212 protein-coding genes, 6 tRNA genes, 1 other RNA gene, 9 pseudogenes and 1 riboswitch (1 of these 229 running past the window's edge) are annotated in these 207,358 nt (G+C 50.4%); of the genes and pseudogenes, 120 read left to right on the top strand and 108 right to left on the bottom strand.

Going from position 1 to position 207,358, the window contains the following annotated elements:
• Positions 1-217: 217 nt before the first annotated feature.
• A complete protein-coding gene (gene ubiG / locus HMPREF3052_RS08590) occupies positions 218-931 on the top strand; it encodes a bifunctional 2-polyprenyl-6-hydroxyphenol methylase/3-demethylubiquinol 3-O-methyltransferase UbiG (RefSeq protein ID WP_199900968.1) in 714 nt (237 codons plus the stop codon).
• Positions 932-1,088: 157 nt separating this feature from the next.
• Here ubiG and HMPREF3052_RS08585 read toward each other — a convergent pair whose 3' ends face one another.
• The gene (locus HMPREF3052_RS08585) at positions 1,089-1,559 is read right to left on the bottom strand and encodes a CYTH domain-containing protein (RefSeq protein WP_070749508.1); all 471 of its coding nucleotides are present in this window, start codon (positions 1,557-1,559) and stop codon (positions 1,089-1,091) included.
• Between the two features lie 38 nt (positions 1,560-1,597).
• Positions 1,598-2,017 carry a CopD family protein gene (locus tag HMPREF3052_RS08580; protein ID WP_070749507.1) on the bottom strand — a complete coding sequence of 140 codons (420 nt, stop codon included), beginning with the start codon at positions 2,015-2,017 and terminating at the stop codon, positions 1,598-1,600.
• 234 nt (positions 2,018-2,251) lie between these two features.
• Here HMPREF3052_RS08580 and HMPREF3052_RS08575 point away from each other — a divergent pair, with 234 nt between their 5' ends.
• Positions 2,252-2,515 carry a hypothetical protein gene (locus tag HMPREF3052_RS08575; RefSeq protein WP_070749506.1) on the top strand — a complete coding sequence of 88 codons (264 nt, stop codon included), beginning with the start codon at positions 2,252-2,254 and terminating at the stop codon, positions 2,513-2,515.
• Positions 2,516-2,873: 358 nt separating this feature from the next.
• On the opposite strand, the gene HMPREF3052_RS08570 is transcribed toward HMPREF3052_RS08575, so the two are convergent.
• From HMPREF3052_RS08570 to HMPREF3052_RS08555, 4 genes are all read right to left on the bottom strand, one after another.
• On the bottom strand, positions 2,874-4,910 hold the full coding sequence (locus HMPREF3052_RS08570) for a M3 family metallopeptidase (RefSeq protein WP_070749505.1): 2,037 nt from the start codon (positions 4,908-4,910) through the stop codon (positions 2,874-2,876).
• A 121-nt stretch (positions 4,911-5,031) separates the two neighbouring features.
• Complete coding sequence (locus HMPREF3052_RS08565; protein ID WP_070749504.1) at positions 5,032-5,898, bottom strand: hypothetical protein; 867 nt, start codon at positions 5,896-5,898, stop codon at positions 5,032-5,034.
• A 69-nt stretch (positions 5,899-5,967) separates the two neighbouring features.
• The gene (locus tag HMPREF3052_RS08560) at positions 5,968-6,819 is read right to left on the bottom strand and encodes a mechanosensitive ion channel family protein (protein WP_070749503.1); all 852 of its coding nucleotides are present in this window, start codon (positions 6,817-6,819) and stop codon (positions 5,968-5,970) included.
• Positions 6,820-6,840: 21 nt separating this feature from the next.
• Positions 6,841-7,164: a hypothetical protein gene (locus HMPREF3052_RS08555; protein ID WP_283126972.1), complete on the bottom strand. Its 324-nt coding sequence runs from the start codon at positions 7,162-7,164 to the stop codon at positions 6,841-6,843.
• A gap of 461 nt (positions 7,165-7,625) precedes the next feature.
• Between HMPREF3052_RS08555 and HMPREF3052_RS08550 the strand changes: the two genes are divergently transcribed.
• Entirely contained in the window at positions 7,626-7,961 is a 336-nt protein-coding gene (locus tag HMPREF3052_RS08550; RefSeq protein WP_049350783.1) for a hypothetical protein, read from the top strand.
• A gap of 290 nt (positions 7,962-8,251) precedes the next feature.
• Here the strand turns inward: HMPREF3052_RS08550 and dnaE are convergent, their stop codons facing one another.
• The gene (dnaE, locus tag HMPREF3052_RS08545) at positions 8,252-11,686 is read right to left on the bottom strand and encodes a DNA polymerase III subunit alpha (protein WP_070749542.1); all 3,435 of its coding nucleotides are present in this window, start codon (positions 11,684-11,686) and stop codon (positions 8,252-8,254) included.
• 165 nt (positions 11,687-11,851) lie between these two features.
• Between dnaE and HMPREF3052_RS08540 the strand changes: the two genes are divergently transcribed.
• Positions 11,852-12,085: an RNA-binding S4 domain-containing protein gene (locus HMPREF3052_RS08540; RefSeq protein WP_002221492.1), complete on the top strand. Its 234-nt coding sequence runs from the start codon at positions 11,852-11,854 to the stop codon at positions 12,083-12,085.
• The gene (locus tag HMPREF3052_RS08535; RefSeq protein ID WP_049328316.1) at positions 12,063-12,281 is read left to right on the top strand and encodes a hypothetical protein; all 219 of its coding nucleotides are present in this window, start codon (positions 12,063-12,065) and stop codon (positions 12,279-12,281) included. The genes HMPREF3052_RS08540 and HMPREF3052_RS08535 overlap by 23 nt, the downstream gene beginning before the upstream one ends.
• A gap of 100 nt (positions 12,282-12,381) precedes the next feature.
• On the opposite strand, the gene HMPREF3052_RS08530 is transcribed toward HMPREF3052_RS08535, so the two are convergent.
• Together HMPREF3052_RS08530 and yihA are read right to left on the bottom strand one after the other, a co-directional pair.
• Positions 12,382-12,852, bottom strand: coding sequence for a PepSY domain-containing protein (locus HMPREF3052_RS08530; protein ID WP_232444986.1), 471 nt, complete (start codon positions 12,850-12,852; stop codon positions 12,382-12,384).
• 343 nt (positions 12,853-13,195) lie between these two features.
• Positions 13,196-13,837 (bottom strand): ribosome biogenesis GTP-binding protein YihA/YsxC, encoded by a 642-nt coding sequence (gene yihA, locus HMPREF3052_RS08525; protein WP_070749502.1) that lies wholly within the window; start codon positions 13,835-13,837, stop codon positions 13,196-13,198.
• Between the two features lie 215 nt (positions 13,838-14,052).
• Here yihA and HMPREF3052_RS08520 point away from each other — a divergent pair, with 215 nt between their 5' ends.
• The 5 genes from HMPREF3052_RS08520 to rarD all read left to right on the top strand — a co-directional run bounded on the left by HMPREF3052_RS08520 (position 14,053) and on the right by rarD (position 20,128).
• On the top strand, positions 14,053-14,676 hold the full coding sequence (locus HMPREF3052_RS08520; protein WP_003684518.1) for a c-type cytochrome: 624 nt from the start codon (positions 14,053-14,055) through the stop codon (positions 14,674-14,676).
• 267 nt (positions 14,677-14,943) lie between these two features.
• A complete protein-coding gene (locus HMPREF3052_RS08515) occupies positions 14,944-16,896 on the top strand; it encodes a cytochrome c biogenesis protein ResB (RefSeq protein ID WP_070749501.1) in 1,953 nt (650 codons plus the stop codon).
• A complete protein-coding gene (gene ccsB / locus HMPREF3052_RS08510; protein ID WP_070749500.1) occupies positions 16,889-18,076 on the top strand; it encodes a c-type cytochrome biogenesis protein CcsB in 1,188 nt (395 codons plus the stop codon). The genes HMPREF3052_RS08515 and ccsB overlap by 8 nt, the downstream gene beginning before the upstream one ends.
• Before the next feature lie 39 nt (positions 18,077-18,115).
• On the top strand, positions 18,116-19,186 hold the full coding sequence (gene tsaD, locus HMPREF3052_RS08505) for a tRNA (adenosine(37)-N6)-threonylcarbamoyltransferase complex transferase subunit TsaD (protein ID WP_070749499.1): 1,071 nt from the start codon (positions 18,116-18,118) through the stop codon (positions 19,184-19,186).
• 39 nt (positions 19,187-19,225) lie between these two features.
• The gene (rarD, locus tag HMPREF3052_RS08500) at positions 19,226-20,128 is read left to right on the top strand and encodes an EamA family transporter RarD (RefSeq protein WP_070749498.1); all 903 of its coding nucleotides are present in this window, start codon (positions 19,226-19,228) and stop codon (positions 20,126-20,128) included.
• Positions 20,129-20,221: 93 nt separating this feature from the next.
• Here the strand turns inward: rarD and murU are convergent, their stop codons facing one another.
• The 27 genes from murU to HMPREF3052_RS08365 all read right to left on the bottom strand — a co-directional run bounded on the left by murU (position 20,222) and on the right by HMPREF3052_RS08365 (position 45,876).
• On the bottom strand, positions 20,222-20,917 hold the full coding sequence (gene murU, locus HMPREF3052_RS08495; protein ID WP_070749497.1) for an N-acetylmuramate alpha-1-phosphate uridylyltransferase MurU: 696 nt from the start codon (positions 20,915-20,917) through the stop codon (positions 20,222-20,224).
• An 85-nt stretch (positions 20,918-21,002) separates the two neighbouring features.
• Positions 21,003-21,503: a 4-hydroxyphenylacetate 3-monooxygenase, reductase component gene (gene hpaC / locus HMPREF3052_RS08490; RefSeq protein ID WP_070749496.1), complete on the bottom strand. Its 501-nt coding sequence runs from the start codon at positions 21,501-21,503 to the stop codon at positions 21,003-21,005.
• A gap of 10 nt (positions 21,504-21,513) precedes the next feature.
• Complete coding sequence (hpaR, locus tag HMPREF3052_RS08485; protein WP_003684610.1) at positions 21,514-21,951, bottom strand: homoprotocatechuate degradation operon regulator HpaR; 438 nt, start codon at positions 21,949-21,951, stop codon at positions 21,514-21,516.
• A gap of 338 nt (positions 21,952-22,289) precedes the next feature.
• Positions 22,290-22,799: a protein disulfide oxidoreductase gene (locus HMPREF3052_RS08480; RefSeq protein ID WP_191620628.1), complete on the bottom strand. Its 510-nt coding sequence runs from the start codon at positions 22,797-22,799 to the stop codon at positions 22,290-22,292.
• An 84-nt stretch (positions 22,800-22,883) separates the two neighbouring features.
• The gene (gene rpsI, locus HMPREF3052_RS08475) at positions 22,884-23,276 is read right to left on the bottom strand and encodes a 30S ribosomal protein S9 (protein WP_003681515.1); all 393 of its coding nucleotides are present in this window, start codon (positions 23,274-23,276) and stop codon (positions 22,884-22,886) included.
• Positions 23,277-23,288: 12 nt separating this feature from the next.
• Entirely contained in the window at positions 23,289-23,720 is a 432-nt protein-coding gene (gene rplM / locus HMPREF3052_RS08470; protein ID WP_003684605.1) for a 50S ribosomal protein L13, read from the bottom strand.
• A 178-nt stretch (positions 23,721-23,898) separates the two neighbouring features.
• Positions 23,899-24,079: non-coding RNA, 6S RNA (ssrS, locus tag HMPREF3052_RS08465), on the bottom strand.
• 8 nt (positions 24,080-24,087) lie between these two features.
• Positions 24,088-24,390 carry a cell division protein ZapA gene (gene zapA / locus HMPREF3052_RS08460; RefSeq protein WP_070584685.1) on the bottom strand — a complete coding sequence of 101 codons (303 nt, stop codon included), beginning with the start codon at positions 24,388-24,390 and terminating at the stop codon, positions 24,088-24,090.
• An 11-nt stretch (positions 24,391-24,401) separates the two neighbouring features.
• Positions 24,402-24,725, bottom strand: coding sequence for a hypothetical protein (locus HMPREF3052_RS08455; protein WP_070631183.1), 324 nt, complete (start codon positions 24,723-24,725; stop codon positions 24,402-24,404).
• A 74-nt stretch (positions 24,726-24,799) separates the two neighbouring features.
• A complete protein-coding gene (locus HMPREF3052_RS08450; protein WP_070749494.1) occupies positions 24,800-25,789 on the bottom strand; it encodes an NAD(P)H-dependent glycerol-3-phosphate dehydrogenase in 990 nt (329 codons plus the stop codon).
• Positions 25,790-25,924: 135 nt separating this feature from the next.
• Positions 25,925-28,084 (bottom strand): polysaccharide biosynthesis tyrosine autokinase, encoded by a 2,160-nt coding sequence (locus tag HMPREF3052_RS08445; RefSeq protein ID WP_070749493.1) that lies wholly within the window; start codon positions 28,082-28,084, stop codon positions 25,925-25,927.
• A 26-nt stretch (positions 28,085-28,110) separates the two neighbouring features.
• Positions 28,111-28,560, bottom strand: a complete 450-nt coding sequence (locus HMPREF3052_RS08440; RefSeq protein WP_049328305.1) for a low molecular weight protein-tyrosine-phosphatase — start codon at positions 28,558-28,560, stop codon at positions 28,111-28,113.
• 171 nt (positions 28,561-28,731) lie between these two features.
• Positions 28,732-29,859, bottom strand: a complete 1,128-nt coding sequence (locus HMPREF3052_RS08435) for a polysaccharide export protein (protein WP_070749492.1) — start codon at positions 29,857-29,859, stop codon at positions 28,732-28,734.
• Positions 29,860-29,902: 43 nt separating this feature from the next.
• Positions 29,903-31,804, bottom strand: a complete 1,902-nt coding sequence (locus HMPREF3052_RS08430) for a polysaccharide biosynthesis protein (protein WP_070749491.1) — start codon at positions 31,802-31,804, stop codon at positions 29,903-29,905.
• Positions 31,805-31,913: 109 nt separating this feature from the next.
• Positions 31,914-33,089, bottom strand: coding sequence for a DegT/DnrJ/EryC1/StrS family aminotransferase (locus tag HMPREF3052_RS08425; protein WP_070749490.1), 1,176 nt, complete (start codon positions 33,087-33,089; stop codon positions 31,914-31,916).
• Complete coding sequence (locus tag HMPREF3052_RS08420) at positions 33,082-33,861, bottom strand: methionyl-tRNA formyltransferase (protein WP_070749489.1); 780 nt, start codon at positions 33,859-33,861, stop codon at positions 33,082-33,084. Before HMPREF3052_RS08420 ends, HMPREF3052_RS08425 begins: the two co-directional genes overlap by 8 nt.
• Positions 33,862-33,874: 13 nt before the next feature.
• Positions 33,875-34,567 (bottom strand): HAD family hydrolase, encoded by a 693-nt coding sequence (locus HMPREF3052_RS08415; RefSeq protein WP_049328300.1) that lies wholly within the window; start codon positions 34,565-34,567, stop codon positions 33,875-33,877.
• Positions 34,560-35,534 carry an ATP-grasp domain-containing protein gene (locus HMPREF3052_RS08410; protein ID WP_070749488.1) on the bottom strand — a complete coding sequence of 325 codons (975 nt, stop codon included), beginning with the start codon at positions 35,532-35,534 and terminating at the stop codon, positions 34,560-34,562. Before HMPREF3052_RS08410 ends, HMPREF3052_RS08415 begins: the two co-directional genes overlap by 8 nt.
• Positions 35,521-36,138 (bottom strand): sugar transferase, encoded by a 618-nt coding sequence (locus HMPREF3052_RS08405; protein ID WP_070749487.1) that lies wholly within the window; start codon positions 36,136-36,138, stop codon positions 35,521-35,523. The genes HMPREF3052_RS08410 and HMPREF3052_RS08405 overlap by 14 nt, the downstream gene beginning before the upstream one ends.
• The gene (locus tag HMPREF3052_RS08400; RefSeq protein WP_070749486.1) at positions 36,131-37,303 is read right to left on the bottom strand and encodes a glycosyltransferase; all 1,173 of its coding nucleotides are present in this window, start codon (positions 37,301-37,303) and stop codon (positions 36,131-36,133) included. Before HMPREF3052_RS08400 ends, HMPREF3052_RS08405 begins: the two co-directional genes overlap by 8 nt.
• Before the next feature lie 13 nt (positions 37,304-37,316).
• Positions 37,317-38,387 (bottom strand): glycosyltransferase family 4 protein, encoded by a 1,071-nt coding sequence (locus HMPREF3052_RS08395; RefSeq protein ID WP_070749485.1) that lies wholly within the window; start codon positions 38,385-38,387, stop codon positions 37,317-37,319.
• Positions 38,384-39,694: an O-antigen ligase family protein gene (locus HMPREF3052_RS08390; RefSeq protein WP_003684579.1), complete on the bottom strand. Its 1,311-nt coding sequence runs from the start codon at positions 39,692-39,694 to the stop codon at positions 38,384-38,386. The genes HMPREF3052_RS08395 and HMPREF3052_RS08390 overlap by 4 nt, the downstream gene beginning before the upstream one ends.
• Positions 39,695-39,736: 42 nt before the next feature.
• Positions 39,737-41,164: an oligosaccharide flippase family protein gene (locus tag HMPREF3052_RS08385; protein WP_070749484.1), complete on the bottom strand. Its 1,428-nt coding sequence runs from the start codon at positions 41,162-41,164 to the stop codon at positions 39,737-39,739.
• Positions 41,165-41,332: 168 nt separating this feature from the next.
• A complete protein-coding gene (locus tag HMPREF3052_RS08380; RefSeq protein WP_036492804.1) occupies positions 41,333-42,640 on the bottom strand; it encodes a nucleotide sugar dehydrogenase in 1,308 nt (435 codons plus the stop codon).
• 552 nt (positions 42,641-43,192) lie between these two features.
• Complete coding sequence (ribD, locus tag HMPREF3052_RS08375; protein WP_003684609.1) at positions 43,193-44,296, bottom strand: bifunctional diaminohydroxyphosphoribosylaminopyrimidine deaminase/5-amino-6-(5-phosphoribosylamino)uracil reductase RibD; 1,104 nt, start codon at positions 44,294-44,296, stop codon at positions 43,193-43,195.
• Positions 44,297-44,310: 14 nt separating this feature from the next.
• Positions 44,311-44,763, bottom strand: a complete 453-nt coding sequence (nrdR, locus tag HMPREF3052_RS08370) for a transcriptional regulator NrdR (RefSeq protein WP_070749483.1) — start codon at positions 44,761-44,763, stop codon at positions 44,311-44,313.
• 393 nt (positions 44,764-45,156) lie between these two features.
• Positions 45,157-45,876: a S24 family peptidase gene (locus HMPREF3052_RS08365; protein ID WP_070749482.1), complete on the bottom strand. Its 720-nt coding sequence runs from the start codon at positions 45,874-45,876 to the stop codon at positions 45,157-45,159.
• A 237-nt stretch (positions 45,877-46,113) separates the two neighbouring features.
• On the opposite strand from HMPREF3052_RS08365, the gene HMPREF3052_RS08360 reads away from it, so the two are divergent.
• The 55 genes and pseudogenes from HMPREF3052_RS08360 (at position 46,114) to HMPREF3052_RS12075 (ending at position 82,325) form a co-directional block, all read left to right on the top strand.
• Positions 46,114-46,362: a helix-turn-helix domain-containing protein gene (locus tag HMPREF3052_RS08360; RefSeq protein WP_070749481.1), complete on the top strand. Its 249-nt coding sequence runs from the start codon at positions 46,114-46,116 to the stop codon at positions 46,360-46,362.
• Positions 46,363-46,436: 74 nt separating this feature from the next.
• On the top strand, positions 46,437-48,437 hold the full coding sequence (locus HMPREF3052_RS08355) for a Mu transposase C-terminal domain-containing protein (protein WP_070749541.1): 2,001 nt from the start codon (positions 46,437-46,439) through the stop codon (positions 48,435-48,437).
• 35 nt (positions 48,438-48,472) lie between these two features.
• Positions 48,473-49,387: an AAA family ATPase gene (locus HMPREF3052_RS08350; RefSeq protein ID WP_070749480.1), complete on the top strand. Its 915-nt coding sequence runs from the start codon at positions 48,473-48,475 to the stop codon at positions 49,385-49,387.
• A 15-nt stretch (positions 49,388-49,402) separates the two neighbouring features.
• A complete protein-coding gene (locus tag HMPREF3052_RS08345) occupies positions 49,403-49,645 on the top strand; it encodes a toxin PIN (protein WP_070749479.1) in 243 nt (80 codons plus the stop codon).
• Positions 49,646-49,671: 26 nt separating this feature from the next.
• Complete coding sequence (locus tag HMPREF3052_RS08340; RefSeq protein ID WP_070749478.1) at positions 49,672-49,896, top strand: hypothetical protein; 225 nt, start codon at positions 49,672-49,674, stop codon at positions 49,894-49,896.
• A gap of 99 nt (positions 49,897-49,995) precedes the next feature.
• Positions 49,996-50,151 carry a hypothetical protein gene (locus HMPREF3052_RS11810; RefSeq protein WP_004520477.1) on the top strand — a complete coding sequence of 52 codons (156 nt, stop codon included), beginning with the start codon at positions 49,996-49,998 and terminating at the stop codon, positions 50,149-50,151.
• Positions 50,152-50,307: 156 nt separating this feature from the next.
• Positions 50,308-50,475 (top strand): hypothetical protein, encoded by a 168-nt coding sequence (locus HMPREF3052_RS11805; RefSeq protein WP_168165947.1) that lies wholly within the window; start codon positions 50,308-50,310, stop codon positions 50,473-50,475.
• Positions 50,475-50,948, top strand: a complete 474-nt coding sequence (locus tag HMPREF3052_RS08335; protein ID WP_070749477.1) for a hypothetical protein — start codon at positions 50,475-50,477, stop codon at positions 50,946-50,948. Before HMPREF3052_RS11805 ends, HMPREF3052_RS08335 begins: the two co-directional genes overlap by 1 nt.
• The gene (locus HMPREF3052_RS08330) at positions 50,948-51,145 is read left to right on the top strand and encodes a pyrophosphate-energized proton pump (RefSeq protein ID WP_070749476.1); all 198 of its coding nucleotides are present in this window, start codon (positions 50,948-50,950) and stop codon (positions 51,143-51,145) included. Before HMPREF3052_RS08335 ends, HMPREF3052_RS08330 begins: the two co-directional genes overlap by 1 nt.
• A gap of 10 nt (positions 51,146-51,155) precedes the next feature.
• The gene (locus HMPREF3052_RS08325) at positions 51,156-51,584 is read left to right on the top strand and encodes a hypothetical protein (RefSeq protein WP_070749475.1); all 429 of its coding nucleotides are present in this window, start codon (positions 51,156-51,158) and stop codon (positions 51,582-51,584) included.
• The gene (locus HMPREF3052_RS08320; protein ID WP_070749474.1) at positions 51,581-52,408 is read left to right on the top strand and encodes a hypothetical protein; all 828 of its coding nucleotides are present in this window, start codon (positions 51,581-51,583) and stop codon (positions 52,406-52,408) included. The genes HMPREF3052_RS08325 and HMPREF3052_RS08320 overlap by 4 nt, the downstream gene beginning before the upstream one ends.
• Position 52,409: 1 nt before the next feature.
• The gene (locus tag HMPREF3052_RS08315) at positions 52,410-52,655 is read left to right on the top strand and encodes a head morphogeneis protein (RefSeq protein WP_070749473.1); all 246 of its coding nucleotides are present in this window, start codon (positions 52,410-52,412) and stop codon (positions 52,653-52,655) included.
• Between the two features lie 17 nt (positions 52,656-52,672).
• Positions 52,673-52,819: a hypothetical protein gene (locus HMPREF3052_RS11800; RefSeq protein WP_168162674.1), complete on the top strand. Its 147-nt coding sequence runs from the start codon at positions 52,673-52,675 to the stop codon at positions 52,817-52,819.
• Positions 52,812-53,330 (top strand): host-nuclease inhibitor Gam family protein, encoded by a 519-nt coding sequence (locus tag HMPREF3052_RS08310; protein WP_070749472.1) that lies wholly within the window; start codon positions 52,812-52,814, stop codon positions 53,328-53,330. Before HMPREF3052_RS11800 ends, HMPREF3052_RS08310 begins: the two co-directional genes overlap by 8 nt.
• Positions 53,331-53,559: 229 nt before the next feature.
• A complete protein-coding gene (locus HMPREF3052_RS08305) occupies positions 53,560-54,213 on the top strand; it encodes a hypothetical protein (protein ID WP_070749471.1) in 654 nt (217 codons plus the stop codon).
• Entirely contained in the window at positions 54,210-55,355 is a 1,146-nt protein-coding gene (locus HMPREF3052_RS08300; protein ID WP_070749470.1) for an XRE family transcriptional regulator, read from the top strand. Before HMPREF3052_RS08305 ends, HMPREF3052_RS08300 begins: the two co-directional genes overlap by 4 nt.
• A 189-nt stretch (positions 55,356-55,544) precedes the next feature.
• Positions 55,545-55,972: pseudogene (locus tag HMPREF3052_RS08295) on the top strand (phage protein GemA/Gp16 family protein).
• Positions 55,953-56,382 (top strand): annotated as a pseudogene (locus HMPREF3052_RS08290) (Mor transcription activator family protein). Before HMPREF3052_RS08295 ends, HMPREF3052_RS08290 begins: the two co-directional pseudogenes overlap by 20 nt.
• 141 nt (positions 56,383-56,523) lie before the next feature.
• Complete coding sequence (locus tag HMPREF3052_RS08285; RefSeq protein ID WP_070749468.1) at positions 56,524-57,030, top strand: TIGR02594 family protein; 507 nt, start codon at positions 56,524-56,526, stop codon at positions 57,028-57,030.
• A complete protein-coding gene (locus HMPREF3052_RS11795; protein ID WP_168165946.1) occupies positions 57,027-57,200 on the top strand; it encodes a hypothetical protein in 174 nt (57 codons plus the stop codon). Before HMPREF3052_RS08285 ends, HMPREF3052_RS11795 begins: the two co-directional genes overlap by 4 nt.
• A gap of 33 nt (positions 57,201-57,233) precedes the next feature.
• Entirely contained in the window at positions 57,234-57,470 is a 237-nt protein-coding gene (locus HMPREF3052_RS08280) for a hypothetical protein (protein ID WP_070749539.1), read from the top strand.
• Entirely contained in the window at positions 57,442-57,861 is a 420-nt protein-coding gene (locus HMPREF3052_RS08275; RefSeq protein ID WP_070749467.1) for a hypothetical protein, read from the top strand. Before HMPREF3052_RS08280 ends, HMPREF3052_RS08275 begins: the two co-directional genes overlap by 29 nt.
• Positions 57,758-58,075: a hypothetical protein gene (locus HMPREF3052_RS12150; RefSeq protein WP_210399514.1), complete on the top strand. Its 318-nt coding sequence runs from the start codon at positions 57,758-57,760 to the stop codon at positions 58,073-58,075. Before HMPREF3052_RS08275 ends, HMPREF3052_RS12150 begins: the two co-directional genes overlap by 104 nt.
• On the top strand, positions 58,072-58,401 hold the full coding sequence (locus tag HMPREF3052_RS08265) for a hypothetical protein (RefSeq protein ID WP_070749465.1): 330 nt from the start codon (positions 58,072-58,074) through the stop codon (positions 58,399-58,401). The genes HMPREF3052_RS12150 and HMPREF3052_RS08265 overlap by 4 nt, the downstream gene beginning before the upstream one ends.
• Positions 58,402-58,412: 11 nt before the next feature.
• The gene (locus HMPREF3052_RS08260) at positions 58,413-58,679 is read left to right on the top strand and encodes a hypothetical protein (RefSeq protein ID WP_070749464.1); all 267 of its coding nucleotides are present in this window, start codon (positions 58,413-58,415) and stop codon (positions 58,677-58,679) included.
• Complete coding sequence (locus HMPREF3052_RS08255) at positions 58,676-58,873, top strand: hypothetical protein (protein WP_070749463.1); 198 nt, start codon at positions 58,676-58,678, stop codon at positions 58,871-58,873. The genes HMPREF3052_RS08260 and HMPREF3052_RS08255 overlap by 4 nt, the downstream gene beginning before the upstream one ends.
• A gap of 1 nt (position 58,874) precedes the next feature.
• Positions 58,875-59,378 carry a DUF1804 family protein gene (locus tag HMPREF3052_RS08250; protein ID WP_070749462.1) on the top strand — a complete coding sequence of 168 codons (504 nt, stop codon included), beginning with the start codon at positions 58,875-58,877 and terminating at the stop codon, positions 59,376-59,378.
• 2 nt (positions 59,379-59,380) lie between these two features.
• The gene (gene terL, locus HMPREF3052_RS08245) at positions 59,381-61,042 is read left to right on the top strand and encodes a phage terminase large subunit (protein ID WP_283126970.1); all 1,662 of its coding nucleotides are present in this window, start codon (positions 59,381-59,383) and stop codon (positions 61,040-61,042) included.
• Positions 61,042-62,610, top strand: a complete 1,569-nt coding sequence (locus HMPREF3052_RS08240; protein ID WP_070749461.1) for a DUF935 domain-containing protein — start codon at positions 61,042-61,044, stop codon at positions 62,608-62,610. The genes terL and HMPREF3052_RS08240 overlap by 1 nt, the downstream gene beginning before the upstream one ends.
• The gene (locus HMPREF3052_RS08235; protein WP_070749460.1) at positions 62,597-63,886 is read left to right on the top strand and encodes a phage minor head protein; all 1,290 of its coding nucleotides are present in this window, start codon (positions 62,597-62,599) and stop codon (positions 63,884-63,886) included. The genes HMPREF3052_RS08240 and HMPREF3052_RS08235 overlap by 14 nt, the downstream gene beginning before the upstream one ends.
• 110 nt (positions 63,887-63,996) lie before the next feature.
• Positions 63,997-64,413, top strand: coding sequence for a phage virion morphogenesis protein (locus tag HMPREF3052_RS08230; RefSeq protein ID WP_070749459.1), 417 nt, complete (start codon positions 63,997-63,999; stop codon positions 64,411-64,413).
• A gap of 219 nt (positions 64,414-64,632) precedes the next feature.
• Positions 64,633-65,694 (top strand): phage protease, encoded by a 1,062-nt coding sequence (locus HMPREF3052_RS08225; RefSeq protein ID WP_070749537.1) that lies wholly within the window; start codon positions 64,633-64,635, stop codon positions 65,692-65,694.
• Positions 65,694-66,602, top strand: a complete 909-nt coding sequence (locus tag HMPREF3052_RS08220) for a Mu-like prophage major head subunit gpT family protein (protein WP_070749458.1) — start codon at positions 65,694-65,696, stop codon at positions 66,600-66,602. Before HMPREF3052_RS08225 ends, HMPREF3052_RS08220 begins: the two co-directional genes overlap by 1 nt.
• A 63-nt stretch (positions 66,603-66,665) precedes the next feature.
• On the top strand, positions 66,666-67,064 hold the full coding sequence (locus HMPREF3052_RS08215; RefSeq protein WP_070749457.1) for an ATP-binding protein: 399 nt from the start codon (positions 66,666-66,668) through the stop codon (positions 67,062-67,064).
• Positions 67,064-67,486 (top strand): gp436 family protein, encoded by a 423-nt coding sequence (locus HMPREF3052_RS08210; RefSeq protein ID WP_003750335.1) that lies wholly within the window; start codon positions 67,064-67,066, stop codon positions 67,484-67,486. The genes HMPREF3052_RS08215 and HMPREF3052_RS08210 overlap by 1 nt, the downstream gene beginning before the upstream one ends.
• Positions 67,476-68,127: pseudogene (locus tag HMPREF3052_RS08205) on the top strand (DUF1834 family protein). The gene HMPREF3052_RS08210 and the pseudogene HMPREF3052_RS08205 overlap by 11 nt, the downstream one beginning before the upstream one ends.
• Entirely contained in the window at positions 68,124-68,321 is a 198-nt protein-coding gene (locus HMPREF3052_RS08200) for a DUF2635 domain-containing protein (protein ID WP_002225238.1), read from the top strand. Before HMPREF3052_RS08205 ends, HMPREF3052_RS08200 begins: the two are co-directional and overlap by 4 nt.
• A 2-nt stretch (positions 68,322-68,323) precedes the next feature.
• Positions 68,324-69,733: a phage tail sheath subtilisin-like domain-containing protein gene (locus HMPREF3052_RS08195; RefSeq protein WP_141756628.1), complete on the top strand. Its 1,410-nt coding sequence runs from the start codon at positions 68,324-68,326 to the stop codon at positions 69,731-69,733.
• Positions 69,734-69,797: 64 nt separating this feature from the next.
• Positions 69,798-70,175 carry a phage tail protein gene (locus HMPREF3052_RS08190; RefSeq protein WP_070749454.1) on the top strand — a complete coding sequence of 126 codons (378 nt, stop codon included), beginning with the start codon at positions 69,798-69,800 and terminating at the stop codon, positions 70,173-70,175.
• A 3-nt stretch (positions 70,176-70,178) separates the two neighbouring features.
• On the top strand, positions 70,179-70,559 hold the full coding sequence (locus tag HMPREF3052_RS08185; protein ID WP_070749453.1) for a hypothetical protein: 381 nt from the start codon (positions 70,179-70,181) through the stop codon (positions 70,557-70,559).
• Positions 70,560-70,594: 35 nt separating this feature from the next.
• Entirely contained in the window at positions 70,595-70,753 is a 159-nt protein-coding gene (locus tag HMPREF3052_RS11790) for a hypothetical protein (RefSeq protein WP_168165945.1), read from the top strand.
• Positions 70,754-70,891: 138 nt separating this feature from the next.
• Positions 70,892-71,515 carry a hypothetical protein gene (locus HMPREF3052_RS08180; protein ID WP_070749452.1) on the top strand — a complete coding sequence of 208 codons (624 nt, stop codon included), beginning with the start codon at positions 70,892-70,894 and terminating at the stop codon, positions 71,513-71,515.
• Positions 71,516-71,591: 76 nt separating this feature from the next.
• Positions 71,592-73,760 (top strand): phage tail tape measure protein, encoded by a 2,169-nt coding sequence (locus tag HMPREF3052_RS08175; protein WP_070749451.1) that lies wholly within the window; start codon positions 71,592-71,594, stop codon positions 73,758-73,760.
• The gene (locus tag HMPREF3052_RS08170; RefSeq protein ID WP_070749450.1) at positions 73,760-75,091 is read left to right on the top strand and encodes a DNA circularization protein; all 1,332 of its coding nucleotides are present in this window, start codon (positions 73,760-73,762) and stop codon (positions 75,089-75,091) included. Before HMPREF3052_RS08175 ends, HMPREF3052_RS08170 begins: the two co-directional genes overlap by 1 nt.
• A complete protein-coding gene (locus HMPREF3052_RS08165; RefSeq protein WP_070749449.1) occupies positions 75,081-76,238 on the top strand; it encodes a phage baseplate assembly protein in 1,158 nt (385 codons plus the stop codon). The genes HMPREF3052_RS08170 and HMPREF3052_RS08165 overlap by 11 nt, the downstream gene beginning before the upstream one ends.
• Positions 76,235-76,903 carry a phage baseplate assembly protein V gene (locus HMPREF3052_RS08160; RefSeq protein ID WP_070749448.1) on the top strand — a complete coding sequence of 223 codons (669 nt, stop codon included), beginning with the start codon at positions 76,235-76,237 and terminating at the stop codon, positions 76,901-76,903. The genes HMPREF3052_RS08165 and HMPREF3052_RS08160 overlap by 4 nt, the downstream gene beginning before the upstream one ends.
• Positions 76,904-77,003: 100 nt before the next feature.
• Positions 77,004-77,351, top strand: a complete 348-nt coding sequence (locus tag HMPREF3052_RS08155; RefSeq protein ID WP_003750349.1) for a phage GP46 family protein — start codon at positions 77,004-77,006, stop codon at positions 77,349-77,351.
• A gap of 13 nt (positions 77,352-77,364) precedes the next feature.
• Entirely contained in the window at positions 77,365-78,420 is a 1,056-nt protein-coding gene (locus HMPREF3052_RS08150; protein WP_070749447.1) for a baseplate J/gp47 family protein, read from the top strand.
• Complete coding sequence (locus tag HMPREF3052_RS08145; RefSeq protein WP_070749446.1) at positions 78,417-78,980, top strand: YmfQ family protein; 564 nt, start codon at positions 78,417-78,419, stop codon at positions 78,978-78,980. The genes HMPREF3052_RS08150 and HMPREF3052_RS08145 overlap by 4 nt, the downstream gene beginning before the upstream one ends.
• A 3-nt stretch (positions 78,981-78,983) precedes the next feature.
• A pseudogene (locus HMPREF3052_RS12145) lies at positions 78,984-79,169 on the top strand (tail fiber protein); the annotation flags it as partial.
• A gap of 881 nt (positions 79,170-80,050) precedes the next feature.
• Complete coding sequence (locus HMPREF3052_RS11925) at positions 80,051-80,686, top strand: hypothetical protein (protein WP_210399513.1); 636 nt, start codon at positions 80,051-80,053, stop codon at positions 80,684-80,686.
• Positions 80,679-81,161, top strand: coding sequence for an enoyl-CoA hydratase (locus HMPREF3052_RS08130; protein ID WP_070749445.1), 483 nt, complete (start codon positions 80,679-80,681; stop codon positions 81,159-81,161). Before HMPREF3052_RS11925 ends, HMPREF3052_RS08130 begins: the two co-directional genes overlap by 8 nt.
• 158 nt (positions 81,162-81,319) lie before the next feature.
• On the top strand, positions 81,320-81,499 hold the full coding sequence (locus tag HMPREF3052_RS11450) for a zinc finger domain-containing protein (RefSeq protein WP_083318813.1): 180 nt from the start codon (positions 81,320-81,322) through the stop codon (positions 81,497-81,499).
• Positions 81,435-81,929 (top strand): annotated as a pseudogene (dcm, locus tag HMPREF3052_RS12080) (DNA (cytosine-5-)-methyltransferase); the annotation flags it as partial. The gene HMPREF3052_RS11450 and the pseudogene dcm, both read left to right, overlap by 65 nt.
• Before the next feature lie 42 nt (positions 81,930-81,971).
• Entirely contained in the window at positions 81,972-82,325 is a 354-nt protein-coding gene (locus HMPREF3052_RS12075; protein ID WP_283126973.1) for a hypothetical protein, read from the top strand.
• 149 nt (positions 82,326-82,474) lie between these two features.
• Here the strand turns inward: HMPREF3052_RS12075 and HMPREF3052_RS08120 are convergent, their stop codons facing one another.
• Positions 82,475-83,317 carry a class II glutamine amidotransferase gene (locus HMPREF3052_RS08120; RefSeq protein WP_070749443.1) on the bottom strand — a complete coding sequence of 281 codons (843 nt, stop codon included), beginning with the start codon at positions 83,315-83,317 and terminating at the stop codon, positions 82,475-82,477.
• Between the two features lie 284 nt (positions 83,318-83,601).
• On the opposite strand from HMPREF3052_RS08120, the gene HMPREF3052_RS08115 reads away from it, so the two are divergent.
• From HMPREF3052_RS08115 to HMPREF3052_RS08095, 5 genes and pseudogenes are all read left to right on the top strand, one after another.
• The gene (locus HMPREF3052_RS08115) at positions 83,602-84,342 is read left to right on the top strand and encodes a Slam-dependent surface lipoprotein (protein WP_070749442.1); all 741 of its coding nucleotides are present in this window, start codon (positions 83,602-83,604) and stop codon (positions 84,340-84,342) included.
• Between the two features lie 106 nt (positions 84,343-84,448).
• Positions 84,449-85,888: pseudogene (locus tag HMPREF3052_RS08110) on the top strand (surface lipoprotein assembly modifier).
• A gap of 264 nt (positions 85,889-86,152) precedes the next feature.
• Positions 86,153-87,367, top strand: a pseudogene (locus HMPREF3052_RS08105) (MFS transporter).
• A 284-nt stretch (positions 87,368-87,651) separates the two neighbouring features.
• Complete coding sequence (locus HMPREF3052_RS08100; protein ID WP_283126968.1) at positions 87,652-88,398, top strand: hypothetical protein; 747 nt, start codon at positions 87,652-87,654, stop codon at positions 88,396-88,398.
• Positions 88,399-88,429: 31 nt separating this feature from the next.
• Positions 88,430-88,888 (top strand): hypothetical protein, encoded by a 459-nt coding sequence (locus HMPREF3052_RS08095; protein WP_283126967.1) that lies wholly within the window; start codon positions 88,430-88,432, stop codon positions 88,886-88,888.
• 188 nt (positions 88,889-89,076) lie between these two features.
• On the opposite strand, the gene HMPREF3052_RS08090 is transcribed toward HMPREF3052_RS08095, so the two are convergent.
• The 3 genes from HMPREF3052_RS08090 to HMPREF3052_RS08080 form a co-directional block, all read right to left on the bottom strand.
• Positions 89,077-89,514 carry a hypothetical protein gene (locus HMPREF3052_RS08090; protein WP_241479500.1) on the bottom strand — a complete coding sequence of 146 codons (438 nt, stop codon included), beginning with the start codon at positions 89,512-89,514 and terminating at the stop codon, positions 89,077-89,079.
• Complete coding sequence (locus tag HMPREF3052_RS08085; protein WP_070749441.1) at positions 89,515-90,351, bottom strand: PHP domain-containing protein; 837 nt, start codon at positions 90,349-90,351, stop codon at positions 89,515-89,517.
• 65 nt (positions 90,352-90,416) lie between these two features.
• Positions 90,417-92,813, bottom strand: a complete 2,397-nt coding sequence (locus HMPREF3052_RS08080; protein WP_070749440.1) for a penicillin-binding protein 1A — start codon at positions 92,811-92,813, stop codon at positions 90,417-90,419.
• 153 nt (positions 92,814-92,966) lie between these two features.
• Here HMPREF3052_RS08080 and pilM point away from each other — a divergent pair, with 153 nt between their 5' ends.
• The 7 genes from pilM (at position 92,967) to aroB (ending at position 99,815) form a co-directional block, all read left to right on the top strand.
• A complete protein-coding gene (gene pilM / locus HMPREF3052_RS08075; protein ID WP_070749533.1) occupies positions 92,967-94,058 on the top strand; it encodes a type IV pilus assembly protein PilM in 1,092 nt (363 codons plus the stop codon).
• A gap of 4 nt (positions 94,059-94,062) precedes the next feature.
• Complete coding sequence (locus HMPREF3052_RS08070; protein ID WP_049328903.1) at positions 94,063-94,686, top strand: PilN domain-containing protein; 624 nt, start codon at positions 94,063-94,065, stop codon at positions 94,684-94,686.
• The gene (pilO, locus tag HMPREF3052_RS08065) at positions 94,686-95,357 is read left to right on the top strand and encodes a type IV pilus inner membrane component PilO (RefSeq protein WP_003684514.1); all 672 of its coding nucleotides are present in this window, start codon (positions 94,686-94,688) and stop codon (positions 95,355-95,357) included. Before HMPREF3052_RS08070 ends, pilO begins: the two co-directional genes overlap by 1 nt.
• Before the next feature lie 15 nt (positions 95,358-95,372).
• A complete protein-coding gene (locus HMPREF3052_RS08060; protein WP_003684527.1) occupies positions 95,373-95,915 on the top strand; it encodes a pilus assembly protein PilP in 543 nt (180 codons plus the stop codon).
• 20 nt (positions 95,916-95,935) lie between these two features.
• Positions 95,936-98,068 carry a type IV pilus secretin PilQ gene (gene pilQ, locus HMPREF3052_RS08055; protein ID WP_070749439.1) on the top strand — a complete coding sequence of 711 codons (2,133 nt, stop codon included), beginning with the start codon at positions 95,936-95,938 and terminating at the stop codon, positions 98,066-98,068.
• Positions 98,069-98,200: 132 nt separating this feature from the next.
• Positions 98,201-98,713, top strand: a complete 513-nt coding sequence (locus HMPREF3052_RS08050; protein ID WP_003684491.1) for a shikimate kinase — start codon at positions 98,201-98,203, stop codon at positions 98,711-98,713.
• Between the two features lie 22 nt (positions 98,714-98,735).
• Positions 98,736-99,815 carry a 3-dehydroquinate synthase gene (gene aroB, locus HMPREF3052_RS08045; RefSeq protein WP_070749438.1) on the top strand — a complete coding sequence of 360 codons (1,080 nt, stop codon included), beginning with the start codon at positions 98,736-98,738 and terminating at the stop codon, positions 99,813-99,815.
• A 129-nt stretch (positions 99,816-99,944) separates the two neighbouring features.
• Here the strand turns inward: aroB and HMPREF3052_RS08040 are convergent, their stop codons facing one another.
• From HMPREF3052_RS08040 to HMPREF3052_RS08030, 3 genes are all read right to left on the bottom strand, one after another.
• The gene (locus tag HMPREF3052_RS08040; protein ID WP_070749437.1) at positions 99,945-101,258 is read right to left on the bottom strand and encodes a sensor histidine kinase; all 1,314 of its coding nucleotides are present in this window, start codon (positions 101,256-101,258) and stop codon (positions 99,945-99,947) included.
• Between the two features lie 29 nt (positions 101,259-101,287).
• Positions 101,288-101,965, bottom strand: a complete 678-nt coding sequence (locus tag HMPREF3052_RS08035; RefSeq protein WP_070460434.1) for a response regulator — start codon at positions 101,963-101,965, stop codon at positions 101,288-101,290.
• Between the two features lie 152 nt (positions 101,966-102,117).
• Entirely contained in the window at positions 102,118-102,684 is a 567-nt protein-coding gene (locus HMPREF3052_RS08030) for an NADPH-dependent FMN reductase (RefSeq protein WP_049328898.1), read from the bottom strand.
• A 136-nt stretch (positions 102,685-102,820) separates the two neighbouring features.
• Here HMPREF3052_RS08030 and HMPREF3052_RS08025 point away from each other — a divergent pair, with 136 nt between their 5' ends.
• Positions 102,821-104,248: an MFS transporter gene (locus tag HMPREF3052_RS08025; RefSeq protein WP_070749436.1), complete on the top strand. Its 1,428-nt coding sequence runs from the start codon at positions 102,821-102,823 to the stop codon at positions 104,246-104,248.
• Positions 104,249-104,318: 70 nt separating this feature from the next.
• Entirely contained in the window at positions 104,319-105,731 is a 1,413-nt protein-coding gene (dacB, locus tag HMPREF3052_RS08020) for a D-alanyl-D-alanine carboxypeptidase/D-alanyl-D-alanine endopeptidase (RefSeq protein WP_070749435.1), read from the top strand.
• Between the two features lie 285 nt (positions 105,732-106,016).
• Here dacB and HMPREF3052_RS08015 read toward each other — a convergent pair.
• From HMPREF3052_RS08015 to HMPREF3052_RS07940, 16 genes are all read right to left on the bottom strand, one after another.
• A tRNA-Asp gene (locus tag HMPREF3052_RS08015) sits at positions 106,017-106,093 on the bottom strand.
• A gap of 32 nt (positions 106,094-106,125) precedes the next feature.
• A tRNA-Val gene (locus HMPREF3052_RS08010) sits at positions 106,126-106,201 on the bottom strand.
• Between the two features lie 39 nt (positions 106,202-106,240).
• Positions 106,241-106,317, bottom strand: a tRNA-Asp gene (locus tag HMPREF3052_RS08005).
• 32 nt (positions 106,318-106,349) lie between these two features.
• A tRNA-Val gene (locus HMPREF3052_RS08000) sits at positions 106,350-106,425 on the bottom strand.
• A gap of 69 nt (positions 106,426-106,494) precedes the next feature.
• Positions 106,495-108,477: a monovalent cation:proton antiporter family protein gene (locus tag HMPREF3052_RS07995; protein WP_070749434.1), complete on the bottom strand. Its 1,983-nt coding sequence runs from the start codon at positions 108,475-108,477 to the stop codon at positions 106,495-106,497.
• 268 nt (positions 108,478-108,745) lie between these two features.
• Positions 108,746-109,492, bottom strand: coding sequence for a 3-oxoacyl-ACP reductase FabG (gene fabG, locus HMPREF3052_RS07990; RefSeq protein WP_070749433.1), 747 nt, complete (start codon positions 109,490-109,492; stop codon positions 108,746-108,748).
• An 81-nt stretch (positions 109,493-109,573) separates the two neighbouring features.
• The gene (locus tag HMPREF3052_RS07985; protein ID WP_003684497.1) at positions 109,574-110,398 is read right to left on the bottom strand and encodes a capsular polysaccharide synthesis protein; all 825 of its coding nucleotides are present in this window, start codon (positions 110,396-110,398) and stop codon (positions 109,574-109,576) included.
• 6 nt (positions 110,399-110,404) lie between these two features.
• Positions 110,405-111,253 carry a glycosyltransferase family 2 protein gene (locus tag HMPREF3052_RS07980; RefSeq protein WP_083318812.1) on the bottom strand — a complete coding sequence of 283 codons (849 nt, stop codon included), beginning with the start codon at positions 111,251-111,253 and terminating at the stop codon, positions 110,405-110,407.
• A 121-nt stretch (positions 111,254-111,374) separates the two neighbouring features.
• Positions 111,375-112,424 carry a WaaS/CpsH family glycosyltransferase gene (locus HMPREF3052_RS07975; RefSeq protein ID WP_070749432.1) on the bottom strand — a complete coding sequence of 350 codons (1,050 nt, stop codon included), beginning with the start codon at positions 112,422-112,424 and terminating at the stop codon, positions 111,375-111,377.
• A 298-nt stretch (positions 112,425-112,722) separates the two neighbouring features.
• A complete protein-coding gene (gene fabD / locus HMPREF3052_RS07970) occupies positions 112,723-113,649 on the bottom strand; it encodes an ACP S-malonyltransferase (protein WP_070749431.1) in 927 nt (308 codons plus the stop codon).
• A 9-nt stretch (positions 113,650-113,658) separates the two neighbouring features.
• Positions 113,659-114,006 (bottom strand): DUF1294 domain-containing protein, encoded by a 348-nt coding sequence (locus HMPREF3052_RS07965; RefSeq protein ID WP_070749430.1) that lies wholly within the window; start codon positions 114,004-114,006, stop codon positions 113,659-113,661.
• Positions 114,007-114,057: 51 nt separating this feature from the next.
• Positions 114,058-115,020, bottom strand: a complete 963-nt coding sequence (locus HMPREF3052_RS07960; protein WP_070749429.1) for a beta-ketoacyl-ACP synthase III — start codon at positions 115,018-115,020, stop codon at positions 114,058-114,060.
• Positions 115,021-115,172: 152 nt separating this feature from the next.
• Positions 115,173-116,243, bottom strand: a complete 1,071-nt coding sequence (plsX, locus tag HMPREF3052_RS07955) for a phosphate acyltransferase PlsX (protein ID WP_063076645.1) — start codon at positions 116,241-116,243, stop codon at positions 115,173-115,175.
• Positions 116,244-116,365: 122 nt separating this feature from the next.
• A complete protein-coding gene (locus HMPREF3052_RS07950; RefSeq protein WP_003684500.1) occupies positions 116,366-116,890 on the bottom strand; it encodes a phosphoribosyltransferase in 525 nt (174 codons plus the stop codon).
• Between the two features lie 92 nt (positions 116,891-116,982).
• Positions 116,983-117,162 (bottom strand): 50S ribosomal protein L32, encoded by a 180-nt coding sequence (gene rpmF / locus HMPREF3052_RS07945; RefSeq protein ID WP_002240035.1) that lies wholly within the window; start codon positions 117,160-117,162, stop codon positions 116,983-116,985.
• Positions 117,163-117,195: 33 nt separating this feature from the next.
• Positions 117,196-117,699 carry a YceD family protein gene (locus HMPREF3052_RS07940; protein WP_070749428.1) on the bottom strand — a complete coding sequence of 168 codons (504 nt, stop codon included), beginning with the start codon at positions 117,697-117,699 and terminating at the stop codon, positions 117,196-117,198.
• A 55-nt stretch (positions 117,700-117,754) separates the two neighbouring features.
• On the opposite strand from HMPREF3052_RS07940, the gene HMPREF3052_RS07935 reads away from it, so the two are divergent.
• Together HMPREF3052_RS07935 and HMPREF3052_RS07930 are read left to right on the top strand one after the other, a co-directional pair.
• The gene (locus HMPREF3052_RS07935) at positions 117,755-118,345 is read left to right on the top strand and encodes a Maf family protein (protein ID WP_070749532.1); all 591 of its coding nucleotides are present in this window, start codon (positions 117,755-117,757) and stop codon (positions 118,343-118,345) included.
• A gap of 54 nt (positions 118,346-118,399) precedes the next feature.
• Positions 118,400-119,110 (top strand): SAM-dependent methyltransferase, encoded by a 711-nt coding sequence (locus tag HMPREF3052_RS07930; RefSeq protein WP_070749427.1) that lies wholly within the window; start codon positions 118,400-118,402, stop codon positions 119,108-119,110.
• Positions 119,111-119,205: 95 nt separating this feature from the next.
• Here the strand turns inward: HMPREF3052_RS07930 and yidC are convergent, their stop codons facing one another.
• From yidC to rpmH, 4 genes are all read right to left on the bottom strand, one after another.
• Positions 119,206-120,852, bottom strand: a complete 1,647-nt coding sequence (gene yidC / locus HMPREF3052_RS07925; RefSeq protein WP_070749426.1) for a membrane protein insertase YidC — start codon at positions 120,850-120,852, stop codon at positions 119,206-119,208.
• 118 nt (positions 120,853-120,970) lie between these two features.
• A complete protein-coding gene (gene yidD / locus HMPREF3052_RS07920) occupies positions 120,971-121,192 on the bottom strand; it encodes a membrane protein insertion efficiency factor YidD (protein WP_070749425.1) in 222 nt (73 codons plus the stop codon).
• Positions 121,189-121,530, bottom strand: a complete 342-nt coding sequence (rnpA, locus tag HMPREF3052_RS07915) for a ribonuclease P protein component (protein WP_003748912.1) — start codon at positions 121,528-121,530, stop codon at positions 121,189-121,191. Before rnpA ends, yidD begins: the two co-directional genes overlap by 4 nt.
• A gap of 2 nt (positions 121,531-121,532) precedes the next feature.
• Positions 121,533-121,667 carry a 50S ribosomal protein L34 gene (gene rpmH / locus HMPREF3052_RS07910; RefSeq protein ID WP_002214728.1) on the bottom strand — a complete coding sequence of 45 codons (135 nt, stop codon included), beginning with the start codon at positions 121,665-121,667 and terminating at the stop codon, positions 121,533-121,535.
• Positions 121,668-121,985: 318 nt separating this feature from the next.
• On the opposite strand from rpmH, the gene dnaA reads away from it, so the two are divergent.
• Both dnaA and dnaN read left to right on the top strand, forming a co-directional pair.
• Positions 121,986-123,554 (top strand): chromosomal replication initiator protein DnaA, encoded by a 1,569-nt coding sequence (gene dnaA / locus HMPREF3052_RS07905; protein WP_070749424.1) that lies wholly within the window; start codon positions 121,986-121,988, stop codon positions 123,552-123,554.
• A 106-nt stretch (positions 123,555-123,660) separates the two neighbouring features.
• Entirely contained in the window at positions 123,661-124,764 is a 1,104-nt protein-coding gene (gene dnaN, locus HMPREF3052_RS07900; protein ID WP_070749423.1) for a DNA polymerase III subunit beta, read from the top strand.
• A gap of 140 nt (positions 124,765-124,904) precedes the next feature.
• Here dnaN and HMPREF3052_RS07895 read toward each other — a convergent pair whose 3' ends face one another.
• The 8 genes from HMPREF3052_RS07895 to orn all read right to left on the bottom strand — a co-directional run bounded on the left by HMPREF3052_RS07895 (position 124,905) and on the right by orn (position 130,359).
• Positions 124,905-125,267 (bottom strand): ACP-like domain-containing protein, encoded by a 363-nt coding sequence (locus HMPREF3052_RS07895; protein WP_070749422.1) that lies wholly within the window; start codon positions 125,265-125,267, stop codon positions 124,905-124,907.
• A 297-nt stretch (positions 125,268-125,564) separates the two neighbouring features.
• The gene (locus HMPREF3052_RS07890; RefSeq protein ID WP_003684590.1) at positions 125,565-127,151 is read right to left on the bottom strand and encodes an L-lactate permease; all 1,587 of its coding nucleotides are present in this window, start codon (positions 127,149-127,151) and stop codon (positions 125,565-125,567) included.
• A gap of 332 nt (positions 127,152-127,483) precedes the next feature.
• Positions 127,484-128,119 carry a 7-carboxy-7-deazaguanine synthase QueE gene (locus tag HMPREF3052_RS07885; protein ID WP_070749421.1) on the bottom strand — a complete coding sequence of 212 codons (636 nt, stop codon included), beginning with the start codon at positions 128,117-128,119 and terminating at the stop codon, positions 127,484-127,486.
• Positions 128,120-128,225: 106 nt separating this feature from the next.
• Positions 128,226-128,597, bottom strand: coding sequence for a DUF1304 domain-containing protein (locus tag HMPREF3052_RS07880; protein ID WP_070749420.1), 372 nt, complete (start codon positions 128,595-128,597; stop codon positions 128,226-128,228).
• 105 nt (positions 128,598-128,702) lie between these two features.
• Positions 128,703-128,828 (bottom strand): hypothetical protein, encoded by a 126-nt coding sequence (locus HMPREF3052_RS12070; protein ID WP_283122178.1) that lies wholly within the window; start codon positions 128,826-128,828, stop codon positions 128,703-128,705.
• A 19-nt stretch (positions 128,829-128,847) separates the two neighbouring features.
• Positions 128,848-129,204: a hypothetical protein gene (locus HMPREF3052_RS07875; protein WP_070749419.1), complete on the bottom strand. Its 357-nt coding sequence runs from the start codon at positions 129,202-129,204 to the stop codon at positions 128,848-128,850.
• Positions 129,205-129,315: 111 nt separating this feature from the next.
• Positions 129,316-129,738, bottom strand: coding sequence for a 6-carboxytetrahydropterin synthase QueD (gene queD / locus HMPREF3052_RS07870; protein WP_070749418.1), 423 nt, complete (start codon positions 129,736-129,738; stop codon positions 129,316-129,318).
• Between the two features lie 63 nt (positions 129,739-129,801).
• Positions 129,802-130,359, bottom strand: coding sequence for an oligoribonuclease (gene orn, locus HMPREF3052_RS07865; RefSeq protein ID WP_070749417.1), 558 nt, complete (start codon positions 130,357-130,359; stop codon positions 129,802-129,804).
• A gap of 133 nt (positions 130,360-130,492) precedes the next feature.
• On the opposite strand from orn, the gene dxs reads away from it, so the two are divergent.
• Together dxs and HMPREF3052_RS07855 are read left to right on the top strand one after the other, a co-directional pair.
• A complete protein-coding gene (gene dxs / locus HMPREF3052_RS07860) occupies positions 130,493-132,382 on the top strand; it encodes a 1-deoxy-D-xylulose-5-phosphate synthase (RefSeq protein WP_070749416.1) in 1,890 nt (629 codons plus the stop codon).
• A 65-nt stretch (positions 132,383-132,447) separates the two neighbouring features.
• Entirely contained in the window at positions 132,448-133,848 is a 1,401-nt protein-coding gene (locus tag HMPREF3052_RS07855) for an L-serine ammonia-lyase (protein ID WP_049328547.1), read from the top strand.
• Positions 133,849-133,927: 79 nt separating this feature from the next.
• On the opposite strand, the gene HMPREF3052_RS07850 is transcribed toward HMPREF3052_RS07855, so the two are convergent.
• Positions 133,928-134,149 carry a hypothetical protein gene (locus tag HMPREF3052_RS07850; protein WP_004519529.1) on the bottom strand — a complete coding sequence of 74 codons (222 nt, stop codon included), beginning with the start codon at positions 134,147-134,149 and terminating at the stop codon, positions 133,928-133,930.
• 8 nt (positions 134,150-134,157) lie between these two features.
• Positions 134,158-134,787 (bottom strand): C40 family peptidase, encoded by a 630-nt coding sequence (locus HMPREF3052_RS07845; RefSeq protein ID WP_003684586.1) that lies wholly within the window; start codon positions 134,785-134,787, stop codon positions 134,158-134,160.
• Between the two features lie 260 nt (positions 134,788-135,047).
• Here HMPREF3052_RS07845 and hslO point away from each other — a divergent pair, with 260 nt between their 5' ends.
• The gene (gene hslO / locus HMPREF3052_RS07840; protein WP_070749415.1) at positions 135,048-135,944 is read left to right on the top strand and encodes an Hsp33 family molecular chaperone HslO; all 897 of its coding nucleotides are present in this window, start codon (positions 135,048-135,050) and stop codon (positions 135,942-135,944) included.
• A 171-nt stretch (positions 135,945-136,115) separates the two neighbouring features.
• Here the strand turns inward: hslO and tyrS are convergent, their stop codons facing one another.
• From tyrS to ppc, 3 genes are all read right to left on the bottom strand, one after another.
• Entirely contained in the window at positions 136,116-137,414 is a 1,299-nt protein-coding gene (tyrS, locus tag HMPREF3052_RS07835) for a tyrosine--tRNA ligase (protein ID WP_070749414.1), read from the bottom strand.
• Positions 137,415-137,483: 69 nt separating this feature from the next.
• Positions 137,484-138,575 carry a redox-regulated ATPase YchF gene (ychF, locus tag HMPREF3052_RS07830; protein WP_070749413.1) on the bottom strand — a complete coding sequence of 364 codons (1,092 nt, stop codon included), beginning with the start codon at positions 138,573-138,575 and terminating at the stop codon, positions 137,484-137,486.
• A 140-nt stretch (positions 138,576-138,715) separates the two neighbouring features.
• Positions 138,716-141,418, bottom strand: coding sequence for a phosphoenolpyruvate carboxylase (gene ppc, locus HMPREF3052_RS07825; RefSeq protein ID WP_070749412.1), 2,703 nt, complete (start codon positions 141,416-141,418; stop codon positions 138,716-138,718).
• A 187-nt stretch (positions 141,419-141,605) separates the two neighbouring features.
• On the opposite strand from ppc, the gene HMPREF3052_RS07820 reads away from it, so the two are divergent.
• The 6 genes from HMPREF3052_RS07820 to HMPREF3052_RS07795 all read left to right on the top strand — a co-directional run bounded on the left by HMPREF3052_RS07820 (position 141,606) and on the right by HMPREF3052_RS07795 (position 146,805).
• Positions 141,606-142,070: a cyclic pyranopterin monophosphate synthase MoaC gene (locus HMPREF3052_RS07820; protein WP_070749411.1), complete on the top strand. Its 465-nt coding sequence runs from the start codon at positions 141,606-141,608 to the stop codon at positions 142,068-142,070.
• Between the two features lie 49 nt (positions 142,071-142,119).
• A complete protein-coding gene (locus HMPREF3052_RS07815) occupies positions 142,120-142,866 on the top strand; it encodes a HesA/MoeB/ThiF family protein (RefSeq protein WP_210399515.1) in 747 nt (248 codons plus the stop codon).
• Between the two features lie 185 nt (positions 142,867-143,051).
• Complete coding sequence (locus tag HMPREF3052_RS07810; protein ID WP_049343552.1) at positions 143,052-143,396, top strand: CidA/LrgA family protein; 345 nt, start codon at positions 143,052-143,054, stop codon at positions 143,394-143,396.
• A 5-nt stretch (positions 143,397-143,401) separates the two neighbouring features.
• The gene (locus HMPREF3052_RS07805) at positions 143,402-144,094 is read left to right on the top strand and encodes an LrgB family protein (protein ID WP_107810457.1); all 693 of its coding nucleotides are present in this window, start codon (positions 143,402-143,404) and stop codon (positions 144,092-144,094) included.
• Between the two features lie 42 nt (positions 144,095-144,136).
• Complete coding sequence (gene argJ, locus HMPREF3052_RS07800; protein WP_070749408.1) at positions 144,137-145,357, top strand: bifunctional glutamate N-acetyltransferase/amino-acid acetyltransferase ArgJ; 1,221 nt, start codon at positions 144,137-144,139, stop codon at positions 145,355-145,357.
• Between the two features lie 77 nt (positions 145,358-145,434).
• Entirely contained in the window at positions 145,435-146,805 is a 1,371-nt protein-coding gene (locus tag HMPREF3052_RS07795; protein WP_070749407.1) for a chloride channel protein, read from the top strand.
• A gap of 75 nt (positions 146,806-146,880) precedes the next feature.
• Here the strand turns inward: HMPREF3052_RS07795 and ubiB are convergent, their stop codons facing one another.
• Positions 146,881-148,392: a ubiquinone biosynthesis regulatory protein kinase UbiB gene (ubiB, locus tag HMPREF3052_RS07790; RefSeq protein ID WP_003684607.1), complete on the bottom strand. Its 1,512-nt coding sequence runs from the start codon at positions 148,390-148,392 to the stop codon at positions 146,881-146,883.
• Positions 148,393-148,597: 205 nt separating this feature from the next.
• A riboswitch (glycine riboswitch) is annotated at positions 148,598-148,695 on the top strand.
• A gap of 210 nt (positions 148,696-148,905) precedes the next feature.
• Between ubiB and gcvT the strand changes: the two genes are divergently transcribed.
• The 16 genes from gcvT to HMPREF3052_RS07710 all read left to right on the top strand — a co-directional run bounded on the left by gcvT (position 148,906) and on the right by HMPREF3052_RS07710 (position 165,034).
• On the top strand, positions 148,906-150,006 hold the full coding sequence (gene gcvT / locus HMPREF3052_RS07785) for a glycine cleavage system aminomethyltransferase GcvT (protein ID WP_070734729.1): 1,101 nt from the start codon (positions 148,906-148,908) through the stop codon (positions 150,004-150,006).
• 147 nt (positions 150,007-150,153) lie between these two features.
• On the top strand, positions 150,154-150,693 hold the full coding sequence (locus tag HMPREF3052_RS07780; protein WP_141756623.1) for a hypothetical protein: 540 nt from the start codon (positions 150,154-150,156) through the stop codon (positions 150,691-150,693).
• 36 nt (positions 150,694-150,729) lie between these two features.
• Positions 150,730-151,128 (top strand): glycine cleavage system protein GcvH, encoded by a 399-nt coding sequence (gcvH, locus tag HMPREF3052_RS07775; RefSeq protein WP_036492952.1) that lies wholly within the window; start codon positions 150,730-150,732, stop codon positions 151,126-151,128.
• Between the two features lie 106 nt (positions 151,129-151,234).
• Entirely contained in the window at positions 151,235-151,786 is a 552-nt protein-coding gene (locus HMPREF3052_RS07770; RefSeq protein WP_070749405.1) for a DNA-3-methyladenine glycosylase I, read from the top strand.
• A 55-nt stretch (positions 151,787-151,841) separates the two neighbouring features.
• Positions 151,842-154,694, top strand: coding sequence for an aminomethyl-transferring glycine dehydrogenase (gene gcvP, locus HMPREF3052_RS07765; RefSeq protein ID WP_070749404.1), 2,853 nt, complete (start codon positions 151,842-151,844; stop codon positions 154,692-154,694).
• Positions 154,695-154,918: 224 nt separating this feature from the next.
• Complete coding sequence (thiD, locus tag HMPREF3052_RS07760) at positions 154,919-155,728, top strand: bifunctional hydroxymethylpyrimidine kinase/phosphomethylpyrimidine kinase (RefSeq protein ID WP_049332169.1); 810 nt, start codon at positions 154,919-154,921, stop codon at positions 155,726-155,728.
• Between the two features lie 111 nt (positions 155,729-155,839).
• Positions 155,840-156,259 (top strand): OsmC family protein, encoded by a 420-nt coding sequence (locus HMPREF3052_RS07755; protein WP_003679886.1) that lies wholly within the window; start codon positions 155,840-155,842, stop codon positions 156,257-156,259.
• 262 nt (positions 156,260-156,521) lie between these two features.
• Positions 156,522-157,235 (top strand): GntR family transcriptional regulator, encoded by a 714-nt coding sequence (locus tag HMPREF3052_RS07750; RefSeq protein WP_070749403.1) that lies wholly within the window; start codon positions 156,522-156,524, stop codon positions 157,233-157,235.
• A gap of 72 nt (positions 157,236-157,307) precedes the next feature.
• Positions 157,308-158,087, top strand: a complete 780-nt coding sequence (locus tag HMPREF3052_RS07745; protein WP_070749402.1) for a DeoR/GlpR family DNA-binding transcription regulator — start codon at positions 157,308-157,310, stop codon at positions 158,085-158,087.
• 105 nt (positions 158,088-158,192) lie between these two features.
• Positions 158,193-159,881, top strand: coding sequence for a glutamine--tRNA ligase/YqeY domain fusion protein (locus HMPREF3052_RS07740; protein WP_070749401.1), 1,689 nt, complete (start codon positions 158,193-158,195; stop codon positions 159,879-159,881).
• Positions 159,882-159,964: 83 nt separating this feature from the next.
• On the top strand, positions 159,965-160,867 hold the full coding sequence (locus HMPREF3052_RS07735; RefSeq protein ID WP_070749400.1) for a DMT family transporter: 903 nt from the start codon (positions 159,965-159,967) through the stop codon (positions 160,865-160,867).
• Positions 160,868-161,111: 244 nt separating this feature from the next.
• Entirely contained in the window at positions 161,112-162,371 is a 1,260-nt protein-coding gene (gene rho, locus HMPREF3052_RS07730; RefSeq protein WP_003680905.1) for a transcription termination factor Rho, read from the top strand.
• Between the two features lie 56 nt (positions 162,372-162,427).
• A complete protein-coding gene (locus tag HMPREF3052_RS07725) occupies positions 162,428-163,786 on the top strand; it encodes a deoxyguanosinetriphosphate triphosphohydrolase (RefSeq protein ID WP_070749399.1) in 1,359 nt (452 codons plus the stop codon).
• A gap of 132 nt (positions 163,787-163,918) precedes the next feature.
• Positions 163,919-163,995, top strand: a tRNA-Arg gene (locus HMPREF3052_RS07720).
• 12 nt (positions 163,996-164,007) lie between these two features.
• Positions 164,008-164,082: transfer RNA gene (locus tag HMPREF3052_RS07715), tRNA-Glu, on the top strand.
• A 394-nt stretch (positions 164,083-164,476) separates the two neighbouring features.
• Positions 164,477-165,034, top strand: coding sequence for a hypothetical protein (locus tag HMPREF3052_RS07710; protein ID WP_036472682.1), 558 nt, complete (start codon positions 164,477-164,479; stop codon positions 165,032-165,034).
• Positions 165,035-165,117: 83 nt separating this feature from the next.
• On the opposite strand, the gene HMPREF3052_RS07705 is transcribed toward HMPREF3052_RS07710, so the two are convergent.
• From HMPREF3052_RS07705 to HMPREF3052_RS07695, 3 genes are all read right to left on the bottom strand, one after another.
• Complete coding sequence (locus tag HMPREF3052_RS07705) at positions 165,118-166,428, bottom strand: NCS2 family permease (protein ID WP_049352523.1); 1,311 nt, start codon at positions 166,426-166,428, stop codon at positions 165,118-165,120.
• 227 nt (positions 166,429-166,655) lie between these two features.
• A complete protein-coding gene (miaB, locus tag HMPREF3052_RS07700; RefSeq protein ID WP_070749398.1) occupies positions 166,656-167,978 on the bottom strand; it encodes a tRNA (N6-isopentenyl adenosine(37)-C2)-methylthiotransferase MiaB in 1,323 nt (440 codons plus the stop codon).
• Positions 167,979-168,051: 73 nt separating this feature from the next.
• Positions 168,052-168,447 carry a hypothetical protein gene (locus HMPREF3052_RS07695; RefSeq protein ID WP_049329029.1) on the bottom strand — a complete coding sequence of 132 codons (396 nt, stop codon included), beginning with the start codon at positions 168,445-168,447 and terminating at the stop codon, positions 168,052-168,054.
• A 198-nt stretch (positions 168,448-168,645) separates the two neighbouring features.
• Between HMPREF3052_RS07695 and hemL the strand changes: the two genes are divergently transcribed.
• Complete coding sequence (hemL, locus tag HMPREF3052_RS07690; protein ID WP_070749397.1) at positions 168,646-169,929, top strand: glutamate-1-semialdehyde 2,1-aminomutase; 1,284 nt, start codon at positions 168,646-168,648, stop codon at positions 169,927-169,929.
• Between the two features lie 83 nt (positions 169,930-170,012).
• Here the strand turns inward: hemL and HMPREF3052_RS07685 are convergent, their stop codons facing one another.
• Positions 170,013-170,477, bottom strand: coding sequence for a universal stress protein (locus tag HMPREF3052_RS07685; RefSeq protein WP_003684381.1), 465 nt, complete (start codon positions 170,475-170,477; stop codon positions 170,013-170,015).
• A 186-nt stretch (positions 170,478-170,663) separates the two neighbouring features.
• On the opposite strand from HMPREF3052_RS07685, the gene HMPREF3052_RS07680 reads away from it, so the two are divergent.
• The 6 genes and pseudogenes from HMPREF3052_RS07680 (at position 170,664) to rpmG (ending at position 174,910) form a co-directional block, all read left to right on the top strand.
• Entirely contained in the window at positions 170,664-171,440 is a 777-nt protein-coding gene (locus tag HMPREF3052_RS07680) for a tRNA threonylcarbamoyladenosine dehydratase (protein WP_070749396.1), read from the top strand.
• A 13-nt stretch (positions 171,441-171,453) separates the two neighbouring features.
• Positions 171,454-171,921, top strand: a pseudogene (locus HMPREF3052_RS07675) (hypothetical protein).
• 92 nt (positions 171,922-172,013) lie between these two features.
• Positions 172,014-172,910, top strand: coding sequence for a segregation and condensation protein A (locus HMPREF3052_RS07670; protein WP_070749395.1), 897 nt, complete (start codon positions 172,014-172,016; stop codon positions 172,908-172,910).
• Between the two features lies 1 nt (position 172,911).
• Positions 172,912-174,240 (top strand): branched-chain amino acid transport system II carrier protein, encoded by a 1,329-nt coding sequence (brnQ, locus tag HMPREF3052_RS07665; protein WP_070749394.1) that lies wholly within the window; start codon positions 172,912-172,914, stop codon positions 174,238-174,240.
• Between the two features lie 250 nt (positions 174,241-174,490).
• A complete protein-coding gene (gene rpmB / locus HMPREF3052_RS07660) occupies positions 174,491-174,724 on the top strand; it encodes a 50S ribosomal protein L28 (protein ID WP_002216391.1) in 234 nt (77 codons plus the stop codon).
• Between the two features lie 30 nt (positions 174,725-174,754).
• A complete protein-coding gene (gene rpmG, locus HMPREF3052_RS07655; protein WP_003684373.1) occupies positions 174,755-174,910 on the top strand; it encodes a 50S ribosomal protein L33 in 156 nt (51 codons plus the stop codon).
• A gap of 228 nt (positions 174,911-175,138) precedes the next feature.
• Here rpmG and nqrM read toward each other — a convergent pair whose 3' ends face one another.
• The 19 genes from nqrM to HMPREF3052_RS07560 all read right to left on the bottom strand — a co-directional run bounded on the left by nqrM (position 175,139) and on the right by HMPREF3052_RS07560 (position 194,762).
• On the bottom strand, positions 175,139-175,360 hold the full coding sequence (gene nqrM, locus HMPREF3052_RS07650; RefSeq protein WP_063069108.1) for a (Na+)-NQR maturation NqrM: 222 nt from the start codon (positions 175,358-175,360) through the stop codon (positions 175,139-175,141).
• A gap of 17 nt (positions 175,361-175,377) precedes the next feature.
• A complete protein-coding gene (locus HMPREF3052_RS07645; protein ID WP_083318807.1) occupies positions 175,378-176,445 on the bottom strand; it encodes an FAD:protein FMN transferase in 1,068 nt (355 codons plus the stop codon).
• A gap of 133 nt (positions 176,446-176,578) precedes the next feature.
• Positions 176,579-177,796, bottom strand: coding sequence for an NADH:ubiquinone reductase (Na(+)-transporting) subunit F (gene nqrF / locus HMPREF3052_RS07640; RefSeq protein ID WP_004519569.1), 1,218 nt, complete (start codon positions 177,794-177,796; stop codon positions 176,579-176,581).
• 13 nt (positions 177,797-177,809) lie between these two features.
• A complete protein-coding gene (gene nqrE, locus HMPREF3052_RS07635) occupies positions 177,810-178,403 on the bottom strand; it encodes an NADH:ubiquinone reductase (Na(+)-transporting) subunit E (RefSeq protein WP_003684365.1) in 594 nt (197 codons plus the stop codon).
• 3 nt (positions 178,404-178,406) lie between these two features.
• Complete coding sequence (locus HMPREF3052_RS07630) at positions 178,407-179,033, bottom strand: NADH:ubiquinone reductase (Na(+)-transporting) subunit D (protein WP_049352534.1); 627 nt, start codon at positions 179,031-179,033, stop codon at positions 178,407-178,409.
• On the bottom strand, positions 179,033-179,809 hold the full coding sequence (locus HMPREF3052_RS07625) for a Na(+)-translocating NADH-quinone reductase subunit C (protein ID WP_070749393.1): 777 nt from the start codon (positions 179,807-179,809) through the stop codon (positions 179,033-179,035). The genes HMPREF3052_RS07630 and HMPREF3052_RS07625 overlap by 1 nt, the downstream gene beginning before the upstream one ends.
• Positions 179,802-181,034, bottom strand: coding sequence for an NADH:ubiquinone reductase (Na(+)-transporting) subunit B (locus HMPREF3052_RS07620; protein ID WP_070749392.1), 1,233 nt, complete (start codon positions 181,032-181,034; stop codon positions 179,802-179,804). The genes HMPREF3052_RS07625 and HMPREF3052_RS07620 overlap by 8 nt, the downstream gene beginning before the upstream one ends.
• Before the next feature lie 2 nt (positions 181,035-181,036).
• Positions 181,037-182,380 carry a Na(+)-translocating NADH-quinone reductase subunit A gene (locus tag HMPREF3052_RS07615; RefSeq protein ID WP_070749391.1) on the bottom strand — a complete coding sequence of 448 codons (1,344 nt, stop codon included), beginning with the start codon at positions 182,378-182,380 and terminating at the stop codon, positions 181,037-181,039.
• Positions 182,381-182,716: 336 nt separating this feature from the next.
• A complete protein-coding gene (locus HMPREF3052_RS07610; protein ID WP_070749390.1) occupies positions 182,717-184,135 on the bottom strand; it encodes a sodium:proton antiporter in 1,419 nt (472 codons plus the stop codon).
• A 442-nt stretch (positions 184,136-184,577) separates the two neighbouring features.
• Complete coding sequence (locus tag HMPREF3052_RS07605; RefSeq protein WP_070749389.1) at positions 184,578-184,937, bottom strand: YbaN family protein; 360 nt, start codon at positions 184,935-184,937, stop codon at positions 184,578-184,580.
• Positions 184,938-184,951: 14 nt separating this feature from the next.
• Positions 184,952-185,548 carry a DUF1415 domain-containing protein gene (locus tag HMPREF3052_RS07600; RefSeq protein ID WP_070749388.1) on the bottom strand — a complete coding sequence of 199 codons (597 nt, stop codon included), beginning with the start codon at positions 185,546-185,548 and terminating at the stop codon, positions 184,952-184,954.
• A 117-nt stretch (positions 185,549-185,665) separates the two neighbouring features.
• Entirely contained in the window at positions 185,666-186,148 is a 483-nt protein-coding gene (locus HMPREF3052_RS07595; RefSeq protein WP_003684427.1) for an Lrp/AsnC family transcriptional regulator, read from the bottom strand.
• A 393-nt stretch (positions 186,149-186,541) separates the two neighbouring features.
• Positions 186,542-187,000 (bottom strand): pilin, encoded by a 459-nt coding sequence (locus HMPREF3052_RS07590; protein ID WP_070749387.1) that lies wholly within the window; start codon positions 186,998-187,000, stop codon positions 186,542-186,544.
• A 113-nt stretch (positions 187,001-187,113) separates the two neighbouring features.
• Entirely contained in the window at positions 187,114-187,659 is a 546-nt protein-coding gene (locus tag HMPREF3052_RS07585) for a pilin (RefSeq protein ID WP_070749386.1), read from the bottom strand.
• 791 nt (positions 187,660-188,450) lie between these two features.
• Entirely contained in the window at positions 188,451-191,009 is a 2,559-nt protein-coding gene (gene glnD / locus HMPREF3052_RS07580; protein WP_070749385.1) for a [protein-PII] uridylyltransferase, read from the bottom strand.
• A gap of 19 nt (positions 191,010-191,028) precedes the next feature.
• The gene (locus HMPREF3052_RS07575) at positions 191,029-191,325 is read right to left on the bottom strand and encodes a helix-turn-helix domain-containing protein (RefSeq protein ID WP_003680870.1); all 297 of its coding nucleotides are present in this window, start codon (positions 191,323-191,325) and stop codon (positions 191,029-191,031) included.
• 438 nt (positions 191,326-191,763) lie between these two features.
• The gene (locus HMPREF3052_RS07570) at positions 191,764-192,204 is read right to left on the bottom strand and encodes a TIGR01244 family sulfur transferase (protein ID WP_070749384.1); all 441 of its coding nucleotides are present in this window, start codon (positions 192,202-192,204) and stop codon (positions 191,764-191,766) included.
• A 32-nt stretch (positions 192,205-192,236) separates the two neighbouring features.
• On the bottom strand, positions 192,237-192,944 hold the full coding sequence (locus HMPREF3052_RS07565) for a hypothetical protein (RefSeq protein WP_070749383.1): 708 nt from the start codon (positions 192,942-192,944) through the stop codon (positions 192,237-192,239).
• A 66-nt stretch (positions 192,945-193,010) separates the two neighbouring features.
• The gene (locus tag HMPREF3052_RS07560) at positions 193,011-194,762 is read right to left on the bottom strand and encodes a M61 family metallopeptidase (protein WP_070749382.1); all 1,752 of its coding nucleotides are present in this window, start codon (positions 194,760-194,762) and stop codon (positions 193,011-193,013) included.
• Positions 194,763-195,094: 332 nt separating this feature from the next.
• Here HMPREF3052_RS07560 and ccoN point away from each other — a divergent pair, with 332 nt between their 5' ends.
• The 4 genes from ccoN to ccoP are packed head-to-tail and all read left to right on the top strand — an operon-like array spanning position 195,095 to position 198,709.
• Positions 195,095-196,528 (top strand): cytochrome-c oxidase, cbb3-type subunit I, encoded by a 1,434-nt coding sequence (gene ccoN, locus HMPREF3052_RS07555; RefSeq protein ID WP_199904679.1) that lies wholly within the window; start codon positions 195,095-195,097, stop codon positions 196,526-196,528.
• Between the two features lie 24 nt (positions 196,529-196,552).
• Positions 196,553-197,164: a cytochrome-c oxidase, cbb3-type subunit II gene (gene ccoO, locus HMPREF3052_RS07550; protein WP_063075589.1), complete on the top strand. Its 612-nt coding sequence runs from the start codon at positions 196,553-196,555 to the stop codon at positions 197,162-197,164.
• A gap of 4 nt (positions 197,165-197,168) precedes the next feature.
• Positions 197,169-197,366 carry a cbb3-type cytochrome oxidase subunit 3 gene (locus tag HMPREF3052_RS07545; protein WP_003748776.1) on the top strand — a complete coding sequence of 66 codons (198 nt, stop codon included), beginning with the start codon at positions 197,169-197,171 and terminating at the stop codon, positions 197,364-197,366.
• Positions 197,366-198,709, top strand: a complete 1,344-nt coding sequence (ccoP, locus tag HMPREF3052_RS07540; RefSeq protein ID WP_083318806.1) for a cytochrome-c oxidase, cbb3-type subunit III — start codon at positions 197,366-197,368, stop codon at positions 198,707-198,709. Before HMPREF3052_RS07545 ends, ccoP begins: the two co-directional genes overlap by 1 nt.
• A 529-nt stretch (positions 198,710-199,238) precedes the next feature.
• On the opposite strand, the gene HMPREF3052_RS07535 is transcribed toward ccoP, so the two are convergent.
• From HMPREF3052_RS07535 to HMPREF3052_RS07505, 8 genes and pseudogenes are all read right to left on the bottom strand, one after another.
• Entirely contained in the window at positions 199,239-199,859 is a 621-nt protein-coding gene (locus HMPREF3052_RS07535; RefSeq protein WP_070749380.1) for a DUF2238 domain-containing protein, read from the bottom strand.
• 107 nt (positions 199,860-199,966) lie between these two features.
• Positions 199,967-200,957: pseudogene (locus HMPREF3052_RS07530) on the bottom strand (phosphatidate cytidylyltransferase).
• A complete protein-coding gene (locus HMPREF3052_RS07525) occupies positions 200,954-201,661 on the bottom strand; it encodes a lysophospholipid acyltransferase family protein (RefSeq protein WP_070749379.1) in 708 nt (235 codons plus the stop codon). Before HMPREF3052_RS07525 ends, HMPREF3052_RS07530 begins: the two are co-directional and overlap by 4 nt.
• A gap of 63 nt (positions 201,662-201,724) precedes the next feature.
• Entirely contained in the window at positions 201,725-202,099 is a 375-nt protein-coding gene (locus tag HMPREF3052_RS07520; RefSeq protein WP_070749378.1) for a hypothetical protein, read from the bottom strand.
• 2 nt (positions 202,100-202,101) lie between these two features.
• Positions 202,102-203,388, bottom strand: coding sequence for a phosphatase PAP2/dual specificity phosphatase family protein (locus HMPREF3052_RS07515; protein WP_070749377.1), 1,287 nt, complete (start codon positions 203,386-203,388; stop codon positions 202,102-202,104).
• A gap of 4 nt (positions 203,389-203,392) precedes the next feature.
• Complete coding sequence (locus tag HMPREF3052_RS11430) at positions 203,393-203,980, bottom strand: hypothetical protein (protein WP_083318805.1); 588 nt, start codon at positions 203,978-203,980, stop codon at positions 203,393-203,395.
• A gap of 387 nt (positions 203,981-204,367) precedes the next feature.
• Positions 204,368-206,110: a bifunctional alpha/beta hydrolase/class I SAM-dependent methyltransferase gene (locus tag HMPREF3052_RS07510; protein WP_070749376.1), complete on the bottom strand. Its 1,743-nt coding sequence runs from the start codon at positions 206,108-206,110 to the stop codon at positions 204,368-204,370.
• 98 nt (positions 206,111-206,208) lie between these two features.
• Positions 206,209-207,009 carry a PP2C family protein-serine/threonine phosphatase gene (locus tag HMPREF3052_RS07505; protein ID WP_070749375.1) on the bottom strand — a complete coding sequence of 267 codons (801 nt, stop codon included), beginning with the start codon at positions 207,007-207,009 and terminating at the stop codon, positions 206,209-206,211.
• A 231-nt stretch (positions 207,010-207,240) separates the two neighbouring features.
• Here HMPREF3052_RS07505 and HMPREF3052_RS07500 point away from each other — a divergent pair, with 231 nt between their 5' ends.
• On the top strand, positions 207,241-207,358 hold the beginning of the coding sequence (locus tag HMPREF3052_RS07500; RefSeq protein WP_003684382.1) for a PepSY domain-containing protein. 167 nt of this gene lie beyond the right edge of the window; 118 of the gene's 285 nt are visible here — the first part of the coding sequence; the start codon lies at positions 207,241-207,243; the stop codon falls past the right edge of the window.

Below are 207,358 nucleotides of genomic sequence, written 5' to 3'. Positions count from 1 at the left end.
TGAAGTGAAAGCCGCAGTTGATTACATGGCCAACGAATCCGGCGCTAAATTCTAAATCGTACCGATTGAAACGCACCTTGCCACAAGGTGCGTTTTTTATGGGCAGGCGGATGAAAGTTGAAATAGGGCCGATAAACAGGCAAAGGCCGTCTGAAACATTTTATTTTGAAGCACAATCGGCTAAAATCATGCGAATTATTTTATGCAGGAGCAAACCATGAGCAATCAACACGACAACGTAGATGCCGGCGAAATCGCCAAGTTCAGCCAAATCGCCGACAAATGGTGGGATAAAAACGGCGAATTCAAGCCCCTGCATGACATCAACCCCTTGCGCCTCGACTATATCGACGGCTATGCCGGATTGGCAGGCAAACGCGTGTTGGATGTAGGCTGCGGTGGCGGGATTTTGTCGGAAAGCATGGCCAAACGCGGCGCAGAACACGTGACCGGCATCGATATGGCGGAAAAATCCCTGCAAACCGCCGCTGCCCATGCGGCCAGCCAACATGTTGCCAATATTGATTACCGCTGCATCCGCGTCGAAGACCTCGCCGCCGAGCAGCCGCACAGCTTTGACGTGGTAACGTGTATGGAAATGATGGAACACGTTCCCGATCCGTCCGCCATCGTTCAAGCCTGCGCGAAACTGGTCAAACCCGACGGCATGGTGTTTTTCTCTACCATCAACCGCAATCCCAAATCTTATCTGCATCTGATTGTCGGCGCGGAATATCTGTTGAAATTCGTCCCCAAAGGCACGCACGACTGGAAAAAATTCATCACGCCGGCAGAACTCGCGCGTATGTGCCGCCAAGCCGGATTGGATACCGTCGGCAGCAAGGGCATGACCTACAATTTGTTGAGCGGCCGTTATTCCCTGTGCGACTCGACCGAAGTCAACTATATGGTGGCCTGCCGTCCGGCGTAAGGTTACACGGATAAAGCACACGGGCTTGCCCGATATCTGAAACAGTATGTCGAAAGCCGCTCGATACAAATATCGGTAAGGCAAATCAGGCCGTCTGAAAAGAAAAAAGGCATGTGCGATACATGCCTTTTTTGTCTGTGCAGAGAGGTTGCCGCCCTTATTCCGTCCAAGACGAATACGGATGTTTGCTCAGATACGCATTGGTGAATTTACCGTCTGCCGTGATTTCTTGGCCCAGCCAAGACGGTTTGGGAAACTCGGTATCTTCAGACGGCAATTCGATTTCCGCCACAATCAATGGCGCATTGTCGCCGAAATATTCGTCGATTTCATACACAAATCCCTCAAATTCGACTCGATAGCGGTATTTTTCCATTTTAAACGGGCACATATCCGCCATCATCGCTTGCGCGTGAGCCAGCGGGATTTCGTATTCAAACTCGCTACGCGTCATGTCGGAAATATAGCCTTTCAGGGTCAGCCATGCTTGCGAACCGATAATCCGCACGCGGATGGTGCGCTCTTTTTCCACGCTCAAATAGCCCTGTTGCAACACCAGCGGCTCGCTTGCCGCTTCGCGCCAACTGTCATCCGCCAGCAAAAAGCGGCGTTCGATTTCGACCGTCATGAATTCTTTCCTTATTTACCAAACAGGCCGTCTGAAGATTAAAACGGCTTGAAAACCACCATATAAAGCGCGGCCACCATCATCAATACGGGTAGTTCGTTGAATACCCGATACCAGCGGTGCGAATACATATTGCTGCCGTTTTGAAAACGGCGCAGCAGCAGGCCGCAATAAAGCTGATAAGCCAAGAGCAGCAGGCCGCACAATAATTTAACCGCCAGCCAGCCGTTGCCCCACCAATTGTTTACAAACCCGATGGCCGCGCCGAATATCAGCGTTCCCCAGCCCAAAGGCGACATAAAGCAGTACAGCCGCCGCGACATATCCGTCAGCCGTATATATTCCACGCTGCCAGGCTCTAATTGCGCCAGATTCACATAAATCCGCGGCAGATAAAACAGTCCGGCAAACCAAGAAATTACAAAAAACACATGCAGCAGTTTAAACCACAAATACATTTCAGACGGCCTCAAAACCTAAAACCATTATTTTATCCGCAATACTGCTTAAGCCAAAACAAAATAGTCAAAACAATCCGATTTAGTGCGCCGCAACAATGTGTTGCAGGCACAAATTTACCCAAAAGCCAAATTGTAAATTCCGCAATAATATGCAAATTAAGATATGCACAATGCAAAAAACTTGCTAAAATTCTATGCTATTTAATTATAAAAACATTATGGACGGAAAACATGAAACAATTTGAAATCAGCAACAGCGTCAGGAAAGAGCTTAGCAACTACCTGAATACGCACAATCTAAACCTCAAAGCCGCCATGGATAATGAAACAACCAATGGCGAAGTCGCGGCCATCGTTCATGCAGGATTGCCGGCGATGATTCGGAAAATCTATTCTTTGGAAAAAATGAAAACCTTTTTCTGGACGAAAAAAGATTTGATGATGGAATTTATCAATATGCGTTTGGCAGCCGGCGATAAAAAGAGCAAAAACTAATTTTAGCGTTGAGCAGGGGAGATAGGGGTTTGAAATGCGGACTTCTGTTTTTCTCGAAAATCTTGTTAGGAATAGGGCGCACTTATTGTTCCTAATAAATTTAGACAACCGAAAGGCCATCTGAAATTCAAATGATAGGGCATGGGAACATGCCCTGTTTTTATGGACGGCTTGTCTGCATTGGGGGAAATATTGAGCTTGGTAACCGTTGCGGCGTTCCGCGCTGGGTGGTTTTATCGGCTGAATAGTTTTATTATTTGTTTTGCTGAACATATTGAATTGATTATAAAAAGGCCGTCTGAAACATTTCAGACGGCCTTTAGCGTTGAATCAGCAATTAAAACGGCAGATTTTCAAATCAAGCTGCGTTGTCGAAACCGCTGTGGCGGAGCAGGGCATCCAGGCTTGGTTCGCGGCCGCGGAAGGCTTTGAAGGATTCGGCTGCACTGCGCGAACCGCCGACGGCCAGTATTTCTTTCCAGAAGCGGCGGCCGGTTTCGGCAACGTCGTCGCTTTCTTCAAAAGCGGCGTAAGCGTCTGCACTCAAAACTTCCGCCCATGCGTAGCTGTAATAGCCTGCGGAGTAGCCGCCGGCGAAGATGTGGCTGAAGCTCAAGGCAAAGCGGTTGTATGCCGGCGGTTGGGTTACGGCGACTTCTTGACGCACTTTGTCCAAGATTTGCGGCCATTCTTTCAGACGGCCTTCATCTTCCTGATGGTAGATTTCCATGTCGAAGAGGGCAAATTCCATTTGACGGACGAGGAACATACCGCGTTGGAAGTTTTTGGCGGCGTGCATTTTGTCAAACAGCTCTTTCGGCAATACCGCGCCGGTTTCTTCGTGCGAGGACATTTGTGCCAATACGTCGTATTCCCAAACGAAGTTTTCCATGAATTGGCTGGGCAGCTCGACCGCGTCCCATTCGACGCCGTTGATGCCGGATACGCCCACTTCGTCAACTTGGGTCAACAAGTGGTGCAGGCCGTGGCCGGTTTCGTGGAAGAGGGTGATGATTTCGTCGTGGCTCAAACGCGCTTCTTTGTCGCCAACAGGCGGGGTAAAGTTGCAGACGAGGTAGGCAGTCGGCAGTTGCAGCGTACCGTCGGCGAAACGGCGGCGGCTTTTGTAGCCGTCCATCCATGCGCCGCCGCGTTTGCCTTCGCGTGCGTATAAGTCCATGTAAACGCCGCCGATGGTTTGGCCGTCTTGTTTCAGCTCGAAATAGCGCACGTCTTTGTGCCAAACAGGGACGGTTTTTTCAGCCAGCTCGATGCCGTAGAGTTTTTTGATTTGGGCAAACAGGCCTGCCAATACTTTGCTGATAGGGAAGTATTTTTTCACTTCGGTTTCGCTGAAGGCGTATTTGGCTTGGCGTAGTTTTTCGGCGGCGTAGCTCAAATCCCAAGATTGCGGATCTTCGATATTCAGGCTCTCGCGCGCAAAGGCTTTGATTTCGGCAAAGTCTTTTTCGGCAAACGGTTTGGCGCGACGGGCAAGGTCGTGCAGGAAATTCAGAACCTGTTCGGGTGTATCCGCCATTTTGGTGGCCAGCGACAGCTCGGCGTAGTTTTTGAAGCCGAGCAGTTTGGCGGTTTTCAACGCGTTTGCAAGCGTTTGTTCGACGTTGTCCGTGTTGTCGAATTTGCCTTCGTCAGACAATTCGCTGGCACGGGTAACGTAGGCGCGGTAGATTTGTTCGCGCAGTTCGCGGTTGTCGGCGTATTGGATAACGGCGAGGTAGTGCGGAATCTGCAGGCCGATTTTGTAGCCTGTTTTGCCTTCGCTTTGCGCGGCGGCGGCAAACATGGCGAGGGAGTCTTCAGGGATGCCGGCAAGCGGTGCGGCATCGTCAAAGTAAATGCCGAAAGCGTCGGTCGCATCTTGGATGTTTTGTGCGAATTTGGCACCCAGTTGCGCGCCTTCGGTTTGCAGTTGCGCCAGTTCTGCCTGCTGTTCGGGCGGTAATTCGGCACCGCTGAGGACGAAATCGCGCAAGTCGTGGTTGAGCTTGGTTTGTTGCGCCGGGGAGAGGGTGTCGAATTCGGCAGAATTTTTGATGATTTTGAAGCGGTTGTACAACTCGATGTCTTGACCGATTTCGGTGAAGAAAATGGTGATTTCAGGCATCAATTCGTTGTATACGGCACGCAGCTCGGGCGTATCGACCACGGAGTTGAGATGGGAAACCACGCTCCAAATGCGGCCGACGCGTTCGGTAATATCGGTTAGTTTTTCGACGGTGTTGGCCCAGTCGGTGTGCGTTTGCGCTTTGATGGCGGCGATTTGTTCACGTGCTTCGGCAATGGCGGTTTGCAGGGCGGGCTTGATGTCTTCGGTTTTGATTTGGTCGAAACGGGGTTCTTCGCCCAAGTGGAGCAGGACGTTGTCGCTCATATGGTTTCTCCTGAATAAGATGGATTCAGACGGCCTTGTGGCCGTCTGAAAAGAAAACGATAGGCGTTATATGGTGGCAGACAGGCAGAATTAAAGTGTTCCGCCTATCTATCAGCCAATCTTATTCTGCGCCGCGCGGATTGGCGTGCAACGGTGCAGCCAGTTCGAGGCGCATCGGCGTGCCTTTCGGGGCAAATACGGCATTGGCAATATTGGTTTGCAGGGATTCGGCAAACGAGCCGCGATACACTTTTGCGCCTTGATGGGTCAGGTTGGATTGTACGTCGACGTATACGTCGCCGCCGATTTGACGCCAGAGGTGACAGAAGGTGTAGTCTTCGGACAGATAGCGTTTGCTTTCCGGATCAACCATGCAGTCGAAGAATCGGTAGTGTAGGCCTTTGTCTTCTCTGTTGTAGTCACTGTCGGAGATGTAGTTCAACTCGGGGTAGGCTGCCATCATTTTTTCAAATACGCTGCGCTTGATAACCATAAAGCCGGTTGGCGCATCATGAACTTTCATAAAACCGTCTTCATCGACTTTCAGTACGATTTCACCGTTTTCATTTTTTTCGCTGGTGTTGACGGTATAAGAAGTGTACATGCGCTCGAAGTCGGCTTGTGTCGTGCCGGCCGGAACGCCTTCTTCAGGCCAGTTTTCGCGTTTGAGCGGATAAACGCCGGCTACAACGTCTTTGTCGGCCAAAAGCAGGCGGTAGAATGAATCGGGAGAAAAGCCGATGTCGGAGTCAATCCAGAATAAATGCGTCCATTCTTTGTTTTCTAAGAATGTGGCCACGCAGTTGTTGCGCGCGCGCGTAATCAGGCTTTCGCCGCGTTGCATCATTACTTGAAGCGGCAGGCCGTGCGAGGCGTTGGTGTGGACGATGTTCAGAAGTGAGAGGGTGTAGTTGTGGAAATATTTGCCGTCATGGCTGGGGGTCATGATTACAGGGTACATTTCGGCAAGGGCTGATTCGGGCAACATGAGTTTTCCTTATTGTTGATTGTGAATTTGGGTATTGTAAGGGATTTGATAGTATATATATAAACTTGGCTATTTTAATTTATTGATTAATTGGTATTGCGTGCGCAAGAATTCGTCCAAAACCGCCTGTTGGATTTCCAAGCGTTTGGCTACGGGCGAGGCAAAGCGCACGATGATGTTGTACACCTTATCGTCATGTGGCACGCGGGATACACGCGGCTGGGCGGCGGGCGTGATAAACAATTTTTGGGTTTGCACGTTTTCCAAATGCTGTTTGATGGCAGGGACATAAGGCTCGCACAAGGGCTCAAGAACGTCTTTCAGACGGCCTATGATTTCGTCCGAATCCAAATGAATCGGCACGGGAATTTCCACCGTATGAATCACATAATCGCCCAAAATATTGTCGCGGCGCACGGTGTGGCTCAGAAGTAAGCTGTTGGGAAACGAGAGCGTTTTGCCGGAAAGCTGGCCAATCAACGGATTTGGGCCTATTTGCATCATCAGCGTGTTCAGCATATTGATATCGACCACCCGTCCGCGCAGGCCGTTGATTTCGATATAATCGCCGATGGAATATTGTTTAGTCACCGAGCGCAGGATGCTGCCGGACAAACACATAATCAATTCTTTGGTTGCTACCACAATCGCTGCGGCTACCGCAAACATCGACAACGCCAACGTTTGAATCTGCGCCGCCCAAATCATCGCCAGCCCGAACAAGAGCAGCAGCATGGTGATGTTGCGGCTGACCACCAGCGAACGGCGTTTGTTTTCAATGCTTAAATCCGGATGGCTGCGAAAATGAGCCGAGAGTAAAATGCTGCGCCCGGCAATGATGGCCACAATCATCAAAGCCGATTTGATGATTTCTTCACTGACAGGCAAAGCGTTTAGCCATTCCTGTATGGTGTTCCACATAATACTGTTTCCTTTCCCTTTTTAAGCCGTCTGAAAACCCACGCGTTCAAAAATTTCTGCCGCACACGCTTCCGATACCGCAAACAAAGTTGCCACACTGCCCAAAGCCTGTTGTGCTGCCACGCTCAAATCGTCGCGACATACTTCGCCCAGCCACTCAACCGGCCGCACCAGCGACATTTTCTCATCGTCCCATTGAGGACAATGCACCGCTCCGCCCGTAATCCTGCCGACCCGATAACGGCGCAAAGCAGGCGAGTAGGTCAGTACGGCATCTCCATCAGCCAATTCGTTGACAAACCGCCACATTTGAGCCGCGCCCGATTGCGCCGTTCTCAATTTCACATCCGGCACGGCCGAACGGTAAATATCGGTCAGCTCCTCACGGCCAAAACCTTTTGCCGCCGCTTATGCCAGCATGGGCCAAGCCAACGCCGCCACGCCGCGCTCGAAAAATACGTCATAAAGCACACCTTGAGTGCTGCGAACCATATAAAGTCTGGCTTGTTTCCCCATTGCAGTACCTGTTTGTTTGAAGAACCCATCCCTTTGTTTCCATGTTACCTGTTATGGCTGAAAAATTCGATATTTTGAATGGTCGGAAGGGTTTGAAGTTCTCGCTGAAAATAAATGAATTATAAATGAAAGGCCGTCTGAAAAAATAAAATAGGCTGATATATCAACAGATGATATATCGTAACAATATATTAATAACTGTAAAATTTTTTACGTTTGTATCAGAAAAAGATAAGATGAAAGAATCAATCGCGAAAGATTGCTATTCACTGAACATTAGGAGAGAAAAAATGACCTGCAAAACCCACGAACATCATGACCACGTCCACGGCGCAAACTGCGGCCACACTGCCATCAAACACGAAGGCCACGTTGATTATCTGCACGACGGCCACCTGCACCATGAGCACAACGGTCACTACGACGAGCATGCACTGAGCGTCAATGAAACCAATCCTGACGGCTGCCATCCGGTTGACACCTGCCACGGCCACGTTCACAGCGAAGGTTGTGGCCACGAAGCCGTACCGCACGGCGATCACGTCGACTACATCGTCAACGGCCGTCTGCACCACCAACACGGCGACCATTGCGACGACCACGGTCCTGTTGAAATCGTTAAATAAAACTGTTTTTCAGACGACCTTTAATATGGGGCTTCTATAGAAAAAGGGGGTGTATTTTCACTCCCTTTGTTTGGTTTGCCCTATATTTAAAACTGCTGCGGCTTACCGCCTCAAAAACTGTATTAAACCAATGTATTTACTGGGTGCTTGACATTTTTTCGGCATTGTCGCTCCCCTTTGTTGTGGGCTATCTTTCCTTATTGGTCAAAGACTTTATGCAATAAACTTTTCAGATAACCGTTCTATACAATAAGGCCGTCTGAACGTGTAGTTTCAGACGGCCTTTAGTTTTACCAATTCACACGAACTGCCCTGCTGCCGAGCAATGTTTCCAGTTCGTCAAACAAGGCGGTGCTTGGCGTTACCATCCATTTTGGTGCAATTTTCAATTTGCCCGATGCTTTGCCGTTGCTGTACGACAGTTGCAACGGAATGTGCGACGTGTCGGGCAGGCGGTGGGCGGTAAGGATGGCGGCGAGGCGCGTGATGTCGTGGCCGGGGGTGAGGGCGAGGCTGAGGCTGCGGGCGTAGCGTTCGCGCGCCATTTGCAGGGTCATGACTTGGTTTGCCATGATGCGCAGCCCGTCGCCTCCACCGTAGTCGTCGCGGCTGACTTTGGATTCGATAATCAGCACTTGGTCGGATTTTAGGTAGTCGGCGCAGTTTTCCAGCGTGTGGCCGCTGACCATGATTTCCACCAGTCCGCTCAAATCTTCAAGGCTGACGAAGGCGATTTTGCCGCGCTTGCCCATCATGGTGCGCACGGCGGTAACGAATCCGGCGAGGCGCACGCTGTCTTGCGGTTTCAGACGACCTAATTTGGTCGGGGCGATTTGGCGGACTTCTTGGGCATACGGACCGAACGGGTGGCCGGACAGATAAAAGCCGATGACAGTTTTTTCTTCGGCGAGTTTTTCCGATTCGCTCCACATGGGCGCGTCAACGAGTTGCACCGGTTCGATGGCGTCTTCCATCATGTCAAACAGCCCGCCCTGATTGGCGTTGGCGGCTTTTTGGTCGGCGTTGTTCATGGCGAGGTCGATGTTCGCCAAGAGCATGGCGCGGTTGGGTTCGATGCTGTCGAACGCGCCGCCGCGGATCAGGGCTTCGAGGGTGCGGCGGTTCATGTGTTCTTTGCCGACGCGCTCGCAGAAGTCCAACAGGCCGGTAAACTTGCCGCCGCTTTGCCGCGCGGCGATGATGGATTCGACGGCGGCTTCGCCCGTGCCTTTAATTGCGCCGAGTGCGTAGCGGATTTTCATGTTCGGATACGGCGTGAAGCGGTAGTCGGATTCGTTGATGTCGGGCGGCAGGAACTCGATGCCGTTGGCGCGGCAGTCGTCGTAGAAATGCTTGAGCTGGTCGGTGTTGTCCAATTCAGACGACATGGTTGCCGCCATAAATTCGGCGGGGTAATGGGCTTTGAGCCATGCGGTCTGGTAGGAAATCAGAGCGTAGGCGGCGGCGTGGGATTTGTTGAAACCGTAGCCGGCGAATTTTTCCATGTAGTTGAAGATTTCGTCGGATTTTTCGCGCGAAATGCCTTGTTTCGCCGCGCCTTCGGCGAAGATTTCGCGGTGTTTCACCATTTCTTCAGGTTTTTTCTTACCCATGGCACGACGCAGCAAGTCCGCGCCGCCGAGCGAGTAGCCGCCGATAATCTGCGCCGCCTGCATCACTTGTTCCTGATACACCATAATCCCGTAGGTTGGCGCGAGGATGCCTTCGAGCAGCGGGTGGATGTATTGGAATTCCTGACCTTTCATGCGCGCAACGAAGTCGGGAATGTTATCCATCGGGCCGGGGCGGTAGAGCGACACGAAGGCGATAAGTTCTTCAAACTTGGTGGTGTGCGCCGTTTTCAGCATTTTTTTCATACCGGTCGACTCGAACTGGAAGACGGCGGTGGTGTTCGCATCGCGGAAGATTTGGTAGGCAGCCTGGTCATCAAGCGGAATCTTGCCGACATCGACGATATCGCCTGTGGTGTTTTTGATGTTGTTCTGCGCCATTTCGATAATGGTCAGGTTGCGCAGACCCAAAAAGTCGAATTTCACCAAACCCACGTCTTCCACATCGCCTTTGTCGTACATGGATACGGGTGAGGCGGATTCGTCCGCCTGATACACAGGGCTGTAATCGGAAATCTTGCCCGGCGCAATCAACACGCCGCCTGCGTGCATACCCAAACCGCGCGTCAGGTCTTCCAGCTTTTTCGCCAGCGTAATCAGTTCGTCCGCTTCTTCCGCTTCGATTAATTCCTGAATTTGCGGCTCGGCCTTCATTGCATCGTCCAGCCCCAGAGGTTTGTTGGCTTCCAACGGAATCAGCTTGGACAGTTTGTCGCACAGCATAAACGGCAGTTCCAGCACGCGTCCCACGTCGCGGATGACCGCTTTGGACGACATCGTGCCGAAAGTCACAATCTGGCTGACCGCTTCCGCGCCGTATTTTTCGCGCACATATTCAATCACGCGGCCGCGGTTTGCCTGACAGAAGTCCACGTCGAAGTCAGGCATGGAGACGCGTTCAGGGTTTAAGAAACGCTCGAACAGCAGTGCGTATTTGAGCGGATCAAGGTCGGTAATCTTCAATGAATACGCCACCAGCGAGCCTGCGCCCGAACCACGGCCCGGCCCCACCGGACAGCCGTGCGTTTTCGCCCAGTTGATAAAGTCTTGTACGATAAGGAAATAGCCGGGGAATTTCATCTGGATGATGATGTTCAGCTCAAAATCCAAACGTTCCTGATATTCCGGCATTTTTGCCGCACGCTCCGCCTCGTCGGGATAAAGCTGAACCATGCGTTCTTGCAAGCCCTCGTTGGATAGCTTTACCAAATAATCATCCAGCGACAGGCCGTCCGGAGTAGGGAAGAGCGGCAGGAAGTTTTTGCCCAATGTGATGTGCAGATTGCAGCGTTTGGCAATTTCCACCGTGTTTTCGAGGGCTTCAGGCAAATCGGCGAAACGTTCGGCCATGGTTTCCGGCGGAATAAAAAACTGGCTCGGCGTGAAATCGCGCGGACGTTTCTTGTCCGTCAATACCCAGCCGCCTGCGATACATACCCGTGCCTCGTGTGCATTGAAATCATCGCTGCTCATAAACTGGGTCGGATGCGTTGCCACTACCGGCAAACCCAGTTCCTCCGCCAGTTTCACGCTGCCCGAAACGCAGGCTTCCCATTCAGGGCGTTCGGGCAGGCGTTGCAGCTCTAAATAAAACGCATCGGGAAACCACGCCGCATACTTCAACGCCGCCGCCCGCGCCGCTTCTTCATTGCCGTTCAATAGATTCACGCCCACTTCGCCGTAATGCGCGCCGTTCAAACAAATCAAGCCGCTGTTGTCGCCGTTTGCCAGCCATTCGGGGTTGAGTTCCGCATGATGGACATTGCGGTCTTTGCCGACATAGGCCTCCGTCAAAAGCTCGCTCAAGCGCAGATAGCCCGCATCGTTGCGGATAATCAGCATGGCGCGGAACGGCTTGTCGGGTGCATTCGGATTGCCTATCCACACATCCGCCGCGCCGATGGGCTTAATTCCTGCACCGCGGCAGGCTTTATAGAATTTCACCAAACCGAATTCGTTCATCAAATCGCTGATGCCCAAAGCAGGCAAACCGTATTCCTGCGCTTTGGCAATCAGTTTTTTAATCCGCACCATACCGTCGGTAATCGAAAATTCGGTATGCAGGCGCAGGGGGATGTAGGTCGGCTCGGTCATGGCAAAATCGGCGTGAACAATAAAAGGCATATTGTAGCAGGGTTGGCAACTAAAGGCCGTCTGAAAACCAAATGTAATGGGTTTGGATAAAGCAAATCAAACAGAAGGGGGCTTTCTTTCAGACGGCCATGTTAAAATATCGCTATTATTGAAAAGGATTGAATGATGGAAGCAACCGTCTATCTTGAAGACAACGAATACATCGCTTTGTGCGATCTGTTGAAACTGGCCGGCCTAGCCGAAAGCGGCGGACAGGCAAAAGCGTTTATCGCCGAAGGGCTGGTGTTGCGCAACGGCGAAACCGAAACCCGTAAGACCGCCAAAATACGCGGCGGCGAAGTGATTGAATTTGACGGCGCACGCTTGGAAATTGCCGATGGATACGACCCTGAAGAATAAAGCCGAAGCCATCTTGGGCGAATCGCTTTTAGACGAACCCGTCCGTCCCGAATCGTGGGAATGTTGTGGCAGCGAATGCGGCGATGCCTGTATTCAGACAATGTATTGGGCGGAAAAAGCCCGCTATGACGCGCAACAGCGGAAATTGAAAGAAGCGGGTTGGACTGATGGCGAAGATGAGGCAAAGGCCGTCTGAAAACGATTGGGCTTGATAGAAGCTGTGTTTCAAACAATGCTGCATTAAAGCCAATGCCGTCTGAAAGTTTCAGACGGCATTGGCTTTTTAAAAGTTTAAATTAAGATTGTGTTACCTCGGAAGCGGTTGCATTTTCAGGTGTGTCAGGTGCAGCATCTGCAGGAGCCTGATAATCTGTATTTTGCGATGAAGAGGGCTCGGCATTGTCATGGTTATCATGTTTATGATGCTTATCATGTTTACCAAAGTGTCGTTTGTCTTGATCGTCATCTTGTGCTACTGCCAATACTTTGCCGTTTTGAGCATCAACCAAAGCTTCGTATTCGACGCCGTCTTTCAAGATTTCTACTTTGTAACGGCCGCCCAAATGTTGTTTGTATTTGTAATCGACATCTTTAACGACGCCGCCCACTTCTGCTACCGCTGCTGCGGCTGCTTGCTGGCCGGAAACCTTTGCAAACATACCTTCTTTGAAAGCCATGGTACCTGCCGCACCGGCAACGCCCAAACTTGAAGCAATAATACCGGCAATGATGAGTTTTTTTGAAATAAAAGCGTTAATGCGTTTCATGATTTTCTTTCCTACTGTGTTGTTGAACGATGAATGTATTCTATGCCTCAACAATTAGCTGAATATGAGCAAAACGCTAAGATGTGTAATGGGTGGCAATATTAAAATTAACATTTTAATAATAATGGAGATAGAAGCCGCGCTTTCAGACGGTCTTGCTGATATGTTGTGCTGGCATATTTGGCGCAGATTGTGGTTTGCGTGTGAAAACAAAAAGCGTGATGAAAAAAAGGGCATGTGTGATACATGCCCCGAATTAAATGGTAAACGCGATGTTGAGAAACCAAATGACGGAATAAGATTTGCGGTTGGTCAACTTATCTTATTCCGCCTTGTTTTACAATCACTCAGGCGATGTTTCGCCTGCAAGATTTTCGATTTCTTCGCGATGCGCGTCAAACCATGAGCCGACCACTTGATTGACTTCGTCCATACCTTGCTTTTTCAGGCTGGAGAATAATTGAACGCTGATTTTTTGGCGGTCGGTGTAGGGTTTAAGTGATTTTTTTACCGCCGCCAAAGTTTTAATTTGGTCATTTTTAGACAGCTTGTCTGCTTTTGACAGCAGGATATGCACAGGGCGGCCGGTGATGTGGAAGAAGTCCAGCATTTGAATGTCTAAAGCCTTGAGCGGATGGCGCGAGTCCATAATCAAAATCAGGCCGATCAGTTGGCGGCGTTGTTGCAGGTAGTCGCCCAAGAGTTTGACCCAGTGCGCACGGATGGCCTCCGGTACTTGCGCGTAGCCGTAGCCGGGCAAGTCGACCATGAAATTGCCGTTTTCCAGTTCAAAGAAATTGATGTGTTGGGTGCGGCCCGGTGTTTTGGAAACGTAGGCAAGGCGCACATGATTGGTTAAAGTATTGATGGTACTGGATTTTCCTGCATTGCTTCGGCCGACAAAGGCAATCTCGGCCGGCGTGTCGGGCAGGTCTTTCAGATGGTTGACCGTTGTAAAAAATTTGGCGTTTTGAAAAAGGTTCATCAGTATTTCCTTACATGGAAACAAAACTGCAACATCATAATTTGTATCGGGCATTTATGTTGCAGCAGTTTGGTAATTTGAGTAGTAATTTAATGTAAACTTGGTATAGAATAGCACGTTTATAGAATTATCGGTTTTAATCGGGAAAATTCCCCGGTATTTGAGTATAAAAAAGGCATTGACGCGGTACGCAATGCTGTAATCAGGAGCACTCCATGAAACGATTAACTTTATTGGCCTTGGTATTGGCTGCCGGCGCGGTTTCCGCTGCCCCTAAAGCAGATGCTGAAAAAGGCAAACAGGTAGCGACTACTATCTGTGCGGCGTGTCACGCAGCCGATGGTAACAGCGGTATCGCAACTTATCCTAAACTGGCAGGTCAGGCTGCGGCTTACACCTACGGTCAAACCATGGCCATCAAAGACGGTACCCGTACCCACGGTGCTGCCGGCGTGATGAAACCGATGGTGATGAACTTGTCCGAACAAGACATCCGCGACGCTGCCGCCTACTACGCCAAACAACAAGGCAAACCGGGCGAAGCCAATCCTAAAGAAAACCCAGAGCTGGGCGCGAAAATCTATCGCGGTGGCCTGAGCGCTAAAAAACTGCCGGCATGTATGTCTTGCCACGGTCCTAGCGGCGCAGGTATCCCTGGCGGCGGTACTGAAATCCAAGCCTATCCTCGTCTGGGCGGCCAACACAAAGCTTACGTCGTCGAGCAAATGAAAGCTTACCAATCCGGCCAACGCAAAAATGCCATCATGGCCGATATTGCCAACCGCCTGAGCGAAGAAGAGTTGAATGCAGTAGCCAACTTCATCCAAGGTTTGCACTAATTTCGTTTTGAAACGAGCTTATTGATACAGGCCGTCTGAAAACTCTTCAGACGGCCTTAGCCAATATAAGCCGATAAGCCTGATTGTTTTTTTCAAATAGCGACAGCAAGATTTTTACTACAATATGCAGTATTCTTCCTTTCGCATCACACGTCATTGCAGTCCGTTCCATCGATCGGGTTGCCCCCAGCCGACATTTGAGACATGAGTAAATCTTCATCATCCGTCCCACTTATCCGCAGACCGTGGTTTGCCTTTTTCAGCTCCATGCGTTTTGCCGTCGCCTTGCTCAGCCTATTGGGCGTGGCTTCGATTATCGGTACGGTCTTGCAGCAAAACCAGCCACAAGTCGATTATTTGGTGAAATTCGGCCCGTTTTGGTCGCAGATTTTCGGCTTTTTGGGCCTGTACGACGTGTACGCCTCGGCGTGGTTCGTTATCATCATGATGTTTTTGGTGATTTCCACCGGATTGTGCCTGATTCGCAATGTTCCGCCGTTTTTGCGCGAGATTCGTTCCTTCCGTGAAAATGCGAAGGAAAAGTCACTGGCGGCAATGCGCCATTCCATCGTTTTAGACGGACAGGTGACGCCCGAAGTTGCGCAACGGTATTTGGAAGTACAAGGCTACAGCTGCAAAACCGTTACGCGTGAAGACGGCTCGGTTTTGGTGGCGGCGAAAAAAGGCGCGATGAACAAATGGGGCTATATCTTTGCCCATGCCGCGCTGATTGTGATTTGTTTGGGCGGTTTGATAGACAGCAATATCCTGCTGAAAATCGGTATGCTCACCGGCCAAGTCGTGCCGGACAATACGGCGGTTTACGCCAAAGACTTTAAGCCAGAAAGCGTGTTGGGTGAATCCAACCTGTCGTTTAGGGGCAATGTCAATATCGCGGAAGGGCAGAGCGCGGACGTGGTGTTTCTGAATGCGGATAACGGCATGCTGGTGCAAGACCTGCCGTTTTCGGTCAAATTAAAGAAATTCCATATCGACTTTTACGATACCGGTATGCCGCGTGATTTTGCCAGCGACTTGGAAGTAACGGACAAGGCAACCGGCAAAGTCAGCGAACACACTATCCGCGTCAACCATCCTTTGACGTTGCACGGTATTACGGTTTATCAGGCAAGTTTTGCCGACGGCGGCTCTGACTTGACGTTTAAAGCGTGGAATCTGGCTGATGCCGACCGTACTCCGGTTAAACTCAAAGCAACGTCTATGCGCGAGTTTCCGCTGGATTTGGGCAAGGCCTCTTATAAACTGGAATTTGACCAGTTTACTTCGATGAACGTCGAAGACATGAGCGAGCCGTCTGAAAAAGAGCAAAACCTGAAATCCGCCATCAATGATGTTCGCTCTGTCCGTCAAGAAGGCAAAAAATACACAAATATCGGCCCGTCTATCGTTTACCGTATCCGCGACAAAGCAGGGCAGGCGGTCGAATATAAAAACTATATGTTGCCGGTAAAACAAGATGAAGACTATTTTTTCATTACCGGCACACGCAGCGGCTTGGCGCAGCAATACCGTTGGTTGCGCATTCCGATGGATAAAAACGGCCAAATCGACACCTTTATGGCTTTACGCCAATATCTGAAAGACGATGCGGCACGCCATAAAACCGTTGCCAACGCCGTTAAAGGCGCGCCTGCCGAAATCCGTGAGCAATTCATGGCGGCAGCGGAAAACACCTTGTCGATTTTTGCTAAAGGCGGCTATTTGGCTTTGGACGAATTTGTTACCACCAACATTCCGAAAGAGCAGCAGGAAAAAATGCAGGGCTATTTCTATGAGATGCTCTATGGTGTGATGAATGCCGCTTTGGAAGACACGATCAGCACATACAATCTGCCGGCTTGGCCGCAAGATGAAAAACGCAACCGCTTCCTGCTGCACGCAATGGATGCTTACACCGGTTTGACCGAATATCCCGCGCCGATGCTGCTGCAACTGGAAAGTTTTACCGAAGTGCGCTCTTCCGGCCTGCAGATGACCCGTTCGCCGGGCGCATTCTTGGTGTATTTGGGTTCGGTATTGCTGGTGTTGGGCACGGTGTTTATGTTCTATATCCGTGAAAAACGTGCTTGGCTGCTGTTTTCAGACGGCCGTATCCGTTTTGCCATGTCTTCCAGCCGCAACGAACGCGACTTGCAGAAAGAATTTCCGCAACACACACGGCAATTGCAGCAGCTTGCCAAGGATTTGAACCATGAATAACAAACATCAGGCCTTGCCCGAGCATGAGCTTCTGACACACAAATCATTTATCCGAAACCTCAACCTTTTCGACTGGGCATTTGCGCTGCTGATTGCAATCGGTGCGTTTATTGCCCAAACCCAGGCCGGTCTGCACATGGACATCTACGAAATGGTGATTTTGTGGGTGAGTGCCGGTATTGCCGTTTTTCTGGGTTGGTTTTTCAAACCGATGCGCTGGTTTATCCCTTTGGGCGTGTGCTTGGCGTATTTGGCCGTTGATTTGTATGGCGGCGACATCAAACACGCAGACGGCTTCCTGCTCAAATACCTGTTAAGCAGCCAGTCGGCGATTATGTGGCAATGCGCGTTTGTGTTCTTTGCCTTGTTTGCCTATATCGTCGGCGCGATAGCGGCGGTACGCAAAAATGTGCCGTCCAATACGCTTTTGGGCATGGGTACCGTGTTTGCGTGGGTTTCAGCGGTGGCGGGCTTTGTCGGTTTGCTGGTGCGCTGGCATGAAAGCTATCTGCTGCGTCCCGATGCCGGCCATATTCCGGTTTCCAACCTTTACGAAGTATTTATCTTGTTCTTGGTCATTACGGCGCTGATGTACCTCTATTACGAAGGTCGTTTTGCCGTACAAAAACTGGGCGGCTTCGTCTTCAGCTTTATGGCGATTGTGGTCGGATTTGTCTTGTGGTACAGCGTTTCACGCGAGGCGCATGCCATTCAGCCGCTAATTCCTGCTTTGCAGTCTTGGTGGATGAAAATCCACGTTCCGGCCAACTTTATCGGCTACGGCGCATTCTGTATCGCCGCCATGCTGGGTTTTGCCGAACTGCTGGCACTCAGAAAAGAAGATGCAGGCAAAAAATCATGGCTGCCGCAATCTCAAGTCATTGAAGAAGTCATGTACAAAGCGATTGCCGTCGGTTTCTTGTTCTTTACCATTGCCACCATTCTCGGCGCATTGTGGGCGGCCGACGCGTGGGGCCGCTATTGGAGCTGGGACCCGAAAGAAACTTGGGCATTTATCGTTTGGCTGAATTACGCTGTCTGGTTGCATTTGCGACTGGTGGCAGGCTGGCGCGGCAGGGTGTTGGCTTGGTGGGCAGTCATCGGCCTGATCATTACCGCCTTTGCCTTTATCGGTGTGAATATGTTCTTAAGCGGTCTGCATTCTTACGGCACTTTGTAAGCAGCCTATCTCGCACTTTATTTCAGACGGCCTCAAACCATGTTGGTATTAGGAATTGAATCATCTTGCGACGAAACCGGCGTTGCGCTCTACGATACCGAGCGCGGCCTGTTGGCGCATCATTTGCACACACAAATGGCGATGCACGCCGAATATGGCGGCGTTGTCCCCGAATTGGCCAGCCGCGACCATATCCGCCGTGTCGTGCCGTTGACGCAAGGTTGCTTGAAGGAAGCTGGCGTAGGCTATGCCGATATTGACGCGGTTGCCTTTACGCAAGGCCCGGGCTTGGGCGGCGCATTGCTGGCCGGTTCAGGCTTCGCCAATGCCTTGGCATTTGCCATCGGTAAGCCCGTTATCCCCGTTCACCATCTTGAAGGCCATTTGCTCTCGCCTTTGTTGGCAGACGACAAGCCTGAATTTCCATTTGTCGCTTTGCTGGTTTCGGGCGGACATACGCAATTTATGGCTGTACGCGGTATCGGCGATTACACTTTGTTGGGTGAGAGCGTCGATGATGCGGCAGGCGAGGCGTTTGATAAAACGGCTAAGCTTTTAGGTTTGCCTTATCCCGGCGGTGCCAAATTATCCGAGCTGGCCAAACTCGGCACGCCTGATGCTTTCACATTCCCACGCCCCATGCTCCATTCACATGATTTGCAGATGAGCTTTTCCGGTTTGAAAACCGCCGTTTTGACCGCTGTCGAAAAAGTCTGTGCCGAAACCGGCAGCGATGAAATTCCGGAACAAACACGCAACGACATTTGCCGCGCTTTCCAAGATGCGGTGGTTGACGTATTGGCGGCCAAAGCCAAAAAAGCGTTGTTGGATACCGGCTTCAGAACTTTGGTGGTTGCCGGCGGGGTGGGTGCAAACTGGAAGCTGCGTGATGAATTTTCGCGCTTAACCGTCAAAGTGCCGTCTGAAAAAGGCAAACCCAAACCGCAGGAAGAAAAAATCAACGTCTATTTCCCACCGATGGCATATTGCACCGACAACGGCGCAATGATTGCCTTTGCCGGCGCGATGCGTCTTGCCGAACGTCAGGCTGTCGGCGCATTCAATGTCAAGCCGCGCTGGCCGCTGTCGGATATTGTGAAACAGGGCTGATGTATTAGACTGCTTCGATGCAATGAAAGGCCGTCTGAAATGACGAATTTATCCAAAGGTTTGCTGGCGGCCATAACGTCCAATGCATTGTTTGCCATGCTGTTTCTGTACGGCGTATGGATGCAGCCGATGAGCGGCACGGAAATTTTTGCATGGCGTATGGTGGCGATGCTGTCGGCTTTATGCGTACTGATGACGATAGTCAACGGTTGGCAGGCGGCTGCGCGGTTTGTGATCAATATCGGCCGTGATTGGAAGCGATGGCTGTTGATTGTATTGCCGACGCCGATATTTGCCAGCCAGTTGTGGCTGTTTGTCTGGGGGCCGGTCAACGGCGAAGGCGTAAACGTGGCGATGGGCTATTTTCTGTTCCCATTGTCTATGATGCTGGGCGGACGGATTTGGTTTAAAGAGCGTTTAAACCGATTGCAGACGGTTGCCATTGCATTGGCATGTGCAGGCGTAGCATGTGAATTGGTACGGTCGGGTGCGTTTTCGTGGACGACTGTATGGGTGTTTGGTACTTATCCGTTTTATTATTTGTTGCGCCGAAAACTGGGTGTGCCTTCTTTAATCGGATTGACATTTGATTTGTTGATGATTATGCCATTTGCGTTGGCGTATATTATATTTGCAACGGATACGCCGGCGATGATAGCGGCCAAACCGGTTTTAATCTTCTTTATTGTGTTGCTGGGCTTCAATAGCGCAATATCCATGCATTTGAATTTGAAGGCAAATCAGTTGCTGCCGGTTGCAGTGTTCGGTATGTTGAGCTATTTGGAACCTGTGTTGCTCTTTATCGTGTCGATTGTGTGGCTGGGCGAGCCGGTACAAAAAGGTGCATTGATCGGCTATGGCCTGATTTGGTCGGGATTATGCGTGATGATAGCCAATGGCTTGTTGGGAATGAAGAAAGAAAAGAAATTGGCTAAAGCTTGATGATAGATTAAGGCCGTCTGAAAACTGAGTTGAACAATATTTTCAGACGGCCTTTGATATTGAAAGGGACGTATCGGATGCGTCCCTTTTGTTTTACCAACTTTGGGCAATACGGTCGGCTTCTTGCAGGCGTTTGACTGTGCCGACGTCCAACCAAAGGCCGTTGTGATGTTCACCGCTGATTTGGTTTTGGCTCATGGCTTGACGCAACAGTGGGGCAAGTTTGGCAGCCTGATGCGCCAGGGTATCTTTGAAAAGCGTGGGATGATAAACGCCCACGCCGCTGAAAGTCAGGGCTTGGCCGTCTGAGGATGAGGCGGATACCAGGCCGTCTGAAAGCAGGCCGAAGTCGCCTTCGGGATGGTGTGGCGGATTGTCCACCAGCCATAAATGGGCGAGAAGGTTGTGTTCCTGCATACGCTGGGCAGCCAGTCGTGCAGCTTGGAAATCAATGTCGGTCAATACATCGCCATTGACGACCAAAAACGGCTCGTCGCCCAAAAGAGGCAGGGCGGTGGCAATGCCACCGGCGGTTTCCAGGCCTCCGGCGCGCTCGGGAGAATAGGCAATGTGCACGCCGTAGTCTGAACCGTCTTTCAAGGTATCTTCGATTTGTTGTCCAAGCCAGGCATGGTTGATGACGATTTCAGTGAAACCGGCCTGCTGCAGGCGGCGCAAGTGCCAGCCGATAAGTGGCGTGCCTGCTACTTCAAGTAAGGGTTTGGGCGTGTGGTCGGTCAGGGGGCGCATGCGTTCGCCGCGACCGGCGGCCAGTATCATTGCTTTCATGGGATGCCTATAATGTGTGAAACAGAAAAGGTCTCAGGCTGTCTGAAAAATGAAACCGATGTTTCAGACAGTCTGAGACCTTTATTTATGCCAAATATTTGAATTGCCTACGGAAATACAGCAATGCCGGTGCTTGCGTGTCGGTATTGCGGATTTCGTTGATCTGAACGAAAAAGACGCAATGCGTGCCGATTTCGCGTTGGTCGACAATGCTGCCGTGCAGATGCGCCAGCGCGCCTTCGACTTCGAGCTGCCCGGTTTGCCCCCTGTGCCAAATATGGTATTCGAAGCGTTCTTCAGGCGAGAGGTTGGTCAGTCCGGCAAAGTGTTCGGCGACATCCTGCTGGCTGTCGTTGAGTGTGTTGATGCACAAATCACGGTTGCCTTGCAGAATGGGAATGATGGCGGATTGGCGGTTGATGCACAGCATGACCGTCGGCGGCTCGTCGGTAACGGCAGTTACGGCAGTCATGGTAATGCCATAGCGTCCCGCTTCGCCGTCTGTCGTGATGACGTGCACGCCGGCGGCACAGGAGGCCATGGCCTCTCGAAATGGTCTCTTGAGTGTGTGTGTTGAGTCTGTCATCCGGCTTTCTTTATTTTAATGCCTGTTCGATTTTTGCCAGCTCTGCCAAGAGTTCTTTGAGTTGTGCCATTTTTTCTTTGGATAGAACTTTTTCAATCGCATCGTAGCGTTCGTCAACCAATGCACCGATGGATTCATAGAGTTTCTCACCTTCAGGCGTCAGTTTCAGGTAGACACGGCGTTGGTCGTTGGAAGGCTTCAGGCGGACGGCCAAACCTGCTTTTTCCAAGCGGGTCAGAATGCCGGTCAGACTGGGGCGAAGGATGCAGGCCTGATTGGCCAAATCTTGAAAGTCGAGTGTACCGTTTTCCGCTAAGAGCCGGATGATACGCCATTGCTGGTCGGTAATATTGGCTTGGTTCAGAATAGGGCGGAATTGGGTCATCAATGCTTCCCGCGCCTGAATCAGACCGATATTGATAGATGCATGTTTAGATTGGTTGGGCATTACTAAGTCTCCGGTGTTATCAAAAATCAAACCGTTGAAGCGTGAGGTAGATTGATAAAGGCGAATATTGCTGTTTAAGGCTGCCGTCGGCAGCCGGGTCATGGGAACAAAAGCATCACTGCCACAATATTAGATGAAGATCTCTAACAGTTTGTTTTGATAATAATGTTTCCAATTGTTCTTATGGTTATATCTTAGTCTATTTTCTTTATAATCTCAACAAAATCATATGTTATTGGGAAAGAGATAGTTTATTTATTTATGAAATGGAATTGGTTGAATATATTCAGGTGAAATTATTCTTTAGATTCTCTATTTTTAGTGGATTTTCAATGAATTTAGCTGAAGATATTTGCCAAGTAAATTCTGATTTTTAAGCCGATATAACTGGAAAGTCCGGATGTGTGATGAATCATTTTGCCATCTTTTAATATGATAATGGTCGGCGTGACGGCTATATTCCATTTTTGAGCCATCAGGCCGTCTGAATCATTGAAGTTTGGAAAGGATAGATTGTTTTCTTGCATATGGCGGGCAATGTCCGCGTCGCTTCCGGAGCGCAAGGCTACGCCCAGTGTTGGGATATTGTCTTGGTGCAGCTTTTCTATGGTGGACGATGTGTATGAACAAATACGACACCAGCTGCCCCAAAAATAAACGATGGCAACCCGATTTTGGCTGAAGGATTGAAGAGAGGTGGTTTGCCCATCGGTTAAAGTGATGGTTTGTGCTGCTGATTGTAAGGGTTGGTCAGGCTTGCGCACCCAGTCGACAATCAGGGATAAGAAGATGAAGATAATCACAGCCTGAAGCAATGATTTGGCGTAGTGGATCAGGGTTTTCATCATATATTGCGGGATATTGGATTATTGTTTTATAAATGAAAAAAAGCCTTGCATAGCAAGGCTTTTTGATTCGATTCTGAAAACGTATTAACGTTTGGAGAATTGTTTTGCGCGACGTGCTTTGCGCAAACCAGGTTTTTTACGTTCAACTTCACGAGCATCGCGAGTAACGAAGCCTGCTTGAGACAGAGCTGGTTTCAGGGCTGCATCGAAGTCGATCAGGGCGCGGGTGATGCCGTGACGGATAGCGCCGGATTGACCGGTTTCGCCACCACCGGTTACGTTAACTTTGATGTCGAAAGATTCGGCATTTTCAGTCAGAACCAGAGGTTGACGTACAACCATGCGGCTGGTTTCACGTGCGAAGAATTCGTCAACGGGACGGCCGTTTACGATGATTTGGCCGGTACCTTTAGTCAAGAATACACGAGCCACTGAACTTTTGCGGCGGCCTGTGCCGTAGTAGTATTTACCGTTCATGTCGTGTCCTTATTATTTCAGTTCTAAAACTTTAGGTTGTTGTGCAGCGTGGCCGTGTTCGGCGCCAGCGTACACTTTCAGTTTTTTAATCATGGCGTAGCCCAGAGGACCTTTAGGCAACATGCCTTTTACGGCTTGTTCCAAAGCGCGGCCTGGGAATTGCTCTTGCATTTCGCGGAAAGTACGCTCGTAGATGCCGCCTGGGAAACCAGAGTGACGGAAGTATTTTTTGTCTTCGAATTTAGCACCGGTCACGCGCAGTTTGTCTGCGTTGATGACGATGATGTAATCGCCGGTATCAACGTGAGGGGTGTATTCGGGTTTGTGTTTGCCGCGCAGACGGTGTGCGACTTCGGCTGCGACACGACCCAGAACTTTGTCTTCTGCGTCAATGACGAACCATTCGCGCTTCACCTCGTGGGGTTTTGCAGAGAAGGTTTTCATGGTTGGAATCCAGATATATATAGAAAGTTATGGATTTTAAAGAGGAGATTGGCTTTTGTCAATCTTAATTGAGTGTGTTTGATGCATGAATATGTGGTTTTTTCAGACGGCCGGAAATCTTTACGAAAGTCTTTACTTAGAAAGGGAAAAGCCACACCTGTCGGTATGGCTTTTTTAGGGAATCCCCACGAGTGCCGTTTAGGCTGAATCCGCTTGAACCTTGCTGACAAGGCGGTCACCTCGGGTAGTTTCGGGTGCGTCCGATAAACGGACACTCGCGCCCACTACAGCTCCCGGCAACCTAAAGCGAACGTATTGGTTCAAAGGAATATATGCCTTCGCGAACACCGCAGGGAAAAGGGGGAAATCAGTTTTGCTCCAAGCGCGCCAGTGCTTTTTGGCACGCGTTGTTCATGTCGGTTATTTTACGCTCAAATTCACCGATTGCCAAATCATCGTTGAGGGTGGTTTTCAAGAGGTCGTGTACGACGTTGAGGGCTGCCATGACGACGATTTTGTCCGTGCCGACGATTCGGCCGCTTTCTTTAATCGCGTCGCTTTTTTTGTTGAGCATTTCAACGGCTTGCAGGAGGGTGGTTTTTTCTTCACTCGGCGTGTTGATGGTGAAGTTGACATTCATGATGTCGAGATTGACTTGTTCGATACTCACGGGGCATCCTTTTATTGTTGTGTTTCTTGGGGCAATCGGGCAATGAGGCTGCGGATTTGGTCTGCACTTTGGGCCAGCGCGTTGCGGTAGTTTTCTTTTTCGGCAGTCAGGTTGTCAATTTTGCTTTGCAGGTCTTCTTTGAGTTTGCCGACTTGAACCAGCAAGGCTTCGCTGAGTTCGTCGATGGCCGCGTCGTGTTGGCGTTTTTGTTGCTCTTGCTCGAGTTTGAGTCTGTCGATTTCTTCGTTGAGACGGCGGTTTTCTGAAACCAGTGTTTCAAATTTTTGGACAAGTTGGTAAACGTTGATTTCCAGATTGTTCAGTGATTGCTTCATGTGTTTCCCTTCAGACGGCCTTATGGCCGTCATATTGTGCGTCAGGCCGTCTGAATGGCAGACGGCGCGACAGTTTATTCGAAGCGCGCGCTTCGTTCCATCAGTCGTTCAACGACTTGCTGCGGGGTCATTTCTTTGCGGATGAGTTGCAGCAGGGTTTGAGTGATGGGCATATCGATTTGGTATTTGGCGGCGGTGTTGAAGACTTCTTCAATGGTGCTGACGCCTTCGGAAACGTGGCCGATTTCGACAAGCACTTGATGCAACTCTTTGCCTTCTGCGAGACCGAGGCCGACACGGCGGTTGCGCGAGAGTGCGCCGGTACAGGTCAGGATAAGGTCGCCGATGCCTGCCAAGCCCATCATGGTTTTGGGTTGTGCGCCCATGGAGATGGCAAGGCGGGTGATTTCGGCAAGGCCGCGTGTTACTAAGGCTGCGCGTGCATTGAGGCCGTATTCGAGGCCGTCTGAAAGGCCGGTGGCAATCGCCATGACGTTTTTAACGGCACCGCCCACAGCGACGCCGATGACGTCGGTGCTGCCGTACAGGCGCATCACGTTGGTGTTCAGTTGGGCGGTGGTTTCCTCCACCCAGTCTTTGTTTTCGGAAGCAAGTACGACGGCGCAAGGCAGTTGGGCTGCAAGTTCTTGGGCAAAGCTCGGACCTGAGAGAACGCCGATTTTTTTATTGTTAGGCAGGACTTCTTTCAGTACTTGGAAAGTCAAGAGGCCGGTATCTTGTTCAAAACCTTTGCAGGCGGCGAGAACGGGAATATCGGCAGCGTTATGCTGTTTGAGCAGCTCGGCGCTGCTTCTGAGGCCGGCTACGGAGGTTACGATCAGGGCAAGTTGGCTGTCTTTCAGCGCTTCGCCCAAATCGGCGTGAACGGTCAGGGACTCAGGGAAAGGGAAGCCGGGCAGGCCGCGTTTGTTTTCGCGATCTGCTTGCAGGGCGCGGATTTGGTCGGGATTGCGTGTCCAAAGGGCAACTTCATTGTTGTGGTGCGCAAAGTGCAACGCGAGAGCTGTACCCCACGAACCTGCGCCGATGACGGTAATTTTCATGTTTCTCTTCCATATGGGAACGGGGCTTACTTTAAAACAAACGGCTTTGGGGTGCAAGGGCAGCGTTTGTGAAAAATATTTTGTGCCGTTTAAAAAGCCTTAGGCCGTCTGAAAGTTCAGACGGCCTGCTTCGGTTTATGATTTATTGTTACCGGAATGGTAGGCATCGTAGGCGTAGTAGTCGTAGCTGTTGTTGGCTTCGCGCTTCATGCCGTTGAGGACGACACCTTTGATGTTGATGTGGTTTTGTTTGAGGCGTTCAACGCTGGCCTCAAGCTCTCGTGCACGCGTATGTGCATAACGGCTGATCATCAGGACGGTGCCTGCATGTTGGCCGATGATGACGGCGTCGGTCACGGCCAATACGGGCGGCGTGTCCAAGATGACGTAGTCGTAGCGTTGGCTAGCGTTGGCAAGCAACTCGTTGAAACGGTTGTCCATCAAAAGCTCAGACGGATTGCTGGGATAGCTGCCGCTGCTGATGAGGTGGAGGTTTTCAATGCCGGTTTCTTGTACGGCTTTAGCCGGAGCTGCTTTGCCGTTGAGGATGTCAGACAAGCCGAACTCGGGGGTAAGGCCGAAGAGTCGGTCAAGGTAGCCTTTGCGCATATCGGTATCGATAAGCAGAACGCGTTTGCCTGACTGCGCCATTACGGTGGCAAGGTTGGCGGAGATAAAGGATTTACCTGCTTCAGGCGCGGCACCGGTAATCATGAGGATGTTGTTAGGTGCGTCCAGCATGGAGAAGTAGATATTGGTGCGCAGGGCGCGGATGGCTTCGACGGCCGTGTCGGCGCGGTCTTCGCTGGCCAGCAGATAGTTGGAACGGCCACCGGTTTTCTTGAATTTGCTTTTGAAGAAGTCGCGTTTTTGCTGGGTTTTGGAGTGTGGAACAAGAGCGACGACTTCCAAATTGAGGTTTTCGATTTCTTCAGATGACGTAATGCCGTTTTTCATGCGGTTGCGAATCATCAGCCACAAAGCGGTCAATGAACCTGCGGCAAGTGCGCTCAGGAGTGTGATGACAGCTTTGCGCGGGGCAACGGGGTTTTCAGGGACATAGGCATAATCAACGATGCGGACATTACCTTGCGCGCTGGCTTTCATGATGTTGAGTTCTTGTTGTTTGCTCAACAGTTGGACGTAGGTTGCTTGGTTGGTTTCTACGTCGCGGGTCAGGCGGATAACTTCTTGTTGGGTATTCGGCAACTCGGCAATTTGTTGGTTGATTTTGTTTTTAGCACGCTCGAGAACGGCAAGTTTGTCCAATACGGCTTTATAGGAAGGGTGTTCCGGCGTGTATAGCTCGGCCAAGCCTGCTTCTTCGGTTTTGAGCAGGGTAATTTGGGTTTCGATGCCGGTCAGGCTTTCCAATGCGCCTTTGGACTCGAGCGGAATGTCGAGGGAGCCTGATTGTTGGCGGTAGGCATTGAGTTTGTTTTCAGCGTCTTGCAAGGTTTCTTTCAAGCGTGGCAATTCTTCGCTGATGAAGGCCAAACCGCTGGATGCAACTTGGACGTCGCGTTCGCGGTTTTGCGCAACGTAGTTGTCGGCAATGCTGTTGAGGATGACACTGGTACGTTTAGGGTCAGTGCCGGTAAAGGTAAGGTTGATGATGGGGCTGGTTTTACCTTTGCTGATGACCGCCAGTTTGTTTTGGATGTTTTCGATGGCGCTGATGCGCGAGAACTTGGTCAACGCAAATTCTTGACCCGGATTGGCTAAGATTTGATCGATTTTGAGGGTGGTTTGATTGTTGATTTTCAGAGGTACGCCGACCTTGCCTTCTACAACGCGTTTGTCAGGCAGGGTAAGGGTATAGGCTTTGTTGCTCTTGGCGGTCAGCGTGAAGGTTTTGTTGAACCATTCGTCTTGTACGGTAAAGCTGCCGACGGTCAGTTTGGGATCAGGGTCGCCGCTGACGTTGTGCATCAGGCTGCCGATAACGGGTGTGTATTTGGCTTTGACTTCTTGGTCAAGCTGAAGGTCGTCAACGGTTTTACCCAGTACCAAGCGTGATTGAACCAGCTCGACTTCTGCTTCAGACGGCGTGGTTTGGTTGTTGAAGATGCTGTTGATTTCGGTCAGGATTTGGTTTTGTCGCGTTTCAATTTCCAGCATGGCGTCGGCACGGTATTGCGGAGTGGATGCCAGGCTGAAGGCTGCGCCAAGAATGCCGCCTGCAAGCAGGGCGGCGAGGATTTTGTATTTATTTGTCCAAATTACGCGCAGCTGTTGGCCGAAGTCGATTTCGTCGTTGTCTGCGCTGTAAGGTGTGTAGGTCGTTTTTTTCATTGCTTGCTTTCTTGTTCATGCCGGTTTTATACCGGTTGAGTTTTTCCGTTTAGTTTGGTTTTCCAAGTGTCTGCGGCAGCATTGAGCTGTTCAAAAACGGCTTCAAACATTTCGCTGCTTTGTTTGTATGGGTCAGGTATGGTTTTTTTAGGCAACCATTGGGCAAACAGCATGGTTTTGCTGCGTGCCGGCGGATGGATGTCGGCCACCATATCGATTTGACTGGGCTCCATGACGAGAATCAAATCGGCCTGTTCGCACATCGGGGCGGTCAGTTGGCGTGGCGTATGGCCTGCAACGATGACGCCGTGTTTGAGTGCGGTTTTAATGGCCTGGAAATCGGCATCCTTACCTGCCAGTGCTTTTATGCCGGCGCTGCTGATTTGATGGCCGGGTAGTTTTTTCTGCATGATCCGCTCTGCAGTGGGGGAGCGGCAGATGTTGCCTAGGCAGACGATGAGTATGTTGTGGTACATGATATTGTTTTCGGTTTATGGTCTGAAAAAAACGTGAGTCAGACTATAAGATACTGCTTTTCCGTTTGTGCGGTGTGTACGGCTTTTGTATGCCGTTTATGTAATTGGTTTGGATTGTGCGTGATTTTGTATCCTGCTGTCAAACAAGGGTCTGACGGCAGGAACCACTGTTTATCTAAACGTATTGTCGAGGGTGTTGACGTTGCTGATGGAGTTGGTAATTTGTGACATTACGCGGTTCCAACGGGTAACCGGGGCGGCGGTAACGTAAACGGTATCTTCCGAACGCAGTTTGAATTCGCTGCCCAATGCGTAAGAAGTCGCATCTTTCAGGTTGAGCTGATAGATGTGGATAGGTTTGGCCGCGTCTTCTGGTGCGCGGCGGATTACGAATACGCCGGTTGCGTCAGCATAGTTTTGGTTCATACCGCCGACTTCTCCGAGCGCTTGGGTCAGGTTGAGGCCGTGATTGCCGATCGGCAGTGTGGCTTGTTTGCCGACTTCGCCCATGATGTAGATTTTGTTGTTGCTGCTGTTAGGAACGTAAACGATGTCGCCATGGCTAAGGAGATGGTTTTGCGACATATCGCCGTATTGCAGCATGTCTTGCAGGGAGATGGTGCGGTCGACGCCGTTGTGCGTCCATTTGATGTGTTGGGTGTCGGCACTTTGGGTAACGCCGCCTGCTTGGTTGATGGCATCCAAAATGGTCATCGGGATATTGGTAATCGGCAGCTGACCTGCTTGGTTGATGGCACCGGATACTGAAATGCGTTGCGAACGGAATTCGGTAACGTTGATGGCTACTTGAGGGTTTTTGATGTAGCGTTTCAGAAGGTTGGTCAGGGTGTTTTGCAATTCGTCCAAAGTTTTGTCTTTGGCTTGAATTTTGCCTGCCAGCGGGTAAGTAATATAACCGCCCTCATCTACCCAGGCCCCGCGGCTGACTTGGTTGGTTTGCGGGTTGCTTTGCTGGATAGGGGAGTTAAGGTCGGAGTGCGCCCAAACCATGATATTGAGGACGTCGCCGCTGCCGATGCGGTAGCGGTAAGCGCTTTTGCTTTGCTCCAAACCTTGGTTGTTTTGGGAAAGTACAGGCGGCTTACGCATTTTTTCAATCAGGTTGGGCGTGATGGGGTAAACGGCAACGCGGCTGTCGAGGTTGGTGTCGGCTGCGGTGTCGGTATCGGTGTAAACAATGGTTTTGGTTCTGGTTTTGATGGTTGAACCAGGAATGACTGTCATGCTGTTACAGGCAGTCAGTGCGAATAGAGTAAGCAGGGAGAGCGTTTTTTTCATGTAGTAGTCCTTGCGGGATGGTGTCCGGGCCGTCTGAAAATGTTCAGACGGCCTTATTGTTTTGTTGCCAAACCAAGTCGCAGATACCGTCTTTAGGTACGAAGCCTGTCGGTGCGCGCAGCAGAAGCTGGCGCAGGCTGTTTTGGTCACTTTGGAGGCAAGCGGTTTGGAGTTCCGACAGTATGTCAGATAATTGCGTCCATGGAAGCATTACTTCACTGGCGGTCATAATACGGGGATGAGTGGTTTTTTGTACCTCGTCGCCAATGAGCAGTTCTTCATAAAGTTTCTCGCCCGGGCGCAGGCCGGTAATCTTGATTTCGATGTCGCCGTGAGGGTGCTGCTCGTCTTTGACTTTGAGGCCACTGAGGACAATCATTTGACGGGCAAGGTCGATGATTTTGACGGATTCGCCCATGTCGAGGACGAATACGTCTCCGCCTTTACCCATTGCACCGGCTTGGATAACCAGTTGCGCTGCTTCGGGAATGGTCATGAAGTAGCGGGTAATGTCTTGATGGGTCAGGGTAATCGGACCGCCTTCAGCAATTTGTTTTTCAAATACAGGGACAACAGAGCCGGACGAACCCAATACATTGCCGAAACGTACCATGCAGAAGCGTGTTTTTTGTTCCGGTTCGGCGGCAAGGGCTTGCAGGCAGAGTTCGGCCATGCGTTTGCTGGCGCCCATAGTGTTGGTCGGTCGGACGGCTTTGTCAGTGGAAATCAAAACAAAGGTGGAAACGCCCGCATCTACGGCGGCCTGCGCGCAGCAGAGTGTGCCGAACACGTTGTTTTGAATGCCTTCGATGGTGTTGAACTCGACCATAGGGACGTGTTTATAGGCTGCGGCATGATAGACGGTGTCGACGTGATAGGCCTTCATGATGCTGCTAAGGCGTTCTTTGTTTTGAACCGAGCCCAAAAGCGGTACGACTTCGACTTGGCTGCCTTGCGCGGCTTGGGTTTCGCGCAATTCTTTGTCTATGCTGTACAGGGCAAATTCGGACAATTCAAACAACAGCAGTTTGGTCGGACGGCAGTTGAGAATCTGACGGCAAAGTTCGGAGCCGATAGAACCGCCTGCGCCGGTCACCATCACGACTTTGTCGCTGATGTCGGCGCTCATCAATTCAGGGCGCGGTGCCACAGGGGCGCGGCCGAGCAAATCGACCACAGAGATTTTTTTCAATGAGCTGACGTTGATTTTGCCGTCGACCAAATCTTTCATGCCCGGAATGGTCAGGACTTCGCATTTGTATGCTTCGAGGCGGCGGATGATGTCTTTGCGTTCTTCCGGCGTAGAACTTGGAATCGCCAGCAGAATTTTGCGGACGCCGTAGCGGCTGATCAGCATCGGGATTTCATTGGGGTTGTAGACGGCAAGATCATAGATGACGGTACGTTGGATTTTTGGGTTGTCATCGACAAAGGCAATGGCCGAGTATTCGTTAACCTGTTTGATGGCTTCCAACAACTGGCGGCCGGATTGGCCTGCGCCGTAGATGATGACGGGGGTCATCTGTTTGCGGTGATGGTCGGTCAGAATCGCACGCAGGATCATGCGCGAGCTGGTGACGCCGACCACCAAGACCAAGAAATAGACGATGGGCAGGGCAAGGTGCAGTTTTTGTTCAAAAATCAGGGTGGTCAGGCAGAACAAGACCGCTGAAATGATGCTGCCGAATGCGGCGGCGGTCAGGACGCGGATGCTGACGAAGCGCGTGACGGCGCGATAGAGGCCGATACGGATGAAAAGGATGATGGTCAGCACAGCGGTACTGCCGAAAGCCAGCCAGTTGGCGATACTCAGCCATTCGTCGGAATATTGCACTTTGAGGCTTTGGGCAAACCAAAATGCCACGAATATCATCAAGATATCGTGGATGACGAAGAAGGTTTTTTTAAGGTTGCGCGGCAGAGCCAGCAGGGTTTCCAAGTTCATTTTATATTTCTTGTGTCTGAGTGTTGTAATGTGGCTTGGTACGGATTGTTTGAAGCAGGCTGTTTTATTTTTTTCAGACGGCCTGAAGTCGCAGGCCGTCTGAAAATGATTATGCCGTGGCTTCAGTCAATACGGCTTCGATGTTTTCTTTGCAGAACGCAATTTCTTCATCGGTCAGGGTTGGGTGCACCAAGAACATCAGGCTGGTGTCGCCCAACTCGACGGCGTTTTTCAAACGCTCTTTCGGACGCCAAGGTGTGTCGTCGAAGGCTTTTTCCAAATACACTTCGGAGCAGCTGCCTTGATAGCATGGGACTTTGCGCGCGTTCAGTTCGTTGACGATGCGGTCGCGCGTCCAGCCGTCTTTCAGGTGTTCGGGTTTGACGAAAACGTAGAACTTGTATTGTGCGTGTGCGATGTAGTCGGCTACTTCAACCAAACGGATGCTGGCGAATTTGCCCAAACTTTCTGCCAGTTTGGCGGCGTGCGCTTGGCGGCGCGCCGTCCATTCGGGCATACGTTTGAGCTGGATGCGGCCGATGACTGCCTGCATTTCCATCATGCGCCAGTTGGTGCCGAAGCTTTCGTGCAGCCAGCGGAAACCGGGTGCGTGTTCGCGGTGGTACACGGCATCGTAACTTTTGCCGTGGTCTTTGTACGACCACATTTTGCTCCACAGCTCTTTGTCGTTGGTGGTTACCATGCCGCCTTCGCCGCCGGTGGTCATGATTTTGTCTTGGCAGAACGACCAAGCGCCGACATGGCCGATGGAGCCGACGGATTTGCCTTTGTATTTCGCACCGTGCGCTTGGGCGCAGTCTTCGATAACCCACAAGTTATGTTCTTTGGCCAAAGCCATGATGTCGTCCATTTCGGCAGGCATACCGGCAAGGTGAACCACGATGATGGCTTTGGTGTTTGGCGTCAAAGCTGCTTTGATGGTTTCGGAGCTGATGTTTTGGCTGTTCAAATCGACATCGGCGAAAACCGGATTTGCGCCGGCGGTCACGATACAGGATGCGGAAGCCAAGAAAGTGCGCGAAGTGACAATCACATCATCGCCTTGGCCGATGCCCATTGCTTTGAGGGCTACGTCCAAAGCCAACGTACCGTTGGAAAGGGCGACGGCGTATTGCGTGCCGACAAAAGCTGCAAATTCTTTTTCAAATTCGCGACATTCCGTACCTGTCCAGTAGTTGACTTTGTTGGACAGCAGGACTTTGGAAACGGCATCGGCTTCTTCTTGAGTAAAGCTCGGCCACGGGGAGAGGGATGTGTTAAGCATTGGCTTTTCCTGCGAAAAGGCTGGTGGAGTCTTTGGGGGCGACTTCTTCCAGCAGTTGGCGGTTGATTAAGGTGTATTTTTGACCGTTGATTTCGACATATGCACCGTCGTAAGGCGGGAACCAGAACGCGCGGATTTTTTTCTCGATATCGTCGCCGTCGCAGATTTGCTTCATGGCTTCCATTTCGTCACGGCTGACGTAGCGGCCACCGATGTTTGGCGTGGTCGGCAATTTGGTTTTCGACTCGATGGCGCGGGTGATGATGCGTCGTGCGAAATCTTCCAATGCCTGCATGGTTTTGCGTTCGAGCGATTGGGCGGTTTCTGTTTCAGCGTCGATAGGGAAGCGGTCCACTTCGATAATTTCGCCGGTATCGATGGAAGCATCAACGTAGTGGGCGGTATTGCCCCATTGGTTCAGCTCGTCCATGATGGCCAGATTGTAGCCGCCTGTGCCTTTGTATTCGGGCAACAGCGCAGGGTGGAAGTTGATCGTGCCCAAAGTCGGAATGCTCAGGAATTCATCACGCAGCTTGCGCCAGTAAAGGACAGACAAGCCCAAATCGTATTTCAGACGGCCTTCTCGCATTGCTTCCAAAGCCGTATCGAAGGTGTACAGGGGCAAGCCCAATTCCTGTGCGGCAGCCGTGGTCGGCGAGCCTTGCAGATGGCTGTCGGTCAAGACACCGACGATTTCGATATGGTCTTGTTTGGTCAAAAAACGAAGCAGGTTGGCGGAAACCTGTTTACGACCCATAAATAAGATTTTCATGGAGAAATGTCCCTTATGCATTTGCTTTTTCGGTGGCGGAAGTTGTCAGTGTAGTCAGTTCTTCCAGGGTGTTTATCCAAAGGGTGGGCTGGTATTCACGACCGTATTGCTCGGGCTCGGCTTGATGAATATTGTGCGGCTTAGGCATGATGCCTATGGAGAGCCAACCCAGTTTGTTGGGTGCGACAAAATCTTTTTTGATGTTGTCGCCGATGTAGATGAAATGTTTTGCAGCCGGATATTTGTTTTGCAGGAAGACAAAACGCTTATCTTCGGGTTTTTCCGATTGCATGGCTTCCGAAATCAAAATGTCGTCAAACAAATCGGTCAACCCCAAGGCCTGTATTTTCAAACGCTGTGTCAGACTGCGGCCGTCTGTAATCAGGGCGCGTGCGGCAAAAGGGCGCATCAGCTTCCGTAAAAAAGACGGTTCGACATAGGGTCGGATAACAGGCCTATGTAGTCGATATTGCCACAAAAGTGATTGTTTCTCTAATTCGTTTAATTTGCAATGATGGCACAAATTATCGAGCCAGTCTTTACTTTTATTGTCTGCAATTTCATTTAGTACGTCAGCATTGTATTGAGGATAAAGCGACGTAATTATCCCTACAACTGCCTGTATTCCGGAGCATTTGTAGTCGTACTCAGAGTAAAGCGTATCGTCAAGATCGAAGACGATGACGGATTCTTCCGGCTTAATCATGTTCTCTTACCAAAACTTTAGCATCGTAACGAAGCATGATTAAATTGTTTTCCCAGTCGTCGGAGAAAGGGATGTCTTGGCCGCCGATGTATTCTTGAATCAGCCAGCCCGGATAGTTGCCGCCTGCGGCGTAAGTCAGCGGGAAACCGCCGCCGAAACGCGGGTTGATTTCCACACCGTAGGTCGTGCTGTCGGTTTTGCTGACGAAGAATTGCGCGGTAATACAGCCGCGTGCGCCTTCCAATACGGCCATTTTTTCAACCAGCTCTTCATATAGGGCATTGCGTCGGGTTGCGCCTTTGCTGACTTCGCCGGTACGCACTTCCAAACGTTCGCGAGGAATGGCGCATTTCAGACGGCCTTGACGGTCGTAATACATATCGACGGTAAATTCGGAGAAAGTATTCTCGATATCGATGTATTGGGCGAACATCATTTTCGGGTCTTCGGTAATGTCGACAGTCAAATCAGCCGGTGTGTTGATTTTTTTCGCACCGATGGCTCGGCTGCCGTCATAAGGCTTGGCAAAACATGGGAAAACCAGGCGGTCACGTTCGTAAATTTCAGGCGAACGGATACTGTATTGTGCAAACAGGCCTGCGGTCAGGCGCTTGTCGCAGCACAGGGTAATCAGCTTTGCATCGGAAATGACAATATGTATTCCTTCAGCTTCAAAACGGTCACGTGCTTCGGCCAGTTTGAGCAGCTCGGTATCGATGGTTGGCACAATCAGACCGATGTCGTGTTGTTGGGCCAGCTCGAGAATGCTGTCAATGTATTCGGCTGCATCGATACGCGGCACGCTGAAAGCGCGGTCGGCAACATGGCAGGCAGAAGACATGTGTGGGTTGAGGTCAGTGGCAAAAACGCCGATGCCGTCTGAAAAACGTGCGGCTTCGGTTTGAAAGTCCTGCACCAATTCGACACGGCGACCTGCCGACAGAATCAGTATGTTATTTTTTTTCATCAGTTTTATTACCCGTGAAATAAGGCATGGTGGCTTCTCCTTCGGCTGAGATGCCTTCTTTGACGAAGATTTTTTTAACCGTCAGGAACAAAATTTTGATATCCAGCCAAAAGCTGAAGTTGTCGATGTACCAAACATCGTGGGCAAATTTTTCATCCCATGAAATGGCGTTGCGGCCATTGACTTGGGCCCAACCGGTCACGCCCGGTTTCATTTCGTGGCGGCGGTTTTGGAAGTCGTTGTACAACGGCAGGTAGTGCATCAGCAGCGGACGAGGGCCAACTAGACTCATCTCGCCTTTTAAGACATTCCATAATTCAGGAAGTTCGTCCAAACTGGTGGCACGTAATTTTTTGCCGAAATCGGTCAGGCGTTCGCTGTCCGGTAGCGGGTTGCCGTCTTTATCGATTGCATCGCGCATGGAGCGGAATTTAATCATTTTAAACGGCTTGCCATCTTTGCCCGGCCGCTCTTGGATGAAGAACACGGGCGAGCTTAGGTTTTTGCGGATGAGGTACACCAAAATCAAAAACACAGGCGACAGGATAATCAGCCCTGAAGCGGAGGCAACAATGTCAAACAGGCGTTTGAAAAATTTATTCATGAGCTAATCTTTCAATCAGGTTGACGATTTTTTGATAGGCAACGTCGCGTTTGAAGCGGCGGACGATTTCTTCGGACTGAACGGGATCGTTTTTGCGCTTCAAAATATCTTTGGCGGCTTGAACGAAACCGTCCACATCGCCGGAACGGTAGTCCGCGTGCGGCAGCAGGGTAAGGACTTCGGCAACTTCGTCGTTGACCTGGCTGTTCAGAATCGGTTTTTGCAAAGCCATATAGTCGGAGAGTTTGTTGGTAATCGACTGCATGGCGTAGGAATGGATGGCGTTGACGGAGATGTCGCAGCCTTTGGCGACCGACATCATTTCGGCGTAAGGAATGTAGCCGTAAAACTTGATGCCCTCGCAGGCGTATTGTTTGAGCCTGTCCAAATCGGGGCCGCCACCCATGATGTGCAACTCGACGTTTTCGCCGGCGTCCAACAGCTTGCGAACGCCTTTGCACACGGTTTCCACGTCATAGCTGTAACTGAGCGTGCCCAAGTAGAAGAGGCGCGTTTTGCTGTCGCCGAAGTCTTTTGCCGGTGCGGCATCGAGTTTCGGAAAATCTGCGCCGATATAGACGACTTCGCCGGGCACGTTCGGATTGGCTTCTTTGGCGCGGTCGAGGTAGGTCTGCGACACGGCGACCAGCGCGTCGGCGTAACGGTAGGCACGGTTGGCGCGGGAGGAGAAGGGCAGCAGGTTGTGCGGGATTTTTTTTAAAAACGGCACGACCGAGGAGAAAGACTCCGGCCATACGTCCTGCACGTCGACAATCAGTTTGTAACCCAAACGCGCTTTGTGTTCGCCCAAGAGCAGGTTAGTAGCAATCAGCGGATAGGCGGAAAAGACGACGTCTTGTTCGCCCGGACGGCAGTTCTCCAACCATTTTTCAAAATGTTTGACGAAGCGGTGATGACTGGTCACGCGTCCTAAAGACACGTTTTTGCTGTATCCGCTTTCTTCCAACAGCATGACTTTCAGACGGCCTTGTGAGGCGGCCTCGGCATCTTCGGGCCGTCTGAAAGATTTGTTGTAGTGCTTGAAGTTGCTGGTAATCAGCAACACGTCATGAGACTGCGACAACAGCTCGGCAAGATACCAGAAGCGGTTGAAATGCGGCTCGGACGGCAGCGAGCAATAAGGGGCGACGATGGTAATGTTCATGTTTCAGACGGCCTTACATTTCGTACGCAGCCATGGTGGTGCGGTAGATTTCGTCGTCGGAGCATAAGGTTTCGACATGTTTGTGCAGGACTTTGCCCAATTTCTCGCGCAGCTCGGGTTGCTTGATGAGTTTATCGACGGCTTCGATAAACGCTTCGTCATCGCCGAAAGGGATGCAGTAGCCGGTTTGGCCGGTGATGACCATTTCGGAAATGCCGCCCATGTTGTAGGTCACGACGGGCGTGTCGTAAAGGCCGGCTTCCAAAATATTGTTGCCGACACCTGCGCCGTGGTCGCCTACGCAATGCGGCGTGTTCACCAAAATATCGACTTCTTTGAAGTAGCCGGTCAAGTCGCGGACGCCGCCGAGGAAGGTGACTTTGTCTTCAATGCCCAAACGTTTGGCTTGGGCTTTGAGGTTGTCCATTTCTTCGCCGATACCTGCAACGTTGAGGCGTACAGGCATACCGCGGTCAATCATTTTCTTAAAGATGTCCAGCATCACATGCACGGCGCGGACGGTGTCCAAGCGCGACAGCGTACCGAGCATGACGTAGTCTTTGGCGGTTTTTTCAGGGACGTAATCGGCTTTGTGCAGGGCATTGTAAGTGTAGGTGATGCGGTTGGCAGGGAAACCGTAACGGATGAGTTTTTCGCGTTCGTGTTTGCAGTTGCCGATGATGTACACGCCCAGCTTGTCGAAAAGCTTGGCAATTTTCGGATAAGTTTCCGGATCAAGGCCGCGAGCGTGGTAGAACACTTTGGTTTTCGGCGAGGCAAACTTGGCCGCAATGGCGCAGGCTGGAACGATACGCGCCATTTGGCAGTGAATCACATCAGGTTTTTCTTTTTTCAGCAGCTTCATATAGGCAAACATGCCTTTGACGTAACCCAAAAGACCGCCTTGGTAAAAATCGATCGGCTGCCAACGGATGCCCAATGCTTGCGCTTCCTGAATCAGAGGGCCGTCTGAAGAGGCCAATACGATATCGTGTCCGCGTTGTTTGAGCAGGCGGCCGAGGCGGAAGGTTGCGTTTTCAGTGCCACCGAGACCGGACATGGAGGTAGTCAGGATGATTTTCATGATGGTTTCTTCGTATCGTATAGTGTTTCGTTGTATGCGTAAGCGGCCATATCTTTCAGCTTGGGCGCAACAAATACGCTGTAAATAAAAATCAGCAGGCAGGGCAGCCAGATAAACGGCATACGCAAAATGGTGGATGGAATAAAACCGGCCAGCAGGAAAATGCCCAAGGTAACCCAAGCCAGTACGCGTGATTTATTGGTTAGTGCACGGCTTGAGGCAGTGTAGAGGAAATAAAACGCTACAAATGCAATAAAGCCGAGCAGGGAAATTATGCCGAAACCCAAATACAGTTCGATGATAAAACTGTGCGGATTTTCAAAACCCACGCTGTTACTCAAGTGGCCGCCGAAATATTCGCGGAAGTTTTTAGGACCGTAACCGGTCAGCAGCAGGGGCGGATTGTTCCAGAAGTAGTTGTAAATCTCCTGACGGTAGGACACGGAGTTGTCGCTGCCCAAGTCGTACAGGAAGAGGTACACGCGGCTGGAAAAACGTTCCAAAAACTGGTTGCCGTTGAGCGACAGCAAAAATTCCGCAATCGCGCGTGACGGAATCATCGACAACACCAACGCCAGCAAACCAGCTACGCCGACTGTAATAAAACCGTTTTTGCGATAGGCCGTATAAACCAGCAAAATCAACAGGTAACAGCCGATGGCGGTACGCGATACACTGGCGAAAATGGCCATGCCCAACAGCAGGAACAAACCCCAGCCCAGTAGTTTTTCTTTGTGTTTTCGTCCTTGGAGTTGGAAGAAAAACAAAATGGCAGGTGCAAGGCAGACTGCGGTGGCGGCAAGGTTGTTCGGGTTAAAGAACAAGCCTTTGAGTGAACCTTCATCAATAGCCAACTCATCGCTGGCGCTCACAAACTGAATGCCGGTGGCCAACTCTGCAAAAGGCGGCACGGCGATAAACAGCGTAAATACGATGAGGAACTTTTGAATCGTTCCCAAAGGGTCGTCGGCACGTTTCGATACTTGGTAAAACAAGTAGAAGAAAGCCGGAATCGCCATAAAAAACAAAATATCCATGTACTGCGTCGGCGTCAGCGACGTAATACCCATGTGGATGGCAGGCCAGATGCACATGGCGGTCAGGGCGCAGAGCATGGCAAAAATCTTGCGCGGAATATGCTTGCTTTCCAGAAAAAATACGACAAAACCAAGCAGTACAAATATTAGGGTCAGCGGGTTGTCGATACGCGGCACGCCGACCTTAAAGGACAGCGCGGGTCCCAGCATATAGGCTGCGAGCATGATGTATAGGATGTAAGTGTATAAGTTCAGACGTTTTATTTTCATGGTCATTCTGTTGTTATCGTAGAGACGTGAATCTCAGGTTGGCTATTTTGCCGAACGGTTTAATTTGGCTTTGATTTTTTCGGCCGCGGCAAATAGTGCGTGTTTGTATTTTAGGAACAGGAAACCCAGTCCGACTGCCCATACCAGCGCAAACCAAATGTAGTTGTCGCGCGTACCCAGCCAAGTGTAGGCAAGGCAGATTATCAGGCAGAGCGTTGAGTTGGTATAAATCTTCAGGCGCGGCAAAGGTTGCCATAGGCGTGAAGAGAATTCGGTTTTAAAGATGAAAAACAGCCAAAAAGCCGTTGCGCTGGCCATAGCCGCACCTTTTGCACCAAATTTCGGCACCAGCAGATAGAGCAGGGCGGTATTGGCGATAAAGGCAACGATGTTGATGACGGTAATCAGCCAAGTCGAGCGGACGACGTTCAAACCGATGCCGCTGACTTCGGTTAACGTGTAAAACAGGGGGAAAAGCATACACGAGAGCAGGATAAATTGAACCTGCGTGTATTTTTCCGGCAGTATCCAAGTCGCCATCGGCGAGAAAATCCCGATAAGGCAAATCATTGCGCTGATGAGGACGGTCATGGAAAGCGTGATGTCGCCGATTTTGTCCAGATTGGTGTTTTCTTCTACCCATTTGAAAACCAAAGGCGCCCAAATAGTGGAAAACACACTTTGGAAAATCAGGGCGACGGCACCAAAGCTGACTGCCATCGAATAAATGCCCAATTCGTCCAAACCCGAGATGTCTTTGAGGACAAAGCGGTCAATCGAAGTCAGGCCCCAATAGGCCAAGTTGCCGAATGCCAGCGGCAGGCCGTAGCGCAGGCCGTCCCGATGCAGCTCGGGCGACCATTTCGCATGGGAAACGGCTTGCAGGTCTTGGCACAGCTGATATATCAACAGTACAACGGTCAGCACTTGGGCTGCGGTGTAGGTAAAAACCAGCGAAGTAGTATTGGTAGGCAAGCCGGAAGCAATCACGGCAAAAACCAACAACAAAATCAAGAATTTCGGCGCAAGCTGGCTGACGGAAAAAGCCAATGCCTGCTCTTTCATCCGCAAAATCAGAGCTAAAAAACGGGTAATCAGCGTGGTGGTCAAGAAAATCAGAAAGAGAATCCCCAAATTTGCGCTGGGGATGTCAAAAATGATTTCAGACGGCCATGATGCGTTTATCAATAACACTAAAACCACAACCGCCACAGTCAGAATCAATGGCGATAAAAAAACGGATTTGAACAGTGCGGCCTTGTCTTTAACGGCGTAATAGTCGCGAATATAGGATTGGTCCAGCCCCAAGCCCAAGAGCAGAATGCTCAGTCCGGCAATGGTCTGCAAGAGTACGATACGGCCGATGTCTTCCGCAGGGAAGTACCATGAGATGAGTGGCAGGGAAAGCAGGCCAAAGGCGGCGCTTCCTAGCGGGCCCAATGCGTAGCCGAGGATTTTTTTCGCGTTCATATTATTTGTTTTCAGACGGCCAGAAGTTCGAGCTGAGCGTTTTTCGTAAGGTATGTGTTGTTACCGTTGCCGGTTTGCCAAGGCCGTCTGAAAAACAAATGGCCTTGGGAAACCGGCCGCCGTCCCGGTTGAGGAAACCGGGGGCAGCCGGATGCGTCTGAAGCAAGATTATGCTTTGATGACTTTAGGATTTTTCACTGGGAATTTGCCGCGTGTATCGACAATCAGCTTGGCATGTTCGGTAATCATGTCATAGTCGAATTTGTCGTGATCGGTGGTCAGAACCACGCAATCGTATTGGGCGACAGTTTCGGGGGTCAGCGCTTCACTCTTCAGGTCGAAGTAGTGGTGGCCGGGGATGTGCGGGAACTCTGGAACGTGCGGGTCAGAGTAGGAAACCACTGCGCCCAGTTTGTGCAGGCGGTCCATAACTTCCACAGACGGGCTTTCACGCATATCGTCCACGTTTTTCTTGTAGGCGATACCCAATACCAAGATTTTGCTGTCTTTGATAGAACGGTTGTGGTCATTCAAAGCCAGGCCGACTTTTTCGATAACGTAGTCAGGCATATGGGAGTTGACTTCGCCGGCCAATTCGATGAAACGGGTGTTTACGCCGTATTCGCGTGCTTTCCAAGTCAGGTAGAACGGGTCGATAGGGATACAGTGGCCGCCCAAGCCAGGGCCCGGGTAATAAGCAACGAAGCCGAACGGTTTGGTCGCAGCGGCATTGATGACTTCATGGATGTCGATGCCCATTTTGTCGGCAACGATTTTCATCTCGTTCACCAAGCCAATGTTTACGGCGCGGTGGATGTTTTCCAGAAGTTTGGTCAGCTCGGCAGCTTTGGTGGAGCTTACTGGAACAACTTTATCGATGGCAGGTTGGTACAGCGCAAGGCCGACTTCCAAACAAGCAGGGGTATGGCCGCCGATGACTTTGGGGATGGTACGGGTTTCAAAGTTAGGGTTACCCGGGTCTTCACGCTCAGGAGAGTAAACCAAGAACACGTCTTGACCGACTTTCAAGCCACCTTCTTCCATGCGCGGCAGCAATTCTTCTTCGGTAGTACCGGGGTAGGTGGTGGATTCCAAAGACAACACTTGACCGGCGCGCAGGTAAGGTTTGACTGCATCGGTAGTGTCGATAACGAAGCTCATGTCCGGTTCGCGGTATTTGTTCAGCGGAGTCGGCACGCACAAAATCACGGCTTCTACTTCGCCGATGCGGGAGAAGTCGGTGGTGGCTTCAAACAGGCTGTTTGAAGCGGCGGCAATTTTGTCGGAAGGAATATGCTCGATGTAGCTTTCGCCTTTGTTGAGCTTGTCGACTTTGGTTTTGTCGATGTCGAAACCCAAAACTTGGTAACCGATGTCCACATAGCGCAGCATCAGTGGTAAACCAACGTAGCCTAAGCCGACGATGCCGATTTTTGCGGTCTTATCGGCAAATTTTTGTATCGTAATGTTTTTCATGATGTCTTTCGTGTAATGAATGAGTAAATCGGGAGTGTTTGCCCGATGCCTGAGTTGTTTGCTGCTGCCGTATCGTGTGAAGCCTCAAAACCGTACTTATAATCCCAGCAGACGAAATCATAAGCACTTATCTGATTCGTCTCAATCAAAAAAGTTTAATGGTCGTTCAGACGGCCTATAAGGCATGAAAACGGTATTTTTGAATGCTTAATTTTTAGAAGTTACATTCAACTACATGTTTTGATTTTAGATATTGTTTTGTCAAATGCATGGTTCATGAAATGAAACTACCGTTTATGCCGTTTAAAACCCTTCTAGAATAAAACTTTTAATAAATTTTCGTGGCTTAACTTATCTTAATAATCCATTATTTCGTGATGAAAAAAAGGAAAATTTGTCGACAATCAGCTTGAGGATAGTTAACTTAAGTCAAAGTTTTAAATTGGAATACACTAAAGTCATTATAATATATTGACGAAAAAATTACATTTATTGCTATGTAAATAATATATATATTCTATTGAAAGTAATTTTATTATTAAGTTTAGGCAATTAGATGGATTTTTTCCGGAGAACCCATTTAATGTCCTGTCCGATGATTTCTACTGATTGACTTTGCCAAGGGCTGTCTGAAAGTAGGACGGCCGGATTTTCAGAAAGGGAGAAAAGAGGTTTGCCTGCGCCTAACAGTTTCGGCGCTTGGTAGAGGACGATTTCATCTACCAAGTCATCCTTCAGGAAGGCTGAAGCAAGTGTGGAGCCGGCTTCTACCAGAACTTCGCCAAAGCCAAACTCTGCCAGTTGCGGCATGAGTGAAAGAAGATTGATGCGGCCGTTGATGTGTTCAGACGGCCTGATGATGCGGATATGTTCAAATGTGCGTAGAGCCTGCAAACGTTGTTCGTCTGAGGAAAGGGTAACGATAACGGTCGGGCTTTCAGTATCGGTAACGAGGTGGCAGTCCAAAGGGATTTGCAGTCGGCTGTCCAAGACGATACGCGCAGGTTGGCGCAGGGTGGGGAAGCTGCGGACGTTGAGTTTCGGGTTGTCGGCAAGTACGGTACCGATACCGGTCAAAACGGCGCAACTTTCGGCACGGAGAATTTGTACGTCTTCGCGTGCTGCTTCGCCGGTAATCCAAAAGCTGCGGCCGTCTGAAAGGGCGGTTTTGCCGTCTAAACTGGCGGCGCATTTGAGGCGGACAAACGGTCTGCCGCGTTCGATACGCGACAGGAAACCGCGGTTGAGTTCGCGTGCCTGAGCTTCCAACAAACCGCTTTCGGTACGTATTCCGGCGGCTTCCAGCATAGATAAGCCTTTGCCTGCGACCAACGGGTTAGGGTCAGTCATGGCGGCGACCACGCGCGTTACGCCGGAATGAACCAGCGCTTCGGCACATGGCGGTGTGCGACCATAATGGCTGCAAGGTTCCAGCGTGACATAGGCGGTTGCGCCTTTTGCCGCCGCTCCGGCCTGCCTCAACGCATGAACTTCAGCGTGCGGTTCGCCTGCTTTGACGTGGAAACCTTGTCCGACGATTTGGGCACCGTGTGCAATTACGCAGCCGACGCGGGGATTGGGGGAAGTGGAAAACCGCCCAAGTTTGGCCAGCTCGAGGGCGGTTTGCATCATTTGGGTATCAAGTGCGGAAAACATGGTTTCAGACGGCCTTATTTGGCTTTGCATTCGGCGATGACTTGGGTGAATTCGGAAACGTCTTTAAAGCTTTTATAGACAGACGCGAAGCGGACATAAGCGACTTGGTCGATTTTTGCCAGCTCTTCCATTGCCATTTCGCCGACGATGTGCGAAGCGACTTCTTTTTTGCCCAAACGGTAGAGGCGTTGCTCGATAAGGGCAACGGTTTCATCGATTTGTTCTTGCGTAACAGGGCGTTTGTGCAGCGCGCGCTCAAGGCTGGTCTGCAGTTTGTGCGGATTAAAGGGAACCCGTGTGCCGTCGGATTTGATGACTTGCGGCATCCGCACTTCAACGGTTTCAAAGGTGCTGAAGCGTTGTCCGCATTCCAAGCATTTGCGACGGCGACGGATGCTGTTGGTGTCTTCCAGCCATCGCGAGTCGGTTACTTGTGTGTTGGGGTGTTGGCAAAACGGGCACTTCATCGGGTTTCCTTGTCATACGCTCGGCAAGGTCGCTAAGCAATTGAATTTATTGTTTGTGATCTATTATTGTAGCGGATTGCGCTATTTTCGTATAGTAAAGGCTTTTTCGCTGGATTAAGTATAAAAAGGCCGTCTGAAAGGGCAACTTGAGTGAAGTTGAGCTTTTCAGACGGCCTTGAGTTTTTTGTGGGGGACTGTTAGTTTTTGCACAAGGAACAAATAGAGTAAAAAAACGCTGAAATCTCGGAAAGACGTGGATTTCGGCGTTTTTTTGTATCCTGAAAAGTTACGCCAGCTTTTTCACAAAACCGCGCCGGAATGCGCGGTTTTTTGTTGAAAGCTGACGGGATTGGGAATTTTTTAAAACTATTTTAAGAGGTTTTTAAAATAGTTTTAATCAATACTCCGGCCATACCACTCTACGCGGCCGATGATGGCGATATCGTCTTGGGTATTACTCAAATCTATTTCAAACGGTGCGTAACGTGGATTTTCGGACGTTACAAGCAGTTTGCCCGGTATGCGTTGCACACGTTTGACAAAGAGGTCATTGCCTATACGCAAGACATATAGGCCGTCACGCGGGTCGGTTTCGGCGTGATTGATGAGAATGGAATCCCCATGATTGAGCACGCCCTCCATTGAATCGCCTTTAACGGTAATTACAGACAGCTTTTCCGGCTGTTTGGTCACATAGTTGTCAATCCAATATTTCCGGAAAGCCAAGCAGAACAAAGGTTCTTCGCTGAAGACCGGTGCGCCATACCCTGCTGCTGCGGCTACGTTGTAGCGCGGCACGAATACAAACTCTGACAAGTCGACAGGGTTGCCCATAGTGTCAGTAATTCCATCAGAATTTCTGCTTACAGAGAATGCTCCGGCGTTTTCCGGCCTAGCTTTATCAAGATACGGCAAGCCTTTGCCGGTCAGCAGCCAGTTTAAATCACACCCGGTAGATTCTTGAATCTTTATAAGGGTTTCAGTGTTTGGAAGGCCGTCGTTATACCAAATCCGGTTAAATCCAGGCGGGCTCATTCCAATATCTCTTGCAATAACCGCAGGCTTTGGGTTATCGCGCCATAAGTAGGTCAATCTCTCTTTAAAAGTATTCATAAGCTATCTCTATATGTGGTTGCATACATAAAAATATCTATGCAACTTTCTATGCAACTAAATGTATTTGGTTGCATAAAATTAATTCATTTAATAAACAAAAACATACGGAAAACCTAAGCGAAAGTTTATATTTTTCTCTATGCAACCGCTTTACATATTATCCGGTTGCATATATTATTCAATCAACCAAGAACAAACGGTTAGAAAAACGGTTTAACGTATGGAGTAAGTGAAATGGTACAAAAAAACGCAGATTGGCACCGCGCAGATATTGTTGCGGCACTCAAAAAACGTGGTTGGTCAGTAAGAGCTCTTAGTGTTGCATCCGGCTTGTCGCCAAATACATTGAAAGGCGCATTGCAATTCCCTTATTTGAAAGGAGAAAAAATCATTGCAGATGCAATAGGCGTCCCACCTGAAGTAATTTGGCCGACACGCTATGAAGAACGTAATTTCAGGCCAGTATTAAGTGCTTCGCACTAATTATACGCAGATGTTTAAAAGAAATCATGCAAATGATTACAAATGAACTAAAAGCGGGATAAGTGGAGTTTTATATGCAAACAGATAGTCTTTCATCATCAGAACTCGCAAATTTACGGTTGCCAAATCTACAAGTATCAAGACAGGCGATTGAGAAGCGAGCCAAGACACAAGGCTGGCCGTACATCGAAGAGGTTGGCAAAGCGCGTGGAGGCCGTCTGAAAAAATACTTAATCGCTTCCCTCCCTGCAGAAATCCGGGCAGCCATCATGAAGCGGCAGTCGGACGAGCTGGCGGAGAAGATGCCGAAAATGTTGCCCCAAGTCAGACCGGGGACGGCGATGTCGGCTCAGGCACTGGCTGAAGCGGCCAAGCTGTTGAATGAGAAACAACGGTCAGTGGCGGATGCGCGATGTGCGGTGGTGGCGGCGGTACTGGGTATCAAATATCAATACGGTTGCTCTGCGAAGGCTGCGGTGGCTCAGTTTTTGGGCTTGCTGGCAGAAGGTAAGTTGGACGCGGTCACGCTTGGGAACTTGGAAAAGGCCAATGACCGCAGCCGGTCGGCAAAGGTTGGCGAACGTACTTTAGACGGCTGGATATCTGCTTATTTGAAAGCGGAAAACGCGACGGAGCGGTTGGTTGCTTTGGCTCCGAAGACGACGAAGGCGGTCAAGCCGATTGAGAGCTACGGATGGTTGCCGATGTTTATGCAGTTTCACAACATCCCTTCGGCTCCGAAACTGGCACACAGCTACCGCCGGTTTGTGCAGTGGGCTGAAGCGGAAAATATGCCGGTCAATGATGTGCCTAACTTGAGTATGGTGCGGCGCGTTTGGGACAAGCTGCCGCTGATTATGCAGGAGCGCGGCAGGAAAACGGGGGCGGCTTATAAATCGCTGCTGCCTTATGTGAAACGTGATTGGGGGGCTTTGAAGCCGAACGATGTTTGGATCGGCGACGGCCACAGTTTTAAGGCGAAGGTGGCGCATCCGGTACACGGCAGGCCGTTTAAGCCGGAAGTGACGGTGATTATTGATGGTTGTACGCGGTTTGTGGTGGGTTTTTCGGTATCTCTCGCTGAAAGTTGTGTGGCGGTATCGGACGCTCTGCGTATCGGGGTCAAGCACTTTGGTTTGCCGATTATCTACTACTCGGATAACGGCGGCGGTCAGACCGGCAAGACGATAGACCATGAAATCACGGGTATTACGTCCCGATTGGGTATCTGCCATGAAACGGGTATCGCGGGCAACCCGCAAGGCCGAGGCATCATCGAGCGATGGTGGAAAGACAATCTGATTGAGATGGCGCGCCAGTATGAGACGTTTGCGGGCGCAGGGATGGACAGCAGCACGAAGAATCTGATGTACCGCAAGATGGAAAGTGCTTTTAACGCTTTGGAAAAAGGCAAGGATTTAACGGAGGAACAACAGAAATATTTGAAAAAACTGCCGAGCTGGTCGCGTTTTATCGCGGATGTGGTCAAGTGTATCGATGATTACAACAACCGTCCGCACGGCGAGCTGCCCCGACATCCGGACGGCGGACATTACACGCCGAAGGCTTATCGGGCAATGAGGCTGGAACAGGACGGTATCGCGCCGGATATGTTGTCGGCGGAAGAGCTGGCGACGATGTTCATGCCGCAAGAGGTGCGAAAGGTACAGCGCGGTTGGTTGGATTTGTTCAACAACTCTTATTTCTCAACCGAGCTGGCGGAGTATCACAAGGACGAGGTACGGGTCAGCTACGATTTGGACGATGCGTCGGTGGTCAATGTGTTTGATATGGACGGCAAGTTTATTACTAAGGCGCAGGCCAACGGCAATACCCGCGAGGCTTTCCCGACGGCTCGTATCGACCAACTGGCGGAAAAACGCCGAAAAGGCAAAATCAAGCGGGCGGAAAATGCAATCAAGCTTGCAAACGCGGAAGTCAATCCGGCACTGGAACAGGCGGCAGCTTGGGACGAGCTGGGAAATTTGGGCGGAAACGTCATCGAGGCGGAGTATGCGGTATTGCCGAAAACGGGCACAGACGATTTTGTGCTGTTTGAGGCGGATAGAAGTTAAAACGGTTTTAAATCTCTTTTAAAAGGACTAAAAAAATGAAACAAATCAATCATACATTGCAACAAAAACTGGCTGAATTTAAAGCCAAATCAGGCATGAACCAAACTCAACTGGCACGCGGTATCGGTACTTCACCGGCATCAATCAGTATGTATCTCAATGGCACTTATGCGGAAAAAGGCGGTAATTATGAAACCATCGAACCGAAAATCGAAGCGTTTTTGGAGATGCAGGACAGCAAAGCGCGACGTGAAGAGCTGGTGTTGGGTTTTGTATCGACTAAGACGACACGCCGCATTGCGGAAGTGATGCGCGATGCGCACGAAGGCGGCGAAACGGTGGTGATCTACGGTCAGGCTGGCTTGGGCAAGACGCAGGCGGTCAAAAACTACTGCGAGAAAAACCCTGCGGCCATCTTGATTGAGGCTAATCCGAGCTTTACGGCTTTGGTCTTGATGCGCAAGTTGGCGACAGCGGCGAAGGTATCGGCGATGGGCAGTTTGAATGATTTGTTTGAGTCTGTATCTGACCGCCTGCGTGATTCGGGCCGTCTGATTGTGGTCGATGAAGCGGAAAACCTGCCGTTACGCGCCCTTGAAATTGTACGCCGTCTGCACGATGAGACGGGCTGCGGTTTGGTGTTGAGCGGTATGCCGAAGCTGGTGGCGAATTTGCGCGGTAAGCATGGCGAATTGGTGCAGCTTTATAGCCGCGTGTCTGTTGCGCTGAATTTGGGCGAATCTTTGCCGGATGACGAACTCTTTGAGATTGCAAAAGCGGCTTTGCCTGATGCGGACGAAGAAACGCTCTTGGAACTGGTTAAACATAGTAACGGCAATACGCGCCGGATGAGCAAATTGATGCGCGGCGCGGTACGCACGGCGAACAAGAACGGTATCAAGATGCAGGCCGGTATCGTTAAGAAATACAGCTCCCTGATTATCCGATAAGAAAGGCTGTCTGAAATGAGACAAGAATATGCGGTACACGCCGGAGTCTATGAGGACACTTGGCACGATTATGAAACCCATAAACGTCGCAAGATTTGGCGGGCGGATGTGAGCGGCAAGCGCAAAGAAGGCTTTGCATGGTTGCAAATCCGCCGACTGCGGAAGCGATTTGAAAGCAAAGAGGAAGCCAAGGAATGGGCTGCTCAAGTGAAGGCGGATTGGGTACGCAATAATTTTTTTGCCTTGAGAAAATATTAAGTAATTGATTTATAAGGAAATAGGAAATGTCTACTGTGTTTTACAAGCGGATGTTGTTTGGAGCGGCTGTGTCGGTTTGGGCTGTGTTTTTCGTATCGATGTTGCGCGGTTGTGCTCCGGAACTATCGGAAGCGAAGTTGGAAATGTCGCGCCGCGAGCGTATGGCGGATTTGGAGGCTAAAGCCTTGGGCGAGCAATACGAGTCAATGAGCGTAGAGGAAAAAATGAAAGGGATTGTTTATGAGCGATAAGCCATTGAGCCCTACGGCGAAACGAGAGGCTTTGGATCGGGCGGTAAAGGAAATCCGCGCGAAATATGGCGATAAGGCGATTATGAAAGGATGTGTGAAATGAGTTTCGGACGACGTAATACGGATTGGCAGGCTTGGGGACAACACCGCAGGCGTGCGACGGCGCGAATGGCGCAAAAAAGCCGAGAGCGTGAAATCGAGGAATATCAGGCACGTTTTAAACGGCCTGCCGAGAAGAAGGAGGAGAAAAAATGATTTGGCTTGAAATGCTGGCCCGAATCGTCGTGTTGCACATGATAGGCGAAGGCCATGACGGGTATGACGACAATTAAAACGGTAAACCGTTGATGTTGCTCTATATTTTTTTGCCTTATTGAAAATATAAGGTATTGATTTAAAAGGAATTTAAAAATGAATGCAAAAGAAATCACCGAATGGATCGAAGACCGTGGCGAGCTGATGGTTATGAAGAAGGACGGCGAAGGCTTTGTAATCGCTGCGCGGTCGCCGGACGGGATGTGGAAAACGGCGGAAGCGGAAACTTTGGCTCGGGCGATAACTTTATGGGAGGAAGTGTGATGAATATTACTAAACCAAATAAAGAAGACCTTGGCGCAGTATGGGAACTGGTCGCGTTTTTAAACAAAATTGCTCAGGGTTTGAATCCAGTTTATCAACCTGCCGACCCAGAGGATGAAGACGATTTCGAATATCTGAGCAATGCGCCTGCGGATGAAGTGTTTGAAGCTTTGGAATATAAGTATGCCAACGCCAATTTGCCTTGGATTATGACCGTATTGGATACCTTGCTGTCTTCGAATAACGACATTGTTGACCAAGAATCTAGTGTTTTGGATTTTTCCCCGAAATTTAAACAGGCTGTAAAGGATACGGAAAGACTGGATTTTTTGATTGAAGTCGGGTCAGCCGAATTTTCAAAACAAAATGGCCAGAAAACCTGTTGCTACTTAACCGAATACGGCATTAGAGGCTATGGAAGCAATTACCGCGAAGCATTGGATGATGTGATGAAAGAGTGGAAGGAGATGTGATGACTACCGGAATGATGATTTATCTCTTGATCTGCGGGCTGATTGGTTTGGCACTGGTGGTTTTGGCACTGATGAGCCTGATTGAAAACTGGTTTAAGAAGTGCACTAAAGCGGTTGTTTTGGATGTCTGCGGTATGTTTGGGGGGTTGGTTGTTGTTTTTATAGCGTTTTTAGCAATTATTGGGGTGGTTAAATAAAGGAGCGGCTATGAACATCGAAAAATTCAACCCGAAAAAAGACCCTAAATATAACAGTTTTATTTATCGGTTTTTGAAAAGGTACAAAAAAATAATACCACATAGCGGTATGCCGGTTATCGCCAAATTTGACACACTGGGTATTTGGCGAATCGGTTGGCATGATACTGGCGGATGGTTTATCGGTGCTCCAATCGGTTTTTCGCCTGGCGAAAAGGTAGAGATTTATGCGTTTAAACCGGGCGGGAAAGTCATTGAAGAAGTCAAATGGAGTGATTACCAGCGTATCGGAGGCTGTGCCATTAATGAATTTGCGCATAAATGGCGCGAAATTAATAAAAACAGTCGTTGTTGCGAATATTGTGGTCAATGGATTCGGCGAAAAGTCAAAACTGAAAAAATTATCCGTCGCCGCGATGTTTGGGAGATTGAAACATGATTTGCCGTTGTCCTAACTGCGGGGCGGCCAACAGCTTGGATAGCTTGGTCAGCGATGCTGAAGCAGCCGAAGTGCTGAAGATGTTGCTGGAACTTGATGCCGATATCGGGAAAGCGGCTATCCGCTACATTGGTCTCTTCCGCCCCGGAAAGAGCCAGCTCTCTTGGGGGCGAACCGCGAAACTGCTGAATGAGTTGCTGCCGATGATTAAGGCGCAGGAGGCGGCACGCGACGGGGTTTGTTTCCCTGCCCCTGCCGAGGCTTGGATTCACGGTTTTAATGAAACCGTTAATGCCCGCGACCAAGGCCGTCTGAAACTGCCCTTAAAGTCGCATGGTTATTTGCTGGAGATTGTCAGCCAGTGGCAGGGTTCGGGGTTGCCCTCTCCCCAGCCCTCTCCCACGGGGAGAGGGAGCGAAGGCGGCGCACCGTCAAAACTGCGGCAGGGTGTGGCGGCCTTGGGCGAATGGGCAGGAAATGATTGGGCAAAACGGGAAATCGCTTCAGGCTTTGCATTGCTCGCCGCGCTCAATCTACCCAACCGACCGGCAGCGCAGGATATGCCGGTAGTCGCGGAAATTTGGTATCGGAAACTGATGGAGAAAAAAGAAATCGTCTCGCCGGAGTATGACCCGATACGGATTCAGACGGGGTTTAAGGTATTGCAGGCGGCGGAAACATGGCCGCACCCTGCCGAACTGCTCCGCAACCTGCCGCCACGGATGATACCAAGGGCGATGCTGGCAAAGCCCGCGCCGGATAAGGAAAAAGGCCGTCAGAAAATGGCGGAAGTGAAAGATGTTTTAAACAAGAAAGGTAAGTGAAATGGAAAATGTATATTTTACAAGTAATAACCGAATATCGGACTTAATCAGTCAACTAGAAAAGTTGAAGGCAGAGCACGGCGATTTGGTAATAACTAGAAATTATTTGCGAGGAGGAGTTAGAGATATTGATTTAACAGAGTTTAAGGTTGCCTATATCAGACCGAAGGAAAAACGCGAAAGAATATTGGCTTATCGTATTGGGACACACCAAGTCGGTGATTTAAAGGTCTTAAGAATTTTATAGTTTAAAAGGAAAAAATCATGATTGAACCGCACGAGTACCGTCTATTGGACGAATATTTAGAGCAAGACTGGGATGCCTTTATCAGTTTTGCTGAAACTAAAGGATTTGAAGCAAGCGAAGTATATCAACTACTCAACAAACTGGAGGAAAAAGCAAATGGCTAAAACCCGAATCAAACAACCCGCTATCGAAGCGGCGCAAGACAAAGCGGAAGTAACCGCGTTTATCCGTCAAATCGGCGACTTGCAGCGCGAAGTCAAACGCTTGGAAACCGAAGCTGGAGACAAAAAAGCGGTCATCGAAGAAGAATATGCCGCCAAAGCCGCGCCGATGTGTGCCGAAATCATGAGCCTGACCGAGCGCGTGGCCGCCTACTGCGAAGCGCATAAAGACGAGCTGACCGACAACGGCAAAACCAAAACCGTCGACTTTACCACCGGCCTGATTAAATGGCGTATCCGCCCGCCGTCGGTCAAGGTTACCGGCGTGGCCGCCGTACTGGCGTGGCTCTCCGAAAAATCCGCCTTTGCCAAGTTTGTGCGCACCAAGAAGGAAATCGACAAAGACGCCATCTTGAACCAGAAAGAACGCTTTTCAGACGGCCAAGTGCCGGGGATTAAGATTGTGAGCGGCGTGGAGGATTTTGTGATTGAACCGACGGAACAAATTCTATAAAATCAACAGCCTGATTTCAATTCAGTGTGTTGAAACGTGATTGAGCCGACGGAACAGGAGTTAGCTTGCTGAAAGGCCGTCTGAAAACAGTTTGAATACTGTTTCAGACGGTTTTTTTTGTTTTCTATTTGCTTGATTGTGGGGGGTAATGTTGAAATATGCTGACTTGTATTGAAAACGAAATTTTTTTATTGTATATTCATCATAACGAAATATGAAGGAGGTTTTGATGAATTTTACGAAATCTGAATCTATCGGCGATTTGTTAGTGCAACATATTCCTAAAGAGCTTATTTTGGCTTTGCAGGAGGCTTTTTTAATTGGTTCTACCCGTGCTTATCATGGAGTAGAACATACACATCCGGGACATGTTAAAAATGTTTTGGGTCAATTACGGCATTTTGAACTGAATGAGGCATTTCATACGGTTATGCAAAGTCATAACTTAGAGGTTTCTGAATTAAAGGGGAACAATATTGTTGTTGCCAAATCAGGAATATGGAATATCTGTAGAGCGACAGCAAACGATGAAAAATGGCATGCAGTTAAACGAAGCAGAGCCCGGCAACTGCTGGCTCATAAGAACATGTTTATTGAGTCGCTTGTTTACCGTGATTTATTTGAGGATAATGTCGCACCTCTGGAAGGCACGGTATTTTTTGTTACAAGCTTTTCTGGAAGCATGGATAATATGCCGGAGCAACCGGTTTCGATACAAATTGCTGTTTGTGATAGTGAAATGAATAACTGGTTATTTGTAGAACATATTGAACAATTTTTAGAGCGTTATTCTGTCGTTGGGAAAATGGAGGTCGAGAAGCAAATCGATTTGGCCAAACCATCTCTCAAAAAGAAAGGCAGAGATACGGGTACATTAGGATGAGCAGACAGGGTGTAACGGGCTTTAATGCTGCACGTTTGGAGCAGATTATGGCAGTTAGAAGGCAGACGCAGGCACAACTTGCGGCTATGGTGGGTGTGTCTTCTGCAACGATGAGCAAGTGGAAAAACGGATTACACGCACCTGATGCCAAAACTTTGGAGCGACTGGCTTCGGTATTGAATGTCTCGGCAGAGTGGTTTACACGTCCGATGACGGCAGGGGTGGAGCGGCCTTTGTTTCGCAGTAATGCTTCGGCTCATGCGCAAGCACGTAGTATGTTGGAGGAGCGTGCCAATTGGGTAAAAGATATTATTTCGGATTTGACGGAGTATATGGATTTTCCCGTTTTGAATATTCCTCAACGTCATTTTGAAAGCCCTGAAGAGATTTCACAAGAGGATATTGAGGAGGCTGCTCTTGAGTTTCGTAAGAATATGCAGCTGGGACTTGCACCTATTCAGGATTTGACCTTAGCTGCAGAGGGAGCTGGGGTTTTTATCGTTAGAGAGCAAACAGGTGTTTCAGCAATTGAGGGGCTCTCTACTTGGACGGTAGATGGAAAACCGGTAATTCTGCTTTCTTCTGATAAAGAAAATGCTTTCCGTAGCCGGTTTGATTTGGGGCATGAATTAGGCCATCTGATTCTGCATAAACATATTCCGGCAACAATCAGGCACCACTATCACAAATTAATGGAGCAGCAGGCACATGCTTTTGCTGGGGCATTATTACTGCCGGCAGAAAGTTTCTCTATGAAGATACGGATTCCTACCACTTTAGACGATTTATTGCTTAAAAAACAATATTGGGGGGTTTCTGTTGCTGCGATGATTATGCGTCTGTATCAACTGGATATGATTGACGATCATACTAAGCAGAATTTATTTAAGAGAATATCGATGCGATGGGGCAGAAAAGCCGAGCCGGGAGATGGGGACAGAAAGCCTGAAGAACCACGGTTGCTGAGAAGAAGTATGGAGTTATTAATACAGGAAAATATCATCAGCCTTGATAATGCGGTCGAGTATTTCGGTATAGGGCAGACTGATTTACTGAACCTACTGAATCTTGATGATGATTTTTTTGAAGCGAAACGCAACAAGAAGGTTATCCCTTTTTTAAAAGTAAAATCCCAATCATAGAAAGTATGATTTAGATAGTTTAAAGGCCGTCTGAAAACAGTTTGAACGCTGTTTCAGACGGCCTTTTTGTATCCCAACCCTTCACAAAAAACAGTTGCTTAAATCAATATATAGTAGATTTTTCGGTAAATATGACATAAAATACACAACATATTGTGTTTTAAGGAATTGGCCGTGAACGTGCAAAAGCTGCGCCGCAGCCTGATTGCCAAAATCAAAATCGCGCAAAAGGAGTTGGGTTTGGACGATGCCACTTACCGCGCAGTGTTGGAGCGCGTAACGGGCAAGCGGTCGTGTGCGGATATGGATGTTTCTGAACTTGAGTCTGTTGTCGCTGATATGCGGTCGCACGGATTTAAGCCTAAAGCAAAAGGTAACCCACACGGTAAACCACATCTGCGTCGGACATCATCAGCGGCAATGTTGGACAAAGTCGAAGCCCTGCTAACCGTCGGCGGCAAACATTGGAACTACGCGCATGCGATGGCGCGGCGGATGTTTGGTAAGGATAAGGTCGAATATTTAGACGATACGCAGCTACATAAACTGGTTGCTGCATTGCAGATTGCAGAAAACAGGAAACGGGGAAAGTAGAAGATGGGGTTCGAAAAAGTTGAACATTTATTGCCGAACACGGTATTGGAAATTGTAGATGTCATCGGATTGGCTGCAACCGAGCAGCTGGTCAAGGCGATTGGCGGGGCGCGGTTTAAATTTGGTAAGGGCAAGGTGGACACCGAGCGTTTGGCAATTTTGGTCGAAGCCATCGGCGAAGTGAAAACGCATGAGCTGTTGCGGGTATATGGTGGCGAGGAATTGTATGTCCCACGGTGCGGCAAGGCTTTAATACAGTTGAGAAACCATAGGTTTTATCAGGAGTTTGTCAAACTGCGCGATATTGATAAGGAGAGCGGGCTTATGGCAATGACGAAGCTATGCCCTAAATATGGCATCTCTTCACGAACGGGATATACGATTATCAATGAAATTGAGCCGACCTGCGGCACAGCAGGCAGCTTTATTTTAGGCAGTGATGTGTGACCAGGCTTTGGCCGTCTGTATTCAGACGGTCTTTTTTTTGGTCTGTCGGGTTTGAAACATCTACCGTTCGGGACGATGGGTTAAAGACGGTTTAATGGGGTTTTAAAACTATCTATTTGAGGTATTTATGGCCCCGCAGAAAGAACTCCCTTGGATTGCTGAAGCGCGAAAGTATATCGGTCTGACAGAAATCCCCGGTAAAAACCACAATCCGACCATTTTGAATTGGCTTCACGGCTTGAAGGCTTGGTGGAAAGACGATGAAACGCCGTGGTGCGGCGTATTCGCAGCCCATTGCCTGCGAGCCGGTAACCGAGACATCCCGAAGGATTGGATGCGCGCAAAAGAATATGCTTTTTGCGGTAAACGCCTTACCAAGCCTGCTTACGGCTGTTTGGTCGTGTTTACGCGCCAAGGCGGCGGTCATGTTGGTTTTGTTGTCGGCAAGGACAAGGCGGGCAATCTGTTGGTTTTGGGCGGCAATCAAGGCAACCGCGTCAGCATCGCGGCATTTCCGACGTCCCGTGTGGCTGCGTATGTATGGCCGTCTGTCGGCGGTGCGCTTCTTGACCCTGCTCCGGAGCGTTACGACCTGCCATTGGGCGGTGCGGCACTGAGCAGGAGCGAGGCATGAAAAAGTCTTTTATTGCTCTGGCATTGGCGGCATTGAAACCGCAGGTGCCTGAATTTGAGATTAAACCTGCCCGCGTGGGCAATCTGAAACAACATCCGTCTATGCGCCTGGGCAAGTCGGGCGTGGCGGCTGCCAAACGTGCGGCGCGTAAACGCAAGGCGAGAAAGTAAGAAATATGATTGACGGTTGGGATGGTTATTAAGATGCGTATTTTTGACATTTTTAAAAACCCTGCGACAGGCAATGTGTCGCACTCGAAGCTGTGGGCAAACGTTGCCTGCGCGGCTGGGACGTTTAAATTTGTGATGTTGCCCGATCCGTCGGCGGAGATTTGGGCGGTGTATTTGGGCATTGTGGGCGGCTATGCGGTGGCGCGTTCGTTTGTCAGCGTCAAACGTCAGGAGGTTGAGAATGAATCTCGTGAAACTGCTGGCGAATAACTGGCAACCGATTGCCATCATCGCGCTTGTCGGCACGGGTTTGGCGGTGTCGCACCATCAAGGCTATAAGTCGGCATTTGCAAAGCAGCAGGTGGTCATCGACAAGATGGAAAAAGACAAAGCGCAAGCCCTGCTGTTGTCGGCTCAAAACTACGCGCGCGAGCTGGAACAAGCCCGCAAAGAAGCAAAACAATCTGAAGCCAAGGCGCACTCCGTCGGCGTGGCTTTGGCACAAAAGCAGGCGGAAGTCAGTCGTCTGAAAACGGAAAACAAAAAGGAAATCGAAAATGTCCTTACTCAAGACCGTAAAAATGCAAGCGGTAATTGTATTGACGGCTTTGGCCATCACGGCCTGCAGCTCTACAAGCGCGCCCTCGGCTACGGAAATTAAGGTTGTCGAAAAGGCGGTCATGCCGACACCGCCCGCTGCGTTGATGGTTGCGCCGGTGCGCCCACATCCGCCGAAAGATGGCAAGACGGCAACGCTGCTCGAACATGCCGCTGAGTTTGGCGGCTATGTTTCGGAACTGGAAAACCAAAATCAGGCTTGGCGCGACTGGGTCAACAGTCAAGTGGCAGTTGACGGTTCGGAGGGTGTGCGATGACGACTTATCGTGATTTGGTGCAACGTACGGTCGCCTGCCGCCATGCGGACTTGGAATTGGGCTTAAGCCGCGCACGCGAGCAAGAGCCGTTTGTCATTCATGTTTCCGACCTGTTGGATAAGGCCGGTATTGAGTACGCGGTCCGTATGGATAAGGATTTTCAGACGACCTTTTGTGTGGAGTTTTCCGCGACTGCTCCTGCTGATGTGATTGGTATTTTGCGAAAGTATTATTCAGTCTTTTTTGACGGCCAAAAGGTCGAGGCGGCTAGTCGTCATCCCGAAGGCTACTCCGTCCGTATCGTATTCGGCGATGTGCCGGTTTAAAGGGGTTTTAAATGGACTTTGAATTTGGTTTTAAAACCATTTGGCCGCTCTTGACGGCGGCGTTTTGGTTTTGGGTCAACGGCATTTCGGGTCGTCTGAAAGAGGCGGACAAGCGTATCGACGACCTTAAAGAGGAACTGCACGCGGTCAAGCTCTCTTATCACACCAAGCAGGATGCCCAAGCCGACCGCAAAAATATTGCGGCGGCTTTGGAACGAATTGAAAACAAGTTAGAAAAAGTAAACGAAAAACTGGACAGGAAAGCGGACAAATCATGAAAGACCCGATTTTGGAAGCCTTGGCGCGTATTGAAGCAAAGCAGGATGACATGCTCGCCAATCAGGCGCGCATGGACGAAGAATTGCGGCAAATTAAGAAAGACTGCAAGAAATCTGCTGCGGTTTACGGCGGTCTCGGCGGCGTGATTGTAACGACCGGCTGGGAGTTGCTGCGAGCCAAGTTCGGGGGCTGATATGGCACATCCGAAAGAAACCCGCGAAAAGCTGCGCCGACTGTACGTCAGTGACGGCCACACGCTCGAAATTGCGGCGATGATGTGCGAAATCCCGACAGCTACCGCCCGTAGTTGGAAACGTGCCGCCAAAGAGACCGGCGACGATTGGGACAAAGTACGCGCAGCCCATACTTTGGCCGGAAGCGGCATCGAAGACTTGAGCCGTTCGCTACTGGCGGGTTTTTTAGTTCAATACCAATCAACGATGACGATGTTGCAAGACACGTCGGTCGAGGAGTTGATGCCGTCCGAGCGCGCCAAATTGTTGGCGAGCCTGTCGGATGCGTTTACCAAGACCGTGGCGGCAAACAAGCGGGTATTGCCTGAAGTTCAAGAATCTGCGATTGCCATTAAAGTCATCGAAAAGCTGTTTGCCTATATTGCCGACCAACATCCAGATATGTTGGCTGCATTTGATACGGTATTGCAAGGCTTTCAAACTGTCATTGAGAAAGAGTTTTAATCATGCAGGGAAAATTAAGCCAATCCGAACTGCGTGCCCGAATGTCCGCCATCCGGGCAGACATCAATCGGCGCATCAGTGCGGCGGATATCGGATTATCTGCTGCGCCTGCGGATATTGCCGAGCGTCGCGCCAAAGTGATGCAGTGTACGCCCGAGGCTTTCCGTTTTTTCTGCAAGACTTATCTGCCGCATTATTTCCCCGACGACAGCGAATCTGTTTTCCATACATGGGCATACACAGAGCTACCCGAAATCGAAAAAGAGCCGGAGTCGGTCTTGCAGGGTTGTGCGGCATCGCGCGGCGAAGCGAAAACATCGCTGACCGTACAGGCGTTTGCCCTTTGGCGCGAAGTGCGCAATGCCAAACACAATACCGTCATCGTATCTGACACCGAAGACCAAGCCGACGCCATCGTCGAGGCCATTAAAACTGAACTGACCGACAATCCCGCGTTGCAGTTGGACTTTCCTGAAGTCTGTGGGCAGGGGCAGGTATGGCGTATCGGTGAAATCCGAACCCGCCAAAACAACCAATTCAAAGCCTATGGCGCGGGACAAGGCATTCGCGGCGCGAAAAAAGGCGAGGTGCGCCCCGATGCGGTCTATCTCGACGATTTGGAAAATGAAAAACATTCCGAAAACATCCGCCTGCGCGACAAACTGACCAAGTGGATAGGCAGCGTTATCAATCCTTTGGGCGGCGCGGGTGCGAAGTGCGACATTTTGTATGTCGGTACGATTTTATGTTTGGACAGTGTATTGGCGCGGGTGTTGAAAAATCCGTTTTGGCGCAGTGTGCGCTTTTCCGCCATCATGAAGTGGCCTGTCAATATGGATTTGTGGGCGGAATGGGAAAACATCTACCGCAACACGCCAAAAGAAAACCGCGCCAACGAAAAGGCGGCTCAGGCGTTTTACGAAGCAAACGAAGCGGCAATGTTGGAAGGCAGCGAAGTGAGTTGGAGCAAACGACCGCTTCTCGCCCTGATGAAAATCCGCGCCCGCGACGGCATCCATGTTTTTAACTGCGAGTACCAAAACCAGCCGGGCAATCCCGAAAATGCGATTTTTGCTGATTATTTGGACAACTGTTATTACCGCACCCTGCCGCATGATGTCGTGTATTTTGGCGCGGTTGATCCTTCGTTGGGCAAACAGGGCAAAGGCACAGACCCATCCGCCATTTTAGTCGGTGGCTACCAACGCGCCACTGGCACGCTGTTTGTGGTGGAGGCGTCCATCAAGAAGCGTGTCCCGAGTCTGATTATTCAGGATGTCATCAGAATGCAAAAGCAGTACGGCTGCCTACTGTGGGTCATCGAAACCGTCCAGTTTCAAGAATTTTTCAAAGACGAACTGATTAAAGAGGCAGCAAAACAGGGGACACATGTTCCTGCGCGTGGAGTCAAACCAAGCGCAGAAAAAGTGATGAGGATTGAAAGTATACAACCGCATTTTGCCAACGGATTTATCAAACTGTTACCGGAGCAGCGTGTATTGATTGAGCAGTTGCGGGAGTTCCCCGATGCCGACCACGACGACGGCCCCGATGCGTTGCATATGCTGTGGTCGGTGGCGGTGGCGAATTGTGTGCCGATAGAATGGCAAAGCCCTACCGATAACGATTTTGGTGACGAGATAAAAAGTAAATGGAGCCGATAATGGCAAAAAAGAACAATAAAACTAAAATCCAAAAGCCCGAAGCTGCATTGCAGACGGACGTGGCTCAAATTACGGCGACCGGTCGAGTTATCGCCGAACATCCGTCCAATTTTATTACGCCACAAAAGATGCGCGCCCTCTTCGAGGACGCGGAAAGCGGCGACATCCGCGCCCAACACGAGCTTTTCGCGGACATTGAGGAGCGCGACAGCGACATCGCGGCAAATATGGGTACGCGCAAACGCGCGCTGCTGACGCTCAACTGGCGCGTCGCCCCGCCGCGAAATGCGACGCCCGAAGAAGAAAAGCTGTCCGACCAAGCCTACGAAATGATGGACAGCCTGCCTACCCTCGAAGACCTGATTATGGATTTGATGGACGCTGTCGGGCACGGATTTTCTGCGTTGGAGGTCGAGTGGGTATTTTCAGACGGCCTTTACCTACCCCGAAACTTTATCCACCGCCCGCAAAGCTGGTTCAAATGGGACAAAGACGACGGGCTGCTGCTACGTACCCGCGAAAATCCGGAAGGCGAAGCGTTGTGGCCGCTGGGCTGGGTCGTTCATACCCAAAAATCGCGCAGCGTCCAGCAGGCGCGCAACGGGCTTTTCCGCACGCTTGCCTGGCTGTATATGTTTAAGCATTACGCCGTGCATGATTTTGCCGAGTTTTTGGAGCTTTACGGCATGCCCATCCGTATCGGCAAATACGGGGCGGGTGCAACGGAGGAAGAAAAACGTACGCTGTTGCGCGCGGTTGCCGAAATCGGCCACAACGCGGCGGGCATCATGCCCGAAGGCATGGAAGTCGAGCTGCATCAAGCGGCCAGCGGCACGACTGCCACCAGCAACCCGTTTTTGCAGATGGCCGACTGGTGCGAAAAATCCGCCGCGCGCCTGATTTTGGGGCAAACGCTCACCAGCGGAGCCGACGGCAAAAGCAGCACTAATGCGCTGGGCAAAGTGCACAACGAGGTGCGCCGTGATTTGCTGGTGTCGGATGCCAAGCAAGTGGCACAGACCATTACCCAACAGATTATCTTGCCCTACCTGCAAATCAACCATCCTAATACCGACCAGAACCGCATACCCAAATTTGAGTTTGATACGCGCGAGGCGGAGGACATTGCGGTAATGGCCGAAGCCATCCCTAAGCTGGTGGACGTGGGCGTTCAAATCCCGGAGAGTTGGGTGCGCGACAAGCTGGTAATTCCCGAGCCTGCCGAGGGCGAGCGGGTGCTGGCGCGTGTGGTGCCGGATAATCCCGTGCATCAAGCTGCGCTGGCGGCATTGTCCGCACGCATACCGGCAGGCCGCCCCGCCGCCCGCGAGCAGCAGGTATTGGACGGCTCATTGGACGAGGCGTTGGAAATGCCCGACTTTAACGCGCAGCTCAATCCGATTATCAAACAGGCGGTGGCCGCGCTGGCAGCGTGTGATAGCTACGAAGAGGCAGATGCCGCCTTGACCGCGCTCTACCCGCAGTTGGATAACCAAACCCTGCAAGGCTATATGCAAAATGCGCTGTTTTTGAGCGATCTGTTGGGGCAAGCCAATGCCAAGCATTAAGTTTGCCCTCGGCCTCAAACCTGCAAAAGCGATTGAGTGGCTGCAAGCCAAAGGCGTGACCGCCGAAAGCTACCGCAACCTGACGGCCTCGGAAATCGCCAAGGTGTACACCATCGCCCGCATAACCGATTTGGATATGCTCAACGATATCAAGCAATCCATGATTAAGGCGGCCGACAACGGGCAAGCATTTGCCGATTGGCGCAAAGACATCTTGCAGCACCTGCAAAACAAAGGCTGGCTGCACCCTAACGGCCACGATGGCAAAGTTATTATTGACCCGACCAGCGGCGAAGTATTTGGTGCGCCGCGCCGGTTGGAAAATATCTACCGCACCAATATGCAGACGGCTTACAGTGCCGGCCAATATCAAGGCTATATGGCCAACATCGACAGCCGCCCGTATTGGATGTATGACGCAGTGGGCGACCACCGCACACGACCGGCACACGCTGCGATGGATGGCTTGGTGTACCGCTACGACGACCCGTTTTGGGCAACCTTTTACCCGCCCAACGGCTATCGCTGCCGCTGCTCGGTGATTGCGTTGAGTGAGCGCGATATGCAACGCGACGGCAAAGTGTTGAGCCAGTCGGGCGAACATAATTTGGTGGAGACCCATAAGGTCTACAACAAAAAAGGCGACAGCTACCCGACGATTGCCTATAAAGCACCCGACGGCAGCCTGCACACCACCGACCGTGGTTTTGGCTACAATGCCGGCCGCATGAATTACCGGCCGAATTTAGACCAATACGACCGTGGTTTGGCGCATGAGTTTGCAAAGGCGGAAATGGGCGGTGCGGAATTTAAGGCGGTGTTTAAACAGCTTTCGGAAGAGTTTTATGAAGTGAAAGGCCGTCTGAAAATTGACGGCAAGCCTGATAATGCCGAAAAAATCGACATCCGCAACAAGTTGTCGCGGCAAGTGAAATTTGCGGCAGGCGTGTTGAGTAAAGAAGTGCAACAACGTACGGGGTTGAAGCGGGCGACTGTTTGGTTATCGGACGATACACTGATTAAGCAGGTGGATAGCCGAGAGGGGCAAGGTTTTGCGGAGGATTATTATGCTTTTCTGCCTGAATTTTTGGCTAATCCAGACCATATTATCAGAGATGGCAGAGAGTTGATTTTTACAACTCAACGCAATCAGGAATATTTATGGGCGGTTTTGAAGTATATCGACGACGTGGAGGAAGTATATTTGCAGTCGTACCGAATCAGTAATGAGAAAGAAATCAGAAAACTAATGGAAAAGAAAGAAGTGTTGAAGTAAGACATCGGGCAAGGCTCGAAATCACTTGCACACGCTCTCGGTCACCCTTTCGGGTAGGCTGCGGTATCGAGATTATCACCGCTTTTCCGATGTCTTGAGATGATTATAGCATGATTGAAGTCCAAATCGACAACCTGTTTGTGGTGCAAAACCAGCTCGAACGTTTGGGCAGTGGCGTGGAAAACCGCTATCTGCTTATGCGCCGCTTATCGGAAACCATGCACAAAGGCGTGCGTGATAATTTCCGCGCGGGCGGCCGTCCGAAATGGTTGGGGCTGAAATACCGCAACGGTAAGCCGCTGAACGATACCGGTGCGCTACGCAACAGCTTCAGTACCTTTTCCGACAATGACACCGCGCTGGTTGGCACCAATCTGGTTTATGCTGCGATTCACAATTTCGGCGGCATGGCGGGACGTGGCCGCAAGGTGCGTATTCCGCAGCGTGAATTTTTGGTTTTGAGCAACGACGACAAGCAGGCTTTAATGGATGATGTGCAGGATTATTTCGCCAATCTGATCGGCTGATTTTCAGACGGCCTGAAAAACGCGCTTTTTAGCGCGTTTTTTTATGACGGTAAGGCAAACCCCTATCAGAAGATTTAAACGCAATCCTAGGCGAATTTAAAAAGGCTCTGAAACGGATTTAATTCTATCGGCTGAATGTCGGCGGCGGGTTTGAAGCGTGTCCGCTCTTTATGGTGTGAAAAAAGCCGGAAAATGGCCACTATCGACAAGGAGTGGAATATGCCTAAAGACAAACAACAACTGAGTCTCGCTGCGTGTAGCTTTGAGGTGCAGCCGAAAGACGGCCGCATTCAGCTGCTGCCCTATGGTGAGTTTCGCGCGGTGGACGGCCGCCCGAATGATGTGCCGGCTTGGTTTTTAACTGAGGAAAACGGCAATGATGTCGTGGCTTTGGCCAATGCTTCGCGTAATCAGTTGGTGGTCGATTATGAGCACCAGACGCTTTATAAGGAAAAAAACGGCCAGCCCGCACCTGCCGCCGGTTGGATGCGCTGGCTGGATTTTACGCCTAAAGGCTTGTTCGCCGATGTCGAGTGGACGGATAAAGCGGCGGCTGCGATTGCGGCCAAGGAATACCGCTATGTCTCGGCGGTGTTTTCTTACGACACTAAAGGCTACGTCCGCAAAATCTACCATGCCGCGCTGACCAATTATCCTGCGTTGGACGGCATGGACGAGGTGTTGGCGGCTGCGTCGGCACAGTTTATCAAACCTGAAACGGAGCAAACCCCGATGAAAGAGTTGTTGCAACAACTGCTCGGCCTGCCGCAGGCAGAGGAAGCCGAATTAACCGCAGCCCTGACTGCGCTTTTGCAGGCCAAACCGAAAGATGTGGCTTTGTCTGCCGCTATCTTTAAAGATTTGGCCGATAAAGACGACAAAATCGCCGCGCTGTCTGCGCAAGGCGGCCAGCCTGATTTGACTCAATATGCGCCGGTGTCGGTAGTGGCCGAGCTGCAAAGCCAAGTGGCTGCACTGACTGCCGAACGCGAAGCCGATAAAGGCCAAGAGCTGATTACCGCTGCTTTGAGTGCAGGTAAATTGCTGCCGGCACAAAAAGAATGGGCCGAAGGCGTATTGAAACAGCCAAACGGCTTGGCATTTTTAACCGGCTTTATTGAAAACGCCCAGCCGGTCGCTGCACTGGCAGGCTCGCAAACGGGCGGCAAAGCACCCGACGAACGCGTCGCCGCACTGACTGCGGAAGAGGCAGCCGCAGCAAAAATGCTGGGCATGTCCGGCGAAGAATTTGTAAAAATCAAAGAAAGCGAAGGTAAGTAATGAATAAGGCAGCAATTTTAGCCGCCCTGACGGCAGCATTCCGCAAAGAGTTTCAGTCCGGCTTAGATTCGGTTAAGCCTGACTACCCTGCTATCGCTATGACTATTCCGTCAACAACTTCGACGAATACTTATGCGTGGCTGGGCAAATTCCCGCAAATGCGCGAGTGGGTCGGCTCACGTCAGATCAAAAAAATGAGCAATCAGGCAATGAGCTTGGAAAATAAAAAATTCGAAGCGACTGTTGGCGTGGCTCGCACTGACATCGAAGACGACCAAGTAGGTATGTACCGTCCGATGATGGCCGCAATGGGTGAATCCGCTGCCGCTTTGCCTGATACGTTGGTGTGGGGTCTGCTCAAGAAAGGCAAAACCACCATTGGCTACGACGGCCAATACTTCTTTGACGTTGACCATCCAGTTTTCGAAAACCACGATGGCACAGGTCAAAACACGCCTTATTCCAACCTGACTACCGGTACAGACAACGACGCACCTACATTTTATGTCGTTGACGACACCAAAACCCTGAAACCTTTGATTTTCCAAAACCGCACCGAAACAGAGTTCGAAACTAAATTCGATCCGTCCAAATCCGACCGCGTGTTCATGGAAGACGAATATCTGTATGGCTCGCGCCGCCGTTGTAATGCCGGTTTCGGTTTGTGGCAGCTGATGCACATGGCAGAAAAAACCGCGCTGACCCGCGAAAACCTTGCCGCCATTATCGTCAAAATGCAAAAAATCAAAGCCGACGGCGGCTATGTGCTGAACGTGAAACCCAGCCTCTTGGTCGTCCCGCCCGAGTTGGAAGACAAAGCCCGCGAACTCTTGGAAGCCGACAAAATCAACGGCACGACCAATACCTTCAAAGGCCGTCTGAAACTGCACGTCTGCGTCCACCTGTAACCCTAACCGTTTTCAGACGACCTTTAACACCTATTTAAAGGCCGTCTGAAACAAGGAGTCATCATGGCAAAAACCAACAACAAACCAGAAACCGCCGAAACCGCCACCCCGTCGTTTGAAGACATCAAAGCCGAATTGGACGCCGTGCAGGCAGAGCTTGCCGCCGCCCGAAACGATGTCGAAATGCTGACCACAGCCTTGGCAAAAGCCGAAGACGACAAAAAGGCACTGTCCGCCGAACTTGCCGAACTCAAAGCGCAGCATACGCAACGCGCCGCCGACTCTTTGGCGGACAGCCGCGATGTGATGCTCGTCAGTACCGGCGCAGACGACAAAGAATTTTGGCGCGGCGGCCTGCTGTTTGACGGCGGCTGGCGCGAAGTGAAGCGCGCCGAAGTCGGCGAAGCGGTGTGGAAGGCAATCTGCGCCGAGCCTATGCTGCAACGCAAGGCGGTCGAGTAATGGCATACGCGACGGTTGAGGATATGGTTGCGCGTTTCAGCGAGCTGGAGGTTATCCAGCTGACCGACCGCAACCAAGACGGCTTGATTGACGAGGATGTGGCGGCAGTGGCACTGGCCGATGCCACCGCAGAAATAGACGCTTATCTGGGTCGGTTTAAACGTCCGTTTACCGATGTGCCGCCCATCCTCAAGCGCTTGTGTTGCGATATTGCCCGCTACCGCCTTACCGCCGCCAACGGCGTGCTGATTACCGACGAAATCCGCAACCGCTACAAAATCGACGTGCTCGACCTGCTGCGTGCTATGGCCAAAGGTGAAGTGCAGCTGGGCGTGGATGATAGCGGCGAAGAAGTGGCCGCGGGAGAAGACGGTATTGTGTTTGTAAACGGTAAAAATAAGGTGTTCGGGCGTGATCACTGATATTGAGCAAGCGATAACAGACCGTCTGAAACGGGGCTTGGGTCGCATGGTGCGCACGGTTAAAAGCTACAACGGCGAGGCCGACGATTTGGCGGGGCAAATCCATACGCTGCCTGCGGTTTGGGTAACGTATGGCGGCAGCAAAGTTGAGCCTGCCAGCACCGGCGGCGTATGCGGACGTTATCAGGATACCGCCGAATTTGTGGTGATGGTGGCGGCCCGCAATCTGCGCAACGAGCAGGCGCAGCGGCAAGGCGGCATCGACAGCCGCGAAATCGGCAGCAACGATTTAATCCGCGCTGTTCGCCGCCTGCTTGACGGCCAGCGGCTCGGTTTTGCCGATAGCCGCGGCTTGGTGCCCAAAGCGGTGCGCGCGATTGCCAATCATGTGCTGGTGCAAAACGCCGCAGTAAGCATATATGCGGTTGAGTATGCCATCCGCTTTAACACCTGCGGGTTGGAAAATGACCGCTACCCCGAACGCGCCGACAATCCCGACGACCCAGACCATATCTTTACCAAGTATCAGGTTACATTGAGCGAGCCGTGGCCTGATTTCGAGGGGTTGGACGGCAAAATTTACGACCCGCAATCCGCCCATGAAATACCTGTAAACCTAACCCCTTAAGGATAAGCAATGAGCAAAATCAAAGTAACGGCGGCAGACGGCCTGCGTGTGCCGACCGAACACAACCCGCACGAATATATCGGCCAAGAGCCGGTGGAGGTGGACGGCAACAGCCTGTATTACCGCCGCATGATTGATGACGGCGATTTGGTGGTGGTTGAGGATGCCGCCCCAAATACCAAAACCCGCAATACTAAGGGAGAGTAATGATGCCCCATATTGATTTTGACACGATTCCGGGCAGCATCCGCGTGCCCGGGCAGTATATTGAATTTAACACCCGCAATGCCGTGCAAGGTTTGCCGCAAAATCCGCAAAAGGTATTGATGGTTGCACCTATGCTGACCGCGGGCATACAGCCCGCCTTAGAGCCGGTGCAACTATTTAGCGATGCCGAGGCGGCCGATTTGTTCGGACAAGGATCACTGGCGCATTTGATGGTGCGCCAAGCATTTGCCAACAACCCTTATTTGGATTTGACCGTTATCGGTATTGCCGACCACAGCGCAGGCGTGCAGGCAACCGCAACCGTTACCCTTTCCGGCACGGCCACCGCGCCGGGCGTGGTGGAAATCACGATTGGCGGCAAGCAGGTAAGCACGGCCGTTAACACCGGCGAGACCGCCGCCACAGTGGCAGACCGTCTGAAAACCGCCATCACTGCCGCCGATGTAACCGTTACCGCATCCGGCAGCGGCGCAGCCGTTACGCTGACGGCCAAACACAAAGGCGAGATCGGCAACGAGAACGGCTTAACCGTGAGCACCGGCAATACCGGCCTGACTTATCAAGCCAATGCCTTTACCGGCGGTGCCAAAAATGCGGACATTGCCACGGCCTTGTCCAAAGTGGCGGGCAAGCATTATCACATTATTTGCAGCCCGTTTAGCGATGACGCCAACGCCAAAGCCTTGAGCAACCATATTACCAACGTATCCAACGCCATCGAGCAGCGCGGCTGTATCGGCGTATTGGGTATGAGTGCGACCTTGAGCACGGCCACCACCGCTACCGGCAAAATCAACGACGGCCGCATTACCTGTGCTTGGTACAAAGGTGCGGTAGAGCCAAACGGCATCATCGCCGCAGGTTATGCGGCGGTGTTGGCCTTTGAAGAAGACCCTGCCAAGCCGCTGAACACGCTGGAAATCAAAGGGTTGGCCGTTACACCTGATGCGCAATGGCCGCTGTTTGCAGAATGCAACAATGCGCTGTACAACGGCTTGACCCCGCTCACAGTGGTCAACAACCGCGTGCAGATTATGCGTGCCGTATCCACCTATACCAAGTCGGCCAACAACACCGACGACCCGGCACTACTCGACATTACCACCATCCGCACGCTGGATTATGTGCGCCGCAGCGTTAAAGAGCGCATTGCCCTGCGTTTTCCGCGCGACAAATTGAGCGACCGCCTACTGCCCAAGGTTAAGAGCGAGATTTTGGACGTGCTGATTAAGCTCGACCAAGCCGAAATCATCGAAAACGCCGAGGCCAACAAAGGCAAGCTGGTGGTGGCGCGTGCGCAAAACGACCCCAACCGTGTTAATGCCATTATCCCCGCCGATGTGGTCAACGGCCTGCACGTCTTTGCCGGGCGCATTGATTTGATTTTGTAACCCTTTTCAGACGGCGTTTAAAACAGGTTTAAAGGCCGTCTGAAACCTTAAAAAAGGATAAAACATGAGCGATGCAACTTATGCCGGCGCGGTGATTATGGAGGTGAACGGCCGCGACGTTGAGATTATCAGCATCAAGCCGCAAACCACTACAGGCCGCAAGCCGGTCAAAACGATGAACCGCGACGGCCGAGTCAACGGTTATTGTGAAGGCGTAACCGAACACAAATTAAGCGTTACCGCCGCCATTCCCATCGACGGTACGGAAATCGACTGGGACAATATCACCAAGGCGAAAATCACGATTTACCCCATCAACGACGAAGGTCGCCGCACTTCCTACCTCGACTGCTTTACCGTCGATACCAGCGAGCAATATGAAGTCGATAACGAGGCACGCATCGACATTGAGATGATTGCTTTGCACAAAATCAAGGAGTAATGCGTGATTACCGTCAAACTGACCCACGGGCTGACCTACAATGGCAAAGTCGTATCTGAATTACGCCTCAAGCCACTGACCGTCGGCGGCGAACTGGCGGCGTTCGCCCTGATTGATGACTTGCCCGAGCTGCCCGAAAACGCCAAAAAAGCCGAACTGCTGCAACGCGACGTCCTAGAGATGCTGACCTACTGGTCGCAGCAGATTGAAGCCCAAGGTATCCCATCCGACATCCTGACGGCGCAGTGGCTGATGGAAAACCTCTCTACCGAAGACTACCATACCGTGATGGCGGCTCAGGAGGATTTGCGCCTAAAACCGTCCGCCGCTACGGCGAGCCCCGACGCGCCGTCGGCGGCGGAGCAGTCAAACGCAGCTACCTGACGGCACACAAAAGCTACCGTCAGGCGGTCATCCTGATGGCAAAGGCGGGTATAGGCGCGGACGCGGTGCGTCAAATGTGCCACGCCGAGCTGTCGGCATGGTTTGAAGACATCCTGTCGAGCTTGGGCATCAAAACGCCGAAGGAAGAGGGAGTGATTGTGTCGAAGCGGCTGAAAAAGCCGGAGGGAAAATAAAAGGTCGTCTGAAACGGTGCTTCTGCCTGTATAGGCAGCGGCGTTTGAGTTTCAGACGACCTTTTTATTTGTTGGGATATATTTGCAATTCTTTATTTCATATAATTATGTATGTTATCTAGATTCTGGGAACGTAAAATGAGATGGATTGCAAGTATTGCCTGTATTTTATTTGTTTTTTGGATTTTTCGAGTTATAGCAATCAGAAAACGGAAGAAATTTGAATTACAGCAAAAGCTCTTGCAGGAAGAAAACGAACGAAAAGAAACAGAACGGCTGGAGAGGTTGATGCTGATTAAGCAAGAGGAAGATAAACGCCTCAATACATTGGAGGGGTTTACTGCTGAGGCTGAACAATGTGAAATTCATGCCTCTAATACCGCTGACGATTACAGAAAAACCTGCCAAACGCAACGACTTTCCATTGACGACAGAAATAGGATGATTTTATGGGAATCTTTGTCGATATGCCTTTCCAGTGGGAATTGGCAAACCATACAGTCCAGAATCGGCGTTATGGATAGGGCTTTGGAAAAAATGAAATATCCCCATATTCCTATCGGTTTGAAAGAATGGAGAATAGTAAAGACGCGATACTATATGGTTTGTATCGAGTATTTGGACTTTAAAATCCAAAACTACAAAACTGAAAAAGCAAAACAAAAAAGACGTGATGAGATTTTGGAGGTTATTGAAGAAGCCCGGGCAGATAAAGATGTTTACCACGGGGCATTTGAAGAATTTCTTCTGACCAGGGGTTGAACCCCGTCCCGCCCTCCATTAACCAGCCTTTAAACGATAATTGACCTTGAGTTAATACGTTTAGAGGCTGTTTTTTATGACAAACGGGAATATGAAACTGTCGCTGGTGCTGACCGGCAAGGACGACGGCGCGCGTCGGCTGCTGGCTGATACGCAGCGGCAGTTGGAGCGGACGGCGAAATCGCGGGCGCAACTTGAGCGTCAAAGCCACACTTATGCGTTGACCGGCATCCGCTCAGAAAAACAGATTCAACGCGAAATCATGCTGACACAGGCTGCGTTTAACCGCTTGGCGCGCAGCGGCAAGGCATCACAAAATGATTTGGCACGGGCGGCGGTTGCGACGCGCAACCGTATCCGCGAGCTGAACGCGGAATTGAAACAGGGTGCGGGGTTTGCGGACAGGATGGGCAAAATCGGACGGGCGGGCGCGGCTGTCGCTGCGGGCGGTGCGGCGGCATATGCGGTTTTAAAACCCGCAATGAATGACCGCAAGCAGCTTGACGAGAACATCAACCGCGTGGCGCGTCAGGCGTTTATCGAGGACGACAGCAAGTCGGCGGCTTGGATTGCCACCGAAGGTGCGCGGCAGGTCAAGGACTTGGCACTCGAACTGGTGCAGAAAAACGGCGGCAACCACGACAAAGCCTTGGATGTCATCAGTGGCATGATGACGACGGGTCTCAATTTCGCCCAAACTAAAGAGGAAGCGCAGGCGGCCTATGCCTTTTCGCTCGCATCTGAAATGGAGGGGGCGGAGACCTCGAAGCTGATTAAAGCCTTAAAAGACAATCTGCCCGATACCAATCTGCAACTCGCACTAGAGCACGTCTTGCAGTCGGGTTACGACGGTACGTTCGAGACTCAAGACATGGTGCGGGAGCTGCCCGCCCTGTTGCCTGCTGCCCAACAGGCAGGCATGACCGGCATAGGCGGTTTGGACTACCTGCTCTCGCTCCTGCAATCTGCCGCAAACAAATCGGGCAGCCCTGCCGAAGCGGCGACTAATGTGCAAAATCTTTTGAGTAAAACTCTGTCGCCTGACACGATAGGTCGTCTGAAGAAGATGGCAAATCCGAACGACCCCAAAAAAGGCGTGGACTGGGTAGGCTCGGTATTGAAGGGTAAGGAAAACGGCGAAAACGCGGTGCAGGTGTTGTCCCGCCTTGCCGATGCCATGTTGTCCAGGGACAAGCAGTATCAGGAGTATCAGGCGCGGGCGGCTGCGGGCGACAAGACGGCGTCCGAACAGGCAAATATGATGAAAGCCGCGCTCTTGGCGACACTTCTGCCCGACTTGCAGGCAAAACAAGGTCTGCTGGCAGCGACGGATATGGCACAAATTCAGGGCTATATGGCAAAACTGGGCGGCGTAACCCTTGAAAACGGAAAAATCGGCAAAATCAACGAGGTGCGGATGATGACGGATGCCGCCAAGCAGGAGCAGGCGGCATCGGTAAAACTCTTGGAAGAGAGCCTGACCAAGACGCTGGTGGAAGCCGAAACGGCGTTCAAGCAACTGGCGGCGGAATACCCCAATGCCACTCTAGCCCTACAAGCATTGACGACGGCGGCAACAGCGGCGTCTGCCGCAATGTTATTAACCGCCGGTGGCGGTAAAGGTGGCGGCTTTCTGAAAGATGTAGGTAGTAAAGCGTTGGGATGGGGTAAGGCTTCCGCAGGCGGCGTGGCAGCAGGTGCCACAGCGGCAGGCGGTAAGTTGCTGTCATGGGGAAAATCTGCCGGTAGCGGGCTCATGAATAATCCAGCGTTAGTTAAACGGGCGGGTTTGTTAGGTATGTTGCTGTATTCCGAGTCTTTGGGTGACGGCACATTGCCAAAGGGTTTGCGTGGTACCAAGACAAATCCTGAAATGATTAATCGTCTGAAAAACAACGGTATCCGATTTGAAACTGCGCCGAAGCGGGAACAGGCGCGGGGTGGTGTCCCTCAGTATTTGGCTGCTCCGTCAGCGCAGCCTACCGATAAGATGTTGTCTCCGTTGTTTTCAACTCAGACGGCGGCGTATCAGGCAGCCATTCAGCAGCAGACGGCGGCGTATCAGGCAGCATTGGCGCAGGATACGGCTGCAGTTACAACAGGTTTGGCACAAGTGCAAAGTGCGATGGCGTCGGCAAGTCAGACCATCAATACCAATGTGAACCTGAATATCGACGGACGTGTTATCGCGAATGAGGTATCGCGGTATCAAGTGGCCATGTTCGGCCGTGGAGCGGGTCAATAATGAGCGGATGGCATACCTTATTGCAGGACGCATCTTACAAGGGCGTCGGCTTTGATATTGAGGCGGTGGACGAGAGCAACGGCAAGGCATTGGCCGAGCATGCTCGACCGTTTGTGCAGGGTATCGACCTTGAAGACATGGGTACGACCGGGCGGCAGGTGCAGATTAATGCGGTGTTTTGGGGCAAGGGCTATGCAGGCCGTCTGAAAAAGCTGATGGATGCGCTGGAGCAGCCGGGCGGCGGCGTGCTGGTGCACCCTGTTTGGGGTCGGATGCACAACATGATTGCGGCATCATGGAGTTACCGACATGAGGCCGATTATGTGGATTATGCGGGCATCGATATTACTTTCCGCGAGGCGGCCGAAGCGCAGGAAATCTTTGTTTTTGAAAACGCCTTTTTGGTCGAGCTTGAGGCGTTGATTGCTGATATCGACACCTACCGCGAGGCGGCTATCGGCTTTGTTGATGCGGTGTTGGCGGTGGATGCGGGCGTATCGGCTTTATGGGGCAGCGCGCTGGGCATTTGGAGTGCGGCATCGGGTACGTTTGGCGCGGTGCGCCGTTTGTTTGATTTGGACAAAATTGCCTTTCCCGATCGGGGCGGATACAGCGCAGCGGCGTTTAAAAGCGGCTCGGCCAAGCTGTTTGCCGATATGGCGGTCATGGTAGATACCGGCATACGCCGTGAGGCGGGTTTGGCCGATAATGCCATGCACCATGCCGGTTGGTCGCCGCGGCAGCGGTTTGACGGGGCTGCGGCTGTTGCCGACCGTGCCGCCGCTATCCCTGATAATTTGCTGACCGGCCGTTTTTCAGACGGCCTGCAAAGCCGCTTGAACCGTTTAACCGCCAAACAAGTGCAGCCGGTAGCGCAGGCGGTGCGCCTGTTATCCACGGCATCGCTGTTGTCGGTGGCAACGGCATTAATCGAGGCGCACGGCGAAGAGATGACCGCGCCTGATTTGATTGAGGTTAACCGCGCCATGCGCCGCCGTATGCAGGCCGAGATTGCCGCCTTGCGGGCGGTGCAGACGGCTGCTGCCGGGTCGGGCACTCTGACGGCCAACGCCGTGTATACCGAGGCTTACCAAACGGCAGAATCCCTGCGCGCGGCGGCAGGCCGTCTGAATGCGTTGGTTGCGGCGGCCATCAATCAAAAGCCGCCGCTGATTGTGCGCCAAGCCCCAATCGACGGCACGATACACCAAATCGCCCACGAGTTTTACGGCGATATCAGCCGCGCAGCAGAGCTGGTGCGGCTCAATCCCCATATCCACCACCCCGCGTTTATCAAGCGCGGCACTTTGGTAAATAGCTATGCAAAATAATTCATACGGTTATGCCGTGTCGGTGCGTGTTGGCGGTAAAGAGCACCGCCACTGGGAGCGCTACGACATCGACAGCGACTTTTTAATCCCCGCCGACAGCTTCGATTTTTCTATCGGCAGGTCGGGGCCGGAGGCGGCCATACCCGATTTAAGCGGAGAGAGCTGCGAGGTAGTGATAGACGGCCAAACCGTGATGACGGGCATCATCGGCAGCCAGCGCCACGGCAAAAGCAAGGGCAGCCGCGAGTTGAGCTTGAGCGGGCGTGATTTGGCCGGTTTTTTGGTGGATTGCTCCGCGCCGCAGCTCAATGTAAAGGGCATGACGGTATTGGATGCAGCCAAAAAGCTGGCCGCGCCGTGGCCGCAGATTAAAGCGGTGGTGCTTAAGGCCGAAAACAACCCCGCTTTGGACAAAATTGACATCGAGCCGGGCGAAACCGTATGGCAGGCATTAACCCATATTGCCAACTCGGTCGGGCTGCATCCGTGGCTGGAGCCGGACGGCACGTTGGTGGTGGGCGGTGCGGATTACAGCAGCCCGCCGGTGGCGACATTGTGCTGGAGCCGCACCGACAACCGCCGCAATATCGAGCGCATGGACATTGAGTGGGATACCGACAACCGCTTTTCCGAGGTTACTTTTTTGGCGCAATCGCACGGCCGCAGCGGCGACAGCGCCAAACACGATTTAAAGTGGGTGTACAAAGACCCGACCATGACGCTGCACCGCCCCAAAACGGTGGTGGTGTCCGATGCCGACAATTTGGCCGCATTGCAAAAGCAGGCTAAAAAGCAGCTGGCCGACTGGCGGCTGGAGGGATTCACGCTCACGATAACCGTAGGCGGCCATAAAACCCGCGACGGCGTATTGTGGCAACCTGGCCAGCGTGTGCATGTGATCGACGACGAGCACGGTATCGATGCGGTGTTTTTTCTGATGGGGCGGCGGTTTATGCTATCCCGCATGGATGGCACGCAAACCGAGCTGCGGCTCAAAGAGGACGGTATTTGGACACCCGACGCTTACCCCAAAAAGGCCGAGGCGGCGCGCAAGCGCAAAGGCAAACGCAAAGGCGTGAGCCATAAGGGCAAAAAAGGCGGCAAAAAAGGTGGCAAAAAACAAGCAGAAACGGCGGTATTTGAATGAGTTTGAGTAAATTGGCGAAAAAAACGGCACAAACTGCTAAAAATATCGGCGAGACCCTGCGCGCGGCCTTTCGGGGAAAAATCACGCTGGTGGTGTCGTCCGAGCCGATACAGCGCGTGCAGTTGAGCGGCTTGGCCGACGAAACCCTGCAAGACCTTGAACATTTGCAGGAATACGGCTTCGCCAGCCATCCGCCCGACGGCAGCGAAGCGGTAGTGATACCGCTGGGCGGCAATACTTCGCACGGTGTGATTGTGTGCAGCCAGCACGGCAGCTACCGCATCAAAAACCTTAAGCCCGGCGAGACGGCGATTTTTAATCATGAGGGTGCAAAAATCGTGATTAAGCAAGGCAAAATCATTGAGGCCGATTGCGACGTGTACCGGGTTAACTGCAAACAATACGAGGTTAATGCGGCCACGGATGCCAAATTTAACGCTCCATTGCTGGAGACCAGTGCAGTGTTGACGGCGCAAGGCCAAATCAACGGCAACGGCGGCATGGCCGTCGAGGGCGGCGACGGAGCCACCTTTAGCGGCGATGTTAACCAAACGGGCGGCAGCTTTAACACCGACGGCGACGTGGTGGCCGGCGATATATCGTTGCGCCAGCACCCGCATACCGACAGCATCGGCGGCAAAACCTCGGAGGCGGAGCCGGCATAGACAAGCAGACCTTTGGCAGCCTTCGGGCTGCTTTTTTTGTGCGTGCGGGATTGAAGTCCGTGTACTCCGTGAGGCCGTCTGAAAACGGCAAAATGCCAACATGGACAAAGAGCTAAACCCTGGCACCGGCGACTATACCGGCCGCACCGTCGATACGCTGCAAAATGCCGTGTATATCCGCTTGATGACACCGTTGGGCAGCTGGTGGGCGGATAAAACGCTCGGCTCGCTGCTGCATTTGTTGCAGCGCGAAAAAGACCTGCAACGGGTCAGCCTGTTGGCCGAGCAATATGCCGATGAGGCACTGCAACCGATTGTTAAGAGCGGGCGTGCCGACAAGATTACCGTGCGCGCAGAGCAGCCGCACGACGGCCGCCTGATCCTGCGTATCCGGGTGGATACGGCGGCGGGCGGGTTTGATTACCGCCACGAAGTGCCCGTGATTTAAAGAGGTTTTAAACGTGTTTGAAACGCCGACATTTGAGCAAATCCGCGAGCGTATCCTGCGCGATACCAAAAGCCTGTGGCCGGATGCCGATATCAGCCCCGACAGCGACCATTATGTGCACGCCAGCCGTTTGGCCAGCTGCGCCGAAGGGCAATATGCGCATCAAAGCTGGATTGTGCGGCAGATTTTCCCTGATACCGCCGACCGCGAGTATTTGGAGCGGCATGCCTCCATGCGCGGCTTGCGCCGCCGCAATCCTACCACGGCCAGCGGCACGCTGACCGTAAGCGGTATTGCGCAATCCATGCTTTCAGACGGCCTGCAAGTGCGTATCGGCCAGCGTTTTTACCGCACTACCGCCCGCGCCGTTATCGGCAGCGGCGGCACGGCGGAAATACCGGCAATCGCCGACGAGCCGGGCGCGGCCGCCAATGTGCGCGACGGCGAGGCGCAACTGATGGCCGCCCCCGCCGGTGTGGCCACCGAATGCCGCCTTACCGTACAAGGCGGCACCGACCAAGAAAGCGATGCCTCACTGCTGGCGCGTCTGTTGGAAATCATCCGCCGACCGCCCGCAGGCGGCAACCGTTATGACTATAAAAACTGGGCGTTGAGTGTTGACGGCGTAACCAGCGCATATGTTTATCCGCTGCGCCGCGGCTTGGGTACGGTGGATATTGCCATTACCTCCGCCGACGGTGTGCCGTCGGAAGAAACTGTGCGCCGCGTACAGGCTTATATCGACGAGATGCGCCCGGTAACGGCAAAAAATGCGCTGGTACTCAAGCCAACCGTAACGGCTGTGCCTGTTACCGTGCAAGTCAAGCTCGACGGCATCGACTTGGACGAGGCCAAGCGCCGCATACGGACGGCCCTGAAAGAATATTTCGACACCCTGATCCCCGGCGACGGCCTGACTGTGTCGCAAATCGAGGCGGCTATCAGCAATGTGGATGGTGTGATCGACCGCCGTCTGACTGCGCCGACGGCCAACCGTGCCGCCGATACGGTTAACCGCATCGAGTGGTTTAAAGCGGGCGCGATTAATGTGACGGAGATGCCGTCATGAGCTATCAAGACATCTTGCGGGGCCTATTGCCCCCCGTGTCGTATGCCCGCAATGCCCCGCGTGTGCGGGCGCAGGCAGAAATAGACGGCGCAGCGCTGGATGCGGTGGCGGAATCGGCTCAAAGCGTTGCCGATGCCGTCGACCCGCGCAGCGCCGGCCAAATGCTGGCCGATTGGGAGCGCGTATTAGGTTTGGACGGTACGGGCAAAAACCGACAGCGCCGTGTGTTGGCCGTTATGGCCAAGCTAAACGAAACAGGCGGCTTGAGTATTCCTTATTTTGTGCGTTTGGCCGAGGCGGCGGGCTATCAAATCCAAATTGCCGAACCGCAGCCGTTCCGCGCCGGTGTCAACCGTGCGGGCGACCGTCTTGCGCCGCAGGAAATCATGTGGGTGTGGCACGTTAACGTGCGCGGCGGCAACAACCGCATTACCCGATTCCGCGCCGGTATCTCGGCGGCGGGCGACAGGTTGACCGATTACGGCGATGCCGTGATTGAGACCGTTATCCAAGATTTAAAACCCGCACATACCGCAGTGCGATTTACTTATGAGGCATAGACAATGCACGCTATCGATACCCCCGATAAACAATTTAAAGACGGCAACGGTACCAGCGAGCTGGGCACCATCCTGCCCGCATGGTGGCTCAATCAGATTCAGGCCGAGCTGTTGGCCGTGCTGACCGCTGCCGGTATTCAGCCCGATAAGGCTAAAACCAACCAGCTTGCGGATGCAATCAAACAGATATTCAGCGGCGCAGTGGTAAACAACCTGACATCCGCCGATGCCGATAAGCCTTTGTCGGCGGCAATGGGTAAAAAATTAGCCGAACAAAGCGTTACCTACCAAAGCTGGGTAACGGAGCAAATCGGTGCATTGTCGATTGACAGTGATTTGGCCACCCGTGATTTAAACACAGTTACCAAAGCAGGTTTGTATGGTCAAACTAGCAGCAGCAACGCCCAAACCCGCCGAAATTATCCTGTGGTCAAAGCAGGGTCGCTGCTGGTAATGCCGTCGGCCTATGGCGTGCAGCAGATTTACTCCGTGTTTGATGGTACCGACATCTACGCCCGCAACCAAACCTGCAGCGGGTGGACAGGATGGCAAAAAACAAACGTCAGCCCGGGAGAAATGCAGTCAGCCGTTGATACTCTCGAAAGAAAACTTGTCAACGGCAGCCCTGCCGCACTAGATACTATCCGAGAGCTTGCAGCGGCATTAGGCAACGATGCTAATTTTGCGAACAAAGTGTTGCAGCAAATTGCGGGCAAAGCTGATAAGTCAAGTACGCGGGCGGGTTACGGCATTACCGACGCTTCGGAGGTTGCCGTTTTGACAGGTCAGCTTAATCACGGCGGCACAATACCGCTGCCGCCCGGATACCGCGAGGATCAATGTAAGTGGTTAGTGTCAATGGCTGAGGACGACCCCAACTATACCAGCTGGGATATAAGCGAGGGCGGCTTATCAAAACACTACTACTACCGATGCTACACACGCGGCCGCACCGTGATCGCCAAAGTCTATCATGGCAGTAGCGATCAAAATCCCGATAGCAATTACCAAGGATGGGTCCTGGGAAAAGTTAATTACATTTGCATTGGCGTCAAATAACAGGAGTAAAAATGACTTGGCATATTTTTAATTCAGACGGCCATCACGTCGGCACCTGCGACCACGAGCCGAATCACGAGGATTTGGCCGACCGTGGCGAAACCGCCTACTACTACCAACATAACGGGCGAGGCACATTAATCGTCAAAGATGATGCTGTTGCAGTTATCCCGCCTGCACCCAGTCGTTACCACGTTTTGCAAGACAGCGAGTGGGTATTAACGACGGATGCGGCGGCAAAACAGCTTGATGATGTAAAGGCTGCCAAGCTGGCCGAAATCAACCGCGCCGCCCAAGCCTGTATCGACCAAGCGGCAGGACTAAACAGAGTGCCCGATTTTGAGGTCTCGACGTGGACAATCCAAGCCCTAGAGGCAAAGGCATGGCACGCCGATAACGCCGCCGCCACGCCTACGCTGGATGCGATTGCGGACGCTCGGGGTGTGCCGGTAGACGTGCTCAAGCAAAAAGCCTATGAAAAGGCGATTAAGTTTGAGATGTTGACCGCCCATATAGCCGGTTTGCGACAAGCCGCCGAAGACAAAATCTACGCTGCCAAAACCCCCGAAGATGTTGCCGCCGTGCAATGCGATTTTTGCACCACACCGCCATCACAAACTACAACGACCGAGGTGGCAGATGAGTAATCGTCAAATCTACCTCGCCTTGTACAAAGGCCGCCGCGACGGCTCCGGCTGGCGCGTATGGCGTGCAAGGGCGACCGACTGGCTCACCCGTGCTCTCACACGAGGACAATACAGCCACTGCGAGATTGCGGTGCGCGAGCATCCGCAGGCATCGGTTTATACCTGCTACTCCGCCTCCATCCGGGACGGCGGCGTACGCTGTAAAGTGATGCCGCTGCCTGAGGCCAAATGGGACCTGATCCCGCTGCCCTCTACCCCCGAAGCACACGAGCAGCTGCAGCGGGTATGGACGGCCACAGAGGGGCAGGGCTACGACCTGAGGGGTGCATTGGGCATCGCCTTCGGGCTGCGGCACAACAGCCGCCGCTGGTTTTGCTCCGAGTGGTGCGCCGCCGCATTGGGGCTGCCCGACGGCTGGCGTTGGTCGCCAAACGACCTCGCCGCCATCGTGCCCGCTTTAAAAAGGCAGGCATGAAAAATCCCGCCACACGGGCGGGGAACACGAAAGATGAGACGGCGACGCGGCAGGTGGGGGAACACCCGCCGCGACAGCCAAGCAGAACCAGCCTGCATTGACCCAATGCCGCCACCCTCGAGGGCACGCGGATTGTATCACATAATGTAGGAAAAATAATGCAATACCGATGCAAAAGCTGCGGCAAATTACTGGCCGTTGGCAGCGGCACCGTGCAAATCAAGTGCCAACGCTGCAAAACAGTAAACCAATTCAGTTCTTTAACAACCGAGAATGCCTTTGAGCATCCATCCGAGAAAGGAAAATATGGATGCCCAAATCGCAACAAACCCCGTTAATCCCACCGTCGGCAGCCTGTTTGCCGGCATCGGCGGCTTCGACCTCGGCTTCGAGCAGGTCGGCTTCCGCACTGAATGGCAGGTTGAAATCGCCGACATCCCCCGCGCCGTGCTCGCCGACCACTTCCCGCATGCCAAGCAGTTTACCGACGTACGAACCTGCCTGCCCGAGCTGTGGCACACCGACGTCATCATCGGCGGCTTCCCCTGCCAAGACGTCAGCATGGCAGGGAAACGGCGCGGCCTCGCCGGCGAGCGCACCGGCCTCTTCTTCGATGCGCTCAACATTGTGTCCGCCCTCAAGCCCCGCTGGTTGGTGCTTGAAAACGTCCCGGGGCTGCTCAATAGCAACGATGGCCGAGACTTTCAAACGGTCGTCCAGTCCCTTGCCCAATGCGGGTATGTGGGATACTGGCGGGTGCTTGATGCTTCGTATTTCGGAGTACCCACGGCACGGCGGCGGGTCTTTCTCGTGGCCGGACTGGGAGAGCAGCCCCCAATCGAGTTTATGGCTGACGCCGGAGCAGTTTGCAGCGTGGCAGGCAAGGGTGGCGCGGGGCGGCAAAAACCCCACCGTACTCTGCTTGCAGGCATCGCGCCAAGCGGTATCGACCGAGCGGGCTCGGATATTGTCGTTGTCCCCGGCGGACGGCGTGAGATGGTTGAGCGGGGCAGAACGGTTACAGATGATGGGCTTTGCAAAGGATTGGATGCAGCCAACTTTGCAACGGCTCGGGCTGCCGGAAACGCCGTCTGTCCGCCGGTTGCGCGCTGGATCGCGGAAAAGTTGATGGCTACTTTTCAGCCCCTGCAAACCGCTGCTTAAAGGTATAAGATAATTCCCGTTTAACAGACCATTAAACGGGAATTAATTGATGCAAAAGCTGATACAATTTCTTACGCGGCGGCGGTGCAAAAGCTACTGCCAATTCGTGCAAAAGCTGCCGCCGCCTTACATTTTCAGTCAATCAACCGTTAAACCGATACGCCGACGGCGCGGGCGATTTCCAAACCTTCTTCCGCGCTCATATAAACAGGATTCTCGGGGTGGTCGCTGCGGACGATATCGCCGTCTTGAAACATCACCAATTCATTGACTGCCAACTGCGACCAAGTTTCATCGCGGGTCAGGGGCAGGGTGGCGATGACGGAGACCTTATCGTTTGGTGTGGTCACTTTGGAAAAATCGACCATCACATCATCGTCCAGCAGGCGTGCTTTGCCAAACGGGGCTTTGCGCACGATGTAGTGCAGCAAGGTGCTGGCATGGGCAAACAGGCAGTCGCCGTTGGACATCACAAAGTTGAACAAACCGTGGCGGCGGATTTCATGGGTTAGGCCGGCAATGGCGTCAAACAAAACTTCAGGTTCGGGCTTGGTGGCAAAGCGACTGCGCAGGCGGTTGAGGATAAAGCAGAATGCGCGTTCGGAATCGGTTGAACCGACGGCATGGTAGTACTCGCCCTGCTCGGGGAAAAAATCAATCAAATGGCCGTTGTGTGCAAACAGCCAATATTCGCCCCACATCTCGCGCATGAAGGGATGAGTGTTCGCCAATGAGGTCTGGCCTTGTGAGGCCTTGCGGATATGGGCGATAACGTTTTCGGATTTGATCTGATAGGCGCGTACCAAGTCGGCAACAGGCGAGTTGGCGCTGGGCTTGTCGTCGTGAAACAAGCGTACGCCTTTGCCTTCAAAAAAGCCGATACCGAAGCCGTCGGCGTGGTAATCGGTAATGCCGCCACGACGGCGGAAGCCTTCAAAAGAAAACATGATGTCTGTGGGAGTGTTGCAATTCATGCCGAGCAGTTGGCACATGGCGTTAACCTTTTTTTCGGGTATTTATAGGGTCATTATGGTGTATCGGGCAGGCAGTTTCAATATATTCTTTGCCGTTTTGGGGCAGGTGATACAGGTCGTATCGAATTAAAAATAAATATTTTCGCCTTATTGGAGATTTTTAGGATATTTGCTAATTCTGTGCTAACACTTCCCCTATAAAATGTTTTGTAGAACAAAAAGACCTCCTCACATAACGATATGTTCTACTCACAACGAAAACATAATTTTCCCCACCATCGTTTTACCTCAAGGAGTGTTCAATGAAACTGAATCTGCAAAAAACCACCGCTGCTGTTTTGGCTGTTGTGTTCAGCGCAGGCGCATTTGCCGCTAATAATGCCTATAACCCATTCGAGTATGGCTACAAAAATCACAAATACGGCAAAAAATGGGGTAAGCCTGCATCTGAAGCCGAAGGCGAAAAAGTGATGAAAAATGCAGCCTACCGTTCAGGAGTGTATTACACCAACGTAAACCGCATTCCGGCAAAAGCAGACCGCAACGGCGTGAAAACCGTACAGGTTAACGACGCATACACCCGTCAAAATCTCGGCCGTTATGCATTTGATACCATTAAGAGCGGCGGTTCGGAAGTATATTACGGCGAGTGGGTCGGCAAAGAATACGCTAAAGGCACCAACCGCGGCGTTTACTACTCCGGCGACAAACGCGCTACCTCTATGCCTGTATCCGGTGTAGCCAACTACGCGGTTAAAGGCATCAACAACTACACCGGCAATAATCCTCTGACCGGTATATTGCGTGCCGACTTCGGTCAAAAAGTCTTGACCGGCTCTATGAAAAACAACGCCATGCAGCTGGATATTCATTCCCGCATCAAACCGTCTAGCGCATCATTTGAAGGCTATGCCCGCGCCAACGGCCACTTCGGTACAACCGAAGGCCACTTTTTCGGCAACGGTGCAAGCGCGCTGGCCGGTGTTGCCAAATTTAAAACCGACCGCAACTTGGATACGGCATTCGGCGGTGTGAAACGCTAAAATCCGTAGTTAAGTAAAATAAAGCCTGCCATCCGCAGGCTTTTTTAAACACTTGCCTCCAAATTTCTCAAGGTCGTCTGAAACTTGCGACCGGAAAGCCGACACCATGTATAAACCGTCTGCCTGCCTGATTCTGCTTCTTTCCGCCCCCGTCCTGGCCGCGCCGCGTTCTGACTTTTCAGACGACCGCACCGCGCAACGCCTGTGGCAGGCCACCCGCCAAACCATGCAGGAGCAGGAACAAAAAGTGCGTGAATATCATCTTGATATTTCTGCTCCATATACCGGGCAGACAGCCGAGAGCGATTCCGAAACCGACCAAGGCGAGGGACTGTTTAACGCCGTCAACCGCAGCGATTGGCAAACCGTTCGCCCGTTGCTGGAGCGTTATACCCAGCAAAGCGAATACGATCCCGATATCGCTTCGTTTGTCCGCGCCTCGTTGGCTAGAGGCGAAGGCAGGTGGAAAGCCGCTAAACAAGAATACGAAACCCTGCTGCAACGCCATCCCGACTTCACACGCGGACGGCTTGATTACGCACGCCTGCTTTTTGAAGGCCGTCTGAACCGCGAAGCCTTTTCTGAATTTGCACACCTTCAAAACGAAGACTTGCCCGAAGCCGTCAAAGAAAACATCGCCCATTTCCAAGATGCCTTGAACCAACGTCAAAGCTGGAAGGGCAGCCTTTTCGTCGGAGCCGTCCACAACAGCAACATCAATGAAGGCAGCGGCAAAGTGTGGTGTAAAACCGAAATCGACGGTGAATGCTGGGAAGAATTTTCAGGCGACAAACCCATTTCCGCCAACGGCATCAAATACGAAGCTGCCGCCGTCCGCCGCTGGCAGATTAAAGGACACCACGGCATCGCTGCCCGCGCGCTCGGCTATGGCCGCTTCTACCGCGACCATAAAGACTTCAACGAACACACGCTCAACCTCAGCGCAGGCTACCAGTTTGAAAACCAGCGCCACACTTTCGCCCTTGCCCCGCTCGTCGAATGGAACGGCAGCGGCGGCAAAACCCTCAACCGCGCCTACGGCGTGCGCAGCGAGTGGAACCTCGACAAAGGCAGTTGGACATGGAACACCGAAGCCGAGTGAGAACACTTCTCCTATTCCGACAAAACCCGCCTGCTCGACGGCAACCTCATCTCCGTTTACAACACCCTGTCCTACTTCCCGCGCAACGACCTCATGCTCTACGGCGGCATAGACTGGCAGCAGCGCAAAGCCAAAGAACCGGTGGACAGCTACCGCCTCATCTCCGCACGGCTGGGCGCGGCAAAAATGTTTGAAGCCGGTTTCGACGCTTCCGCCTCCGCCACCTTCGGCATCCGCAGCCACCGCGAAGAAAACGCCGTACTCGAACAACGCCGCCGCGACAAAGAGCAAACCTACCGCCTCAGCATAGGCGCGGACCGCTGGAAATTCGCCGGCCTCAAACCCGTCCTCAGCTACAAACACCGCCGCGTCCACGGCAACACCGACTGGCTGTACAGCTACAAACAAAACGCAGTCAGTCTGTCGCTGGTCAAATCGTTCTAACGCAGGACGCAGAAACACAAAGGTCGTCTGAAAATCGGATTTCGGGTTTTCAGACGACCTTTGCTGTTTTTTATGCGCCGTATTTTCTGCCCATATCCCATGCCCTACTTTTCAGATAGAAAGAAATTGAAAAACGGCGCGGATAGAGGTTTTGGCTATATCCAAAGCATCAGGAGTTATTTAGCCGATATCAACCTAATTTGCTAGAATCCGTCGTTTTGCCGGTTGATTGAACGGCATTTTTCATAGAAACAAATCATAACCATGACACACACACAGCAAAAATCCCCCAACCTTTGGCTGGTTATCGCCGCTGCCGCCTCCATCCTGTTGATTACCATCGGTATGCGCATGACTATGGGGCTGTTTGTCCGTCCCGTCGTCGACTCTACCGAGCTGAGTATCCAAGAGTTCAGCCTGATTATTGCCGTTTTCCAGTTGATGTGGGGCGTGTCCCAGCCGCTTTCCGGCGCGCTTGCCGACCGTTTCGGCGCGTTTAAGGTGTTGGGCGGCGGCGCGCTGTTGCTGGCATCTGCCTGTCTGATGGTGCCGCAGATGCCGACTTATTGGGGGCTGATGCTGGCAATCGGGCTGCTTTTTGCATTTGGCACTGGCGCGGGCGGTTTCTCCATCATCATGGGGCAAGTCGCGGCGAAAGTGCCGCCGCACAAACGCGGTTTGGCTTCGGGGCTGGTCAACGCGGGCGGTTCGGCGGGGTAGTTTCTGTTTGCGCCGCTGGTGCAGGGTTTGTTGATATTGCCCGCCGTCGGCTGGAAGGGAACGTTTTATGTTTGGGGCGGCATTGCACTTTTAATCCTGCCGATTTCGTGGTGGCTGGCGGGCAGCAAAAACGCTGTCGCTACGCACCACACGTCGTCTGAAAACGGGCAAACGCTGGGGCAGGCGGTCAAAGCGGCGTTTAAAGACCGCAGCTACATCCTGCTGCACTTGGGCTTTTTTACCTGCGGTTTCCACATCGCGTTTCTGGTAACCCACCTGCCCAACGAAATCGCGCTCTGCGGTCTGCCCGCTTCGGTTGCTTCGACTTCGATTGCGATTATCGGCCTGGCGAACATCGCGGGCTGCATTTTTTCGGGCTGGTGTACGGGGCGGTTTTTAGGCAAATATGTTTTGTTCGGACTCTACGCCTCGCGTGTGGCGATGGTGCTGATCTACCTTGCCTCCCCGAGAACCGACGTCAATTTCTACATTTTCGCCGCCGCGCTGGGCTTCACTTGGCTCGCCACCGTCGCGCCGACCGCCGCGATTACGGGCAAACTGTTCGGCACGCGCTATCTGGCGACGCTGTTTGGGCTGACCATGTTGAGCCACCAAATCGGCGGCTTTTTAGGCTCGTATATCGGCGGCATCGTGATTTATCAATTCAACGATTACGGCTGGATGTGGTATGCCGATGCGGTGCTGGCGGGGGCGGCGGCTTTGCTGAACCTGCCGATACGCGAAAAGAAAACGGCGTAACCCGCTTAAACCAAGCAAAGAACAAAGGTCGTCTGAAAACGGAAAAACGGTTTTCAGACGACCTTTTTCTATCATTAGTGGGAAGCGGTCGATGTGTTTGGCAATCATGGCTTGGGCGGTTTGCTGAAAGAAGGTACTCATGAAAAATCCCCTAAATGTCTTGGTGGGAATTTAGGGGATTTTGGGGAATTTTGCAAAGGTCTCAATTAGCGTGCAAATGTGCTTGCAGTGAAAAAATATTGGAAATAATATCAATGCAAGTAATAATTTTTATCAAGAAGGAGATGAGTGTGAAATTTTTAGCTGCTTTGCTGTGGCCGGCCATGTTGCTGCCCATTTTGTCTCATGCCGATAGCGGCATTCAGACGGTCTCTGTTTCTCAAGCATATGCGGATGACGCAACGGGCTGCGGGCAGCTTTATCCTGTAGAGAGCTTCGAGAATTTGTTCAGACAGATGGCCGGCACGCTGCATAGTGCCTGTTTGCTTGATATGCCGCCTGAAGATTTAGCGAAAAAGTGGCAGATTCCCGTGTACCGGCGCTATCTGCGGCTTTCCGGCCGTTTGCGGCCTGACGGAGAAAAACAGGCGGTACTCAGATGGAAAGACAAGGCAGAGCGGCAGAAATGGCTCAAACACAGGCGGCGTAAGCTAAAACGGCCGACCGACGGCTTTACGGTAGTGCATCAGACTGACTACGACGGCAGTACTTTTTTAGAAATCGAAGCAACGCCTGATTATATAAAACGATACCGTTCATTGTTTCCTGACGACCGTTATCCTGATAATTTGCCGAAACCCTATGTTTCATCTCATATCCTAAGCCCGGTCAGCGTATGCTTTAACAATGGAACAGAACAAGTTTTTCCTAGGTATACGGTAGTAAAACAAGTAGCAGTAGATGAAAACAACCATTTGATCGGGAGTGATAGACATTTGGTTATAAGGGAGGAGAAAGGTGCAGGAATATTATTTCAGCATCCAACAGACAAATGCATTAATGATATTTCCAGCATCTTTCTTATCAGATAGTCGATAGTATTTAATTTTAAAGGTATATGGTATGGCTACAACAGCACAAATCCGGCAGCATTTTTTAAAATTAGGGATGCCTGTTTCGGAAGTTAATCAGATTATTCGGGATTCAATTTTACTGGGGCAAACCCATAACTTTATCAATCAATGGGGGTTAGGGAGTATTCAAGCAAACACTAAATATTCCGGCATATTTTTCCAAAGCAAACTAATTGGCAGTAAAGAAAATAGAAGTATTGTATTCGGTACGGCAGACAAAAGATATCTGACTGCTTCTGATTGGGCTCATGAGTTAGGACATGGTTTGTCGAAAACAATTTCCAAGCTTGATCTTGATATTGATGGAAATCGCAATATAACAGCGAATGAATATGCACGAAGATTTGTTTATGAAGAAGGAAAAGCCGAATACAACCGTTTTCAGTTTGATTTGCGGAACAATCCCAAAGAAACCAAATACGGATCGGAGCAAGGTTGCCGATATTGATTTCCAAAACGACAAAGGAATTTACAATGAGTTGGCAGGTGAAATTTCAGCAGAGACAGCCGCTGATGTCGTGTATCCGACGGAAATTTCAACATCGGTTATACTGCCCGGAGAAAATACTGCATATATCCCGGCCGTATAAACACGTTATCAGATATGGCTTCCAAAGATATGCTGATTTTTTATTTTCAGGTAGCCTGAAAACGCTTGGCCGCCTCTTCCAGCATTTTCCATTCTCCGCCGCTGCCGTGGTAGGTTTCGGCATCAATCTCGAACACGGCTTTGCAGTGTGTGCATTGGAAATAGTGGGTCAGGAAATCGTACCAGCCGTGCAGGCGGCGGTTGCCCTGTGGGTCGGTGTCGATGATGTAACCGCTGCGGGCGAAGGTTTGAACATAGTCGGGACTGATACGCCGGACTTTGGCGTAGGCGAGGGTGATGTCGGCCAGCGTGCCGTCTGCCAGGCGGTCGGCGGCGCGCAGTAGCATTTGCGACAGTTTTTGCGGGGTTTTGATGCGGACGGTGGGACGAAGGTCGGCACAGTAATCGCACATGGTTCGGGTCTTTCGGTGGGAGATGGGGTGCAGGCTGCTTTTTTGGCAGGATAATCCTTTTGCGTGAGGCATTCAGACGGCCTTAAAGTGTTTCCATACAGGGCGGCATTGTTCGGGTAAGTCGGGACAGGCGCCGAGTATGCCGCCGCTGAAGTCGTTGGGGCGGTGGAAGTCGCTGCCTGCGCTGGCGAGAAAGTCGAAGCGGTCGGCAAGCAGGGCATAGTTGAGGCGGTCGTTTTTACAGCAGTTGCCACTGTGCACTTCAATCCCTGCGCCGCCGAGATTTTTAAATTCTTGAAACAGGTTTCGTTTGGCGGTGGCGGATAATTCATAGCGCATCGGGTGGGCGATAATGGCCATGCCACCCGCGCCTGTAATCGCGGCTACACAGTCTTCCAGTGTGGCCCATTCGTGTCTGACGGAACAGGATTTTCCGTCTCCCAGATATTTGGTAAATGCCTGCTGTTTGTTTTTGACATGGCCTTCGCGGATGAGGAATTCGGCAATGTGGGTGCGGCTGGCCATTTCTTTATTGGCGGCCAATGCCAGCGCGCCTTCATACGCGCCTGTTATGCCTTTTTTCTCCAGTTTGGCCGCGATGGCTTCCAATCGTTTCAGACGGCCTTTGCGGACTTCGGCAAGCAGGTTTTGCAGGGCTTCGTTGTGTTCGTCAAAGTCCAAGCCGACAACGTGGATGGTGCGGCCGCGCCAAGTGACGGATATCTCCACGCCGTTGACGAAGGGGAGGCCGAGGGTATCGGCTTCGGTGCGTGCTTCGGCAAGTCCGCCGGTATGGTCGTGGTCGGTCAGGGCGAGCAGGGTGCAACCGTTTTGACGGGCGAGTCGGACAACTTCGGTTGGGGACAACATGCCGTCTGAAACGGTCGAATGGCAGTGTAAATCAATCATGGTTTTGCTTTGAATTTTCTCAAAAAAGGCCGTCTGAACGTTTCAGACGGCCTTGTTTTAGAACATTAGAACAGAGAGTCCAGTTGTTGTCTGTTATTGTTGCCGGTATTGCTTGGCAGAACTGGGGTTTCGTCTGATTCTTCACGGGCTGGCGCAGTGTTGCTCTCGGCACTGCGGCGGTTTTCATTCGGAACGGCATGACGGGTAGGTTGAGCAGGACGCGGAGCAACGCCGCTGTTGTCCAAGGCCAGGTCGGAGCTGGTGGTCATGCGTTCGCGCATATACACTTCGCCGCCGTTTGTAACCACGCCTTCAGGTGCTTTCATCGGTTTGACGCTGGTGCCTTTCAGGGCGAAGCGCATGTATTCTACCCAAACCGGTACGGCGATTGTGCCACCGTAGCCTGCACTGCCCATGCTGCGCGGTTTGTCAAAGCCGATATAGACGGCAGTCACAACGCTAGGGGTGAAGCCGACAAACCATGCGTCTTTGTTGTCGTTGGTGGTACCGGTTTTACCGGCGATGTCGGAGCGGCCCAGTGCGGCTGCACCGCGCGCGGTACCGACACGGACAACGTCCTGCATGATTTTGTACATGATGTAGGCGTTGCGCGGGTCAATGGCTTGAGGTGCGTTTTCACCGGCCACTAACGGCTGCATTTGCGCTCTCAGACGGCCTTGGCTGTCGTAGATTTTGTCGATGACGTGGGCAGATACTTTGTAACCGCCGTTGGCAAAGACGCTGTAACCTTCTGCAATACGCAACGGAGTGGTTTCGCCTGTACCCAAAGCCATAGACAGGCTGGCAGGGATTTCAGACGGCTTGAAGCCGAAGCGTTGGATGTATTGTTGCGCGTAGCCGATGCCGATAGACATCAGGATGCGGATGGACACCATGTTTTTCGACGCGGTCAAAGCCTGACGCAGCGTGATGTAACCGGCATAGCGGCCGTCAGAGTTTTTCGGGTTCCACGCTTTACCGTTTGCACCTTTGCCCGGCAGGGAAATCGGCGCATCGTTAATCATGGTGGAGGCAGTCATGCCTTTTGCCAAAGCGGCGGAATAAACGAACGGTTTGAACGTCGAGCCGGGTTGGCGCATGGCTTGAGTTGCGCGGTTGAAGGTTTTGCTGTGGTAGTCGTAGCCGCCGACCAATGCACGGACTGCACCGGTTTTCGCATCTAAAGACACCAATGCGCCTTGCAACAAAGGCTCTTGAACGACGGTAAAAGTATCGCCGCTACCTTTAACGCGAATGACGGAGCCGCGACGGATACGGTCATCCCCCATTTTTTCGTTGTTGACGGCACGGGCGGCAAAGCCTAAAGCGTGGCTGTTCAGCGTGACTTTACGGCCGCTTGGCAACTGAATCTGTACACCTTTGCGTGAGGCTTCCAAGACAACCGCCGGAATCATTTTATCGACGGTGTAAAGTGTAGAAAGATATTGGCTGACAGTTTCTTCTACGTTATCGCTTTTGCTCAGGTCGATGTAGTTTTCTGCACCGCGGTAGCTGCTGCCGCGGTCGAAATTGCGCAGAACTTTACGCAGGGCTTCGGTGGCGACGCGCTGGTGTGCGGTATCGACGGTGGTATATACCTTGAAGCCTTGTGTGTAGGCATCTTCGCCGTATTTTTCAAACAGCTCTTGACGCACCATCTCGGCAACATACAGGGCATTTTGGTCGATGTTTTGTACAAAACGCTCGTAATGCAACTCTTCTTTCAAAGCCTGATCGCGTTGCTGCAGGGTGATCATGCCTTCTTCCAGCATATTGTTCAGAATATAAGCCTGGCGCAGTTTGGCACGCTCAGGGTTTACAATCGGATTGTAGGCGGAAGGTGCTTTAGGCAAGCCGGCCAACATGGCGGCTTCAGCCAATGTTAATTCATTAACATTTTTATTGAAATAAATTTGGGCGGCAGAGGCAAAACCATAAGCGCGTTGACCCAAATAGATTTGGTTGAAGTACAGCTCCAAAATCTTGTCTTTACTTAAAGACTGCTCGATTTTGTAGGCCAACAGGGCTTCGTTGAACTTACGGGTGAACGAACGCTCGCTGCTCAGGTAGAAGTTTTTGGCAACCTGTTGCGTAATCGTACTGGCACCGGATTGAACACCACCGGCTATGACGTTGCCGATTGCGGCGCGCGCCACGCCCCAAACGTCCACACCCCAGTGGTCGTAGAAGCGTTTGTCTTCGGCGGCAATCACGGCGTCTTTTAAAATTTTCGGGAAGTCACCGATTTTGGTAAATTCACGCCGTTGTTCGCCGTAAACGCCAATGACTTGGCCGTCTGAAGAATAAATCGTCAGCGGCATTTTTGGTTTGTAGTGTTGTAAAGAGTCCAAAGACGGCAGTTTTGGATAGGTTACCAGAATTGCAATTGCAATCAGACCTATACCGAAAAGAGCCAGTCCTAATAAGAGACCCATACAGGTCGTTATAATCTTTTTAATCATGACTAAGTAATAATTTTGCCATTAATGGCGATAAATAAAGTAAAATGGGAAACGATTTCTATCAGCCACAGTCAATACTGTGTAAAGAATAAGAAGTCCTTTACGGATAACGAAACAGTTACTCACTCCTAAATGATACAGGGAAGTCAAATCATGCGCTTATTTAAAAGCACGAAAGATACCAAAACAGGCAAGGCTTCTAGCGGATTGAACAACCGCTCTGCCATCGGCGTCGACATCAGCCAACATGCCATTAAGATGGTACAACTGACAGGCCGTAGTTTAAACCAAATTCAGCTGGAAAAATACGTTATTACCAAATTGCCTAAAAATATTGTCAAAGGCAACAAAATTCAAGACTACGATCAGCTTGCCACTTACATCCAACATACTTACACACAATTACGCAGTTCTTGCAAAAATATTGTTGCGGCTGTGCCACAAAATTTGGCGACAGTCGAGCAAATTATTTACAACCCGCGTGATACCGATTTGGACTTGGAAGAGTTTGTCGAGGCGGAAGTCGGCCAATTTGCGCCTATTGAAGAAATGAACTACGACTTTCAAGCCGAAGAAGTCGGTTCGGGCCAGCATGTTTTAGCTGTTGCCGCTAAAAAAGACGATGTTGAACCGCGCATTGAAATGTTTGAAAATGCGGGCTTGCCTTTGTCCGCTTTGGATTTGGACTTACTGGCGCAACGCAATGCCTTCGTTTATTGGATGAATACGCATGCTCCCGAAATGGCAGAGGAAAAAGTTGCCGTGTTCGGCATTCATGCGACGCAAATGTATGCCCTGATTCTGCAAAACGGCCGCATTCTCTATAAACAAGAAACTCCGGTCAGCACAGAGCAGCTCAATCAGCTGATTCAGCGTACTTATCGGGTAACGGAAGAAAAAGCCGCTCAAATGATGGCTTCCCAAAACAAGCCTTCCGACTACCAGTCTCAGATTGCCGACCGTTTTAATGTGCAGGTTGCGCAAGAAGTTCAGCGGGTTTTGCAATTTTACTATACCACGCAGGCCACTGATTCTTTCGCCAATATCAAACACATCCTGCTGACCGGCTTTACCGCTCAGCAGGCAGGTTTGGCGGAAAGCATTTTCTCGCAAACCAATACGGCAACAGAATACCTGCATCCGATTTCATATGTGGAACGCAGTGCAAAAGTAGAATTGCCGCAGTTTCAAATTGATGCGCCGTCACTGACGTTGGCGTTTGGATTGGCATTAAGGGGACTTTGAGAACATGATCGAATTAACCAGAATCAACCTTCTTCCGTATCGGGAAGAGATTAAACAGCGCAAGCAGCAGCAATTCAAAGTATTGATGCTTGGCGCTTTTGCAGTGGGTTTGGGCTTGGCAGCCGCTACCTATCTCGGTATTGATAGCGCCATCAGCAATCAAGAAGGCCGCAACAACTTCCTGCAAACCGAAATCGACAGACTTGATAGAGAATTGGGCGAAATCGATAAACTTCAGCAAGAAAAAGAAGCCTTCTTGGCCAAGAAGCTGAAAGTGGAAGAGTTGCAGGAAAAACGCTATCAAGCAGCTTATATCCTTGATTCTTTGAATGCGCTTACGCCCGATAATACTTATTTGACTGCGTTGGAAGCAGAAAGCCCGACCAGCTATAAAATTAGCGGCCATGCCGTCAGCGACAATAAAATCGCCGTTATGATGCGCTCCCTGCCAAGTACAGGTATTTTCTTGCAGCCTGAATTGTTGAGCATCAAAAAAGTAGATAACTACCAAGAATTTACTTTGAAATCTTCAATCAACCAAGTGAATACGCCGGCTCCTGCACCGACTGCACAAAGCAGCAGTGAAATAGCCGAACCTGTGGCAGAACCTGCTCCGGAGGCTCAATAATGGCATCTAAAAACCTGAAACAATTGGACGTACAAAACCTGTACCTGCTCAATATGCCTTCAAAACTTTTGCTGGGAGGTTTGTTGATTGTCGGTATGTTGGCGTTGGGCTATGTCGGCGTATTTAAAGATCAGATTGAAACCTTGAATACGCAGGAAGCCAAAGAAGCAGAACTGAAGGAAACCTTTACGCGTAAAAGCATTCAGGCGGCAAGCTTGAACAATTTGAAGGCTGAATTGGCTTCTATCCGTTCTGCATTTGACGTTTTGTTGAAACAACTGCCGACCGATGCGGAAATTCCGAACCTGATTCAAGAGCTGCATCAGGCAGGTTCAACCAACGGACTGCGTTTGGACAGCGTTGCACCGCTCCAACCTGAAAACGATGGTCCGATTCAAAAACTGCCGTATCAGATTTCCATCACGGGCAAATACTCTCAAATCAGCCAATTTACCCGTGATGTAGGCGATTTGTCGCGCATTATTACGTTAGATTCTTTGAAACTCGTGAACGCAGGCGAGGACAAAGAAGGCAAAGGCAATAAAGGCGAGTTGACATTGAGTGCGATTGCGACGACTTACAAAGCCCGTCCGGCCGAAGAGATTGCTGCCGAATTGGCTGCGCAACAGGCACAAGAAGAAGGCAAACCTGCCGAGAATGAGCAAAAATAAAAGAATAGGGAAATCATGAAAAAAATCATCTTACTCTTAAGTCTTCTTCCCTTGGCAGCCTGTACGCAAAGCTATGAAGATTTGACTCAATGGATGACGCAAACCCGTCAGGAGGCAAAATCCAAGATTATTCCGTTTGAAGAGCCGACGGTTACATTGCCTAAGCCGTATAGCCCGCCGAACTTTAAAGGCATGAATGCGTTTGATTCACGCCGTTTGGACACTGCCCCTAAAGGCGGCAATGCGCCGGATGTGAACCGTCCGAAAGAAACATTGGAAGCTTTCAGTTTGGAAAATATGGCCTTTGTCGGAACACTGCAAAGCGGCGGCAAAGTTTCCGGATTTATCAAGGTCAACGACCATGTTTATACCGTTTATCCCGGAAACTACATCGGTCAGAATTACGGCAGAATCCAAAGTATTACTGAAGATAAAATTATCTTGACCGAGCAAGTTGAAGACAGCTACGGCAACTGGGTGTACCGGAAGGCCGAATTGCCATTGAGTAGTAAAGAGGCGGATTCTTCCAATAGCTCAGATAGTTCGAATTCAAATTAATTTAGGGGTCTCACTCGATTATGAAAACCAAGCACATGACAAAATTATTTGCCGGCTTCAGCGTTGCCCTCGCTGTTCAGACGGCCTTTGCAGGCAATATTACCGATATCAATGTTTCTACTTTGCCTGACAACCAAAAAATCATCAAAATCCGTTTCGACAAAGATGTCACCACACCTCATGGTTTTGTAACATCTACGCCGGCGCGTATCGCATTGGATTTTGCCAACACCAATATCCGTTTGCCTCAGCCTGTTTTGGAATATGCCGACCCATTGCTGAATCAAATTACTGCGGCGCAAAACAATGACCGTGCACGCGTGGTTTTGGGTTTGAACAAAATCAGCCAATACAATACTGAGATTCGCGGCAACGAAGTTTGGGTATTTGTAAACGAATCTACTGATCAAACCAATGCGGCCGTTGCCAATGAACGTGCGGCTACGCCGTCTACCGCGCGTGCTGCTCAGGCTTATCAAGCCGTTTCAGCAGCCAATATCGATTTCCGCAAAGGCGCACGCAATTCCGGCATTATTGAATTGTCCGCCCCTGGTTTCAGCGGACAGCCGGATATTAAACAGCAGCGCGACCGCGTGGTTGTGACCTTGAAAAACCATACTTTGCCGACACAAGCGCAACGCAGTTTGGATGTGGCTGACTTTAATACACCTGTACAAAACGTTACGCTCAAACGTATCGGCAATTCTACCCAGCTTATTATCCGCAACAATAATGCGAATTGGGACATCAATACCAAAGCTTCTTCCGGACGCTTTGTATTTGAAGTATCGCCTAAAGCAGCCAATACCGAATCCGGCGGCTTAAACCACAATGCGAACAAATCGTTCAAAGGCCGTAAAATTTCTTTGGATTTCCAAGATGTAGAAGTTCGTACCATCTTGCAGATTTTGGCAAAAGAATCCGGCATGAATATTGTTGCCAGCGATACCGTCAAAGGCACTATGACTTTGTCCCTGAAAGATGTACCTTGGGATCAGGCTTTAGACTTGGTTATGCAGGCGCGCAATTTGGATATGCGCCGTCAAGGCAACATTATCAATATCGCACCTCGCGATGAATTGTTGGCAAAAGACAAAGCCTTCTTGCAGGCTGAAAAAGAGATTGCCGAATTGGGTCCGCTGTATTCTCAAACCTTCCAGTTGAAATACAAAAACGTGGAAGAATTCCGCAAAATTCTGCGTTTGGAAGAATACGACAGCAATAATTCCAACATCCGCAACACTCTGTTGAGCAACCGAGGCAGCGCCTTAATCGATCCGGCCACCAATACACTGATTGTGACCGACAACCGCGGCGTGATTGAGAAATTCCGCAAACTGATTGATGAATTGGACGTTCCAACCCGTCAAGTGATGGTGGAAGCGCGTATTGTGGAAGCTGAAGATACCTTCTTCCGCAACTTGGGCGTTAAATTCGGTTCCGGTGGTGCGATCGGCCGTACGGCATGGGGCAGCAACTGGAGCAATGCGCAAACCAACTACAATACCAATGCCTCGTTTAACCGTGGCGACGTAGGCTACCGCAAATGGACTTTGGATCCGAATGTCAGTCTGCCGGCCGCAGCCGCAGTCAACAGCATTGCGCTGGTGCGTGCGTTCTCGTCCGGCGCATTGGGCTTGGAAATCAGTGCGTCTGAAGAACAAGGTAAGAGCAAAACCATTTCCAATCCGCGCGTGCTGACACAAGACCGTAAAGAAGCCAAAATTGAATCCGGTACGGAAATTCCTTACCAAGAGGCTTCTTCCAGCGGTGCGACTTCGATTACCTTCAAGAAAGCCGTTTTGGGCTTGACCGTAACGCCGAACATTACGCCTGACGGTCAAATTATCATGACTGTGAAGATTAATCGCGATACCCCGATCGACTGTACCGTAGATTCTCTGATGACCAAGTGTATCAACACCAAACACTTGAATACCCAAGCCATGGTTGAAGATGGCGGTACGCTGATTGTCGGCGGTATTTACGAAGAAGAAAGCACCAATGCAGTGAACAAAGTACCTGTTTTGGGCGATATCCCTGTTGTCGGCAATCTGTTCAAATCACGCGGCAAACGTGAAAACCGCCGCGAGCTGTTGATCTTCATTACGCCGCGCATCATGGATAATGTGGGTAACAATCTGCGTTACTGATTTTTAAAATGACAAACAGGCATATCTGCAAAGGTATGCCTGTTTTGGTTTTCAGACGGCCTGAGATGAAAAGGCCGTCTGAAAAACGACGAACTTTTCCACGAAACCACCATATCGTATAAAATGACCCACATGGAAAAAATCAACGGCAATTTAATTTTAATCGGGCTGATGGGCGCGGGCAAAACCACTTTGGGCAAGCAGCTTGCCCAAATGTTTGAATGCCCGTTTTACGACAGCGATTACGAAATCTGCACTTCTTCGGGCGTAACCATTCCGACCATTTTTGAGATGGAAGGGGAGGAAGGCTTCCGCAACCGCGAAACCAATATGCTGAAGAAGCTCGCTTCCCGGCGCAACATCGTTTTATCGACCGGTGGCGGCTCTGTCTTACGCAGTGAAAACAGACAGATTTTGCGCCAAAACGGCACGGTTGTTTATCTGCATGCCAGTCCCGAAACCTTGCTGGAGCGTACCCGTTACGACAGCAACCGGCCGCTGTTGCAAGTTGCCAACCCTTTGGCCAAACTGCAAGAGCTGTATGACCAACGCGATACACTGTACCGTCAAACCGCCCATCTCGTTATCGAATCCGACAGCTGTCACAAAACGCTCAAACGCCTGATACAGGCTTTAGGCGAATAAATACGCTTTGCAAAGGAACACCATGCGCACCCTGACTGTCCAAACTCCGTCCCATCAATACCCCATCTTTATCGGGCATAAACTGATTGAGCAGGCAGATACGCTGCTTCAGCCCTATTTAGGCAAAAAAGCGGCCATCATTACCAACGAAACCGTTGCGCCGCTTTATCTCAAACAGCTTCAGACGGCCTTAGACAGACTGGGCGTGCCGCATTTCAGCATCATCCTTCCTGACGGCGAAGAATATAAAAACTGGCAGACGCTCAACCTGATTTACGATGGTCTGATGCAAAACCGTGCCGAACGCAAAAACACTTTAATCGCTTTGGGCGGCGGCGTGATAGGCGATATGGTCGGCTTTGCCGCGGCGACTTATCAGCGTGGCGCACCTTTTATCCAAGTACCGACCACATTGCTCAGCCAGGTCGATTCCTCGGTCGGCGGTAAAACTGCCATCAACCATCCGCTCGGTAAAAACATGATTGGCGCGTTCTACCAGCCGCAAGCCGTGCTGGCCGATTTGACCGCCCTGCAAACGCTGCCGCAGCGCGAACTTTCCGCAGGCATGGCCGAAGTCATCAAATACGGCGCATTGGGCGATGCCGAATTTTTTGCTTGGTTGGAAGAAAATATGGCCGACCTGATGGTGCAACACCAAGAAAAAATGGCAGAAGCTGTTTACCATTGCTGCAAAATGAAGGCCGATATTGTTGCCCAAGACGAAACCGAGCAGGGCATCCGTGCATGGCTTAATCTCGGCCACACTTTCGGTCATGCCATTGAAGCGGAAATGGGCTACGGCGTATGGCTGCACGGCGAAGCCGTTGCCGCCGGTTGCGTCCTTGCTTCCCGTTTGTCGCAAATTTTGGGCAAAACCCGACAAACCGATACCGACCGCATTGCCGCTTTAATGGAAGCCGCCTCCCTTCCGTCTGCGCCGCCTGTTTTCTCCTTTGAAAAATGGATTGAACACATGAGCCACGACAAAAAAGTCAGCAGCGGCATCATGCGTTTTGTCGGTTTGGAATACTTGGGTAAAGCCAATATCACCGAAATTACCGATATGGAAATCCTCCGTCAAACCTTGCAGCCGTATTTGTGAGGAATGAATTAAGTTTGCTTTAAAATATAAAAAGGCCGTCTGAAAGTCATTTTCAGACGGCCTTTGGTTTTAAAACGTTTTCATTTGTCGGATTAAAGCTAGATAGACCAATTTGGGCGGGTCGATTATTTAAAGTGTCTTTTTATCCAACTCGGCAATAATCAACAAGCCGCTGTCAAAGCGTCGGCTGTCGGCCAGTTTCAGACGGCCTTGATGGCGTTTGACAATGGTGTTTGCGATGGAAAGCCCCAGGCCGGTGCCTTGTTGTTCGGTGCCGAGAATGCGGTAGAAGGGGTCGATAACGCGTTGGCGTTCGCTTGGGGGAATACCGGGGCCGTTGTCTTCCACCCAGATATTGAGGTATTCGGCGGTTTCGTCAAAGCCCAAATCTATGCGGCCGCCTTTGGGGGTGTAGCGGATGGCGTTGTCGGTAAAGGTTTTGATGAGGGTATAGATTTCGGTGTCGTCGGCGTGGATTTGGCAGTCGTTTTCAACGGCGACACCGATGTCTTGACCTTTAGCTAGCGCCAGCGGCATGAGTTCCTGTAGGACGCGGCGGAATTGGTTTTGCAGGCTGATCAGGGTTTTGGGGCGTTGGGTTTCGGGTGCTTGGACGCGTGCGAGGGAGAGGAGTTGCTCCAGCAGGTGGCGGTTGCGCTGTATGCTTTGTTGCAACAGGGCGGACTGCTCGCGCGCTTCGGCGGACAGCTGCATATTGTTGAGCCGTTCTGCCTGAAGGGAAAGGGCAGTCATGGGGCTGCGCAATTCGTGTGCGGCATCAGCGATAAAGCGTTGCTGTTGGCGGACGTTTTCGTCGGTACGCTGCAACAGGTTGTTGATGGCGACGACAAAGCCTTGGATTTCGCTGGGAATGTCTTGCGTGTCCATCGGCGAGAGGTCGTTGATTTGGCGCTGTTCTAAATCGTTGGACAGGGTTTTGACGGAACGCATGGCGCGGTGGGTAATCCAGACGGTGAGCAGGATAATCAGGGGTAGGGCGAGGAGCATGGGGAGGATGCTCTGCACGGCGGCCATTTCGGCCAGCTCTTCACGGTAGTCGCTTTCCTGCATGACGGCGATGCGGCCTTGCTTGGTATTACGGGTATAAACGCGGTAGTAATCGTCGTCGTCATCGGCCTGAATGGTGTGCAGGCCGTCTGAAATCTGCTCAGGCAGGCTGACAATGGGGTTGGGCGTATTGGGAAATTGAACGGAAATCTTGTTGTCGTTGTCGAGCGAGTGATTTTCGTCATCGGCATCGCTCGGGTCGAGATAGTTCGCAACTTGGCGCAACAGGTCGTCTTGAACCTCTTGGGTCTCGTGATAAGTATCGTAATATGAAAATATGCCTGCAAGAATGGAGAGGGGCAGGAGCATACAGATCAGGGCGAGGCTGATCTTAACTTGCAGGGATTGTTTGATGGTGTGGATAAGGCGTTGCATGGTTTGTGTGTTGGTGTTGTTGTGGTTTTTCAGACGGCCTGGTTGTTTTGTGCAACCAGCCAGCCGACCCCGCGGACGTTTTGAATTGCTTCTTTGCCGAGTTTTTTGCGTAAGGCGTGAATCAGGAAGTCAACGGCGTTGCTTTCGACTTCTTCACCCCAGCCGTAGATTTTATCTTCCAAATCGCTGCGCGACAGAATCATGCCCGGACGCAGTAGCAGGGCTTGGAGGACGGCAAATTCTTTGTTGCTGAGCATGATGGCCTGTTCCTGCCCGACCACTTCCGCCTGATGGGTGGAAGGGTTGAGCGTGATGATGCCGTTGCTCAGTAGCGTTTGCGCCTGTCCGCCGTGTCGGCGCAATACGGCGCGCATACGGGCTTGCAGTTCCGCCATGTCAAAGGGTTTGACGATGTAGTCGTCTGCGCCGCCGTCCAGGCCGTTGAGGCGGCTGTGCAAATCGTCGCGCGCGGTTACGATTAAGACGGGAACGGTACAGCCGCCGTTGCGGATTTGCGCCAATACGTCCAAACCGTCTTTGCCGGGCAAACCCAAATCCAAGAGCAGCAAATCGTATGCTTGTGCCGCCACTGCTGCGGCTACTTCCGAACCGCGGCTGACCCAATCGACAGCGTAGCCGGTGTCTTTCAGGTTGGCACTGACGGCTTGGGCAATCATGGCATCGTCTTCAACCAATAATACACGCATGGAAGTTCTCAGGAGGATGGGTGGATAGTGATTGTGATTATAACCGCACTCAATTAGTAAAAATTTAGGAACTGTCGAAAAACTGATTTTTTGCAAAAGATGAGGCCGTCTGAAATTTTATTTTTCAGACGGCCTGTATGTTTCAATCCTGATTATTTAGGGTTTTTCTCAATCAAGGCAACCAATTGGTCGATATAGCCTTGAACAAATCCACGCGCAGACTCGATGAGCTGGCCGTTGTCGTCAAACAGGGTAGGCGAGTTGCCGAGGAACACTTCCGGCTGGCCGGTCAGCGGCATATCGAAATACGAAAGGGCAAGGCGCAGATTTTTTTGCGCGCTATAGCCGCCCATTTTGCCGACTGAATGGCTGATGATGCCGGCCGGTGTTTTTTTCCAGGCAACATCGGCATTGGGTTTGGAACCGATGTCGATGGCGTTTTTCAGGCAGGCCGGTACGGTACGGTTGTTCTCAGAAGTCACGAACAATACGCCGGCCGAAGCTTTGATGGTTTCACGGAACTCGGTATAGCTGGACGGAGTAGGGAAGTCGGTAACGGCAGGATCGTCGTAGTCGAAGTTGTACAAAGGCAAATGGCCGATTTCGACGATTTGCGCTTCGTAGCCTTCGGGGAACATGGAAATGACGTTTTGTGCGATTTTTCGTGCAAACGAGCCTTTACGCAGGCTGCCGACCAAGATGCTGACTTTCTTTGACATGTTTTTCTCCTATTTAATAATAAAAATGAAAACGATTCTAAATTTTAGTGTTATCTGGGGAAGCGGTCAAGGTTTCAGACGGCCTGTCAAAACGGTTTATGCTAAAATAACGGTTTCGCTGATATTTCAAATTATTATGCACGCTTCTGATTCGCAAGAGGGCGAAACGGCACACGAATACTACGCCGACAATCCCGACTTTCCTGCTAAAACCATTGTCGCTACCTTATTCATCGGCGCATTTTTCGGCTATCTCAACGACACGCTGCTAAATGTCGCGCTCACGCCGATTATGAAGGATTTTGGTGTCGATAAGACTACGGTTCAATGGCTGACGACGGGCTTTTTGCTGGTCATGGGTGCATTTACGCCGATTACGGCAGGCGTGATTCAATGGTTTGAAACGCGCAAAATGGTGCTGTTTACGCAGGCAACGTTTTTAGCAGGATCGCTGATTTGCGCGTTTGCACCGACGTTTGGCGTATTGGTGGTCGGTCGGATGGTGCAGGCAGTGTCTGCCGCGTTCTTTGTCCCGCTTCTGTTTAACGGCGTATTGTCGATTTTCCCTCCCAACAGGCGCGGAACGGCGATGGGTGTGATTACCATGATGTTTACCGCCGCGCCCGCGATGGGGCCGACGCTGTCGGGCATCATTATCGACCATACGCATTGGCGCGTGCTGTTCGGTTTTACCGCGCCGTTTATGTTGGCGGCGATGGTGTTGGTGGGTAGATATTTGACGGTTAATTTAAGCAACATCAGCCGTCCGAAAATCGATATGTTGTCGGCTGTGCTGTCGATTGCGGGCTTCGGCGGGCTGGTTTATGCGAGTAGTAATTTTGCCCATATGCCGCTGCTGGAATTTATCCTGCTCTTTGCCGCTTCCGTTGTACTGGTGGGTTGGTTTGCGCACCGTCAATTCCGTTTGGCTACGCCGTTGTTGAACCTTCGTGCGTTTGAATACAAACAGTTCGGATATTGCGTTGTGATTTTGGCCGGTGCGGTATTCCTGTTCTTGGGCTTGGAATTGATGGTGCCGATGTACACGCAGCAAGTGCTGATGCTGACCGGTACGGCAACCGGCTTGATCCTGATGCCTGCGAGTATTGCCCAAGCGGTTGCCGCGCCGTTGTTTGGCAAATTATTGGACAAAAAGGGCGGACGTTTTGTCGTCTTGCCTGCAACAGTGATGCTGGTGGTGTCGCTGGCGGTATTGTGGCTGTTTTTACGGATTGATACGCAAGTGGTGATGTTGACGGCGATGTTTACGCTGTTGGCGCTTTCCGTGTCTGCTTGTGTAACCGGTGAAACCCATGGTCTGAACGCGTTGCCGAAAACACTTAATCCGCACGGTGCGGCTATTCTGACTACCATCAACCCGATTGCCGGTGCCATCGGTGCGGCGTTTTTCGTCGGTGCGACCAATATTGGAGAGAGACTTTCCAGCGCAGATATGCCGCAACAGGCAATGCTGGACGGTATCCATTTGGCGATGGGTTGCGCTTTGGGTGTCGGTGTTGTGGTCGTCATGTTTGCTTTGCGTTTGAAAGCGCATCAGAAATAAATAAAAGGCCGTCTGAAACGTGCAGACGGCCTAAGTACCTTGTAAGAATTTATAAGATTTTTGTAACACAATGAAGTTGAAAAGTATTTTATCAGTTGGCCTGATGATGGCGGTTTGTCCGTCATGGGCTTTGGATTTCGGGCGTATTCCTGAAAATGAAATTTCCGTTTATGTGCAGGAATTGGACAGCGGCAAAGTGATTGCCGAACACCGTGCCGATGAATTGCGCAATCCTGCTTCGACGATGAAGCTGGTAACGGCGTTTACCGCATTTCGTATGCTGGGCGGCGATTATCGTTGGAAAACGGAGTTTAAAACCAACGGCCCAATCAAAGGCGATACGTTGAAAGGCAACGTGTATTGGGTGGGGAGCGGCGATCCCGTGTTTAACCAGCATGATCTGGTGCAAATGCAGCAACAGATGCGCGATAAGGGCATACGCCATATTGACGGACATCTGATACTCGACCGCAGCCTGTGGGGCGATGTGAAGAATCCGGATGATTTTGCTTCCGATTCTGCCGAAAGCTTTATGACGCCGCCCGATCCCAATATGTTGGCGTATAAAACCGTTGAACTCCGTGCTGAAAAAGGGGAAGACGGAAACTTGGTCATCCGTACCAATCCGCCGCTGCCGAATCTGAATATTCAAAACAAATTGACGCTTGAGAATAAAGCAGGGAAGTGCAGTGTTTTAAAAAACCACATGAAGACTTCCTATAAAAACAATACGCTGACCGTGTCGGGCAAGCTGCCGGAAAGCTGCTTGGGTCAAGAGCTGTATCTGAATATGTACAGCATGAAAGAATATGTCGGCAAAAGTTTTGTGAACCAATGGCAACAACAAGGCGGTACGGTTTCAGACGGCCTGACGACAGGTGTCGCGCCTCATGATGCGCATGTGTTGGCAAGTCATCTATCCAAACCGCTTACCGATATCCTCACCGATATGAACAAGCATTCCAATAATCTGATTGCCCGTTCGGTTTTCCTTAAATTTGCCGGAAACATGTCTGATTACAAGCTGGCGCAGGCCAAGGCCGCGTCTATCGTAAAAAGTGAGCTGGCGGTTGCCGGTATCAATACGGAAGGGCTGGTGTTGGAAAACGGCTCCGGCCTGTCCCGTGTCGAACGGCTCAATGCGCGCATGATGGCGCAAATGTTGGAAAAAGCCTACTTCAGCCCGTTTAAAAACGAGTTTATCAGTACGCTGCCGATTGCCGGTAAAGACGGCACGCTTAAAACACGCTTGAAACAGCCCGGTGAAAACCTGCGCCTCAAAACCGGTACGCTTAAAGATGTCCGCGCACTGGCAGGGTATTGGTTGGGCGAAAAGCCGTTGCTGGTTGTCGTCATTATCAACAGCCAAAAATCAACCGATTATTTACGCGACTTGGATAAGCTGGTGTCTAAAATTGTACAGCCCGGTGGTGAACATTGGATTGATGCTAAAGCTTCCTGTATGATCAGGTATCAGGCTTGATAAGCTAAAAAGGGCCGTCTGAAAATGTATTGACGTTTTCAGACGGCCTTTGTGTAAGAAGGGGAGGCAAGTATTGATGTCTATTTTGGAAGATGATTTAGGGATTTGATAAATAAGCGTTTGGTGTGAATCAGCTTGAGATGGATGCTCTTTCAGGATTGAAACCATATTTTTTTCAGCCTTATTGTCCTGTTTTATATTATCTAAAGCTGGACTTTGTATAAAAGGCATAGGGTACAGACAAAAAAATACCGGTAAAAACCGGTATTTTTATTTTTAACTTGATGGCGCGGCGGACGGGGCTCGAACCCGCGACCCCCGGCGTGACAGGCCGGTACTCTAACCAACTGAGCTACCACCGCGCATCCACTGTCAAAGACAATGAAAGGAAACTTGGTGGGTGATGACGGAGTCGAACCGCCGACATTCTGCTTGTAAGGCAGACGCTCTACCAACTGAGCTAATCACCCGAAAAAGGGAGATACTGAGGAATCAGCATTTCTAAATAATGGCGCGGCGGACGGGGCTCGAACCCGCGACCCCCGGCGTGACAGGCCGGTACTCTAACCAACTGAGCTACCACCGCGCATCCATTGCCAGAGACAATGAAAAGGAAAGTGGTGGGTGATGACGGAGTCGAACCGCCGACATTCTGCTTGTAAGGCAGACGCTCTACCAACTGAGCTAATCACCCATGCGAAAAATTGCGAAGACGCTATTAAACCAAAAAATCCTGATGCGCGCAAGATTTATTTGCCGATAATTAGATATCTCCCTGCAAGCACCAGTTTTCAAAGGAAATAATTTCTTCCTGTTTGCCTGCGACAACCAAAATGTCGCCGGTTTCCAGAACGAAATCAGGGTCAAGGTCCTGGATTTTTCCGGTATTGCGGCGGATAAACAATAGTTTCAGATAATGCGCTGCCAATGGCAATTCACGGATGGTTTTGCCGATGGCGTGTGCTTCGCCTTGCAATGGGAAGGCATGGCGGCAGACGGCCTTGCTGTCCTCGTCGGAGAAGCTGTCATCATCACTGCCGACAAACAAGTCTTGCAATGATGCATAGCGGCTGTGACGGATGTGGGTTATGGTTTGATAAACATGGTTGTAAGAGAGGCCGTGGCCCAACATGGCATAGCTTGCCAGCACCAGGCTGGTTTCTTTGGTATCGGAGACGGTTTCTTCCGCACCCATTTCGGTAAAGGTTTTGACGTAATCATCATTGGTGGCGCGAACATAAACCGGCATGCTCGGATGCATGGACATGATGTTGCCGAGAACATGTTGGGTCTCGTGCATATTGTTCAGCGTGATGACCACCATTTTGGCGCGTCCCAAGCCGGCGGCTTCCAAGACTTCACGGCGTTTGGCATCGCCAAAGGAAACCGGTTCGCCTGCGTTGCGTGCCACTTGTACGCGGGCAATGTCCAAGTCAAGGGCAAAGTAGGGGATACCCTCTTGCGCCAATACACGGGCAACCGATTGACCGCCACGTCCGAAACCGATAATCAGGACGTGTTCGGATTTGCTCATGGTTTCCACCAGCATGGAGTGCAAGTCCAAGGCTTTCATGTCCCAGTCAGATTTAACGAAGCGGCTGACGATGGCATCGCTGCTGCCCAAAATGAATGGTGCGGCAATCATGGAGAGCAAGACGGCTGCAGTGGCTGCTTGTTCCAATTCGGGCGAAACCATATTGATTTTGCTGGAAATGGCCAGCATCACAAAGCCGAACTCGCCGCCTTGCGCCAAATAAAGCGCACTTTTGAGGCTGTCGCCCACAGGGTTTTTCATGCGTAAAGCGATGATGAAGACGATCAGTGCTTTCAAGACCAACAGGATTGCCAACAAAATCAGGATTTGCTGCCAGTTGCCGATCAGTGCCTGAATATCGAGCTTCATACCGACGGTAATGAAGAAGAAGCCCAACAGGATGTCGCGGAATGGACGGATGTCGTCTTCCACCTGAATACGGTATTCGGTTTCGGAAAGCAGCATACCGGCAACGAATGCGCCCAATGCCATAGACAGGCCTTCAAGCTCTGTCAGATAGGCCACGCCCAAAGTAACCAGCAAAACGTTGATCATGAAGAGTTCGGACGATTTGCGTTTGGCAACCAGTCTGAACCAGCGCGACATCACACGGCTGCCGATAACGAACAAAATGCCCAAGGTCAGCAACATTTTCAAACCGGCCAAGCCCAGCTCTACCCACAAGTTGCCTTCGCTGCCGCCAGCCAGTGCCGGAATCAGAATCATCAGCGGTACAACGGCAATATCTTGCATCAGCAAAACGCCCATGGCCATTTGACCATGCGGCTGACCCAGCTCGGTTTTCTCCGACAGAATGCGGCTGACGATGGCGGTGGACGACATAGTCAGTGCGCCCGCAGTGGCAAACGCCCAGTTAAACGGCGTGCCCATTGCCATCAAAATGCCCATAATCGAGAGCATGGTAATGATGACTTGCAAACCGCCCAAGCCGAATACGAGGCGGCGCATGGCTTTGAGTTTGGGCAGGGAGAATTCGAGACCAATGCTGAACATCAAGAACACAATGCCGATTTCACCCAAATAGTCGGTGGCGTGGCTTTGTGGAATCAGTTTGAACATACCCGGACCGGCAATAAAACCGACCAAAAGATAACCGAGCATGGAAGGAATGTTGAACTTGCGACAGCAGATAACCGTAATGACGGAAACCAACAGGACAATGACAATGGGACCGAGGGAGAATTCGTGCATAGAGTGGGCGGCCTTTCGTTAAAAGTAGCTATTGTTATATAGGCCGTCTGAAACACGTCGAAAACCGACAGCAAACCCAAATAAAAACGCACAGAATGAACTTTATTTCTGCGATTTGATTTCCCGTATCATGCTTATTTGGACTTACTGTTTCGAGCGTTATCTAACGGATTATTAAGATTATATCGAGATAGAATGTAAAGTAGTGTTTTGATTGACAAAAAGGGCCGTCTGAAATATTCAGACGGCCTTTAAATAAACAAACGGTTTAAGGCATCAACATGCCGCCGTTGACATGAAGTGTCTGACCGGTAATGTATTTTGCCTGCTCAGAAGCCAAGAACAAGACTGCATCGGCAATATCTTGCGCTTCACCGAATTTGCCCAAAGAAGTTTGCGCTTCAAAGGTTTTGCGGGTTTCTTCCGGCAGGGCGCGGGTCATATCGGTGTCGATAAAGCCGGGGGCAACGCAGTTGACGGTAATGCCACGACTGCCGACTTCACGCGCCATAGATTTGGAGAAGCCGATTAAGCCTGCTTTTGCGGCTGCATAGTTGGTTTGACCGGCATTGCCCATTACGCCGACAACGGATGTGATGTTGATGATGCGGCCGGCACGCTGTTTCATCATGCCGCGCAATACCGCTTTGGAGGCGCGGAACACAGATTTGAGGTTGACCTGCATGATGTCGTCCCACTCTTCCTCTTTCATGCGCATCAGGAGGTTGTCGCGGGTAATGCCGGCGTTGTTGACCAGAATATCCAGTTTGCCGAATTCTTTCTCGATGTCGGCAATCAGGTTTTCGATGGTTTCAGGCTCGGCAGAATTCAATGCACGGCCTTCGCCGCCCCATTGTGCCAAGCGTTCGCCGATTGCAGCCGCACCGCTCTCACTGGTAGCCGTGCCGATAACTTTTGCACCGGCCGCCGCCAAAGTATCGGCAATCGCCGCACCAATACCGCGAGAAGCGCCGGTTACCAAAGAGATTTTGCCGCTCAAATCTTGTGTACTCATGCTGTTTCCTTTTTGATACTATTTATATCACATGCTGTATAAATAGTAGTTAAATGTTTGGATGTTAACCACACTATTAATTTAACGATAGTTTTCCAAATTTGGACGTAAAGTATTATCAAGGAGAATTTTATCAGTATATTTCAAGCATAAAGGGTGAAATATATCTCCTAATATATTTGTCCAAGGGATAGGGTATCCGGGGTTATTACCTAGAACGTTACCAGGATTATTCTCCAGTTGCTCAGCGTAATTATCCATTCTATTTAATAGTTCGTTGTACCATTCTTGAGTAAAAGGGGTTTGTTTGCGAAAAATATAGGCGCAATTTCCAGCTATGATACTAAAATAACATTGCATATCTTCGCCAATCTTGCCTTCAACAGGTGCTAAGTCTTCTGCTTTAATCTCAGGATAGCCAATAAAATATGCATTACTACAATCTAAAGTGTCAAAAACAGGACTCCAATTGTATTGAGCAGCTTTAATATCACTATAACCTCCACCGTAATGATGCATAAAATAGCAACGTAGATAATCAGCTTTATGTACTAAGGATAAGTATTTGAATGCGTGGTGCAGTGGATACTCAGGTAAAATATATTCTGATAAATTATTTGGAGTAATCAATACCACTTCTACTCCTGCAACTAGTTTCAGGAGCTCGAAATGCGATTGACGGGATTCTGACATTGGATTGTTACCAGTCCAAAAAGTGTAAATTTTTCTAGGAACGGGATCCTTGTCAATTATGAATGTTGTTTGCTTAATAACCTTACTTAGAAAACTATCTGGATAGTTTTCTGACTTATATATATAAGGATTACTTGAAATGAAACGATAATTTGCTTGAAGCTGACGTTGTATTTTCCAAGTATGAAATATTTTTTTTAATATTCGTCTCATTAGCTACTACTCCAAGTAGGGTTGGATTTTTTGATATCTTCTAGGGTTGAACCATTTATAAAAATATTTTCTCAAAGGATTGTTATATTTTTTTCGTTTTAATTCATATTGTTTTAGTGTGTATGAAGTTAAAAGTTGTAGAAAAATCCCGTTTTCTTTGTAAAAATCATAGTGTTTGTTATAAATTTTTAGTAGGTTGTCTGAGACTTTTATATCAGAGGCTAAATTACTCACTGATGATTCGTCGAGTCGTTGTCGGTAGTAAAATAAAGGTTGATGAATTTGTTTGACTTTCCCACCATTTTTAATGATGGAAATAAACAGTTCCCAATCTTCAATAAAAGTCATGTTGCTATCAAAGCCACCCACTGCATCGTAATCTTTTTTTCGTATTAAGGCGGTAATATAAATGCAGTTCTGCAGTAAAAAGTCTGGTAAGGCAAATTTAGGTAACTTCCATGGTTCATTTCTCGCGCCAAAAAGAAAGGCATCAGTATATACAATTGCTAATTTCTTATCAGCTTCAGCTGCATCTACACATACTTTCAAATAGTCTATTCCCAAAAGATCATCTGAATCTAGACAAACAAGGTAATCGCCACGGGCATATTGAATAGCATGAATACGAGCTTTGACGCAGTAAGTATTTTCTTGTGAAAGTACTTTTAATCTAGATTCTTTTTTTGCTTCTTCATATAGAATTTCTAAGGTATTGTCGTTTGAACCATCATCAATAGCTATAATTTCAAAGTTTTGATAAGACTGGTGATAAATACTTAATAAAGTTTCCTTAATGTAATTAGCTGAGTTATAGCATGGAATAATAATGGATATAAGAGGTTGATGTTTATGCATTTTCGCCCTGTTTTTAATTTTCAGTTAAATTATAAGTTTAATTTCCATGTTAATAGAAATTTAAAAGACATTTATCTCAAAATATGATAGTAAGTTTTTGATTTTTTATATGGGCCTATCATTATGGTTTGACTTTTATATCTTCTATTGGATTTGGAAGCTTTATTTCTTTATATGGTTGAATTTGTAGTATATAACTAATCCAATTTTTAAAACTGTACTTTTGTCGAATTTTCTCATCAATATCAACGTAGGGTTTTGCTAAAAACTCATCTAGTTGTGCAAAATCATATCCATCCCAAACTAGGAAATTATTAGGGTGATAAAAATCATAGTATTTTACTTGTGTATTTGTGGTAATCAGCTTTTGTTTATTTCCTAGTGCTTCGAAAGTGCGAAAAGATAAGCCATTATGCTTATCAATAACAAAGTCAATTAATACTTTCGCATGTTGGGCACGTTTAATATTTTCCTCAAAGCTGATTGTTTTATCAATAAGTGTAATGCTCTCATCAGGGTATATTTTTCTGCCATCTGCGTATCTTTTCCAAAATATATTTATGTCAGTACTCTTATTCCTTGTTTTTGCATAGCGTCCAAAATTAGCAATTACTTTTGCTCGGGAGTCCATATGAACACCTGTGAAGTAGAAATCTACTGTTCTTTCGGGAAGGTTATCTAGCTCATAGTCAAAATAGAAATTTGTTGCAGGAAAGAGATGGTATTTCGAATAATATAAATCATTTGAATCAAAAACATAACATCTATTAAATTCATTTATTAAAGGATAAATTGAAGGAAATCGATGTAAACCGTCAAATTGATAATTAACTACACCATTTTGACTTATTTTATTAAGAAATTGAATAAAATCATTATTGTATATGTCGCCACTAATTAATAAAGCGTAGTCTAATTCGCCAATATTCTTAATTTTCTCTGTAATAATATTCTGTAATGTTGAACATTTCAAATTTTTTTTAGCAGATATATCTTTGTAAATAAATTTACTCCATTTTACTTTTAGCCAACTAGAAATAGAAGGATAACGGAAGTTTTCAAAGTCTTCTGTAATATTAATAACTTTAAAACCATGGTATTTCAAATTTTTATCAATTAGTTTATACAATCCGGATACAGTAGGCATTCCAAATAATATTGTTTTACTCATAACTATTTCTTATATTGATTAGAACTTGTTAAAGGTGTTTTCGTAATCAAGTTGCCAATAAGTTAGGCGACTTAATTCCAGTATTTACAATTTTGATATTTATATTCATTCAGGCAGGAGTCTGGCAAAGTTACTTAGTTTGAAATATGCATTAAAAACGGTTATTAAGATGAATCTTCTTGTAAATGCCTATATTTTCTGATTTAGGATTTCTTCCCCATCTTTTTTGTTGTTATTTTACTGGTTTATATTCAAGAATTAAAGACGGCCTTTTTGAGGAAGGCCGTCTAAAAACGTTTTAGTGGGCTTCGATAAATGTAGCCACTTGGTCGGCATTGGTCAATGCGCTGCACGCAGCTTCTTTATTGATGCGTTTGGCGAGGCCAGCGAGGACTTTGCCGGGGCCGCATTCGGCGGATTCGGTGATGCCTTCGGAAACAAGCACGTTGACGGTTTCTGTCCAGCGCACCGGGCTGTACAGTTGGCGTACCAAGGCATCTTTGATTTTGTCGGCATCATCGTAAGAGGCAACGTCGGCGTTATGAATGACGCGGATTTGCGGTTGTTTGATGGTGATGTCTTTCAATGCTTCGGCAAGTTTTTCCGCTGCAGGCTTCATGAGGCTGCAATGTGAGGGAACGGAAACAGGCAGCGGCAGGGCACGTTTGGCTCCGGCTTCTTTGGCGGCGGCCATGGCGCGTTCGACTGCGGCGGTATTGCCGGCAATCACGACTTGGCCTGGGGAGTTGAAGTTGACGGCTTCAACGACTTCGCCTTGTGCAGCTTCGGCACAAATGGCTTTTACTTGTTCGTCTTCCAAACCCAAAATAGCGGCCATTGTGCCTACGCCTTGTGGTACGGCAGATTGCATGAGTCCGGCGCGCAGGCGGACCAGTTTGACCGCGTCTGTGAAATCCAATGCGCCGGCAGCGACGAGCGCGGTGTATTCGCCGAGGCTGTGGCCTGCAACGACTGAAGGGGTTTTACCGCCGACTTCCAAGTAGGCGCGGTAGGTAGCAATGCCGGCAGCCAGCATGATGGGTTGGGTGTTGACGGTTTGTCCGATTAATTCGGCATCTTCGCCGTTAATCATTGCCCACAGGTCTTGACCCAATACGGCGGAAGCTTCGTCAAATGTGGCTTTAACGATGGCTTGCTCGGCAAAGCCGTTCATCATGCCTAGGCTTTGTGAGCCTTGTCCGGGGAAGAAGAATGCGAAAGACATGGTAATTCCTTATTGGTTTGAATGTTTGAGAGTGTCTACCAGCAGAAGGAGGGTGGCGACAGTATTGGTTGCAGCGGTCAGCCGGAAGGTGCGGACAAATCCGGGTTTGCTGGTTTTATGCCTGAATGCGAGGCTGCCGCAATAACCGCCCGGCCAGCTGCCAAGCAGGTTGAGCAGGTGTAATTTTGCTTCGGGTATGCGTCTGCCGTGGTTGCGTGCGCGCTGTTTGTCTAGGTAGTAAAGCAGGAAAACGTATGCACTCAGTGCGAGATAGGCGATTGCCAGTTTGGGCAATATCACAGCCGTTATGCTTAAAAACAGGCTGCTGATGCAGAATGCAAACGTTAGGGATTTCATGGGTTTGAGCAGAATAGGCCGTCTGAAAAGGGTGTTCAGACGGCCCAACCGTTAGTATTTCACCAAAACCGCACCCCAGGCAAAACCGCCGCCGATGCCTTCGAGTAAGAGGTTTTGTCCGCGTTTGATTTGGCCGTTTTTAATACCGACATCCAGTGCCAGCGGAATGGAGGCGGCGGAAGTGTTGCCGTGGTCTTGGACGGTCAAGATCACTTTGTCCATGCTCAAGCCCAAGTGTTTGGCGGTAGAGTCGATAATGCGCTTGTTGGCTTGGTGCGGCACAATCCAATCGATTTGATCGGCGGTGTAACCGGCTTCTTCGATGACGTCATCTGCAATTTTTGCCAGCATTTTGACGGCAAACTTGAATACGCCGGGGCCGTCCATGCTGATGTAGGGCGAACCGCAAACCTGGCCGTTGGCGATTTGTCCGGGGACGTTCAAAAGGTTGAGGTAGTTGCCGTCGGCTTTGAGTTTGCTGTGGACGATGCCCGGTTCGTCAGATGCGCTTAAGACAACCGCGCCCGCGCCGTCACCAAAGAGGACGCAGGTGGTGCGGTCGTTCCAATCGACGATGCGGCTGAAGGTTTCCGCGCCGATAACCAAAGCGTTTTTCGCCATGCCGCTTTTGATGTAGGCATTGGCAGTGGTCAGGGCATACATAAAACCGGCGCACACGGCTTGTACGTCAAAGGCAGGGCAGCCATTGGCAATGCCTAATTTTTGCTGCACGATGGTTGCCGTAGAAGGGAACTGCATATCGGGAGTAGCTGTGGCGACGATAATCAGATCGATATCGTCAGCCTGCAAATCTGCATCTGCCAAGGCGCGGCGCGCTGACTCTGTGGCCAAGTCGCTGGTTTTTTCGCTGTCGTCTGCAATATGGCGAAATTTGATACCTGTACGCGTGGTAATCCACTCGTCGGAAGTGTCCACTTTTTTGGCAAGGTCGTCATTGCTGACGCGGTTGGCAGGAAGGTAGCTGCCTGTACCGGAAATTTTGGCATATTGCATGAGAACGGCCTTTTTAGAGAGTTGATTCAGATAGTCGGGTATTGTAAGCGAAAATGGGAAAATTCCCAATATTAAGAATGAAGCCGGTAATCAAAGATAAAAACAGGCCGTCTGAACATTTTGAAGTTTCAGACGGCCTGTGTATATCAGCCTTAAGCTTCCGTTGCTGGAGTAGCGGTTTCTTCCAGTTCGGCTGCTGCTTTGGCGGCTTCCAAAGCAGCCAACTGGGTGGCTACGCCTTGTTCGATTTGAGCGAGGCCGGCAGATTTGGCTTCGTGATAGGCTTCTTCCAAAGCATAACGGAAGCCGACTTCATCGGTTCCGCCGTGGCTCTTAATCACGATACCGCGTAAGCCAAGCAGGATTGCGCCGTTAAATTTGCGCGGATCCAATTTGCCTTTCAAACCTTTGAGCGCGGGCAGGGCAGCAATGGCGGCAAGTTTGTTGAACAGAGTGCTTTGGAATTCACGGCGGATGGCACCACTCATGAATTTAACTGCGCCTTCGATGGTTTTGAGCATAACGTTGCCGACAAATCCGTCTGCGACAACGACATCGGCTTCGCCATACAAAACGCTGTTGCTTTCGATATTGCCGATAAAGTTGAGTTTGCTGCTGCTCAACAGTTTAAAGGTTTGTTTGACGGCATCCGTACCCTTGATGTCTTCTGTGCCGACGTTCAAAAGGGCGACGCGCGGGCTGCCTTTTTCGGGGTGTAGAGCGTGTACCAGCTCGCTGCCGATGATGGCAAATTGAACCAGTTGTTCTGGCGTGCAATCGACATTTGCACCCAAATCCAAAGCCAGGGTAACGTGTTCGCTGTCGGAAGGCAGGAATTTGGCGATGGCAGGGCGCTCAATGCCGGGAATAGTCTTGAGGACGAATCGGGCGGTCGCCATCAGTGCGCCGGTATTGCCTGCCGATACGGCGGCTTGCGCATTGCCTTCTTTAACTTGGTTGATGGCGATGCGCATGGATGATTCTTTTTTGTTTTTCAGAGCGGATTGTGGCGCTTCATCCATTTCGACGACTTGCGCTGCATGGCAGACGGTAATGCGGTCCATAGGCGCGCCTGCCGAGCTTAATGCTTGGCGGACTGCTGCTTCATCTCCGACCATAATCAGATGTACGTCGGATTGCTGTTTCAGGAAATCCACTGCACCGGGGACGGTCATCGCAAGGCCTGCATCTCCGCCCATGGCATCTACGGCCAGTGTAATCATGTTGTTCTCCGGTTTGTGTGTTTCAGACGGCCTCAAACAATCGGACAAGCACACTCATCTGATTTTCAGGAAATTGAATTGAAAATCAGATGAAAAGGCTTGTTGCGACGGTTGTGCCAGATTTATTGGTTTTGCGCGGCCAATTTGTTGTGTTCGTCGATGTCCAGCGCGTCCCAAGGATAGTTGATCCACCAGTCTTCCACGGTAATGCCGCTGAAATAAGGGATGCCTTCGGGAATTTTACCGACTTTGGCTTTGATTTTTTCATGTAATACTGCCACGCCGACAGTGCCGAAATCTTCTTTCAACAATTCGTTCAGGCAGAATTCCATGGTAACGCGGCTGTCGTCCACTTCGTCAACGACCAGTACGTTTTTGCCTTTCAGGGCATCGGGAACGGGATCAAGCCATTGGACTTTTTTCACTTCCTCGGTAACTTGACCTTCGTTATCACTATCGTAGTAGGCTGTGGTGACGGCGTAAATCGGAATTTCCAAGAAGCAGCGCAACATGCGGGCAGGGATAAAGCCACCGCCGCCAATGGCAATCATGGCATCGTATTTGGTGCCGGAGTTTTGGATTTTTTCCGCCAATCCTTTGATTACGCGGTGGATGTCGTCGTAGGTGTACCAGATTTTACGTTTCATGGTGTGCTTCCGAAGAGGAAAATACAGGGTGCAATGCAAAAAAGCCAGTCATTGCATGGCAATATTCTGGCTTTTTCAGTCAGACGAACAGATTATTCGCCTTTAGCTTTTACCACTTTACGGCCACGGTACATACCGTTTGGGGAAATGTGGTGTGGACGATGCACTTCGCCGGTTGCGCTGTCAACAGACAGAGAAGGCGCAGTCAGAGCGTCGTGTGAACGGTGCATACCGCGTTTAGAAGGGGATTTTTTGTTTTGTTGAACGGCCATTTCAAGCTCCTAGATAAATAAACTGTGTCCTAATTAACTGCTTTTCAAACCTGCTAAAACAGCGAAGGGGTTTGGTTTGTCCCGATTGACTTCGTCCAGTGTTCCATCGTTGCCGCAGTCTTTGTGTCGAGGGGAGAAAGGGAGCGACATCAGGATTTGGTCTTCAACCAGAGTCCGCACGTCAAGCTCTTTTTCGAGCAGCATGCCTTCCAATTCCTCATCGGCAAGCATGGCTTCGTCCAAACTCTCTTCATCGGCAAACAGGACGATACGGCTGGTTTCATCGAGCAGAAACGGCATGGGCGTAATGCAACGCTGGCAAATCAGGGGCATGTCGGCTTTGACGTTTAAATCGAGAAACAGACGTTGCAGACGGTCGCGACCGCCTTGCAGCGTAAACGACACGCGTGTCTGTTTGTCGGCCGGATAATCGTGCGAACTGACTCGTTCATCCAATTCTTCGAGCAGGAAGCTGCCTTGCAGATTCTGCCCTTCGGCGGCGAAAACTTCTGGGTCAATCAAATTAGGGTATGACATAAACGGAGTATGATATAATTTCGGCGGTCTAACGTCAATGTTTTTAAGTAAAAATATGGAAGTAAAACTGCCTTTGGTTTTAGGGTCGAGTTCGGTTTTCCGCTGCGGACAGCTTCGCCGTTTGGGTATCGATTTTCAGACGGCATCGCCTGATTTTGACGAAACGCCTATTGCGGGCGAGCATGCACGCGAGACGGCGCTGCGTTTGGCGGAAGGCAAAGCCCGTTCATTGGCGGCAACTTTTCCTGCCGCGCTGATTATCGGTGCAGACCAAGTCGCATGGTGCGAAGGACGGCAGTTGGGCAAGCCGATGAACGTCGCAAATGCACAACAGATGCTGGCAGACTTGAGTGGAAAACGGATTGAATTTTACAGCGCAATCGTGCTTTTGAATACTGCTACGGGCAAGGTTCAGCATCATGTCGATCATACGGTGGTTGCCATGCGCCAGTTGACGCAGGAACAAATCAGCCGATATTTGGAACGCGAGCCGGATGCGGTTTATTGTGCCGGTGCGGCGAAGAGCGAGGGTTTGGGCGCTGCTTTGTTGGAGCGGATTGAAAGTACGGACCCGAATGCTTTGATCGGCCTTCCGATTTTCCGTCTGATTGATTTTTTGAAAAACGAAGGTGTGGAAGTTTTATAGTTTGAGGCCGTCTGAATATATTCAGACGACCTGAGATTTTTTGGAGTTGCAAGAATGAAACCGATTTTGTATTTGATTCCTACCCCTTTGGGTGCGCCTGATACGCCATGCCTGTTGCCGCATGAACAACAGGCGATTGTCGGGCTGACGGATTTTGTTGTGGAAGCGGAAAAAACAGCGCGCGCGCATTTGAAGCATTTGGGTGTGACTACGCCTATCCGCGAGCTGAATCTGCAAACGCTGAATGAACACACGGATTTGAAGACTTTGCCGGAACTGCTGAAACCTTTGCAAGAGGGACGCAGTATGGGCATTGTCAGCGAGGCGGGTTGTCCGGCTGTTGCCGATCCGGGTGCGAATTTGGTGGCATTGGCGCATAAACACGGTTTTGAAGTACGGCCTTTGGTCGGCCCGTCCAGTTTGTTGCTGGCGCTGATGGCTTCGGGTGCAAATGGTCAGAACTTTGCGTTTAAGGGTTATCTTCCGTCTGAAAAAAATGAGCGGATTCAGGGTTTGAAGGCTTTGGAGCAACGTTCGCGCCAGCAGAATGAAACGCAGCTGTTTATCGAAACGCCGTATCGCAACGATGCGTTGTTGGCTGATGCAGTAGAAAACCTGCACCCTGAAACGCGCTTATGTGTGGCTACGGACTTGACCTTGCCGACACAGGAAATCATCAGCCAGACGATTGCGCAGTGGCGAAAAAGAAAAGAAATGCCGAATTTGAAAAAACGCCCGACGATTTTTGTGTTGCACGCCGCTTAAAACTGGATTGGGTTCAATCTTAAACTGTATTTGTTTGAGGAAATAAAAAAAGGCCGTCTGAACAACAGACGGCCTTTGTGTTGCCTAAGCTTTTATCAAGAAACGACTTCGCCTTGGGCGCGTTGTTTTTCGATGCTGCGGTTGATGTGCCATTGTTGGGCGATGGTCAAGAGGTTGTTGACTACCCAGTACAGAACCAAACCGGCAGGGAAGAAGAAGAACATGATGGAGAAAACCAAAGGCATGATTTTCATCATTTTCGCCTGCATTGGGTCGGTTGACGGCGGATTTAGGTAAGTTTGTGCAAACATGGTTACCGCCATGATCAAAGGCAGGATGTAGAAAGGATCTGGACGGCTCAAGTCGGTAATCCAACCCAGCCAAGGCGCTTGGCGCAATTCTACGGAAGCGAACAATGCCCAGTACAGACCGATGAAGACGGGGATTTGCAACAGCATAGGCAGACAGCCGCCCAGCGGATTGATTTTCTCGTCTTTATAAAGCTGCATCATGGCTTGTTGTTGCGCCATGCGGTCATCGCCGTATTTCTCTTTGATGGCTTGCAATTTAGGTGCGGCAGCACGCATTTTTGCCATAGAGCGGTAAGAGGCGTTGGTCAATGGATACAGTACGGCTTTGACGATGATGGTCAAAACGATGATTGCCCAGCCCCAGTTGCCGATGATGTTGTGCAGTTGGTTCAAGAGCCAGAAGAGGGGAGAGGCGAACCAGTGTACTTTGCCGTAGTCTTTGGCCAGTTGCAGTTTGTCGGCGATATTGGCGATAACGGAAGTGGTTTGCGGGCCGGCATACAGGTTGATGGCGGTTTCGGCTTTTGCGCCGGCTTGGATCGCGGCTAAAGGCACGCTGACGCTTGCACTGTACAGGTTGTCATTGCGGCGTTTGATGTCGATACGGCAGTCGCCAGCGGCGCAAACGCTTTGTCCGCCTTTAGGTTGGAGAATCCAGGTGGACATGAAGTGGTGTTCAATCATGCCGAGCCAGCCGGTCGGGGTTTTGCGGATGTATTCGGCTTCGGATTTGCCGGATTTGGCATCGTCGTCCAAATCAGAGAAGCTGACTTTTTGGAAGTCGCCTTCAGGGGTGTAAACCACCGGGCCGACGTAAGAGCGGGTGAAGTAGCCTTGACCTTCGGGTTCGCTGTTGTCGCGTACGATGCGGTAGTCCGCGCTCAGGTTGACAGGTTGGCCGTTGCTGTTGGTAATGTCAAAGCGGATGTTAACCAAGTAGCTGCCTTTGGTAAAAGTATAAACTTTGTCGATTTTCAGGCCGTTGGTTTCAGGTGCGCTCAGGCGGACTTCAACTTTGTCGCCTTCCAAACTGTATTGTTTTTGTGGGGCGGTAAAGCTGATGCCTTTCAGAACGTTGTTGCCTTGAGCGTCCAAAAGTTCAGATTGGGCAACGTAGGTGTATTCCTTGCCGTCGTTAAACAGGACGAAAGGTTTGTGTTCGTCGCCGGTTGCTTTGTATTGCAAGAGGGTCAGCTGACGCAGGTCGCCGCTTTTCTCATCGATGACGGCTTTAACCGTGTCTGTGGTAACGGTAATAGGAGAGGCCGGGGCAAGCGCGGCTTCGGCAGCGGCTTTTGCCGGAGCGGCGGCCGTTTGCTGTTGCGCGGCTTGTTGCGCCGGATTAGGTTTGGGGCTGGGGAAAAAATGTTCCCAGCCGGCAAAGATTGCCACTGAAATGGCAAAAAACGCCATTAGTCTTTTAAAATCCATAAGAGATTCCTGGAATTGACGGATAGGTAATCGAGATGAAAATTGCTTCAGACGGCATTATATAGAAACCGACGGGAAATTAAAGGAAATCGTGTTCTTTAAATGGTTGACAGCAGCATTATGGAACAGGGTCATGTCCGTGTCCGCCGAAAGGATGGCATCGTGCGATGCGTTTGATTGCCAGCCATCCGCCTTTGAATGCGCCGTATTTTTTGACGGCTTCGACTGCGTATTGTGAACAGGTTGGGGTATAGCGGCAGCGCGGCGGAATGAGGGGGCTGATGCAGTATTGGTAACAGCGGATGAGTGCAAGAAGGAGCTTGGAAAGCAGGGTATTCATCGGCGTTTTTTCATCAGCTGGGCAAGTTGGTTTCGGGCTTCCGGAGCAGTTTCCCGATTAAACGCCTGACGCACGCGCACAACAAAATCATGCGGCGGCAGCTGGTGTTGATTCAGCCTGAACCAGTCGCGGATGACGCGCTTCATGTAATTGCGGTCATGGGCGCGTTTGGCGGTCTTTTTGCTGACGACCAAGCCAAGGCGCGGATGGCCGAGCGCGTTGTCTGCGGACTGGGAGACTTGCAGCAAATCGCGGCTGCGTCGGTTTTTCAACGCAAAAACGGATGAAAAATCATCCGTTTTTAATAAGCGATACTGCTTCGAGAAGCCGTAATTCAAAATTATACAGCCAGGCGTTTGCGGCCTTTGGCGCGACGGGCAGCCAATACTGCGCGACCACCGCGGGTTTTGGAGCGAACCAAGAAGCCGTGGGTGCGTTTGCGTTTGGTAACGGAAGGTTGATAAGTGCGTTTCATGATGTTTCCTAAAAATTGGTAGATAATTAAACCGTGAATTACACTCCAATTTGCCGCTTTTGTCAATCAATATAAAAACTTTTCGTTGGCTAAAGTGTGACAACGGGTTTTATGCATTGATAGAATTTGTGGATAAAATTTTGCGGCGGTTGTGGATAAAAAAGAGCGGAATGGGTATAATCGCCCAACCTTGCTTTTCTCTGTGCGCAAGGTCGTCTGAAAGCAGCTGGAGTATCGTAAAAATTTGATTTTTATCGGGTTGCCTGTCTGCTCTGCCTTCTTGTATTTCCCAAATCTTCCATTTCCGAGCTTAATCTCATGACGTTAGCTGAATTTTGGCCGCTGTGCCTTCGCCGCCTTCACGAAATGTTGCCTGCAGGGCAGTTTGCGCAATGGATTGCGCCTTTGACCGTGGGTGAAGAAAACGGCGTATGGGTGGTGTATGGTAAAAACCAATTTGCCTGCAATATGCTCAAAAGCCAGTTTGCCGCCAAAATTGATGCCGTGCGTGCCGAGCTGGTGCCCCAGCAGGCTGCTTTCGCGTTTAAGCCGGGCATAGGTACGCATTATGAAATGGCGGCTCAGGCTGTTGCGCCGATGCAAGTGCAAGAAGTCATTGAAGTTGAAGAATTTGTAGAGCCTGTTCAAATGCCTTTGCAAACTGCTGCTGCAACGGAAGAAGATAGGCCGTCTGAAACGGTTTCCAAGCCTGCCGCGGCCATGACGGCTGCCGAGATTTTGGCACAACGCATGAAAAACCTGCCGCATGAGCCTCAAGTGCAAACTGCTGCTCCGGCTGAGTCTAAAGCAGTTGCCAAAGCCAAAACCGACGCGCAACACGATGCGGAAGAAGCGCGCTACGAACAGACCAATCTGTCGCGTGACTATACATTTGAAACTTTGGTAGAAGGTAAGGGCAACCGCCTTGCCGCCGCAGCCGCCCAGGCGATTGCTGAAAATCCTGGACAGGGCTACAACCCGTTTTTCTTATACGGCAGTACCGGTTTGGGTAAAACCCACTTGGTGCAAGCCATCGGCAACGAATTGCTGAAAAACCGTCCTGATGCCAAAGTGCGTTATATGCACTCGGACGACTATATCCGCAGCTTTATGAAGGCTGTGCGCAACAACACTTATGATGTATTCAAGCAACAATACAAACAATATGACCTGCTGATTATCGATGATATCCAGTTCATCAAAGGCAAAGACCGTACGATGGAAGAGTTTTTCTATTTGTACAACCATTTCCACAACGAGAAAAAACAACTGATCCTGACGTGCGACGTATTGCCTGCCAAAATCGAGGGTATGGACGATCGTCTCAAGTCCCGTTTCTCATGGGGTTTGACTTTGGAACTCGAACCACCCGAATTGGAAATGCGCGTGGCGATTTTGCAGAAAAAGGCAGAAGCAGCCGGTATCAGTATCGAAGACGAAGCCGCTTTGTTTATCGCCAATCTGATCCGCTCCAATGTGCGTGAGCTGGAAGGCGCGTTCAACCGCGTCAGCGCCAGCAGCCGTTTTATGAACCGTCCTGTCATCGACATGGATTTGGCGCGTACGGCTTTGCAGGATATTATTGCCGAGAAACACAAAGTCATTACCGCCGACATCATCATCGATGCGACAGCCAAATACTACCGTATTAAAATCAGCGATATATTGGGCAAAAAACGCACGCGCAATATTGCCCGTCCGCGCCAAGTTGCCATGAGTCTGACCAAAGAGCTGACCACGCTCAGCCTGCCTTCTATCGGTGATGCCTTTGGCGGTCGCGATCACACGACCGTGATGCACGGTGTCAAAGCGGTGGCAAAACTGCGCGAAGAAGATCCCGAATTGGCGCAAGACTACGAAAAACTGCTGATTTTGATTCAGAACTGACCCAATGCAATATTCAGACGGCCTGATGTCAATGTGAGGCCGTCTGAATACAAAAAATATTCTAAAATACCCCAATCAACCGATTTCAAATTCAAAGGAATGGAACATGCTGATTTTACAAGCCGATCGCGACAGTCTGCTCAAGCCGTTGCAAGCCGTTACCGGTATTGTCGAACGTCGCCATACTCTGCCGATTTTGTCTAATGTGTTGCTGGAAAGCAAAGACGGACAAACCAAACTTTTGGCAACCGACTTGGAAATCCAAATCAATACCGCCGGCCCTGAAAGTCAGGCAGGCGATTTCCGTATTACGACCAACGCTAAAAAATTCCAAGACATTCTGCGTGCCCTGCCTGACAGTGCGCTGGTGTCACTGGATTGGGCGGACAACCGTTTGACTCTGCGCGCGGGAAAATCCCGTTTTGCCCTGCAAACCTTGCCGGCTGAAGACTTTCCGTTGATGAGCGTCGGCAGCGACGTCAGCGCAACTTTCTCGCTGACTCAAGAAACCTTCAAAACCATGCTTTCGCAAGTGCAATACAGCATGGCAGTTCAAGATATCCGCTATTACCTCAACGGTTTGCTGATGCAGGTTGAAGGTAATCAGCTGCGCCTTGTTGCAACCGACGGCCACCGCCTTGCTTATGCGGCCAGTCAAATTGAAGCAGAACTGCCGAAAACGGAAGTGATCCTGCCGCGTAAAACGGTATTGGAACTCTTCAAGCTGTTGAATAATCCGTCCGAGTCCATCACCGTTGAGCTTTTGGACAATCAAGTACGCTTCCAATGCAATGGCACAACCATTGTCAGCAAAGTCATCGACGGCAAGTTCCCTGACTTTAACCGCGTGATTCCTTTGGATAATGACAAGATTTTCCTCGTATCCCGTACCCAGCTTTTGGGTGCACTCGAGCGTGCCGCCATTCTTGCCAATGAAAAATTCCGCGGCGCACGACTGTTCCTGCAGCCTGGTTTGCTGAGTGTCGTATGTAGCAACAACGAGCAGGAAGAAGCGCGCGAAGAGCTGGAAATCGCTTACCAAGGCGGAGAACTCGAAGTCGGTTTCAACATCGGCTACCTGATGGATGTGTTGCGTAACATACACTCCGACGATATGCAGCTTGCTTTCGGCGATGCCAACCGTTCAACGCTGTTTACCATGCCGAATAATCCGAACTTCAAATACATCGTAATGCCGATGCGTATTTAATTGGTGTGTGAACAAACAAAAAGAGCGTGTACGGTACACGCTCTTTTTTATAGGCTTGAATCAAAAGGCCGTCTGAAAATTGTTTTCCAGACGGCCTTTCTATCAAACCGAGATGATTCGGTTAAATAGGAAAACTGGGATTAACGTGGACGTGGTTCGCAGTTTTTTACCAGGAATGAGCCGTTAGGGGCGTTCACGCCAACTACTTCAGAAGTAGTGTGGGTGTTTTTGTCGATGAAACCGGCAGACATTACATAGCCTTTACGGTTGGTGAAAGTAGTGCCAGTGCTGTCAGAACGTTTTTTGTCGACAACCAAAGAGGCTTTTTTGCCACCGGCATTTACGTCAGCAGTAATGGCACGGCCGCTACGGTCAAAGCCGTACATCACGTTCAGTGATTTGCCACCGTCACAACTGTAAGAAACGAAGCCGGCAGGTGCAGCGGCAGCAGAGAAGGAAACAGTAGCCAATGCGGCTGCAGTGATAACAGAAAGTAATTTCATGATCTAAGCTCCATATGAGTGTTGTGTGTTATCTTGCAAAGTGAGAAAGGGTTTCCGTTTGCAGATGAAGCGTATTTTAGGCGTTTTGTCGGTAGTGGCAATTGGGTAAATTGCAAAACAGTGTTTACTTATGGTTACCGGATTGTTTATTAATAGAAAGTTGTTTGTAATTTGGTGTTGCAAAGTGGTTATGCGGGTTGTTGCGGAATATATACATTAATGATTCTTTAAGAAATATAGCGAAAGAATACAAAAAAGGCCGTCTGAATATTCAGACGGCCTTTGATATGAAGCGGTTTAGAAGAAGAAAATTGCAGCCACAGTCACGGCGATGATGCCGTAGATGCTCATCGGGATCACAGTTTTCTTGATGATGGCGCCTTCGGCGTTGTTTACGTTCAACACGCTGCACACGGCGATGATGTTGTTGATGCATACCATGTTGCCCATTGCGCCGCCGACAGATTGCAGGGCGAGGATGAGGGTAACGGACAGGCCGGTATCAAGCGCGATTTGTTGTTGAATCGGACCAAAGGTCAGGTTGGATACAGTGTTGGAGCCGGAGAAGAATGCACCGATTGCACCCAGGTATGGGGAGAAGTACACCCAGTGTTCGCCAGCCGCATTGGCAAATTCTTTACCAATGATTTTCACCATGGAGTCGTCGCCGCCAACCATCATCAGTTGAACCATAATCAACGCACCCATCAGGGCAAGCAGAGGTTTTTTGGTTTGGTTGAAGGTTGCAGCATAGAAAGACCACGCATCTTTGAATTTGGTTTTGTACAGCAGGATGCAAATCCAAACGGTGAAGACAAACGGAATCCAAGCCGGAACGTAGAGGGTTTGGTAGGAAGCGTTTACGCCTTGGCCGAAAATGTTGCCGAAGGTGATGGTTAGGGAGTCGCTGACGGTGATTTTGGACAAATCAAACGGCAGCTGGAAGCTGAACCATTCTTCTTTGCTGGTCAGCAGGCCTTTGATGCCCAGCTGTTTGATACGGGTGATCACCAGCATGCCGATCAGCATACCCAAAGGAGCCAGTGCTTTGGCAACTTGTGCGAAAGGTACTTTTTCTGCATTCGGGTCTTTGGCGTAATCTTTGCTCAAGCCCCAGCCGCGGTTTGCTGCGAATACGGACACCATCAGGCCGATTGCGCCGGCAACCAGAGATGGGAATTCTTCATTAACCATCGCCAAGGCAACGTAAGGAAGGGTACAGGAGAATACGGCGATACCGATGAAGCCCAAGTTTTTGCGGATTTCAGCCCAAGGTACGATGAAGCTCAAGCCGATCACAGGGATGATGAAACCAGCAAAGAAGTGCATTACGCCGGTTCTCATACCGATTTCCATAATGCTCTTTTGATCCAAGCCCAAAGGCGCGAAGCCGAACCAAGTCGGGGTACCTACTGCACCGAAGGACACGGGTACGGAGTTCATGACCAAAGTGAAGATGGCTACTTTTAATGGGTTGAAGCCCAAGCTCATCAGGATTGGCGCGGCAATGGCGGCAGGTGTGCCGAAACCGGATGCGCCTTCAATCATAAAGGCGAAAGACCAGCCGATAATCATCAACTGGGCAATCGGATTCGGGCTGATGGTAGCCAGCCATTTGCGGATGACGTCGATACAGCCGGTGGTTTCCATCATGCGGTTAAACATAATGGCACCGAAAATCACGGTAATCGGGGTCAGGGTAGAGACGAGGCCGGACGCGGCTGTTGCGTTGAGCAACATAGCGTCGTTGCCGAAATAAAACAGTTTGATGGCATAAATCAGCGCGGCGGTAATCGGCAGCGCGACGTAGGACGGCATACTGTTTTTCTTAACCATCAGCCAGATCAGCAGCACAATGGGAAAAATACTGAGAAAGAGAGCCATGGGATTATCCTTGGGGCAACGGGCACCATAACCGTCAATCAATGGCGGTTTGATGCGATGTGTTGAGTAATAGATGTTTTTCGAATAAGGATTGCCACTTTTTTAGATGCAACCAGTTATCAGGTAAATTGGTTTTACCAATTTATGAAAACTGTTGCACACTTTACGTAATCTTATGTAATCGGTCAAGAGGTTTGTAACAAAAAAGGCCGTCTGAAATTGGGTTTTCAGACGGCCTGAGAGCATTGCCAGTAGTGCATTTGGTCGAATATCGAATGGTATTTACATTCAATATTTTGTAAAGGATTTGTTTTTAATTGATTTCAAAAGAATTATTCTATTCCTGCCCATTTATGCGTCTGTACGCTCAGTTGCCAATGGACGGGGGAATCGGATCGGCTGTTTAATACGCCGATTTGGCGGATGGTGTCGTAGATATTCATCACACCGTCTTGTTCGCAAGGCGAGAGGTAGTAATGTTGGGCGCGGATTTTGCGTTCCATCTCTTGGCAAAACGCAATGACATCGCCGTCGGCAATAATACGCACTTCGTCGGCTTTCTCGATGCAACTAGATTGATACTTGGCGGCGTAGCAGGCTTTAGGGCTGGTGGCAACGTAGTCGATTTGCGATGGAGCGGGGTTGAGGCCGTTGGTTTCGATACACAGAAAATAGCCTTCGGCTTTGAGTGCATTGAGCAGGGTATCCAAATGCGGTTGGATGGTGGGTTCGCCGCCGGTAATGATGATGTTGCGCGCCGTGTAGGTTTTCAGACGGTCGAAAATATTGGACAGGCTCATCATGCCGAATTTAAGGTAGTCGGTATCGCACCAGCTGCACGCGAGATTGCATTTGCCCAAACGGATGAAAACGGCGGGCATGCCTGTATTCCAGCCTTCGCCTTGCAGGCTTTCAAAGATTTCGACAATGCGGTATTGGGGATTGTTCGGAGTGATTTGAATGGTCATGAATGTCGGATGTGCGGGATTTAATTGTTGTGGTGAAGCGTTTTGAGAAATCGGTTGAGGCAGCCATTCTTTCTGTTAGGTTGAGGGGAAAGAATGGCTGGTGTGTTTAAGCGGTAATGACGGCTGCGGCGGCCAAAAATGCCGGCAAGCCTTGTTTGAGCAGAATGCCTTTGTTGCCGGATGAAAACGCGCCCCATGCGGCGGCGATGAGGACGAAGCCGAGGAACAGAATCGTCGCGCCGTAAACGGCGTTGTCGGGTGCGGCAAAGCGTGCCCATACTAAGCCGATGGCGAGGAAGCCGTTGTACAGGCCTTGTTTGGAAAACAGGGTTTGCACGCGTTTTTGTTCCATAAATTCGTAAGGCATGTTGAACAGTTCCGACGCTTTTTCGCTTGGGATTTGCGTCATTTCGAGCCAGGCGATGTAGAAGTGTTCGACAGCGACGAAAAGGACGAGGAGGGTGGAGAGGAGTTTCATGAGTAAGCACCTTAATTTGTACTAAGATTTATATTTAACAAACTCTACCAATGTTATTTAACAAAAAAGCCACCCATTATGGATGGCTTCTCTAATAAAAGCTTTTCATGCTGCTTTTTTTATGGTTGCAACTTTTGCGTTATAAGCTCGTTTTTCAATTTGTCTTTGAATAGCTGCAAGTTGCTTCGTTAATGCAGCAATGCGAGCGAAACGGATATCCATTGATTTCATAAATAACTCCTTGCTGTTGTTAATAAAGGCTCGACTGATTATTTTCGAGCATAGAACGATTCCGAGAACATTCCTCAGTATCTTTATTTCTAACGTTGGTAATCATAGATTGTGCGTAGAGAAGTCCTTGAGCTAGACTAATTTTTTTGTTTTCCAAAGAAAAATTATTGGGGTTGATCGGAAGCTTATCAACCTCTTGTTGTAAATTTTTTACAATGGATTCCAATGTATCTAAATCAGGATCAACTAAATCATGCATACCATCAATCCCAAAATCATCATACAGCTTCAAAAGAAATTGTACGAACTTATTAATTACATCTATGCTTTCGGCAAGAATGCCTTCTTCTTGAGTCATACTACTAGTTGTGTTCATGGTTATTATGCCTGAAATTCTTTGCTACGGTTGATTTTTTTTAAAAAAATTACTGAATTTTACAATTGCTTATATAGCAAGTCAAACAAATCTTTAAGAGTGGTTTTAATATCACTTCCCTTCATATTCCGCACACGAAGTCGGCGTTTCCCATAATTTCACGCTGCACACTTTGACACCGGCGTTTTTCAGACGGCCATACATTTCTACGCTCATGTTTTCGGCTGTGGTGCGGCAGGGTAGGCGCAGGGTTTTCATGTTCCAGCCTTCCAAAAGCGCGGCGATTTGGCTTTCGCGTTCGTTGTTGCCGTGATAGATGAAGGCATGGTCGAACGGGTCGGTAATGTGTTGTTTGACGATGGCTTTCAGGTCGGTAAAGTCCATCACCATGCCGTCTTTTGCGCCGCCTTGGATAACCGGCGCGGAGACGGTAATTTCGAGTTTGTAGGTGTGGCCGTGAAGGTTTTGGCACTTGCCGTCATGCCCGTCGAGCATGTGCGAGGAATCGAAGGTAAAGATTTTGGTGATTTTCATGAGATGAAGGAAGCCGATGAGGCCGTCTGAACAGTGTAAAACCTGTTTCAGACGGCCTTGGGATTATTGTTCGGAAGGGAGTTTGAGGAAATGCTCGCGATAATGGCGCATTTCTTCGATGCTTTCGAGGATGTCGTCCAATGCCTTGTGCGAACCGCGTTTGACCACGCTTTTGGCGACGGCCGGATTCCAGCGTTTGGCCAATTCTTTCAGCGTGGATACGTCTAAGTTGCGGTAGTGGAAATAGGCTTCCAAACGCGGCATATATTTCACCATGAAGCGGCGGTCTTGATGGATGGAGTTGCCGCACATGGGCGTGGATTTCTCGGGTATCCATGCGGACATGAAATCCAATAGTCTTTGCTCGACTTCGGCTTCGGTCAGTTTGGATTCGCGCACGCGTTGGGTCAGGCCGGTACGGCCGTGGGTGGCGGTGTTCCACTCATCCATACCGTTGAGCAACTCGTCGCTTTGATGGATAACGTAAACGTCCGATTGCGCCAGTACGTTCAAATCGGAATCGGTAATGATCATGGCGACTTCGATGATGCGGTCGTGTTCCGGATTGAGGCCGGTCATTTCCATATCGAGCCAGCAGAGATTGTTTGCGTTTTGGGTCATTTCAGACGGCCCTGTGTTTTCAGTTGGCAGTATTATAAAGGATAAAGGTTCGGGCCGTCTGAAAGCATTTGTAACAAGTTGTGCAATCTCTTGATATAATCGTCCGTTACACAAAAAATCACCGCCAAAAATCATGAACCCAAGCCCTTTGCTCGATATTATCGATACGCCTCAGGATTTGCGCCGTCTGGAGAAAAAACAGCTGCCGCAAGTCGCCGCCGAATTGCGCGAATTTCTGTTGGATTCCGTCGGTAAGACGGGCGGCCATTTCGCCAGTAACTTGGGCGCGGTCGAGCTGACGGTGGCACTGCATTATGTGTACGACACGCCCGAAGACCATTTGGTTTGGGATGTCGGTCATCAAAGCTATCCGCACAAAATCCTCACCGGCCGCAAAAATCAAATGCACACCATGCGCCAATACGGCGGTTTGGCCGGTTTTCCGAAACGCAGTGAGTCGGAATACGACGCATTCGGCGTGGGGCATTCTTCCACATCCATCGGCGCGGCATTGGGCATGGCCGTTGCGGACAAACAGTTGGGCAACAACCGCCGCAGCGTCGCCATCATCGGCGACGGAGCCATGACGGCGGGTCAGGCATTTGAAGCCCTGAACTGCGCAGGCGATATGGATGTTGATTTGCTGGTCATCCTCAACGACAACGAAATGTCGATTTCCCCCAATGTCGGCGCGCTGCCGAAATACCTTGCCAGCAACGTCGTGCGCGATATGCACGGCCTGTTGAGCACCATCAAAGCCCAATCGAGCAAAGTATTGGATAAATTGCCCGGTGCGATGGAGCTTGCCCAAAAAGTCGAAAATAAAATCAAAACCTTGGCAGGCGAAGCGGAACACGCCAAACAGTCGCTGTCTCTGTTTGAAAACTTCGGTTTCCGTTACACAGGCCCGGTGGACGGCCACAACGTTGAAAATCTGGTGGACGTATTAAAAGACTTGCGCGGCCGCAAAGGCCCTCAGTTGCTGCACGTCATCACCAAAAAAGGCAACGGCTACAAATTTGCCGAAAACGACCCTGTCAAATATCACGCTGTCGCCAAGCTGCCGAGCGAAGTACCTGCTCAGGAAGTCAAGCCTGCCGCGGCCAAACCGACTTATACGCAAGTGTTCGGTCAATGGCTGTGCGACCAAGCGGCGGCGGACGAGCGTTTGGTTGCCATCACGCCTGCCATGCGCGAGGGCAGCGGCTTGGTTGAGTTTGAACAGCAATTCCCCGACCGCTATTTCGACGTCGGCATCGCCGAGCAACACGCCGTTACCTTTGCCGGCGGTTTGGCATGCGAAGGCATCAAGCCTGTCGTGGCGATTTATTCCACTTTCCTGCAACGCGCTTACGACCAGTTGGTACACGACGTTGCCTTGCAAAACCTGCCTGTTTTGTTTGCTATCGACCGTGCAGGTATTGTCGGTGCAGACGGCCCGACCCATGCCGGTTTGTACGATTTGAGCTTTTTGCGTTGCGTGCCGAACATGATTATTGCTGCACCAAGCGACGAAAACGAATGTCGCCTGCTGCTCTCAACCTGCTATCAGACAAACTCTCCATCTGCCGTCCGTTATCCGCGCGGTACAGGCACGGGTGCAACCGTTTCAGACGGCCTGGAAACCGTTGAAATCGGCAAAGGCATCATCCGTCGCGAAGGCGAGAAAATTGCCGTTATTGCCTTTGGCAGCATGGTTGCCCCATCATTGACCGCCGCCGACAAGCTGAACGCCACTGTTGCCGATATGCGCTTTGTCAAACCGATAGATGAAGAGCTGATCGTCCGTCTTGCCCGAAGCCACGATTACATCGTTACCGCCGAAGAAAACGCCGAACAAGGCGGCGCAGGCAGCGCAGTGTTGGAAGTGTTGGCGAAACACGGCATCTGCAAACCGGTATTGCTGCTGGGTGTAGAAGACAAAGTTACCGAACACGGCGATCCGAAAAAACTATTAGCCGATTTGGGGCTGAATGCCGAAGCCGTTGAAAAACGCATTGGCGGTTGGATAGAGACTGTTTAAGCTTTACAAACAACAGGCCGTCTGAAATCTTCAGACGGCCTTTTCAGACTATAAGGGAAAACCCCATGATCAGTATTTTCGATATTTTTAAAATCGGCATCGGCCCGTCCAGCTCGCATACCGTCGGCCCGATGAAGGCTGCGGCCGCTTTTGCCGATTTGCTGCATGCCGAAAACTTGGATACGCAAGTGGCGCGCATTGTCATTGAAGTGTACGGCTCGCTTGCCTTGACCGGCATCGGACACGGCACATTCGACGCATTATTGCTTGGTTTGGAAGGCAGCCTGCCGCACGATATTCCGCTTGCAGACATCCCCCAACGCTTGGAACGCATCCGCACGCAGCACGTTTTAAAACTCAACGGCCGTGAAATGGCATTCAATCCTGAAAAAGATTTGGATATCCGCGGCGACAAAGTGTTGCCCAAACATCCGAACGGTTTGAACTTTATCGCCTACAATTCAGACGGCCAGAAGCTGAAAGAGCAGATCTATTATTCGGTCGGCGGCGGTTTTATCGTAACAGACGAAGGGTTTGCACAAGAAGCGCAGGAAAATTCAGACGTGCCATATCCTTACAAAAACTGCGACGAGCTGCTGGCACAATGCCGTCTGAACCAGTTGAATATTTCCGAAGTCGTGTTGGCCAATGAAGCGGCGTTGGCAGGTTGCGATGAAGCGGAAGTACGCCGCCGTGTGGCTGCCGTGGCCGATGTGATGGAAAACTGCATCAAGCGCGGCTTGGGTGCGGAAGGGCAGCTGCCGGGCGGCTTGAACGTCCGCCGCCGCGCGCCGCAGTTGGCGGCCAAACTCAAAGTCCTGCGTGAGAGCGAAATCGTCAATACCCAACTTTGGCCGATGGTGTACGCCATGGCGGTTAATGAAGAAAACGCCGCCGGCGGCCGTGTTGTAACTGCACCCACCAACGGCGCGGCAGGCATCATTCCTGCCGTCTTGCACTATTTCCGCAAATTTAATCCGCACGCCAACCAATCGCGTGTCGAAGATTTCCTGCTGACTGCCGGTGCCATCGGTATTTTGTATAAAACCAACGCGTCGATTTCCGGCGCGGATGTAGGCTGCCAAGGTGAAGTCGGCGTGGCGTGTTCCATGGCGGCTGGCGCATACGCCGAAGTTATCGGCGGTACACCGAAACAAGTGGAAAACGCCGCCGAAATGGCCATGGAACACCACTTAGGCCTGACCTGTGACCCGGTCGGCGGCTTGGTGCAAATCCCCTGTATCGAGCGCAACGGCATCGCCGCCGAAAAAGCCCTCAAGCTCGCTACCCTTGCGCTTTTGGAAGACGGCACAGACAAAAAAGTCTCACTTGATGAAGTGATTCAAACCATGTTGCAAACCGGCCGCGATATGAAGGCAACCTACAAAGAAACCTCACTCGCAGGCCTGGCCATTACCTTGCAGAAAAAAGCCGTCCCAGTATCCGTGCGCGTGGTGGAATGTTAGCAATAGGGTAGGGGTCTGGCCAATAAGAAGAGGCCGTCTGAAAAACTTTCAGACGGCCTTTTTTGTATGGATCGAATAACTAACCGTTTTTTTGATAAGGGTTTTCCAGTCCGGCCATTAAGTCGCGGAAGTATTCGCGTAGCTGTTTTTCGGAACAACCCATCAGCAGCGCGTCTTCAAATGCGTCCTGCGCTATTTGGTACAGTTCGTTCAAGTTTTCGGTCATGACTTTGACTTTTTCGGTGCAGGAAACAATCTGACCGTCATCGTCATACCATTTGGGCATTTGCGGCATTGCCATCATGCACCTCAATTCAAGAAACGGGATGGATCGTTTTTCTTCACGCGGCGGCCGAAGGCGTATTTCGCGCTCCAATATTTGTGGCCGAGGCTGGTAATTTCGATACGTTTGCCCGTTCTCGGCGCATGAATGAAATTGTTGTTGCCGATGTAAAGGCCGACGTGGGAAATACGGCCGGGACCCATGGTGCGGAAAAAGACCATGTCGCCCGGCTGCAATTCCGAACGGCTCACGGCAACGCCCATTTGCGCCTGTTCGGCAGAGGTGCGCGGCAGGTTTACACCCATGGCGCGTTTAAAGATGTGTTGCATGAAGCCGCTGCAGTCAAAGCCGGTAGAAGCCGATGTGCCGCCGTAGCGGTAGGCCACGCCGAGCAAACCCATGGCGCTGCCGATCAATTCGTCTGCATTGCCTGAAGGTGCGCGCGTATTGTTGCTTGGAGCGGGGTGTGTATTGACGGGGTGGACAGGGGTTGCCTGACGCGTATTGTCGTAAACGTTGGCGTTGTCGTTGAATTGGTTTAAAACATGCTGACGGGTGGTAATCAGGTTTTCCAAATCATCGGCGTAAGAAAAATTGACGCTCGCGAGCATGGCGACCGAAGTCCAAACTGCTGCGAGCCGGAGTAAAAAATTCATTATAAAAACTTCCGTTTCAGAAGGCATTCCCTGCCGATTGCAGGCACATTGCCGGTTTCTGAGATGTTATCCCGTATCATTCTCTTGTTATCTGCTTGATTGTATTCAAAAACTGTCTTTTTGGCAAAAAAACTGCTGTTATTTTGCGTTAAACCCTTGTTTCCAAACAAACTAGAAAAACATCAAACACGGTTTCGCTTGATTTATCCGCCGCTGCAACCATATAAGCGGCATTCATTGATTTATTTTCAGAGACTGACATGACACAAAATCACAGCGATATCCGTACACGCTTTATCTTCGACGATATGCCTATCCGCGGCATGCACATCCGCCTCGAAAAGGTTTGGCACCACATCGTCAACCAAAAACATTATCCTGTCGCCATCCGTCGCGCATTGGGTGAATTGTTGGCCGCCGGTGCTTTATTGTCTGCCAACCTTAAAAACGAAGGCGCGCTGATTGTTCAGGTTCAAGGTCAGGGCCGTCTGAAAATGTTGGTGGTGGAAGCGACTTCTGAAAATACTGTCCGCGCTACCGCGCGTTGGGACGAAACTGCTGAAATCCATGATGACGAAAGCCTGACTGCGCTGTTGGGCGAAAACAGCGTGTTCGTTTTGACCCATCAGCCTAAAGATGCCGACCCATGGCAAGGTGTTGTACCGCTGGAAGGCGACAGCATTGCGCAAATGTTGGTCAACTATATGAAACGTTCCGAGCAGCTCGATACCTATATTACGCTTGCCGCCGACGACCAAGCCGCAGGCGCATTATTGCTGCAACGTCTGCCGGAAGAAGAATTGGATGATGCTGCTTGGGAGCATGTGACCACGCTTGCGCAAACGCTTACTTCGCAAGAATTGACCGGTTTGGACGCTCATCACGCCCTTTACCGCCTTTACCATGAAACCCCGCCCCGCGTTTTTGAACCGGAGACTATTGAATTTGCCTGCACCTGCTCCCGCGGCAAAGTCAGCGATATGCTGTTGATGCTTGGCGGCCAAGAAGTTGGCGGCGTGGTGGCGGAACAAGGCAGCATTCAAATCGATTGCGATTTCTGCCATAGCAAGTATGTGTTTGATGAAACCGATGTCAACGCTTTGTTTGGCGCAGATGTGGTGAATGCCGTCCGTCAAGAAAATGAACGTTTGCAGTAAGCTGGGGATAAAAGTTTCTTAAGGAAATTGGCTTAATAGAAGGGCAGGTGCAAAACCTGCCCTTTCTTTTTGGAAAACTGAATATCATCAATAGAAAATGCCGTCTGAAAAAAAGCGTGGCTGATTTCAGACGGCATGATTGTTTTAAACGATGTGTTTAATGTTTAAAGATTATTTCCAAACCAAGAGCGCGTGGTTGCGTTTGCCGCGCCGTACGATGGTGTATTTGCCGAAGCGTTTGTGCGCGCCGGTCAGCAGATAGGCATCGTCGGGGCGTTCGGCAGCGTGGTTTGGGTTGTTCAATTCGGCGGCTTGTCCGTTGAGCAATACCGCTTTGCTGTTCACAAAACCGCGCGCTTCTTTGTTGGAAGAAGCCAAGCCGGTTTTGACTAAGGCTTCAACGACGTTGAGGTCGTCTGAAACTTCAAATGCGGGCAGACCGTCGAGGGCGAGCTGTTCGAAGTCGCTTTCAGTCAGGCTGCTTTGGTCTTCGGCAAACAGGCTTTCGGAAATGCGCTGCGCGGCTTGCAGGGCGGCTTCGCCGTGAATCAGGCGGGTCATTTCTTCGGCGAGGATGCGTTGCGCTTCGGGCTTGGTGCCGCTGGCTTGGTCTTTCGCTTCGATGGCGCCGATTTCTTCGATAGACAGGAAGGTGAAGTATTTCAAGAATTTATAGACATCGGCATCGGCAACTTTCAGCCAGAATTGGTAGAACTGATACGGCGAGGTTTTCTTCGCATTCAGCCATACCGCGCCGCCTTCGGTTTTGCCGAATTTGGTGCCGTCGGATTTGGTTACCAGCGGCAGGGTCAGACCGAATACTTGTTTTTGATTCAGACGACGTGTCAGGTCGATACCGGCGGTAATATTGCCCCATTGGTCGGAGCCGCCGATTTCCAAAACTGCGCCATGACGTTTGTTCAATTCGGCAAAGTCGTAGCCTTGCAGCAGGGAGTAGGCGAACTCGGTAAAGGAAATCCCCACATCGTCGCGCTCGATACGCTGTTTGACGGATTCCTTGTTCAGCATGGCGTTGACAGAGAAATGCTTGCCGATGTCGCGCAGGAAGTCGAGGCAGTTCATGCTGCCGAACCAGTCGGCGTTGTTCGCCATAATGGCGGCGTTTTCGCCTTCAAAGCTCAAAAACGGTTTCAGTTGGTTGCGGATGCTTTCTACCCAGCCGGCAACGGTTTCGGCGGAATTCAAGCTGCGCTCCACCGCTTTGAAGCTGGGGTCGCCGATCATACCGGTCGCACCGCCCACCAAAGCAATCGGCGTATGCCCCGCCTGTTGGAAACGACGCAATGCCAACACGGGCAGCAAGTGGCCGATATGCAGGCTGTCGGCGGTCGGGTCGAAACCGCAGTAGAGGGCGATTTTTTTTTCGTTCAACAAAGCGTCTAAGGCTTCGATGTCGGTGGTTTGCGCGATAAGGCCGCGCGCTTTCAAGTCTTGGATAACGGAGGTCATTGGGTTTCCTTCAATGTTTCAGACGACCTTGATTTGGCAAAGGTCGTCTGAAAAAGCGTTTTGCTTGGTTTATACGTTAAACAAAAAGTGCATCACATCGCCGTCTTGCACGACATATTCCTTACCTTCCACGCGCATTTTGCCGGCTTCTTTGGCCTTGGCTTCGCCGCCGAGCGAGACAAAATCGTCGTAGGAAATGACTTGGGCGCGGATGAAGCCGCGTTCGAAGTCGGTGTGGATGACGCCGGCGGCTTGCGGGGCGGTGGCGCCTTTGTGGATGGTCCAGGCGCGGACTTCTTTGACGCCGGCGGTGAAGTAGGTTTGTAGGCCCAAGAGGTCGTAGCCCGCACGAATCAGGCGGTTCAGGCCGGGTTCTTCTAAGCCCATTTCGGCGAGGAACTCGGCTTTTTCATCGTCTTCCAACTCGGCGATTTCGCTCTCCATCGCGGCGCAAACGGCGACAACGGGGGCGTTTTCTTTTTCAGCCAATTCTTTCAGGCGGTCGAGGTGCGGATTGTTTTCAAAGCCGTCTTCGGCAACGTTGCCGACATACATGGCAGGCTTGGCGGTCAGCAGGAACAGCGGTTTGAGCATGGCGAGTTCTTCCGCGTCCAAGCCGAAGGAGCGGACGGGTTTGCCTTCGTCCAGATGCGGCAGCAGTTTTTTGCACAGTTCGACCAGTTTTTGCGCGTCTTTGTCGCCTGAGCGGGCGCGTTTTTCTTCGCGGACGATGGCTTTTTCGACGCTGGCGAGGTCGGCAAGCGCCAATTCGGTGCCGATGGTTTCGATGTCGGCAATCGGATCGACTTTGCCTGCGACGTGGACGATGTTGTCGTCGTCAAAGCAGCGCACGACGTTGACGATGGCGTCGGTTTCGCGGATGTTGGCGAGGAACTGGTTGCCCAAGCCTTCGCCTTTGCTCGCGCCTGCAACCAAACCGGCAATGTCGACGAACTCGACGATGGCGGGCTGCATTTTTTGCGGATTGACGATTTTCGCCAGCTCCGCCATGCGCGGGTCGGGTACTTCGACGATACCGACGTTGGGTTCGATGGTGCAGAAGGGGTAGTTCGCCGCTTCGATGCCCGATTGGGTCAGCGCGTTAAAGAGGGTGGATTTGCCGACGTTGGGCAGGCCGACGATGCCGCATTTCAAGCTCATGGTTTTTCCTGAAAAGATAAAAGTTTAACGGCGAATTATAGCATATTGTGGAGGTACTCAAAACAGCCGCAATGCTGGTGTGTTCTTATGATAAAAGGCCGTCTGAAAGCTGTTTCAGACGGCCTTTTTTCCGTACTGCCTTAACCGGTATTACGCAAACCTTGCGCCACGCCGTTGATGGTCAAGTGAACCATCAGCAGGGCGTGCGGATTATCGGGCTCTTTGCGCAGGCGTTTGAGCATGGCGACTTGCAGGCCGTTGAGGGCGTTCAGGTATGGAATCCTCAAGGCAAGCGAACGGGCGAGGCTGCGGTTGTCGCGCAGGAGCTCTTCGGTTTGCAGCAGGTCGAGCAGTGCTTTGCGGCTGCGTTGGTATTCTTCCTTGATCATGCCGAAGATGATTTTTGCTTTATCGGGCGATTCGCTCAAGCCGGCATAGTTTTCCGCCAAGGTGATGTCGGTTTTCGCCATCACTTGTTCCATGTTGGAGAGCATGGCTTGGAAGAACGGGTTGCTTTGGGCGTGTTCGCGCAGCGCGGCCAGTGTGTCGGGATTGCCTTCGCGCAAGGTTTCCACTGCGCTGCCGAAACCGTACCAAGCCGGCAGCATGAGGCGGTTTTGCATCCATGAGAATACCCACGGAATCGCGCGCAAGTCCTGAATTCGCGCCAAGGTTTTGCGGCTGGCGGGACGGCTGCCGAGGTTGAGGGTGGCAATTTCCTGAATCGGGCTGGTTTGCAGGAAGTAGTCGATGAAGTCGGGATGGGTAATCAGTTCGCGGTAGTATTTGAACGATACTTCCGACAAATCCTGCATCAGTTTGGCATCAGGGTCTTTTTTGTCCGGCAGGATGCTGGCTTCCAAAGTCGCGGCGACCAAAGTTTCCAAGTTGCGTTGTGCATTGCCCGGGTCAGCGTATTTGGCGGTAATGACTTCGCCTTGCTCGGTAATGCGGATTTGTCCGGCAACGCTGCCTGCAGGTTGCGCCAAAATGGCTTGGTAAGAAGGGCCGCCACCGCGACCTACGCTGCCGCCGCGGCCGTGGAACAGGCGCATGCGGACATCGTATTTTTTGAAGAGTTCGACCAAGCCCAATTCGGCCTGATACAGACACCATGAGCTGGTAACGTAGCCGCCGTCTTTGTTGGAGTCGGAGTAGCCGAGCATGATTTCTTGGATGTTGCCGCGGCTTTCGAGCAGGGCATCATACCAGTCGAGGCGGAACATGGTTTCCATAACCGGACAGGCGTTTTCGAGCGCTTCGATGGTTTCAAACAGAGGCACGATATTGATGCGGCTGTGCGGTTTGCCGTTTTCAACCACCAACAGGCCGCTTTCTTTCAGCAGCAATGCCAAGGCGAGCAGGTCGCTGGGTTGTTCGCAGTTGGAAATAATGCTTTGTGTAACGGCATCTTCACCGAATTCGTCTTTGATTTTGCGCGCTTCGTTGAAAATTGCCAATTCGTGGCGGGTATGGTCGCTGTATGTGATGAACGGGCTGTACAGCGGACGTTGATGGCTCAATTCGCGCAATAGGGCGGTTTGTTTTTGCTCTTCATTCAGGCTGTTGTAGTCTTCCAAGCCTGCGTGTTGGAAAAGCTCGGCAACCACATCGGCGTGTTTGCCTGCGTGTTGGCGCAGGTCGAGCGGCATCATGTGGAAGCCGAACACGGATACGCTACGGATAATATTGGCCAGACGGCCTTCTGCCAGCAGTTGGCTGCCGTTTTCGTGGAGCGAGCGTTGCAGTTTTTTCAGGTCGGTGAGGAACTCTTCGACCGTGGCATAAGGCTCGAGGAAGCCGAATTTGCAACCCATGCCCAAACCGAGTGAGCGTGCTTTGCCCATGGCGCGTGCCATGATGTAGGCGATGGCGCGGCGGTAGGGTTCTTCGGTGCGGGCGATTTCTTCGTCAGGCGAGAGGGTGGCCAGTGCCATCACGTCGTCGTTGACTTTGACGCGGCGGACGGAGAGCGGCAATTCGCGGTAGAGTTTGTCGAGTTCGCCGCGATAGAAGCGGAACACTGCATCGGCATGCCGTCTGAACGCAAAACGCAAGGTTTCGGCAGAGACGAACGGATTGCCGTCACGGTCACCGCCGATCCAGCCGCCGATTTTAAGGATATTCGGAACGCGGACGCCGGGATAGGCCGTCTGAAAATCGCGTTCCATTGTGCGGTAGAGCTTGGGCAGGGCTTCAAAGAAGCTCATTGGGAAGATGGATACGCCGTTGTTGATTTCGTCGTTGACGCTCAATTTGTATTGGCGTGTTTCGCTGGTTTGCCACAGGCACAAAAGCACGGTGTCGATTTCGCGGCGCAACTGAGCCAGCGCTTCTGGGTTGGTGCAGCGTTCGCGTTGCGGCAGCAGCGCGCGGATGCGGCGGTTGAAGCTCAAGACGGTTTGGCGTTGCACTTCGGTCGGGTGCGCCGTCAAAACGGCGGTAACGACCGTGTTGTCCAGTTGTTGTTGCACCGCTTTGCCGTTGACTTTTCCGGCTTTGAGCTTGCGCACGGTTTCCGTCAGGCTGCCTTCGGCACTGTTGTGTCCGGCCTCTTCGTGGATTTGGCGGCGGCGTTCGTGGTGTACGTCTTCGGCGATGTTCAAAATCTGCGCGAACAGGCCGCAGGCCAAGGTTAAATCGTGGGTTTGTTGTTCGTCCAATTGCGGCAACACCTTCTCAATCAGGGCAGCACTGTCGTCTGAAGTCGATAATAACTTAACGGTTTCGAGCACTAAAGGCGACGCTTCCTCATGCAGCAGATTGAAAAGAGACTGTTTTAAAAATTCCGCATCCGCTGCCAGAGCGGCATCTTTTGGATTATTCAAGATATGCAGTTGCATGATTTTTCTCTTATTTAAATGTTAATTTGGGTGTATCGTGAATCCATTGTATAGCAGATTTTTATAAACTGCCAATGGTAACACCCGATACATTTCAAACCGGAAAACGGCCGTCTGTATCCGCCGCGTGGTCGCTGTCTGTAAAATGCCGTAAAATATTGCCCATCAAAACAGAGGCGAGAAACCCATGATTGAATTTCCCAACCAACCCGATTTTCCTGAGCAACACACCGCCGTCGCCGTCGGCACTATCAACATGAGCCAGCAGGCGATAAGGATGTTGATAGAGAATGCCACCGAAAAGGCAAGTATCCTGACCATTGCCCGCGTTGCCGCCATTCAGAGCATCAAACAGACTGCCAACCTGATTCCGCTGCACCTGCCCGGCCGCATCATCGGCGTGCAGGTTGATTTCGATATTAACGTTGAGTTGGCCTGCCTGAAGGCCACGCTGACCGTCCAAGCGCACAGCAACGGCAGCATTGCCACCGAAGCCCTGGCCGGCCTCAATTTGGCGCTCTTGAGCGTTTACGACATGATGAAAGACGTTGACCGCAATATGATGCTCAGCGGCATCCGCCTAGAATCCGAAACCAGCAGCGAAGGCCGTCCTTTCTTGTTTGACAACGCATACGAAAATATTAATTTCTAAACCATTCAGGCCGTCTGAACATTGGGTTTCAGACGGCCTTATTATTATGATGAACGATCAACAACTCTTGCGGTTCAGCCGCCATATCTTGCTTGACGAAATCGGTATCGAAGGCCAAGAAAAACTCTTGGCTGCCCATGTGCTTGTTGTCGGTTGCGGCGGGCTGGGTGCGGCGGCCTTGCCGTATCTTGCCGCCGCCGGTATCGGCAGCCTGACGATTGCCGATGCCGATACCATCGACGAGACCAACCTTCAACGCCAAATCATGTTTACCGAAGCCGACATCGGTAAAAACAAGGCTTTGGTCATGCAAGGCCGTCTGAAACAGATCAATAGCCAAACACACATTACAGCCATTGCCGAATTTCTTGATGAGGCCAGGCTTGTCGAATTGGCAAACGCCGCCGACATCATCCTTGATTGTTCCGACAATTATCCCACACGCCAGGCGGTCAACCGCGCCGCCGTTGCCACGCGCACGCCTTTGGTTTCCGCCGCGGCCGTCGGCTTTGACGGACAAATCGCCGTGTATCGTCCCGATCTTCCCGATACGCCTTGCTATGCCTGCCTATTTGACGGCGAACAAGCCAGCGATGGCGCTTGTGCATTGTTCGGCGTTTTTTCGCCGTTGGTCGGCGTTATCGGAACGACCCAAGCCGCCGAAGCGCTTAAAGTGCTGATCGGTATCGGTACGCCGTCGCACGGCAAACTTTCTACCTACAACGCGTTGAGCGGAAAATGGCAGCAATACGGGGTGAGACGCAATCCCGAATGCCCGGTTTGCGGCGGCCGTTAAAGACAAAAGCAGGGTAGGGGTTTCGACATTGCCTAAGCCAATCCGCTAGAGTAATCATACTTATCTTTCATTAAACTTGAAGGAAGGCGTTTCTTCCCTTTTCAGACGGCCTGTGGCACGATATGATTCAATGATTAATAAATTTTTTGAGGCCGTCTGAAAAAGGATAAGGAGAAACCGGCTTAATGAATATTATTCGTGCTTTATTGGTGGTATTGGGTTGCCTGGCTTTGGGCGAGGCAACCGTTTGGATTTTGGGGTTGAAGCTGCCGGGCAGTATTGTCGGCATGGCTTTGCTGTTTGCCGCGCTTCAGGCCGGCTGGGTCAAATTGTCTTGGGTGGGGGAGCTGGCTGACATTTTGATGGCAAACCTGACTTTGTTTTTGGTGCCGCCTTGCGTGGCCGTCATCAGTTATTTGGATGTGATTGCAAACGACTGGTTTTCGATTTTGACGGCTACAATCGGCAGTACGATCTGCGTATTGTTGGTGACCGGCAAAGTGCATGAGTGGGTCAGGAGGTGGATGTGATGAATATAGACGGGCTGTTGCGCATGCCCTCGGTCATGCTGTTCCTGACTTTGGCCGTATATGCTTTGGCGGTGCAGATTCGGGCGCGCACGGGGAATGTGCTGTGTAATCCGGTATTGATCAGTACGCTGGTGTTGATGGGGTATTTGAAAGTATTTGCCATCGATTACGAGCTGTACCATTCTGCTTCGCACTTTATTGATTTTTGGTTGAAACCGGCAGTCGTGTTGCTGGCGGTGCCGCTTTATCGAAATTGGGACCGTATCCGCAGCCAGTGGTTGCCGGTGGTGTTGTCGCAGTTGGCGGGCAGCGTGACAGGCATTGTTACGGGCGTGTATTTTGCCAAATGGCTGGGCGCTTCGCGCGAAGTGATTCTGTCGCTGGCTTCCAAATCCGTGACCAACCCGATTGCGATTGAAATCACGGCATCGGTCGGCGGTATTCCGGCGATTACGGCGGCAACGGTGATTATTGCCGGGCTTTTTGGACAGATGGCCGGATATAAAGTGTTGAAAGGAGCATTGTATATGCCTTCTTCAGTGGGAATGTCTTTGGGTACGGCCTCGCATGCGATGGGTATTGCGGCGTCTTTGGAATATGGTCGCCGTATGGCCGCATATGCCGGCTTGGGCTTGACGCTCAACGGCGTGTTGACGGCGATATTGGTGCCTATCTTGATCCCCTTATTGGGCGTATAGCGTTTAGGCCGTCTGAAAATAGTGTAAACAGGAGAAAATGATATGGCTGTAAATTTGACTGAAAAACGTGCAGACGAATTGTTGGAAATCGACGGCATCCGTCTGTTTACAGGTCGTGCCGGCATCAAGCAACAAGACCGCGACGATTTGACGCTGATGGTGTTGGGCGGCGGTCATACGGTGGGCGCGGTGTTTACGCAAAACCGTTTCTGCGCCGCGCCGGTGCATATCGCCAAGTCGCATCTGTTTGACCAAGATGGCGTGTGTGCTTTAGTCATCAATACGGGCAATGCCAATGCGGGTACCGGCGCACAAGGCCGTCTGGACGCGATTAAAGTATGCGCGGCGGCGGCGGAACAGGTCGGCTGCCAATCCAATCAGATTATGCCGTTTTCGACCGGCGTGATTTTGGAGCCGCTGCCTGTGGATAAAATCGTGGCCGCTTTGCCGCAAGTGCGCCCTGCATTTTGGTCGGACGCGGCCCGTGCCATCATGACGACGGATACTGTACCGAAAGCTGCTTCACGCACAGGTCTGGTCGGCAAAAAACACACAGTCCGCGCCACCGGTATCGCCAAAGGCTCGGGTATGATTCATCCGAACATGGCGACCATGTTGTCGTTTATCGCTACCGATGCCAATGTGTCCCAACCGATTTTGCAGCTGATGACGCAAGAAATCGCAGACGAAAGTTTCAATACGATTACCGTGGACGGCGATACCAGCACCAACGACAGCTTCGTGATTATGGCGACAGGCCGTTGCGGTCAGAGCGAAATCGACAATACCGCCGATCCGCGCTATGCGCAGCTCAAAGCCTTGCTCGGTTCACTGGCTTTGGAATTGGCGCAGGCGATTGTCCGTGATGGCGAGGGTGCGAACAAGTTCATCACGATTGAAGTGCAAAACGCAAAAAACCGCGAAGAGGCGCGCAAAGTGGCTTATGCCGTTGCACATTCGCCTTTGGTGAAAACCGCTTTCTTTGCCTCCGACCCGAACTTGGGCCGTCTGTTGGCAGCCGTCGGCTATGCCGGTATTGAAGACTTGGACGTCGATGCTTTGAAAATGTGGCTGGATGACGTGTTGGTTGCCGAAAACGGTGGCCGCGCGGAAAGCTATACCGAGGAAGCAGGACAAGCCGTGATGAACCGTCCGGAAATCACCGTCCGCATCGATTTGCAACGCGGCGATACGACGGCGGCCGTCTATACCTGCGATTTGTCGCACGAGTATGTGTCGATTAACGCGGATTACCGTTCTTAAAAACCTTTATCCTTGTTTTCAGACGGCCTTTGAGAAAAGTATCAAGGCCGTCTGAACACATTGACTGCGTGTTTATTATGAAATTTCCCCAGACTTGGGCGGCGCGCCTTGCCCACAAAATCCGCCAAACCAAACGCCTGTCGAAAAAGAGCATTGCCCTTCTGTTTTTGCTGGCAGGCTCGGCACTGGTTGCCTTGACGGCTTTGATGTTTGCGTACTTGGCGGATTTGGCTTTGGAATGGAACGCTTTGTTGGTAGGGAAATATTCGTGGTTTGCGTGGGTGGCTTTGCCGCTGGGTTTGCCGCTTTTGGCATGGTTTACGCGCAAATTTGCGCCGTATACTTCCGGCAGCGGTATTCCGCAGGTCATCGCTTCATTGTCTTTACCTTATGGCGTGCAGAAAACCCGTTTGATTCGTTTGGGCGAAACCTTTTTCAAAATTCCGCTGACGTTTTGCGCCATGCTGTTGGGCGCGTCTGTCGGCAGGGAAGGGCCGTCTGTGCAAGTGGGCGCGGCGGTAATGAATGCTTGGGGCGCGTGGTGTAAAAAGCACGGGCTGGCGTTTAGGGGCATGCAGGAAAACGATTTGATTGCCGCAGGTGCGGCCGGCGGTTTGGCGGCGGCGTTTAACGCGCCTTTGGCCGGCGTGGTGTTTGCCATCGAAGAATTGGGGCGCGGCGTGCTTTTACGTTGGGAACGTCAAATCCTGATGGGCGTGTTGGCGGCCGGTTTCATTCAAGTGGCGATACAGGGCAATAACCCGTATTTCTCAGGTTTTCAAGGGCATGAGCTGCCAAACATGCTGATGTGGGCGGCGGTGTCGGGCATCGTCTGCGGCGTGGCTGGCGGATTGTTCAGTAGCTTTTTGTATCGTGGCGCGGCGGCATTCGCACCGGTACGCTGGCGCAGTTTCATCCGCCGCCATTTGTTGGTGGTCGCCTTTGCAATGGGTATTTTTCTGGCATTGCTCGGCACGTTTTATCAAGGTAAAACCTATGGCACGGGCTATCACGAAGCCGCAGCCGCACTCAAAGGCGCGTATGAAGCGCCGTTCGGCTTGGCAGTCGCAAAATGGGCGGCAACCGTGTTCAGCTATTGGGCAGGCATTCCCGGCGGCATCTTCACGCCGTCGTTAACCATCGGTGCGATGATAGGCGAACACATGGCTTCTTTCGCGCAACTGGGCGACGCGTCCAATGTCGCGGTTTTGCTCTGCATGGCCGCGTTCCTTGCCGCCGCGACCCAATCGCCGTTGACCGCCGCCGTGGTGGTCATGGAAATGACGGGCGGACAGAATTTACTGTTTTGGATGTTGTTGACTTGCATCTTCGCTTCGCAAGTCTCGCGCCAATTCTCGCCGCATCCGTTTTACCATGCCGCAGGTTTGCGCTTCAGACGGCATATTGAAGCCGAAAGCGGACATGTTCAGCACGAGAAAAAAGAATAGGTCGGTATATAAAAGGCCGTCTGAAAATCAGATTTCAGACGGCCTTTATTATGTCGTTTAAAGCTGTATTACGGTTTACTTAAACAGCAAAATCAGCAGCAAAACAACCGCAATCACACCCAGCCACAGGCTTTGGCGTTGCTGTACTTTGACCAAGTGAACATAGGCATCGCGCATTTCCTGTTGGCGGTTTTCATCAATCAGCGCACTGATTTTGCGCGGCAGGGAAGGGATGATTTGCGCCCAATCGGGAGCTTCGTTTTTGAGGTTGCGCCAAAGGGCTTTGGGGCCGACCTGTTCGTTCATCCAGCGCACCAAAAACGGTTTGGCGGTTTTCCACAAGTCCAAATCGGGATCGAGCTGGCGGCCCAAGCCTTCGATGTTGAGCAGCGTTTTTTGCAGCAATACCAGCTGCGGCTGGATTTCGACATTGAAGCGGCGGCTGACTTCAAACAGGCGCATCAGCACCAAGCCGAAGGAAATCTGCGAAATCGGTTTGTTGAACACAGGTTCGCACACGGCGCGGACAGCGGCTTCCAATTCTTCCGCACGCGTATCGGCAGGCACCCAACCTGATTCGATGTGGGCGGTTGCGACGCGGTGGTAATCGCGGTTGAAGAAGGCGAGGAAGTTGATGGCGAGATAGCGTTTGTCGTAATCGGTCAACGTGCCGACGATGCCGAAATCGAGGGCGATGTAGCGGTTGTCGGCGGCGACCAAAATATTGCCGGGGTGCATATCCGCATGGAAAAAGCCGTCGCGGAAAACTTGCGTGAAGAAGATTTCCACACCGTAATCGGCGAGTTTGTGCAAATCGATGCCGTCGGCTTTGAGTTTGGCGATGTCCGATACCGGCGTGCCGTCCATCCATTCGATAGTCAGCACGTCTCTGGTGCAGTAATCGTAAAACACCTTAGGCACAATCAGCATATCGCTGTTTTGAAAATTTCGGCCAAGCTGGCTGGCATTGGCGGCTTCGCGCATCAAGTCCAACTCGTCGTGCAGGTATTTGTCAAATTCGGCCACTACTTCGCGCGGCTTCAAACGCTTGCCGTCTGAAAACAAACGCTCCACCCAGCCTGCACCAAAGCGCATCAGCGACAAATCCTGTTCGATAACGGGCAAAAGGTTGGGGCGCAAGACTTTTACAGCAACCTGTTCGCCAGAATGCAGGCGGGCTTTGTGTACCTGGGCGATGGACGCGCTGGCGACAGGTTCGGTTTCAAATTCCGCGTATAAAGTGTCGATGGATTGTCCCAGTGATTTTTCGATTTGCGAGCGCGAAAGCTGCGCGTCAAACGGCGGCACTTTGTCTTGCAGTCTTGCCAGTTCGACCGCGTAATCGTGCGGAATCAAATCGGGGCGCGTGGACAATACCTGTCCGAATTTGATGAAAATCGGCCCCAGGCTTTCCAACGCCAAACGCAGGCGCACGGCAGGCGTCTCGTGTTTGAACTTGGACGACTGCGGCAGCATATTGAGGAAAGTCCGCGCCCAACCCGGACGGACCAGCGAGGCAATCAGCTCGGCAAGGCGGTAGCGGTAGAGCGTGCAGAGGATGGTTTTGATGCGTTTGAGGCGGTTCATGATGGACGCAGATAAATCGAAAAAACAGAATTATATAGGAAAAACGGGCAAGGGCTTCAGACGGCCTTGAGACTTTTGCAAAAACATTTGCCGCATGGCTAAATTTTATAAAGGCTCAGGTTTTGCCGCCCCAATAAAAAGACGAATATTCACATCATAAATATTCGTCGGCTACTTGCCCAAACTGCCGATTCAAGACATAATCGGGAAATGTGCAGGAGAGTGTTACACCCAACTACAATGTAACCACCGAAGGCGCAGACACCCTTAAATCGCTCAGGTATCAGGGACTGCACATTGAAACAAACAATCTGGAGAGCGGCGTTGGAATAACGTCCACCGAAGGGGAGAAGGCCGTCTGAACCACCATTCAGACAACCGCGCAAAGCAGTGAGCAGACTGGTTTGCCATCATGCGGATACGGCCGAAAATCTCAGGTTCAAGGACAGATAGGGTCATCCGCGCACAGGTGCGCGGGCGGCATCTGAACAAAAAATCCGGAGAAACTTGAGAATGACTGCTCTGAAAACCACCCCATTTCATCAAGCCCATCAAGATGCAGGCGCGAAGCTGGTAGATTTTGCCGGCTGGGAGCTGCCCATCCATTATGGTTCACAAATCGCCGAACACGAAGCCGTGCGCACCGACGCCGGTATGTTTGACGTATCCCATATGCTCGTTACCGACGTAGCAGGCGCAAATGCCAAAGCCTTTTTCCGCAAATTGATTGCCAACGATGTCGCCAAACTCGCTTTTGTCGGCAAAGCCCTTTATTCCGCTTTGCTCAACGACAACGGCGGCGTAATCGACGACTTAATCGTTTACCGCACCAACGAAGCCGAAACCCAATACCGCATCGTGTCCAACGGCGCGACCCGCGAAAAAGACACGGCGCAATTCCACAAAGTCGGACAAGAGTTCGGCGTTGCCTTCAATCCGCGCTACGACCTCGGTATGCTTGCCGTACAAGGCCCTAAAGCCATTGAAAAACTCCTGACCGTCAAACCCGAATGGGCGGATGTCGTCCACAACCTCAAACCGTTCCAAGGCGCGGATTTGGGCAACGACTGGTTTGTCGCCCGCACCGGCTACACCGGCGAAGACGGCGTCGAAGTCATCCTGCCCGGTACCGAAGCCGTCGCATTCTTCAAAGCCCTGCAACAAGCCGGCGTACAGCCCTGCGGCCTCGGCGCGCGCGACACCCTGCGCATGGAAGCCGGTATGAACCTTTACGGCAACGATATGGACGACGACACCAGCCCGCTCGAAGCAGGCATGGGCTGGACCGTTGATTTGAAAGACGAAAACCGCGATTTCGTCGGCAAAGCCGCCTTGCTGGCATTGAAAGAAAAAGGCGTTGCCGTCAAACAAGTCGGTTTGCTGCTCGACAAAGGCGGCATCCTGCGGGCGCATATGGAAGTGTTGACCGATAAAGGCAAAGGCGAAACCACCAGCGGCGTATTCTCGCCCAGCCTGAAACAATCCATCGCCATCGCCCGCGTTCCGAAAGATTTTGACGGCGATACCGCCAAAGTGCTGATACGCGGCAAAGAGGTGGACGTGCGCGTATTGAAGCTGCCGTTTGTACGCAACGGACAGAAACAGTTTGATTAATATCGGTTCAGACGGCCTTTATTTGTTAAGGGTCGTCTGAAAGCAGGTTTTAAGGAATTGTTGTTTCCTATGAAAGCAACCTTTGGCAGTTTATTGTTGTTATTGATGTTATCGGCTTGCGCTTCGTCTGCCGGTGAGCACGGATTGATGTTTTTCGATACAGAAGGAAAATCCCGTACTGCAACATTTATGAAAACCGTTGGCAGCAATGGAAAGATTGCCGGCGAGGTGACGATAGACGAGGAATATGCTCTTGATATTATCCGCATGAATGATGATTTGAGTATTGCCGTGCAAGATAATAAGGGTAGAAGCCGTGCTTCCGACCTGAAATCATTGTCGCAAGCGAAATCATTTACCCTGTTTGCGTTCAGCCGTTATGCGGGAACAGTTGAAGTGGATAAAGTATCGGCTGTTACAGGCATTTGTGCAGATTACCGCAGCAAAGGCCTGAAGGTTGCCGTTGCAGACAATATGAGGTCCAAACAAGGAATCGTTGTATTCCGCGCAAGTGGCGCAATGGCAAGTAACAAGCGCAAGATAAACGAAGCATATTTGGATTATTCTGCTTCCCCTAAACTTCCTTCCGCCCAAAAGCAAAAATTGGAACAAGATAAAAACAATATGATTGCCGTCCATTACGGACGCTTGGAAGAATTAATCGCACGAGGTATCTGCGCACGTTAAGCTGAGCAGATGCCGTCCGAAAATAACCCCCTATCAATGGAGTATCAAACCATGAGCAACATCCCAGCAGAACTGAAATACGTTGCCAGCCACGAATGGCTGCGCCTTGAAGAAGACGGCACCATCACCGTCGGTATTACCCATCACGCGCAAGAGCTGTTGGGCGACATCGTGTTTGTCGAGCTGCCAGAAGTCGGCGCAAACCTGGCTGCCGAAGAGCAAGCCGGTGTGGTTGAGTCTGTAAAAGCCGCATCTGACGTGTATGCACCGATTGCAGGCGAAGTCGTTGCCGTCAACGAAGATTTGCCAAGCGCTCCGGAAACTGCCAACAGCGATCCTTACGGCGCAGGCTGGTTCTTCAAAATCAAACCTGCCAACCCTGCCGATTACGACGGTCTGCTGACTGCCGAACAATACGCAGGCGAAGTAGCTTGATTTTTGCAAACATCCAAACAGGTTTTCATCTGTTTGATATTGCAGGTCTTAGGTCGTCTGAAAAATGCTTTCAGACGGCCTTTGTTTCAAATTTTCCTCAGCAAACATGAATTACTGCGAATTTGTCGCCACGCTTCCCGACGATACGGACAACCCCAACAAACATTATCACGACACGCAATACGGTTTTCCGATTGAGGACGACAATGAATTGTTTGAGCGGCTGGTGTTGGAAATCAATCAGGCAGGATTAAGCTGGACGCTGATGCTGAAGAAGCAGCAGGCATTTCAGACGGCATTTAAAGGTTTCGACATCGATACGGTCGCCGCATTTGACGAAGCCGATATTGAGCGACTGCTTGCCGATGCAGGTATCGTCCGCAACCGCCTGAAAATCAACGCAGCCATTTATAACGCGCGACAAATCAGACAAATACAGCAAGAATACGGCTCATTCAAAAACTGGCTGGATACTCACCATCCGCTCGACAAGACTGAATGGGTGAAGCTGTTTAAAAAACATTTCAAATTTGTCGGCGGCGAAATCGTCGGCGAATTTCTGATGAGTACCGGCTACCTGCCTGGCGCGCATGTGGAAACCTGTCCGGTTTATAGGGAAATATTGGCATGTCGTCCAAAGTGGGCGGAGGCCGTCTGAAACAACATCTGCAAGAAAAAACAGTGTTGATATCGATAACACCGAAGGAGTAGAAATGAAACTATCTGAATTGTTCAACCCGAACGAATTTGCCGCGCGCCATTTGAGCTTTGGCGACGAGGCTGCGCTTTTGGAAGCGCTCGGCGAGAAGAGCATGGATGATTTTGTCGGCAATACCGTGCCGCAAAGCATCCGTATGCTGTCCGAACTCGACCTGCCCGCAGCCCTGACCGAGGCGGACGCGTTGGCGAAGCTGAAAGCCATTGCGGCGAAAAACGTGATCAACAAGTCCTATATCGGCTTGGGCTATTACCCGACCCGCGTGCCGAATGTGATTTTGCGCAACGTATTGGAAAATCCGGGCTGGTACACCGCCTATACGCCGTATCAGGCGGAAATCGCGCAGGGGCGTTTGGAAGCGTTGTTGAACTTCCAGCAGGTGTGCATTGATTTGACCGGTTTCCCCGTGGCAGGCGCGTCTTTGTTGGACGAGGCAACTGCCGCCGCTGAAGCGATGGCGATGGCGCACCGCGTGGGCAAAGTGAAATCCGAGCGTTTCTTTGTGGATGCGCGCGTGTATCCGCAAACTTTAGACGTGATGAAAACCCGTGCCAAATATTTCGGCTTTGAACTGGTGGTCGGCGATTTTGCCCAAGCGGATGAGGGCGAATACTTCGGCGCGCTGTTCCAATACGTCGGCAAAGACGGCGATGTGCAAGACTTGCAGGACGTTATCGGCCGTCTGAAAGCCAAAGGCACAATCGTGGCCGTTGCAGCCGACATCATGAGCTTGGTTTTGCTGAAGTCTCCGGCCGAAGTGGGCGCAGATATTGCTTTGGGCAACACCCAACGCTTCGGTGTGCCGATGGGCTTTGGTGGTCCGCACGCTGCTTATTTTGCGTTTAAAGACGAGTTCAAACGCTCCGCCCCGGGCCGCATCATCGGCGTATCCAAAGACGCATCGGGTAAACCTGCCTTGCGTATGGCTTTGTCCACCCGTGAGCAACACATCCGCCGCGAAAAAGCGACATCCAATATTTGTACCGCACAAGCATTGCTGGCAAACTTGGCCGGTATGTATGCCGTTTACCACGGCCCTGAAGGCGTGAAACGCATTGTCAACCGCATTCATGCGCTGGCTTCTGCCTTTGCCGATGCGCTGGTTTCAGACGGCCTGAATGTGGTTCACAAAGTCTTCTTTGATACCGTTACCGTTGATTTCGGCAGCAAAGAGAAAGCAGACCAAGTGTTTGCCGCTGCTTTGAAATCGGGTTACAACCTGCGCCGCGTCAACGATACTCAAGTTGCGGCTGCGTTCCATGAAACGTCGGCATACGAAGATTTGGTCGATTTGTACCGCGCATTTACCGGCAAAGATACATTCACATTTGCCGATGATGTCAAAGGTCGTCTGAATGCCGAATTGCTGCGTCAGGACGACATTCTGCAACATCCTGTGTTCAACAGTTACCACACCGAACACGAAATGTTGCGCTACCTGAAAAAACTCGAAGACCGCGACTTGGCGATGAACCGCAGCATGATTTCATTGGGCAGCTGCACCATGAAACTCAACGCGACTGCGGAAATGTTGCCGATTACTTGGGCTGAGTTCACCGACATCCATCCTTACGCTCCCGAAGCGCAAACCGCCGGCTATCGCGAATTGCTTGCCGATATGGAAAACAGCCTGAAAGCCATCACCGGCTTTGACGCGATTTCCTTCCAGCCCAACTCCGGCGCACAAGGCGAATACACCGGTATGCTCTCCATCCGCCGCTATCAAGAAGCCAATGGCGAAGGACACCGCAACATCTGTCTGATTCCAAAATCAGCCCACGGTACCAACCCTGCGACTGCGGCCATGCTGGGCTTGAAAGTCGTCGTTGTCGATACCGACGAACACGGCAACGTCAATATTGACGATTTGAAAGCCAAAGCCGAGCAACACCGCGATGCTTTGTCCGCCATCATGATTACCTACCCGTCCACCCACGGCGTGTACGAAGAAGGCATCCGCGACATCTGCCGCATTATTCATGAAAACGGCGGACAGGTTTACATGGACGGCGCCAACCTCAATGCCCAAATCGGCATCATGCAGCCTGCCGAAGTCGGTGCAGACGTGTTACACATGAACCTGCACAAAACCTTCTGTATCCCTCACGGCGGTGGCGGCCCGGGCATGGGTCCGATTGGCTTGAAAGCCCATTTGGCTCCGTTCGCGCCAGGCCATGTGGTGACCGATATGCACAATGCCAGTGCCGATCAAACTGCCGTGGCTGCGGCAGCATATGGTTCTGCGTCCATCCTGCCGATTACTTGGATGTACCTGACCATGATGGGCAAACAAGGCATGGAACAGGCGACACGCTGGGCATTGCTCAACGCCAACTACGTCGCCAAACGTCTGAGCGAAGACTATCCGATCCTGTACACAGGCAAAAACGGCCGCGTCGCGCACGAATGTATCGTCGATTTGCGTCCGCTCAAAGCCGAAAGCGGCATTACCGAAACCGACATCGCCAAACGCCTGATGGACTACGGCTTCCACGCGCCGACGGTTTCTTTCCCTGTTGCCGGTACGCTGATGATTGAGCCGACCGAGAGCGAAAGCAAAGCCGAACTCGACCGCTTCATCGCCGCCCTGAAACAAATCAAACAGGAAGTACTGAAAGTCGAGCGCGGCGAATGGCCAAAAGAAGACAATCCGCTGGTCAACGCTCCGCACACTGCATCAGACGTAACCGGCGAATGGACGCATCCTTACTCCCGCGAAGAAGCCGTCTTCCCATTGCCGTTCGTCCGCGAACACAAATTCTGGCCGAGCGTGAAACGGGTAGATGAAGTGTATGGCGACCGCAATCTGATTTGCTCCTGCTTGCCGATTGACGCATACGAAGATTAAGCCTGAATAGGTTTAAAATTGAACAGGCCGTCTGAAAATGAAAATAGTTTTCAGACGGCCTTTTGTTTGTTAAGATATTTCGCCCGAGAACATATATTTGTTTTTGGCAAAACAACAGATAAGGCATTCGGAAAGATAGACGGCGAATGCCTTTGTTTGCGGATAAAACCAAACGGCTTTCCATAACGATAAGCAAAAGGCCGTCTGAAAAACAGGAGGACACGATGGATGAACTTTTTATTCAAACGTTGACGATTGCCGGTTCAGATTCCGGCGGTGGCGCGGGCATACAGGCGGATTTGAAGACATTTCAGATGCGCGGCGTGTTCGGTACCAGCGTACTGACAGCGGTTACTGCACAAAATACTTTGGGCGTATCGGCAGTGCATCCGATACCGACCGACATGATTGCCGCGCAAATTGCCGCGATTCAGGAGGATTTCCAAATCCGTGCCTATAAAATCGGCATGCTGGGTACGGCGGAAATCATCGAATGCGTGGCGGAACAAACCGCCGAATGCGACTTCGGCAAACGCGTGTTGGATCCGGTCATGATCGCCAAAGGCGGCGCGCCGTTGTTGGAAAATTCAGCCGTCGAAGCCATGAAACGCCTGCTGCTGCCGCATACGGACGTCTTGACCCCAAACTTGCCCGAAGCGCAGGCTTTGACGGGTATTAATATTGAAAACCGCCAAGATGCGGAACGCGCCGCCAAAATTCTTCAGGATTGGGGCGTGAAAAATGTGGTGATTAAAGGCGGCCATCTTGCCGACAGCCAAAGCGAATATTGCACCGACTGGTTGTTTACGCCATACGAAACCATCGAGCTGAACAGCAAACGTTTCCCAACGCCGCATACCCATGGCACGGGCTGCACGTTTTCTGCCTGCATCACAGCCGAGTTGGCAAAAGGGTTTAGCGTGCCTGAGGCGGTTCAAACGGCAAAAAACTATATTGCCGCTGCCATTTCCCATCCTTTGGGCATCGGGGCAGGGCACGGGCCGGTCAATCATTGGGCGTATCGGGACGAATAATGCGTTTAGGCCAATTGTAATTGATTGTATTTTTCAGACGGCCTGACTAGGTTTATCAATTGAAATTGTTTACAATATCGGATTAATGCTTTTACGGATAAAAAAGACACCATGCAAGTTACTTCAAAATGGATAGACGGAATGTGCTTCGTCGGTACAACGGCAAATGGACACAGCGTTGTGATGGAAGGCGCGGCGGCTGAAGGCGAAGTCAAACGCGGCCCCAGCCCGATGGAAATGCTGTTGTTGGGTGTAGCAGGCTGTTCCAGCATCGATGTAGTGATGATTGCCGAGAAACAACGCCAAAAAATCACCGACTGCCGTGCCGAAGTGACTGCCAAACGCGCCGACACCGCGCCGCGCGTGTTTACCGAAATCCATATCCATTTCAAAGTGTATGGTCGGGATTTGCAGGAAAGCGCGATTGAACGCGCCGTACAGATGTCTGCCGAAAAATATTGCTCCGCATCGATTATGCTGGGCAAAGCGGCAAAAATGAGCCACAGTTTCGAGATTGTCGAAACAGAATAGGGCGGTTTCAGGGTGGGCGTGCCGGGGCGTGAACCGGCTACCCACAAAAAAAGCAGATATATTCACGTATTAACATGAATATATCTGCTTGCTTTTTATTCCTTTTTTCTCTCTCTCTATCAGCCTTTATAACTTGGCTTGTTGATCTCATTGTGCAAGTTTCGTTTAACATTGTCAACAATTTTTAATTATATTTTAAACAACCCCGAAAGATGCAGGTCTGTAAACGCTTGCGCCTTAATACGGATACTGGGGAAACATTATGGATTATGAAAATAATACCAACGTTGCGCCTGCAACTTCATCGCTTATTTTGGAAGAGCGTCACGATTCCGAACTTTTCCGCGTGTACGCATTGATTTTGGACGGCATTACCGACCATCTGCTGTTGCCGGGTAAAAAACTGACCGAGTCCGAGCTTTGCCGACAAATGGTTTGCTCGCGCAATACCGTGCGTGGCGCATTGTCGCTTTTGGCGCACGATAAAATCGTCGATTTACAGCCCAACCGCGGCGCATTTGTCCATGTGCCGGACTTGAAAGAAATGAAAGACGTGTTCAACACGCGTATCGAAATGGAAAGCATGATTTTGAGCGTCCTTATTGATATGCCTGATTTGGAAACGCGTCTGAAACCGCTTTACGCCATGATTGAGCAAGAGGGCGCAGCCTCCGAAAGCGGCGACCGCGTGGGTTGGAACCGCCTGTCCAATGCCTTCCATGTCGAATTGGCGCGGCTGCTGGACAACGATGTCCTGTTTGAAATCATGAATACCTTGTGCGCGCGCTCTTCATTGATTGTGGCCGTTTCCGATCCGCTTCGCAAAGAAAAGCGCAACATCGATTCCAATTCGCACCATGAACACCGAGAAATCCTCGATTTGTTGCTGGCAGGCAAGCGCAACCGTGTGACCAAAGTCATACGCCGCCACTTGGGCGCGTGTATGGAACGCTTGGAACAGAAACTCGAGATGTAATCGGTTTGACAATAACAAGGCCGTCTGAAATATTCAGACGGCCATTGGTTTATCCCTACAAAACGAAACGCCATGAAACCAAAAATCCAAAGACACGAACATATCCTCACCCTTGTCCGCGAACATAACTTTATGACGGTGGAAGCATTGGCGGTAAATTTGGATGTTACGCCGCAAACCATACGCCGCGATGTGCAGGAGTTGAGCGAGACCGGGCAGCTTAAACGTTATCATGGCGGCGCATCTTTGGGCGACGTTTCAGTCGTAACGGCAGGGCAGGAGCGGCGTAACCATCAGCAGCAGGAAAAAAACGCCATTGCCCGTCTGATTGCTTCCACCATTCCCGACAATGCCTCGCTGTTTATCAGCATCGGCACCACCATGGAAGCCGTTGCCGCCGAGTTGGTCAGGCAGCGTAAAAACTTGCGGATTATCACCAACAACATCTACGCTGCCTCCATCACTGCGGCGCGTACCGACTACACAGTCATCATCGCTTCCGGCGTGGTCCGCCCCTTGGATGGCGGTATTACCGGCGTGGCGACCGTCGATTTCATCAACCAATTCAAAGTCGACTATGCCATCATGAGTACCCACGGCATAGAAAACGATGGCTCGCTTTTGGATGACGATTACAAGGAAGTCAGCGTCATGCAGGCGATGGTGAACAATGCCCGCGTGCGCTATCTTGGCGTCGATCACAGCAAATTCAACAGCAATGCCTTGGTCAGGCTGGGCGATATCGGCGCATTCGATAAGCTGTTTACCGACCGCCCACCATCCGTCGCCATGCAGAAAACCCTAAACGAGCGCGGCGTAGCGTGGCAGGTTGCCGACCCTGTATCAAAGTAGCCAAGTCGGGTACAATTGAGCCATCATTCCATTCCTTTCAGACGGCCTGATTGAATGTTCAGGCCGTCTGAAAACAGAAAATCATTTTCCCATCAAAGAAATATTATGTTGAATAAAGACCAATTCGCGGACAACCACTTTATCCGCACCATTATCGAAGAAGACCTCAAAAGTGGCAAACACGAAGCCATCCAAACCCGTTTCCCGCCCGAGCCGAACGGTTACTTGCACATCGGCCACGCCAAATCCATCTGCCTGAACTTCGGTTTGGCTTATATTTACGACGGCTTGTGCAACCTGCGTTTTGACGATACTAACCCTGAAAAAGAAAACGACGAATACGTCAACGCCATCAAAGAAGACGTTGAGTGGTTGGGCTTCCATTGGGCGGGCGAGCCGCGTTTCGCTTCCAACTATTTCGACCAGCTTTACGACTACGCCGTCGGTTTAATCAAAGACGGCAAAGCGTATGTCGATGATTTGACGCCCGAAGAAATGCGCGAATACCGCGGCACGCTGACCGAAGCAGGTAAAAACAGCCCTTACCGCGACCGCAGTATCGAAGAAAACCTCGACCTGTTTACGCGCATGAAAAACGGCGAGTTCCCCGACGGCAGCAAAACCTTGCGCCTGAAAATCGACATGGCTTCGGGCAACATCAATATGCGCGACCCCGTCATCTACCGCATCCGCCGCGCCCATCACCACAACACCGGCGACAAATGGTGCATCTACCCGATGTACGACTACACGCATTGCATTTCCGATGCCATTGAAGGCATCACGCATTCCTTGTGTACACTCGAATTTGAAGCACACCGTCCGCTGTACGACTGGGTGTTGGACAACATTCCTGCGCCGCACGCCACCCGTCCGCGCCAATACGAGTTTTCCCGTTTGGAGCTCTTGTATTCCATCACGTCCAAACGCAAGCTGAACCAACTGGTTTCAGACGGCCACGTTGCCGGTTGGGATGATCCGCGTATGCCGACGATTTCCGGTATGCGCCGCCGCGGTTATACGCCCGAAGGCCTGCGCCTGTTTGCCAAACGCGCCGGTATTTCCAAATCTGAAAACATCGTCGACATGAGCGTATTGGAAGGCGCGATTCGTGAAGAGTTGGAAAACTCTGCGCCGCGCATGATGGCCGTACTCAATCCGCTCAAAGTAACGCTTACCAACTACGATGCAGCCCGAGCCGAAAGCCGCACCGCGCCCTATCATCCGAATATTGAAGAGATGGGCAGCCGCGAACTGCCGATTTCGTCCACGCTCTACATCGAAGCCGACGATTTCAGCGAAAACCCGCCCAAAGGCTGGAAACGCCTGACCCTCGGCGGCGAAGTGCGCCTGCGCCACAGCTATGTGATGAAGTGCGACGAAGTGGTGAAAGACGCCGACGGCAACATCGTCGAACTCAAATGCAGCTTGGATTACGACACTTTGGGCAAAAATCCCGAAGGCCGCAAAGTGAAAGGCGTGATTCACTGGCTCTCCGCCGAACACGCCGTGCCTGTTACCGTGCGGCTGTACGACCGCCTGTTCACCGAACCCCGTCCCGATGCCGTGCGCGGCGAAGACGGCGAATACCTGCCGTTCACCGATTTCCTCAACCCCGAATCGGCCAAAGAAATCACCGCCTACGCCGAGCCTGTCGCAAAAGATCTGCCGGCGGAAAGCCGTTGGCAGTTCGAGCGACTGGGCTATTTCGTCACCGACCGTAAAGACCACCGCCCCGAACAGCCCGTGTTCAACCGCACGGTAACACTGAAAGATTCTTGGCAGCCCAAGTAATCTGTTTACAGCAGCTGCACTGAAAGGTCGTCTGAAAACTTGAAATTCGGTTTTCAGACGGCCTTTGTTGATAAAGGATTGAGATGGAACGTTATTCCGTACATTTGAAACTGCTGGGGATGGCGGTATTGTGGGGTGCGTCTTGGCCGATGGGGCGGATGCTGGGTCAGTCGCTGCCGCCGCTGACGGGCGGGGCGGTTCGGTTTGTACTGGCTTCGGTTTTGTTGTTGGGCTGGTTGTTTGCGCGCAGCAGGTTTGCGACTTTAGTGGCTTTGTCAGCGCGGCAATGGCTGGGCTTGACTACGGCCGCTTCCGTCGGCGTGTGCGGCTATGCGGTGTTTTTTATGCTGGGTTTGCAGGAGATGCCGGCGGGTAAGGCGGCGGTGGTCGTGGCGGTGAATCCCGTGCTGACGCTGCTGCTGGCGGCTTGGCTTTTCGGCGAACGTTTAAATGCGAAGATTTTGGCGGGTATGTTGCTGGCGGTCTGTGGCGCGATAACGGCGGTCACGCAAGGGCAGCCGTTGGCGGTATTGTCGGGCGGCATCAAGGCGGGGGAGTGGCTGATTTTCGGCTGTGTGGTCTGCTGGGCGGCTTATACTTTAATCGGTCGCGCGGTTTTGCGCGGTATAGACGCGCTGACGGTAACGGCGGCAACTTCGCTTATCGGCGCGTTGATGTTGTCGGTGGTGGCGTTGTGGGTCGATGGATTACCGTTTGAGGCAATGGCGGCAATGGATGGGCGCGGTTGGACGGCATTGGTGTGGCTGGTCATCGGCGCGACGGTATTGGCATATGCGTGGTATTTCGAAGGTGTGAAGATTTTGGGCGCAGGCAGTGCGGCGGCGTACATTACGCTCGTGCCGATTTTCGGTGTACTGTCTTCGGCGTGGTTTTTGGGCGAACCGTTGCATATTTCGCTGGTTGCAGGTTGTGCAGCGGCAGTCGGCGGCATGACGCTGATGCGGTACGGGCAGAAGGCCGTCTGAAGTTGGGCAAATACTCGGATTTTTGATAATAAGATTGCGGTTGCCACGTTACTTCCAGCCGTAATCTTATTGAAGGATAAGACTAAGTTACGGCCTTAGTGTTCGATTTAAAAATTTGACACCCTGCCTCCAACTGCCTAGAATTCAACTTTCTCAAAAATCTACCGTATCCTGCGGCACGATTTCATACTTTCAGACGGCCTTTGTGCCATCTCTCTGATACCATTCAAAATATATCAATACTATGCACGTTTCAGAACTCCAAACCCTCCACATTTCCAAACTCTTGGAAATGGCAGAAGAACATGGCATTGAAAACGCCAACCGTTTCCGCAAACAAGACCTCGTTTTTGCCATCGTCCGCCAGATGATGAAGCAGAATGTCAGCTTCACCTGTTCCGGTACGCTCGAAATCCTGCCCGACGGCTTCGGTTTCTTGCGCAGCGCAGATACTTCTTACCTTGCCGGCCCTGACGATATTTATGTTTCGCCCACGCAAATCCGCCGCTTCAATCTGCATACCGGCGATACCATCGAAGGCAGCGTGCGCGTGCCTAAAGACAACGAGCGTTATTTCGCGCTTGTCCGCCTCGATACCATCAACGGCGATCAGCCTGAAGTCTGCAAACACAAAATCCTTTTTGAAAACCTCACGCCTTTATTTCCAACTGAACAATTCAAACTCGAGCGCGACATCAAAGCCGAAGAGAATCTGACCGGCCGCGCCATCGACTTGGTTTCCCCAATCGGTAAAGGCCAACGTGCATTGTTGGTTGCGCCGCCTAAAACCGGTAAAACCGTGATGTTACAAAACATTGCCCATGCGATTACCGCCAATTATCCCGATGTCGAGCTGATTGTCCTGTTGATTGACGAGCGTCCGGAAGAAGTAACCGAAATGAGCCGTTCTGTACGCGGCGAAGTGGTTTCTTCTACGTTTGACGAGCCAGCGCAACGCCATGTACAAGTGGCCGAGATGGTGATCGAAAAAGCCAAACGCATGGTTGAACACAAAAAAGACGTGGTGATTTTGCTGGATTCGATTACCCGTTTGGCGCGCGCCTACAATACCGTCGTGCCGACTTCGGGCAAAATTCTGACCGGTGGTGTTGATGCCAACGCTTTGCACCGTCCGAAACGCTTCTTCGGCGCAGCGCGTAATGTGGAAGAGGGCGGTTCGCTCACCATTATTGCGACAGCGCTTGTTGAAACCGGAAGCCGCATGGACGACGTGATTTACGAAGAGTTCAAAGGCACGGGTAATATGGAATTACATCTTGACCGCCGCATGGCAGAAAAACGCCTGTTCCCGGCCATCAGCATCAATAAATCCGGTACGCGCCGCGAAGAATTGCTGGTACCGAACGATCAGTTGCAACGTATGTGGCTCTTGCGCAAATTCCTGCATCCTATGGACGAAATCGAAGCGACCGAGTTTTTGGTGGGCAAACTCAAAGACTCTAAAAATAACGACGATTTCTTTGAATTGATGCGCGGTAAATAAGCATAAGGCCGTCTGAATATGTTTCAGACGGCCTTTACTTTGCTTGAGGAACCTTTATGACCATCCGAATGAATTGGCAAAACTTATTATCTACTCAACGTTTCCGTACTAAAAACGGCGAAATCGTGCCGACCGTTACCCCTTCGACGCAGGAAGGTGCTGATGCTTTGCGTACGGATTTTCACATTGACTACGACCGGGTTGTTTTCTCCGGAGCCTTCCGCCGTCTTGGCCGTAAAACGCAAGTGCATCCGCTGGCGCAACATGACTTGACGCACAACCGTCTGACGCACAGCGTTGAAGTTGCCAGCGTGGGCAGGAGCTTGGGTAACCGCGTGGGCGTGATGTTGCACAACGGCGGTTTTCTGCCGCAGGGCAATACGCCCAGCGATATTGGTGCCGTGGTGCAGGTTGCCTGTTTGGCGCATGATTTGGGCAATCCACCGTTTGGCCATACCGGCGAAGATGCTTTGCGCGATTGGTTCAGACGGTCTGAACATCAAATTTATCTGAACGCATTAAACGAAGCGGAACGCAACGATATTCAAACTTATGAAGGCAATGCGCATAGCCTGCGTATCGTTGCCAGCCTTGAAATGTATCCGGAGGCGGGCGGAATGCGCCTGACTGCGGCAGCCATCGGCGCATTGCTGAAGTATCCGTGGACAACGCAACATCCGAACGGCAGAAAAAAATTCAATATTTATCAAACCGAGTTGCCATTTATCCGACAAGTTGCCGACGAATTGGGGCTGGTTTCCGCAGGAATAGACAGCTGGGCGCGCCATCCTTTGTCTTATTTGATGGAGGCTGCCGACGATATTTGCTATGCCTTGCTGGACTTGGAAGATGCCGTCGAATTGGATTTGCTCACGGATACGGAAGTGGAAAGTATTTTGTCCGAGCTGACCTTTGCCGAAAGCGCATGGCACGCCAGCTCCAGCCGTCAGCGTTGCGCCATGTTACGCGGTATTGCGATTGGCAAGGCGATTGATGATGTCGCGCAAACCTTTATGTTGCATCAGTCCGATTTACTGGACGGAACATTCAAAGGCAAAGACTTGCTTGCGTTGTGTAGTCCGCAAGTGCAAAACACTTTGGCAAAAGCGAAAGAATTGGCGCAAACACGGATTTTCCGCCATCACACCAAGCTGTTGACCGAGATCGCCACGTTCCCATGTTTAGGCTCCATCTTGGATTTACTTGTCCCTGCCGCGTATGCCCTGATTGCTGAAAAACAGTTGGCAACACGTCAGTCTTTGGCGTTGGAATTATTGAAAAAGTACAATCCGATTCTTCCTGAAGACAGTCTGTATCAGGCCTATATGAAAATTTTGGATTTTGTCGGCGGTATGACCGATAACTCCGCCGCTAAAATGGCGCAGGATTTGTCAGGAGTAGGGATTTTACGTTAATTTTATATTTTTTAATTTCAATCAGTTAATTGAAAATATAAAAAATATCTGCGAAAAGAGTAGACAGGTTTCGGCAAAGCCTATATTATTCGGTCTTCTTGATTCACAACGCACTAGCGAAGTGATGAGGATGCACCCGTAGCTCAGTTGGATAGAGTATCTGGCTACGAACCAGAGGGTCGGGCGTTCGAATCGCTCCGGGTGCGCCACAAGATTTATCCGCGCCCATCGTCTAGCGGTTAGGACATCGCCCTTTCACGGCGGTAACCGGGGTTCGATTCCCCGTGGGCGTGCCAGTTTTCAAAAAAACGCAATCTGTTTCGGATTGCGTTTTTTTATTGTATTTGCTGTGTATGTTTTAAGGCCGTCTGAAGCGCTCAGCAAATCAAGAGGCAGAAGTGTGTAAAATAAATTGCCCAGACTTTTTGTCGTCTATATACGCTTTTCGATCTCATTTTACCATTGTCAAAACCCAATTTATTGACAATAGTATTCACCTTAAAAATTCCCAAACCTGAATTTACATGATTTCATATTTATAATTTATTGATTTTAGAAGATAAAAATATTTATTTGAACTTTTCTTAAAAAATGCCGTCTGAGATAAAGACAAGACAGAATATCTCTGTTAATGTGTAAATGTCAGCCGGCATTTGCCGGTTTTTTATTGAAACCATTTGGGAGTCAATTATGAATATGAATGTTAAATTAATCGTTCCTGCTGTTTTGGCGGCTGTTGCCCTGACTGCATGTAGCAGCGGTTCTAAAGCTAAACCTGAAACTAAAGCTGCGCCTACTGCGCAACAACAAACTCAAGCTCAGGCTCAACAAGCTCAAGCTCCAGTACCTAATACTTTGAAAGTAGACTCTATCGACGGTACTAAAGAAGTTCACTACAAATGCGGTAAAGACGGCAAAGAGCCTCTGAGCGTAATGTACGGCTTCAAAGGCAACGAAGTTGTTGCTGCACAAGTAAAATACAAAGGTCAATTAACTGAAAACCTGTTCCGTATCACTGACAGCAGCAAAGATGTAAACGCATTTTGGGGCGGTAATGTTGCTTGGGTTGCTGAAGCAGCCACTGCAGCCAACGTAGACAAAGTTGACGGCAACATGCTGACTATCCGCGGTACTACCGAAGTAAACGGCAAACAAGAAGTGGTTGATCAAATCGTTACCCGCTTCTGCGCATTGGACAAAGGCGCGAAAGCTGCCGCTAAACCAGCTGCTAAAAAAGTGAAAAAATAATTTTTTACCGACAGCTTTAAACGCTGGATAAAATAAAACAGGCCGTCTGAAAAGTTTTCAGACGGCCTGTTCTTTTGAGCGGTTTAACCCAAGAACCAGAATTTCAATGCCCACAACACGGCGACAATCCATACCATAGGCGGTACGTCTTGGGTGCGGTTGCACAAGAGTTTGATGAGTGCGTAGCTGATAAAGCCGAATGCAATACCGTCGGCAATCGAGTAGGTAAACGGCATGAAGACGATGGTCAGGAATGCCGGCGCGGCTTCGGTCATGTCGTCCCAATCGATTTCGCGCGCGCTGCGCAACATTTGCGCGCCTACATAGAGCAGGGCGGGTGCGGTAGCGAATGCAGGGATACTTTGAACCAGCGGGGAGAAAATCAGACAGGCCAGCATCAGTACGCCGACGGTAACGGCAGTCAGGCCGGTGCGGCCGCCGGCAGAAACGCCTGCCGCGCTTTCAACGTAAGGGGTAGTGGAAGAAGTACCCAAGGCGGCACCGGCGATAATGGCGGTAGAGTCGGCAAGCAGGGCGCGTTTCAAACGTGGCAGTTTGCCGTCTTGCAACAGGCCTGCGCGGTGGGAAACGCCGACCAATGTGCCGGTAGAGTCAAACAGGTCAACCAGGAAGAATACAAAAATCACGCTGACCATGCTGACGGTGAACAAGCCTTTGAAGTCCATCTGCATGAAGGTTGGCGCAATGCTCGGAACTTCGCCGACCACGCCTTTGAACTCGCTCAAGCCCAAGATAGTGGAGATGGCGGTCAGCGTCAGAATGGTAATGATGATGGAGCCTTTAACGCGGAAGTGGCCAAGTGCAACCACCATGACAAAGCCTGCCATCGCCAGCAGGGCGGTAGGCTGGTGGATGTCGCCCAAACCGACCAATGTGGCAGGATTGGCCACAATCACGCCTGCGCCTTTGAGCGCAATCAATGCCAAGAAGAGGCCGATGCCTGCGGCAATCGACATTTTCAAACCCATAGGCAGGGCGTTGACCAGCATTTCGCGCACTTTAAAGAAGCTGAACAGGATGAAAATGATACCGGAGATGAAAACGGCACCCAAAGCCACACGCCAGTCCACGCCCATGCCTTTGACGACGGCAAAGGTAAAGTAGGCGTTCAAACCCATGCCCGGAGCGAGGGCGATCGGGTAGTTGCCGACAAAGCCCATCACGAAACAGCCGATGGCTGAGGCAATACAGGTGGCCACAAATACTGCGCCCATATCCATGCCGGTTTCGCCCAAAATCAGGGGATTGACGATGATGATGTAGCACATGGCGAGGAAGGTTGTCACACCGGCCATAATTTCCGTGCGGACGTTGGTCTGATTGGCGTTGAGGTTGAATAATCTTTCCAAAACGCTTTGATTTGAAGAACTCATTCGAGATATTCCTTTGGGGAAAGCCGTTTAAGGACGGCATCAGCGGGTTTAACTGCCGGAGGCTCGGATTTTTGCCTTAACTTCTCAACAGATAAGGGAATTTTCGGGCGGTATTATACTGAAAAGCCTTTTGTTCGGGTAATAAAAATACATGAATCAGATAATGCCGGGCCGAACCAAGATAAAGGCCGTCTGAACAGTTTCAGACGGCCTTTGTTTGTGCGTGCTTATACCGGTTTGCCTTTCAGGGAGAAAGTGTAGGCTTCGGTGATTTCCAAATCGATCATTTGGTTGATCATGTCGGGTGTACCGGTAAAGTTGACCACGCGGTTGTTGGCGGTACGGGCTTGCAGTTGGTCAGGGTCTTTTTTGGAGATGCCTTCAACCAAGCAGCGTTGAACCGTGCCGATCATGGTTTGGTTGATGCGCGCGGTTTCGGCTTCGATGACTTCGTTCAAAGCTTCGAGGCGGCGCACTTTTTCTTCATGCGGCGTGTCGTCGTGCAAGTTGGCGGCAGGCGTGCCGGGGCGCGGACTGTAAATAAAGACGAAGCTCAAGTCGAAGGCAATGTCTTTGACCAGTTTCAAGGTTTGCTCGAACTCGCGCTCGGTCTCGCCCGGGAAGCCGACGATAAAGTCGGAGCTGAGGCACAAATCAGGACGGATGGCACGCAGTTTGCGGATGATGGATTTGTATTCCAAGGCGGTGTAGCCGCGTTTCATCGCGCTCAATACGCGGTCGGAACCACTTTGAATCGGCAGGTGCAGATGGGAAACTAGCTTCGGCAGGTCGCGGTAGCAATCGATAATCGCGTCGGTAAATTCGCGCGGATGGCTGGTGGTAAAGCGCAGGCGTTCGATGCCGGGGATTTCGTGGACAATGCGCAACAAAGTGGCAAAGTCGCAGATTTCGCCGTTTTCCATTTCTCCGCGATAGGCATTGACGTTTTGGCCTAAGAGATTGATTTCTTTAACACCTTGTTGCGCCAAGCCTGCAATCTCAGTCAATACGTCGTTGAGCGGGCGGGAGAATTCTTCGCCGCGGGTATAAGGGACGACGCAGTAAGAGCAGTATTTGGAACAGCCTTCCATAATGGAAATGAAAGCCGAGCCGCCTTCTACGCGCGCAGGCGGAAGGTGGTCGAATTTCTCGATTTCAGGGAAGGAAATATCGATTTGCGAGAGACCGGTGGTTTCTTTGTCGACGATGAGTTTGGGTAGGCGGTGCAGCGTTTGCGGACCGAAAACCACGTCCACATACGGAGCGCGTTTGACGATGTTTTCGCCTTCTTGAGAGGCAACGCAGCCGGCAACGCCGATGATGAGGTCGGGATTTTTTTCTTTGAGCGGACGTACGCGGCCCAAGTCGGAGAAGACTTTTTCTTGCGCTTTTTCACGCACGGAGCAGGTGTTGAACAAGATGATGTCGGCGTCGTCAGGTTGGGTAACCTGTTCGATGCCGCCGTGTTCTTCGGCGAGGACGGACAGCATTTTTTCGCTGTCGTACTCGTTCATTTGGCACCCGAAGGTGCGGATAAATACTTTTTTCATGGTTTGTTTTGATTGATTTGCTTGTTGTAAAAGGGTTCAGACGGCCTGTGAAATACTCGGGCCGTCTGAAAAATTATTCTTCCGCCTTTTTCTGCTTTTTGGCGTGTTCGATGAACCTGTCGGCTTCGGCGTCGGTCAAAATCCAGATTTCGCGGACGAGGCGGCTTTCTTCGTTGTATTTGAATGCAACGGCTTTACCGGTTTGATTCAGCAGGCGGCCCATCGGAATAAAACGGTCGTTTTCATCGTGGATTTTGGTGAAGCGGGTGATTTGCAGTTTGGCTGCATTGCCGTCCACAATGCCCAAGGTCAGCAGGCGCGTCCAAGAAAAACCGCCTTTGCTGACTTTCAGATAAGGCAAATCGACAGTCTTTAAAACGGCCACGTCCATATCGTCGGGCAGGCTGCGTTGTGCATGGACGAAGGAGGACGCCAAAAGGGTGAGGCTGAGTATGAATCCGCGTAACATGATGCTTTTCTTTTATTGTTCCAATAGGTCGCGGATTATAGCACAAGTAGGAAAAATGTGGATAGAGTGTTTGTTTTTAAAGAATAATTTTGATTTTGCGCCCGATTCTTATTTTGAAGCTTGGGCCGTCTGAAAAGGATTTGGTGTTAAAATGGCACCGATTTGATTTTCAGACGACCTCTTACGAAAGAATTGACCATGAACCGTAATGAAAGCTTGTTCAACCGCGCCAAAGCCATTATTCCCGGCGGCGTGAACTCTCCTGTGCGCGCATTCGGCAGCGTCGGCGGCGTGCCGCGCTTCATCAAAAAGGCAGAAGGCGCGTATGTTTGGGACGAAAACGGCACGCGTTATACCGACTATGTCGGCTCTTGGGGTCCTGCGATTGTCGGACACGCCCATCCTGAAGTCATTGAAGCCGTGCGCGAAGCAGCATTGGGCGGTTTGTCGTTTGGTGCGCCAACTGAAGGCGAAATTGTCATCGCCGAAGAAATCGCCAAAATCATGCCGTCCGTCGAGCAGCTGCGCCTTGTCAGCTCCGGTACGGAAGCAACGATGACCGCCATCCGTTTGGCACGCGGTTTTACCGGTCGCGACAAAATCATCAAGTTTGAAGGCTGCTACCACGGCCATTCCGACAGTTTGCTGGTTAAAGCAGGCAGCGGTCTGCTGACGTTTGGCAATCCTTCTTCCGCCGGTGTGCCTACCGACTTTACCAAACACACTTTGGTACTCGAATACAACAATATCGCCCAACTGGAAGAAGCCTTTGCCCAAAGCGGCAATGACATTGCCTGTGTGATTTTGGAGCCTTTTGTCGGAAATATGAATCTGGTTAGGCCGTCTGAAGCCTTTGTCAAAGCCTTGCGCGAATTGACTGAAAAACACGGTGCCGTGTTGATTTATGACGAAGTGATGACCGGCTTCCGCGTGGCGCTGGGCGGCGCGCAATCTTTACACGATATCAAACCTGATTTGACCACTATGGGCAAAGTGATTGGCGGCGGTATGCCTTTGGCGGCGTTCGGCGGCCGTAAAGACATTATGGAATGTATTTCCCCGTTGGGCGGCGTGTATCAGGCAGGTACATTGTCCGGCAATCCGATTGCGGTTGCGGCCGGTTTGAAAACGCTGGAAATCATTAAGCGCGAAGGCTTCTATGAAAACCTGACTGCCTTGACCCAACGCCTCGCCAACGGTATTGCCGATGCGGCTAAAGCACATGGCGTTGAATTTACGGCGGACAGCGTGGGCGGCATGTTTGGTTTGTATTTTGCCAGCCATACGCCGCAAAACTATGCCGACATGGCGCGTTCTAATATCGACGGTTTCAAACATTTCTTCCACGGTATGCTCGACCGCAATGTCGCATTCGGCCCGTCAGCTTACGAAGCTGGTTTTGTTTCCGCCGCGCATACGCCTGAGCTGATTGACGAAACCATTGCTGTGGCACACGAAGTGTTCAAAGAAATGGCAAAATAAAAGTTGAAGCTGTAATGTGAAATGAAAAAAGGCCGTCTGAAAAATATTCAGACGGCCTTTCGCTATTTTAAATAAATGCTTGATTATGCTTCTTCGGCTTTGCTGCGGATAATCAGCAGAGGCAGGTGGCTTTGGCGCATTACGGTTTCGGCGAAGCTGCCCATCAGCAGGTGCATCAGGCCGGTGCGGCCGTGTGTGCCGAGTACCAACAGGTCTGCGCCGTTTTTGTCGGCGTAGTCAACCAAGTCTTGCGCCATTTCGCGCGCGCCTTTGTTGGCAACCAACAGGTGTTTCACGATGTTTTCAACGCCGCTTTCACGCGCTGTTTTTTCTGCGAAATCCAAAACTTCGTTACCTTGAGCCACTGCGGCGGCTTCGTAGCTTTCGTGTTGCAGGAATTCAGGAGCCAAAGCCATGTATTCGGCAGGGTTGGCAACGTGAACCAAAGTCAGTTGGGCTTTGTTGAGGCTTGCCAGTTCGGCGGCGTGTTTCAATGCATTGAGGGAAGTCTCGCTACCGTCAACGGCTACAACCAGATGTTTGTACATATTTATTCTCCTTTTGCGCCGAGTAGCGGCACTTTCGTTTAATATGAAATCAGAACTTGTCTGAATGTGAAACGATTATAAACTCTTTCGGGCGGGTACAACAGCCCATCTGCTTTCAAGTATAATGTCAGTCCGATTCGCCTGTGGCGTTTTTCATTAATTTATTGATATATCACAAGGTTACTTATGCAGGACGCCGCTTTTCTTTCTTCGCGCCGCTTTGGCGGCATTGCCAGACTTTACGGAGACGAAGCACTGGCGCGCTTTTCGAGTGCGCACGTCTGCGTGGTCGGCGTGGGTGGGGTAGGCTCTTGGGCAGTGGAGGCTTTGGCACGGACGGGCATCGGTCGTTTGACCTTGATTGATTTGGACAACGTCGCCGAGTCCAATGTCAACCGCCAGCTTCATGCGCTGACCGACGATTTCGGCAAGGCGAAGGTAACGGCGTTGCGCGAACGCATTGCCCAAATCAATCCACAATGCGAAGTGGAGGAAATCGAAGATTTTGTGACGGAAGACAATCTGGAAACGCTTTTCAGACGACCTTTCGACTTTGTGATCGACGCGATAGACCAAGTGCGCGTCAAGGCGGCGATGGCGGCTTATTTTGTGCGGCACAAACAGCCGTTTATTATCAGCGGCGGCGCGGGCGGACAGAAAAATCCGGCTTTAATCCAAACCGCCGATTTGAGCCGCGTTACCCACGATCCGCTGCTTTCCAACTTGCGCTACACCTTGCGTAAACGCTACGGCTTCAGCCGCGATACCAAAGAAAAAATGCGCGTGCCTTGCGTTTATTCAACCGAGAATATTACGCCGCCGCAATCCGGCGAAGCGTGTTCGACCGATGCCGCGCCGCAAGGTTTGTCCTGCGCGGGCTATGGCGCGAGTATGCTGGTGACGGCTTCGTTTGGGCTGTATTGTGCGCAGGCGGCGGTGGAGCATATCGCGGGGCGGAAGTGAGGGGTAGAGGAAGATGGTTAAGAGCCGATTTTTTAAAGCCTATTTTATTGCCAGTCTGATTTATGCGGTATGGTTCAGCGTATTGATGTATGCTGTCGATCCGATGTTTCTCGATGTGATGGAATGCAATACGCTGCCGGGCGATTATTTATGTGTGTAAAGCGGTTATGACCGCCCATTCACCACTCTTCTTTATCCGTTTCTGTCCGTCGTGATATTCAGCCTGTTGCACGCCGGGATCATGAAATGGCGCAAACGCCGTTCGGTTAAAATGATTTGGTTTTTGGTCGGCTGCGAAAGTTTGCTGCTGTTGGCTTTGATCGTGGCGATGCTTGCGAGGGATGGTTTTATGTTTTCCCGCGATATCGGCTCAGTACTGACAGGTACAGTTTTCGCCAGCCTGCCGCTGTTGGGTATGTCCTTGGCCCAGACCTTTGCCGTCGCCATTGTTTCTCTGCAAATCAATCGTAAAAAACGCTGATTTTTATATTAAACACGGGTTGTCCTCGTTTCAGACGGCCTTTTGTTGATGAAACTTCTTACTAAACTTAAAAAGAAAAAGACCCTTTAACCATGCCTTCAGAGCACCTTATTTCTTCCACTGCCGCAACGCCGTCTGAACATACCGTTGCGTGGGTGTTCGGTCAGCCTGTCACCGATGTGCCGCAGGATTTGTTTATTCCGCCTGATGCGTTGAAGGTGGTATTGAGCAGCTTCCAAGGGCCGTTGGATTTGTTGCTGTACCTTATCCGCAAGCAAAATATCGATGTCCTCGATATTCCGATGGTGAAGATTACCGAGCAGTATCTGCACTATATTGCCCAAATGGAAGCGTATCAGTTTGATTTGGCGGCAGAATACCTGCTGATGGCGGCGATGTTGATTGAAATTAAATCGCGCCTGCTTCTGCCGCGTCCTGAAGAAGTTGAGGATGAAGAGGCGGATCCGCGTGCCGAGTTGGTGCGCCGTCTGTTGGCTTACGAGCAGATGAAGCTGGCGGCTCAGGGTTTGGATGCGTTGCCACGTGCCGGACGTGATTTTGCTTGGGCGTATTTGCCGTTGGAAATTGCGGTTGAAGCGAAGTTGCCGGAAGTGTACGTTGCTGATTTAACGCAGGCTTGGTTGGGTATTTTGTCGCGTGCCAAGCATACGCGCAGTCATGAAGTGGTGCGGGAAACCATATCTGTGCGCGCGCAGATGACGGCGATTTTGCGTCGCTTGAACGAAAGCGGGATCAGCAAGTTCAGCGATTTGTTTAAGCCGGAGCAGGGTGCGACATATGTGGTGGTCAATTTTATTGCATTGCTGGAATTGGCTAAAGAAGGTTTGGTGCGTATCGTGCAGCCTGAAAATTATGGTGAAATCGAAATCAGCCTGAAAGACGGTTTGGAGGCAAACGAAGCTGAAATGCTTTCAGACGGCTTTGAAGCCGATGAAACCGATAACGAAAATTTGAAAAAAGAGAACTAAAATGAATTCGACGACAAGTCATAACAAAGCTTCTTTATGGGCGGTAGGCTTAATGCTGTTTGCCCTGTTTTTTGGGGCGGGGAACTTGATTTTTCCTGCTTTTTTGGGACAGCAGGCCGGTGATAACTGGCTTTCGGCGATGTTCGGCTTTCTGCTGACCGGGGCGGGTTTGCCATTGTTGGGCGTGATTGCCGTCGGCTATTCCGGCTCGCGCGATGTGGAGGCACTGGCTTCCCGTGTTGCGCCTTGGTACGGCGTGACTTTTGCCACGGCGCTTTATCTGGCAATCGGCCCTCTGTTTGCCATGCCGCGTACGGCGACTGTGTCTTTTGAAACCGCGATTTCCCCTTTCATTGATGAATCTTGGAAAAACATCGCATTGGCCGTATTCAGCCTGGTGTTTTTCGGCATTACTTATTGGCTGTCGATTTCTCCGGGTAAGCTGGTTGACCGTATCGGTAAAATCCTCACGCCTGTTTTGTTGCTGTCAATTGCGATATTGGTCGGCTATGCCGCCATTAATCCGATGGGCGTGCCGCAGGCAGCGCAAGGCGATTTTGCCACTCATCCGTTGATTAAAGGCATTTTGGAAGGCTACGGCACCATGGATGCGCTGGCTTCGCTGGTGTTTGCCATTATCGTCATCGATGCCGTTCGCGCCATGGGCGTGGACAACCGCGCGGACTTGCTGAAGACCACGACGATTTCCGGTGTGTTGGCGGCTTCTTGTTTGGCAGTGGTTTACCTGTTTATCGGCTATATGGGCGCGACAGGTGTGGTCGGTATCGGCTTGCAGGAAAACGGCGCGTCGGTCTTGTCTAAAACTGCACAGCACTATTTTGGTACGGCCGGTATTGTGTTGCTTGGTGTCATGGTGCTGCTTGCCTGTCTGAGTACGGCGGTTGGCTTGATTACTTCATGCGCCGAATATTTCAACCGTCTTTGCCCGGGCATTTCTTATAAAATATTTGTGATACTGAATACGGTGGTGTCTATCCTGTTGGCCAACAAAGGCCTGTCAGCAATTTTGCAGTTTTCCATCCCTATGTTGATGCTGTTATATCCGCTGACCATCGTCATCATTCTGCTGGCTTTGACGGATAAATTGTTTGGCGGCGGCCGTATTGTCTATTTCTGCACTATGATGGCGGCCCTTATGGTCGGCTTGCTCGATGCCTATAAGGCCGCGTTTGGATTTGATGCCGAAACCGCGGCTGCCATCGAGCGCGCATTGCCGTTTTACAATATCGGTTTAGGGTGGGTTGTTCCCTCTTTAGCCTGCTTTATACTCGGCTGCATTTTGAATGCGGCATTGAAGAAAAAGGCATGACGATAAATAGGCCGTCTGAAATATTCAGACGGCCTGTTTATTTCGCCGACCACGCAAACGGCAGATGATTTTTTTAAAGAAATCCGTTATAATTGAAAAGTTAAGGCTTTGCGAAATACCGTTTCGCAGATGCAACATATTGAGAAGATTTATTTCCACAAATCCCGTTTTTTCAGTAAACGACTTGAACTGAAGGCAGATTTCGTGGTATAAATCGCGTTTTACTATTTTAGAAGTTTGGAGACTAACCATGGCACGAGTTTGCAAAGTGACCGGTAAGCGCCCGATGTCTGGCAATAACGTATCACACGCCAACAACAAAACCAAACGTCGTTTTTTGCCTAACTTGCAATCACGTCGTTTCTGGGTAGAAAGTGAAAACCGCTGGGTTCGCCTGCGCGTTTCTAACGCTGCATTGCGCACCATCGATAAAGTAGGCATTGATGTCGTATTGGCTGATTTGCGTGCTCGCGGCGAAGCTTAATTTAAACACCATTAATTAAGGATTACTGCAATGCGCGATAAAATCAAACTGGAGTCCAGTGCTGGTACTGGTCACTTCTACACAACTACTAAAAACAAACGTACTATGCCTGGCAAACTGGAAATCAAAAAATTTGACCCAGTAGCCCGTAAACACGTTATTTACAAAGAAACTAAATTGAAATAATCCGGTTTCTTCCAAGAAAAAGCTCCTGTTTTGCAGGAGCTTTTCTTTTTTATTTCCCGATTGGTTTGGAGGCTTGTTTCAAATGTGTATGCAAGATATTTTTGAATTGCTTTAATAAGAGGCAAAATAAAAGAGCGTGTATCCATTGGGGTCACGCTCTTTTATTTTTCAGACGGCCTGATAGGGGATAAGCGGTCTTAAATCATGAATAAATATTCAACAACGACTTTAATGATCGACCTTGATGCCTTGATTGTCGGAATGTTGTTTTTTATCCAGCTCTTTTTGCAAGGTATCGCATGGCGTATCGCAATCGCACATTTTCTTCATACCGAGAGAGGAAATGCCGCCGCAGCTGCCTTTAATGGTGCGTTTGGAGAAAATATAGCCGACTGCCATGCCGAGGATGACAAGGATAAAGATACCGAAAGTAAGGAGGAGGGTTTTCATGTGTGTATTCCTGAAGGTTAGTTTAATAATTTTTTGAATGCGCTGGACATTTCAGTATGGTAGCCGCCTTGCGGAGTTCGGATGATAAGGAAAACGGCGAGATTTTCTTGCTCTGCAAGTTTAAGTGCTTCGGTTTCTCCGAGGACGAATAAGCCGGTTGAAAGGCCGTCTGCAAGTGTGGCGTTTTCAGCTACTACGCTGATGGAAGCAAGGTTGTGGCTGATGGGTTGTTTGGTTTTAGGGTTGATGATATGGGAAAGGCGGCGGCCTGACTTATCAACATGGAAAATGCGGTAGTCGCCGGACGTAGCCAGTGATTTATTGTCCAATGGAATGGTAATTTGGGTGGCGCCTCCTTGAACGATATTGGGCTGCTCGATGCCGATACGCCAAGGGTTGCCTTGCGCATTGTGGCCTTTGCCATGCAACTCACCCCCGATTTCTACCAAATAATTGCCGATATTGAGTTTTTCAAGTTCGGCGGCGGTTTTATCCACGCCAAAGCCTTTGGCGATGGAGGATAGGTCTAAATAGACTTCGGGATGGGTTTTCGCCAGTGTAGGTTGCTGGCCGTCTTGGGAAAGTTTGAGTTTGTCCGTGCCGACCATTTCTGAAGCATGTTGGATTTCTTGCGTAGTCGGTTCGTGTGTGATTTCTTTTTGCGGGCCGAATCCCCAAAGGTTGACCAAAGGGCCGACGGTTACGTCCAGTGCGCCGTGCGTCAGTTTGTTTAAACGTAAGGCTTCGCCGGTTACATAGGCAAAGTCTTGGGAAATGGGCATGGCCTGATTGACGGTGCGCAGCTGGTTGAATTGGCTGATTTCGGAATCGGTCTGGTAGGTAGACATTTGACGATTGACTTCTTTAAGTGCGTCATCAATGCGTTTTTGTATTTCGGCAGGGGAGGGGAGTTTGTCTTGGCCGTCTGAAAGATATTTGACGGTATAGGTCGTGCCCATGGTCTCGCCTTGCAGGGTAATGGTTTGTTGTTTTTCGGGTTGGCAGGCAGAGAGTGTGAGTGCGGAAACGATGGCAACGGTACAACCGATTATCGGACGGTAAAACGAATTGGGAAGAAACGACATAAGGGATTTGCGGATTATTTTTTAAAACCTTTATTGTATCGTAAAAGAAAGGTTCAGGCCGTCTGAAAGTATGGTTTTCAGACGGCCTGGCAATAAAAAAAGGAAGAAACCGAAGTTTCTCCCTTTTTGTCTGTTAGCCGCCGAAATCGTCCAAGAGGATGTTTTCGTCTTCCACGCCCAAGTCTTTGAGCATTTTGATCACAGACTGGTTCATGATCGGAGGGCCGCACATGTAGAATTCGCAGTCTTCCGGTGCTTCATGGTTTTTCAGGTGGTTTTCGTAAACTACGTTGTGAATGAAGCCTGTGTAACCGTCCCAGTTGTCTTCAGGCAATGGGTCGGACAGGGCGACATGCCATGTGAAGTTCGGGAATTCTGCTGCGAGTTGGTCGAAGTCTTCAACATAGAACATCTCGCGTTTAGAACGTGCACCATACCAGAAGGTAATCTTACGTTTGGAGTTCAAACGTTTCAGCTGGTCGAAAATGTGGGAACGCATCGGCGCCATACCTGCACCGCCACCAATGAATACCATTTCGGCATCGGTGTCTTTGGCGAAGAATTCGCCGAACGGGCCGGAGATGGTTACTTTGTCGCCGGGTTTGAGTGACCAGATGTAAGACGACATTTGTCCCGGAGGCGCATCGGGTACGCGCGGAGGCGGCGTGGCGATACGCACGTTCAGCATGATGATGCCTTTTTCTTCTGGATATGAAGCCATGGAGTAAGCGCGCAAAATCGGCTCGTCTACTTTAGAAACGTATTGCCACAGATTGTATTTGTCCCAGTCTTCGTGGTATTCCTTAGGAATGTCGAAGTCTTTGTAGGCAACAGTGTGAGGAGGGGCTTCAATTTGAATGTAGCCGCCGGCGCGGAAAGGCACTTCTTCGCCTTCTGGAATGGCAAGCTTGAGTTCTTTAATGAACGTTGCTTTGTTGTCATTGGAGATGACAGTGCATTCCCATTTTTTCACGCCGAACACTTCTTCCGGTACTTCGATGTCCATGTCGGTTTTAACGTTGACCTGACAAGACAGACGGCAACCTTCGCGCGCTTCGCGTTTGCTGATGTGGGACAACTCGGTTGGCAGAATGTCGCCACCGCCGCTTTTCACGACAACGCGGCACTGACCGCATGAGCCGCCGCCACCGCAGGCGGAAGGAACGAAGATACCTTGGCTGGCAAGTGCACCCAGCAGTTTGCCGCCGGCAGGCATCGTCAGCTCTTTTTCGTTATTGACTTTGATGGTGATGTCGCCTTCGCTCACCAACTTGGATTTGGCAAACAGAATCATCAGTGCCAAAACCAAGACGATGAGGGTAAACATCACGATACCTAAAATAATCTCCATGCCGATTCCTTTCTTATAACTGGATGCCGGAGAACGACATAAACGCCATTGCCATCAGGCCAGCGGCGATAAAGGTAATGCCCAAGCCTTTGAGGCCTTTAGGGACATCCGAATATTTCATTTTTTCGGTAATGCCCGCCAAAGCGACAATGGCCAAAAGCCAGCCCAAACCTGCACCGAAACCGTATACAACGGACTCGCCGAAGTTGTATTCGCGTTGCGCCATAAACGATACGGCACCGAAAATCGCGCAGTTTACGGTAATCAGAGGCAGGTAGATACCCAATGCGTTGTAGAGGGCAGGGACGAATTTATCCAAGAACATTTCCAAAATTTGCACCAAAGCGGCAATCACGCCGATGAAGGTGATGAATTTCAGGAAGGTCAGGTCCACGCCTTCAACCAGCGCGCCGTCTTTCAACAACGAGTAAACCAGTTGGTTGGCTGGGACGGACAGGCCGAGTACGAAAGTGACAGCCACGCCCAAACCGAATGCAGTGGATACTTTTTTAGATACCGCCAAAAATGTACACATCCCCAAGAAGAAGGAAAGTGCCATGTTTTCCAGAAAGACGGATTTTACAAAGAGGCTTAAGTAATGTTCCATGTGTTATTTCTCCGCCTGTTCAGGTTTCCAAGTGCGCAGACCCCATACCAAGAAGCCGATGATGAAGAACGCGCTAGGGGCGAGTAGGAACAAGCCGTTGGTTTGATACCAGCCACCATCTTGTACGGTTTGGAAAATGGTGTAGCCAAAGAGCTTGCCTGAGCCGATCAGTTCGCGGATGGTTGCGATGATGATCAGCATCATGCCGTAACCTGCACCGTTGCCGATACCGTCAACCAAGCTTTCCAAAGGAGGCTCTTTCATGGCGAATGCTTCGGCGCGGCCCATCACGATACAGTTGGTAATAATCAGGCCGACGAATACGGACAGCTGTTTGGACAGCTCATAAGCAAAAGCTTGGAGCAGTTGGTCAACCAGCGTTACCAAGGAAGCAACAATCGCCATTTGCACAATAATACGGATGCTGTTGGGGATGTAGTTGCGTACCAATGAGATGAAGAAGCTGGAAAAACCGGTTACCAAACTAACGGAAATACCCATTACGATGGCCGTCTGAAGTTTGGTGGTAACCGCCAAAGCCGAACAAATACCCAAAACCTGCAAGGCAATCGGGTTGTTGTCGATAAAGGGTGAAAACATCAAATGTTTCAAGCGTTTCATGTCAGCCATTATTGTGCTCCTGCTGATTTCAATTTGTTCAGGTAGGGGATATAGCCGTTTTCGCCGAACCAGTAGTCGAACGAACCTTGCACACCTTTAGACGTCAGCGACGCGCCGGAGAGGGCATCTACGCCGTGTTCTTTGTCTGAACTTGCGCCTTTGCCGACGTGCAGGGCAAATTTGCCTTTTTCGTCAAACAGTTTTTTGCCGACGAATTTTTTTTGCCACAGAGGGTTGCCGATTTCGCCGCCCAAACCCGGAGTTTCACCTTGGTCATAGTAGGTAATGCCGTTGATGGTGTTGCCGTCAGGTTGAATGGCGACAAAACCGTACATGACAGACCACAAACCGTTACCGTGCATAGGCAGGATGATTTGGCTGACTTTGCCGTCTTCGCCTTTTACCAAGTAAACCTCAGTGTATTTGGCACGGCTTTTGATGCCTGCCAAATCGTCTTCAGGTTTGATTTGGATGCTTTGGGCAGGGTCTTTGCCGGCAACGCGTGCGCTGAAGTCTTTAGGCGCATCGGCGACGTATTCGCCGGTAGCCAAGTCCACGACACGTTGCTCGATACGCTCGGCAAAGGTTTTGCTGATGTCGGTGTTTTTATCCATTAAACCGGCTACGCTCAAGATATAGCCTTGTTTGTCTTGGAGTTTTTGTTTCTCTTGGATGGGTTTCAAGCCGACGACCGCACCAGCAACGATGATGGAACAAATCAAGCTGACAACCAATACCACAATCAGCGTGCCGCTGAAGCTGTCTTTATCGAATTTCTTAGCCATTGCTGCGCGCCTTTCTGCGTTTGATGTTCGCTTGTGCGACGAAATAGTCGAAAATCGGGGCAAACAGGTTGGCAAACAGAATCGCCAACATCATGCCTTCGGGGTAAGCAGGGTTGACCACGCGGATTAATACGCACATTACACCGATAAGCGCGCCGTACCACCATTTGCCGACATTGGTAAAGGAAGCGGAAACAGGGTCGGTCGCCATAAACAGCATACCGATGGCGAAGCCGCCGACCACCAAGTGCCAGTACCAAGGCATGGAGAACATGGCGTTGGTGTCCGAACCGATGAAGTTAAACAGCGAAGACATGGCAATCATGCCGATCATCACGCCGGCAATGATGCGCCAAGAAGCGATGCGGGCAAACACGATAAACGTGCCGCCGATTAAGAGCGCCAAAGTGGAGACTTCGCCGATTGAGCCGGGCACGTTACCGATAAACGCATCCATCCAAGAGATGTTTTGACCGGTTACAGCGTTTTTCAGGCCGTCTGCACCGTGTGCCGCCCATTGCGCCAAAGCAGTGGCACCAGAGTAGCCGTCAACCGCAGTCCAAACGGTGTCGCCGGTAATGTTGGCAGGGTAGGCGAAGAATAGGAATGCACGGCCTGCAAGCGCAGGGTTCATAAAGTTTTTACCTGTACCGCCGAATACTTCTTTCGCAACCACAACGCCGAAAGAAATACCCAAAGCCGCTTGCCACAAAGGCAGGGTAGGGGGAACGATCAAAGCAAACAGAATCGAAGTCACGAAGAAACCTTCGTTGATTTCGTGTTTGCGTACAGTGGCGAACAAGACTTCCCAGAAGCCGCCCACAACAAATACAGTCGCGTAAATCGGCAGGAAGAAAATCGCGCCGAACAGCATTTTGCCCAACACGCCCGCTTCAGACGACATATTGATGCCCAAAGCGTTGGCAAGGGCGTAATGCCAGTTGTTGGCGATATTTTGTTGCAGCAAATCAGGCGTTAACGCACCGAATGCCTGTACGCCGACGTTGTACATACCGTAGAACATGGTAGGGAACAAAGCCAGCCACACCAAAATCATCATGCGCTTGGAGTCGAGCGCATCGCGGACGTGGGCCGCTTTGCGCGTTACCGCGCCGGATGTATAGAAAATCGTCGCCGCAGCTTCGTAGAGGGCATACCATTTTTCATGTTTGCCGCCCGGCAGGAAGTGCGGTTCGATTTTTTCAAGAAAATGTTTCAAGCCCATAATCAGCCTTCCTTCTCAATGGTTTCCAGCACCTTGCGCAACAGCGGGCCGTATTCGTATTTACCCGGGCAGACGAAGCTGCACAAAGCGAGGTCTTCTTCGTCCAATTCCAAGCAACCCAAAGCCTGCGCGCTGTCGGTATCGCCGACGATTAAATCGCGCAAAAGCAAGGTAGGCAGGATGTCCAGCGGCATCACGCGCTCGTAAGTGCCGATGGGAACCATGGCGCGGTCGCCGCCGTTGACGGCTGTCGTGAACTTGAAGAGTTTGTTTTTCAGGAAATGACCGAGGGTCGTACGCGTAATCGAGTATTTGTCCGGCTGCGGCGCAACCCAGCCGAACAGCTCTTTGCTGCGGCCTTCTTCGATAACGGAAATCTGATTGTGGTAGCGGCCGAGGTAATCGTGCGCGCCTTGTGCAATCGCGCCGTTCAATACTGAGCCGGAAATCACGCGGTTGTCTGCGTCAACCAATTCGCCCTCAGTAATTTGCGATACTTTCGCACCCAAAACGGTACGCAAGAGGCGTGGTTTGTTGACTTGAGAGCCACCCAAGGCAATTACGCGCTCGATGTTCAGACGGCCTGTTGCAAACAAACGGCCAATGGCAATCACATCTTGATAATTGATGGTCCACACGGTTTTGTTCGCACCGACTGGCTCGATGAAATGAATGTGCGTGCCACTCAAACCGGCAGGATGAGGACCGCCAAATTCATGTGTTTCGATGTTGGCAGCGTTTTCAGACGGCACGTCCGCACCGGCTGCTTTACACACATGGATTTTGCGTTCGGTCAGACGGCTCAATACCAGCAGGCCGCGTTTGAAGTCTTCGGCGGCTTCTTTGATGATGACCGTAGGATCAGCAGCCAGCGGATTGGTGTCCATCGCATTGACGAAGATGGCGAATGGTTCGGCATCGACGGCAGGGATTTGGCTGAACGGACGGGTGCGCAGTGCAGTCCACAAACCGGATTGGATCAGGTTGCGGCGCACTTCTTCGCTGCTCAATTTTGCCAGCGCTTCAGGTGCGTAGCGTTCGAACTCGATTTCGTCGTTGCCTTCAACGGCAATCACGACTGACTGAAGTACGCGCTTTTCGCCACGGTGAATCGCGGCGATTTTGCCTGAAGCCGGAGCAGTAAATACTACGCCCGGATTCTTTTTGTCTTCAAACAGCACTTGGCCTTTTTTGACGGCTTCGCCTTCCTTGATTTTCATCGAGGGGCGCATGCCGACATATTCTTCGCCAAGCAACGCGACTTCGGTAATGGCCGGGCCGTCATAAATGACTTGCTCCGGTCTGCCCGCGATAGGCAGGTCTAAGCCTTTTTTTATCTTAATCATAAGGATGCGTTACTTTTTGGTGGGTTGAGATTCGGATGTCGGATTGTTTTTCCAGACGGCATGTAATGTTTTGAAACAACGGATGGGCCGTCTGAAAAAGCAGAGGTTTGCTATAAAAACAACGAATAAACGCAAACAACAAAGCTTTAGATTTTATCAGGTATAGGCTGCTTTATGTCAGTTTTACGCTTATTTTTACGGGAAAAGTGGGAAAAAAGTAGGAATGTGTAATCGAGTGTTAAGGGAAATAATTTTTAACTGATTGATATTTAAACGCTATATTTGATGATATAGCTAAAAATAAAAGGCCGTCTGAATTTCAGACGGCCTCTAAGTTTAAAAGAGCTGCCAAACGAAGAAAACCATCGTATGCAGGGCAAACAGCGGTACCAATACAATCACCGACCATGCCATATAGCCGAAGAAGGAAGGCATCGGTACGCCGCGTTGTTCGGCAATGGCTTTGACCATGAAGTTCGGCGCATTACCGATATAAGTGAGCGCACCCATGAATACGGAACCCATGGATACTGCCAGCAACGAATGGAACAGATGGCCTGTCATCAAAGCTTGGGCATCGCCACCGGCCATATTGAAGAATACCAAATAAGTCGGCGCGTTATCCAAGAATGCCGACAAAATGCCGCTCATCCAGAAATACATCACATTAATCGGATTGCCTGCCGCGTCGTGAACCAAAGAAACAACAGAAGCCAATGCGCCTGTTTCGCCGGCTTTTAAAATAGCCAAAACAGGCGAAATGGTAATGAAAATACCCAAAAACAGTTTGCCCACTTCGGCAATCGGCTCGAAGTTGAACTCATTACCTGCGCGTACCTGTTTGGGCGTGATAATCCAAGATACGGCGGTCAAAGCCAGCAAAATGCCATCGCGCATCAGGTTTTGCAAGGCATAATGGCTGCCCAAGATTTCAAAGCCCGGATGATTTGGTTTCCACAAACCGGACAGCAAAACTGCGCCGACTACGCCGGCCAGTAACAGAAAATTCCATTTGCCGTAGATTTTGACTTTGTCTTCTTTATCGGAAGGAGCAGGAGCAAGGTGTTCGCTTTGTTCACGGTTGAAGTGTCGGCTGTCGATGATGTAGAAAACGGCCAGCAAAACCACAGAACTGATCAATACAGGAATCAGCATGTGTTTGACCGTCCACATGAAATCTACGCCTTTCAGGAATCCTAAGAACAGAGGAGGATCGCCTAAAGGAGTCAGACCGCCGCCGATATTCGCCACCAAAAAAATGAAGAAAATCACGATGTGAACGCGGTAGTGGCGTTTATGGTTGGCTTTCAAAAGCGGACGAATCATCAACATCGCCGCGCCTGTCGTTCCCATGATGGAAGACAAAGCCGTGCCGACTGCCAACAGGGTTGTGTTCAATTTAGGCGAACCATGCAAATCGCCGCTGACAAAAATACCGCCTGAAATGGTATAGAGCGCCAAAAGCAACAGGATAAAGGGGATATATTCTTCAACCAAAGCATGGGCAACGGTATGTACGCCAGCTCCGAAACCAAAGGTTACGATAAATGGCGTTAAAAACAGCAGTGTCCAAAACGCTGTAATTTTGCCGAAGTGATGGTGCCAAATACGGGAGAAAAACAGAGGTCCGAGTGCAATAGACAAGAGAATCAGCGCAAACGGCAGACCCCAAAGCAGGCTTGCGGATGAGCCGTCAAAATCGGATGCCGCAGCAGGAAGGGCGGCAAAAAGCAGTAGAAATGAGAGATAGCGCATAGTATTTCCGTTTTATTCTGTTGCGCCGTGAGAAACTTCGTTGAGAAAGCACGGCGGTGAAATATTCAGGCCGTCTGAAAATATCCGGACGAACTGCGCGGTGGTGTCAGGGGAAAGTATAACGCAAAGCAAGTGTTAAGGGACGGTTTAGAGTGTTGGAATCAAAAGAAATGTTGATACAAATAAAGAAATAAAAGGGAGGGAAGTAGTCGAAAGTAGTAAAAAAATGATTTTGAAACAGGAGTTTGAAATCTTGAAAAGAATGCTATCGAAAAAATACTTTGAATTAATTTTAGCTAAAATTTACATTTGATTGAATAAATGGAGGCCGTCTGAAAAATGAGGATGAAATAGGGTGTTTTGGTTCTTGCTGATTGTTTTAATGGATAAATTGGGTGTGAAAATAAAAAACAGGTGAGCGAAAATGCCCACCTGTTTTATTTTATGCCTCCGGCCGTAACCACATCCACACTGCCACGCAACTACAGAAGACTGATGATGCGGCACCAATCCACCAGCGTTCCGGAAATTGCCAAAACATAAACAGGCAAGAAAGGGCCATCATGCCGATAGCGAAGAACTTTGCCTTGCGCGGCACGGCGCCGTTATTTTCCCAGTTTTGTATGATTGGACCGAAATGGCGGTGATGATACAGCCAATTGTGAAAGCGCGGCGAAGCTTTTGCCCAGCAGGCGGCGGTCAATAAAATGAAAGGCGTAGTCGGCAGTAATGGCAGGAAAATGCCAATAATGCCCAAGACGAGCGACAATGCGCCGCAAAAAATCAATAAATAGCGAACCATATTCCCGTCACCAATTATTTGTTTTCAGACGGCTTGTGATGCGGAAATGGACAACGCGGAATGTCTAATTTATCCCAGCCCTCATTCCCCATTTTTTCCAGCAGCGCGATATTGCGGTCGAAAATTGCCGAGGCATCAGGAAATGCTTCAGCGGCTTTGGCAATACTGTCTTCACGAATCAGATGCAAGGTCGGGTAGGGCGAGCGGTTGGTGTAGTTGCTGATGTCGTCGGCTTCCGTGCCTTCAAATTGGAAATCAGGATGGAACGGTGCAATTTGGACAATGCCTTCCAATTCGTTTTCTACAACGGCATCGTCGGCAATTTCCAGCACTTGGTTGAAGATTTCAAAATCAGGGAATAGCGTCGGATGAACCAGTAAAGTGGTTTCCAATTCCGAAGCGGGCGTATTGCCCAAAAGCTGCAATTCACGATCCAAATCTTCAAGAAAACCGTCCAAATGACGGGCTTCGCTGACAACGACGCGAACCAGGTTTTTAACGTGCGGCGCTTTGGCAAACGGGCAGAGATTCAGCCCGATAACGGCTTTTTCCAGCCATTGCTTGGTATGTTCTGAAACGGTATCGATATCGAGATGGGCGGTGTCAGTCATAGTAAAAGCTTATGTGAATTATTCTTAAAAAGTATACAAGTGTATGGGTGTTAAAGCAAACCATTGGAATTTAAAAGGCCGTCTGAACAACAGACGGCCTTTATCAGTTTTAAATCATCAATCCTGAACCAAATGAACCAAAGGCAGAGCGGTCGTGTTTTTAATTTCTTTCAACACAAAACTCGATTGCGCATCTTGCACGCCGTGGTGCGAAAGCAGCGTATCCAAAACAAAATGGGAAAACGCGTTCATATCGGTAAAAAAGGCATGGAGCAGATAGTCGGTTTCACCCGTTAAAGCAAAGCAGCTCAATACTTCCGGCCAAGCGCGGACAGATTCGGAAAAATCCTCGCGCGCATCTTTTGCCTTGCTAATCGATACACGGATAAAAGCCTGCAAGCCCAAGCCCAAAGATACGGGAGAAAGCTGGGCAGCGTATTTTTGAATAATGCCCGCATCTTCAAGCTGTTTGAGACGGCGCAGGCAGGGAGAAGGGGAGAGCGCCACCTTTTCAGAAAGCTCAACATTGCTCAACCGCCCATTTTCCTGCAAAACCTGCAGAATCTTTAAATCCGTTTTATCCAAGTTTAGATGAGGCATGATGGTTCTCCCAGTGTAGGTAATGTATGTTTTAAAAATGAAAAATACTTAAAAATAAAGACTTGTATGGTTAAATTATATATTGAGTTCAGATAGGCGACAAATTGTCTTATAAGGAGTGTTGCGAATTTGTTTTATGTAGTGGTGAAAAGATGAAGGCCGTCTGAAACTAATCAAGACCAAAGTTTTATGTCATATTAGGATTGGATATAAAGAGGCCGTCTGAAAATGAATTTCAGACGGCATTTATTTTCGTAATGTGATCATTCAGGCTCTTAATGACCGTGTTTTGGAGAGTTTTGTTCTTTTGCTTTGATTCGTTTTCCGCGTTTGTATTTGGCTTTGTTTGGGGTGTTTTCTTCGCAATGTATTTTTGTGTTTTGGGAAATAAGCTTACAGGCTCTGTTTGCAGGATACAGGAAGGAAGTGTGTATCCATGGTGCCACCGCAAGACCAAACTGTTGTGCCTTTAGTAGCACCTGTTTTTGCAAAACTTGGTGTCAGGTGGATTTCGGTATTCTTCACAGGAACAGCAGCTTGATTACCGATGGCGACAACAATAGTGCCGTTATCTTCAATACGGACAATCTTTACATAGTTACCGACTTTATTGTCGTCTGAAGCGAGTTGCTTGATATTGAGGTCAAGCGGCAAGCTGCCTTTATTTGCATAGGCTTCTTCAACATAGCTTTTCATGCTGCCGGCCAGCATAATGCCTTCTGCTACTTGTGCTCTGGCAACATAGTTTTGGTATGCAGGAAGAGCCGCTACTGCCAAAATGCCGATAATGCCGATAACAATCATCAACTCAATCAGGCTAAAGCCGATTTGGGCTTTGCGTAGTTTTTTCATTTTTTTGAGTATGTCGTTTTCTTATTTTTATTTTATAAAGCAAATCCCATAATCCTTATGGGATTTGCTTTGAGTCGAATATCTTTTGTTAGATATTTAAATTAACCACCTGTTCAAGAACCACCTGTTCCAGAACCACCTGTTCCAGAACTACTTGTAGTAGCATCAGGACGGCAAGAGGAAGGCAAGAATTTTGTAGCTACGCCATCTGTTCCGCCTGGAGTACTACAAGTCCAAGTAAAAGAGCCGTTAGCAGTTGCACTGGCAGTTGTACCAGGAGTAGCACTGGCAGTGGCAGTAGTGGCATGAGGAGTAAGGGATACAGTTTTGCCTTCAATTTCCTTATTTACGTTATTACTTTTCATTTTGGCAGTAATAACACCGTTACCACCGACTGCTACTTGTTCAACATATTTACCTTTAATATCGGTAGCAGCTGCAATACCAGCCTCTGTATTACTAGTAGGCCATTTACCTTTATCTGCATAGTATTCAACAACAGCAGACTTTTGACCTTCCATCAATAAGATGGCTTCAGAAACTTGGGCACGTGCAGTGTAGTCTTGGTATGCAGGCAGGGCGATAACTGCCAAGATGCCGAGAATCGCGATGACGATCATCAATTCGATCAGGGAGAAACCTTTTTGGATTGCTTTCATTGTTTAAAATTCCAGTTTTAAAGTGTGAATAATTGTGTTTAAGTAAAAAATCCGTAATGTGCTTGGCACTATGTATTATGAGTAAACCATAAGTAAGAAGGAATATACAGCTTCCGTCGGGCTTGCTGCTTTGAGGCTTGAGCCTTATCGGATGTGTTATTACAAGCAGTCAGTGTGCCAAGTGTGCAAAACTGATTAGAAAATTTATTTTTTATTTTTTGTTTATTGTTTTTATTGGGATTATTTTTTAATTTTAAATTTTGTGAGGTTTTGTTTGAAAGTTTCAGGATTTTAGGGAAATTAGGGGGTTGACGTTTTTTGTCAGTTTTGTGTTTTTTGTGACAGAGAGTGTGTGCAAGTTTGGGTATGTGACGTTTTTCGTCAGAAATTAAGCTTGATTCAATAATATGTTAATTGATTTAGATAGACGGTATTTTTATGGATTAATAGGTGAGTTTAATATTTTGTGATTTTATTTTTTTGTTTTTTATGGGTTTTATTTTTTATGCGTATTTTGTTTGAATACGGATAAGGAGAAAATTTGGAAGGAAGGATTTTTGAAGAGGGTTTGGCGTAATAGGTGAATGAAATTTTCCCATTAGAATTATATTCATATGGGTTATGATTTTTGAATGTAGTTTTGTGTCAGAAGGAAGTTCTGGTTTCGAATTTTAAGGCTTTGGATTTCTTGAGTGTTTTAGAAGGGTATATTCAAGATGTTTATATTTTTGGGTGCGATTAGGGTGAGCAAAAAATGCTCACCCTATGTTTTTAAGATGTTCAGACGGCCTTTATGGGGTCAAGACTTCGATCAATGCCTGTTTTAGGGTGTTTTGGGTTTGCGGGTCTTGTAGGGATGGGCTGTAGGTAATGAAGCTGTCCTCAATGCGCTGATCCAAGGTGGTGATTTTGGCGTAGCGCAGGCTGATGTTGTGTGCAAAGAAGGTCTCGGCGATATCGGCGAGGAGATGGGGGCGGTTGACGGCGGTGATGTCTATGGTGTGCCAGCCGGGATAATCTTCTTCGGGGGTGATGATTACGGTAGGCGGAATGGGAATGTGGCGGATGCGGCGGCTGATGTGCGGGCGGCCGCTTTGTTTTTGGACGGTGGTATTGCCGTGGATGAAGCTGTTGAGTTCGGCTTCGAGTGCGCTTTGACGGTCGGGATATTCTTCGGGCGGGAGATTGTCGGGAAGTTGCAGGATAAAGGTGTCAAGGATGTAGTCGTGCTCGGTAATAAAGGCACGGGCGGCTTGGATGTCGAAGCGGTGGCTGCTGAAGATGCGGCAGAGGCGTGCGAAGAGGCGGTCGCCATTGGGCATGAATACCATGACTTGAAGGCTGTTGCTTTGGGGGAGGATACGGCTGCGGACGGCCGGACTTTGGGTGTCGTAGGCGAGGTTTGCGGTGTGCCAGAGGATTTCCCGCGTCTGATGGCGGACGTAGTATGCGCTGCCGAGGATGCGGCGGAGTTTTTGTTGGTTTTTGAGGGGAACGGCCGCGCGTGTGAGCTGATCGGTCGAGGCTTGTTCGCGTCGGTTGGGGAGGCGTTCGGGATCGTGGTGTTTGCTGTTTAAAACGGCGGCGGTGCTGTGGTAGAGGGTTTGGAGCAGACTGGCGCGCCATGTGTTCCAAAGTTTGGGGTTGGTGCCGCGGATGTCGGCAATGGTAAGCAGGTAGAGTGCGTCGAGGTATTCGCGCGTGGGAATACGGCGGCAAAAGGCTTGGAGGACATGGGGATCTTGGATGTCTTCTTTTTGGGCAACGGTGGACATGAGCAGGTGGTTTTCAACCAGCCATGCGAGGAGGTGGCTTTCTTCTTCGGTGTAGTAGTGGTTGGCGGCGAATTGTTGTGCGTCTTTGATGCCTTCTTTTGCGTGATCGCCGCCACGGCCTTTGGCGATGTCGTGCAGCAGGGCGGCGGTGTAGAGGACATGCGGTCTTGGGTAGGCCTGCATGATGGCGCTGGCCTCGGGCATTTCGTGGCTGTGGGTTTCGATGGCGAGACGGCGCATATTGCGGACGACGGTCAGGATGTGGTCGTCTACGGGGTAAATATGGAAGAGGTCGTGTTGGAGCAGGCCGGTGATTTTTTCCCATGCGGGGAGATAGCGGCCAAGTACGCCGTAGAGGTTGAGAAAACGGAGGGTTTGGGTAAGGCCGGTGCCGTGTTTGAAGAATTGGATAAAGCGGCGGCGGTTTTCTGGATTTTGGGTGAAACGGGTGTTGATTTTTCGTGTGGCCGCCCACCATGCACGCAGGGTTTGCGGCTCGATGGTGGTGATGTTTTGCTCCTGCATGGTTTGAATGATGGTGAAGATGTGTTCGGGATTTTGCTCGAACAGGGCAAGGTCGTTGGCGGCGATTTGGTGGCCGATGCGTTTGTAGTGGCTGTCGATGGGGTGGATATGTTGGGGACGGCTGGAGGTTTGATGGTTTTTAAGAACCGGAATGAGGATGCCGTTGAGTTGTTTGATGGCTTTAGTGGCACGGTAGAAGGTGTGCATTAGGGCTTCGCTTCGGCCGCGGATGTCGGGTTGGGTATAGCCTAAGCTTTCGGCAACTTGGGACTGGTAGTCGAAAAGCAGCCTGTCTTCGGGGCGGTCGGCAGTAAGGTGGAGATGAATGCGGATGTTGGCGAGCCGGCGGTAGCCATGGGCCAACATACCGGCTTCGGTGCGTGTGAGGACGCCGGCAGTAACAAGGGCGGTGGGGTTGCTGTCTATGCCTTGTGCTTTGGCTGTCCAAATCAGGGTGTGGATGTCGCGCAGGCCGCCGGGGCAAGTTTTGATGTTGGGTTCGAGTTGTGCGCCTGTACCTTGGGATTTGGTATGGCGTTGCTCCATTTCGAGGAGTTTGGCTTCGATAAAGGCGGCTGTGTCGCGGCGTGTGTTGAGTTTGTTTAGAAGTTGGGCGGTAAGGTTGGCATTGCCTTGTAGGTGGCGTGCTTCTAGAAAGGCGGTTTCGCCGGTAATGTCGTTTTGGGTGCTTTGGAGGATTTCTTCTATGCTGCCGCTTTTGATGGCCGGATTGAGGCGTGCGTCCCAAAGGGTTTGGATAAATTGGGCGGTTTGCTGTTGCAGGCCGTCTGAAAAAGGAGTGGAGGAAATAATTGCTAAGTCCCAGTCGGAATGGGGATAGAGTTCGCAACGCCCAAAGCCGCCGATGGCAATGAGACTGATGTCGTTGCTGTCGGGGAAGTGGATTTGCCAGAGGGTTTGTAGCAGGGTTTCGGCAGCGGCGATATGGTCGCGGAAGTAAGCGGTAGGGCGGTTGTTTTGGCGGTAGGCAGTTTCTGCTGCGACTTTTTGCTGCTGGTAAGTTTGGATGGCTTGTTGGGCGGCGGTCATGATGGTATCTGGTTGTGAATTAGGCTTGGGTATCCGCAGGCTCGGTCATTTGGCGGAGCATTTCTTGCGGTGGAAGGAGGAGTTTGTAAGGGGCGATTTTGAGTGCGGATGCGATTTTTTCGATGTTGGAAAGGGCGATGTTCCAGCGTTTGCGCTCAACGGCGGAAACGTAGGTACGGTCGAGTCCGCATTGGCGTGCCAGTTCTTCTTGCGACCAGCCGTGATTGACGCGATAGAGGCGCATGTTGTAAGCGATAACGGCGCGGAGGTCTTGCGGATCGGGTAGGCTTGGAGGGGGAGTGAGTTTGTTGACCATGGTATTTTGAGTTTGTGGTTTGAACGATAAGGGGATTTTATACTATTTTTGTGAGGGGAAAGGAAAGGCCGTCTGAAAGTTTTCAGACGGCCTTAAAGAGGGTAGGTATAAAAAAAAGGGGGTGGCTTTCGGCCACACCCAAACACACACACATCAAGAGGAAAGAAAAATCATTTAATAAGAGAGCTGGCTCTTATAGAGGAAAACTGGAGGATTAGGGCTTGACCCTGAAGCATTGAAAGGCATTATAAATGAAAATAGGGTTGGGGTATTGATACAGGTCAATTCGGGCTTGATTTAGAAAATATATTTTTAGGATAGTGGAAATAAATTAAAAATAAGGTTTGATTGTGAATAAAAGTCATTAGGCCGTCTGAAAAATGGGTTTCAGACGGCCTGATTGGTTTAAAGGCTGCTACTTACTATATAAATTAAGTATTAAGCCAAACCTTTATTTTTGGCTTCTTGCAGGCGGGCTTCAAAGTTGCTGAGATTGACGCCTGCCTGTTCGGCTGCGGCAACTACTTCGGCTACAGATGCGCCGTGTTGTACTTGATGATAACCCCAAAGCAGGGAGCAGCGAGTGCCGGTACGGCAGAAGGCAAGGATAGGAGCCGGAGATTGTTGCAACAGATTTTGGAAGGCTGCAACATCGACTGCGTTGATTTGAGGCGCAACAACGGGCTGGTGTGAGAATTGGTTGATGCCGGTCTCTTTAAACCAGTTTTGCACTTCGGCAAAAGCCGGTTGGTTTTCTTCTTCGCCGTCCGGGCGGTTGCAGATGACGGTTTGGATGCCGAGACGTACGGCTTCTTGGACATCGGATTCGGTCAGTTGGGGGGCGATATAGAGGGTGTCGGTCAGTTTACGGATGGGCATAGTTTTTCCTTTTCTAAGTTTGATGATGGATGTTATTGCTTTTGAGGTTTCAATAAGGCTTGTTCCAATAGTTTTTTATTTGCTTTGGATTGGTTTTGTATATATTTACGGACAATATTGTCGATCGTCGAGTCTTGCTCCATATTGGAGCGAGTTGACCAAATGGCAGAAGCAAGCATGAGGTCTACATGATTTGGATGCTGTTCGGCTGCTGTTTGGGCTTTAATAATGTAGTCGAGAATGCGTTCAACAGCTTTAGGATTGCCGGTTGCATAGTAGGTTACCCATAGAAAATCTAGTGATGCAGGAGAAACCATTGGTTCTTGAAGTGGATGGAAGGTTTTGATTTGTTCAATTTCATTTTTAAGTGCGGCATCTAATGTCAGGCTATTAAGACATGTTTGGGCTTGAGGTGTACCTGTCATTGCGAGAGTATAGGCAGCAAAAGTTTGTGCATTATCGTGGTAAGTACGAATTTTGTTACACCAAGCTGTGCTGACTTGAGGATACTTTTGTAAGACTTGGCTGGCCCAAGCAATAGTGGTATGGCGCGTGAGATTGGCTTTGACTATGCCGTCCAGTAAGTTAACCGCGCGTGTATCAGAAGGGTTTTTGTAGAAGACGGCAACTTCTTTGCTCAGCTTCTCGGTTGGAAGCTTTTCTGTCGAGGTAGTGGTAGGTTCAGCCGCGGAATGCAAGCTGATAAATAGGACAAGTGTCCCGATAAGAAGTTTTTTCATGGCTGTTCTTTCAAGTGAGATATTTTCAAATTGTCTTGTGTAGAGATAGTTGGTTAAAAATAAGATTTAGTCATTATAAAGCCAGTTTTCGAGTTTTGGGCGATCGGTAATGTGCAGCAGGGCAGTATTGGCTTCTGCTGCTTGAACTGTGATGCTAGTTTCGCGCAACAGGCCTTGGCGGAAGAAATGGATGGTGGTGCGCGTGCCGATAGGCAGTTTGCTCCACTGCGCTGCAAGGTCGTTGCAGGCATATCCGCCTAAGGCGATGATTTTGTCTTGCGGGCAGAGTCCGGCATTTTCTGCGCTGCCGCCATTAAATACATGAGTCAGGATAGCGTGGTCGCCGTTTTGTTTGAAACGTGCGCCCAAATCATTGGCGGGGGCAACCGATTGGGGTTCGCTTGTAAATGCTCCGCCGTGCTGGCGTGGCAGGGGGATGAAGTCGAGTTTGACACCTACGCTTTGCAGACATTCTGCGAGCGGAAGGTCTTCGGTGCTGTATAAGGCCGTCTGGAAGAAGGTTGCTAAATCTAAACCGGTCATTTCTTGGCAACGGGTTTGCCAGTGTTTTTCGGGTATGCCTTGATGGGTGTTGCACCAATCGCGATAGTGTTGCTGCATCACGCTGTCGAGGGTGTATTTGCCTTGGCTTTTTTCACGGATGATGAGGTCGAGGCAAAGTGCGGCCAGTGCACCTTTTTGATAGTAGCTGATGATGGCGTTGGGGCTGTTTTCGTCTTGTTTGTAGAACTTGTCCCACGCGCTGAAACTGGATTGGGCAAGTGTTTGTTTCAGACGGCCTTGTGTCTGCTGTACGCGTGTGATGCCTTGTGCAAGCAGGGTAAGGTAGGCTTCGGGGCTGATGGTTTTGCTTCGGGCTAGAAAGAGGTCGTCGTAGTAGGAAGTAATGCCTTCAAATGCCCAAAGTTGCTCGGTGTAGTTTTCTTGGTCGAGATTGTAAGGTGCGAAGACAGCCGGTTTGATGGATTTGACGTTCCATGCGTGGAAGTATTCGTGGGAGAAGAGGCCGAGTAATTCGGTATAGGCTTTGTCGGCTTCGCCCATGTCGTAAGATGGCAGACTGTGGCGGTCGGCGAGTAGGGCAGTGCTGCTGATGTGTTCCAGTCCGCCGTAGAGGTTGTCGCCCAGATGTAGTAGGAAAAGGTATTCGGTAAACGGGGCAGGGGAGGGGAACATCGCCAACTCGATTTCGCAGATTTTTTGAATATCGGCGAGGAAGCGGGCGCGGTCGAAATCGGGGTAGATACCGCTTAATGCAATACGGTGGGGAATGCCTTGTGCTTTAAAGTCAAGGAATTCGATGATGCCTGTTTCAACGGGGTGATCAATAAGCTCGGCATATGAGGCCGTCTGAAAAGTGGTCGCTGAAATTTGGGGCAGGGTTGTGGCTATTTGCCATGTGTGTGGCAGGGTAGGAAATTCGACTTGGTGCGGTTGTTCCTCTTGTCCGTGTACTTTTAAGAAGAGGCATGCGCCATCGAAAAAGCCACGCTCGGTGCTGAGGAACGAGCCGCGAACTGATAAGTCGAATGCGTAGACGGTGTAGTAAATTTCCCACGCTCCGCTGAGGGCCGGGGTTTGCCAATGGTTTTTGCTGGTTTGCGTCAGTGGCTGGGTTTTGCCGTTGCAACGCGCGCTGATGTGTGTGATGTGGCGGGCAAAGTCACGGATGAGGTAGCTGCCGGGAACCCAGTTTGGTAGGCTGATTTCTGTTTCATAATCATTGGGTTGGGTGAATGATAAGGTGATGTGCCATTCATGAGACAGAAAGTTAGGGGTAATTTTGTAATTAATCATAGCTATCGTATAGTTTGCTAAAGTTTATTAAGAATAAGTGTTTTAAAAGGTTAGGTTTAATCTATATCAATAAATTTGTACGAAAAAGGGGGCTTGAAAAAATACTGTGCCCGATTTATTGGATATGTTTAAATAATTTATTGATTATAAAAGAAATGAGATTATGCCTCACTAAAGGTTTTATGCAATATGGAATGTAATTTTGCTTGGCATGTTGTGGTGTCTATGTTAAATTTAGAAAAATTTGAGCCTTAGCTGTATTGCGCTTTTCATAAACGTAAGGGTTGGGGTGAGATAAAAATTTTTTATACCCATAATTTATGGAGACTTCCATGGACACACAAACTTATAACTACAAAGTGGTGCGCCAGTTCGCCATCATGACTGTAGTTTGGGGTATTGTGGGCATGTTGGTCGGTGTAATTGTAGCCGCCCAATTATTTGCTCCATCCCTTGATTTATCTGAAATTGGACCTTGGTTCCACTTTGGCCGCCTGCGTCCGCTGCATACCAATGCGGTTATTTTTGCATTTGGTGGTTGCGGTCTGATTGGTACATCATACTACGTTGTTCAACGTACATGTAATACCCGTCTGTTTGGCGGTTGGTTGCCTGCATTTACCTTCTGGGGTTGGCAGGCTGTCATCGTGGCTGCGGCTATTAGCTTGCCTATGGGTTATACCCAAGCTAAAGAATATGCTGAATTGGAATGGCCTATCGACATCCTGATCGCTTTGGTTTGGATTGCTTACGCCATCGTATTCTTCGGTACGATTGCCAAACGTAAAATCAAACACATTTACGTTGCCAACTGGTTCTACGGCGGCTTCATCTTGGCTGTCGCACTGTTGCACATCGTCAATAACATCAGCATCCCTGCCGGTCTGATGAAATCTTACCCCGTTTACGCTGGTGCAATCGATGCGATGGTTCAATGGTGGTACGGTCATAACGCGGTGGGCTTTTTCCTGACTGCGGGCTTCTTGGGTATGATGTACTACTTCGTACCAAAACAAGCAGGCCGTCCTATTTACTCTTACCGCTTGTCCGTTGTTCACTTCTGGGCTTTGATTTTCACTTATATGTGGGCAGGTTCTCACCACTTGCACTACACCGCATTGCCTGACTGGACTCAATCTTTGGGTATGGTATTGTCTTTGATCCTGTTCGCACCTTCTTGGGGCGGTATGATCAACGGTATCATGACTCTGTCTGGTGCATGGGACAAACTGCGTACCGACCCGATTTTGAAATTCTTGATCGTATCTCTGTCCTTCTACGGTATGTCTACCTTCGAAGGTCCGATGATGTCTATTAAAACAGTTAACGCTCTGAGCCACTATACTGACTGGACTGTTGCACACGTTCACGCCGGTGCATTGGGTTGGGTAGGCTTCGTAACCATCGGTTCCGTTTATTACATGATCCCTCGCCTCTTCGGTAAAAACGAAATGTACAGCACCAAATTGGTTGAAGCGCATTTCTGGATTGCAACCATCGGTGTGGTTCTGTATATCGCCGCGATGTGGATTGCCGGTGTGATGCAAGGCCTGATGTGGGGTTCTTTGAACGAAGACGGCACACTGACTTATTCCTTTGTCGAATCTGTAAAACGTACCATGCCTTACTACATGATTCGTTTCACCGGCGGCCTGCTGTACCTGAGCGGTATGTGCATCATGGCATATAACGTTTACCGTACTGCTATCAGTGGTAAAGCAGTTGATGCTGAGATTCCTGCGGTTTCTCAAACTCAACACCACTAATGACAAGAAAGATAGGCTACCAAAATGAAATTACAACAATTAGCTGAAGAAAAAGTCGGTGTACTGATTGTATTCACCCTGCTTGTAGTCAGCGTCGGCCTTCTGATCGAGGCCGTCCCGCTGTTCTTCTCCAAGGCAGTTACTGAACCTGCGCCAGGCGTGAAACCATATAACGCCTTGCAAGTGGCCGGTCGTGATATTTACGTACGCGAAGGCTGCTACAACTGCCACTCTCAAATGATTCGTCCATTCCGTGCAGAAACTGAACGTTACGGCCACTACTCCGTTGCCGGTGAGTCTGTTTATGACCATCCGTTCCAATGGGGTTCTAAACGTACCGGTCCGGATTTGGCTCGTGTCGGCGGCCGTTATTCCGATGAATGGCACCGCATCCACCTGCTGAACCCGCGCGACGTCGTGCCGGAGTCTAATATGCCTGCATTCCCATGGCTCGCACGCAATAAAGTCGATGCCGAGGCAACTGTGGCGCATATGAAAGCCCTGCGTAAAGTGGGTACACCTTACAGCGATGAAGAAATTGCCAAAGCACCTGAAATGCTGGCCAATAAATCAGAGCTGGACGCTGTTATCGCCTACCTGCAAGGCTTGGGCTTGGCATTGAAAAACGTAAGGTAACATCATGGACGCTAACTGGGCTCGCTCGCTCTTTACTGTTTGGGTATTCATCAGCTTTATTTTAGTCCTCTATATTGTGTTCAATAGACGCAATAAGAAAAACTATGATGATGCAGCCAGCAGTATTTTCGATAATGACGAGCAAAGGCCGTCTGAAAAGGACGATCAAGCTCAGTCAGTCCGTGATCACGGAGCAAAATAATGAACACAACATCCCAATTTACCAGTAGTTTCTGGAATATATATATTGCCGTTATCGTCGTGCTCAGCTTCATCGGCCTGGCTTGGCTTCTGCTTTCGCAAAATGTTGTGAAACGCCCTAAAAAAGGCGAAGAAGTAAAAACCACGGGTCATGAGTGGGACGGTATTTCGGAGTACAACAACCCTCTGCCACGTTGGTGGTTTTGGCTTTATGTCTGCACATGGCTGTTTGGTGTCGGCTACCTGATTATGTATCCCGGTATCGGCGATTACAAAGGCCTGTGGGGCTGGAGCAGCCATGGTCAATATGAAGAAGAAGTTGCCAAAGCCAATCAGCAATACGGTAAAGTGTATGCTAAATTTTCCAATATGCCGATTGAAAAAGTGGCTAAAGATCCTGAAGCCCGTGCTATTGCACAAAACCTTTTCAATACCTACTGTATCCAATGTCACGGCTCAGATGCCAAAGGCTCTAAAGGCTTCCCAAATCTGACTGACGACGACTGGTTGTGGGGTGGTGAACCTGAAAAAATTCAGGAAACTATTGAAAAAGGCCGTACTGCCGCCATGCCTGCATGGGGTCCTGCTTTGGGTGAAGAAGGCGTGAAAAACGTAACACAGTATGTTATGTCTCTTTCTAAACCTAAAGGTCAATACGACGAAGAACGTGCAGAACGCGGTAAAGCCCTGTTTAGCGGCCCACCTGCCAACTGTTTCACTTGTCACGGCGACAAAGGTCAAGGTATCCAAGGTCTTGGTCCGAACCTGACTGACGATGTATGGTTGTGGGGCGGTACTCAAAAAGCGATTACCGAAACCATTACCAACGGCCGCAGCAGCCAAATGCCTGCTTGGGGTCACTTCCTCGACAAAGACAAGCTGCACATCATGACTGCTTACGTTTGGGGTATGTCTAACAAAGACGGTAAAAAAGCTCCTGCTAAAAAAGCTGAGCCTGCTCAAGCTGCTCCAGCAGCCGAAGCATCAGCCCCTGCAGCTGACAGCGCAGCATCTGCCGCTCCTGCTTCAGATGCTAAAGCTGCTCCGGCTGCTGAAGCCAAACCTGCTGAAAAAGCAGAAGCGGCTCCGGTTAAGGTAGATGGCAAAGCTGTTTTTGAAGCCAACTGTAAAACATGTCATGGCGGTATGATTCCAGGCGCTCCTGTCGTAGGTAAAAAAGAAGACTGGGCTCCTCGAATTAAGCAAGGTAAAGACACTTTGCACAAACATGCTATTGAAGGCTTTAATTCTATGCCGGCTAAAGGCGGTAATGGCAGCCTGAGTGATGATGAAGTTAAAGCAGCTGTAGACTTTATGGCAAACGAGTCTGGCGCGAAATTCTAATTTTGAGTCAGATTGAAAAAAAGCGTACCTAGAAAGGTACGCTTTTTTATATTTGATAAAACCGTATGGAAAAACATACAAAAGGCCGTCTGAAACATTCAGACGGCCTTTTGTTTTAAACCTAGATTATTCAATTTAAAATAGATGTACTACGGTTCAGGAACTACTCACCGAAAGATTATTCGATGCTGTCGAGTAGTTTTGGGTGATTGTTCCCAATTTCGTATTACTTTCAATTTGTGGTTAAAAAAGGTGTCATGATCTTCTATACGCATCATCATACGCATAGAATCTATACCGTTGTCGGCAAATCTTAGATCAGGCTGGCCGACAAAATTGTTTCTAATGAAGCTTTCTATATTGGCAGTAGCCGCACTTTGATATTGGTATCTAAACCATTACATTCAAATGGGTGACCGACAACCTGCTCCAATTATTGTCAACCAATGTTCCAACATACCAATAGAAAAATGAAAAAGGCCGTCTGAAAATCTGGTTTCAGACGGCCTTTTGCTGTAAAGGGGTAGATTTAAGAGAAACCCAAGCGTTTATCGGGTCGGGTAAATACAAAAATAAACAGAGCAGTTAACGCGCCCAAAGTATCGGCAAGCATGTCTTTTTGCGCGTCCCAAATATCGCCTTGAGAGCCCAAGAACTCCAGTCCGGCCTCTCCACCATCGATGACGGCATATTGCCATTCGATGATTTCATAGGCGGCGGCCACACTCATAATGAAGAACAGGGAGAAAAATAAGGCCAACGGCAAATTGCACAGCTTGCGGCGCAGCAGCCATTCAGCCATCGGGTAGGCATAAAAGCCGATGATGTAATGGGCAATACGGTCGTAATGATTGCGGTTTTCGCCCAAAATTGGCTCGACAAAGCGGTTGATGGATTCAAACGGTACATCGGCAAAAGTGTAGTATGCACCGATGGAATGCATGATCAGCCAAAAACTCATGAATAAGTAGGCCAGGTTGCTGAAGCGGAAAATGCGGTAGGTGGCAACCAAAAGGAAGAATACGGATGCTACGGGAACGATTTCGGCGTACCAGACTGCGCGGTCATGGGGATTGATGCCTGACCAAACAATGAGGGCGAAGATAATCGCAGCAAGAAAAATGGGAAAGATTGGAGAGGGTTTGTTCATGTTGTGTGTATGTAATAACAATGTCGCGTATTGTATAACGAATCGGCAGGGCTGGTAGTTTTAGACATTCAAGGCCGTCTGAAAACAGCTTTCAGACGGCCTGAAGTTTAGCCGTTCCAGAAATAACGGGTGATGTGGAAAAACACGGGTGCGGCAAAACAAATTGAATCTACGCGGTCAAGCATGCCGCCGTGTCCGCGTATCATATTGCCCCAGTCTTTGACACCGTAATCGCGTTTGATGGCAGACATAACCAGGCCGCCAAAGAAGCCCATCAGGCAGACGATAAAGCCGATAACGGCTGCTTGGCCGTGGGAGAACGGTGTAATCGGTGCCATCAGCGCGGCAATGGCCGTGGCCGATAAAATACCGCCGACAGTGCCGGAAATGGTTTTGGACGGGGAAAGCGAGGGCATGATTTTTGCACCGCCAATCAGTTTGCCCCAAACGTATTGCAATACATCCGATACTTGCACCACGCCAATCAGGAAGATCAGCAACAGGATATTGTTGCTATTATCGAAGCCGTCCAAGTCTAGAAACATCAGCGCCGGAACATGGGACAGACAGAAGATGCAAATCATCGCCATCCATTGTGTTTTGGCGGCGCGTTCCAAAAAAGTGCGCGGTTTGGCCGCTGAGGCTGGCAATAATCGGCAGTATCAAAAAGCCGTAAACCGGAATAAAAATGCTGAACATGCCGTACCAGCCGTTATAGACGAAATAGTATTGCACCGGCAGCAGCAGGTAAAAGCAGATCACCATGCTGTAATAGTCGCTGCGGCGGCGATAGACGAGGGTCATAAATTCGCGTAGTGCGGCAAATGAAATCAGGAAAAACAGTACAACTGTCCCGATTTTTCCGAACCAAAACGCGCCCAGCAACACCAGCGTCATCAGCCACCATGCGTAAATGCGGGCGTTAAGGTTGGCGATGGTGGCATTATCTGTGCCATTTTTGCGCTTGAGCCATTGTCCGATGATGCTGGCAAAACACAATACGGCAAATACGCCGACAAAAATATAGCTGGCTTGCGGAGTCAGATGAGCGGCGGCCTGTTCGACAATGATTTGTTGGGAAGTCGTAGAAAGGCTCATGCTTGTCCTCCTTTGTTTTGATGAACTTCAGATTCATTTTGGCGAAGTTCGCTGCGGTCGTTTTCAGACGGCCTGAGTGCCAGCAACGCTTCACGGCTGCGTGTCAAAAAGCTGTCTTTGTCTTCGTTTTCCTGCAAGGTAAGCGGTTGTCCGATATGGACTTCACACAAAAGCGGGATAGGCAGGATTTTGCCTTTGGGCAGTACGCGGCTGATGTTGTCTATCCAAATCGGCACAAATTCGGTATTGGGTTTGCTTTTCGCCAGATGATAAATGCCGGACTTGAACGGCAGCAGGATAGTGTTGTCGTCAGTATTACGCGTGCCTTCAGGGAAAATAATCAGGGAATCGCCTGCGTTCAGTGCGTCTTTCATCTGTTCGGTAATTGCTTGCGGATTATCGCTATGGCGCGGAATCAGCAAGGCGTTGAAAACGTTTTGAATGATGAAGCGTTTGAGTTTGCTTGTCAGCCAGTAATCCGAACCGGCGACTGGGCGCGTGGACAAGCGCCAGCGGCGGGGTAGGGAAATCCACACCAGCACAAAATCGCCATGGCTGCCGTGATTGGCATAATAGACCTTTTGGTGCTGATTGAATGTCAGTTCGTGCGGACTTTTAGGACGGACGCCCGTAAGAAAAGAGACCGACAGACACAAGGCTTGGTCGGTCAGCCAGGCAAGTTGTTTTTTGAGGAAGTTTTTCATTGTTTCTGCCTTTGGGAGTGAGATACCACTAAGGATTTGGTTTGGGTAAATCAGCAAAAATAATCAAATGCTTTGGATAAGCAAAATTAAAAATTGTGCGGCGGTCAGGTATAAGCTTTTGCGCCATAAGGAAAGTGCGCCGTTTATCCGTTGGGTCAACGTACGGCTGCCTGAAATTTGATGTAAACTGTTTTGTTGTAAGGATTGGTCGAAGTCTTCAGGAGAGTAGTGGTTGTCGGCAAAGTCTTGGAACACGCGGTGGTCGAAGTGAATGCGGATATGGCAGTACAGCAAAACCGCTGCCAAGACAAGTTGCACCGCAAACCATGCGCCGCCATATTTTGCCGACAAGGCGAGCAGCAAGGCGTTGCAGGCGGCAACATAATGTGTGGTAGAGAGCAGGTGGGCAGTAATACGGCTGTCGGTTGCGTTGTTCATCATTATCCTTGTTTTAAACGGTTGGCAGCAGCTTCGACTGCTTTGGCAGTGGCCGGCGATAATACCATTTGCGGCCGAACCTGTTGGAGTTCGGCCTTCGCTTGCGCCAAGTCTTTGCAGCCACCATAGACCAGCAGCCACGTCAGCACCACTGCGGCACTTCTTCCATAACCCAAAGCGCAGCATACCAGCACTTTGCCGTGTTTTCGACGCAAGGTTTCCAATATCAAGGCCGTCTGAACCAAATCATTTTCAGACGGCGTTACCATATCCAGTAAAGGCAGGGAGCGATATTCTCCTTGATAGCTACGGCAGGGATATTCGGCGCATACATCCAATACGGCAGGCAGATGGTTTGAAATCCCCAAAACGCTGCCAATCAATACATCATTGCGGACTTGTGCCGTTTTCGCCTTACCGCGTAACCAATACGCCATGTTTAGCCATGCACCCACAAGATAAGGCAATAGTAAAACCATTGCTGCCGCCGATAATTTACCGTTAGCCTGTTTTTGGAATATGTTTGCATTTCCAGTCAAATGGGCAAAGGCCACCATCAGCAAAGACACGCTAATCCATATCAACCACAGCCACGCGCCACCCAGCAGCGCAGGTAAAGCCATCAAACACGCGCCAAGAAAATACAGCAACGCAATCTTTCTTGAGCGTACATCACTTGAGCCTAGTCTTAACGGCGAAGTCATCTGACGCGGGAAAGCCCACAACACCAGCCAGCCAAGCAATGCTCCAGTCGGCACGTCAATAAAATGATGTTGATAAGTCGTCAATACCGACAAGGCAATCAGGCTTTGCCATAAGAAAAGCGGCAGGCGGATTTTGGGAAAGCGCGTCCAATAAAATGCACCCACGATAATCGCCAACGCGATATGCAAAGATGGTGCTTGGTTGTACGGCAAATCAAATGCAGCCAATGAATCAAACAGCCAGCCTGACAACCCATCGGCAGGCGGTTTAGGCCACCCGAAACGCAGCGGAAACAGTACAAAGCAAACAGTTGCAATCAGTTGGGCGGCTACAAGGTGCGCTACATATCGGTTTTGTTCATGTGTATCACGGCAAAGAAAAAATGCCGCGGTATACATCAGGTTTAGCGACCAATAAGGCACAATCGTCCATGCCCAAAACGGAATATTGCTCTCCCATGTAAAAGCGATTTCAGGCACATAGTCCAGCGACGCCGCGTAATGGTTGGAGAGGCCGTAGCTGGTGTAAAACAGGATACCGACTAAAATCAGCTTGAGCAGGGAGGTTTTGAGGGTGGGTTTCATGGACTTATTTTGGACATCTCAATTCATCGCCGTATTGATCGGAGCGAAGGCAGGATAAAGCGTTTTCTTTTGGATGGTAGCGGAATTCCTGCCACGGACCATCTGTTGAAACGGCTCGCCAGTGATGCTGTGAAGATTGGTATTGTTTCAACGTGCCGTGTGCTCCTTTGATACAAAAATTCTGTATCTTGCCTGCTGCCAATATTCCGCGTTGTCTATTGATCGGTGTTGTAAATAAGGCAATAAGCCTAGGCACATCAGCATTTGGGGAAAATTTCATTTTGACGTAGCCGTATCTTTCATTGGATTCGATGGTCAAAGCAGATAAGGGTTGTCCGAAAGCAACAGAATTTTTCAATTCGATAATTAATACTTCACTTCCTGATGCCGTCTGCTTGTTATGGCTACGGAGAACGGATGTACGGTATTTCGTAGGTAGTCTGTCTATTTCAGACTTTTCATAAGGCAGGGCTTCTAAATCAAAAGTACAATCTCGTTTCATAGATTGCAATAATGGTGTCCAGTCAACCGCAGCAGCATGGCAGATAGCTGAAAATGTGGAAACAAGCAGTAATGTAAGTAACTTTAGCATTATGGGATTTCAACTTATTGAAATTTGAGCAAGCGCTCCCGAGAATTTCTTTGTATATTGGTATATCGTATATTTTTTCGGAATAGGTAAGATATATGTTCTACTTTAAAAGTGATGCAATGATGGCTCCGGATAGTCTATTCCAAAAATCACTTTTTTATTTTGTGGAGTAATACCAAATAAAACTCATATTTGGCTGTTATTTCAATAGAAATAACTAGACGACTTCTGAAGTCATAGGTATTGACAAAGCATAACCACTTCATCATGAAAAACGACGAATCTGTTTACATCAATCTTTCATTCAAAGCGAACGATTTAAGCATCATTGAGGCCGTCTGAAAACCGGAACAAGGTTCAGACGGCCTTTTTTTGCTATTATCTTTATTATTTCTTCACTGCCAAGCTCACGGTGAAAATACCGTCTTCGTCTATCCATTGATGGATTTTTTCAAAACCGGCTTTTTCAACCAACTGATCCATTTCCTGCTGACTGCGGCGGCGCATTACCCAGTTTGGGCTGCCTGCTTTGTGGCTGGTCAGGGCGCGGGCAATCATTTCCAGTTGCGGATGCCACGGCTGGCCGGTGTAGATCAGGTAGCCGCCGGTTTCAATAGCTTCGCCGAAACCGTAGAGCGAGTTCAAAATCAAATCGTTGTCGGCAAACAATTCATGTAGGCCGGAGACGATGCCCAGCGTTGGACGTGGCTGTAAATCGTGATAATTGGCGCGGTCGTAGGCATTGACTTCATTGAAGGTTACCGTCTCTTGCAAGCCGCGCTCGGCAATCAGTTTGCGTCCGGCTTCAACATTAATCGGACTGTAATCGCGCAAGCGTACGGAATCAGGCAATGTGTCGGCAGTTAGGGCATCCAATACATAGCGGCCATGACCGGACGCGATATCCAAAACGTGTACCGGTTTGCCTGCTTCACGCAGTTTGGCTGAGGCCGTCTGAATGGCTTTGCCGATATTGACTTTGCGTTGGCGAATGCCGCGCCAGCCGATGGCGTTGAGATAGTATTTGTCCACCCATACACCGAAAGCATTGCTGCCTTGCGGTTGATTGCGGTAGACGTAATCCAGCGTGCTACCCGAATCAAAACCTGTTTCTTGACCGATTCTCAAACCTTCACTCCAGCGCGAACCCAGTTTGAGCGAGGCGCGATATGTTGCCCAAAATGCGCCGCGAGGCGTACAAACAGGCAAAGGTGTAGCCAGTTCGTCAGCTTCGCGACGGCTGTCTCCAAATAAGTGCGCTTGAGTCAGATCGACTTGTTGCAAAGGCTGATTGAAACGCTCGCGGATAAAACGGCGCATTTCAACAAACGCGATTTCACGGTTTTGCTCGCCTAAAGTATCGTGGTAGAAACCGGGCAGGATATGGCGTTCTTTAATATGGCTGCCCAAACAGTTGTAGAAATCGTGTTGCGGTTTGTGATGAACAACCCAATCGCTGCCTGAAATCAACAGTTGTACAGGCGTAGTAATGGCTTGTGCATCGGTAACCACACGTTCGGCCGCTTCATATAAACCCAGCAGGATGCGTACAGAAATAGCGCGGGCAATAAGCGGATCATTGTCGTAGCTTTTTTGACGTTCGACATTGTGGGTCAGATAGTGGGCTTTGACGTAGCTGTTGACAAAGAAATTGCCGCGCCATTTTTGCATGATTTTCAAACCGGTACGGGCAAACGGAACATAGAGTTTGACTTTGAACGCAGGCGAAGCCAATACGGCGCAACGGATTTTCGGTGCGTAATCGTGCAACCAAGTAGAAACCAATACCGCACCGACACTTTGCGCAATCACGCAGATGTTTTCAGGTTTGATGCCGTATTCGCTTTGGATGTGTCGGATAAAATCATCTACGTCTGCAACCGAAGTGCCGATACTCGGACTATCGCCGCGTTCACCGGGGCTGTAGCCATGACCGCGCGCATCCCAAGCAAAATAGGCAAAATCGTTGAAACCCAGTTCATCCGCCACAAACATCATCCGGCCAGAATGCTCATGTCCGCGATGGAACAGCACAATGGCTTTGTCGGAAGAACCATCGGCAGCAGGGCGATAGCGGTAGAAAAGCGAAGTACCGTCTTGGGTAGAAAAGTATTTTTGCTGTTCGGACATGAGAAACTCCTAATAGTCATGTTTTTTGAACAGTATCATGACATATCGGACGAATGCAATGATGGAGAGAAATGGTAAAAGATGGTTTCAAATTTCACTTAAAACGGATGACAGTGATTGTTAAAAGGTTGGATAGAGGGTGTTTGGATAATCTTACAAACTACTACCGACATATCATCATAAACTCTTTGTTTCGCAATTAATTTACGAAACACAGTCAGACGGGACTTATCGTTATCATATTGTTGCCAAATTTTTTCTCTTATTTCTTCTGAAAGAGCATCACTTAGGCCGTCTGAACAAAGCAGCAGGCTTTCTCCTGCTTTAAGCGTAAGTTCGATATGGCACATTTTGTCTTGGAATTCGGAATAATCTGCTACTAGATAAGAAGAAACGCCGCCATATATGGTGGCGAACCCTTCTTCTTTTTTATCCGACAAACCATCCAGCAATTCGGAGAGTATCGAGTGATCTTGGGTCAGTTGCTTCCATGTTCCTTGTGTATCAATCAAATAGGCGCGGCTGTCGCCTACGCTGATGATTTTGGTTTGGCCGGTGGTTTGGTCGATTTCTGCGGCAACAAAAGTGGTTGATGAACCAAAATAATCCTCTGCCAACTCTTGAGATAAAGCGGCTTGTACATGATTGATGGTTTGACGGCTGAGTTTGGCTGTACGGCTTAATAGGTGCATGGCTGATTTGCTGGCTTTTTCGGGATGATTGCTATTGGAAATACCGTCGGCTATCCCGATGATAAAGCGTGGACGGGTTTCAAGACGTGTTTCAGCGGTTTTGAGTTTATATTGAAACACTTGTTCGCCGTTAAAAAGGGCATCTTGGTTGTGTTGTTGGTTGCTGCCGATTTGTTGGCAGAAGGTGATTTCGCAAAATTTGTTCATGATTTGTCCATTTGTTGGGTGAATATTCGCTGCAGGCTTTTCATCGTTTCTAACCCTCCGGATTTACATTTGTGCAATACGTTTGAAATTTGATGATTAAGAATCAAGGCCGTCTGAACAGTTTTCAGACGGCCTTTACTGTGTTTAACCAAGCACTAATTAACTGCTAATTTTGTCATGTTTTAATACATCCATCGAAACCCGAATACACATTTAAAAAGGAAATCAAACATGAAAAAATTCTTATTGACTGCCATCGTTGCTTTGTCTGCTGCTACTGCCGGTGCCAGCGATTACATCGAACACAAAATCTACAGCGACAAAAACTTCGAGCAAAACCGTGCTAAAG

Source organism: Neisseria sp. HMSC056A03 (genome assembly GCF_001815685.1).
Taxonomy (GTDB): domain Bacteria; phylum Pseudomonadota; class Gammaproteobacteria; order Burkholderiales; family Neisseriaceae; genus Neisseria; species Neisseria subflava.
The sequence above is the reverse complement of the archived record's forward strand: the minus strand, read 5'-3'. Positions and strand labels throughout refer to the sequence as shown.

Bases quoted from the DNA above. Each gene is read 5' to 3' on its own strand.
- gcvP (WP_070749404.1), top strand. From the start codon at position 151,842: ATGAAACTATCTGAATTGTTCAACCCGAACGAATTTGCCGCGCGCCAT.
- HMPREF3052_RS07610 (WP_070749390.1), bottom strand. From the start codon at position 184,135: ATGCGCTATCTCTCATTTCTACTGCTTTTTGCCGCCCTTCCTGCTGCG.
- HMPREF3052_RS07565 (WP_070749383.1), bottom strand. From the start codon at position 192,944: ATGAAAAAACTTCTTATCGGGACACTTGTCCTATTTATCAGCTTGCAT.
- argJ (WP_070749408.1), top strand. From the start codon at position 144,137: ATGGCTGTAAATTTGACTGAAAAACGTGCAGACGAATTGTTGGAAATC.
- HMPREF3052_RS08515 (WP_070749501.1), top strand. From the start codon at position 14,944: ATGCGTTTTGCCGTCGCCTTGCTCAGCCTATTGGGCGTGGCTTCGATT.
- glnD (WP_070749385.1), bottom strand. From the start codon at position 191,009: ATGACCGCCGCCCAACAAGCCATCCAAACTTACCAGCAGCAAAAAGTC.
- HMPREF3052_RS07820 (WP_070749411.1), top strand. From the start codon at position 141,606: ATGATTGAATTTCCCAACCAACCCGATTTTCCTGAGCAACACACCGCC.
- HMPREF3052_RS08440 (WP_049328305.1), bottom strand. From the start codon at position 28,560: ATGTACCACAACATACTCATCGTCTGCCTAGGCAACATCTGCCGCTCC.
- HMPREF3052_RS07725 (WP_070749399.1), top strand. From the start codon at position 162,428: ATGACCATCCGAATGAATTGGCAAAACTTATTATCTACTCAACGTTTC.
- HMPREF3052_RS11450 (WP_083318813.1), top strand. From the start codon at position 81,320: ATGCAATACCGATGCAAAAGCTGCGGCAAATTACTGGCCGTTGGCAGC.
- HMPREF3052_RS07600 (WP_070749388.1), bottom strand. From the start codon at position 185,548: ATGACTGACACCGCCCATCTCGATATCGATACCGTTTCAGAACATACC.
- HMPREF3052_RS07880 (WP_070749420.1), bottom strand. From the start codon at position 128,597: ATGAAACTCCTCTCCACCCTCCTCGTCCTTTTCGTCGCTGTCGAACAC.
- orn (WP_070749417.1), bottom strand. From the start codon at position 130,359: ATGACCCAAAACGCAAACAATCTCTGCTGGCTCGATATGGAAATGACC.
- HMPREF3052_RS08400 (WP_070749486.1), bottom strand. From the start codon at position 37,303: ATGAACATTACCATCGTCGCCCCTTATTGCTCGCTGCCGTCCGAGCCG.
- HMPREF3052_RS08410 (WP_070749488.1), bottom strand. From the start codon at position 35,534: ATGAAAAAAAATAACATACTGATTCTGTCGGCAGGTCGCCGTGTCGAA.
- HMPREF3052_RS08040 (WP_070749437.1), bottom strand. From the start codon at position 101,258: ATGCAACGCCTTATCCACACCATCAAACAATCCCTGCAAGTTAAGATC.
- ccoO (WP_063075589.1), top strand. From the start codon at position 196,553: ATGAAATTACAACAATTAGCTGAAGAAAAAGTCGGTGTACTGATTGTA.
- HMPREF3052_RS08575 (WP_070749506.1), top strand. From the start codon at position 2,252: ATGAAACAATTTGAAATCAGCAACAGCGTCAGGAAAGAGCTTAGCAAC.
- HMPREF3052_RS08145 (WP_070749446.1), top strand. From the start codon at position 78,417: ATGAGCTATCAAGACATCTTGCGGGGCCTATTGCCCCCCGTGTCGTAT.
- HMPREF3052_RS07810 (WP_049343552.1), top strand. From the start codon at position 143,052: ATGAATATTATTCGTGCTTTATTGGTGGTATTGGGTTGCCTGGCTTTG.
- HMPREF3052_RS08090 (WP_241479500.1), bottom strand. From the start codon at position 89,514: ATGCCTCACGCAAAAGGATTATCCTGCCAAAAAAGCAGCCTGCACCCC.
- HMPREF3052_RS08060 (WP_003684527.1), top strand. From the start codon at position 95,373: ATGAAAAAAATCATCTTACTCTTAAGTCTTCTTCCCTTGGCAGCCTGT.
- ychF (WP_070749413.1), bottom strand. From the start codon at position 138,575: ATGAGCTTGAAATGCGGCATCGTCGGCCTGCCCAACGTCGGCAAATCC.
- HMPREF3052_RS07855 (WP_049328547.1), top strand. From the start codon at position 132,448: ATGATCAGTATTTTCGATATTTTTAAAATCGGCATCGGCCCGTCCAGC.
- HMPREF3052_RS08240 (WP_070749461.1), top strand. From the start codon at position 61,042: ATGGCAAAAAAGAACAATAAAACTAAAATCCAAAAGCCCGAAGCTGCA.
- dnaA (WP_070749424.1), top strand. From the start codon at position 121,986: ATGACGTTAGCTGAATTTTGGCCGCTGTGCCTTCGCCGCCTTCACGAA.
- HMPREF3052_RS07685 (WP_003684381.1), bottom strand. From the start codon at position 170,477: ATGTACAAACATCTGGTTGTAGCCGTTGACGGTAGCGAGACTTCCCTC.
- HMPREF3052_RS08565 (WP_070749504.1), bottom strand. From the start codon at position 5,898: ATGTTGCCCGAATCAGCCCTTGCCGAAATGTACCCTGTAATCATGACC.
- HMPREF3052_RS08070 (WP_049328903.1), top strand. From the start codon at position 94,063: ATGATCGAATTAACCAGAATCAACCTTCTTCCGTATCGGGAAGAGATT.
- gcvH (WP_036492952.1), top strand. From the start codon at position 150,730: ATGGAGTATCAAACCATGAGCAACATCCCAGCAGAACTGAAATACGTT.
- HMPREF3052_RS08215 (WP_070749457.1), top strand. From the start codon at position 66,666: ATGGCAAAAACCAACAACAAACCAGAAACCGCCGAAACCGCCACCCCG.
- HMPREF3052_RS08300 (WP_070749470.1), top strand. From the start codon at position 54,210: ATGAGCAGACAGGGTGTAACGGGCTTTAATGCTGCACGTTTGGAGCAG.
- HMPREF3052_RS08480 (WP_191620628.1), bottom strand. From the start codon at position 22,799: ATGATGAAAACCCTGATCCACTACGCCAAATCATTGCTTCAGGCTGTG.
- HMPREF3052_RS08380 (WP_036492804.1), bottom strand. From the start codon at position 42,640: ATGAAAAACATTACGATACAAAAATTTGCCGATAAGACCGCAAAAATC.
- HMPREF3052_RS08350 (WP_070749480.1), top strand. From the start codon at position 48,473: ATGAAACAAATCAATCATACATTGCAACAAAAACTGGCTGAATTTAAA.
- rpmG (WP_003684373.1), top strand. From the start codon at position 174,755: ATGCGCGATAAAATCAAACTGGAGTCCAGTGCTGGTACTGGTCACTTC.
- HMPREF3052_RS08450 (WP_070749494.1), bottom strand. From the start codon at position 25,789: ATGAAAATTACCGTCATCGGCGCAGGTTCGTGGGGTACAGCTCTCGCG.
- HMPREF3052_RS07525 (WP_070749379.1), bottom strand. From the start codon at position 201,661: ATGAAAAACTTCCTCAAAAAACAACTTGCCTGGCTGACCGACCAAGCC.
- HMPREF3052_RS08285 (WP_070749468.1), top strand. From the start codon at position 56,524: ATGGCCCCGCAGAAAGAACTCCCTTGGATTGCTGAAGCGCGAAAGTAT.
- nqrE (WP_003684365.1), bottom strand. From the start codon at position 178,403: ATGGAACATTACTTAAGCCTCTTTGTAAAATCCGTCTTTCTGGAAAAC.
- HMPREF3052_RS07595 (WP_003684427.1), bottom strand. From the start codon at position 186,148: ATGCCTCATCTAAACTTGGATAAAACGGATTTAAAGATTCTGCAGGTT.
- HMPREF3052_RS08405 (WP_070749487.1), bottom strand. From the start codon at position 36,138: ATGAATAAATTTTTCAAACGCCTGTTTGACATTGTTGCCTCCGCTTCA.
- HMPREF3052_RS07570 (WP_070749384.1), bottom strand. From the start codon at position 192,204: ATGCCCATCCGTAAACTGACCGACACCCTCTATATCGCCCCCCAACTG.
- HMPREF3052_RS08275 (WP_070749467.1), top strand. From the start codon at position 57,442: ATGAATCTCGTGAAACTGCTGGCGAATAACTGGCAACCGATTGCCATC.
- ribD (WP_003684609.1), bottom strand. From the start codon at position 44,296: ATGTTTTCCGCACTTGATACCCAAATGATGCAAACCGCCCTCGAGCTG.
- dacB (WP_070749435.1), top strand. From the start codon at position 104,319: ATGAAGTTGAAAAGTATTTTATCAGTTGGCCTGATGATGGCGGTTTGT.
- HMPREF3052_RS07935 (WP_070749532.1), top strand. From the start codon at position 117,755: ATGGAAGTAAAACTGCCTTTGGTTTTAGGGTCGAGTTCGGTTTTCCGC.
- HMPREF3052_RS08230 (WP_070749459.1), top strand. From the start codon at position 63,997: ATGATTGAAGTCCAAATCGACAACCTGTTTGTGGTGCAAAACCAGCTC.
- HMPREF3052_RS08560 (WP_070749503.1), bottom strand. From the start codon at position 6,819: ATGTGGAACACCATACAGGAATGGCTAAACGCTTTGCCTGTCAGTGAA.
- HMPREF3052_RS07670 (WP_070749395.1), top strand. From the start codon at position 172,014: ATGCCTTCAGAGCACCTTATTTCTTCCACTGCCGCAACGCCGTCTGAA.
- HMPREF3052_RS08280 (WP_070749539.1), top strand. From the start codon at position 57,234: ATGCGTATTTTTGACATTTTTAAAAACCCTGCGACAGGCAATGTGTCG.
- HMPREF3052_RS07980 (WP_083318812.1), bottom strand. From the start codon at position 111,253: ATGCATAAACATCAACCTCTTATATCCATTATTATTCCATGCTATAAC.
- HMPREF3052_RS08330 (WP_070749476.1), top strand. From the start codon at position 50,948: ATGACTACCGGAATGATGATTTATCTCTTGATCTGCGGGCTGATTGGT.
- HMPREF3052_RS08355 (WP_070749541.1), top strand. From the start codon at position 46,437: ATGCAAACAGATAGTCTTTCATCATCAGAACTCGCAAATTTACGGTTG.
- HMPREF3052_RS08220 (WP_070749458.1), top strand. From the start codon at position 65,694: ATGAATAAGGCAGCAATTTTAGCCGCCCTGACGGCAGCATTCCGCAAA.
- HMPREF3052_RS07750 (WP_070749403.1), top strand. From the start codon at position 156,522: ATGGATTATGAAAATAATACCAACGTTGCGCCTGCAACTTCATCGCTT.
- HMPREF3052_RS07520 (WP_070749378.1), bottom strand. From the start codon at position 202,099: ATGAACAACGCAACCGACAGCCGTATTACTGCCCACCTGCTCTCTACC.
- hemL (WP_070749397.1), top strand. From the start codon at position 168,646: ATGAACCGTAATGAAAGCTTGTTCAACCGCGCCAAAGCCATTATTCCC.
- HMPREF3052_RS08265 (WP_070749465.1), top strand. From the start codon at position 58,072: ATGACGACTTATCGTGATTTGGTGCAACGTACGGTCGCCTGCCGCCAT.
- HMPREF3052_RS08225 (WP_070749537.1), top strand. From the start codon at position 64,633: ATGCCTAAAGACAAACAACAACTGAGTCTCGCTGCGTGTAGCTTTGAG.
- HMPREF3052_RS08160 (WP_070749448.1), top strand. From the start codon at position 76,235: ATGAGTTTGAGTAAATTGGCGAAAAAAACGGCACAAACTGCTAAAAAT.
- aroB (WP_070749438.1), top strand. From the start codon at position 98,736: ATGCGCACCCTGACTGTCCAAACTCCGTCCCATCAATACCCCATCTTT.
- HMPREF3052_RS08585 (WP_070749508.1), bottom strand. From the start codon at position 1,559: ATGACGGTCGAAATCGAACGCCGCTTTTTGCTGGCGGATGACAGTTGG.
- HMPREF3052_RS07615 (WP_070749391.1), bottom strand. From the start codon at position 182,380: ATGATTAAGATAAAAAAAGGCTTAGACCTGCCTATCGCGGGCAGACCG.
- HMPREF3052_RS07585 (WP_070749386.1), bottom strand. From the start codon at position 187,659: ATGAAAGCAATCCAAAAAGGTTTCTCCCTGATCGAATTGATGATCGTC.
- HMPREF3052_RS08235 (WP_070749460.1), top strand. From the start codon at position 62,597: ATGCCAAGCATTAAGTTTGCCCTCGGCCTCAAACCTGCAAAAGCGATT.
- HMPREF3052_RS07575 (WP_003680870.1), bottom strand. From the start codon at position 191,325: ATGGTCAACAAACTCACTCCCCCTCCAAGCCTACCCGATCCGCAAGAC.
- rpmF (WP_002240035.1), bottom strand. From the start codon at position 117,162: ATGGCCGTTCAACAAAACAAAAAATCCCCTTCTAAACGCGGTATGCAC.
- HMPREF3052_RS07695 (WP_049329029.1), bottom strand. From the start codon at position 168,447: ATGTTACGCGGATTCATACTCAGCCTCACCCTTTTGGCGTCCTCCTTC.
- HMPREF3052_RS08345 (WP_070749479.1), top strand. From the start codon at position 49,403: ATGAGACAAGAATATGCGGTACACGCCGGAGTCTATGAGGACACTTGG.
- ubiB (WP_003684607.1), bottom strand. From the start codon at position 148,392: ATGAACCGCCTCAAACGCATCAAAACCATCCTCTGCACGCTCTACCGC.
- HMPREF3052_RS07535 (WP_070749380.1), bottom strand. From the start codon at position 199,859: ATGAACAAACCCTCTCCAATCTTTCCCATTTTTCTTGCTGCGATTATC.
- ppc (WP_070749412.1), bottom strand. From the start codon at position 141,418: ATGCAACTGCATATCTTGAATAATCCAAAAGATGCCGCTCTGGCAGCG.
- HMPREF3052_RS08550 (WP_049350783.1), top strand. From the start codon at position 7,626: ATGACCTGCAAAACCCACGAACATCATGACCACGTCCACGGCGCAAAC.
- HMPREF3052_RS07975 (WP_070749432.1), bottom strand. From the start codon at position 112,424: ATGAGTAAAACAATATTATTTGGAATGCCTACTGTATCCGGATTGTAT.
- HMPREF3052_RS08115 (WP_070749442.1), top strand. From the start codon at position 83,602: ATGAAACTGAATCTGCAAAAAACCACCGCTGCTGTTTTGGCTGTTGTG.
- terL (WP_283126970.1), top strand. From the start codon at position 59,381: ATGCAGGGAAAATTAAGCCAATCCGAACTGCGTGCCCGAATGTCCGCC.
- HMPREF3052_RS07505 (WP_070749375.1), bottom strand. From the start codon at position 207,009: ATGAACAAATTTTGCGAAATCACCTTCTGCCAACAAATCGGCAGCAAC.
- HMPREF3052_RS08130 (WP_070749445.1), top strand. From the start codon at position 80,679: ATGAGTAATCGTCAAATCTACCTCGCCTTGTACAAAGGCCGCCGCGAC.
- HMPREF3052_RS08180 (WP_070749452.1), top strand. From the start codon at position 70,892: ATGAGATGGATTGCAAGTATTGCCTGTATTTTATTTGTTTTTTGGATT.
- HMPREF3052_RS07815 (WP_210399515.1), top strand. From the start codon at position 142,120: ATGAACGATCAACAACTCTTGCGGTTCAGCCGCCATATCTTGCTTGAC.
- HMPREF3052_RS08435 (WP_070749492.1), bottom strand. From the start codon at position 29,859: ATGAAAAAAACGCTCTCCCTGCTTACTCTATTCGCACTGACTGCCTGT.
- hpaR (WP_003684610.1), bottom strand. From the start codon at position 21,951: ATGCCCAACCAATCTAAACATGCATCTATCAATATCGGTCTGATTCAG.
- HMPREF3052_RS08030 (WP_049328898.1), bottom strand. From the start codon at position 102,684: ATGTCAAAGAAAGTCAGCATCTTGGTCGGCAGCCTGCGTAAAGGCTCG.
- HMPREF3052_RS08325 (WP_070749475.1), top strand. From the start codon at position 51,156: ATGAACATCGAAAAATTCAACCCGAAAAAAGACCCTAAATATAACAGT.
- rarD (WP_070749498.1), top strand. From the start codon at position 19,226: ATGACGAATTTATCCAAAGGTTTGCTGGCGGCCATAACGTCCAATGCA.
- pilO (WP_003684514.1), top strand. From the start codon at position 94,686: ATGGCATCTAAAAACCTGAAACAATTGGACGTACAAAACCTGTACCTG.
- tyrS (WP_070749414.1), bottom strand. From the start codon at position 137,414: ATGACCTCCGTTATCCAAGACTTGAAAGCGCGCGGCCTTATCGCGCAA.
- HMPREF3052_RS08360 (WP_070749481.1), top strand. From the start codon at position 46,114: ATGGTACAAAAAAACGCAGATTGGCACCGCGCAGATATTGTTGCGGCA.
- HMPREF3052_RS08390 (WP_003684579.1), bottom strand. From the start codon at position 39,694: ATGAAAATAAAACGTCTGAACTTATACACTTACATCCTATACATCATG.
- HMPREF3052_RS11795 (WP_168165946.1), top strand. From the start codon at position 57,027: ATGAAAAAGTCTTTTATTGCTCTGGCATTGGCGGCATTGAAACCGCAG.
- HMPREF3052_RS08395 (WP_070749485.1), bottom strand. From the start codon at position 38,387: ATGAAAATCATCCTGACTACCTCCATGTCCGGTCTCGGTGGCACTGAA.
- queD (WP_070749418.1), bottom strand. From the start codon at position 129,738: ATGAAAATCACCAAAATCTTTACCTTCGATTCCTCGCACATGCTCGAC.
- plsX (WP_063076645.1), bottom strand. From the start codon at position 116,243: ATGATTACACTGGCCGTAGATGCCATGGGCGGAGATGCAGGCCTTGCG.
- HMPREF3052_RS07890 (WP_003684590.1), bottom strand. From the start codon at position 127,151: ATGGCTCTCTTTCTCAGTATTTTTCCCATTGTGCTGCTGATCTGGCTG.
- HMPREF3052_RS07590 (WP_070749387.1), bottom strand. From the start codon at position 187,000: ATGAAAAAACTACGCAAAGCCCAAATCGGCTTTAGCCTGATTGAGTTG.
- dnaE (WP_070749542.1), bottom strand. From the start codon at position 11,686: ATGACCGAGCCGACCTACATCCCCCTGCGCCTGCATACCGAATTTTCG.
- HMPREF3052_RS08250 (WP_070749462.1), top strand. From the start codon at position 58,875: ATGGCACATCCGAAAGAAACCCGCGAAAAGCTGCGCCGACTGTACGTC.
- HMPREF3052_RS07630 (WP_049352534.1), bottom strand. From the start codon at position 179,033: ATGGCTGACATGAAACGCTTGAAACATTTGATGTTTTCACCCTTTATC.
- HMPREF3052_RS07960 (WP_070749429.1), bottom strand. From the start codon at position 115,020: ATGCAATATGCCAAAATTTCCGGTACAGGCAGCTACCTTCCTGCCAAC.
- HMPREF3052_RS07680 (WP_070749396.1), top strand. From the start codon at position 170,664: ATGCAGGACGCCGCTTTTCTTTCTTCGCGCCGCTTTGGCGGCATTGCC.
- HMPREF3052_RS08310 (WP_070749472.1), top strand. From the start codon at position 52,812: ATGGCTAAAACCCGAATCAAACAACCCGCTATCGAAGCGGCGCAAGAC.
- HMPREF3052_RS08120 (WP_070749443.1), bottom strand. From the start codon at position 83,317: ATGTGCCAACTGCTCGGCATGAATTGCAACACTCCCACAGACATCATG.
- nqrM (WP_063069108.1), bottom strand. From the start codon at position 175,360: ATGAAAACCCTCCTCCTTACTTTCGGTATCTTTATCCTTGTCATCCTC.
- nrdR (WP_070749483.1), bottom strand. From the start codon at position 44,763: ATGAAGTGCCCGTTTTGCCAACACCCCAACACACAAGTAACCGACTCG.
- HMPREF3052_RS11805 (WP_168165947.1), top strand. From the start codon at position 50,308: ATGAATGCAAAAGAAATCACCGAATGGATCGAAGACCGTGGCGAGCTG.
- miaB (WP_070749398.1), bottom strand. From the start codon at position 167,978: ATGAAAAAAGTATTTATCCGCACCTTCGGGTGCCAAATGAACGAGTAC.
- HMPREF3052_RS08455 (WP_070631183.1), bottom strand. From the start codon at position 24,725: ATGAAGCAATCACTGAACAATCTGGAAATCAACGTTTACCAACTTGTC.
- HMPREF3052_RS08320 (WP_070749474.1), top strand. From the start codon at position 51,581: ATGATTTGCCGTTGTCCTAACTGCGGGGCGGCCAACAGCTTGGATAGC.
- yihA (WP_070749502.1), bottom strand. From the start codon at position 13,837: ATGAACCTTTTTCAAAACGCCAAATTTTTTACAACGGTCAACCATCTG.
- HMPREF3052_RS08260 (WP_070749464.1), top strand. From the start codon at position 58,413: ATGGACTTTGAATTTGGTTTTAAAACCATTTGGCCGCTCTTGACGGCG.
- HMPREF3052_RS07705 (WP_049352523.1), bottom strand. From the start codon at position 166,428: ATGAGTTCTTCAAATCAAAGCGTTTTGGAAAGATTATTCAACCTCAAC.
- HMPREF3052_RS12070 (WP_283122178.1), bottom strand. From the start codon at position 128,828: ATGAAATCAATGGATATCCGTTTCGCTCGCATTGCTGCATTAACGAAG.
- HMPREF3052_RS08190 (WP_070749454.1), top strand. From the start codon at position 69,798: ATGAGCGATGCAACTTATGCCGGCGCGGTGATTATGGAGGTGAACGGC.
- HMPREF3052_RS08520 (WP_003684518.1), top strand. From the start codon at position 14,053: ATGAAACGATTAACTTTATTGGCCTTGGTATTGGCTGCCGGCGCGGTT.
- HMPREF3052_RS11800 (WP_168162674.1), top strand. From the start codon at position 52,673: ATGATTGAACCGCACGAGTACCGTCTATTGGACGAATATTTAGAGCAA.
- HMPREF3052_RS07510 (WP_070749376.1), bottom strand. From the start codon at position 206,110: ATGTCCGAACAGCAAAAATACTTTTCTACCCAAGACGGTACTTCGCTT.
- dxs (WP_070749416.1), top strand. From the start codon at position 130,493: ATGAACCCAAGCCCTTTGCTCGATATTATCGATACGCCTCAGGATTTG.
- HMPREF3052_RS11430 (WP_083318805.1), bottom strand. From the start codon at position 203,980: ATGCTAAAGTTACTTACATTACTGCTTGTTTCCACATTTTCAGCTATC.
- HMPREF3052_RS08420 (WP_070749489.1), bottom strand. From the start codon at position 33,861: ATGAAAATCTTATTTATGGGTCGTAAACAGGTTTCCGCCAACCTGCTT.
- tsaD (WP_070749499.1), top strand. From the start codon at position 18,116: ATGTTGGTATTAGGAATTGAATCATCTTGCGACGAAACCGGCGTTGCG.
- yidC (WP_070749426.1), bottom strand. From the start codon at position 120,852: ATGGATTTTAAAAGACTAATGGCGTTTTTTGCCATTTCAGTGGCAATC.
- dnaN (WP_070749423.1), top strand. From the start codon at position 123,661: ATGCTGATTTTACAAGCCGATCGCGACAGTCTGCTCAAGCCGTTGCAA.
- HMPREF3052_RS07985 (WP_003684497.1), bottom strand. From the start codon at position 110,398: ATGAGACGAATATTAAAAAAAATATTTCATACTTGGAAAATACAACGT.
- HMPREF3052_RS07605 (WP_070749389.1), bottom strand. From the start codon at position 184,937: ATGGTTCGCTATTTATTGATTTTTTGCGGCGCATTGTCGCTCGTCTTG.
- HMPREF3052_RS08385 (WP_070749484.1), bottom strand. From the start codon at position 41,164: ATGAACGCGAAAAAAATCCTCGGCTACGCATTGGGCCCGCTAGGAAGC.
- hslO (WP_070749415.1), top strand. From the start codon at position 135,048: ATGACACAAAATCACAGCGATATCCGTACACGCTTTATCTTCGACGAT.
- HMPREF3052_RS08425 (WP_070749490.1), bottom strand. From the start codon at position 33,089: ATGCTTAACACATCCCTCTCCCCGTGGCCGAGCTTTACTCAAGAAGAA.
- ccoN (WP_199904679.1), top strand. From the start codon at position 195,095: ATGGACACACAAACTTATAACTACAAAGTGGTGCGCCAGTTCGCCATC.
- HMPREF3052_RS08170 (WP_070749450.1), top strand. From the start codon at position 73,760: ATGAGCGGATGGCATACCTTATTGCAGGACGCATCTTACAAGGGCGTC.
- rpmB (WP_002216391.1), top strand. From the start codon at position 174,491: ATGGCACGAGTTTGCAAAGTGACCGGTAAGCGCCCGATGTCTGGCAAT.
- HMPREF3052_RS08255 (WP_070749463.1), top strand. From the start codon at position 58,676: ATGAAAGACCCGATTTTGGAAGCCTTGGCGCGTATTGAAGCAAAGCAG.
- HMPREF3052_RS07995 (WP_070749434.1), bottom strand. From the start codon at position 108,477: ATGCACGAATTCTCCCTCGGTCCCATTGTCATTGTCCTGTTGGTTTCC.
- HMPREF3052_RS08195 (WP_141756628.1), top strand. From the start codon at position 68,324: ATGCCCCATATTGATTTTGACACGATTCCGGGCAGCATCCGCGTGCCC.
- HMPREF3052_RS07625 (WP_070749393.1), bottom strand. From the start codon at position 179,809: ATGGCTAAGAAATTCGATAAAGACAGCTTCAGCGGCACGCTGATTGTG.
- pilQ (WP_070749439.1), top strand. From the start codon at position 95,936: ATGAAAACCAAGCACATGACAAAATTATTTGCCGGCTTCAGCGTTGCC.
- rpsI (WP_003681515.1), bottom strand. From the start codon at position 23,276: ATGAACGGTAAATACTACTACGGCACAGGCCGCCGCAAAAGTTCAGTG.
- HMPREF3052_RS08035 (WP_070460434.1), bottom strand. From the start codon at position 101,965: ATGCGTGTATTATTGGTTGAAGACGATGCCATGATTGCCCAAGCCGTC.
- pilM (WP_070749533.1), top strand. From the start codon at position 92,967: ATGCGCTTATTTAAAAGCACGAAAGATACCAAAACAGGCAAGGCTTCT.
- HMPREF3052_RS08535 (WP_049328316.1), top strand. From the start codon at position 12,063: ATGGATACGACCCTGAAGAATAAAGCCGAAGCCATCTTGGGCGAATCG.
- HMPREF3052_RS07885 (WP_070749421.1), bottom strand. From the start codon at position 128,119: ATGACCATTCAAATCACTCCGAACAATCCCCAATACCGCATTGTCGAA.
- HMPREF3052_RS07560 (WP_070749382.1), bottom strand. From the start codon at position 194,762: ATGATTAATTACAAAATTACCCCTAACTTTCTGTCTCATGAATGGCAC.
- HMPREF3052_RS08315 (WP_070749473.1), top strand. From the start codon at position 52,410: ATGGAAAATGTATATTTTACAAGTAATAACCGAATATCGGACTTAATC.
- HMPREF3052_RS08175 (WP_070749451.1), top strand. From the start codon at position 71,592: ATGACAAACGGGAATATGAAACTGTCGCTGGTGCTGACCGGCAAGGAC.
- ubiG (WP_199900968.1), top strand. From the start codon at position 218: ATGAGCAATCAACACGACAACGTAGATGCCGGCGAAATCGCCAAGTTC.
- HMPREF3052_RS08100 (WP_283126968.1), top strand. From the start codon at position 87,652: ATGAGTGTGAAATTTTTAGCTGCTTTGCTGTGGCCGGCCATGTTGCTG.
- HMPREF3052_RS07710 (WP_036472682.1), top strand. From the start codon at position 164,477: ATGAATATGAATGTTAAATTAATCGTTCCTGCTGTTTTGGCGGCTGTT.
- ccoP (WP_083318806.1), top strand. From the start codon at position 197,366: ATGAACACAACATCCCAATTTACCAGTAGTTTCTGGAATATATATATT.
- HMPREF3052_RS08530 (WP_232444986.1), bottom strand. From the start codon at position 12,852: ATGAAACGCATTAACGCTTTTATTTCAAAAAAACTCATCATTGCCGGT.
- HMPREF3052_RS08415 (WP_049328300.1), bottom strand. From the start codon at position 34,567: ATGATTAAGCCGGAAGAATCCGTCATCGTCTTCGATCTTGACGATACG.
- HMPREF3052_RS07515 (WP_070749377.1), bottom strand. From the start codon at position 203,388: ATGAAACCCACCCTCAAAACCTCCCTGCTCAAGCTGATTTTAGTCGGT.
- HMPREF3052_RS08340 (WP_070749478.1), top strand. From the start codon at position 49,672: ATGTCTACTGTGTTTTACAAGCGGATGTTGTTTGGAGCGGCTGTGTCG.
- HMPREF3052_RS11925 (WP_210399513.1), top strand. From the start codon at position 80,051: ATGACTTGGCATATTTTTAATTCAGACGGCCATCACGTCGGCACCTGC.
- HMPREF3052_RS12150 (WP_210399514.1), top strand. From the start codon at position 57,758: ATGTCCTTACTCAAGACCGTAAAAATGCAAGCGGTAATTGTATTGACG.
- yidD (WP_070749425.1), bottom strand. From the start codon at position 121,192: ATGAATACCCTGCTTTCCAAGCTCCTTCTTGCACTCATCCGCTGTTAC.
- HMPREF3052_RS07770 (WP_070749405.1), top strand. From the start codon at position 151,235: ATGAATTACTGCGAATTTGTCGCCACGCTTCCCGACGATACGGACAAC.
- HMPREF3052_RS07545 (WP_003748776.1), top strand. From the start codon at position 197,169: ATGGACGCTAACTGGGCTCGCTCGCTCTTTACTGTTTGGGTATTCATC.
- HMPREF3052_RS08365 (WP_070749482.1), bottom strand. From the start codon at position 45,876: ATGAATACTTTTAAAGAGAGATTGACCTACTTATGGCGCGATAACCCA.
- HMPREF3052_RS08305 (WP_070749471.1), top strand. From the start codon at position 53,560: ATGAATTTTACGAAATCTGAATCTATCGGCGATTTGTTAGTGCAACAT.
- HMPREF3052_RS08165 (WP_070749449.1), top strand. From the start codon at position 75,081: ATGCAAAATAATTCATACGGTTATGCCGTGTCGGTGCGTGTTGGCGGT.
- HMPREF3052_RS07645 (WP_083318807.1), bottom strand. From the start codon at position 176,445: ATGTCGTTTCTTCCCAATTCGTTTTACCGTCCGATAATCGGTTGTACC.
- HMPREF3052_RS08540 (WP_002221492.1), top strand. From the start codon at position 11,852: ATGGAAGCAACCGTCTATCTTGAAGACAACGAATACATCGCTTTGTGC.
- HMPREF3052_RS07735 (WP_070749400.1), top strand. From the start codon at position 159,965: ATGGAACGTTATTCCGTACATTTGAAACTGCTGGGGATGGCGGTATTG.
- HMPREF3052_RS07620 (WP_070749392.1), bottom strand. From the start codon at position 181,034: ATGGGCTTGAAACATTTTCTTGAAAAAATCGAACCGCACTTCCTGCCG.
- thiD (WP_049332169.1), top strand. From the start codon at position 154,919: ATGGATGAACTTTTTATTCAAACGTTGACGATTGCCGGTTCAGATTCC.
- hpaC (WP_070749496.1), bottom strand. From the start codon at position 21,503: ATGACAGACTCAACACACACACTCAAGAGACCATTTCGAGAGGCCATG.
- HMPREF3052_RS07965 (WP_070749430.1), bottom strand. From the start codon at position 114,006: ATGAAATCCCTAACGTTTGCATTCTGCATCAGCAGCCTGTTTTTAAGC.
- HMPREF3052_RS07795 (WP_070749407.1), top strand. From the start codon at position 145,435: ATGAAATTTCCCCAGACTTGGGCGGCGCGCCTTGCCCACAAAATCCGC.
- ccsB (WP_070749500.1), top strand. From the start codon at position 16,889: ATGAATAACAAACATCAGGCCTTGCCCGAGCATGAGCTTCTGACACAC.
- HMPREF3052_RS07930 (WP_070749427.1), top strand. From the start codon at position 118,400: ATGAAACCGATTTTGTATTTGATTCCTACCCCTTTGGGTGCGCCTGAT.
- HMPREF3052_RS08095 (WP_283126967.1), top strand. From the start codon at position 88,430: ATGGCTACAACAGCACAAATCCGGCAGCATTTTTTAAAATTAGGGATG.
- HMPREF3052_RS08085 (WP_070749441.1), bottom strand. From the start codon at position 90,351: ATGATTGATTTACACTGCCATTCGACCGTTTCAGACGGCATGTTGTCC.
- HMPREF3052_RS11790 (WP_168165945.1), top strand. From the start codon at position 70,595: ATGGCAAAGGCGGGTATAGGCGCGGACGCGGTGCGTCAAATGTGCCAC.
- HMPREF3052_RS07895 (WP_070749422.1), bottom strand. From the start codon at position 125,267: ATGAAATTACTTTCTGTTATCACTGCAGCCGCATTGGCTACTGTTTCC.
- HMPREF3052_RS07740 (WP_070749401.1), top strand. From the start codon at position 158,193: ATGTTGAATAAAGACCAATTCGCGGACAACCACTTTATCCGCACCATT.
- HMPREF3052_RS07845 (WP_003684586.1), bottom strand. From the start codon at position 134,787: ATGAATTTTTTACTCCGGCTCGCAGCAGTTTGGACTTCGGTCGCCATG.
- HMPREF3052_RS07755 (WP_003679886.1), top strand. From the start codon at position 155,840: ATGCAAGTTACTTCAAAATGGATAGACGGAATGTGCTTCGTCGGTACA.
- HMPREF3052_RS08445 (WP_070749493.1), bottom strand. From the start codon at position 28,084: ATGAAAAAAACGACCTACACACCTTACAGCGCAGACAACGACGAAATC.
- HMPREF3052_RS08580 (WP_070749507.1), bottom strand. From the start codon at position 2,017: ATGTATTTGTGGTTTAAACTGCTGCATGTGTTTTTTGTAATTTCTTGG.
- rho (WP_003680905.1), top strand. From the start codon at position 161,112: ATGCACGTTTCAGAACTCCAAACCCTCCACATTTCCAAACTCTTGGAA.
- HMPREF3052_RS08200 (WP_002225238.1), top strand. From the start codon at position 68,124: ATGAGCAAAATCAAAGTAACGGCGGCAGACGGCCTGCGTGTGCCGACC.
- fabD (WP_070749431.1), bottom strand. From the start codon at position 113,649: ATGTCTTTCGCATTCTTCTTCCCCGGACAAGGCTCACAAAGCCTAGGC.
- brnQ (WP_070749394.1), top strand. From the start codon at position 172,912: ATGAATTCGACGACAAGTCATAACAAAGCTTCTTTATGGGCGGTAGGC.
- HMPREF3052_RS08570 (WP_070749505.1), bottom strand. From the start codon at position 4,910: ATGAGCGACAACGTCCTGCTCCACTTGGGCGAAGAACCCCGTTTCGAC.
- HMPREF3052_RS11810 (WP_004520477.1), top strand. From the start codon at position 49,996: ATGAGTTTCGGACGACGTAATACGGATTGGCAGGCTTGGGGACAACAC.
- rpmH (WP_002214728.1), bottom strand. From the start codon at position 121,667: ATGAAACGCACTTATCAACCTTCCGTTACCAAACGCAAACGCACCCAC.
- HMPREF3052_RS08050 (WP_003684491.1), top strand. From the start codon at position 98,201: ATGGAAAAAATCAACGGCAATTTAATTTTAATCGGGCTGATGGGCGCG.
- HMPREF3052_RS08155 (WP_003750349.1), top strand. From the start codon at position 77,004: ATGGACAAAGAGCTAAACCCTGGCACCGGCGACTATACCGGCCGCACC.
- rplM (WP_003684605.1), bottom strand. From the start codon at position 23,720: ATGAAAACCTTCTCTGCAAAACCCCACGAGGTGAAGCGCGAATGGTTC.
- HMPREF3052_RS07940 (WP_070749428.1), bottom strand. From the start codon at position 117,699: ATGTCATACCCTAATTTGATTGACCCAGAAGTTTTCGCCGCCGAAGGG.
- gcvT (WP_070734729.1), top strand. From the start codon at position 148,906: ATGACTGCTCTGAAAACCACCCCATTTCATCAAGCCCATCAAGATGCA.
- nqrF (WP_004519569.1), bottom strand. From the start codon at position 177,796: ATGGAGATTATTTTAGGTATCGTGATGTTTACCCTCATCGTCTTGGTT.
- HMPREF3052_RS08210 (WP_003750335.1), top strand. From the start codon at position 67,064: ATGGCATACGCGACGGTTGAGGATATGGTTGCGCGTTTCAGCGAGCTG.
- murU (WP_070749497.1), bottom strand. From the start codon at position 20,917: ATGAAAGCAATGATACTGGCCGCCGGTCGCGGCGAACGCATGCGCCCC.
- HMPREF3052_RS07780 (WP_141756623.1), top strand. From the start codon at position 150,154: ATGTTTTTCGATACAGAAGGAAAATCCCGTACTGCAACATTTATGAAA.
- HMPREF3052_RS07875 (WP_070749419.1), bottom strand. From the start codon at position 129,204: ATGAACACAACTAGTAGTATGACTCAAGAAGAAGGCATTCTTGCCGAA.
- HMPREF3052_RS08080 (WP_070749440.1), bottom strand. From the start codon at position 92,813: ATGATTAAAAAGATTATAACGACCTGTATGGGTCTCTTATTAGGACTG.
- HMPREF3052_RS07950 (WP_003684500.1), bottom strand. From the start codon at position 116,890: ATGAAACGTAAAATCTGGTACACCTACGACGACATCCACCGCGTAATC.
- HMPREF3052_RS08430 (WP_070749491.1), bottom strand. From the start codon at position 31,804: ATGAACTTGGAAACCCTGCTGGCTCTGCCGCGCAACCTTAAAAAAACC.
- HMPREF3052_RS08335 (WP_070749477.1), top strand. From the start codon at position 50,475: ATGAATATTACTAAACCAAATAAAGAAGACCTTGGCGCAGTATGGGAA.
- HMPREF3052_RS07745 (WP_070749402.1), top strand. From the start codon at position 157,308: ATGAAACCAAAAATCCAAAGACACGAACATATCCTCACCCTTGTCCGC.
- fabG (WP_070749433.1), bottom strand. From the start codon at position 109,492: ATGAGTACACAAGATTTGAGCGGCAAAATCTCTTTGGTAACCGGCGCT.
- HMPREF3052_RS07850 (WP_004519529.1), bottom strand. From the start codon at position 134,149: ATGGCAATGCCGCAAATGCCCAAATGGTATGACGATGACGGTCAGATT.
- HMPREF3052_RS08025 (WP_070749436.1), top strand. From the start codon at position 102,821: ATGCACGCTTCTGATTCGCAAGAGGGCGAAACGGCACACGAATACTAC.